The sequence below is a fragment of the Streptomyces sp. BK208 genome (assembly GCF_004364245.1).
Classification (GTDB): Bacteria; Actinomycetota; Actinomycetes; order Streptomycetales; family Streptomycetaceae; genus Streptomyces.
On sequence record NZ_SOAV01000001.1, the window covers coordinates 225440 to 452332 of the forward strand.

General features: G+C 73.4%; 199 protein-coding genes and 1 riboswitch (2 of these 200 only partly in view). Of the genes, 95 read left to right on the forward strand and 104 right to left on the reverse strand.

The window, feature by feature from the left end; translation table 11 throughout:
- Positions 1-73, forward strand: the final stretch of a protein-coding gene (locus EV562_RS01120) for an alpha/beta hydrolase-fold protein (protein WP_133884714.1). 1040 nt of this gene lie to the left of the window's left edge; the window shows 73 of its 1113 coding nt (coding positions 1041-1113); the start codon falls outside the window, past its left edge; the stop codon is at positions 71-73.
- 283 nt (positions 74-356) lie between these two features.
- On the opposite strand, the gene EV562_RS01125 is transcribed toward EV562_RS01120, so the two are convergent.
- The 8 genes from EV562_RS01125 to EV562_RS01160 form a co-directional block, all read right to left on the reverse strand.
- Complete coding sequence (locus EV562_RS01125; protein WP_166661515.1) at positions 357-2057, reverse strand: ABC transporter ATP-binding protein; 1701 nt, start codon at positions 2055-2057, stop codon at positions 357-359.
- A complete protein-coding gene (locus EV562_RS01130) occupies positions 2044-12969 on the reverse strand; it encodes a non-ribosomal peptide synthetase (RefSeq protein WP_133884715.1) in 10926 nt (3641 codons plus the stop codon). The genes EV562_RS01125 and EV562_RS01130 overlap by 14 nt, the downstream gene beginning before the upstream one ends.
- Positions 12970-13026: 57 nt before the next feature.
- Positions 13027-14832, reverse strand: a complete 1806-nt coding sequence (locus tag EV562_RS01135) for an ABC transporter ATP-binding protein (protein ID WP_133884716.1) — start codon at positions 14830-14832, stop codon at positions 13027-13029.
- Entirely contained in the window at positions 14829-15887 is a 1059-nt protein-coding gene (locus tag EV562_RS01140) for an iron-siderophore ABC transporter substrate-binding protein (protein ID WP_133884717.1), read from the reverse strand. The genes EV562_RS01135 and EV562_RS01140 overlap by 4 nt, the downstream gene beginning before the upstream one ends.
- Before the next feature lie 86 nt (positions 15888-15973).
- The gene (locus EV562_RS01145) at positions 15974-16837 is read right to left on the reverse strand and encodes an ABC transporter ATP-binding protein (RefSeq protein WP_133884718.1); all 864 of its coding nucleotides are present in this window, start codon (positions 16835-16837) and stop codon (positions 15974-15976) included.
- A gap of 38 nt (positions 16838-16875) precedes the next feature.
- A complete protein-coding gene (locus tag EV562_RS01150; RefSeq protein ID WP_133885342.1) occupies positions 16876-17967 on the reverse strand; it encodes an iron chelate uptake ABC transporter family permease subunit in 1092 nt (363 codons plus the stop codon).
- A gap of 41 nt (positions 17968-18008) precedes the next feature.
- Entirely contained in the window at positions 18009-19073 is a 1065-nt protein-coding gene (locus tag EV562_RS01155) for an iron ABC transporter permease (protein WP_166661516.1), read from the reverse strand.
- An 11-nt stretch (positions 19074-19084) separates the two neighbouring features.
- Complete coding sequence (locus EV562_RS01160; RefSeq protein ID WP_133884720.1) at positions 19085-20440, reverse strand: lysine N(6)-hydroxylase/L-ornithine N(5)-oxygenase family protein; 1356 nt, start codon at positions 20438-20440, stop codon at positions 19085-19087.
- Positions 20441-20615: 175 nt separating this feature from the next.
- Between EV562_RS01160 and EV562_RS01165 the strand changes: the two genes are divergently transcribed.
- Entirely contained in the window at positions 20616-21563 is a 948-nt protein-coding gene (locus EV562_RS01165; RefSeq protein WP_133884721.1) for a methionyl-tRNA formyltransferase, read from the forward strand.
- 87 nt (positions 21564-21650) lie between these two features.
- On the opposite strand, the gene EV562_RS01170 is transcribed toward EV562_RS01165, so the two are convergent.
- Positions 21651-21890 carry a DUF5302 domain-containing protein gene (locus tag EV562_RS01170; protein ID WP_133884722.1) on the reverse strand — a complete coding sequence of 80 codons (240 nt, stop codon included), beginning with the start codon at positions 21888-21890 and terminating at the stop codon, positions 21651-21653.
- Between the two features lie 38 nt (positions 21891-21928).
- Positions 21929-23794 (reverse strand): CocE/NonD family hydrolase, encoded by a 1866-nt coding sequence (locus EV562_RS01175; RefSeq protein WP_166661517.1) that lies wholly within the window; start codon positions 23792-23794, stop codon positions 21929-21931.
- 264 nt (positions 23795-24058) lie between these two features.
- Between EV562_RS01175 and EV562_RS01180 the strand changes: the two genes are divergently transcribed.
- From EV562_RS01180 to EV562_RS01225, 10 genes are all read left to right on the forward strand, one after another.
- Positions 24059-24490 carry a PGPGW domain-containing protein gene (locus EV562_RS01180; protein ID WP_133884724.1) on the forward strand — a complete coding sequence of 144 codons (432 nt, stop codon included), beginning with the start codon at positions 24059-24061 and terminating at the stop codon, positions 24488-24490.
- Positions 24491-24625: 135 nt separating this feature from the next.
- The gene (locus EV562_RS01185) at positions 24626-25945 is read left to right on the forward strand and encodes a DEAD/DEAH box helicase (protein WP_133884725.1); all 1320 of its coding nucleotides are present in this window, start codon (positions 24626-24628) and stop codon (positions 25943-25945) included.
- A gap of 213 nt (positions 25946-26158) precedes the next feature.
- A complete protein-coding gene (locus tag EV562_RS01190; RefSeq protein ID WP_133884726.1) occupies positions 26159-29176 on the forward strand; it encodes a family 16 glycoside hydrolase in 3018 nt (1005 codons plus the stop codon).
- A 135-nt stretch (positions 29177-29311) separates the two neighbouring features.
- Positions 29312-30142, forward strand: a complete 831-nt coding sequence (gene nadE / locus EV562_RS01195) for an ammonia-dependent NAD(+) synthetase (RefSeq protein ID WP_133884727.1) — start codon at positions 29312-29314, stop codon at positions 30140-30142.
- A 142-nt stretch (positions 30143-30284) separates the two neighbouring features.
- Entirely contained in the window at positions 30285-31808 is a 1524-nt protein-coding gene (gene glpK, locus EV562_RS01200; RefSeq protein ID WP_133884728.1) for a glycerol kinase GlpK, read from the forward strand.
- A 101-nt stretch (positions 31809-31909) separates the two neighbouring features.
- Positions 31910-33001 carry an AI-2E family transporter gene (locus EV562_RS01205; RefSeq protein ID WP_133884729.1) on the forward strand — a complete coding sequence of 364 codons (1092 nt, stop codon included), beginning with the start codon at positions 31910-31912 and terminating at the stop codon, positions 32999-33001.
- Positions 33002-33070: 69 nt separating this feature from the next.
- A complete protein-coding gene (locus tag EV562_RS01210) occupies positions 33071-33724 on the forward strand; it encodes a maleylpyruvate isomerase N-terminal domain-containing protein (RefSeq protein ID WP_133884730.1) in 654 nt (217 codons plus the stop codon).
- A gap of 89 nt (positions 33725-33813) precedes the next feature.
- On the forward strand, positions 33814-34386 hold the full coding sequence (locus EV562_RS01215) for a TetR/AcrR family transcriptional regulator (RefSeq protein WP_133884731.1): 573 nt from the start codon (positions 33814-33816) through the stop codon (positions 34384-34386).
- Positions 34387-34529: 143 nt separating this feature from the next.
- Positions 34530-35345: an SAM-dependent methyltransferase gene (locus tag EV562_RS01220; protein WP_133884732.1), complete on the forward strand. Its 816-nt coding sequence runs from the start codon at positions 34530-34532 to the stop codon at positions 35343-35345.
- Positions 35346-35391: 46 nt separating this feature from the next.
- Entirely contained in the window at positions 35392-36225 is an 834-nt protein-coding gene (locus EV562_RS01225) for an alpha/beta fold hydrolase (RefSeq protein ID WP_133884733.1), read from the forward strand.
- A gap of 124 nt (positions 36226-36349) precedes the next feature.
- Here EV562_RS01225 and EV562_RS01230 read toward each other — a convergent pair whose 3' ends face one another.
- Positions 36350-36553 (reverse strand): cold-shock protein, encoded by a 204-nt coding sequence (locus tag EV562_RS01230; RefSeq protein WP_003978336.1) that lies wholly within the window; start codon positions 36551-36553, stop codon positions 36350-36352.
- A gap of 330 nt (positions 36554-36883) precedes the next feature.
- On the opposite strand from EV562_RS01230, the gene EV562_RS01235 reads away from it, so the two are divergent.
- The gene (locus EV562_RS01235) at positions 36884-37636 is read left to right on the forward strand and encodes a hypothetical protein (RefSeq protein WP_133884734.1); all 753 of its coding nucleotides are present in this window, start codon (positions 36884-36886) and stop codon (positions 37634-37636) included.
- 127 nt (positions 37637-37763) lie between these two features.
- Here the strand turns inward: EV562_RS01235 and EV562_RS01240 are convergent, their stop codons facing one another.
- Both EV562_RS01240 and EV562_RS01245 read right to left on the reverse strand, forming a co-directional pair.
- Positions 37764-39188 (reverse strand): Gfo/Idh/MocA family oxidoreductase, encoded by a 1425-nt coding sequence (locus tag EV562_RS01240; RefSeq protein WP_133884735.1) that lies wholly within the window; start codon positions 39186-39188, stop codon positions 37764-37766.
- A 215-nt stretch (positions 39189-39403) separates the two neighbouring features.
- Positions 39404-40249, reverse strand: a complete 846-nt coding sequence (locus EV562_RS01245) for a GntR family transcriptional regulator (RefSeq protein ID WP_133884736.1) — start codon at positions 40247-40249, stop codon at positions 39404-39406.
- A gap of 227 nt (positions 40250-40476) precedes the next feature.
- Between EV562_RS01245 and EV562_RS01250 the strand changes: the two genes are divergently transcribed.
- From EV562_RS01250 to EV562_RS01270, 5 genes are all read left to right on the forward strand, one after another.
- Positions 40477-41748 carry an extracellular solute-binding protein gene (locus EV562_RS01250; protein WP_133884737.1) on the forward strand — a complete coding sequence of 424 codons (1272 nt, stop codon included), beginning with the start codon at positions 40477-40479 and terminating at the stop codon, positions 41746-41748.
- A 156-nt stretch (positions 41749-41904) separates the two neighbouring features.
- Positions 41905-42771: a sugar ABC transporter permease gene (locus EV562_RS01255; protein WP_133885343.1), complete on the forward strand. Its 867-nt coding sequence runs from the start codon at positions 41905-41907 to the stop codon at positions 42769-42771.
- Entirely contained in the window at positions 42768-43619 is an 852-nt protein-coding gene (locus EV562_RS01260; RefSeq protein ID WP_133884738.1) for a carbohydrate ABC transporter permease, read from the forward strand. Before EV562_RS01255 ends, EV562_RS01260 begins: the two co-directional genes overlap by 4 nt.
- Positions 43620-43731: 112 nt before the next feature.
- Positions 43732-45303 carry a beta-N-acetylhexosaminidase gene (locus EV562_RS01265; RefSeq protein ID WP_133884739.1) on the forward strand — a complete coding sequence of 524 codons (1572 nt, stop codon included), beginning with the start codon at positions 43732-43734 and terminating at the stop codon, positions 45301-45303.
- 107 nt (positions 45304-45410) lie between these two features.
- Positions 45411-46841 carry a cellulose binding domain-containing protein gene (locus EV562_RS01270; RefSeq protein ID WP_133884740.1) on the forward strand — a complete coding sequence of 477 codons (1431 nt, stop codon included), beginning with the start codon at positions 45411-45413 and terminating at the stop codon, positions 46839-46841.
- Between the two features lie 16 nt (positions 46842-46857).
- Here the strand turns inward: EV562_RS01270 and EV562_RS01275 are convergent, their stop codons facing one another.
- Positions 46858-47079 carry a hypothetical protein gene (locus EV562_RS01275; protein WP_133884741.1) on the reverse strand — a complete coding sequence of 74 codons (222 nt, stop codon included), beginning with the start codon at positions 47077-47079 and terminating at the stop codon, positions 46858-46860.
- A 655-nt stretch (positions 47080-47734) separates the two neighbouring features.
- Between EV562_RS01275 and EV562_RS01280 the strand changes: the two genes are divergently transcribed.
- Both EV562_RS01280 and EV562_RS01285 read left to right on the forward strand, forming a co-directional pair.
- On the forward strand, positions 47735-48955 hold the full coding sequence (locus EV562_RS01280) for a M23 family metallopeptidase (RefSeq protein WP_133884742.1): 1221 nt from the start codon (positions 47735-47737) through the stop codon (positions 48953-48955).
- Between the two features lie 28 nt (positions 48956-48983).
- Positions 48984-50510, forward strand: a complete 1527-nt coding sequence (locus tag EV562_RS01285; RefSeq protein ID WP_133884743.1) for a CYTH and CHAD domain-containing protein — start codon at positions 48984-48986, stop codon at positions 50508-50510.
- A 109-nt stretch (positions 50511-50619) separates the two neighbouring features.
- On the opposite strand, the gene EV562_RS01290 is transcribed toward EV562_RS01285, so the two are convergent.
- The gene (locus EV562_RS01290; protein ID WP_133884744.1) at positions 50620-50988 is read right to left on the reverse strand and encodes a hypothetical protein; all 369 of its coding nucleotides are present in this window, start codon (positions 50986-50988) and stop codon (positions 50620-50622) included.
- Positions 50989-51210: 222 nt separating this feature from the next.
- Between EV562_RS01290 and EV562_RS01295 the strand changes: the two genes are divergently transcribed.
- On the forward strand, positions 51211-53757 hold the full coding sequence (locus EV562_RS01295) for a discoidin domain-containing protein (protein WP_133884745.1): 2547 nt from the start codon (positions 51211-51213) through the stop codon (positions 53755-53757).
- A gap of 101 nt (positions 53758-53858) precedes the next feature.
- On the opposite strand, the gene EV562_RS01300 is transcribed toward EV562_RS01295, so the two are convergent.
- The 4 genes from EV562_RS01300 to EV562_RS01315 form a co-directional block, all read right to left on the reverse strand.
- Positions 53859-57233 carry a pyruvate carboxylase gene (locus tag EV562_RS01300; RefSeq protein ID WP_133884746.1) on the reverse strand — a complete coding sequence of 1125 codons (3375 nt, stop codon included), beginning with the start codon at positions 57231-57233 and terminating at the stop codon, positions 53859-53861.
- A 129-nt stretch (positions 57234-57362) separates the two neighbouring features.
- Positions 57363-58367 carry an acyltransferase domain-containing protein gene (locus tag EV562_RS01305; protein ID WP_133884747.1) on the reverse strand — a complete coding sequence of 335 codons (1005 nt, stop codon included), beginning with the start codon at positions 58365-58367 and terminating at the stop codon, positions 57363-57365.
- Entirely contained in the window at positions 58364-59650 is a 1287-nt protein-coding gene (locus EV562_RS01310) for a beta-ketoacyl-[acyl-carrier-protein] synthase family protein (RefSeq protein ID WP_133884748.1), read from the reverse strand. Before EV562_RS01310 ends, EV562_RS01305 begins: the two co-directional genes overlap by 4 nt.
- A complete protein-coding gene (locus tag EV562_RS01315; RefSeq protein ID WP_133884749.1) occupies positions 59647-59925 on the reverse strand; it encodes a phosphopantetheine-binding protein in 279 nt (92 codons plus the stop codon). The genes EV562_RS01310 and EV562_RS01315 overlap by 4 nt, the downstream gene beginning before the upstream one ends.
- A 498-nt stretch (positions 59926-60423) precedes the next feature.
- Here EV562_RS01315 and EV562_RS01320 point away from each other — a divergent pair, with 498 nt between their 5' ends.
- Positions 60424-61290, forward strand: coding sequence for a CAP domain-containing protein (locus EV562_RS01320; protein ID WP_133884750.1), 867 nt, complete (start codon positions 60424-60426; stop codon positions 61288-61290).
- Positions 61291-61308: 18 nt separating this feature from the next.
- Here EV562_RS01320 and EV562_RS01325 read toward each other — a convergent pair whose 3' ends face one another.
- The 6 genes from EV562_RS01325 to EV562_RS01355 all read right to left on the reverse strand — a co-directional run bounded on the left by EV562_RS01325 (position 61309) and on the right by EV562_RS01355 (position 67892).
- Positions 61309-62634 (reverse strand): HAMP domain-containing sensor histidine kinase, encoded by a 1326-nt coding sequence (locus tag EV562_RS01325; protein ID WP_133884751.1) that lies wholly within the window; start codon positions 62632-62634, stop codon positions 61309-61311.
- On the reverse strand, positions 62631-63320 hold the full coding sequence (locus EV562_RS01330) for a response regulator transcription factor (RefSeq protein WP_166661519.1): 690 nt from the start codon (positions 63318-63320) through the stop codon (positions 62631-62633). The genes EV562_RS01325 and EV562_RS01330 overlap by 4 nt, the downstream gene beginning before the upstream one ends.
- A 53-nt stretch (positions 63321-63373) precedes the next feature.
- The gene (locus tag EV562_RS01335; RefSeq protein ID WP_243859941.1) at positions 63374-63940 is read right to left on the reverse strand and encodes a hypothetical protein; all 567 of its coding nucleotides are present in this window, start codon (positions 63938-63940) and stop codon (positions 63374-63376) included.
- Between the two features lie 93 nt (positions 63941-64033).
- On the reverse strand, positions 64034-65728 hold the full coding sequence (locus tag EV562_RS01345) for a cellulase family glycosylhydrolase (protein ID WP_133884755.1): 1695 nt from the start codon (positions 65726-65728) through the stop codon (positions 64034-64036).
- A gap of 266 nt (positions 65729-65994) precedes the next feature.
- A complete protein-coding gene (locus EV562_RS01350; RefSeq protein WP_133884756.1) occupies positions 65995-67266 on the reverse strand; it encodes an MFS transporter in 1272 nt (423 codons plus the stop codon).
- Positions 67267-67298: 32 nt separating this feature from the next.
- On the reverse strand, positions 67299-67892 hold the full coding sequence (locus tag EV562_RS01355; RefSeq protein ID WP_133884757.1) for a helix-turn-helix domain-containing protein: 594 nt from the start codon (positions 67890-67892) through the stop codon (positions 67299-67301).
- 175 nt (positions 67893-68067) lie between these two features.
- Here EV562_RS01355 and EV562_RS01360 point away from each other — a divergent pair, with 175 nt between their 5' ends.
- Positions 68068-68460: a DUF4440 domain-containing protein gene (locus EV562_RS01360; RefSeq protein WP_133884758.1), complete on the forward strand. Its 393-nt coding sequence runs from the start codon at positions 68068-68070 to the stop codon at positions 68458-68460.
- An 80-nt stretch (positions 68461-68540) separates the two neighbouring features.
- Here EV562_RS01360 and EV562_RS01365 read toward each other — a convergent pair whose 3' ends face one another.
- Complete coding sequence (locus EV562_RS01365; protein WP_133884759.1) at positions 68541-69764, reverse strand: saccharopine dehydrogenase C-terminal domain-containing protein; 1224 nt, start codon at positions 69762-69764, stop codon at positions 68541-68543.
- A 128-nt stretch (positions 69765-69892) separates the two neighbouring features.
- Here EV562_RS01365 and EV562_RS01370 point away from each other — a divergent pair, with 128 nt between their 5' ends.
- Positions 69893-70594: a TetR/AcrR family transcriptional regulator gene (locus tag EV562_RS01370; RefSeq protein ID WP_133884760.1), complete on the forward strand. Its 702-nt coding sequence runs from the start codon at positions 69893-69895 to the stop codon at positions 70592-70594.
- Positions 70595-70713: 119 nt separating this feature from the next.
- Here the strand turns inward: EV562_RS01370 and EV562_RS01375 are convergent, their stop codons facing one another.
- Positions 70714-72273, reverse strand: a complete 1560-nt coding sequence (locus EV562_RS01375; protein WP_133884761.1) for an alpha/beta hydrolase — start codon at positions 72271-72273, stop codon at positions 70714-70716.
- A gap of 92 nt (positions 72274-72365) precedes the next feature.
- On the opposite strand from EV562_RS01375, the gene EV562_RS01380 reads away from it, so the two are divergent.
- Complete coding sequence (locus EV562_RS01380; protein WP_133884762.1) at positions 72366-73394, forward strand: MerR family transcriptional regulator; 1029 nt, start codon at positions 72366-72368, stop codon at positions 73392-73394.
- Here EV562_RS01380 and EV562_RS01385 read toward each other — a convergent pair.
- From EV562_RS01385 to EV562_RS01395, 3 genes are all read right to left on the reverse strand, one after another.
- A complete protein-coding gene (locus tag EV562_RS01385) occupies positions 73337-73603 on the reverse strand; it encodes a hypothetical protein (protein WP_133884763.1) in 267 nt (88 codons plus the stop codon). The two genes, EV562_RS01380 and EV562_RS01385, sit on opposite strands and share 58 nt — an antisense overlap.
- A 162-nt stretch (positions 73604-73765) precedes the next feature.
- Positions 73766-75988, reverse strand: a complete 2223-nt coding sequence (gene katG, locus EV562_RS01390) for a catalase/peroxidase HPI (RefSeq protein WP_133884764.1) — start codon at positions 75986-75988, stop codon at positions 73766-73768.
- Between the two features lie 24 nt (positions 75989-76012).
- The gene (locus EV562_RS01395; protein ID WP_133884765.1) at positions 76013-76468 is read right to left on the reverse strand and encodes a Fur family transcriptional regulator; all 456 of its coding nucleotides are present in this window, start codon (positions 76466-76468) and stop codon (positions 76013-76015) included.
- Between the two features lie 190 nt (positions 76469-76658).
- On the opposite strand from EV562_RS01395, the gene EV562_RS01400 reads away from it, so the two are divergent.
- Positions 76659-77759, forward strand: a complete 1101-nt coding sequence (locus EV562_RS01400; RefSeq protein ID WP_133884766.1) for a DUF475 domain-containing protein — start codon at positions 76659-76661, stop codon at positions 77757-77759.
- Between the two features lie 81 nt (positions 77760-77840).
- Positions 77841-78263: a DUF350 domain-containing protein gene (locus EV562_RS01405; RefSeq protein WP_133884767.1), complete on the forward strand. Its 423-nt coding sequence runs from the start codon at positions 77841-77843 to the stop codon at positions 78261-78263.
- A 12-nt stretch (positions 78264-78275) separates the two neighbouring features.
- On the opposite strand, the gene EV562_RS01410 is transcribed toward EV562_RS01405, so the two are convergent.
- The 10 genes from EV562_RS01410 to EV562_RS01455 all read right to left on the reverse strand — a co-directional run bounded on the left by EV562_RS01410 (position 78276) and on the right by EV562_RS01455 (position 87845).
- Complete coding sequence (locus tag EV562_RS01410; protein WP_133884768.1) at positions 78276-79709, reverse strand: WGR domain-containing protein; 1434 nt, start codon at positions 79707-79709, stop codon at positions 78276-78278.
- Positions 79710-79821: 112 nt separating this feature from the next.
- The gene (locus tag EV562_RS01415; protein WP_133884769.1) at positions 79822-80982 is read right to left on the reverse strand and encodes an oxygenase MpaB family protein; all 1161 of its coding nucleotides are present in this window, start codon (positions 80980-80982) and stop codon (positions 79822-79824) included.
- 13 nt (positions 80983-80995) lie between these two features.
- Positions 80996-82054, reverse strand: a complete 1059-nt coding sequence (locus EV562_RS01420) for a polyprenyl synthetase family protein (protein ID WP_133884770.1) — start codon at positions 82052-82054, stop codon at positions 80996-80998.
- Positions 82047-82328, reverse strand: coding sequence for a polyprenyl synthetase (locus tag EV562_RS01425; protein WP_133884771.1), 282 nt, complete (start codon positions 82326-82328; stop codon positions 82047-82049). Before EV562_RS01425 ends, EV562_RS01420 begins: the two co-directional genes overlap by 8 nt.
- Before the next feature lie 128 nt (positions 82329-82456).
- Positions 82457-83530: a polyprenyl synthetase family protein gene (locus EV562_RS01430; protein WP_133884772.1), complete on the reverse strand. Its 1074-nt coding sequence runs from the start codon at positions 83528-83530 to the stop codon at positions 82457-82459.
- Between the two features lie 206 nt (positions 83531-83736).
- Positions 83737-83859, reverse strand: a complete 123-nt coding sequence (gene ykgO, locus EV562_RS01435; protein ID WP_003978293.1) for a type B 50S ribosomal protein L36 — start codon at positions 83857-83859, stop codon at positions 83737-83739.
- Positions 83860-83888: 29 nt separating this feature from the next.
- A complete protein-coding gene (gene rpmG, locus EV562_RS01440; RefSeq protein WP_003978292.1) occupies positions 83889-84053 on the reverse strand; it encodes a 50S ribosomal protein L33 in 165 nt (54 codons plus the stop codon).
- A 104-nt stretch (positions 84054-84157) separates the two neighbouring features.
- The gene (locus tag EV562_RS01445) at positions 84158-85495 is read right to left on the reverse strand and encodes a M20/M25/M40 family metallo-hydrolase (RefSeq protein ID WP_133884773.1); all 1338 of its coding nucleotides are present in this window, start codon (positions 85493-85495) and stop codon (positions 84158-84160) included.
- Positions 85492-86889 carry a cytosine permease gene (locus EV562_RS01450; protein WP_133884774.1) on the reverse strand — a complete coding sequence of 466 codons (1398 nt, stop codon included), beginning with the start codon at positions 86887-86889 and terminating at the stop codon, positions 85492-85494. Before EV562_RS01450 ends, EV562_RS01445 begins: the two co-directional genes overlap by 4 nt.
- 2 nt (positions 86890-86891) lie before the next feature.
- Positions 86892-87845, reverse strand: a complete 954-nt coding sequence (locus tag EV562_RS01455) for a DUF1177 domain-containing protein (protein ID WP_133884775.1) — start codon at positions 87843-87845, stop codon at positions 86892-86894.
- Positions 87846-87976: 131 nt separating this feature from the next.
- Between EV562_RS01455 and EV562_RS01460 the strand changes: the two genes are divergently transcribed.
- The 3 genes from EV562_RS01460 to EV562_RS01470 all read left to right on the forward strand — a co-directional run bounded on the left by EV562_RS01460 (position 87977) and on the right by EV562_RS01470 (position 90947).
- The gene (locus tag EV562_RS01460) at positions 87977-88819 is read left to right on the forward strand and encodes an IclR family transcriptional regulator (protein WP_133884776.1); all 843 of its coding nucleotides are present in this window, start codon (positions 87977-87979) and stop codon (positions 88817-88819) included.
- A gap of 34 nt (positions 88820-88853) precedes the next feature.
- Complete coding sequence (gene pepE, locus EV562_RS01465) at positions 88854-89579, forward strand: dipeptidase PepE (RefSeq protein ID WP_133884777.1); 726 nt, start codon at positions 88854-88856, stop codon at positions 89577-89579.
- 144 nt (positions 89580-89723) lie between these two features.
- Positions 89724-90947: a cytochrome P450 gene (locus EV562_RS01470; protein WP_133884778.1), complete on the forward strand. Its 1224-nt coding sequence runs from the start codon at positions 89724-89726 to the stop codon at positions 90945-90947.
- Positions 90948-90962: 15 nt separating this feature from the next.
- On the opposite strand, the gene EV562_RS01475 is transcribed toward EV562_RS01470, so the two are convergent.
- The 6 genes from EV562_RS01475 to EV562_RS01500 all read right to left on the reverse strand — a co-directional run bounded on the left by EV562_RS01475 (position 90963) and on the right by EV562_RS01500 (position 96719).
- On the reverse strand, positions 90963-92225 hold the full coding sequence (locus EV562_RS01475) for a cytochrome P450 (RefSeq protein ID WP_133884779.1): 1263 nt from the start codon (positions 92223-92225) through the stop codon (positions 90963-90965).
- Positions 92222-92905: an ATP/GTP-binding protein gene (locus EV562_RS01480; RefSeq protein WP_243859942.1), complete on the reverse strand. Its 684-nt coding sequence runs from the start codon at positions 92903-92905 to the stop codon at positions 92222-92224. Before EV562_RS01480 ends, EV562_RS01475 begins: the two co-directional genes overlap by 4 nt.
- Positions 92886-93242, reverse strand: coding sequence for a DUF742 domain-containing protein (locus EV562_RS01485; RefSeq protein WP_166661521.1), 357 nt, complete (start codon positions 93240-93242; stop codon positions 92886-92888). Before EV562_RS01485 ends, EV562_RS01480 begins: the two co-directional genes overlap by 20 nt.
- Positions 93239-93658 carry a roadblock/LC7 domain-containing protein gene (locus tag EV562_RS01490; protein ID WP_166661561.1) on the reverse strand — a complete coding sequence of 140 codons (420 nt, stop codon included), beginning with the start codon at positions 93656-93658 and terminating at the stop codon, positions 93239-93241. Before EV562_RS01490 ends, EV562_RS01485 begins: the two co-directional genes overlap by 4 nt.
- Positions 93659-93806: 148 nt before the next feature.
- Complete coding sequence (locus EV562_RS01495; RefSeq protein WP_133884781.1) at positions 93807-95534, reverse strand: ATP-binding protein; 1728 nt, start codon at positions 95532-95534, stop codon at positions 93807-93809.
- 297 nt (positions 95535-95831) lie between these two features.
- The gene (locus tag EV562_RS01500; protein WP_133884782.1) at positions 95832-96719 is read right to left on the reverse strand and encodes a LysR family transcriptional regulator; all 888 of its coding nucleotides are present in this window, start codon (positions 96717-96719) and stop codon (positions 95832-95834) included.
- Between the two features lie 86 nt (positions 96720-96805).
- Here EV562_RS01500 and EV562_RS01505 point away from each other — a divergent pair, with 86 nt between their 5' ends.
- Both EV562_RS01505 and EV562_RS01510 read left to right on the forward strand, forming a co-directional pair.
- A complete protein-coding gene (locus tag EV562_RS01505) occupies positions 96806-97666 on the forward strand; it encodes a PhzF family phenazine biosynthesis isomerase (protein ID WP_166661522.1) in 861 nt (286 codons plus the stop codon).
- A gap of 68 nt (positions 97667-97734) precedes the next feature.
- Positions 97735-98574 carry a lysozyme gene (locus tag EV562_RS01510; RefSeq protein WP_133884784.1) on the forward strand — a complete coding sequence of 280 codons (840 nt, stop codon included), beginning with the start codon at positions 97735-97737 and terminating at the stop codon, positions 98572-98574.
- A 30-nt stretch (positions 98575-98604) separates the two neighbouring features.
- On the opposite strand, the gene EV562_RS01515 is transcribed toward EV562_RS01510, so the two are convergent.
- Entirely contained in the window at positions 98605-99327 is a 723-nt protein-coding gene (locus EV562_RS01515; RefSeq protein ID WP_133884785.1) for an FAD binding domain-containing protein, read from the reverse strand.
- Between the two features lie 313 nt (positions 99328-99640).
- On the opposite strand from EV562_RS01515, the gene EV562_RS01520 reads away from it, so the two are divergent.
- On the forward strand, positions 99641-100246 hold the full coding sequence (locus tag EV562_RS01520) for a flavodoxin family protein (protein ID WP_133884786.1): 606 nt from the start codon (positions 99641-99643) through the stop codon (positions 100244-100246).
- A gap of 94 nt (positions 100247-100340) precedes the next feature.
- Positions 100341-100904, forward strand: a complete 564-nt coding sequence (locus tag EV562_RS01525; RefSeq protein WP_133884787.1) for a DNA starvation/stationary phase protection protein — start codon at positions 100341-100343, stop codon at positions 100902-100904.
- An 89-nt stretch (positions 100905-100993) separates the two neighbouring features.
- Here the strand turns inward: EV562_RS01525 and EV562_RS01530 are convergent, their stop codons facing one another.
- Positions 100994-101350: a PRC-barrel domain-containing protein gene (locus EV562_RS01530; protein ID WP_003978264.1), complete on the reverse strand. Its 357-nt coding sequence runs from the start codon at positions 101348-101350 to the stop codon at positions 100994-100996.
- A gap of 174 nt (positions 101351-101524) precedes the next feature.
- On the opposite strand from EV562_RS01530, the gene EV562_RS01535 reads away from it, so the two are divergent.
- From EV562_RS01535 to EV562_RS01545, 3 genes are all read left to right on the forward strand, one after another.
- Complete coding sequence (locus EV562_RS01535; RefSeq protein ID WP_133884788.1) at positions 101525-101878, forward strand: STAS domain-containing protein; 354 nt, start codon at positions 101525-101527, stop codon at positions 101876-101878.
- Positions 101875-102804, forward strand: coding sequence for an anti-sigma factor RsbA family regulatory protein (locus EV562_RS01540; protein ID WP_133884789.1), 930 nt, complete (start codon positions 101875-101877; stop codon positions 102802-102804). The genes EV562_RS01535 and EV562_RS01540 overlap by 4 nt, the downstream gene beginning before the upstream one ends.
- 128 nt (positions 102805-102932) lie before the next feature.
- Entirely contained in the window at positions 102933-103778 is an 846-nt protein-coding gene (locus tag EV562_RS01545; RefSeq protein WP_133884790.1) for an RNA polymerase sigma factor SigF, read from the forward strand.
- Between the two features lie 14 nt (positions 103779-103792).
- Here the strand turns inward: EV562_RS01545 and EV562_RS01550 are convergent, their stop codons facing one another.
- Complete coding sequence (locus EV562_RS01550; protein WP_133884791.1) at positions 103793-104947, reverse strand: Ku protein; 1155 nt, start codon at positions 104945-104947, stop codon at positions 103793-103795.
- Positions 104948-105201: 254 nt separating this feature from the next.
- On the opposite strand from EV562_RS01550, the gene EV562_RS01555 reads away from it, so the two are divergent.
- Positions 105202-106323 (forward strand): peptidoglycan bridge formation glycyltransferase FemA/FemB family protein, encoded by a 1122-nt coding sequence (locus tag EV562_RS01555; RefSeq protein WP_133884792.1) that lies wholly within the window; start codon positions 105202-105204, stop codon positions 106321-106323.
- A 255-nt stretch (positions 106324-106578) separates the two neighbouring features.
- Here EV562_RS01555 and EV562_RS01560 read toward each other — a convergent pair whose 3' ends face one another.
- Positions 106579-107742, reverse strand: coding sequence for a GDSL-type esterase/lipase family protein (locus tag EV562_RS01560; protein WP_133884793.1), 1164 nt, complete (start codon positions 107740-107742; stop codon positions 106579-106581).
- Between the two features lie 176 nt (positions 107743-107918).
- Between EV562_RS01560 and EV562_RS01565 the strand changes: the two genes are divergently transcribed.
- The 5 genes from EV562_RS01565 to EV562_RS01585 all read left to right on the forward strand — a co-directional run bounded on the left by EV562_RS01565 (position 107919) and on the right by EV562_RS01585 (position 111919).
- Positions 107919-108524 carry a DUF488 domain-containing protein gene (locus EV562_RS01565; RefSeq protein ID WP_243859943.1) on the forward strand — a complete coding sequence of 202 codons (606 nt, stop codon included), beginning with the start codon at positions 107919-107921 and terminating at the stop codon, positions 108522-108524.
- A 93-nt stretch (positions 108525-108617) separates the two neighbouring features.
- The gene (locus EV562_RS01570; protein WP_133884794.1) at positions 108618-109568 is read left to right on the forward strand and encodes a hypothetical protein; all 951 of its coding nucleotides are present in this window, start codon (positions 108618-108620) and stop codon (positions 109566-109568) included.
- Between the two features lie 91 nt (positions 109569-109659).
- The gene (locus EV562_RS01575) at positions 109660-109998 is read left to right on the forward strand and encodes a hypothetical protein (protein ID WP_133884795.1); all 339 of its coding nucleotides are present in this window, start codon (positions 109660-109662) and stop codon (positions 109996-109998) included.
- 154 nt (positions 109999-110152) lie between these two features.
- The gene (locus tag EV562_RS01580; RefSeq protein ID WP_133884796.1) at positions 110153-110986 is read left to right on the forward strand and encodes a hypothetical protein; all 834 of its coding nucleotides are present in this window, start codon (positions 110153-110155) and stop codon (positions 110984-110986) included.
- A gap of 69 nt (positions 110987-111055) precedes the next feature.
- Positions 111056-111919 (forward strand): DMT family transporter, encoded by an 864-nt coding sequence (locus EV562_RS01585; RefSeq protein WP_133884797.1) that lies wholly within the window; start codon positions 111056-111058, stop codon positions 111917-111919.
- 162 nt (positions 111920-112081) lie between these two features.
- Here the strand turns inward: EV562_RS01585 and EV562_RS01590 are convergent, their stop codons facing one another.
- A complete protein-coding gene (locus EV562_RS01590) occupies positions 112082-112384 on the reverse strand; it encodes a hypothetical protein (protein WP_133884798.1) in 303 nt (100 codons plus the stop codon).
- A 287-nt stretch (positions 112385-112671) separates the two neighbouring features.
- On the opposite strand from EV562_RS01590, the gene EV562_RS01595 reads away from it, so the two are divergent.
- Positions 112672-113130: a hypothetical protein gene (locus tag EV562_RS01595; protein ID WP_133884799.1), complete on the forward strand. Its 459-nt coding sequence runs from the start codon at positions 112672-112674 to the stop codon at positions 113128-113130.
- Positions 113131-113143: 13 nt separating this feature from the next.
- Here EV562_RS01595 and EV562_RS01600 read toward each other — a convergent pair whose 3' ends face one another.
- The gene (locus EV562_RS01600) at positions 113144-115519 is read right to left on the reverse strand and encodes a glycosyl hydrolase family 65 protein (protein WP_133884800.1); all 2376 of its coding nucleotides are present in this window, start codon (positions 115517-115519) and stop codon (positions 113144-113146) included.
- Positions 115516-117906 carry a phosphoketolase family protein gene (locus tag EV562_RS01605; protein WP_133884801.1) on the reverse strand — a complete coding sequence of 797 codons (2391 nt, stop codon included), beginning with the start codon at positions 117904-117906 and terminating at the stop codon, positions 115516-115518. The genes EV562_RS01600 and EV562_RS01605 overlap by 4 nt, the downstream gene beginning before the upstream one ends.
- Before the next feature lie 423 nt (positions 117907-118329).
- On the opposite strand from EV562_RS01605, the gene EV562_RS01610 reads away from it, so the two are divergent.
- The gene (locus EV562_RS01610) at positions 118330-119712 is read left to right on the forward strand and encodes an MBL fold metallo-hydrolase (protein WP_133884802.1); all 1383 of its coding nucleotides are present in this window, start codon (positions 118330-118332) and stop codon (positions 119710-119712) included.
- Complete coding sequence (locus EV562_RS01615; RefSeq protein ID WP_133884803.1) at positions 119709-120452, forward strand: sulfite exporter TauE/SafE family protein; 744 nt, start codon at positions 119709-119711, stop codon at positions 120450-120452. The genes EV562_RS01610 and EV562_RS01615 overlap by 4 nt, the downstream gene beginning before the upstream one ends.
- A 23-nt stretch (positions 120453-120475) precedes the next feature.
- Here the strand turns inward: EV562_RS01615 and EV562_RS01620 are convergent, their stop codons facing one another.
- On the reverse strand, positions 120476-120754 hold the full coding sequence (locus tag EV562_RS01620; protein WP_003978241.1) for a metal-sensitive transcriptional regulator: 279 nt from the start codon (positions 120752-120754) through the stop codon (positions 120476-120478).
- 191 nt (positions 120755-120945) lie between these two features.
- On the opposite strand from EV562_RS01620, the gene EV562_RS01630 reads away from it, so the two are divergent.
- The 3 genes from EV562_RS01630 to EV562_RS01640 all read left to right on the forward strand — a co-directional run bounded on the left by EV562_RS01630 (position 120946) and on the right by EV562_RS01640 (position 123927).
- Complete coding sequence (locus tag EV562_RS01630) at positions 120946-121515, forward strand: rhodanese-like domain-containing protein (RefSeq protein WP_133884805.1); 570 nt, start codon at positions 120946-120948, stop codon at positions 121513-121515.
- Positions 121516-121603: 88 nt separating this feature from the next.
- The gene (locus tag EV562_RS01635) at positions 121604-122263 is read left to right on the forward strand and encodes a TetR/AcrR family transcriptional regulator (protein ID WP_133884806.1); all 660 of its coding nucleotides are present in this window, start codon (positions 121604-121606) and stop codon (positions 122261-122263) included.
- A gap of 50 nt (positions 122264-122313) precedes the next feature.
- Positions 122314-123927: an MDR family MFS transporter gene (locus tag EV562_RS01640; protein WP_133884807.1), complete on the forward strand. Its 1614-nt coding sequence runs from the start codon at positions 122314-122316 to the stop codon at positions 123925-123927.
- Positions 123928-124010: 83 nt separating this feature from the next.
- Here the strand turns inward: EV562_RS01640 and EV562_RS01645 are convergent, their stop codons facing one another.
- The 7 genes from EV562_RS01645 to EV562_RS01675 form a co-directional block, all read right to left on the reverse strand.
- Entirely contained in the window at positions 124011-125015 is a 1005-nt protein-coding gene (locus EV562_RS01645) for a twin-arginine translocation signal domain-containing protein (protein WP_133884808.1), read from the reverse strand.
- A gap of 25 nt (positions 125016-125040) precedes the next feature.
- Positions 125041-126321 (reverse strand): TRAP transporter large permease subunit, encoded by a 1281-nt coding sequence (locus tag EV562_RS01650; RefSeq protein WP_133884809.1) that lies wholly within the window; start codon positions 126319-126321, stop codon positions 125041-125043.
- Positions 126322-126324: 3 nt separating this feature from the next.
- The gene (locus EV562_RS01655) at positions 126325-126939 is read right to left on the reverse strand and encodes a hypothetical protein (RefSeq protein WP_133884810.1); all 615 of its coding nucleotides are present in this window, start codon (positions 126937-126939) and stop codon (positions 126325-126327) included.
- The gene (locus tag EV562_RS01660; protein WP_133884811.1) at positions 126936-129065 is read right to left on the reverse strand and encodes a hydantoinase/oxoprolinase family protein; all 2130 of its coding nucleotides are present in this window, start codon (positions 129063-129065) and stop codon (positions 126936-126938) included. The genes EV562_RS01655 and EV562_RS01660 overlap by 4 nt, the downstream gene beginning before the upstream one ends.
- Before the next feature lie 100 nt (positions 129066-129165).
- Positions 129166-130764 carry an FAD-dependent oxidoreductase gene (locus EV562_RS01665; RefSeq protein ID WP_133884812.1) on the reverse strand — a complete coding sequence of 533 codons (1599 nt, stop codon included), beginning with the start codon at positions 130762-130764 and terminating at the stop codon, positions 129166-129168.
- A 66-nt stretch (positions 130765-130830) separates the two neighbouring features.
- Positions 130831-131940, reverse strand: coding sequence for a LacI family DNA-binding transcriptional regulator (locus EV562_RS01670; protein ID WP_133884813.1), 1110 nt, complete (start codon positions 131938-131940; stop codon positions 130831-130833).
- Between the two features lie 152 nt (positions 131941-132092).
- Positions 132093-132611: an N-acetyltransferase gene (locus EV562_RS01675; protein ID WP_133884814.1), complete on the reverse strand. Its 519-nt coding sequence runs from the start codon at positions 132609-132611 to the stop codon at positions 132093-132095.
- A gap of 514 nt (positions 132612-133125) precedes the next feature.
- Here EV562_RS01675 and abc-f point away from each other — a divergent pair.
- A complete protein-coding gene (abc-f, locus tag EV562_RS01685) occupies positions 133126-134760 on the forward strand; it encodes a ribosomal protection-like ABC-F family protein (protein WP_133884816.1) in 1635 nt (544 codons plus the stop codon).
- 77 nt (positions 134761-134837) lie between these two features.
- On the forward strand, positions 134838-135293 hold the full coding sequence (locus EV562_RS01690) for an NAD(P)H-dependent oxidoreductase (RefSeq protein ID WP_133884817.1): 456 nt from the start codon (positions 134838-134840) through the stop codon (positions 135291-135293).
- 42 nt (positions 135294-135335) lie between these two features.
- Here the strand turns inward: EV562_RS01690 and EV562_RS01695 are convergent, their stop codons facing one another.
- The 5 genes from EV562_RS01695 to EV562_RS01715 form a co-directional block, all read right to left on the reverse strand.
- Entirely contained in the window at positions 135336-136109 is a 774-nt protein-coding gene (locus EV562_RS01695; protein ID WP_133884818.1) for an ABC transporter ATP-binding protein, read from the reverse strand.
- Positions 136106-137128: an iron chelate uptake ABC transporter family permease subunit gene (locus EV562_RS01700; RefSeq protein ID WP_243859964.1), complete on the reverse strand. Its 1023-nt coding sequence runs from the start codon at positions 137126-137128 to the stop codon at positions 136106-136108. Before EV562_RS01700 ends, EV562_RS01695 begins: the two co-directional genes overlap by 4 nt.
- Before the next feature lie 38 nt (positions 137129-137166).
- A complete protein-coding gene (locus EV562_RS01705; RefSeq protein WP_243859965.1) occupies positions 137167-138147 on the reverse strand; it encodes an ABC transporter substrate-binding protein in 981 nt (326 codons plus the stop codon).
- Positions 138148-138297: 150 nt separating this feature from the next.
- Positions 138298-138483: riboswitch (cobalamin riboswitch) on the reverse strand.
- Positions 138484-138769: 286 nt separating this feature from the next.
- A complete protein-coding gene (locus tag EV562_RS01710; RefSeq protein ID WP_133884820.1) occupies positions 138770-139702 on the reverse strand; it encodes a M56 family metallopeptidase in 933 nt (310 codons plus the stop codon).
- Positions 139703-139708: 6 nt separating this feature from the next.
- Positions 139709-140095: a BlaI/MecI/CopY family transcriptional regulator gene (locus EV562_RS01715; protein WP_133884821.1), complete on the reverse strand. Its 387-nt coding sequence runs from the start codon at positions 140093-140095 to the stop codon at positions 139709-139711.
- Between the two features lie 122 nt (positions 140096-140217).
- Between EV562_RS01715 and EV562_RS01720 the strand changes: the two genes are divergently transcribed.
- Positions 140218-140793 (forward strand): TerD family protein, encoded by a 576-nt coding sequence (locus EV562_RS01720; protein WP_133884822.1) that lies wholly within the window; start codon positions 140218-140220, stop codon positions 140791-140793.
- 63 nt (positions 140794-140856) lie between these two features.
- Here EV562_RS01720 and EV562_RS01725 read toward each other — a convergent pair whose 3' ends face one another.
- The 3 genes from EV562_RS01725 to EV562_RS01735 form a co-directional block, all read right to left on the reverse strand.
- Entirely contained in the window at positions 140857-142554 is a 1698-nt protein-coding gene (locus tag EV562_RS01725) for a hypothetical protein (RefSeq protein ID WP_133884823.1), read from the reverse strand.
- 154 nt (positions 142555-142708) lie between these two features.
- Positions 142709-144784 (reverse strand): DUF1996 domain-containing protein, encoded by a 2076-nt coding sequence (locus tag EV562_RS01730; protein ID WP_243859944.1) that lies wholly within the window; start codon positions 144782-144784, stop codon positions 142709-142711.
- Between the two features lie 178 nt (positions 144785-144962).
- Positions 144963-145976, reverse strand: a complete 1014-nt coding sequence (locus EV562_RS01735; RefSeq protein ID WP_133884825.1) for a zinc-binding dehydrogenase — start codon at positions 145974-145976, stop codon at positions 144963-144965.
- A gap of 113 nt (positions 145977-146089) precedes the next feature.
- Between EV562_RS01735 and EV562_RS01740 the strand changes: the two genes are divergently transcribed.
- The 19 genes from EV562_RS01740 (at position 146090) to EV562_RS01830 (ending at position 161351) form a co-directional block, all read left to right on the forward strand.
- The gene (locus EV562_RS01740; RefSeq protein ID WP_133884826.1) at positions 146090-146704 is read left to right on the forward strand and encodes a TetR/AcrR family transcriptional regulator; all 615 of its coding nucleotides are present in this window, start codon (positions 146090-146092) and stop codon (positions 146702-146704) included.
- 66 nt (positions 146705-146770) lie between these two features.
- A complete protein-coding gene (locus tag EV562_RS01745) occupies positions 146771-147571 on the forward strand; it encodes an SDR family NAD(P)-dependent oxidoreductase (RefSeq protein WP_133884827.1) in 801 nt (266 codons plus the stop codon).
- A gap of 133 nt (positions 147572-147704) precedes the next feature.
- Positions 147705-148358 (forward strand): class I SAM-dependent methyltransferase, encoded by a 654-nt coding sequence (locus EV562_RS01750; RefSeq protein WP_133884828.1) that lies wholly within the window; start codon positions 147705-147707, stop codon positions 148356-148358.
- Between the two features lie 42 nt (positions 148359-148400).
- A complete protein-coding gene (locus EV562_RS01755) occupies positions 148401-148718 on the forward strand; it encodes a gas vesicle protein (RefSeq protein WP_133884829.1) in 318 nt (105 codons plus the stop codon).
- A 36-nt stretch (positions 148719-148754) separates the two neighbouring features.
- Positions 148755-149282, forward strand: a complete 528-nt coding sequence (gene gvpJ / locus EV562_RS01760) for a gas vesicle protein GvpJ (protein ID WP_133884830.1) — start codon at positions 148755-148757, stop codon at positions 149280-149282.
- Positions 149279-150109: a GvpL/GvpF family gas vesicle protein gene (locus EV562_RS01765; protein ID WP_133884831.1), complete on the forward strand. Its 831-nt coding sequence runs from the start codon at positions 149279-149281 to the stop codon at positions 150107-150109. Before gvpJ ends, EV562_RS01765 begins: the two co-directional genes overlap by 4 nt.
- Positions 150110-150113: 4 nt before the next feature.
- Positions 150114-150392: a gas vesicle protein GvpG gene (locus EV562_RS01770; RefSeq protein WP_133884832.1), complete on the forward strand. Its 279-nt coding sequence runs from the start codon at positions 150114-150116 to the stop codon at positions 150390-150392.
- Entirely contained in the window at positions 150389-151009 is a 621-nt protein-coding gene (locus EV562_RS01775; protein WP_133884833.1) for a hypothetical protein, read from the forward strand. The genes EV562_RS01770 and EV562_RS01775 overlap by 4 nt, the downstream gene beginning before the upstream one ends.
- Positions 151006-152025, forward strand: a complete 1020-nt coding sequence (locus EV562_RS01780; protein ID WP_133884834.1) for an SRPBCC family protein — start codon at positions 151006-151008, stop codon at positions 152023-152025. Before EV562_RS01775 ends, EV562_RS01780 begins: the two co-directional genes overlap by 4 nt.
- Before the next feature lie 24 nt (positions 152026-152049).
- Positions 152050-152391: a gas vesicle protein gene (locus EV562_RS01785; RefSeq protein WP_133884835.1), complete on the forward strand. Its 342-nt coding sequence runs from the start codon at positions 152050-152052 to the stop codon at positions 152389-152391.
- Positions 152388-153227 carry a GvpL/GvpF family gas vesicle protein gene (locus EV562_RS01790; protein ID WP_133884836.1) on the forward strand — a complete coding sequence of 280 codons (840 nt, stop codon included), beginning with the start codon at positions 152388-152390 and terminating at the stop codon, positions 153225-153227. The genes EV562_RS01785 and EV562_RS01790 overlap by 4 nt, the downstream gene beginning before the upstream one ends.
- Positions 153224-153472 carry a gas vesicle protein gene (locus tag EV562_RS01795; RefSeq protein ID WP_207627778.1) on the forward strand — a complete coding sequence of 83 codons (249 nt, stop codon included), beginning with the start codon at positions 153224-153226 and terminating at the stop codon, positions 153470-153472. The genes EV562_RS01790 and EV562_RS01795 overlap by 4 nt, the downstream gene beginning before the upstream one ends.
- On the forward strand, positions 153469-153771 hold the full coding sequence (locus EV562_RS01800; RefSeq protein ID WP_133884837.1) for a gas vesicle protein K: 303 nt from the start codon (positions 153469-153471) through the stop codon (positions 153769-153771). Before EV562_RS01795 ends, EV562_RS01800 begins: the two co-directional genes overlap by 4 nt.
- Before the next feature lie 189 nt (positions 153772-153960).
- Positions 153961-155085, forward strand: a complete 1125-nt coding sequence (locus EV562_RS01805; protein ID WP_133884838.1) for a substrate-binding domain-containing protein — start codon at positions 153961-153963, stop codon at positions 155083-155085.
- Positions 155086-155211: 126 nt separating this feature from the next.
- A complete protein-coding gene (locus tag EV562_RS01810) occupies positions 155212-156543 on the forward strand; it encodes a sugar ABC transporter substrate-binding protein (protein WP_133884839.1) in 1332 nt (443 codons plus the stop codon).
- Between the two features lie 26 nt (positions 156544-156569).
- On the forward strand, positions 156570-157556 hold the full coding sequence (locus EV562_RS01815) for a sugar ABC transporter permease (RefSeq protein ID WP_133884840.1): 987 nt from the start codon (positions 156570-156572) through the stop codon (positions 157554-157556).
- Entirely contained in the window at positions 157553-158416 is an 864-nt protein-coding gene (locus EV562_RS01820) for a carbohydrate ABC transporter permease (RefSeq protein ID WP_133884841.1), read from the forward strand. The genes EV562_RS01815 and EV562_RS01820 overlap by 4 nt, the downstream gene beginning before the upstream one ends.
- The gene (locus tag EV562_RS01825) at positions 158413-159444 is read left to right on the forward strand and encodes a hydroxyacid dehydrogenase (protein WP_133884842.1); all 1032 of its coding nucleotides are present in this window, start codon (positions 158413-158415) and stop codon (positions 159442-159444) included. Before EV562_RS01820 ends, EV562_RS01825 begins: the two co-directional genes overlap by 4 nt.
- Positions 159441-161351 (forward strand): DUF2264 domain-containing protein, encoded by a 1911-nt coding sequence (locus EV562_RS01830; protein ID WP_133884843.1) that lies wholly within the window; start codon positions 159441-159443, stop codon positions 161349-161351. The genes EV562_RS01825 and EV562_RS01830 overlap by 4 nt, the downstream gene beginning before the upstream one ends.
- Before the next feature lie 59 nt (positions 161352-161410).
- On the opposite strand, the gene EV562_RS01835 is transcribed toward EV562_RS01830, so the two are convergent.
- Positions 161411-161863, reverse strand: coding sequence for an STAS domain-containing protein (locus EV562_RS01835; RefSeq protein WP_133884844.1), 453 nt, complete (start codon positions 161861-161863; stop codon positions 161411-161413).
- Positions 161863-163323, reverse strand: a complete 1461-nt coding sequence (locus EV562_RS01840; protein ID WP_243859945.1) for a GAF domain-containing SpoIIE family protein phosphatase — start codon at positions 163321-163323, stop codon at positions 161863-161865. Before EV562_RS01840 ends, EV562_RS01835 begins: the two co-directional genes overlap by 1 nt.
- 275 nt (positions 163324-163598) lie before the next feature.
- On the opposite strand from EV562_RS01840, the gene EV562_RS01845 reads away from it, so the two are divergent.
- Together EV562_RS01845 and catB are read left to right on the forward strand one after the other, a co-directional pair.
- Positions 163599-163826, forward strand: a complete 228-nt coding sequence (locus EV562_RS01845; protein ID WP_133884845.1) for a hypothetical protein — start codon at positions 163599-163601, stop codon at positions 163824-163826.
- Between the two features lie 136 nt (positions 163827-163962).
- Entirely contained in the window at positions 163963-166242 is a 2280-nt protein-coding gene (gene catB, locus EV562_RS01850) for a catalase CatB (protein WP_133884846.1), read from the forward strand.
- 54 nt (positions 166243-166296) lie between these two features.
- On the opposite strand, the gene EV562_RS01855 is transcribed toward catB, so the two are convergent.
- Positions 166297-167178 (reverse strand): YegS/Rv2252/BmrU family lipid kinase, encoded by an 882-nt coding sequence (locus EV562_RS01855; protein WP_133884847.1) that lies wholly within the window; start codon positions 167176-167178, stop codon positions 166297-166299.
- A gap of 72 nt (positions 167179-167250) precedes the next feature.
- Positions 167251-168849 carry an FAD-binding oxidoreductase gene (locus EV562_RS01860; RefSeq protein WP_166661523.1) on the reverse strand — a complete coding sequence of 533 codons (1599 nt, stop codon included), beginning with the start codon at positions 168847-168849 and terminating at the stop codon, positions 167251-167253.
- Between the two features lie 71 nt (positions 168850-168920).
- Between EV562_RS01860 and EV562_RS01865 the strand changes: the two genes are divergently transcribed.
- Positions 168921-169535, forward strand: a complete 615-nt coding sequence (locus EV562_RS01865) for a TetR/AcrR family transcriptional regulator (RefSeq protein WP_133884848.1) — start codon at positions 168921-168923, stop codon at positions 169533-169535.
- Positions 169532-171163, forward strand: coding sequence for a glycerol-3-phosphate dehydrogenase/oxidase (locus EV562_RS01870; protein ID WP_243859946.1), 1632 nt, complete (start codon positions 169532-169534; stop codon positions 171161-171163). Before EV562_RS01865 ends, EV562_RS01870 begins: the two co-directional genes overlap by 4 nt.
- Positions 171164-171286: 123 nt before the next feature.
- Here EV562_RS01870 and EV562_RS01875 read toward each other — a convergent pair whose 3' ends face one another.
- Positions 171287-171565, reverse strand: a complete 279-nt coding sequence (locus tag EV562_RS01875) for a hypothetical protein (RefSeq protein WP_243859966.1) — start codon at positions 171563-171565, stop codon at positions 171287-171289.
- Between the two features lie 175 nt (positions 171566-171740).
- Between EV562_RS01875 and EV562_RS01880 the strand changes: the two genes are divergently transcribed.
- A complete protein-coding gene (locus tag EV562_RS01880) occupies positions 171741-172106 on the forward strand; it encodes an STAS domain-containing protein (protein WP_133884849.1) in 366 nt (121 codons plus the stop codon).
- Between the two features lie 3 nt (positions 172107-172109).
- Here the strand turns inward: EV562_RS01880 and EV562_RS01885 are convergent, their stop codons facing one another.
- On the reverse strand, positions 172110-172538 hold the full coding sequence (locus EV562_RS01885; protein WP_133884850.1) for an ATP-binding protein: 429 nt from the start codon (positions 172536-172538) through the stop codon (positions 172110-172112).
- A 220-nt stretch (positions 172539-172758) separates the two neighbouring features.
- The gene (locus EV562_RS01890) at positions 172759-174111 is read right to left on the reverse strand and encodes an endo-1,4-beta-xylanase (protein ID WP_133884851.1); all 1353 of its coding nucleotides are present in this window, start codon (positions 174109-174111) and stop codon (positions 172759-172761) included.
- Between the two features lie 259 nt (positions 174112-174370).
- Here EV562_RS01890 and EV562_RS01895 point away from each other — a divergent pair, with 259 nt between their 5' ends.
- The 3 genes from EV562_RS01895 (at position 174371) to EV562_RS01905 (ending at position 180798) form a co-directional block, all read left to right on the forward strand.
- Positions 174371-176950: a SpoIIE family protein phosphatase gene (locus EV562_RS01895; protein ID WP_133884852.1), complete on the forward strand. Its 2580-nt coding sequence runs from the start codon at positions 174371-174373 to the stop codon at positions 176948-176950.
- 121 nt (positions 176951-177071) lie between these two features.
- Complete coding sequence (locus tag EV562_RS01900) at positions 177072-179819, forward strand: SpoIIE family protein phosphatase (RefSeq protein ID WP_208298264.1); 2748 nt, start codon at positions 177072-177074, stop codon at positions 179817-179819.
- Positions 179820-179952: 133 nt separating this feature from the next.
- Entirely contained in the window at positions 179953-180798 is an 846-nt protein-coding gene (locus EV562_RS01905; protein ID WP_133884854.1) for a chitosanase, read from the forward strand.
- 123 nt (positions 180799-180921) lie between these two features.
- Here the strand turns inward: EV562_RS01905 and EV562_RS01910 are convergent, their stop codons facing one another.
- Positions 180922-181095, reverse strand: a complete 174-nt coding sequence (locus tag EV562_RS01910) for a CsbD family protein (RefSeq protein WP_133884855.1) — start codon at positions 181093-181095, stop codon at positions 180922-180924.
- A gap of 161 nt (positions 181096-181256) precedes the next feature.
- Between EV562_RS01910 and EV562_RS01915 the strand changes: the two genes are divergently transcribed.
- Positions 181257-181403: a hypothetical protein gene (locus EV562_RS01915; RefSeq protein ID WP_166661525.1), complete on the forward strand. Its 147-nt coding sequence runs from the start codon at positions 181257-181259 to the stop codon at positions 181401-181403.
- Positions 181404-181425: 22 nt separating this feature from the next.
- Here EV562_RS01915 and EV562_RS01920 read toward each other — a convergent pair whose 3' ends face one another.
- Entirely contained in the window at positions 181426-182895 is a 1470-nt protein-coding gene (locus tag EV562_RS01920; protein WP_133884856.1) for an MFS transporter, read from the reverse strand.
- A 264-nt stretch (positions 182896-183159) separates the two neighbouring features.
- On the opposite strand from EV562_RS01920, the gene EV562_RS01925 reads away from it, so the two are divergent.
- Positions 183160-184524 carry an FAD-dependent oxidoreductase gene (locus EV562_RS01925; RefSeq protein ID WP_133884857.1) on the forward strand — a complete coding sequence of 455 codons (1365 nt, stop codon included), beginning with the start codon at positions 183160-183162 and terminating at the stop codon, positions 184522-184524.
- Positions 184525-184634: 110 nt separating this feature from the next.
- On the opposite strand, the gene EV562_RS01930 is transcribed toward EV562_RS01925, so the two are convergent.
- The 4 genes from EV562_RS01930 to EV562_RS01945 all read right to left on the reverse strand — a co-directional run bounded on the left by EV562_RS01930 (position 184635) and on the right by EV562_RS01945 (position 186844).
- Positions 184635-185009, reverse strand: coding sequence for a hypothetical protein (locus EV562_RS01930; RefSeq protein WP_133884858.1), 375 nt, complete (start codon positions 185007-185009; stop codon positions 184635-184637).
- An 85-nt stretch (positions 185010-185094) separates the two neighbouring features.
- On the reverse strand, positions 185095-185616 hold the full coding sequence (locus EV562_RS01935; RefSeq protein WP_133884859.1) for a roadblock/LC7 domain-containing protein: 522 nt from the start codon (positions 185614-185616) through the stop codon (positions 185095-185097).
- A gap of 38 nt (positions 185617-185654) precedes the next feature.
- The gene (locus EV562_RS01940; RefSeq protein ID WP_166661526.1) at positions 185655-186440 is read right to left on the reverse strand and encodes a hypothetical protein; all 786 of its coding nucleotides are present in this window, start codon (positions 186438-186440) and stop codon (positions 185655-185657) included.
- The gene (locus tag EV562_RS01945; protein WP_133884860.1) at positions 186437-186844 is read right to left on the reverse strand and encodes a hypothetical protein; all 408 of its coding nucleotides are present in this window, start codon (positions 186842-186844) and stop codon (positions 186437-186439) included. The genes EV562_RS01940 and EV562_RS01945 overlap by 4 nt, the downstream gene beginning before the upstream one ends.
- A 189-nt stretch (positions 186845-187033) precedes the next feature.
- Here EV562_RS01945 and EV562_RS01950 point away from each other — a divergent pair, with 189 nt between their 5' ends.
- Complete coding sequence (locus EV562_RS01950) at positions 187034-188140, forward strand: YihY/virulence factor BrkB family protein (protein ID WP_166661527.1); 1107 nt, start codon at positions 187034-187036, stop codon at positions 188138-188140.
- A gap of 89 nt (positions 188141-188229) precedes the next feature.
- Here the strand turns inward: EV562_RS01950 and EV562_RS01955 are convergent, their stop codons facing one another.
- The gene (locus EV562_RS01955; RefSeq protein ID WP_133884862.1) at positions 188230-189024 is read right to left on the reverse strand and encodes an SDR family oxidoreductase; all 795 of its coding nucleotides are present in this window, start codon (positions 189022-189024) and stop codon (positions 188230-188232) included.
- 194 nt (positions 189025-189218) lie between these two features.
- Here EV562_RS01955 and EV562_RS01960 point away from each other — a divergent pair, with 194 nt between their 5' ends.
- From EV562_RS01960 to EV562_RS01975, 4 genes are all read left to right on the forward strand, one after another.
- Positions 189219-190406: a hypothetical protein gene (locus EV562_RS01960; protein ID WP_243859947.1), complete on the forward strand. Its 1188-nt coding sequence runs from the start codon at positions 189219-189221 to the stop codon at positions 190404-190406.
- Positions 190407-190781: 375 nt separating this feature from the next.
- On the forward strand, positions 190782-191345 hold the full coding sequence (locus tag EV562_RS01965) for a 2Fe-2S iron-sulfur cluster-binding protein (protein ID WP_133884863.1): 564 nt from the start codon (positions 190782-190784) through the stop codon (positions 191343-191345).
- A complete protein-coding gene (locus EV562_RS01970; RefSeq protein ID WP_133884864.1) occupies positions 191342-192334 on the forward strand; it encodes a xanthine dehydrogenase family protein subunit M in 993 nt (330 codons plus the stop codon). The genes EV562_RS01965 and EV562_RS01970 overlap by 4 nt, the downstream gene beginning before the upstream one ends.
- Before the next feature lie 29 nt (positions 192335-192363).
- Positions 192364-194493 carry a xanthine dehydrogenase family protein molybdopterin-binding subunit gene (locus EV562_RS01975; protein ID WP_133884865.1) on the forward strand — a complete coding sequence of 710 codons (2130 nt, stop codon included), beginning with the start codon at positions 192364-192366 and terminating at the stop codon, positions 194491-194493.
- Between the two features lie 61 nt (positions 194494-194554).
- Here EV562_RS01975 and EV562_RS35305 read toward each other — a convergent pair whose 3' ends face one another.
- A complete protein-coding gene (locus EV562_RS35305; protein WP_133884866.1) occupies positions 194555-196039 on the reverse strand; it encodes a hypothetical protein in 1485 nt (494 codons plus the stop codon).
- 203 nt (positions 196040-196242) lie between these two features.
- On the opposite strand from EV562_RS35305, the gene EV562_RS01985 reads away from it, so the two are divergent.
- The 3 genes from EV562_RS01985 (at position 196243) to tgmB (ending at position 197878) form a co-directional block, all read left to right on the forward strand.
- Positions 196243-196563, forward strand: coding sequence for a YkvA family protein (locus EV562_RS01985; RefSeq protein ID WP_133884867.1), 321 nt, complete (start codon positions 196243-196245; stop codon positions 196561-196563).
- Positions 196564-196683: 120 nt separating this feature from the next.
- Positions 196684-196875, forward strand: coding sequence for a putative ATP-grasp-modified RiPP (gene tgmA / locus EV562_RS01990; RefSeq protein WP_133884868.1), 192 nt, complete (start codon positions 196684-196686; stop codon positions 196873-196875).
- A gap of 16 nt (positions 196876-196891) precedes the next feature.
- A complete protein-coding gene (gene tgmB, locus EV562_RS01995) occupies positions 196892-197878 on the forward strand; it encodes an ATP-grasp ribosomal peptide maturase (protein WP_133884869.1) in 987 nt (328 codons plus the stop codon).
- 34 nt (positions 197879-197912) lie between these two features.
- Here the strand turns inward: tgmB and EV562_RS02000 are convergent, their stop codons facing one another.
- Complete coding sequence (locus EV562_RS02000; RefSeq protein ID WP_133884870.1) at positions 197913-198128, reverse strand: hypothetical protein; 216 nt, start codon at positions 198126-198128, stop codon at positions 197913-197915.
- 108 nt (positions 198129-198236) lie between these two features.
- A complete protein-coding gene (locus EV562_RS02005) occupies positions 198237-198722 on the reverse strand; it encodes a hypothetical protein (protein WP_133884871.1) in 486 nt (161 codons plus the stop codon).
- A gap of 196 nt (positions 198723-198918) precedes the next feature.
- Here EV562_RS02005 and EV562_RS02010 point away from each other — a divergent pair, with 196 nt between their 5' ends.
- Positions 198919-199887 carry a helix-turn-helix domain-containing protein gene (locus tag EV562_RS02010; RefSeq protein WP_133884872.1) on the forward strand — a complete coding sequence of 323 codons (969 nt, stop codon included), beginning with the start codon at positions 198919-198921 and terminating at the stop codon, positions 199885-199887.
- Between the two features lie 69 nt (positions 199888-199956).
- Here the strand turns inward: EV562_RS02010 and EV562_RS02015 are convergent, their stop codons facing one another.
- The 4 genes from EV562_RS02015 to EV562_RS02030 all read right to left on the reverse strand — a co-directional run bounded on the left by EV562_RS02015 (position 199957) and on the right by EV562_RS02030 (position 203495).
- Complete coding sequence (locus tag EV562_RS02015; protein ID WP_166661528.1) at positions 199957-200220, reverse strand: DUF5133 domain-containing protein; 264 nt, start codon at positions 200218-200220, stop codon at positions 199957-199959.
- Between the two features lie 164 nt (positions 200221-200384).
- On the reverse strand, positions 200385-202154 hold the full coding sequence (locus EV562_RS02020) for an ABC transporter ATP-binding protein (protein WP_133884874.1): 1770 nt from the start codon (positions 202152-202154) through the stop codon (positions 200385-200387).
- Positions 202155-202339: 185 nt separating this feature from the next.
- On the reverse strand, positions 202340-202888 hold the full coding sequence (locus tag EV562_RS02025) for a hypothetical protein (RefSeq protein WP_166661529.1): 549 nt from the start codon (positions 202886-202888) through the stop codon (positions 202340-202342).
- A gap of 28 nt (positions 202889-202916) precedes the next feature.
- Positions 202917-203495: an ATP-binding protein gene (locus EV562_RS02030; protein ID WP_133884875.1), complete on the reverse strand. Its 579-nt coding sequence runs from the start codon at positions 203493-203495 to the stop codon at positions 202917-202919.
- Positions 203496-203676: 181 nt separating this feature from the next.
- On the opposite strand from EV562_RS02030, the gene EV562_RS02035 reads away from it, so the two are divergent.
- On the forward strand, positions 203677-203904 hold the full coding sequence (locus EV562_RS02035; protein WP_133884876.1) for a DUF397 domain-containing protein: 228 nt from the start codon (positions 203677-203679) through the stop codon (positions 203902-203904).
- A gap of 180 nt (positions 203905-204084) precedes the next feature.
- The gene (locus tag EV562_RS02040; RefSeq protein WP_133884877.1) at positions 204085-205008 is read left to right on the forward strand and encodes a helix-turn-helix transcriptional regulator; all 924 of its coding nucleotides are present in this window, start codon (positions 204085-204087) and stop codon (positions 205006-205008) included.
- A gap of 95 nt (positions 205009-205103) precedes the next feature.
- On the opposite strand, the gene EV562_RS02045 is transcribed toward EV562_RS02040, so the two are convergent.
- The 9 genes from EV562_RS02045 to EV562_RS02085 all read right to left on the reverse strand — a co-directional run bounded on the left by EV562_RS02045 (position 205104) and on the right by EV562_RS02085 (position 216862).
- A complete protein-coding gene (locus EV562_RS02045) occupies positions 205104-205922 on the reverse strand; it encodes an SAM-dependent methyltransferase (protein WP_133884878.1) in 819 nt (272 codons plus the stop codon).
- Positions 205923-206069: 147 nt separating this feature from the next.
- Entirely contained in the window at positions 206070-207359 is a 1290-nt protein-coding gene (locus EV562_RS02050; protein ID WP_133884879.1) for an ABC transporter substrate-binding protein, read from the reverse strand.
- Positions 207356-208510 carry a branched-chain amino acid ABC transporter permease gene (locus EV562_RS02055; RefSeq protein WP_133884880.1) on the reverse strand — a complete coding sequence of 385 codons (1155 nt, stop codon included), beginning with the start codon at positions 208508-208510 and terminating at the stop codon, positions 207356-207358. The genes EV562_RS02050 and EV562_RS02055 overlap by 4 nt, the downstream gene beginning before the upstream one ends.
- On the reverse strand, positions 208503-209402 hold the full coding sequence (locus EV562_RS02060) for a branched-chain amino acid ABC transporter permease (RefSeq protein ID WP_133884881.1): 900 nt from the start codon (positions 209400-209402) through the stop codon (positions 208503-208505). Before EV562_RS02060 ends, EV562_RS02055 begins: the two co-directional genes overlap by 8 nt.
- Positions 209399-210193, reverse strand: a complete 795-nt coding sequence (locus tag EV562_RS02065; RefSeq protein ID WP_133884882.1) for an ABC transporter ATP-binding protein — start codon at positions 210191-210193, stop codon at positions 209399-209401. The genes EV562_RS02060 and EV562_RS02065 overlap by 4 nt, the downstream gene beginning before the upstream one ends.
- Entirely contained in the window at positions 210190-210981 is a 792-nt protein-coding gene (locus tag EV562_RS02070) for an ABC transporter ATP-binding protein (RefSeq protein ID WP_133884883.1), read from the reverse strand. The genes EV562_RS02065 and EV562_RS02070 overlap by 4 nt, the downstream gene beginning before the upstream one ends.
- Positions 210982-211412: 431 nt before the next feature.
- The gene (locus EV562_RS02075; protein ID WP_133884884.1) at positions 211413-212702 is read right to left on the reverse strand and encodes a helix-turn-helix domain-containing protein; all 1290 of its coding nucleotides are present in this window, start codon (positions 212700-212702) and stop codon (positions 211413-211415) included.
- 119 nt (positions 212703-212821) lie between these two features.
- A complete protein-coding gene (locus EV562_RS02080) occupies positions 212822-215701 on the reverse strand; it encodes a LuxR family transcriptional regulator (protein WP_133884885.1) in 2880 nt (959 codons plus the stop codon).
- A gap of 234 nt (positions 215702-215935) precedes the next feature.
- Positions 215936-216862 (reverse strand): dienelactone hydrolase family protein, encoded by a 927-nt coding sequence (locus tag EV562_RS02085; protein WP_133884886.1) that lies wholly within the window; start codon positions 216860-216862, stop codon positions 215936-215938.
- Between the two features lie 573 nt (positions 216863-217435).
- Here EV562_RS02085 and EV562_RS02090 point away from each other — a divergent pair.
- Complete coding sequence (locus EV562_RS02090; protein ID WP_133884887.1) at positions 217436-218323, forward strand: Gfo/Idh/MocA family oxidoreductase; 888 nt, start codon at positions 217436-217438, stop codon at positions 218321-218323.
- 154 nt (positions 218324-218477) lie between these two features.
- Here EV562_RS02090 and EV562_RS02095 read toward each other — a convergent pair whose 3' ends face one another.
- Entirely contained in the window at positions 218478-219377 is a 900-nt protein-coding gene (locus EV562_RS02095) for a GNAT family N-acetyltransferase (RefSeq protein WP_133884888.1), read from the reverse strand.
- A 366-nt stretch (positions 219378-219743) separates the two neighbouring features.
- Between EV562_RS02095 and EV562_RS02100 the strand changes: the two genes are divergently transcribed.
- The gene (locus tag EV562_RS02100; RefSeq protein WP_133884889.1) at positions 219744-220850 is read left to right on the forward strand and encodes a PP2C family protein-serine/threonine phosphatase; all 1107 of its coding nucleotides are present in this window, start codon (positions 219744-219746) and stop codon (positions 220848-220850) included.
- On the opposite strand, the gene EV562_RS02105 is transcribed toward EV562_RS02100, so the two are convergent.
- Entirely contained in the window at positions 220825-223089 is a 2265-nt protein-coding gene (locus tag EV562_RS02105) for an MMPL family transporter (protein WP_133884890.1), read from the reverse strand. The two genes, EV562_RS02100 and EV562_RS02105, sit on opposite strands and share 26 nt — an antisense overlap.
- Before the next feature lie 233 nt (positions 223090-223322).
- Between EV562_RS02105 and EV562_RS02110 the strand changes: the two genes are divergently transcribed.
- On the forward strand, positions 223323-223544 hold the full coding sequence (locus tag EV562_RS02110; protein WP_133884891.1) for a hypothetical protein: 222 nt from the start codon (positions 223323-223325) through the stop codon (positions 223542-223544).
- A 152-nt stretch (positions 223545-223696) separates the two neighbouring features.
- Here EV562_RS02110 and EV562_RS02115 read toward each other — a convergent pair whose 3' ends face one another.
- From EV562_RS02115 to EV562_RS02125, 3 genes are all read right to left on the reverse strand, one after another.
- The gene (locus EV562_RS02115; RefSeq protein WP_133885354.1) at positions 223697-224173 is read right to left on the reverse strand and encodes a DUF5709 domain-containing protein; all 477 of its coding nucleotides are present in this window, start codon (positions 224171-224173) and stop codon (positions 223697-223699) included.
- A gap of 80 nt (positions 224174-224253) precedes the next feature.
- Positions 224254-225753 (reverse strand): hypothetical protein, encoded by a 1500-nt coding sequence (locus EV562_RS02120; RefSeq protein ID WP_133884892.1) that lies wholly within the window; start codon positions 225751-225753, stop codon positions 224254-224256.
- A 183-nt stretch (positions 225754-225936) separates the two neighbouring features.
- On the reverse strand, positions 225937-226893 hold the final stretch of the coding sequence (locus tag EV562_RS02125; protein ID WP_133884893.1) for a glycosyl hydrolase family 65 protein. It continues 1422 nt past the right edge of the window; 957 of the gene's 2379 nt are visible here — the last part of the coding sequence; the start codon falls outside the window, past its right edge — the gene reads right to left on this strand; its stop codon occupies positions 225937-225939.

The window sequence follows — 226893 nt, forward strand, 5'->3', positions numbered from 1 at the left end:
GGCGGGCTGGCGGCACGCCCTCCTGCGGGACGTGGCCTGGACGCTGGGCCGGGACGTCCCGGGACACGCGTGAGGGTGGGCGGCACGCTGCCGCCCACCCTCAGCACCGGGACGTCCTCAGCTCTGCGGACGCTTACCGTGGTTGGCGCCGTTCTTGCGGCGGGCCTTCTTCTTGCGACGTCGTTTCGAGGACATCGATACCTCCCTGGTGCTCGTATTTCCACGCTTTGCACCGGATTGTCGCCACCGGTGATCACAGTGCCCCTTTCCTGGCGAGGCCCGGGGCAAACCTCCGGCACGGCGGCACCTCATCTGGTCACCGGGTCACCTGGTCACCTGGTCACCTGGTCACCTGGTCACCTGGTCACCGCCAAGCGGTACTCCTCGTCGGTGGCCAGAAGGCGGCGGTGGGTGTCATCGGCGGTGACGACGCCCTCGTCCAGGACGAGTACACGGTCGGCGGCGGCCAGCAGGGCGGGGCTGCTCGTGATCACCAGGGTGGTGCGGCCCCGGCGCAGTCCGGCGACGCCCCGCGCGATGAGCTGCTCGGTGACCGCGTCCACAGCCGTGGTCGGGTCGCGCAGCACCAGGACGTCGCTGTCGGCGGCCAGGGCGCGGGCCAGGGAGAGCCGCTGGCGCTGCCCCCCGGAGAGGTTGGCGCCCCGGTCGCGCACGGCGTGGTCGAGCCCCTCCCGGTGCAGGGCGACGACGTCGGTCAGCATCGAGGCCTCGACGGCCTCGGGGACCCTGCGGCTGGTGCCCGACGGGTCGATGTTGGACCGCAGGGTGCCCGCGAAGATCTCGCCGTCGTACGGATTGACCAGCATGTGCTCGCGGACCGCCGCCACCGCCAGGTCCGCGAGGTCCCGTCCGCCGAGGCGCACCGTCCCCTCGTACGCGTCGGGCGGGACCTGGAGGGCGAGGACCTCGGCGAGTTCGGCCGCCGCTCGGGGCTGGTAGGCCGCGACGGCCACGAACTCCCCTGCCCGGACCCGGAAGCGGACCTTGCGCAGCATTCCGTGACTGACGCAGTCGACCTCCAGGTCGGTGCCCCGGACCGGCCGCCCCGTCCCCGGTGTCGTCACCGCGGGTGCCGCGAGGACCAGCGCCATCCGCTCGGCGGAGGCGCGCGCGATCATCACGTACTTCGGCATCTCCGAGAACAGCTTCAGCGGTTCCATGATGAACTGCGCCAGGCCCACGGCCATGACCAGCTCACCGATGGTGATCCGCCCCTCGAAGGCGAGCCACCCGGCCGTGAGGGTCACGGCGGCGGCGAGTACCGCGTTGAGGGCGAGCGCGGTGCCCGCGTAGACGCCACCCACCCGTGCCACGGTGACGGACTGGCGCCTCGCCTCGGTGCTGACCCTGCGGTAGGACCGGAAGGCCGCGTGGTTGCCGCCGAAGCCGTGCAGCGGGCGCAGGCCGATGATGAGGTCGGCGACCTTGGCGCCCGCGCGCGCCACCCGCGCCTGCTGTTCACGGGTGCTGGAGCCGATGCGCCGGGACATCACGCTGAGGACGGACAGGATCGCGACGGTGCCCACGATGACCAGCAGCCCGAGCCGCAGGTCGGCCAGCCCCAGCGCGACCGCGGCGATCAGCACCGCCACGAGCGAGCTGATCAGCAGCGGCACGACCTCGATGATGTCCGCGGTCTGGTCGGCGTCCTCGGTGGCGATGGTCAGCACCTCGCCCGACTTGAGGTCGACGTCCCTGGCCACCGGCTGGAGCCCGGTCCCCGCGACCCGGACCCGCCAGTGGTGTGCCTCGGTGGTGTTGGCCTTCTGCAGGATCCGCATCCCGAACCGCCAGGACAGCGACACGGTCGTGATGATCACGGCAAGCGCGGCGACGGAGAGGCCGAGCGCGTCGGGGCTCCGGTGGCGCATGGTGTGCTCGACGATCAGGCCGAGCGCGATGGGGAAGGCCGTCTCACCGGCCTGGTAGAGGCCCATGAGGACGGTGCCCCAGGCCATCGCGCCGACGTTGCGCCGCAGGGCGGTACGGAGGATGTCGGACCCCGTGCGGGGCCGCTGGGTGTCAGGAGTGGTCATCGAGGTGGTGGGCAATCGCTTCCGGGGTTCGCAGGGTGATCAGATCGCGGACCGTGATCACTGGACCGTACTCCCGGCGGAGCAGCCCGGTCAGCCGCACCGCCAGCATGGAGTGCCCGCCGAGGGCCGTGAAGTCGCTCACGGCGCTCACCTCGTCGTCGTCCAGGTCCAGTGCCTCGGCGAAGAGTTCGCACACCGTCGTCTCCGTCTCCGTCTCCGGTGCGCGTTCCGCCGCCGTGGTGAGTGCCCCGAGCGGTTTCGCCTCGGGGAGCGCCTTGGTGTCGGCCTTCCCGTTCACGGTCAGCGGGATGCGGTCGACCCGGGCGTAGTGGGTGGGGCGGAGGAAGTCGGGCAGTGCGGTGCCGACCTCACCGGCGACCTCGGCGAGGCCGGCGCCGTCCAGCACGAGGTAGGCGGCCAGCCGGTGGGCGCCGTCGACCTGCGGATCCGGCTGGGCGACGGCGGCGACGAACCGCACCGCCGGGTGCGCCGCGAACACGGCCTCCACCTCGCCGAGCTCCACCCGGTGGCCCCGGATCTTGACCTGCTGGTCGGTGCGGCCCAGGTACATCAGGTTCCCGTCGGGCCGCCGCACCACGAGGTCTCCGGTGCGGTACATGCGCTCCCCCGGGGCGCCGAACGGGCAGGCGACGAAGCGGTGCGCGGTCTGGGCGGGTTGCCCGAGGTAGCCGCGTGCGATGCCGATGCCCGCGACGTACAGCTCGCCGGGGACGCCGTCGGGCAGCGGCCGGAGCCAGGGGTCCAGCACGTACACGTCGGTGTTGTCGATCGCGACGCCCACCACCGGGTCGGGGCACTCGAACGTGCCGACGCCGAGGGTGTTGATGGTGTACTCGGTGGGTCCGTACAGGTTGTACCCGACGGTGCCCTCGGTGTCGGCGAGCCGGCTCCACAGCGCCGGGGTGACGGCCTCGCCGCCCAGCAGCACCAGCGCGGGCCGGCGGGCCGGGTCGTCGAGCAGGCCCTCGGCCACCAGTTGCTGCGCGTAGGTCGGGGTGACGTTGACGACGTCGATCCCGTGCTCCGCGCAGTACGCGACCAGCCGGGGCGCGTCGCGGCGCAACTCCTCGTCGCAGATGTGCACTTCGTGACCGTCGGCGAGCCAGAGCAGTTCCTCCCACGACATGTCGAAGGCGAAGGAGACGGTGTGGGCGATGCGGAAGGTCCGGTGCCCGTGGTCCGCCAGCACCGGTCCGAAGATCCGGCGCCGGTGGTTGACCAGCATGTTGGTGAGTCCGGCGTACTCGGTCACCACGCCCTTGGGCCGGCCGGTCGAGCCGGAGGTGTAGATCGTGTACGCGGGGTGCCTGAGCCGGTGCGGGTCGTCCGGCGCGAAGGTCGTGAACGGTTCGGCGTCCGGCAGCGGGCGGTCGAGTTCGATCAGGTCCCCGGTGAGCCGGTGTGCGACCGCGCTGACGGTGAGGACGACACGGGGGCGGGCGTCGGCCACGATCGCCGCGATCCGCTCGTCGGGGTGGTCCAGTTCCAGGGGCACGTAGGCGGCACCGGTGCGCAGCACGGCGAAGAGGGCCACGATCGAGTCGAGCGAGCGCGGCAGGGCGATGCCCACCGCCGTCTCCGGGCCGATGCCGCGCCGCACCAGTACGCCCGCCACCGCGCGGCTGCGGTCCCTCAGTTCGGCGAAGGTCAGGGCCGCGCCGTGGGCGACGAGAGCCACGCGCCACGGTTCGGCGTCCGCCGCCCGGTCGAACCGGTCGACGACCGTGTCCGTGCCGACGTCGGTGCGTTCACCTGCCTCCGGGGCGGGCACCGGACCCGGCAGGGCGCCGACGGGACCGTCCGAGGCGGTGAGGTCTTCCAGGACGCGCAGGTAGTCGTCGAGGAGGCTCCGGGCGCCCGCGGTGTCGTGGTCGCGGTACTCCAGTTTGACGGTGAGCCGGTCGCCGGGGGTGACCACCCACGTGAACGGGTAGTGGGTGGAGTCGTCGGCCCGCACCGAGGTGATGCCGTGCCGGGCGTTCATCTCGGCGAAGGCGTCCAGGTCCAGGAAGTTCTGGAGGACGAACAGGTTGTCGAACAGGGTGTCGTGGCCGGCGGCCCGCTGGATCTCGCCGAGCCCGAGGTGCTCGTGCTCCATGGCCTCGACCCGGGCCGTCTGCACGGACGTCAGGTAGGCGCGGACCGTGTCGTGCGGCCGGGCGCGCGTCCACATGGGCACGGTGTTGAGCAGGACGCCGACGACGTCGGACAGTCCTTCGCCCTCCCGCCCCGAGACGGTCACGCCGAAGACGGCGTCGCCGCGGCCGGTGCGGGCACCGAGGAAGAGGCCGAACGCGCCGGTCAGCACGGAGTTCAGGGTGACGCCGTGGGCCTTGGCCGCCGCCTTCAGCGCGTCCGACTGCCCGGTGGTCAGGGTGCGCACCAGGGCGCGAGGCAGGTCGTCGGGGAGCGTGGGCGCCGGCCCGGCGAGCAGGGTGGGGCCGGTCAGGCCGGCGAGGTGCCGGGCCCAGAAGCGTTCGGAGACGGCCGGGTCCCTGGCGGCGAGGGCCCGGGCGTGGTCCTCGAAGCCGGGACCGGCGGGTGCGGCGTCGAGGGGAGCGCCGTCGAGGACGGCACGGTAGGCGTCGAACAGGTCGCGCAGCACGATCTCCCGGGACCAGCCGTCCCACAGCAGCAGGTGGTAGCTGAGGAGCAGTCCGTCGCGGTCGTCGGGCAGGCGGACCACGGTCAGCCGGATCAGCGGCGGCTCGCCGGGGTCGAAGCCCGTCTCCCGGTCCCGCAGCCGCAGGGCGTCGGCCTCCGCGTCCGTCGCCGCGCCGACCGTGCGGACGGTGACCCGCCGGCCGGCGGAGAGGACCTGGACGGGACTGCCGTTCTCGTCCGTGGTGAAGCCGGCGCCCACGGCCGGGTGCCGGGCGATGACGTACGCCATCGCCTCGGCCAGCGCGTCGGTGTCGAGCCGCCGTTCGAAGGTGAAGTAGCTCTGGGCGACGTAGTGCCCGGCCGGGCCCGTGAGCTGGGTCTGGAAGTACAGGCCTCGCTGGAGGGGGGTGACCGGTGCCGTGCGCTCCGCCGTGGCGGAGGCGTCCGCGAGGTGTTCCAGTGCGCGCAGCCAGTGCTCGGTGATCTCGTCCGGGACGCCCTCGGCGAGGGTGAAGGTGGCGTGCAGGCTGCCGGTGGCGGCGTCGGTCCAGGCGTCGGCCTCGACGGCGTACGGGCTGCCGGGCCGGTCGCCGCCGGTGAGCCGCGGCGCGTCGGTCTCGTGGCCCCGCCCCAGGTAGTTGAAGAGCACCTGCGGGTGGGCGGTGCCGAGCAGCGGCGCGGTCTGCGGGTTGAGGTACCTGAGGCCGCCGTAGGCGACGTGTGCGCGTTCGTCCGGCCTGCGTTGGGCGACCTCGCGCGCCGCGGCGACGGGGTCGGTGTGCGGAGTGAGCCGTACGGGCGCGATGGCGGTGAACCAGCCGACGGTGCGGGTGTAGTCGTGGTGGTCGAGGGCGGGGACCCTGCCGTGCCGTTCCAGATCGACCGCCAGGTCGGTGGGCGAGGGCTGGATGCGGGTCAGCGCGGTGCGCAGCGCGCCGCACAGCAGCTCGGTGAGTCCGAGGCCCAGCGCGGAGGGTGCGGTGCGGGTGACGCGGTCGCTCACCCCGGGTGCGAGGACGACCGTCCGCTCGCGCGTGCTGCCGCCGGTGGGCAGCGGCGTGGGAGCCCCGAGCGTGCTGATCCAGTGGGCCAGGCCGTCGGTCTCGTGGGCGGACCGGTACGTGAGGGCCCGGGCGTACTCCGCGTAGGGCGTGGTCTGCGGTGCCGGGGCCGCACCGCGCAGGGCGTCGGCCAGGTCGTCCAGCAGGATCAGCCAGGACACGGCGTCGACGGCGAGGTGGTGCACGGCGACCACGAGGGTGCGGCTCGCCTCCAGCCAGGTGAAGGCGACGACCTCGCCGGCGCCCGGGTCGAGGCGGCCGGCCGCGTCGTCGGCCGCGCGCGCCGCGTCGGTCCCCCTTCCGCGGACGACCGTGACCTCGCGGTCCGGTTCCGTGCGCGGGGACCAGACGCCGTGCTCGACGCGCAGCCGCAGTCGCAGCGCCGGGTGTGCGGCGACGACGGCCCGCGCGGCGCGCTGCACGTCGGACAGTCCGGTCCCTTCGGGTGCGGTCAGCGTCCTGGCCTGGGCGAACCGGTGGAGCGATCCGCCCAGCTCCCGCTGGCGCAGCATGATCGGTGTGGGCGGCAGCGGGCCGTCCTCGTGACGGGCGGGCGCGGGAGACGGCTCGGCACCGGGGGTGCGTGCCGCCAGGTGTGCGGCGAGCGCGCGGGGCGTCCTGAGCAGGAACACGTCGCGGGGCGCGATCGGCAGGCCGATCGCCCTGGCCCGGTTGATCACGGTGATGGCGACGATGCTGTCGCCGCCGGCGGCGAAGAAGTCGGTGTCGGCGTCCGGGGCGGAGCCGGGCAGCGCCCGGGCGAAGAGGTCGACGAGTGACGCGAGCACGGCGTCGTGCCCGCCGTTCGGCGCGTCGCCCTTCGCGTCCGGTGTCCGGGCGGCGCGTTCGGTCAGCGCCCCGCGGTCCAGTTTGCCGTTGACCGTGAGCGGCAGGGCGTCCACCGGCAGCACCAGGCCCGGCACCATGTGCGGGGGCAGTTTCGCCGACAGGAGCGCGGTGAGGTCGTCGGGCACCCGGCCCACGACGTGCGCGACCAGGTGGTCCTCGCTGTCCGCCACGGTGACGGCGACGTCGGCCACGCCGTCGAGGGCCCGGATCGCGGTTTCCACCTCGCCCGGCTCGATCCGGAACCCCTTCAGCTGCACCTGGTCGTCGGCGCGGCCCACGAACTCCAGCTCGCCGTCGAGCGTGCGGCGGGCGAGGTCGCCCGTGTGGTACATGCGGGAGCCGTCCGCCCTGAACGGGTCGGCCACGAACCGGGCCGCGGTCAGTCCCGGCCGGCCCAGGTAGCCGAGCGAGACCTGGTCGCCCGCGACGTAGATGGCACCCACGCGGCCGGGAGGCACCGGGCGCAGCCGGTCGTCGAGCAGGTGCGTGACGAGGCCGGGGACCGGACCGCCGATGGGGCTGGTGGTGGCGGCGCCGGGCGCGAAGTCGGCGTCGGTCAGCAGCCGGTGGGTGACGTGGACGGTGGTCTCGGTGATGCCGTACATGTTGACCAGCTCGGGGGTGGCGGTGCCGTGCCGGTCGACCCAGTCGCGCAGCCGTCCGAGGTCCAGCGCCTCGCCCCCGAAGATGATCCGGCGCAGTGCGGGCAGCGGCGTACCCGCCCGCAGGTCGGCCTCGGCGAAGCGGTAGAACGCCGACGGGGTCTGGTTGAGCACCGTCACGCCGCGTTCGCGCACCAGCCGGTGGAAGTCGACCGGGGAACGGGTCAGTCCGTACTCCGGCACCAGCAGCTCACCGCCGTGCACGAGCGCGCCCCACAGCTCCCAGACGGCGAAGTCGAAGGAGTAGGAGTGGAACTGGACCCACACGTCGTGCGGGCCGAAGCCCATCACGGGACGGGTGCGGGCGAGCAGCGTCACGACGGCGGCGTGCGGGACGACGACGCCCTTGGGCCGGCCGGTCGATCCGGACGTGTAGATCACGTAGGCGGGGTCGTGCCACCCGACCGCGGGCCCGGGTTCCCGGACGGCAGGCGCCGGCTCCTCGTCCGGTACCAGCACCCGGGCCGGCACGCCCGCGCGGTTCAGCAGCCGGGTGAACCGGTCGCGCTGCTCCCGGTCGACGAGGACGACCTGCGGGGCGGAGTCGGCGAGGGCGTACTCCAGGCGTTCGTCCGGGTAGGCCAGGTCCAGCGGGACATACGCCCCGCCGGCGCCGACGACGGCGACGAGGGCGACGACCTGCTCGACGGAGCGCGGCAGGGCGACGGCGACGCGCCGGCCCGGACCGGCCCCGGCCGCGCGCAGGACGGCGGCCAGCTGGTTCTTGGCGTCGGCCAGTTGGCCGTAGGTCAGGGAGCGGGTGGCGCCGTCCAGGGCGCACTGGGTGACGGCGGTGGCCGACGGGGTACGCCGTGCCGCGGCGTCGAAGAGGTCGCCGAGCGTCGCCCGGGTGACCGGCCCGGTGTGCCCGGCTTCTCGGTGTGCCAGGTCGCCAGCCGGGGTGTCCGGCCGGGTGAGCAGACCGGTGAGGTTCCGGATGAAGGTGTGCAGGATCTCGCGGACACGGGTCTCGCGCAGCAGCCCGGTGTCGTGGATCAGGTTGAAGCGCGGGCGGCCGTCGCGCGTGCGCTCCACGACCAGGGTCATCGGGTAGTGCGGGGCGCCCTCGTTGACGATGTCGGTGACGGCGAGCGTGTCGCCCGGGCGCCGCAGCGCGTCCACGTCGGTCGCCACGTCGAACACCACCAGGGTGTCGAAGAGCGTGCCGGTGCCGGACCGGCGGGCGATCCGCGCCAGCGAGACGTGCTGGTGCGGCAGGACCGCGCTCTGGTGTGCCCGGACGGCTGCGAGCAGGTCACGCGCGGTGGTGGCGGCGGTCCACCGGGCGCGCAGGGGGACGGTGTTGATGAACAGGCCCACCATGTCCCCGATGCCGGGCACGTCCGCGTCGCGGCCGGACACCGTGGAGCCGAACACCACGTCGTCGCTGTGCAGCATGCCGCCGAGCGTGAGGGCCCAGGCGCTGTGCACGGCCACGCTCAGCGGTACACCGGCGGCGCGGGCCGCCGCGTCGACGTCGGTGTCCGCCGTCACGGCGGCGTCGGCGAACCGGTCGGAGGGCGGGTGTCCCTCGGCGATCAGCGAGGGGCCGGCGAGCCCGGCCAGCTGCTGGTCCCACACCCGGTCGCTCGTGTCCTGGTCGCGTCCGGCGAGGCGGCGCACGTGGTCGGCGAAGCCGCCGAGGGCGTGTCCGGAACCGGGTGCGTGGTACTCGGCCAGCAGGGTGCGCAGCATGGGCGGCACCGACCAGCCGTCGGCGATGATGTGGTGCACCGTCTGCACCAGGACATGCCGGTGCGCTCCCGCCCGGACGAGCGTGTACCGCATCAACGGTCCGGTGGCCAGGTCGAACCCGGCCCTGCGGTCCCGCTCGGCGAGGGCGCGGATCTCGTCGTCGCCGATGCCGGGGCGGTCCAGGACGGTGAAGGGCGGCACGGCGCCGCTCTCCAGCACGCAGACCACCCGGCCGTCGGACAGGGCCACGAAGCGGGCGGCGAGGTTCGGGTGGAGGGTCAGCAGGCGGACGGTGGCGGCCGCGAGCCGCTCGGGGTCCACCTCGCCCTCCAGGGTCAGGAGTTGCTGCTCGACGTAGCTGCCGTGGGTGTCGTCGTCGTAGACGGAGTGGAAGTACAGGCCCTCCTGCAGCGGGGTGAGCGGGAGGATGTCCAGCAGCGCCGGGCCGTCCAGGGCGTCGACGTCGGCCTGGGTGAGCGACAGCGGGCGGAAGTCGCTGGGCGAGTGGCCGCCCTCGTCGAGCGCGGCCAGCCCCCGCAGGGCCTCCTGGTAGTACGTGGCGAGTGCGGTGATGTCCGCGCCGGTGAACATGCCGTCGGGCCAGGAGAGGGTGGTGACCAGCTCGTGGGCGCCGGTGGGGGCGGGTTCGGCGATCGCGTTGAACTCCAGGGCTCGGGGCAGGCGCATGCGCGGGTCCCGCCGCTCCCCCAACTGGTCGCTGCTGTGCGCGAGTTGCCAGTCGGCGAACGAACCCGCCTCGAAGCGTCCCAGGTAGTTGAAGAGCACCTGGGGCGCGGGTGCGTCGAAGGCGGCCCCGGCCAGGTGGCGCAGGGCGCCGTAGGAGACGCCGTGGTCCGGGACGCGCGCGAGGTCTTCCTTGACCGCCTTGAGGGCGGCGGCCAGGTATCCGGGTGCGGTGAGGTCGGGTGCCGGGCCGGGTTCGACGGTGACCGGGAAGAGGGTGGTGAACCAGCCGACGGTCCGGGAGAGTTCGGGTTCGAAGCCGGCGGTCGGCGCGACGAACCGCGGTTCGCGGCCGTGGCCCTCGAGTTCGATGTGCGCGAAGGTCTGGTCCTGGCCGAGGTCGCGGCGCCACCGGGCGAGGGCGACGGCGAGCGCCGTCACCAGGACGTCGTTGACACCCGCGTGGAACATGGCGGGTGTCCTGCCGAGCAGCGCGGCCGTGGTCCCTGCGCCGACCGACACGGTGCGGACGCGCTCGCGCGCCACGGTGTCGCCCTCGGCCAGGGCCCGTCTGCCCAGTGGCAGGTCCGGCCCCGGCAGGGGGCGCCGGAAGCAGGAGCCGTCCGCGTCGAACGCGGCGCGCTCCAGCAGCTGGGTCCAGCGCCGGAACGACGTACCCACCGGGGGGAGTTCGACGGGAGCGCCCGAGGTGTACTGCCGCCAGGCGGTGGCGAGGTCCTCCATCAGGATCCGCCAGGACACGCCGTCGACCACCACATGGTGGACGACGAGGACCAGTTGGCGCGCTGCACGTCGCCAGACGGCCCGCACCATCGCGCCGGCCGTGGGGTCCAGCGCCTCGGTGGCGAGGGTGACGCACGCGTCGAGCGGCTGGTCGCTCTCCTGCCAGCGCGCGGCGGCCGCGACGGTGCGGGGGTCCGCCTCCGGGATGTCGAATCCCCAGCGGTCGCCGCGGACGAGTCTGGCGCGCAGCATGGCATGCCGCCGGACGAGGGCGGCGAGGACCGTGTCGAGGGCGTCGGCGGTCAGGGTGGCGGGGGTGTTGAGCACGACGGACTGGACGAAGCCGTCGATCGCGTCGGTGGTCTCGCCGAGCCACTGCACGACGGGTGAGCCCACGACGGTTCCGGTCGCCACGTCGCGGTGGTCCACGGCCGTGGTGTCCTCGCGGCTCGCCACCGCCGCCAGCGCGCCCACCGTGCTGTGGGTGAAGATCTGCCCCGCCGTGACGTAGAGGCCCGCGTCGCGCAGGGCGCTCAGCAGCGAGATCGCCAGGATGCTGTCGCCGCCCAGCTGGAAGAAGTCCTGGTCGACTCCGACCCGGTCCAGTCGGAGCAGCGTCGCGACCGCCGCGCACACCGCGCGCTCCTCGTCGGTGCCGGGCGGGGCGGCCGGGTCGGCGTCGACGACGGGCTCGGGCAGTGCGCCGCGGTCGAGCTTGCCGTTCGCGGTGAGCGGGAACTCCGTCATCACGACGACGTGGGTGGGCACCATGTACTCCACCATGTGCGCCCCGGCCCAGGCCTTGACGTCCCGCGCGCGCAGGTCCGCGTGTCCGGCGGCCGGGATCACGTATCCGACCAGGTAGGTGCCGCCTGCCGGGTTCTTCTTCGCGAGGACGCAGGTGTGCCGCACGTGGGGGTGTTCCGCGAGGCCGGCCTCGACGTCCTCGATCTCCAGCCGCATGCCGCGGATCTTGATCTGGTTGTCGGCGCGGCCGAGGAAGTCGAGCGAGCCGTCGGGGGCGAAGCGCGCGAGGTCGCCGGTGCGGTACAGCCGGGACCCGTCGTCTGCGAAGGGGTTCGCCACGAACCGGGACGCGGTCAGCCCCGGCGTGTTCACGTATCCGCGGCCCAGCAGCAGTCCACCCACGTACAGTTCGCCGCCGACGCCGACCGGCACCGGGCGCAGCTCGTCGTCCAGGACGTACAGCTGGGTGTTGGGGTTGGCCCGGCCGATCGACGTCGACAGGCGTTCGGCCGCTCCCCGGTAGACGACGTGCGAGACACCGATGGTCGTCTCGGCGGGTCCGTAGCCGTGGTACAGGGGGATGTCGAGCCGGGTGCGGAAGCGCTCGTAGAGTTCGGGCGTGAGCACCTCGCCGCCGCACCAGACGTGCCGGAGGCTGTCGAGGCGTCCCGTGTCGCCCGCCATCTCCAGCAGGACGTCCAGCATGGACGAGACGAGGTAGGTGAAGGTGACGCGCTGTTCGGCGATCACGCTCAGCAGGTGGTGCGGGTCGCGTTCGCCGCCGGGCCGCAGGACCACGAGTCTGCCGCCGCTGACGAGGGGCAGGAAGATCTCGTTGATGGAGATGTCGAAGGACAGCGGCGCCTTGAACAGGGACGCGTCGTCGGGTCCGAAGTGAAGGATCTCGTGGATCTGCCACAGGAGGCGCTCGCTGATCGCCTCCTGCCGGATCATGGCGCCCTTGGGCCGTCCGGTGGAGCCGGAGGTGAAGATGACGTAGGCCAGGGCGTCCCCGGGGGCGGTGACTTCGGTGCCCTCGGTCGACTGGCCCTCGAACCGCCAGTCGCCGAGGTCGACGGCGACGGCCTCCGGTTCGTCCGGGGCGTGCTCACCCGTGGAGTTGAGCTGTACGACGACCCGGGCGTCCTCGACGACGACGGTCCGGCGCTCGGCGGGCCAGTGCGGGTCGAGCGGGACGAACGCGCCGCCCGCCTGGAGCACGGCGAGCAGACCGATCACCATCTCGGCGGAGCGTTCCAGGGAGATGCCCACCATGTCTTCGGCGGTCAGGCCGCGGGCGATCAGGTGGTGGGCCAACTGGGCGGAGAACTCGGCCGTCTGACGGTACGTCAGGGTGTGACGCTCGTCGATCACGGCCACGGCGTCCGGCCTGGCGCGGACCTGTTCGCGGAACATCTCCACCAGGGTGGGGCGGACACGGTCGGCGCCGGTGTCGTTCCACCGGGCGAGGTCCGCCAGCCGCTCCGCGGGGCCGGACGGGCCGATGGTGCCGAGCGGCCGGTGCGGGAAGCCGGCCAGGTCGTCGAGGGCGAGCTGCGCCTCGTCCGGTGCGACACCGTCCGGGAGGGCGATGCTGAGGCCGTCGTCGGCGACGCGCCAACCACTCGGTGCGCTCCCGCCGTTGTCGGCCCAGGCGAGCACGTCGGTGAACAGGGTGCCCGGGGTGAGGTCGAGGCCGGCGGGGCTGTGGCCCGCGGCCCAGTACGCCAGGGCGATGGCGCACGCCTCGGCGACGGCCCGGTCGCGGTGGTCGCCGAGGCGCCGGCGCATGTCGGTCAGGTGCCCACGGGAAAACCGGACGAGAGAAGCGGTCGGTTCCATCATCGAAGACTCAACGCCCCTTCCAAGGAATGAAGGCAGGCTAACCTAACTTAGGCACACCTAACCATCCCCTCGGCTGCCCTCCCGCCAAGCCCGCCACAGTCGTGCGTAGCGTCCCCCCAGGGCCACCAACTCCTCGTGAGTGCCCTCCTCGACGACCCGTCCGGCGTCCAGCACGGCGATCCGGTCGGCGGCCACGGCCTGCGTCAGGCGGTGCGCCACGAACAGCGTGGTACGGCCCGCGCACGCGGCCAGCACGGCCCGCTCCAGTTCGGCGGCACCCTCGCTGCCCGCCTCCGCGGTCGACTCGTCGAGGACGACCACCGGCGTCCGGCCCAGCACCAGCCGGGCCAGCGCGATCTGGGCGACCTTGGTCACGTCGAGGCGCTCGCCGCCCTCGCCGACCGGGGTGTCCAGGCCGTCGGGCAGGACGTCGACCCACGGTCCGGCGCCCACGGTGCGCAGGGCCGCCAGTAGTTCGGCGTCGGTCGCCTCGGGCGCGGCCAGCCTCAGGTCGTCGGCGAGCGGCCCGGAGAACACATGGGTCTCCTGGGTCAGGATGCTCACCAGGGCCCGCGCCCCGGCCTCGTCCAGTCCGGCCAGGTCGGTCGGCCCGACGCACACCGATCCGGCCTGCGGGGTCCCGATGCCGGCGACCAGCGCGGCCAGCGTGGTCTTGCCCGCGCCCGTGGCGCCCACCAGGGCGAGCGAACCACCCGCCGGGATCGTCAGGTCGACGTCCCTGAGGACGGGCTCCTCGGCGCCCGGGTAGGTGAACGTGAGGCCCCGCACCGTCACCGGGTGGGGGCCGGCCGCCGCGCCGCCGACGGACGCGTCGCCCACCAGCCGGTCCTCCGCGTCCTCCCCCAGCACGCCGACCAGGCGGGTGAGGCTCGCACCCGACTTCTGCGCCTCGTCGAAGGTGAACATGATGGCGCCCAGCGGGGTGAACAGCCGGTGGAACAGCAACGGCGCCGCGGAGACCTCTCCGAGCGTCGCCGCGTCCGCCTCCAGGAGCGCGTATCCGACCACGATGATGAGGGTCAGTCCGATGAACTCGGCGCGGTTCTCCCGCCCGACGAAGCGGCCGAAGAACCGGAACACCTCGATGCCGAGGTCGCGCACCCGCCACGACTCACGGGTGACCCGCTCGCGGAAGGCGTCCTCCAGGCGGTAGGCCCGGACCGTGTCGATGCCGTTGAGGCCGCTGATCAGAGCCTGCGCCCGGTCGGCCTGAGCCCTGCGCTGCTGCCGGTACAGCGGGGCCGACCTCGGCAGGTACCAGCGCAGGGCCAGCGCGTACGCGGGCAGTGCGCCGGCGCCCGCCAGACCGAGCCGCCAGTCGAGGCCGAACATGCCGGCCGTGGCGATGACGACGAGGACACCCGCGGAGAAGACCGTGGGAACGGCCGTCCGGATGCCGTTGGAGATCACGGCGACGTCGTCGCCGACCCGGGACAGGACGTCCCCGCGGCCGACCTGCTCGACGCGGGCGCTGGGCATGCCCAGGACCGCACGGACGGCGCCCTCCCGCAGCCGGGCGAGCAGGTCGGCGCCCAGCCGCCCGATCAGGTAGGTCGACACCGCGGTCGCCGCCGCGCCGAGCAGCGCCGCGGCGGCCATCAGGATCCCGATCGTGACCAGGACGGACGGCGACTCACCCCCGGCCACCGCGTCGACCACGCGGCCGAGCAGCAGCACCGGCAGCACCTGGAGGGCCGCTCCGGCCACCGTGGTGAGCACCGTGGTGGCGCTCAGCCACGGCGCCTCGCGGCAGTGGGCCGCGACCCATCGGCCGGCCTCGCGTCCGGTCGCCGTACGCAGCACGGCCGGGGCCGCGGCGCCACGGATGTCGGTGACGCTCACCCCTGCCCGGCCGACTTGACGAGTTCGTCGACGGCGTACGGCATGGACAGCAGGGTGCCCTGGGAGATGGCCGCGCCGACCGCCGGGCCCTCGCTGTCGAGCAGGTACGACACCTTGCCCTTCTTGACGGCGTCGAGGTTGGTGAACAGCTCGAACTTCCTCAGCGCGTCCTGGTCGGCCTTGTCGTTGATGACGAAGACGCGGTCCACGTCGACCAGGTCGAGGCGCTCGGGCGAGAGGGTGGTGTAGAAGTCTCCGCCGGCGACCTTGTCGATCTCGGTCTGGTAGCCGAAGCCGATGCCGGTCACGAGCCGGCCGCGCACATCGGTGGAGGTGAACGGGGCCACCGAGTCCTTGTACCAGGACAGCACGACGGCGGTTCGGTCCGCGAACTCCGGGTGGGCCTGCTTGGCCGCGTCCAGCTTGCCCTGGATGTCGGCCACCATCTTCTCGCCCTCCTCGGCCTTGCCGAGCGCCTTGGCGATGTGCAGCGCGTTGTCCTGCCAGGGAGCGCTGAACGGCTCCTTCTCGCCCTTGGTACGGCCCACGGTGGGCGCGATCATGGAGAGCTTGTCGTAGGCGGCCCGGTCGATCTCGGAGTAGACGGCGACGATCAGGTCGGGGCGGAGCGCGGCGATCTTCTCGAAGTTGGGCCCCGTGTCGCCGTTCTTCATGACGACCTCGGGCTCGGTGTCGCCCCACTCGTCCTTCACCCAGGGCCACTGGGTGTTGATGTCGGGGCTCCGGCCAGCCGGGTTCGGGTACTGGTCGACCATGCCGACGGGCTTGATGCCGAAGGCCAGGACGGTCTGGTCGTCGGTGTAGCCCACGGAGACGACCCGCTCGGGAGCCTTGTCGATCTTCGTCGTTCCGAACGCGTGCTCCACGGTGACCGGGAAGGCGCCGGCGGCGGCCGGGGTGCCGCCGCCGCTCCCGTCCGCCGAGCCGTCCGACTCGGAACCGCATCCCGCGAGGAGGCCGACGCCGAGCACGGCGGCCGACAGGACCGCCGCGAGTCGTCGCCGGGGCTGCATACGCGTCGTTCTGAGGAGCATCCGGAGATCCCTTTGCTGTCGCGCCGTCCACTGCACCCGTCCGGGGGCAGCAAACCCTGACGCACCTGAGTGAGGTTAGCCTACCCTCACCGCGACAACTCCGGTGTCGGCCGGGCCCGTTCGGCGTGAGTACGTCCGATCGGTACGACGAGAGGACGGTCACCGACCGGATCGTCGATCACCTTGGCGCGCAGTCCGAACGCCTCGTGCAGCAGGTCGGCGGTGATCACGTCGCGCGGGTGCCCCTGGGCCAGGATCGCGCCCTCCCTCATGACGACGAGGTGGTCGCTGTAGCGCGTGGCGAGGTTGAGGTCGTGCAGGACCATGACCACGGTGCGCCCGGACTCGTGCAGGTCGTCGACCAGGTCGAGCACGTCGATCGCGTGGGCCAGGTCGAGATAGGTGGTCGGTTCGTCCAGCAGGAGCAGGTCGGTGCCCTGGGCCAGGGTCATCGAGATCCAGACGCGCTGGCGCTGTCCGCCGGACAACGAGTCGACCGGACGGTCCGCGAGGTCGGACACCCCGGTCATGGCCAGGGCCCGCCGCACGACGTCGGCATCGTCCGACGACCACTGCCGCAGCCAGCTCTGGTGCGGGTGCCGGCCCCGGGCGACCAGGTCGGACACGGTCAGCCCTTCGGGCGCCACCGGTGCCTGGGGCAGCAGGCCGAGCTTCTTCGCCACGTCCCGGGTCCTGAGCGCGGCGATGTCCTCGCCGTCCAGGACGACCGTGCCGCCGGTCGGCTTGAGCAGCCGCGACAGGGTGCGCAGCAGGGTCGACTTGCCGCAGCCGTTGGGGCCGACGATCGTGGTGATCACGCCGGGCGGGACGGTCACGTCGAGATCCTCGATGACGGACCGCGCGCCGTACCCGACGCTGACGCCCCGGGCCGCCAGGCGTGAGGCGCCGTCAACTCCCGTCCCGGTCCCGGTGATGGACTGAACGACCACAAGGCCCCCTCGATTAGGCTCGCCTTACTTTGTACCAGCTATCGGCGGTTCGCCCGCACCAGCAGGTAGACGAGGAAGGGTCCGCCGATGGCGGCGGTGACCACGCCGACCGGAAGCGAGACCGGCAGGGCGGTGCGGGCGACCAGGTCCGAGCCGTTCAGCAGCACCGCCCCCGCCAGGGCGGACGCCACCAGCGGCGGGGTCGGGCACCTGGCCAGCCGCATCGCCACCTGCGGCGCCACCAGCGCGACGAACGGCACCGGGCCCGCGGCGCTCACCGCCACGCCGGCCAGCAGCACGGCGCACAGCAGCAGCGCCGCGCGCACCGCGCCGTACCGGACGCCGAGACCGGCGGCGACGTCGTCGCCGAAGTGCAGCGGCTTGAACTGGAAGGCGGCACAGGCCACGACGACCAGCAGGGTCAGCGTGCACCACAGGGCGACGTGCACCTCGTCCCACGACCGGTTGTCCAGCGAACCGACCAGCCACGCCTGGGCCCGGGCCACGTCCCGGATGTCGGCGGTGACCAGCAGCCAGGTGGTGACCGCCTGCATCACGGCGTTGACCGAGATGCCGATGAGGATGAGCCGGAAGCCGTCGATCCCCCGGCGCCACGCCATGAAGTAGACCAGCAGGCCGGTACCGAGGCCGCCCGCGAGGGCCGCCGCCGACAGGCCCACCGAGTCGGTCACGGCCGTCGCGGCGCCGCCCGACACCGTCACCAGGAACACCGCGACGGCCCCGGCGCCGCTGGTGATGCCGAGGACGTCCGGACTGGCCAGCGGATTGCGGGCGATCGACTGGGTGAGGGCGCCGGACACCCCGAGCGCGACGCCCACGACGAGCCCGGCGACGGCCCGGGGCATCCTCAGGTCCATGATCACGAACTCGTCGACCCGCTCACCCCGGCCGACGAGGGTGGCGAGGACCCGGGGCAGGCCGACGGGGAAGTCCCCGACGCCGATCGACAGGCAGAACACCAGGAAGCACGCCACCGCGAGGAGCAGCGTGACGCCCGCCGTCCAGGGCCGCCACACGAACGACATCCCGCCGAACCGCACACCCGGCGCAACCGAGGCCCGCACGTCCGCCTTCACGTCCACCGCCGCATCCGCCCCGTCCGTCGTCATGGCCGCCACGTCAGCTCCGTCCGCCGTCCCGTCCGTCCCGCTCACGCGTTCCTGAACTTCCCGCGCCACACCAGGACGGCGAAGAACGGCGCACCGAGCAGCGAGACGACGACCCCCGCGTCCAGCTCCCCCGGCCTCACGACCAGCCGCCCCACGATGTCGGAGCCCAGCAGCACGACGGCGCCGAGCAGACCGGCGTACGGCACCAGCCAGCGGTAGTCCGGGCCGGTCAGGTAGCGGGCGACGTGGGCGACCATGAGCCCGAGGAACGCGATGGGTCCGCAGGCCGCCGTCGCCGCTCCGGCCAGCAGGGTGATGGCGGCGATGCCGACGGTGCGGGTCAGCGCGACGTTCACCCCGAGCCCCCGGGCGACGTCGTCGCCCAGGTTGAGCAGGTTGACGGAGGGCAGCGTGGTCAGCGCCGCCAGCAGCCCGGCCGCGACGAACGCGGACACGGGCCAGATGACGTCGAAACCGACGCCGGTCAGGGAGCCCGCGTTCCAGAACCGCAGCGCGTTCAGCGAGGCCTTGTCCGTCAGCGCGACCGCCGTGGTCATCGCCGCGAGGAACACCGTGACGCCCTGCCCGGCCAGGGCGAGCGTCAGCGGGTTGCCCGCCCCGCGGCCGATGCTCGACAGCCCGAACACCACGACCCCGGCGACCGCCGCGCCCAGGAAGCCGAACCAGACGTACTGGAACGGGCTGGTGAAGCCGAAGGCGGCGATCCCCGACACCACGGCGAACGAGGCGCCGGAGTTCACCCCGAGCAGGCCCGTGTCGGCGATCGGGTTGCGCGTGTAGCCCTGGATCAGCGCACCGCCGACGCCCAGGGCGGTGCCGGCCACGACCGCGAGCACGGTGCGGGGCACGCGCACGGTCTGCACGATGAGCCTGATCTCCGTGAGCCGCCGGTCGGACTCGGGCGCCGCGAACAGCCCGTGCCAGACCTCGGCGGGGGTGAGCGCACGCGCACCGACGGCCAGGGAGGCCGCCGCCGCGACCAGCAGGAGCGCCGCGAGCACGCCCAGGCCGGCGAGACGGCGTCGCCGGGCCCGTGCCGGGCCGCCGGGCTTGGGCGCCGGCCGCTCAACCGCAGTCGTGGTCATGGCGACGTACACTAACGCGCGCCGGTTCCGGTCCCGTCGGCGACCGTACGGGCCTCGTCGGACGCGGACTCGAGCCCCCGGTCGAGGAGCGAGTCGAGGATCTCACCGACCCTGACGGCGGTGTTGGAGAGCAGCGACGACGTGATGCCGTGCGTGTGCTCCGTGCCGCCCTGCAGGTAGATGCCGCAGCGCAGGTCGGGGTCCGTCACGACGCGGTAGTCGCGCTCGACACGCACCCGGCCCTCGGCGTCGCGCAGGCAGCGGTCCGCGACCTCGCCGAGCAGGCCGAGGGGGTCGGCCGGGCCGTAGCCGGTGGCGAGGACCAGCACGTCCGCGTCCAGAAGGGTCTCCTCGCCGTCGACCAGCGAGGTCACGGTGGCGCGTACGCGGTCCGGTGTCTCCTTGACGCCGGTGAGCCGGGACACGTTGAGGAAGCGCAGCCGCTCGGTGCCGAGGACCTTCTCCCGGTACATCTGCCGGTACAGGTCGTCGATCAGGTCGATGTCCACCACGGAGTAGTTGGTGTTGCCGTGGTAGTCCATCAGCCGGCGTTTCACGGTGCCCGGCGCGGTGAAGTAGTCGTCGACCGCCGCCGGGTCGAAGATGCGGTTGGCGAACGCGCTGTCGTCGGCCGGGCTGTAACCGTAGCGGGAGAAGACCGCGCACACTTCCGCTCCCGGGAAGCGGCGGTGCAGGTAGGCGACGTTCTCGGCGGCGCTCTGCCCGGCGCCTACGACGACGAACCGGGAGGGCGAGGTGCCCTCCAACGCGTCGACCCTGGCCAGCAGTTCGGAGTTGTGCCAGACCCGGTCGCCGCGTTCCACACCCTCCGGCACGAGGGGGCGCAGTCCGGTGCCGATGACGAGGTTGCGCGCCCGGTGGACCCCGAGCCCCTCCCCCGAGCGGACCGTCACCTCCAGGTGGTCCACGACTCCGTCCCGTACGACCGGCGCGACACCGACGACCTCGTGCCCGTAGGAGACCGTGTCGTCGACCTTGGCCGCGGCCCACTCGAAGTAGTCGTGGAACTCGACCCGCAGCGGGAAGAGGTTCTTGTGGTTGATGAAGTCGATCAGCCGCCCCTTGCTCTGCAGGTAGCACAGGAAGCTGTACTCGCTGGCCGGATTGCGCAGCGTCACCAGGTCCTTGAGGAAGGACACCTGCATGGTGGCGTCGTCGATCAGCATGCCGCGGTGCCAGCCGAAGCGCGGTTGCTGCTCGAAGAAGCGCGCGTCGAGCGCCTGTCGCCCGCCGGCCCGTGCGTTGTGCTCGCGGATCGCGATCGCCATGGCGACGTTGGACGGCCCGAAGCCGATCCCAATGAGGTCGTGGACCAGCCCTGCGTCACCAGGAAGAACCCGTGACATGTCACTCCCATCGAGCGCCGGAAACTTAGGTGAGCCTAAGCTAACGAGCGACGACTGTCGATAGGCCGTGACAGCGACGGGATCGAGCCAACTGGGCTGTACCGCGGGGATGTTGCGAACTAAGGTAAGCCTTGCTTAACTGCCCGGGCCATCCCCTGTTTCGAGGAGGAACCCCATGCGGGTCGTCATGTTCGGTTACCAGACCTGGGGGCACCGCACCCTGCGAGCCCTGCTGGACTCCGAGCACGACGTGGTCCTGGTGGTGACGCATCCCAGGAGCGAGCACGCCTACGAGAAGATCTGGAGCGACTCCGTCGCGGACCTCGCCGAGGAGCACGGCGTCCCGGTGCTGATCCGCAACCGCCCGGACGACGACGAGCTGTTCGAGCGTCTCGAGGACGCCGATCCGGACATCATCGTGGCCAACAACTGGCGGACCTGGATTCCCCCGCGCATCTTCGGCCTGCCCCGCCACGGCACGCTCAACGTGCACGACTCGCTGCTGCCGAAGTACGCCGGATTCTCCCCCCTGATCTGGGCACTGATCAACGGGGAGACCGAAGTGGGCGTCACCGCGCACATGATGAACGAGGAGCTGGACGCCGGCGACATCGTCCGTCAGGAGGCCGTGCCGGTGGGCCCGACGGACACCGCCACCGACCTGTTCCACAAGACCGTCGACCTCATCGCCCCGGTCACCATCGGGGCCCTCGCACTCATCGCGTCCGGGCAGACCGAGTTCACCGAGCAGGACCGGTCCCGGGCGAGCTTCTTCCACAAGCGGTCCGCCGAGGACATCCGGGTCGACTGGAACTGGCCGGCCGAGGACCTGGAGCGCCTGGTCCGGGCCCAGTCCGAGCCGTACCCCAGCGCCTTCACCTTCCACCGGGGACGTCGGCTGGAGATCCTCGCCGCCGTGGTCTCCGAAGGCCGCTACGGCGGTACGCCCGGCCGGATCTTCTACCGCGAGGGCGAGGGCGTGGTGATCGTCGCCGGCGCCGACGCGCGCCGGGGCCGCAACCACGGCCTCGCCGTCACGCGGGTGCGCACGGAGGACGGGCGGGAGCTGGCCGCGACGGAGTACTTCACCTCCATGGGCGGCTATCTGACCACCCGCCCCTGAACCGCCCCGGCCCGCGACCGCCCGCAACGCGCGGGGCCCGGCCGTGCTGCCACGGCCGGGCCCCGCGCGGGACGGTGGTGCGCCGGCTCAGCCGCTCTTGCGCCGGAACGAGCGCTGACTGGCGGCCGGGCCGTGGGCGCCCCGGATCTTCGCCACGTCACCGTTCTCGGCGAGCGCAGCGGCCTCCGCCTGTTTGCCGCGCTTGCGCTCCAACGCCTGTCGGAACTTGTCCTTGAGGTCGTACCGACCGTCGGCGTCGGGTGTCAGGGCGGTGCTCTCGGCCTCCGCCGGCTCCGAACCTGCCTGCGATGAAGACTCTTCAGTCATGACGACCTCCTGGGCTCGGACAACAGGATCACAGCTTGTCACGACCGGCCGCCGGGAACCACCGAGAATGCGCCCGGTCCGGCCGGCAGGCTCACCGTGTACTGGCGCAGGTAGGTGTCCAGGTACGGCGAGCGGTCGCCGGCGGTGGCGACGTCGTCGGCCGGGTCGTCCAGGGCGAGCCTGAGTGCGGCCCCCTTCACCTCGATGGTCTCGCCCGAGGGCGTGTCACGCCAGGAGCCGGTCCGGATGGAGCCGATCTCCACGGCCAGCGTGTGTCCGGCGGCGAGGGTCCAGTCGGTCGCCTTCAGGTCGACGCTCATCCGGCCGGACTTCACCAGGGAGACCTGTTCGTCGAACATGACGGCCGTGCCGTCCGGGGCTACGTCGTACAGCTTGAGCATGACGTTGCCCTTGCCGCGGGCGGTCAGGGACACCTGCGGGGTGCCGGTGACGCGCGTCGCCTTCCGCAGGGGCTCGGACCACACGAAGAAGCTGGAGGCGACCTCACCCGCGCGCTGACGCTTCGCCAGTTCCGCGGCCAGCCCGGCCGGGGCGGGCTGCTCGGTCGCGGGCGCGTTCTCCATGTCCCACCGTCCGGACGGCTGCGGCGGCGTCTTCGGCGCCGCGCCGCCGGAGGCGGCCAGCCCGGCACGGGCGGAGGCCCCGCCGTCGTCCACGTAGGAGCCTGTGCCGAGCGGGAGGGTGACCGACCCCTCCGCGGCCGGCCAGGTGCGCTGGGCGCGCCAGGCGCCGGTGGAGTCCTCGACGGCGTAGGCCGGGTAGCGCACGGCCGGCCTGACGCCCTTCAGGTACTGGTCGTAGAAGGAAAGGGTCTCGTCGTACCAGCCCTCGCGGCCCATGGCCAGGCGCCCGTCCTCGACTCGGTCGCCGCCGCGCACGTGGTCCCACTGGCCGAGCCAGCCGCGCTCGGGGCCCCGGTGGTTGTCGAGGTACTCCTCCATCTCCTCCGGCTTGGTGTTGTTCTCCACGAAGCCCTGCGTGACGAAGAGCGGGGTGTCGCTTCCCCTGGCCATCCTCGCCAGGTCACGAGAGGTCCAGTGCTCGTCGCGCTGGTCGGATATGCGGTAACCGGCCGAGTTCTCGGTCAGGCACTGCGGGTGGCTCTCCTCGTACCGGGCGGCGGCCTGATAGCGGGGATCGTCGTCCGCCATCGGGGGCATGGAGGCGATGGAGTTGTACGCGTCGGCGGTGCCGGTCACGTTCGGGCGGGGCACCCCGTTGGAGTAGATGTACTGGTACATGTCCCACACGGGTTCCTGGGCGACGACGGCCTTCAGGGCGCGCTGGTCCAGGTTGTTGCCGATGAGGCCGGTGACGGCGTCGTAGGACTTGCCGTACATGCCGACCGCTCCGGTGGACCACGGCTGCTTCGCCGCCCAGTCGATCGCGGCCCTGACGTCGGCCTGTTCACCGGGACCGCCCCAGTCCAGGCAGCCGGTGGAGCCGCCGAAGCCGCGCAGGTCCACCATGACGAAGGCGTAGCCCCGGTCGAACAGGTCGGTGCCCTCGATGAAGTCCTGGAAGCGGGCGGACGGCCCGGTGTGGGTCCAGCCCTCGGGGCCGGTCTGGCCCGCGTGGGCGAAGTAGGGGCCGACCGACACGATGACCGGCACCTTCTCCTTGCGCTTCAGCCCCTCGGGGAGCAGGACGTCGGCATGCAGCCGGGTGCCGGAGCGGTCGGAGGACGGGAAGTAGTGCTGGGTCCAGACCGAGCCCTCGGGGACGCGGTCGTTCTCCTCGTGCGTGACGGGTCCCGTTCCGGTGGCGGCCGGCTCCGGTTGCGCCTCGTGCGCCGCGACGGCGGGGCCGCCGAGGCCGGCGGTCAGGGCGAGGGCGGCGACGAGTGCCGATGCGGTCCTGACGACCGCGCGACGTGGTCTCACATGCTCCTCCTTGAGCGGCGGGTGCAGGTGGTGCGGGTGGTGCAGGTCTAGCAGCGATGCCCCCGCACGTCGATGGGGCGTCCCCGCAACTACCGGCGGCACAAGGGGCATTGACGGACAGTGCGGGGCGGACCGGCCCACACCCGTCCCGCCGGTCGCCGACCGCCGGCTCCGCGCCTGAATCGCCCGCGCGTGGATTGCTGCCTAAGGTGGGCCACGCCGACGGAACCGGAGTCCTTCCCGACCGCAGGAGAGTGGGGCGCCATGGCGCGGGGTGTCGAGTCGATCCGGCGGACCGCCCTGGGCGTCCTCGGCGCCGTCCTGCTGCTGATCGGCGTCGCGCTGCTGGTGCTGCCCGGGCCCGGTCTGCTGCTCGTCCTCGCCGGAGTGGTGCTGCTGTCGCGCGCCGTTCCGGCACTGGACCGGTTCGTCGCCCCGGTCCGCGTCCGGGCGATGCGGGCGGCCGAGGAGAGCGTCTCCTCGCGGTGGCGGATCGCCGGCTCGGTGCTGGTGGGGCTGTTCCTCGTCGGCGCCGGGGTCGCGTGGGGTCTCGTGCCCGAGGTGCCGTACTCCGGCTGGGCCACCGGGGCCGGTCTGATCATCTCCGGGTTCGCACTCTTCGCCCTGCTCGTGTGGAGCCGCCGTCGCGTTCTGGCGGCGCGGCGCGACGAGGTGCCTCAGGAGCGGGTGCGCTGAGTCTCCGGGCGGCGCACGCGGCCGGGCGCGGGGACGCCCGCTGGTAAAATGGGCGGACGCTTTGAGGCGCCCGGGTCCGTACCGAGGGGTACGGACCCGGTCGCGTTCCGGGCGCCTGATCAGAAAGGTCCCCCCATGAACGCGAAGCCGACCGCATCCTTCGACGGCCTCGGGCTGCCGCCCGTGCTGGTGGAGACCATGACCGGCCTGGGGGTACGGGAGCCCTTCCCCATCCAGGCGGCGACGCTGCCCGAGGCGCTGGCCGGGCGCGACATCCTCGGCCGGGCGCGGACCGGTTCCGGCAAGACGCTGGCCTTCGGGCTCCCGCTGCTGGTCAGGACCGCGGGCCGGCGCGCGGAGCCGAAGCGGCCGCTGGCCCTCGTCCTGGTCTCCACGCGGGAGCTGGCCCAGCAGGTGAGCGAGGCGCTGACGCCGTACGCGCGGGCGCTGGACGTGCGCCTGACGACGGTGGTCGGCGGGCTGTCCATCAACCGGCAGACCCAGGCGCTGCGCGCGGGCGCCGACGTGGTCGTCGCGACGCCCGGACGTCTGGCCGACCTGGTGTCCCGCCGGGACTGCCGCCTCGACCACGTGCGGATCACCGTGCTGGACGAGGCGGACCAGATGTGCGACATGGGGTTCCTGCCCCAGGTCACCGGCATCCTGGACCAGGTCCCCTCCGACGGGCAGCGGCTGCTGTTCTCGGCCACCCTCGACCGCGACGTCGACGAGCTGGTGCGGGACCACCTGCACGACCCGGTCCTCGCCTCGGTCGACCCGGCGTCGGCCTCGGTGACCACGATGGAGCACCACGTGCTGACCGTCCACCCGGCCGACAAGTACGCGACCGCGACGGAGATCGCCGCGCGGGACGGACGGGTGCTGATGTTCCTGGACACCAAGGCGGGGGTCGACCGGTTCACCCGGCACCTGAGGGCCGCCGGGGTGCCCGCCGCCGCCCTGCACAGCGGAAAGTCGCAGCCGCAGCGCACCCACACCCTCGCCCGCTTCGTGGAGGGCGAGGTCACCGTGCTGGTGGCCACCAACGTCGCGGCGCGCGGCATCCACGTCGACGCGCTCGACCTCGTCGTCAACGTCGACCCGCCGGCCGACGCCAAGGACTACCTGCACCGCGGCGGGCGTACGGCGCGCGCCGGGCAGGCCGGGAGCGTGGTCACACTCGTCACCCCCGACCAGCGGCGCGAGGTCAACCGGATGATGTCCGAGGCCGGAATCCGGCCGACGGTGACCCCGGTGCGCTCGGGCGAGCAGAAGCTGACGGCCCTCACCGGGGCGAAGCGCCCTCCGTCCGGCCCGGACAAAGAGAGCGGCAACGCGCCCTTCCGCGGCATGGGCACCCGCCCGGGCCGTGCCGCGAAGGGGTCGCGCAAGGCCACCGAGGCACGCAAGGCGGCGGAGGCACGCGCGGCGGCCCGGGTGCGCAGGGGCCGCTGACCCCGAGGGGGCTCGCGGTACGCGCACCGGCGCCGGTGCCGTCGCGGTGCCGGCGCTGTCATCGGTGACGGCGCCGGGAACTTTGAACACACCGATGACAAAGTATGGACATGTCAAGCGGAAGTCTCCTACCTTGGCGGCGGAACACCCGTCCCACCGCACAAGACCGGAGCGATATCCGGCACGGTCCGGTCCCCACCTTCCGGAGGACCAATGCGCCCACGGTTGTTGTCGCGTGCCCGAAGACACCTCATCCTCCTGCTGACGTCGGCCGTGTCGATCGGAGGTGCCTGGGCCGCTCCGGCGTCCTCGGCCGCCTCGGCCGCCCCCGCCGACATCCCGCCGCAGGAACCCGGCGTCACGCTGCGCGTGTTCGACGTGCAGACGCCGCTCGACGAACTGTGCACCCTCAAGCCGGGACAGACCCCCAACCACGACAAGCTGATGCCGACGGTCGACTGGTCGGCCACCGCCGACTTCGGCGGCATCGCCGACAACTTCGTCTCCGAGGCGTCCGGCTACCTGGTCGCGCCACGTGACGGCACCTACGTCTTCAGGCTGGTCAGCGACGACGGCTCCCGGATGTCCCTGGACGACGCCAAGGTGATCGACCACGACGGACTGCACGGCGCCGAGCCCAAGGACGGCACGGTCGAGCTCACCGCGGGAGCGCACCCGCTGCGTATCGAGCACTTCGACCGCGGCGGCGGACAGCAGCTGCAGCTGTCCTGGATGCCGCCCGGTGCGAGCGAGTTCACCGTCGTGCCCACCGAGGCGCTGAGCACCGACGCCGGAGTCGTCCGCGTCACGGCGCCGGGCCGCAAGGAGTGCGAGGCCGGGCGCGACACCCCCGGCGACGGTCTGCCGCTCACCTCCGTGCGCCCCGACCTCACCCTCACCGACCTGCGCCCCGAGGGCTTCGAGCCGCAGGTCACCGGCATGGACTGGCTGCCCGACGGACGTCTGGCGATCAGCACCTGGGGCGGCACCGACAACGTTGCCGGAGAGGTGTACCTGCTGGACCACGTCACCGGTGAGACCAGTCGCGACAAGGTGACCGTCGAGAAGGTGGCGAGCGGACTGCGCGAGCCCATGGGCATCAAGTACGTGGACGGGTCGCTCTACGTCTCGCAGAAGCACGAGCTGACCCGGCTCGTCGACAGCGACGGCGACCACGTGGCCGACGAGTACCGCACCGTCGCCACCTGGCCCTACGGCGGCAACTTCCACGAGTTCGCGTTCGGCCTGCTCTACCGCGACGGCTACTTCTACGTGAACCTCTCCGTCGCCATCGACCTCGGCGGCGCGACCACCACCCCGCAGCCCGCGCCCGGCCGCGGGACGACGTACCGGATCAGCAAGAAGACCGGGAAGATCACACCGGTCGCGGGCGGGCTGCGCACGCCCAACGGCATCGGCTGGGGTCCCGGCGGCGACCTGTTCGCCACCGACAACCAGGGCGGCTGGCTGCCCGCCTCGAAGCTCGTCCAGATCAAGCAGGACCGCTTCTTCAACCACTACACCGAGCCCGCGGGCCCCTTCGAGGACTCCCCCGTCACCCAGCCGGTGCTGTGGCTGCCGCAGAACGAGATCGGCAACTCGCCCTCCACCCCGCTGTACCTGACCAAGGGCACGTTCGCGGGCCAGATGCTGATCGGGGACGTCACCTACGGCGGCCTGCAGCGGGCCTACCTGGAGAAGGTGAAGGGCCAGTACCAGGGCGCCGTGTTCCGCTACACGCAGGGCCTGGAGGCGGGCGTCAACCGTGTCTCCATGGGCCCCGACGGCGCGATCTACACCGGCGGCCTGGGCGCCGACGGGAACTGGGGGCAGGAGGGCAAGCTCAAGTTCGGTCTGCAGAAGCTGACGCCGGGCGGCGGCAACACCTTCGACGTCCAGAAGATGCGGGCCGTGCCGGGCGGCTTCGACCTGACGTACACCCAGCCGCTCTCCCCGGAGACGGCCGCCGACCTCGCGGCCCGCTACGAGGCCGAGCAGTGGCGCTACACGCCGACCTCCGACTACGGCGGTCCGAAGATCGCCGAGGAGGAGCTGACCGTGCGGTCCGCGACCCTTTCCGACGACGGCCGCACCGTCCGGCTGCGGCTGGACGGCCTGGAACCGGACCGCGTCGTGCACGTGCGCTCCCCGCGCCCGTTCAGCTCGGCCTCCGGCGAGACGCTCTGGAGCACGGAGGCCTGGTACACGCTCAACGAGATGCCCGGAAAGCAGCCGCCCGCCGCCACGCTGTACGAGGCCGAGGAGGCGCGCCTGACCGGCAGGGCCGGCATCAACACCGACCACGCCGGCTACTCCGGCAGCGGGTTCGTCGACCGCTACGCCACCGAGGGCAAGGTCACCACGACGTTCGACGTGACCGTCCCGAAGACCGGGACCTACGACGTGGGCCTGCGCTACTCCAACGGCCCCGACCCCTTCGCCGGTCCCAAGTCGCTCTCCCTGTACGCCGACGGGAAGAAGGTCCGCCGGACCGGGCTCCCCTCCACCGGGGACTGGGACACCTGGTCCACCCGGACCGAGTCGCTGCGGCTGCGCGCCGGGCACCACACGCTCTCCTACCGCTACGACCCCGGCGACACCGGCCACGTCAACCTCGACCTGATCACCGTGCGCCCGCACGGCGCCCGGGTCGCCCTGTTCGACGGCACCGCCGCCTCGCAGGAGCAGTGGCAGCACACGGACGGGAGGAAGGTGGCCTGGCCGCTGGCCGAGGAGGGCTCGATGGAGGTGTGCTGCGGCGACATCCGCACCAAGGACGCCTACCAGGACTTCCGCCTGCACGTGGAGTTCCGGGTACCGCTGCTGCCGGACGACGTGACCGGACAGGACCGCGGCAACAGCGGCGTCTACCTCCAGGACCGCTACGAGCTGCAGATCCTGGACTCCTTCGGGGACACCTCCCCCGGCACCGACGAGGCCGGGGCGATCTACCTGAAGAAGGCGCCCGACGCCAACGCGGCGACGGCCCCGGAGACCTGGCAGACGTACGACGTCGTTTTCCGGGCCGCCCGCTTCGACGACAGCGGCGCCAAGACCGCCGACGCGCGGGTGACGGTGGTGTGGAACGGCAGGACGGTCCACGACGACGTCGCGCTCGACGGGCCCACCGCGGCGGGCCGGGCCGAGACGCCGGCGGCGGGGGCGATCCGGCTGCAGGACCACGGCAACAAGGTCCGGTTCCGCAACCTCCGGGTCGAACCGCTGGACTGACCCCGAACGGTGCGGGGCGGTGCCCGGCGGCCGCCCCGCGCTCTCCGGTCACCGCACCGGTCGGGAGACCGGTGCGACGGGCACCTCTGGGTAGGCTGAACGGGAAACCCCCTGCCCGTCGAACAAGGAGCGGAATTGAGCGAGCCGGCGTCCATCACCCTGCAGAAGGAGATCGCCCGGGAACTGGAGGTCGCCGAGACCTTCGACGCCGAACAGGAGATCGAGCGCCGGGTGGCCTTCCTCACCGAGCGGCTGACCTCGGCCGGTCTGCGCGCCCTCGTGCTCGGGATCAGCGGCGGTGTCGACTCGACCGTCGCGGGCCGGCTGTGCCAGCTCGCCGTGGAGCGGGCCCGCGCCGGGGGGCACGAGGCCCGCTTCTTCGCGATGCGGCTGCCGCACGGGGTCCAGGCCGACGAGCACGACGCCCAGCGCGCGCTCGCCTTCATCCAGCCCGACCAGGTGCTGACCGTGGACATCAAGCCCGCGAGCGACGCGGCGCTCGACGCCCTGCTCGCCGCCGACGTGGCCTTCCGCGACGCCCACCACCAGGACTTCGTGCACGGCAACATCAAGGCCCGCCAGCGCATGATCGCGCAGTACGCGGTGGCCGGAGCGCACCGCGGCCTGGTGGTGGGCACCGACCACGCGGCCGAAGCGGTCTCGGGTTTCTTCACCAAGTTCGGCGACGGCGCCGCCGACGTCGTACCGCTGACCGGCCTCACCAAGCGCCGCGTGCGTGCCGTCGGGGAAGCGCTGGGCGCCCCCGCCGAGCTCGTCCGCAAGGTCCCGACGGCCGACCTGGAGACCCTCGACCCGGGCAAGGCCGACGAGGACGCCCTCGGAGTCAGCTACGACGAGATCGACGACTTCCTGGAGGGCAAGCCGGTGAAGGAGCATGCCTTCGAGAAGATCGTCACCCGCTACCGGCAGACGGACCACAAGCGCCGGCTGCCGATCGCTCCCTGACCGGGGCCGGTGGCGGCCGTCGGCCGCCACCGGTGACCACCGCACCGCGCGTCCTTTATGTGCGGTTTGCCGTGAGCCGCCTTAGTCTGGCCGAGGAGATGCCCGGACCAGGACGGACACCGGCCGGAGAGGCGGAGCGGACATGGCGGACTTCATCGGCGCGGTGGACCAGGGAACCACCAGCACCCGGTTCATGATCTTCGATCACGGGGGCAACGAGGTCGCGAAGCACCAGCTGGAGCACGAGCAGATCCTGCCCCGCTCCGGCTGGGTGGAGCACGACCCGGTCGAGATCTGGGAACGCACCAACTCGGTGATGCAGAACGCCCTGCGCAACGGCGGGCTGTCGGGGACCGACCTGGCGGCCATCGGCATCACCAACCAGCGCGAGACCACGGTGGTCTGGGACCCGCGCACCGGCCGTCCGTACTACAACGCCATCGTCTGGCAGGACACCCGCACCGACGTCATCGCGGCGAACCTGGAACGCTCCGGCCGGGGCGACGTCATCCGCCGCAAGGCCGGGCTGCCGCCCGCGACGTACTTCTCCGCCGGGAAGATCCAGTGGATCCTGGAGAACGTCGACGGCGTCCGCGAGGCGGCGGAGCAGGGACACGCGGTGTTCGGCAACACGGACTGCTGGGTCCTGTGGAACCTGACCGGCGGCCCCGAGGGCGGCATCCACGCCACCGACGTGACCAACGCCAGCCGCACCATGCTGATGGACCTGGAGACGCTCGACTGGGACGACGAGCTGCTGGGTTTCTTCGGCATCCCCCGCAGCATGCTGCCCACCATCAACCCCTCCTCGCACCCGGAGGCGTACGGCACGACCCGCACCTCCCGGCCGCTGCGCGCCGCCGTCCCCATCACCGGGGTCCTGGGCGACCAGCACGCGGCGACCGTCGGCCAGGTCTGCTTCGCGCCCGGCGAGGCGAAGAACACCTACGGCACCGGCAACTTCCTGGTCCTCAACACGGGCACCGAACTGGTCCGCTCCCAGCACGGGCTGCTGACCACCGTGGCCTACCAGTTCGGCGACAACCCGCCGGCCTACGCACTTGAGGGCTCCATCGCGGTGACGGGGTCCGCCGTGCAGTGGCTGCGCGACCAGATGAAGGTCATCAAGACCGCGGCCGAGAGCGAGGAGCTGGCCCGCACCGTCGACGACAACGGGGGCATGTACTTCGTCCCCGCGTTCTCCGGCCTGTTCGCCCCGTACTGGCGCTCCGACGCCCGGGGCGCGATCGTCGGCATGGCCCGGTACAACAACAACGCGCACTTGGCACGGGCGACGCTGGAGGCCATCTGCTACCAGAGCCGGGACGTGGTCGAGGCCATGGAGCAGGACTCCTCGGTCCACCTGGACGTGCTGAGGGTCGACGGGGGTGTGACCGCCAACGACCTGTGCATGCAGATCCAGGCGGACGTCCTCGGCGTCCCCGTCAGCCGTCCCGTCGTCGCGGAGACCACCGCTCTCGGCGCGGCCTACGCGGCGGGACTGGCCACGGGCTTCTGGCGGGACACCGACGAACTGCGCACGCACTGGAGCGAGTCCAGGCGCTGGGAGCCCCACTGGTCCGAGGACCGGCGTGCGCAGGGGTACGCGGGCTGGAAGATGGCGGTGGAGCGCACGCTGGACTGGGCCAAGGTCCCGGAGAGCTGACCTCGGGGCCGCTCACCGTCCGACGGTCCCGGCGGCCCGACCCGGCAGGCCGTAGTCCGGACTGGTCGGTGCATGACATCGACGCCCCGTAGGGTGATCGCATGTCTGCCGGATTGAACACCACCAGGACCAGGGCCGCGCTGCGCACCAGTGCGCGCGTCTCGGGCGAGTTGCTGCTGATATTTGTCACGCTCGCGGTGACCCTGTGGATCCTGGGTCGTATGTGGTCGGTGGTGTGGCCGCTGATCGTCGGTCTGCTGCTGACCACGTTGACGTGGCCGTCGGCCCGCTTCCTGCGCCGGCACGGTTGGCGTCCGGCACTGGCCGCCACCGTGGTGACCGTGGCGTTCCTGCTGGTCGTCCTCGGCATCGTGGCCCTGATCGCCGTGCCGATGTCCTCCCAGACGGACGAGCTGACCGACGGGGTGGCCGCGGGCATCGAGCATCTGCGCGAATGGGCCGCCGGGCCGCCGCTGAACATCGGGGACGACCAGATCACCGGCGCGGTCGACTCGACGGTCGCCCGCGTCCAGGACAGCATGGGCAGCATCACCACCGCGGTGGCGACGGGGGTGAGCACGGTGGTCAACGGCCTGGTCACCGCGGTCCTCGGTGTCTTCCTGATGTTCTTCTTCCTCAAGGACGGACCGCGGTTCCTGCCCTGGCTCGCCCGCCAGCTGCCGGGCCGCCTGGCCACGGACGTGCCCGTCGTCGCCCTGCGGGGCTGGGAGACCCTGGGCGCCTTCGTCCGGTCGCAGGCGCTGGTGGGACTGCTCGACGCCGTGTTCATCGGACTCGGCCTGTGGATCCTCGGTGTGCCGCTGGTGCTTCCCCTGGCGGTCCTGACCTTCGTCTCCGCGTTCGTGCCCATCGTCGGCGCCCTGTTCGCGGGTTTCGTGGCCGTGCTGATCGCCCTGGTGTCCAACGGTCTGACGGACGCGCTCATCGTGCTCGCGATCATCGTCGTGGTGCAGCAGCTGGAGGGCAACGTCTTCCAGCCCATCATCCAGAGCCGCGGCCTCGGGCTGCACGCGGCGGTGGTCCTGCTGGCGGTGACGCTGGGCGGCAGCCTGGCCGGGATCGTGGGCAGTCTGCTCGCCGTGCCCCTCGCCGCGCTGATCGGGGTGGTGTGGAACTACGTGCGCGAGCAGCTGGCCGCCCCTCCCGAGGAGGCCGTACCCGCCGAGCGCTGAGCCGGCGGGCGGGTCCGGCTCGGGGAATCCGGTCGCGGGCGTGGCGCGCGGTGGTGTTGGCTGTCGGGCGTGGACCCCTTCTCCAGCTCCTGGTCGGCGTTGCTCACCGCCGTCGCCGGCCTCTCCGACGAGGACTTCGCCCGGCCGTCCGGCTGCGCCGGCTGGCTCGTCCGGGACCTGGTGTGCCACCTGGTCATCGACGCCCAGGACGTCCTGATCACCCTGGCCACCCCGTCCGACGGGGAACCGACCCGGAACGCGGTGACCTACTGGCGGGTCGTCGAGACCCCGACGGGCGACGACCCGCTCGACGCGCTGATCGTGCGTCTGGCCGCCGCCTACGAACAGCCGTGGCTGCTCAAGTTCCACCTCGACGACGTCGGCTCCGCCGCCGGCCGCGCCGCCGCCCTCGCGGACCCCGCGGGCCGGGTCGGCACCCAGGACCAGGTCCTCACAGCGGGCGACTACCTCTCGGCGTACGTCCTGGAGTGGACCCTGCACCATCTCGACCTGGTCGCCCACCTCCCGGACGCGCCGCCACCGCCCGCCGGGGGACTCGGGTACGCGCGGCAGCTCCTGGAGAAGGTCGTCGCGGCGACGTTTCCCACGTCGTTCACCGACCGGGACGCGCTGCTGGTCGGCACCGGGCGGCGGGCGCCGACCGCGGCGGAGACGGCCGCGCTGGGCGGACTGGCGGCGCGGCTCCCCTTCCCGGTCGGCTGAGCCGCGGGCCCGCCCTTCGCGGCGGCGGGCGCGGTCGCCGGCGACGCGCCCGCCCATGACAGTGACTGTCCTCGCGTAGACTCCGCGGCATGGGTCGATGGGAGCCGAACGCGCGCGGCCGCCTGGAGCAGGCGGCACTGGAGCTGTACGTGGAGCGCGGTTACGAACAGACCCCGGTGGCCGAGATCACCAAGCGAGCGGGCCTCACGGAGCGCACCTTCTTCCGGCACTTCGCCGACAAGCGGGAGGTCCTCTTCGCCGGCTCCGCCCGGCTGGAGGAGCTCTGCGCGGGCGCCGTCGCGGCGGCGCCCGGGACCGCGACGCCCATGGACGCGGCGGTGGCCGCCCTGAACGCCGCCGCCGGCCTCTTCGAGGAGCGCGGCGACCTGGTCCGCCTGCGGCAGGGCGTCATCGACGCCAACGCCGAACTGCGGGAGCGGGAGCTGACCAAGCTCGCCTCCCTCGCCGGCGCGCTCGCCGACGCGCTGCGCGGCCGCGACGTGGACGACCTGACGGCGCGGCTGACGGCCGAGACGGCGATCGGCGTGCTCAAGGTGGCCTTCGGCCGCTGGATCGACGGCCCCGGGGAGCGGACGCTGCGCCAGCTCCTCGGCGAGTGCGTCGACGCGCTCGGCGCCGCGGTCGCACACCACACGCGCTAGGCCGCCGTGCCGGTACTCCTCGCATGCGCCGCAGACCGAGGACCCGAGGCCGGCCCGTCGGTGAACCGGTGTACGGGGAGGGGATGTTGCGACGTAGGTTGTGCTGAAGCACCCACGCCACGGCTGAAAGACGGACCGCACCCATGAGCGACTCCTCGACGACCCCCGGCACCACCGCGCACCAGAAGATCGACACGTCCGTTCCGCACTCGGCGCGGATCTGGAACTACTGGCTGGGCGGGAAGGACAACTACCCGGTCGACGAGCAGGCCGGCGACGCGTACACCGCCGTCTTCCCCGGCATCGTCACCATCGCCCGCAGCAGCCGCGCCTTCCTGCGCCGCAACATCACCCATCTGGTCGCCGAGGCGGGCATCCGGCAGTTCCTCGACGTCGGGACCGGTCTGCCGACCGCCGACAACACCCACGAGGTCGCCCAGCGCCTCGCACCCGAGACGCGGATCGTCTACGTCGACAACGACCCGATGGTCCTCGCCCACGCCCGCGCGCTGCTGTACTCGACCCCCGAGGGGGCGACCGCGTACATCGACTCCGACGTGCTCGACCCGGACACCGTCCTCGCGGCGGCCGCCGAGACGCTGGACTTCGACCGGCCCGTCGCCCTGATCCTCAGCAACATCCTGGGTCACATCCCCGACTACGACCAGGCGCGTTCCGTCGCCGCCCGGCTCGTCGACGCCCTGCCGTCGGGCAGCTACCTCTCGGTCAACGACGGCTCGCGCGGCATCGATCCGGAGTTCGACCGGGCCCAGGACGCCTACAACGAGAGCGGTGCCGCGCCGTACGTCCTGCGCACCGTCGACCAGATCGCGGCGTTCTTCGACGGGCTGGAGCTGGTGGAGCCCGGCGTGGTCCCGGTGACCCAGTGGCGTCCGGACGCGGACGTCGACGAGACGAAGCCCATCGGCGAACACGGCGGACTCGCCCGCAAGCCGTGACCCGCTGACCGAGCCCCCGAGCCCACCGAACTGAGAGGACCGCACGATGTCCGCATGGCCGTTGCCCGAGTCGTTCCCCAGCCGTTCGGGCACCGTCCGCTGGAATCGGCTGGGGGCCCCTGACGGACGTCCAGTGGTCCTGCTGCACGGCACGCCCTTCTCCTCGTACGTGTGGCGCGCGGTGGCCCGCTCGCTGGCCCGCGACCACCAGGTGTTCGTCTGGGACATGCCGGGTTACGGACGGTCGGAGAAGGCCGCCGGGCAGGACGTGTCGCTGGCCGCTCAGGGCCGGGTCTTCGCGGAGCTCCTGGAGCACTGGGGCCTGGAGCGGCCGCTGGTGGCCGCCCACGACTTCGGCGGTGCCGTCGCGCTGCGGACGCACCTGCTGCACGGCGTCCCGTACGGGGCGCTCGCCCTGGTGGACCCGGTGGCGCTGGCGCCCTGGGGGTCACCGTTCTTCCGGCTGGTCCGTGACCACGCCGAGGTCTTCGCTCAGCTGCCGGGGGCGCTGCACGGGGCGCTGGTGCGCGAGTACGTCGGCTCCACCGGCGGTCCGGGGCTGCATCCGGCGGTCGTGGACCGGCTGGTCGAGCCCTGGCTCGGTGAATCGGGGCAGCCGGCCTTCTACCGGCAGATCGCCCAGGCGGACCAGCGGTACACGGACGAGGTACAGGACCGGTACACCGGTATCGACGTCCCCACGCTCGTCTGCTGGGGTGAGGACGATGCCTGGATTCCCGTGGCCAAGGGGCGTGAACTCGCCGATCTGGTCCCCGGTGCCCGGTGGGAGCCGATCGCCCGTGCGGGCCATCTGGTGCAGGAGGACGCGCCGGCCGAGCTGACGGCCGCCCTGCTCGACTTCTTCCGCCGGGTGCCCTGAGGCCGGGCTGAGCCGGGGCCCGCGGGCGCCGGCTCGCGTGAGTCGGGTGCCGCGCATGCCGCAGGGCGGGGTCCGCGGGGAACGAGCGTTCCCCGCGGACCCCGCCCTGTCGGCGATCTCCCGATCAGGCGGGGGTGATGTTCTCCGCCTGCGGGCCCTTCTGGCCCTGGGTGATGTCGAAGGTCACGGCCTGGCCTTCCTGCAGCTCGCGGTAGCCCTGAGCGTTGATGTTGGAGTAGTGCGCGAAGACGTCGGGACCGCCGCCGTCCTGCGCGATGAAGCCGAAGCCCTTTTCAGAGTTGAACCACTTGACAGTTCCGCTGGCCATGCCTTTTTGCCTTTCAGCCGTTATCGGATCCGCACCGCGCGAACCCGGAGGTGGTCGTCCTGGTCCTCCGGCATTGCACAGCAAACCGCCCGCACTCCGGGCGGGCGGTCTGGGCGAACCACGACATCTGCTGCTGACGCTACACGGCATGTCCGAGCCTCACCAGTGAGTAAGGGGTGTGAGCGGCAACCTTGTTGCCGACCGGAGGTGTCGGCGGCCCTCGAACGGGCCCCCGCTGCGCCATACGGGGGAGACCGCGAGGCGGCCGCAGGACCCGGTTCCACAAGTGGTCTAGCTATGAGTAGTCCACCCATGGAGTCGGAGATCGATATGACCGTCAGGAAAGCGCTGGCCCTGGTGATCGGCACCGTCGTGTGCACCGGCGTGCTGGCCACCGGCTGCGCCCGGGAGCACGCGGGTGCCCCTTCCCCGGACGCGCACGCAACCGCGAGCACCGCGGCCCCGCGCCCCGCTCCCCCGCGTTCCTTCCCCCGCCCGCTGCCCGGGGTCGGGCCGGTCATGCGGGCCCGTCTCCCGGAGGGGACCCGGCAGGCCCTCGTGGTCACCGGCGAGGACGAGAGCTCCTCGCGGGCCGAGGTGGTGCTCTACGAGCAGTACCCGGCCGAGGGCTGGCGTGCGGTGGCCGGTCCCTGGCCCGCCCACAACGGCCTGCGCGGCTGGACCGACGACCACGAGGCGGGCGACCTGCACTCGCCCATCGGCGTCTTCGGGCTCAGTGACGCGGGAGGCCGGCTGCCCGACCCGGGCACCCTGCTCCCGTACGACGAGGACCCGGAGTTCTCGGTGTCGGGCACCGGGTACCTGGGTGAGCCTCTGGAAGGGTCCTTCGACTACGTGGTGGCCATCGACTACAACCGGGTGCCCGGCACCACCCCGCTGGACCAGACCCGCCCCATGGGTGAGGACAAGGGCGGCGGGGTCTGGGTCCACGTGGACCACGACGGGCCGACCAACGCGTGCGTGTCGCTCAGCGAGGAGCACATGCGGGCGCTGCTCACCGCCCTGGACCCGGCCAAGGAGCCGGTCGTCGTCATGGGTCCCGAGGAGGCGCTGGCCCGGTAGCGCCGCGGGACAGCTCCTCGCGGCGTGGCGCCACGGAGCAGCCGGGGGGTGGTGGTTCCGCCCGGACCGCCGCTGACGCCACGCCCGGTGACGCCGCCAGGACGGCGCAGCGGGCGGCGGGTCGTGCTCAGCCGACGGGCGGCATGTCGGTGGGCGCCGAATCGAGGCCCGGCCTGCGCTCGCGCCAGGCGCCCCGGGTGAAGTCGGGTATCTCGACGGGGCCGCCGCCCCTGGCCAGCGAGGTGACGCTGAGCGGCACGGGCGAGCACCAGGCGGCCGAGTCGTAGACGTCGATGTCCGGCACCAGGCCGGCGCGCATGAGCTGGACGGTGCGCCACTGCAGGACGTAGTCCATGCCGCCGTGGCCGCCGTTGTTCGCCGCGTCGTCGCCGACCTTCTGCCACAGCCAGTGGTCGTACTCCTTGCGGTAGCCCTCGAAGTCGCGCCACGTGTGCCCGCTGTGGTCCGGCTCGACGTAGACGCGGGCACCGGTCGGAGCGGGTCCCGCGTAGTCCTCCACGATGCCGCGGCTGCCGGCGAGCGTGTTGATGCGGCTGTAGGGCCGGGGCGAACTCACGTCGTGCTCCGCGCGGATCGTCCTGCCCCGCGCCGTTTCGATCATGCAGGTGACCAGGTCGCCGTTGATGTAGGTCTCCTTCCAGGAGGGGTGGTCGCGCGGGACGAAACGGGCCCGGTAGTCGGCCAGCCCCTTCGGGGCCGTCGCGGTGGCGCGCAGGGTGGTCATGCGGTCGCCGCGGTTGACGTCCATGGCCGCCGCGATCGGGGCCAGGCCGTGCATGGGGTAGAAGGAGGCGGTGCTGCGGGTGTGCCACAGGCGTCGCCAGGAGTCGGTGTAGTAGGTGTCGGAGAAGAGCAGTTCGCGCAGGTCGTGGAGGTAGCCTCCGTGGCCGTTGGTGAGGTCTCCGAACAGGCCGTCGTGCGCCGCCTTCAGCATGGCCAGTTCGTTGCGGCCGTAGTTGCAGTTCTCGGACAGGAGCAGGTGCCTGCGGGTGCGCTCGGAGGTGTCCACGAGGTCCCACAGCTGGCGCAGTTCCGTCGCGACGGGCAGTTCGACCACGGCGTGCCTGCCGCTGAGCAGGGCGGCGCGGCCGTGTTCGTAGTGGAACTCCCACGGCGTGGCGACGTACACGAGGTCGATGTCGTCGCGGCGCAGCATCCGGGCGTAGGAGTCGGCGGAGCCGCCGTACTCGGCGGGGCGCGGCCTGCCCTTGCCCTCCAGTCGGTCGGCGGCGCTCCTGGCCCGGTCGGCGCGGATGTCGCAGACGGCGGTCACGGTGCAGCCGGGCACCGCCGCCCAGCCGGTGATCATGCTCCCGCCCCGGTTGCCGAGGCCGATGATCCCGACCCGGACGGTTCTGTGGGCGGCGAACGGCACGCCGATCATCGACTTCTGGCCGGGCCTGCGGCGGGGCGCCTGCTCGGGCGCGGCCGACGCGGCGGGGGCGGCGGCCCCGATCCCGGCCGCGAGGGCGCCGGTGGCGGCGGCGGATCCCAGGAGCAGTCGGCGTGAGACAGCGGGCGTTTCGGACATGACGGCAACACTCCTCGTGGCGGTTCGCATCACGGTCGGGGCGCGGTCGTGCGGGGACGGGCGACGTCGAGCCGTCGGGCTCCGGACGTCGACCGGTCGGGCTGTCGAACACTGTCGGGGCATGACTCTGCGGGGTCTGCCGTGACATGTCAATACGTGCTCGATGTGCAGCCGTTCCGAGCACTTCCGCGCACCGTGAGGCCGGGGAGGCGCCGCTACATCCCGTCCTGCACCACCCCGCGCGTGGACAGCGTGACGGGGTCCTGGGTGGCGAAGTCCCCCGGCGGGATGCCCGGGTGGTGGCCCTGGCCCGGGAGTGGCGCCTGGTCACGCGGGCCCAGGGTGAGCCGGGAGACGATGCGGTACCGGTCGCCCCGGTAGAGGGAGTGCACGTACTCGACGGGCCGGCCCCCGGCGTCGGTGGTGAGGCGCTCGAAGAGCAGGGCAGGGGAGAGTTCGGGCACGTCGAGGAGGTCGGCCTCGGCGCGGGTGACCACGGTGGGCTCGATGGACTGCACGGCTTCGCTGACCCGGACGCCGTGCCGCTCGCCGAGGTGCTCGTACAGGTCGCCCTGCTCCAGTTCCTCACTGGTCAGGCCGGAGACGAGGTCGGCCGGTACGTGCAGGTACTCGATGGCCATGGGCGAGCCGTCGACCAGCCGCAGGCGCGCCACGTAGTGGATCCGCGCCGCCGGCGACGTGCGCAGCTTGCGGCCCACCCGGGCGCCCGCGGGCAGGGTGCGGACCTCCAGGAGCCTGCTGGTCCAGGCCCCGGCGGCCTGCGGAAGACTGAACGCCTGGCGGTCGGACACCAGTTCCTGGGTGATCTTCTCGGCGGCCACGAACATGCCCCGGCCGTGCTCGCGCACCAGCAGCCCGGCGACCACCAGCTCGTCGACCGCGGCTCGCAACGTGGGCCGTGACACACCGAGTTCGGCGCACAGGGTGCGCTCCGAGGGAATGGCGTCGCCCGGCCGGCGTTCCTCGATGAGCTCCAGGACGGCGTCGCGGACGCGCTCCCGTTTGAGCACCGCACCGGAGGCGGCGGCGTCGATCTCCATGCAGTAACTCCCGTGACTGGTCTGCTGGTCAGCAGAGCTTACCTGTCCACCTCAGTCGCGAACCAGCCACTCCCGGAGTCCGGTCGACCGAAATCCCGCGCATACGTGGGGGGTTGACGCCCTCATTGGTCCATGCCACCTTCGTCCAACGCCGACTGGTAAACCCAGCGCCCCTTACTGGTCAAGTGTGGATGCGTCGTCCCTTCCAGCTCTCCCAGAGGTGAACCGTGAAGTACCGTTCGCTCGCTCTGCTGTCCACGCTGGTGCTCAGCGCCGGGCTCGCCGCCTGCTCCTCGTCCGGTGACACCGACGCGGACGGCGCCGGGGGCGGCAGGACCGCACTCGACGTGTGGCTGATGCGCGACAGTGTCTCGGCCGAGTTCCAGAAGGAGTTCGAGACGGGCTTCGAGAAGGCCCACCCCGAGATCGACGTGAAGATCCAGATCCAGGAGTGGGAGGGCATCGGCGAGAAGGTGACCGCCGCCCTGGCCAGCAACGACGCCCCGGACGTCATCGAGGTCGGCAACACCCAGGTCGCCCAGTACGCGCAGAGCGGCGGCCTCACCGACTTCTCGGACCGCGTCGAGGACCTGGGCGGCGGTTCCTGGCTGGAGGGGCTCGCGGAACCCGGCTCGTACGACGGCAAGCAGTACGGCATTCCGTACTACGCGGCGAACCGGGTCGTCATCCACCGCACCGACCTGTTCGAGAAGGCCGGAGTCGATCCCGCGCGGATCAAGACCCGGGAGCAGTGGATCGACGCCACGCGCAAGCTCGACGAGGGCGGGACGCAGGGCATCTACCTGCCGGGGCAGAACTGGTACGTCCTGTCCGGCTTCGTCTGGGACGAGGGCGGCGACCTGGCCGTGAAGAACGGCGACGAGTGGAAGGGGGGCCTGGACAGCCCGGAAGCGCTGCGCGCCATGGACTTCTACCGGCGTCTCCAGGCCCTGGGCAAGGGCCCCAAGGACTCCGACGAGGCCCAGCCGCCGCAGGCCGAGGTGATGGCGAAGGGGCAGGTGGCCCAGATCATCGCCGTACCGGGCGGGGCCAAGGTCATCGAGGAGAGGAACCCCGAACTCAAGGGCAAGCTGGGCTTCTTCCCGATCCCCGGCAAGACCGCCGACCGTCCGGGTGCCGTGTTCACCGGCGGTTCCGACCTGGTCGTCCCGGCCGTCGCCGCCCACCAGAAGGAGGCGTTCACCTTCCTCCGCGAACTGACCGGTGACGCCTGGCAGAAGAAGCTCGCCGTCGCCATGAGCTACGTACCGAACAAGAAAACCCTGGCGGGCGCCGTCGCCGGCGACCCGGGCACCGCGGCCATGGCGGCCGGCGCGGCGAACGGACACGCCACGCCCAACACACCCCAGTGGGCGGCGGTGGAGGCCAAGAACCCGGTCAAGGAGTACATGACGGCCGTGCTCACCGGCAAGGACGCCGCGTCCGAGGCGGCGAAGGCCTCGGGGACCATCACCGACACGCTGGGCAACGGCTCCTGACCGCTCTCACCCCCGACACCACGAGGAACAGGAGACGACGTGTCGACCGTCCGTGAGCGGAGCACGCCGCGCGGCGCCACCCGGCGCCCCGCCGCGCCTGCGGGGCCCACCGGCGGGCGCGGCGGTCGGGACGGCCGGGGATCGCCGTGGCCGTACCTGCTGATCGCGCCCGCCGTGCTGGGCATGCTGTACCTGCTGCTCTATCCGCTGGCCCGCGCCGTGCTCATCTCCCTGCAGGACTTCCGGCTGCGGCAACTCATCCTGGGGGACGCCGACTTCGTCGGTCTGCGCAACTACCGGACACTGCTCGGCGACCCGGAGTTCTTGGAGGTGGTGCGCCGCACCTTCGTGTTCATGGTGGTCGACGTCGCCGCGATCATGGTGCTGTCCACCCTGGTGGCGCTGATGACCGAGCGGCTGGGGCGGGTGGCCAGGACCGTGGTCCTCAGCTCCCTGGTCCTGGTCTGGGCGGTGCCGGTGGTCGCGGCCACCACCGTGTTCCAGTGGCTGTTCCACTCCGAGTTCGGCATCGTCAACGAGACCCTCACCGGCCTCGGGTTCGAGTCGTACGAGGGCTACCCGTGGTTCGCGCACGGCGGGGCGGCGTTCGGCATCGTGGTGGTCCTGATCGTCTGGCAGTCCGTGCCGTTCGCCGCGATCACGCTCTACTCGGCGCTGGTCACGGTGCCTGCCGAACTGTACGAGTCGGCCCGCATGGACGGCGCTGGGGCCGTGCGCGTCTTCCGCTCCGTCACCTTCCCGCTGATCCGGCCGATCTTCATGCTGGTGCTGTCCCTCGAAGTGATCTGGACGTTCAAGGCGTTCGTGCAGATCTGGGTGATGACCCGCGGCGGACCCGGCGAGGCCACCACCGTCCTGCCGGTGTACGCCGTGCAGACGGCGCTCGCGGGACAGCGTTACGACCTCGGTTCCGCCGCCTCGATGCTCACCGTCCTGCTGATGAGCGGCGTGCTGGTCCTCTATTTCCGCCAACTGTTCCGTCAGGAGGGCGAGCAGCTGTGAGCACCCCGCGTCCCCCGCTGCGCCGCGCGCTGCGCCGCCTGCCGCTCCACGCCGCCGCCGCGCTCACCGTGGTGATCTGCCTGTTCCCCGTGTACTGGATGGTCACGACGGCCTTCAAACCGTCCACGGACATCCAGTCCTACGATCCCCGGCTGGTGCCGCGCACCTGGACGTTCGACCACTTCCGCACGGCGGTGAGTGCCGACGGCTTCGGGCTCTTCTGGCGCAACAGTCTGCTGGTCACCCTGAGTGCCGTCCTGCTCGCCCTTCTCGTCGCCCTCGGCGCGGCCTACGCCGTGGCCCGGATGCGCTGGCGCGGGCGCCGGCAGTTCATGCTGGCGGTGTTCGTCGCGCAGATGGCGCCCTGGGAGTCTTTGATCATCCCGATCTACATCATCTCCCGCGACACCGGGATGCTGGACCGGCTGCCGACGCTGACCCTCATCTACTTCATGATCACGCTGCCGTTCACGGTGGTGGTGCTGCGCGGCTTCATCGCCGGCATCCCGCCGGAGCTGGAGGAGGCGGCGCAGGTGGACGGCTGCACCCGGGCCGGCGCCTTCCGCCGGGTGGCGTTCCCGCTGCTCGCCCCCGGTCTCATGGCCACCTCGCTGTTCGGCTTCATCACCGCCTGGAACGAGTTCACCTACGCCAACTTCCTCATCATCAAACAGCAGGACAGCCGGACGCTCCCGGTGTGGCTCTCCTCGTTCCAGTCGACGTTCGGCACCGACTGGGGGGCCACCATGGCGGCCTCCACGCTCTTCGCCCTGCCCGCGCTGGTCGTCTTCCTCGCTCTGCAGCGCCATGTGACGGCCGGGCTGGCGTCGGGAGGCGTCAAGGGCTGACCGCGCCACCCGCGCCACCCGCGCCACTCCTTCCCTCTCTTCGCCCTCGCCCTCGCCCCGCCCCCGCCGCCGCCCGACCGCCGTCGCGTCCGCCGACCACCGGAGCCGCCCCGTGGACCTGCCACGCCCCGAACTGGCCCTCGTCCCCCGCCCGAGCCGTATCTCCACCCGCTCCGGCCGTTTCCGCCTCGACGCGACGACCCGGCTGCGGGTCACCCCCGGGGCCGGCCCGGCCGCACACCTGCTGCGCACCCTCCTCGCCCCGGCCACCGGTCTGCGCCTGGACTCCACCGCCGACGGTGCCTTCGTCCTCGCCCTCGACCCGGCCCTGTCGGGGCTCGGCGACGAGGGGTACGGGCTGACCGTGAGTCCCCAGGGTGTCCTGCTGCGGGCCGCCCGCCCGGCCGGGCTGCTGCGCGGAGTGCAGACGGTGCGGCAACTGCTGCCCTACGCCGCGCTGTCCGGGCGGCCGGTGCGCGGGGTGTCGTGGGAACTGCCGGCCGTGGAGATCACCGACGTACCCCGCCACTCCTGGCGCGGCTCCATGCTCGACGTGGCCCGGCACTTCCAGCCGGTGTCCTACCTGCGCCGTTACGTCGACCTGCTGGCGCTGCACAAGCTGAACGTCTTCCACCTGCACCTCACCGACGACCAGGGCTGGCGGATGCCGGTGGCCGCGCACCCCCGGCTCACCGAGGTCGGCGGACACCGGGCGGAGTCGATGGTGGGTCCCGCGGGCAGCGACCGCTTCGACGGTGTCCCGCACGGCGGCTCCTACACCCGGGCGGAGCTGCGGGGCCTGGTCGCGTACGCGGCCGAGCGAGGGGTGAGCGTGGTGCCGGAGACGGGTGCGCCGGGGCATGTCCGCGCCGCGCTGGCCGCCCACCCCGAGCTGGGCACCGACCCCGCCCGCCGGCTGGACGTGTGGACGCACTGGGGCGTGTGCGAGAACGTGCTGGGCACCGGCGACCACGTCCTGGACTTCTTCCGCACCGTCTTGGACGAGGTGATGGACGTCTTCCCCTCGCCGTACCTGCACATCGGCGGGGACGAGGTCCCCACCACGGAGTGGGAGCTGAGTGCGCAGGCTCGTGCCCGCGCCGCCCGGGAGGGGCTGGCGGGACCACGCGCGCTGCACCCCTGGTTCATCGCGCGCATGAGCGAGCACCTGGTGCGCGCGGGGCGCCGGCCGGTCGTGTGGGCCGAGAGCGGCGTCACCCTGCCGCTGGACTGCACGGTGATGAGCTGGCGTGACCCCGCGCACGCCCGGGCGGCGGCGCTGCGCGGGCACCGGGTCGTCCACGCCGACCACCGCGCGACCTACTTCGACTACGCGCGCGGTCCCGGCCCCGGGGAACCGCTCGCGCAGCCCGGCGAGATCGTCGGCCTGCGCGCCGTCCACGCCGTGGACCTCGCGCCGCCGACGCCGGAGGCGGCGTCCCGGGTGCTGGGCGCCCAGGGCCAGTTGTGGACGGAGTTCGTCCGGACGCCGGAGCACATCGAGTACCTCACCTTCCCGCGGCTGTGCGCGCTCGCCGACCGGGTCTGGGACGGCGCTTCGGGCTGGCGGGACTTCACGACGCGGCTGGCCGGACACCGGGCACGTCTCGACGCCCTGGCCGTCCCGCACGCCGAGCCGCCCGCCCCCGCCCCGCTGCCGCCCCGCGTCAGCGGCGTGCGCTGAACCGGCGCCCCGACGTCCGGCGGCCGAAAGCATCACCCCCGCACCCCGCACCACGCACTACCCACCGACGCTCCCGCACCGGCGGGAGCCTGCCGAAAGGAACCCGGATGAGAATCCGACCCACCGCGGGCCGCGCCCGTCTGGCGCTCGCCCTGGCCGTACTGATGGGCGGCGGTGCGCTGACCGCCCTTCCCGCCCAGGCGGCCTCGGCGGCCGACGGTCTCAGCGTCCAGTACCGCACCAGCGCGAGCGGAGCCACCGCCGACCAGACGGAACCCTGGTTCAAGGTCCGCAACACCGGCTCGTCCACCGTGCAGCTGAGCCAGGTGAAGATCCGCTACTACTTCAAGGCGGACTCGCCGACCGCGTCCTACCGCTTCGCCTGCTCCTGGGCGGTACGCGGCTGCTCCGCCGTCACCGGCACGTTCGGCACCCTGAGCAGTCCGACCGCGACGGCCGACCGCTACCTGGAGATCGGCTTCACCGCGGCGGCCGGCACCCTGGCGCCCGGCGCGGACACCGGCGACCTGCAACTGCGCTTCTACCAGAGCAACTGGCAGACGCTGCGGCAGAGCGACGACTACTCGTTCAACGGGGCGCAGACCGCGTACGCGAACTGGGACAAGGTCACCGCCCAGCTCGCCGGCGCCACCGTCTGGGGCGCGGCCCCCGAGGGCAACGACCCCACGGACCCCACCGATCCGACGGACCCGACGGACCCGCCCGGCGGCGGTCAGACCCTGTTCGACGACTTCGACTACGCCTCGCACACCGACCCCGCGCTCTCCGCGCACGGCTGGAACGTGCGGTCCAACAGCGGCGGTCCCGGCGTCCCCGGCGCGACGTGGGACCCGTCGAAGGTCACCTTCGTCTCCAGTGGCGGCAACTCGGTGATGAACCTGGAGACCTCCACGGCCGGCACCGGCGCGTCGACCACGCAGACCGAGGTCCTGACGAAGTCCACGAAGTTCAGGAACGGAACGTACGCCGCCCGCGTGAAGTTCTCCGACGCGCCGAGGTCGGGGCCCGACGGGGACCACCTGGTGCAGACCTTCTTCACCATCAACGACCTCAAGGCGCCGATGGCCGACGACTACGCCGAGTACGACTTCGAGTACCTGCCGAACGGAGGGTGGGGCGAGCCGTCGAACATCCTCTACACGACCTCCTGGGAAACGTACAACCCCGATCCCTGGCAGGCCGTCAACCAGCACTCCGAACAGCGCAGCAGCTACGCCGGCTGGCACGACCTGGTGGTGACCATCGACAACAGCGCCATCACCTACTACGTGGACGGGCAGCCGTTCGGCACGCACGACGCGCAGTACCTGCCCGAGCGGCCCATGTCGATCAACTTCAACCAGTGGCTGATCGACCTGAACGGCCAGACGTCGACGGCCCCGCGCGCCTACGACCAGCAGGTCGACTACGTCCTGCACGTCAAGGACCAGGTGCTGGGCCCGGCCCAGGTCGCCGCGAAGGTCGCCGGGTACCGTGCCGCCGGTACCCGGTTCGTGGACGAGGTGCCCGCCTCCTGATCCCCGGCGGGGACGGTCAGAACAGCCGCTCCTGACCGGGCGCGGGCCGTCCCCGCCGACTGCGCGGCCGGTTGCCGGAGGGCGCGGTCGTCTCGCCGAACAGCGGGGCGGTGCCGTACTCGTCGGGCTCGGCCGGGACGGTGGCCGGCCCCGTGCCCACGTTGAGGACCAGGGGAGCGTCCCGGTCGAAGTCGCCGGGCGTCATCGCCACCCACTCACGGTCCTGCCGCTCTCCCACGCACCGACACCTCTCTCGCGCCCGCCGCGACCACGCGACGCTACCAGTCCCGCGGGAGCACCGTGATCACGGCTCCCGACGGCCCGCTTCCCTCGTTCCCGGGCAGCCGCGGACCGACGCATCGAGATGGGGAGAGAGATCCGGCGGCTTGTGACGACAGGTCCGCGCCCCACGGGGGCCCGTCGTCGCCGGGACGGTGGGGCGTGCTCGCCCGCCGGCACGGTCGGCATGCCGAGCGGGCCGGCACGCGGCACGCTGGTGCGGCCCCGCGTACGGGGGAGAACGCGGGGCCGCACCAGCAAGCTATCGGAGTAACAGGGCGCCTGCCAGACCCGGCGTCGTCGCGGCCGCCACGCCCCCCTCCCCCGGCCCCGACTCGGGCTCGGCCCCGGCCCCGCGCCGGATGCCTTCACCCGGCCGGCGCACAGGAGTGCCGCCCGGGGCGGGGTGCGCCGCGAAGGAGTGCGCTGCGGGACGGACAGCACGGACGACATCGCGGTCCTGGCGGTCCGCCCCACGCGGGGTGAGGTCGCGGCCTGCGGTCGCGGCCGGCCTGCCCGTTCGGGCACCTCCCTCTGCCTCGGCGGCTCCTGACGCCCGCGGACGGGCGGCGATAGCGTCCCCTCGTGAGCACCACGTCCCGGCGAGCGGCCAGATGAACGACGAGCGGCTGACCGAGGCCCGGACCATCGGCGGCGCGGCCGACCCGGGACCGGGACCGGGACCTGACCGGCCGGACCTCGACCGGCCGGAACGACCGGACCCCGATGGGCCGGAGCGGCCGGAGCGGCCGGAGCGGCCGGAGCGGCCGGAGCGGCCGGAGCGGACCCCCGGGCGAAAGCGGCGCGGGCCGGGACCGGTGACCCTGTTGCTGCTGCCGGCCCTGGTGACCGTCACCGGCGTGGCCGCCTTCCTGGCACTGGGCGGGCTGCCGAACCCGTGGCCCGACGACGACTCCGCCGCCGACCCCTCCGCGGCGGTCGACGTCGACCCCTCGTATCTCCCGTGGCTGCGCAAGGCGGCCTCGGGCTGCACCGTCCTGCGCCCGTCCGTGCTCGCCGCGCAGATCGACCAGCTCTCGGGCTGGAGCGACGACTCGGACGAACTCTCCGGCCAGAAGGGCATCGCCGCCTTCACCGACGACGAGTGGCGGACCTGGGGCAAGGACGACGACGGCAACGGCCGGTCCTCGCCGCGCGATCCGGCGGACGCCATCATGGCGCTGGGCCGGCGGGACTGCTCGCTGGCCGAGCAGGTGACCGAGCTGCGCACCGAGGGCAGGATCAACGGCGACCTGGTGGAACTGACCCTCGCCGCCTACGCCGTGGGTCCGGAGGCCGTGACGGAGGCGGGGAAGGCACCGGCGGCGGCGAAGACCTACCTCGGCGAGGTCCAGGGCCTGCTGCCGCGCTACGAGGCGCTCGACCGCGAGGACACGGGCGGCGGCGCGGCCGGTGCCGCCGGCGCCCTGCTGACCGCGCCGGTCAGTCCGCTCACCATCACCTCGCCCTACGGGTCGCGCGAGCACCCGCTGACCGGGGTGACCAAGCTGCACACCGGCGTGGACTTCGCCGCGCCGCAGGGCGCACAGGTCGTGGCGGCGCGCCGCGGGCGCGTCGTGTTCGCCGCGCTCACCAGCGCGTACGGCAACCGCGTCGTGATCGACCACGGGACCATCCAGGGCAAGCGGGTGGAGACGACCTACAGTCACCTCTCCTCGCTGGGCGTGGCCGTGGGACAGAACGTGGAGGCGGGGGCCCCGATCGGGCGGGTGGGCTCCACCGGTCTGTCCACCGGCCCCCACCTGCACTTCGAGGTCGTCGTCGACGGGTACTACACCGATCCGCGCCCCTGGGTCGTCGCGAGCGGGGTTTGATCCGGCGGATCGTGTCAAAAGACTCAGCATGACCCAGTCGAAGCGCGAGACAGAGCGGAAGTACGAGCCGCCCTCCGACGGTGTCGCCGGGTTGCCCGACCTCACCGGCGCCGGTCCGGTCGCCTCGGTCACCGGGGGCGGGCCCGAGGAACTCGACGCGGTGTACCACGACACCGAGGACCTGCGGCTCGCCGCGTCCTCGGTGACGTTGCGCCGCCGTACGGGCGGTCGGGACGCGGGGTGGCACCTGAAGCTGCCGTCGGCCGGGGACACACGGGAGGAGGTGTCGGCTCCCCTGTCGGACGAGGTGCCGGAGTCGCTGCGCGAGCTGGCCCTGTCCCGTACCCGGGGTGCCCCGCTGCGTCCGGTCGTGCGGATCCGCTCCACCCGGACCGTGCGGCAGCTGCGCGACGCGGAGGGCGGGGTGCTCGCCGAGCTGAGCCTCGACGAGGTGCGGGCGGAGGCGACGGCGGGCGGCGGTGGCCGTGCCGCATGGGCCGAGCTGGAGGTCGAGCTCACCGACGGCGTCCACGCCGGACTGCTGGACGTCGTCGAGAAGAAGCTGCGCAAGAAGGGGATCGTCCGCGCCGACAGCCCGTCCAAACTCGCCCGGGCGCTGCGGGAGACGGGGCGCTCGGTGGAACGATCGCGCCCGGATCGGGTGGTCGCCGGGTCGCCCGGTGCGTACGTGCTCGGGTACCTGGACGAGCAGGTCGGCAAGCTGGTGTCGCTGGACCCGGCGGTCCGCCGTGACGCTCCCGACGCCGTCCACCAGATGCGTGTCACGTGCCGGCGGCTGCGCAGTTGCCTGCGGTCCTACCGGTCGGTGCTCGACCGGCGGGCCACCGATCCCCTGCGGGATGAACTGCGGTGGTTGGCTGGAGAGTTGGGCGTGGCGCGCGACCAGGAGGTGTTGAGCGAACGGATCGGCGCCGCGCTGGGGGAGCTGCCCGGCGAACTGGTGCTCGGCCCCGTCGCCGCCCGGTTGCGCGTCTGGGACGTGGCCCGGGGCGGAGAGGTGCGCTCCCGCACCCGGGAGGCCCTGGCCACCGCACGCTATCTGCGCCTGCTGGACGCACTCGACGCCCTGGTCCGGCAGCCGCCGCTGCGCGCCAAGGCGGCGGGGAAGCCCGCCCGCGTCATGGCCAAGGCGGTGCTCAAGGAGTACGGCCGTCTCGCCGGACGCATGGAGGAAGCGCTCGCGCAGCCGGCCGGCCGGTCGCGGGAGACGGGGCTGCACGAGGCGCGCAAGGCGGCCAAGAAGCTCCGCTACGCCGCCGAGGTGGCCCGTCCCGCCCTCGGCAAGCCGGTGGCCCGGCTCGGCAAGCGGGCCAAGGCGGTGCAGAAGCTGCTCGGGGAGCACCAGGACGCCGTGGTCGCCCAGGACACCCTGCGGGAGCTTGCGGTGGCCGCGCACGGGGCGGGCGAGTCCGCGTTCACGTGGGGAGTGCTGCACGGCCGGGAGCGGGCGGGGGCCGACGCCCGGCAGCGGGAGGTGCCCGAGGTGTGGCGGGCGGCGTCGGATCCCGCACTGCGGGCACCGCTCGACCACTGACCGGCGGCGCGTCCCGGGCGGGCCGCGCCGCGCGGAGGGCGGGTCCTGCGGCCCGTGCCGCGCGGAGGGCGGGCCGCGCGCGTCGCGTTGCGCGGAGGGCGGTCCGCGCTCAGGCCGCGCGCGCCCGGTCCGGCACCGCGCGCAGCGGCGCCGCCGGGGTGCGGGTGGCGCTGACACGGTAGGTGATCCGGTCCGGGTCGGCGAGCGGCTCGCCCAGCGTGATCCGGCCCGCGGCGTGCAGGGCGTCGCACTCCGCGGTCGGCAGCGCCGCGTAGCAACCGCCCCGGCCGGTCGTGGAGTCCAGCGGGCGCCAGTAGCTGTACCTGCGCCGCCCGTCCGCCCGCACGGTGACGAAGACGGGGGTCCGCGCGTCGGTGACGATGCGCAGGACCTCGGCCTCGGCGGCACCGAGCTGGGCGCGGCGCCGGGCTCCACGGGCGGCGGCGGTGTGCGTACGGACGACTGCGGTGAGCGGCATCGGCTGTGGCCCTTCCAGGTCAGTGACTCGAGAACGCCTACCCGGTCCGGCCGGAGTTGATCTCGATGGAGCGCATTCTTCAGTACGGCACTGACAAGTCCTGCCCGAAGTCTTGCCGGAAGTCTTGCCGGATCAATGGCTCACCACTTAAATCACACCTTGAACTAAGCCGCTGTGTCCGGCGGTTGCCCGGTCCTGTCCGTTTCCGCAGAAAGCTCGCGCATGAGACTGAGATCCCTGGGTGTCGCGCTCGTCGCCACGGCCGCGCTCGTCACCCTTCCCGCCCCGATGACGGCCACCGCGGCCGACACCCCCCTCTCCCAGGGCCGGACGGCCACGTCGTCGTCGGCCGAGAACGCCGCAACGCCGTCCGGCAACGCCGTCGACGGCGACGCGAACACCCGGTGGTCGTCCGCCCCCGGTGACGACCAGTGGCTCCAGGTCGACCTCGGCGCCACCGCCTCGGTCAACCGGGTCGTCCTCAACTGGGAGGCGGCCTACGGCAAGGACTACAAGATCCAGCTGTCCCAGAACGGAAGCACCTGGACCGACGCGAAGACGGTCACCGGCGGCGACGGCGGCACCGACACGCTCGACGTCTCCGGCCAGGCCCGCTACGTCCGCATGCAGGGCGTGCACCGGGCCACCGCGTGGGGCTACTCCCTGTGGGAGTTCCAGGTCTTCGGCACTACCGGCGGCACCACGCCGGGCGGCTCGTGCGACAGCGCCAACGCCGCGCAGGGCAAGCCGGCTTCGGCCTCCTCCGTGGAGAACGCCGGAACCCCCGCCGCCGCGGCCTTCGACGGCGACGCCGGCACCCGCTGGTCCAGCCAGGCCTCCGACCCGCAGTGGGTGCGGGTCGACCTGGGCGCCGTGAAGGACCTGTGCAAGGTGGACCTGAACTGGGAGGCCGCCTACGCCAAGGACTTCCGGATCGAGGCGTCCTCGGACGGACAGAACTGGCAGACGCTGAAGAGCGTCACCGGCGCCACCGGGGGCAAGTCCTCCTACGACGTCAGCGGATCCGGCCGCTACGTCCGCATCCACGGCACCGCCCGCGCCACCGGCTACGGCTACTCGCTGTGGGAGGTCGCCGTGCACACCGGCACCACCGGCACTCCCCCCGTCGAGGGCGGCGGCGACCTGGGGCCGAACGTCATCGTCGTGGACCCGTCCACGCCGAACCTCCAGCAGAAGTTCGACCAGGTCTTCGCCCAGCAGGAGTCCAACCAGTTCGGCAGCGGGCGCTACCAGTTCCTGATGAAGCCGGGCACGTACAACGGGATCAACGCACAGGTCGGCTTCTACACCTCCATCTCCGGTCTCGGCCTCAACCCGGACGACACGCAGATCAACGGTGACATCACCGTGGACGCGGGCTGGTTCAACGGCAACGCCACGCAGAACTTCTGGCGTTCGGCCGAGAACCTCGCCATCACGCCGTCCAACGGCACCGACCGCTGGGCGGTCGCCCAGGCGGCTCCCTTCCGCCGGATCCACGTCAAGGGCGGCCTCAACCTCGCACCCAACGGCTACGGCTGGGCCTCCGGCGGCTACATCGCCGACTCCAAGGTCGACGGCACCGTCGGCCCCTACTCCCAGCAGCAGTGGTACACCCGGGACAGCTCGGTCGGCGGCTGGACCAACGGCGTGTGGAACATGACGTTCACGGGCGTCGAGGGCGCGCCGGCGAGCAACTTCGAGACCGGTCCGTACACCACGCTCGACACCACGCCGGTCTCCCGCGAGAAGCCCTTCCTCTACCTGGACGGCAACGAGTACAAGGTGCGCGTGCCCGCCAAGCGCACCAACGCGCGCGGCGTCTCCTGGCCCGCCAACGCCGGCGGCACCTCCCTGCCGCTCAGCCAGTTCTACGTCGTCAAGCCCGGCGCGACGGCGGCGACCATCAACGCCGCACTCGACCAGGGCCTCAACCTGCTGTTCACGCCCGGTGTCTACCACATCGACCAGACCATCGAGGTCGACCGTGCGAACACCGTCGTGCTGGGCCTCGGGCTCGCCACTATCATCCCGGACGGCGGCGTCGACGCCATGCACGTGGCCGACGTCGACGGCGTGCGGCTCGCGGGCTTCCTCATCGACGCGGGTCCGGTGAACTCGGCCGCGCTGCTGCGCATCGGCACGCCGGGCGGCAACGCCGACCACTCCGCCAACCCCACGACCATGCAGGACGTGTTCATCCGCGTGGGCGGCGCGGGCCCCGGCAAGGCAACCGACTCCGTCGTGGTCGACAGCGACGACGTGATCATCGACCACACCTGGATCTGGCGCGCCGACCACGGCGAGGGCGTCGGCTGGGAGACCAACCGCGCCGACTACGGCCTGCGGGTCAACGGCGACGACGTCCTCGCGACCGGCCTGTTCGTCGAGCACTTCAACAAGTACGACGTCTACTGGAGCGGTGAACGCGGCCGCACCATCTTCTTCCAGAACGAGAAGGCCTACGACGCCCCGAACGCGGCCGCCATCACCCATGACGGCATCGTCGGCTACGCGGCCTACAAGGTCGCCGACTCGGTGAACGTGCACGACGCGGTGGCGCTGGGCAGTTACTGCAACTTCACCGCCGACCCGGGCATCGTCCAGCACCACGGCTTCCAGGTGCCGGTCAAGACGGGCGTCAGGATGCGCAACCTCCAGGTGATCTCCCTGGGCGGCATGGGCCAGTACCGCCACGTCATCAACGACACCGGCGCGGGCACGTCGGGGACGAGCACCGTGCCCTCCAAGGTCGTCCAGTTCCCGTGACCGGCGACGAGCGGGCCGGATGAGGAGCCCGCGTACGCGTGACGCGCCCCGCTGGACCGCGGGGCGCGTCACACACGTCCGGGGGCAAAAGCCCGTGCCGCTCAGGCGAGTTGCACGAGGAGGTCGCCCCCCTCGACCTGCTGGATGCGGTTGATGGCGAGCCTGGTCACCGTGCCGGACTTCGGGGCGGTGATGGAGGCCTCCATCTTCATCGCCTCGATGGTGGCCAGGGTGGCCCCGGCCTCCACCTCGTCGCCCTCCGCGACGGCGAGGGTCACCACACCGGCGAACGGCGCGGCGACGTGACCGGGGTCCGCCCGGTCGGCCTTCTCCGTCACCGGCACGTCGGAGGCCGCCGACCGGTCGCGGACCTGGATCGGGCGGATCTGGCCGTTCAGGGAGGACATCACGGTGCGCATGCCGCGCTCGTCGGCGTCGCCGACCGCCTGCAGCTCGATGAGCAGCCGGACGCCGGGGTCGAGGTCGACCGTGTACTCCTTGCCCGGGCGCAGCCCGTAGAAGAAGTCCTTGCTGTCGAGGACGCTGGTGTCACCGAACGAGGCGCGGTGGGTGTCGAACTCGCGGGCCGGCCCGGGGAACAGCAGCCGGTTGAGCGTGGCCCGGCGGTCCTCGTCGAGACCGGTGCGGTCGTCCGCGGACAGCTCGGCCGGCGGCTTCGCCTCGGCGCGGCCCCGCAGCGCCCTGGTGCGGAACGGCTCGGGCCAGCCGCCGGGCGGGGTGCCCAGCTCGCCGCGCAGGAAGCCGACGACGGAGTCGGGGATGTCGAACCGGCCGGGCTCCGCCTCGAAGTCCGCCGGGGACACGCCGGCGCCCACCAGGTGCAGCGCCAGGTCACCGACCACCTTGGAGGACGGGGTGACCTTCACCAGGCGGCCCAGCATCCGGTCGGCGGCGGCGTACATGGCCTCGATGTCCTCGAAGCGGTCGCCGAGACCGAGCGCGACGGCCTGGGTGCGCAGGTTGGAGAGCTGCCCGCCGGGGATCTCGTGGTGGTAGACGCGGCCGGTCGGGGAGGCGAGGCCCGCCTCGAAGGGGGCGTAGACCTTGCGGACGCTCTCCCAGTACGGTTCCAGCTCGCCGACGGCCTGGAGGTCGAGCCCGGTGGGCCGGTCGGTGTGGTCGGTGGCGGCCACGATCGCCGACAGCGAGGGCTGGGAGGTGGTCCCGGCCATGGACGCCACCGCCCCGTCGACGGCGTCCGCGCCGGCCTGGATCGCCGCCAGGTAGGTGGCCAGCTGACCACCGGTGGTGTCGTGGGTGTGCAGGTGCACCGGCAGGTCGAACTCCCGGCGCAGCGCGGAGACCAGAGTCGCGGCGGCCGGGGCGCGCAGCAGGCCGGCCATGTCCTTGATCGCCAGCACGTGGGCGCCGGCGTTCACGATCTGCTCGGCGAGCCGCAGGTAGTAGTCGAGGGTGTAGAGCCGCTCGGAGGGGTCGGACAGGTCGGCGGTGTAGCACAGCGCGACCTCGGCGACGGCGGTGCCGGTCTGCCGCACCGCCTCGATGGCGGGCCGCATCTGCTCGACGTCGTTGAGGGCGTCGAAGATGCGGAAGATGTCGATGCCGGTGGCGGCGGCCTCCTGCACGAAGGCGTCGGTCACCTCGGTCGGGTACGGGGTGTAGCCCACGGTGTTGCGCCCGCGCAGCAGCATCTGGAGGCAGATGTTGGGCACCGCCTCGCGCAGCGCGGCCAGCCGCTCCCAGGGGTCCTCGGCGAGGAAGCGCAGGGCGACGTCGTAGGTGGCGCCGCCCCAGCACTCCAGGGACAGCAGCTGCGGCAGGGTGCGGGCGACGACGGGCGCCACGGCGAGCATGTCCTTGGTGCGCACCCGGGTGGCGAGCAGGGACTGGTGGGCGTCGCGGAAGGTGGTGTCGGTGACGCCGATGGTGGAGGACTCGCGCAGCCGCCGGGCGAAGCCCTCGGGGCCCAGCTCGGCCAGCGACTGGCGTGATCCGGACGGGGGTTCACCGGCCGGCGCCGTCGGCAGCTTGGTCAGCGGGTCGATCAGCGCGGGGCGCTCGCCGTGCGGCTTGTTCACGGTGACGTCGGCGAGGTAGGTCAGCAGCTTGGTGCCGCGGTCCGCGGAGTGCCGGGCGGTGAGCAGGTGCGGGCGCTGCTCGATGAAGGAGGTGGTGACGCGTCCGGCCTGGAAGTCGGCGTCGTCCAGGACCGCCTGGAGGAACGGGATGTTGGTGGCGACGCCGCGGATGCGGAACTCGGCGACCGCGCGCCGGGCGCGGTTCACGGCGGTGGTGAAGTCGCGCCCCCGGCAGGAGAGCTTGACCAGCATCGAGTCGAAGTGCGCGCTGATCTCCGTACCGGCGTGGGTGGTGCCGCCGTCGAGGCGGATGCCGGAACCGCCGGGCGAGCGGTACGCGCTGATGCGGCCGGTGTCCGGGCGGAAGCCGTTGGCCGGGTCCTCGGTGGTGATGCGGCACTGCAGGGCGGCCCCGCGCAGGGTGATGTTCTCCTGGGACAGCCCGAGGTCCGCGAGTGTTTCCCCGGCGGCGATGCGCAGCTGGGACTGGACGAGGTCGACGTCGGTGACCTCCTCGGTGACCGTGTGCTCCACCTGGATGCGCGGGTTCATCTCGATGAAGACGTGGTTGCCCTCCCGGTCGACGAGGAACTCCACGGTGCCGGCGTTGCGATAGCCGATCTGCCGGGCGAAGTTCACGGCGTCGGCGCAGATGCGTGCCCGCAGGTCCGGGTCGAGGTTGGGCGCGGGGGCGAGCTCGATGACCTTCTGGTGGCGGCGCTGCACCGAGCAGTCCCGCTCGAAGAGGTGGATGACGTCGCCCTCGCCGTCGGCGAGGATCTGCACCTCGATGTGCCTCGGTTCGACGACCGCCTTCTCCAGGAAGACCGTGGAGTCGCCGAAGGCGGAGGCGGCCTCGCGGGACGCCGCCTCGATGGACTCGCGCAGCTGGGCGGGGTCGTCGACCCGGCGCATGCCGCGCCCGCCGCCGCCCGCGACCGCCTTGACGAAGACGGGGAAACCGACGTCGTCGGCGGCCCTCACCAGTTCGTCCACGTCGGTGGAGGGCGCGGAGGAGCCGAGCACCGGCACGCCGGCCTCGCGGGCGGCGGCCACGGCACGGGCCTTGTTGCCGGTCAGTTCGAGGATCTGCGCGCTGGGCCCGACGAAGGTGATCCCGGCCTCTTCGCAGGCCCGGGCGAGCTCGGGGTTCTCCGACAGGAATCCGTAGCCCGGGTAGACGGCGTCGGCCCCCGCCCGGCGGGCGGCACGGACGATCTCCTCCACGGAGAGGTACGCGCGCACCGGATGCCCCTGCTCGCCGATCTCGTAGGCCTCGTCGGCCTTGAGCCGGTGCAGCGAGTTGCGGTCCTCGTGCGGGAAGACGGCGACGGTGCGCGCGCCGAGCTCGAAGCCCGCCCGAAACGCGCGGATCGCGATCTCACCGCGGTTGGCGACCAGCACCTTGCGGAACATTCTTGATCCCTTCAGCCTGCCGGGTGACGAGACCATGGTGTCGGCGCCGCCCTCGGTACGCCATGTGAGCCGGGCCACTCACGGTGCTGCCGCCTGCCGGTGGCGCTGCGGGTCGGACCGGGGCCGTCCTCACCCGAGGGCGGCGGCGAGGCGGTGGCGGATGCGGTCGACACCGACCGGGGTGCGGGCGGGGGCGGCGGTGGTGCAGCCGGGCAGGCCGGCCCTGGCGAGGGTGCTCAGCAGGGCCCGGGGACCGCTGTCGAGGTAGGTGACGAATCCGGCCCGGCGCATCGCGCGCAGGGTGCGGTGGAAGGCCAGCGGCTCGGTCAGGTGGGCGGCGGCGACGGTGCGCAGCTGGGCCGGGGTGCGGGCGGGCCCCGCCGTGGTGGCCGTGTGGACGGGGAGCGCGGGCGGGGTGACGCGCTGTGCGCGCAGCAGGCGGCGGAAGGCGTGGTGGACCTCGGTGAGCAGGGGGTGGTGGTAGGCGGTGCGGCTGGTCAGCGGGGTGGCCCGGCGGCCGAGCGCGCGGGCGGTGCGGGTGACGGCGGCCAGCTGCTCCTGGGGCCCGGCCAGGACGGTCTGGTGCGGGGCGTTGCGGGCGGCGATCCGCACCTGCGGCAGGTCCTCGGCGCGCAGCAGGTCCGCCGCCTGTCCGGCGGACAGGTCGGTGGCCAGCAGTCCCGCCGCGGGCAGCGCCGCCTCGCGCAACAGCCGGTCGCGGACGTGCAGCAGCCGGACTCCCTGTTCGAGGGTGATGGCCCCGGCCACGGTGAGCGCCGCGAGGTCGCCCACGCTGTGGCCGAGCACCGCGTGCACGGGCGGTGCGGCGAGGTCGAGCAGGACGGTGGCGCAGGCGACCACCGCGGCGTAGGTCGCCAGGTCGAAGCCCAGGGGGTCGGTGCGTACCAGGTGATCGGGGTCGGGTGCCGCGGCGTCGGTGAGCAGGCGGCTGACGGGCGGGCCGGTGCGGCCGAGCGCGGCGCCGCGGGCGTCGACGGTGCGCAGCACCCGGGCGACGGACGGGACCTCGCTCAGGTGGCGCAGGGCGCCGGGCAGGTAGGCCCCCTGGCCGGGGCACATCAGCACGGTGCGCGATGTGCCGCCGGGGAGGGATGCCGGGGGGTCGTCCCTCATGACGCGTCGGCGAAGGCGAGTGCCACGTTGTGCCCGCCGAAGCCCATGCTCGTGGAGACGGCGGCGAGGGGCCCGGCGGGCAGGGCCACGGGAGTGCGTCCGACGACGTTCAGACGGATCTCGGGATCCACGCGTTCGAGCGTGCACGCGGGCGGTGCCGTCCGGTGCCGCAGGGCGAGGACGGTGAGGACGGCCTCGATGGCGCCGGCGGCACCGAGCGTGTGCCCGAAGGCGGCCTTGGTGGCGCTGACCGCCACGTCGTCCACTCCGGCGGCGAAGACGCTGTGCAGCGCCTGCGCCTCGCCGAGGTCGCCCAGCGGTGTCGAGGTGGCGTGCGCGTTGACGTGCCGGATCTGCCGCGGGAGGAGTCCCGCGTCGTGCAGCGCCGAGCCGACGACGTCCGCGCAGCCGATGCCGCCGGGTGCGGGCCGGGCCACGTGGTGGCTGTCGTTGGTGATGCCCGCGCCGGTCAGCCGGCCGTGGACGCGGGCGCCGCGGGCGGCTGCGTGCCGGGCGCTCTCCACGACGAGCATGCCGGCGCCCTCCCCCATCACGAAGCCGTCCCGGTCGGCGTCGAAGGGCCTGGAGGCGCCCTTCGGGTCGTCGTGGCGCCGGGAGAGGGCCCGCAGCCGCGCGAAGCCGGCCATGACCAGCGGATGCAGTGCGGCCTCGGCACCGCCCGCGACCACGATGTCGGCGCGGCCGTCCCGGATCATGCCGAGGGCCTGGGCGAGCGCCTCGGCTCCGGCGGCACAGGCACTGACCGGGGCGTGCACCCCGGCCTTGGCACCCACCATGAGTCCCACTTCGGCGGCCGGGTGGTTGGGCAGCATGATCGGGATGGTGCGCGGGCTGACCCGCCCCGGGCCCCGGCTCTCCAGCAGGCGGTTCTGCTCCAGGACGCTCGTCAGCCCGCCCAGCCCCACCCCGACGACGACGGCGACCCGGGAGCCGTCCGCGGAGAGCGACGCGGGGTCGGGGTACCCCGCGTCGCGGACCGCCTCCCGGGCGGCGACGAGGGCGAACTGCGCGGCCCGGTCGCAGTGCGCCGCCTTGGCGGACGGCAGGACCGTCCCGGGGTCGACCGCGGCCGGGGCCGCGAGATACACCTGCGCGGGCCCCTCCGGCTCCGCGACGTCGAGTCGCTCGACACCGCACACGCCGCCCAGCAGGGCCTGCCAGGTGGTGGGCACGTCGCCGCCCAGCGCGGTGGTCAGTCCCAGCCCCGTGACGACGGCGGACCGGTCCTCGGGCGCGGGGTCGGCCGCGTGCCGTGGGCTCACGCGGTGCCGCCCGCGGGGGCGGCGACGGCTTCGGCGAGGTGGGCGGCGATCTGCCGCACCGTCGTGAGCTGTTCCGCCTGCTCCTCGGGGACCTCGATCTGCCAGCGGTCCTCGATCGCGGCGACCAGTTCCAGCCTGGCCAGCGAGTCGACGCCCAGGTCGTCCTGCAGGGAGGCGTCGGGATCGACCTCCTCCACGGTCAGGTCCTCGACCGTGGCGGCCAGCAGGTCCCGCAGTTCGTCGAGCAGCTGTCGTTCGTCGGCGTTGGACGGCATGTCCGCTTCCTCCTCGGTCCGTGCACGGCGCGCCCGGGGCGGTGGGCGGGAGGACCCGGCCCCGGGGCGCGCCGTCGGTGTCCGGCGACCTGCCGGTTGCACGCCGACAGGCTGTCCGGCCGTCCGGCACGGCAATCGCCGTGCTCGGGGGGGACGGCGGAGCATCGGGTGCACGGGACGGGCTCTCGCGAGCACCCGTGTCCTTCCTTCACGTTGAAGCGCCCCGGGGCGGACCGAGGGTGGCGGGCGCCGAGTGCGTAAGGGGGGCGGGTGGGGTGTGTGCCCGGGGAAGGGCGGGGGCCGGTGCGGTGGTGCCGCGCTTCCTCAACGGACTTTGGCGGCTCTTTTAAGGCTTTCTGAAGATGACCTTCGAACGGCCGTTTCCCTCCCGGTCGGGTCCTAGGCTCTCGAACACCCCCCACGGTCCCGGTGGACGCGGTCGCGTCCACCGGGTGCGGGGGCTCCGTCAGCCGACCGACAAGCCGAGGTGTCCTGCGCATGGGTTCCCGCCGAGCCGCCCGCCCGTCCCGCTCCCACGCCCGCCCCCGCGGCGGACTCAGGCACCGCGGTACCGCGCTGGCACTCGGCGCCGTCACCTTGACCGCGGGGGTCGGGATCACGCTGGCCGTCACCGACGGCGACGACGGCGGCGCCTCGGACCGGGTCACCGCGAACGCCGCGGACCGGGCGCCGAACGCCGAGGACGCGGCGGGCGGCGCGGCACCGCTCGCGTCGGCGTCGGCGAGCCCGAGCGTCACGGCGAGCGGTTCTCCGAGCAGGAGCGCCGCGCCGGAGAAGAAGCCGAAGCGGACGGCGAGCCCGTCGACCAGTGCCCCCAAGGCGTCCGCGCCGACTTCCGAGGCCCCCGTCAGGGCCACCACGAAGAGCGGCGGCGACGGATCGGGCGGCGCGGGTTCCGGCGGGGGCAGCGGGTCGGGGCAGGGCAGCGGGCCGGGTGCCGGCTCGGGTTCCGGTACGACGGGCGGGGCCGAGGCCCAGGTTCTCGCGCTGGTGAACGAGGAGCGGGCCGCGGCGGGCTGTTCGCCGGTCACCGCGAACGACCGGCTGACCCGCGCGGCCGACGACTACAGCGACGTCATGGCGAGCAGCGGGGTGATGTCCCACACGGGTCCGGACGGCTCCACCATGACGAGCCGGGTGGAGGCGGCCGGCTACCGGTGGTCGACGCTGGGGGAGAACATAGCCCGGGGCCAGGCGGACGCCGCCTCGGTGATGGACTCCTGGATGAACAGCCCCGGCCACCGGGCCAACATACTCAACTGCTCCTTCAAGGAGCTGGGCGTCGGCGTGCACTTCGGCGACGGCGGCCCCTGGTGGACCCAGGACTTCGGCACCGGCCGCTGAGACCGGCCGCCGCCCTCGTCACCGTTCGCCGCCGGCCCCACGCCCCTGCGCCAACGCGAACGAGACCCTCACCCGCGCGCCCCCGAGCGGCGCACGGGTGATCGTCAGTTCCCCGTCCGCCGTACGGGCCGCCCGCGCCACGATGTCCAGGCCGAGACCGGTGGAACCACCGACGCTGACGCCCCGGGTCAGGGCCGCCTCGGGATCCGCCACGCCCGGCCCGGCGTCGTCGACCGTGAGGTACACGTGCCGCTCCCGCCGTTCCACGCGCACGAGGAAGCGGGTGCCCTGCGGGGTGTGCCGGAAGACGTTGCCGATCAGCGCGTCGACGACGGCGGCGAGGTCGTCCTCGGGGAAGGCGACGGGGGCCGGGCGCGGGGTGAGGGAGCGCTCGAAGGGGCGCTCCTGCTGGGCGGCGAGGACCGACCAGAAGTCCAGCCGCATGGCGACCACCTCGGCGACGTCGCACGGCTTCCCCGTGTCCGCCGCGCCGCCGGCGAGCTGCGCCGACGCGAGGGGTGTGCGCGCCGCCGCGATGATCGAGTCCAGCTCGCGCTCCAGCTGCCCGGCGGCCCGGGTGACCCGCTGCGCGCCGGGTGTGGCGCCCATGCGGTCGGCTTCCAGGTAGAGCGCGGTCAGCGGGGTGCGCAGCCGGTGCGAGAGGTCCGCGACCAGCTCGCGTTCGACGGCGAGCAGGTCGACGACCCGGTCGGCCATGGTGTTGAACGCCACTCCGGCCTCCTGGAGCTCGGGCGGACCGTCCGGTCGCACCCGTACGCCGAGGTCCCCGGAGCCGAGCGCGAGCGAGGCGCGCTTGAGGCCCCGGGAGGAGCGGACCACCCGGGCACCGAGCCGGTCGGCGACCAGCACCGAGCCGCCCACCAGGCCGAGGGCCAGCAGAGCCATCACGCCCCACGAGGCCGTCACGCCCCGGGTGAGGTCCGCGGCGGGCACGTAGGCCTCGACGACGGCGACCCGGTCGCCCCGCAGGACGACGGGCTGGAGGTACGCCCACCCGTCCGAGGTGTCGACGGCGAGCGTCTCGCGCCCCCGTACGGCCCGGTCGAGCGCCTCCCGGGAGGCGTGCGGAGTCCCGATGAAGCCGCCGTCGGGCAGTCGTACGACGAGCTGGTCGGCGGAGCCGAGTTCGGCGACGGCCTGCTGGACGTCGGCTCGACGGGTGGTGAGGGCGAGCACCGGTGAGAGGGCGGCGGCACGCTGCTCGGCGGCGGTGGTGACCCGGTCGCGGGCCTGTTCGCGCACGAGGAGGGCGAGCGGGATGAGGAAGGAGAGCGCCACCATGGAGGTGACGGCCAGGGCGATCCCGGCGAGGGCACGTCTCATGGCGCGCTGACCAGCTTGATGCCGATGCCCCGCACGGTGTGGAGGAAGCGGGGTTTGCGCGCCTTCTCGCCCATTTTGCGGCGGAGGGCGGAGAGGTGGACGTCCACGGTCTGGTCCTCCACGTACGGCTGCTGCCACACCTCGGCGAGGATGCGCTGTCGCGAGATGACCTGGTCGGCGTTGGCGGCCAGATAGGCGAGCAGGTCGAACTCGCGCCGGGTGAGGGGGAGTTCGCGGTCGCCGAGGTGGGCGGTGCGCGCGGTGGGGTCGATGCGCAGGTCGGCGACCCGGAGGACGGGCTGCCGCGCGGCCCGCGGGCCGGCGGGCGCGGAGCGGCGCAGTACGGCGGCGAGCCGGGCGGCGAGCTGGCCGCCGGAGAAGGGCTTGACCATGTAGTCGTCGGCCCCGGCGTTGAGCAGCCTGATGATCTCGCTCTCCTCGTCCCGGGCGGTGGCGACCAGCACCGGGACGCGCGATATGCCCCGGATCATCCGGAGCACGTCGAGTCCGTCGAGGTCGGGCAGCCCGAGGTCGAGCACGACGATGTCCGGGGGGCTCTGGGTGATCTCGCGCAGCGCCTCGAAACCCTGGTGTGCGGTCTTCACCGCGTAGCCGTGCCCGGTGAGGACCTCGATCAGCGCGGCCCGGATCACAGGGTCGTCCTCGACGACAAGTACGGAGGCCATGGGCAGGCACGTTAGCCGGTCCGTCACTATGGTGTCGTGTCCCGCCTCCTGCGCTACCTGATCATCTGGCTGTCCTGCACGGCGGCCAGTGTCACGGCTGTCATCATCACGATCCACTTCGTGGTGGGGTCGACCCGGCCGACCGCGCCGGTCGCGCAGACGGCGCCCAAGGAGCTTCCGACATCTGCGCGCCCCACCGTTTCGAAGAGTGCGAAGCCCTCCCCGAGCCCGTCGCCGACCAGCCGGAGGCCCAGTCCGACACCGTCCCGCACTTCCGAGAAGCCGCCCGAGCCGTCTGCGACCCCCACGCCGACGCCCGGCCCCCGCACCACTCCCCCACGGCCGACGGCCGGTGGCGGCGACCCGGGGTGCGAGGGCGGGGCCGGGGTGTACACGGTGCCGTCCGAGGGCGGCAAGGCGACCGTGCGGTTCGGCGGCAGCGGGGTGTGCCTGGTCTCCGCGGTGCCGAACCAGGGCTTCACGGTGAGCACGCGGCAGAGCGCGCCGCAGACGCTGGCGGTGACGTTCACGGCGAGCCGCCACCGCTCGGAGATCACCGCGACGACGCAGCCGCAGAGCCGGGCCGATGTCCGCGAGGTGTCGTGGTGACGTCCCACCACGCTCGCCTCTTCGGCCGCCGCCTCCTTCGGCCGCCGTCACCCTCGGCCCGCCGGGGCGGTGCCTGACCGCCGCCGGCCGGCCGGGGGGCGCGGTCAGGTGGTGGCGCAGGCCGCTCCGTCGAGGCTGAAGGCGGCAGGCACGGTGTTGACGGCACCCTTCTGGCCCGTGAAGCCGAGGGTGACCGTGCCGCCGGCCGGGATGGTGGCGGTGTAGGAGGCCGGGGCGACGCTCACCGCACCGGCGTTCTGGGTGGCGGTGCCTCCCCACATGTTGGTGACCCTCTGGCCGTCGGCGAAGGCGAAGGCCAGCCTCCACGGGCCGACGGCGGCGGTGCCGGTGTTGCGGACGGTGATCTCGCCCTGGAAGCCGCCGGGCCACTCGCCCACGATGCGGTACTTGACGGAGCAGGCGCCGGCCGGGGTGCCACCGCCCTGGTCGGTGGTGATCTCGACGGTGGCGGAGCGGGCGGACCGGTTGCCCGCCGCGTCACGGGCGTAGACGGCGAAGGTGTACCGGGTCGCGGCGGTGAGGCCGGTCACGGTGGCACTGGTGGTCGTCGAGGAGGCGGCCTTGGTCTCCGTGGTGCCGGCCACCCGGACCACGTCGTACCCGGTGACCGCGGTGTCGTCGGTGGCGGCGGCCCAGCCGAGCGTGACGGAGGTGTCCGTGACCGACGTGGCCCTGGGCGTGCCGGGGGCCGTCGGGGCCTGGGTGTCGTCGCCCGGGGTGCCGCCGCCGTAGACCGTGGCCTCTTCGGCGGTCCGGGCGATGCCGTCGGCGCCGTGGAAGATGCGCTCGCCCCAGTCGCTGAGCCTGCTCGGGTCGAAGTCGATCGCCAGGTCGAGGACCGGGTCGGTGTTGCCGCTCCACGACCAGGCCAGGTAGCCGAGGCGGAGCCGCTCGGCGGTGGCCATCATGGTGTCCTCGTCCGGATCGCCGTACTGGTCGGCGGGGCCGCCGAACTCGCCGATCAGGATGGGCAGTTCCGCGTCGACGAACGCCTCCAGGTAGTCGGTGATCTCCTGGGCGGTGTCGAAGACGCTGTACATGTGGATGGAGAAGATCAGGTTGCCGGTGGGGTCGGCGTCGTACACGGACTGCGCGTTGGCGCGCATCACGCCCTGCCAGTCCTGGCCCCAGTTGGGCGCGTCCACCATGATCGTGTGCTGGAGTCCGGCGGCGCGCAGCTTCTTGACGGCCGCGACGGTGGGCTCGGTCCAGCCGGCGGGGTCGGTGTTGCCCCAGGGCTCGTTGCCGATGTTGACGATGACGTAGTCCTCCTGGCCGGCCAGCACGTCCTTGAGGCCGATCCAGTAGTCGGCGGCGTGGTCGAGGGTGCCGGCCGCGGCGTCCTCGCCGTATCCCGTGGTGTCGTGGACCTCCAGCACGCAGATCAGCCGGTTGGCCTTGCACTGCCCGATCACGGCGGCGACGTCCGCGGGGCCGTTCTCGCTCCAGCGGTAGCCGTCCGACAGGACGACCCGGACGCTGTTGGCGCCCAGCGCCTTGATGTCCGCCAGCGACTGCGTCTCGCCGGGGTACCAGGAGTGGGCGTGGTTGACCCCGCGCATCACGAAGTCGTTGCCGTTGCCCTCCAGCAGCCTGCCCTCGCTGATGTGCAGGCCGGCCGCCTGCGCGCCGGCCGCCCGGGCCGGGGCCGCCTGGGCCGCGGCCGCCCCCGGGAGGAGCGCACCGGCGACGACCAGCCCGATCAGCGCGGCCAGGCCGGTCAGCAGGCGGGCGGAGAGTGTCTTCGGTGCTGGTGTATCGCGTCTTGCTGTGCGCACGGCGACTCCAGGACGGGTAGTGCGGACACGGGCGACGACGGGGAGCGACTCGTGGGAGCGCTCCCACATGAGACCCCATGAAACTCATTGCGCCGCGTACACGTCAAGACGGTGGACAGAAAACGCTTGCCGACGTGTGCCGCGGGGGCCACCCCCTTCGCTGTCGCTGCCCTTTCGCTGTCGCTGCCCCTTCCTGTTCCCCGGCCCGCCCAGGGCACCGGCCGGCCCCTGCCGCGGGCCGGCCGGCGGGGCCGCGGTCGGGATGCTCAGACGGTCACGCCCGGCTGCCGCCGGGGCAGTTCGGCGTGCCGCACCGCTTCGGAGGCCAGGGCGACGCCCACGCCCAGGCCGGCGAAGACGCCGCAGCCGACGAAGACCGGGGCGGCCCCCCAGGCACCGATGGCGGCACCGACCAGCGGGTAGCTGAGGGGGGCGAGACCGACCATGGTGAGCATGACGACGGAGGTGACCCTGCCGAGGTAGGCCGGGTCGGTCGCGGTCTGTACGAGGGCGCTGTTGAGACTGCCGAAGACACCTGCGTTCAGCCCGACGACCCCGGCCAGCACCACGGCGAGCCACAGGGACGGCACCAGCCCGATCGTGGCCGCCCCCGCGCAGTCCACGAGCAGCGTCCCCGCCATCAACAGGCCGGCCCGCGGCAGCCGGCCGGCGATCGCGAGCAGCGCGGCGCTGGCCGCGGCGCCCGCGCCGAAGCTGCTGATGATCCAGCCGTAGCCCGAGGGGCCCCAGCCGCGTTCGGCGTTGAGGAGCACCATGCCGACGTTGAGGCTGCCGGTGAGGCCGAGTTCGCAGAGGGCGCCGGCGGCGACGAGCGGGCCGAGCAGGCGGTGGTGGCGGATGTAGCGCAGGCCGTCGAGCAGCTCCTGCCGCGCGGTGCCGCGCTCCGCCGGCTCGGCGCCGCCGGCCCCGAGGGGCCGTATGCGTGTCGTCAGCAGGAGCGGCAGGGACAGCGCGATGAGCAGTCCGGCGACGGTGAAGGCGGCCGCGGGTCCGCCGAATCCCATGGCCAGGCCGCCGGTCGGCGGGCCCGCGATCTGGCTGAGGCGGGTCGCCAGCATACGCATGCCGGTGACCCGGGCCAGCTGGTCGGGGGCGGTGATCCGGGGCGGGAGGGCACCGACAGCGGGCACGAACAGCGCGTCGACGGCGCCGAAGACGAGCGCAACCCCGACCAGGATCCACAAGGCCGGTGCCGTCAGCGCGACACCGGCGGCCACCGCCAGGATGACGAGGCAGCGCAGTGTGTCACTGCCGAGGATCACCCGTCGGGGGTCGAACCGGTCGGCCACCACGCCCCCACCGAGCATGAGGAGCGCCCGTGGTAACGCTGCGGAGGCCATGACAAGCCCTACCTCGGTGGGGCCGGCGGCCTTCTGGGCGGACCAGCCCAGGGCGGCGAAGTACACGCTGTCGCCGACGAGGGACACGGTGTACGCGGTCAGCCAGCGCAGCACGTTGCCGTCGCGGTGGGCCGGTACGGGGGCGTGCTCGGGCAGGACGGTCTGCGAGGTGGCCATCGTGGGCTCCAGTACGTCGGAAGGCGTCCGGGTCAGGGCCGGAAGGGGAAGCCGTAGAGATGCACGGACACGTGCTCGCGGTCCTCGGCGTCGTCGGCCGCCTTGGCGGCCTTGCCGCGCTCGCGCCAGCGCCGGGCCAGCGCCTCCAGTTCGCCGCTCATCTCGGCGAGTTCGGCCGGGGTGAGGTCGAGCAGCCACTCGGAGCTGAAGGACGCGTCGGACCACGCCTTCCCCCAGGCGGACTTCTGGTCGAGGTACGTGCGGTACTGGGCGACACGGGTGTCGAAGATGCCGCGGGTCACCGCGCCGACCGCGGCGGCCCCCTCGGGTGTGTCCGCGAAGTCCGAGTCCCGGAAGCCCCAGCCCTCCTCGGACGCCACCTGCCACCACCGCTCACGGCCGTCGGCGCCCTCGGCGCTCGCCTGCGTCACGAAGCCGTGCTCGGCCAGCTTGCGCAGGTGGTAGCTGACCAGCGACGGCGTTTCGTCGACATGCTCGGCGAGCTGAGAGGCGGTCGCGGTGCCCGCCGCGTACAGCAGCCGGTACAGCCGCATCCGCAGCGGATTCATGAAGGCCCTCAACCGCGACAGGTCGGTGATCTGCTCAGGCTTGTGCTTCGGTCCCATGCGCCCACCGTAATTACGAAGCGAAAACTTCGCAATATCCGCTTCAGGATTTGCGGGACCGGACCATCCGGCTCCGTGTGCCGCGAGCGCCAGGACCTCCGTGCTTTCCCGTTGGCCGACGGGCCAGGCCGGAAGAACCTTCGCCGTGGGCTTCGGAGCGAGAGAGGATGCGTCCATGATCGACACGGATGAGAACTCCGAGGAACAGGTCGCGATCGCCGCGGCGACGGACGGTGAACTGCGCTTGCACGATCCGGCGGTGCGCGCCTCCGCAGCCGGTGTCCGGCTGCTCGACCCGGAGTTCGTCGAAGTCGGCGCCTCCGGCCGGCTCTGGACGTACGCGGAGATGGCCGCGGCCCTGCCCACCCTGCACGGCGGAGCGGAAAGCCCGCGCATCGAGGTCTCCGCCCTGCGCGGTGTGCTCCTCGCCCCGGACCTCGTGCACCTGACGTACGTGAGCGTCGTCGGCAGCCGCCGGGTCCGCCGCAGCTCCCTGTGGCGCAAGGGCGAGGGCGACACCGGGTGGCGGCTCTACTACCACCAGGGCACCCCCGCCCCCGAGGGCTGAACCGCCCCCGGCTCCCCTCCCGGACGACGTCGCGGACAGTCCGCCCGGGTCGGTGGACCGGCGGGGGCCGGTGCGGCCCCTCATCCCTGTTCGCGCAGCCCCCAGGGCGAGCCGTACTCGGTGAGGAGGTCCAGGAAGGGGCGGGGCGGGAAGGCTTCCGGGCCGAGGACGCCGCTGCCCTGCCAGGCCCCGGTGGCGAGGAGTTCGAGGGCGACGACCGGGTTGAGCGCGGTCTGCCAGACGACTGCCTGCGAACCGTACTCGCGCATCGACCACTCGTTGTCGACCACGTGGTACAGGTACACCTCGCGCGCCTCGCCGTCACGGGTGCCCCGGACCCAGGTGCCGGCGCAGGTCCTGCCGGTCATCCGGTCGCCCAGGGTGGCGGGGTCGGGCAGGCAGGCGGCGACCACGTCCCGGGGCGAGACGGAGACCGGCCCGTCCGCGCCGGGGACCACGACCGGGGTGGTGGAGTCCAGGCCCAGTTCGTGCAGCGTCCTGAGCTTGGCGATGAAGTCCGCGCCGAGGCCGTACTTGAAGGTCACGCGGCGCGCCTCCACCCAGCGGGGGATCAGCAGCACCTCCTCGTGCTCGACGTTGACGCACTCCACCGGACCGATGCCCTCGGGGAAGTCGAAGGTCTCCGGCTCGCTGAACGGCGCGGTGGTGAACCAGCCGCGGTCCTTCTCGTAGACCACGGGCGGGTTGAGGCACTCCTCGATCGTGGTCCAGATGCTGAAGGAGGGTGCGAAGTCGTATCCCTCGACGGTCAGGTCGGCGCCGTCGCGCACGCCGATCTCCTCGATGTGGTCGAAGAGTTCGTCCGCGGCGTACCGGGCGAAGACGTCCGAGAGCCCCGGTTCGACTCCCATGCCGACCAGCGCCAGCCGCCCGGCGGCGGCCCACTGCCCGGCCAGGGCGAACTGCTCCTCGCCGAGTCGCACCCCGCACTCCTCGTGCGGGCGTGAGGCGTGCGGCACGGACAGCGACATCGCCATGTCGAGGTAGTGCACACCGCCCGCGAGAGCCGCCTCGAACAGGGGCATCACGAAGCGCGGGTCGGTCGCGTTGAGGAGGACGTCGCAGCGGTGCTCGGCGAGCGTCCGGCGCACGGCGTCACCGTCCGAGGCGTCGAGCCGCAGAGCGGTGAAGCGGTCACCGTCGTCGCCGAGGGCCGCGACGGCGGCCTCCGCACGGGCGGGGTCGTAGTCGGCGACGACCATGTGGCTCAGGAACCGCCTGCGGGCCGCGATCCGGGTGACGGCGGTCCCGACCCCGCCCGCACCGACGAGAAGTACACGCATGCCGGACACCTTTCCAAGTCGTGCCGGGAGGCGGACGCCTTCCGGATACGCCCGATGCAACGGGACGGCGCACGACAAGGTCAACCGTGTTGGCATAAGGTCCGGAGAGACGACGAGGAGGGCACGCGATGGCGAAGCCGGTGGTACGGGACGGGGCGCGGCGCAGGCGGCGGCCGACCCGGCAGGGCACGGTGCTGTCCGAGACGCTCATCGTGGACACCGCGCTGCGGCTGCTGCGCGAGCACGGCGGCGCGGGACTGACCGCGAGGCGCCTGGGGCTGGCGCTGGGCGCGGACCCGAGCACGCTGTACCGGTACTTCGCGGGCATGGACGACCTCACCCGTGCGATCGGCGACGAGTTGATGGGCCGCGCCCTGGAGAGCTGGACGGCGACCGGTCGCTGGCGCGACGACCTGCGTGCCCTGGGACTCGCCGTCCACTCGGCCTACCTCGCCCATCCGCAGGCCGCCGTACTCACCGCGAGCCGCGTCACCGGGCGCCCGCGCGAGATCGCGGTGGACGAGACCATCCTCGGCATTCTGCGCGGCGCGGGGCTGCCGGACGGCGACGCGGTCCGGATCTACCACACCTTCATCGACCAGAGCCTGGCCTTCGCGGCGCTCGACGCCGGCGCGCTTGCGCTGACCGAGGAGACGCGCGCGGCGGACGAGGACCTGTGGGGCACCACCTACGCGCGGCTGCCCGCGACGTCCCACCCGCACATCGCCGCCACCGCCCGGCTCCTGACCGAGCGGATGCCGCACAGCGCCTACCCCGGCGCCCTGGAGATGCTGCTGGAGCACACGGAGGCCCGTCTGTCCCGGAGCTGACCGGCCGACGGGCTCCCGGCCCGGACACCTCGTCCGCGGGAGCGGCCGTCGGCCGCCGCCCCCGCCGACCGCCGTCCGCCCACGCCGTCGGGCACGGACGGGGCGCGCACCGCCCGCCGTTACCGTGCTCCGGCTCCGTCTCCGGCTCCGGCTCCGAAGGCGTGGGCCAGTACCGTGCGCAGCGCGTGGCGCACCGCCGTGCGCGACTCGTCGGTGAGATCGATGGTCTCGAACCCGTGGTGGCCGTCGGGCACGTCGATCACCTCGACGTCCGTTCCGCAGTCCTTGGCCGCGGCGAGGAACTCCTCGACGGTGGCGGCGATCTCCGGCATCTCCCGTCCCACCCGGGTGAGCACGACGGGCAGGCCGCCCGCGTTCGCCACGGCGCGCGCCGGACGCAGACGGGCCTCGGACAGGCCCCAGTTCGGCAGGGGCGCCAGCACGGGGTAGGTGGCCGCCAGGCAGCGCAGCCACGCCGGGGGCGCGTCCAGCCAGTCGGCGGCGATCAGGCCGCCGCCGGAGAAGAACCACAGCGCGATCCGGTCCCCGTCCACCCGCGGATCGGCCCGCGCCAGCTCCACGGCCGCGGCCACGTCCGCGGCGGCCCGCTCGTAGTCGCCCAGGTCGTGCAGGCGGTGGTCGAGGAGGACGCCCACGGCTCCCTCCCCGGCCACGCTCCGGGCGTACCCCGTCAGCGCGGGCCACTCCCGCGGGGTCGGCCGTGCGTCGGCGGCGACCGGACCGCCGTGCACCAGGACCACCGCGGGACGCGGCTCCCCGGCGTCAGGGAGATACAGGTCGACGTTCCCGTGCCGCTCCCTCGGGACGTCCGGCGTGTCCATCAGGAACGGCTTCAGGTGGGCCGGCCCCGCGGCGTCGTCGACCGGTTCCAGCCGGTGCCCCTCCCCCGCCGCGGCGCGCAGCAGCACGTCCGTCAGTTCGGCGGGGCAGGACAGCATGGGCCAGTGGCCGGTGGGGAGTTCGAAGAAACTCACCCTGGGGTCGGTGAGCGGGCGCAGCGCGGGGTCGCCGAGGCCCACCAGCATCTGGACCAGTTCGATGCTCGTGCCGTTGCCGGTGCACAGCACGCCGGTGGTGGGCACCGGGTCGACCGCGCCGGTCAGTCGCAGCGGCTGGGTGAGGGTCCCGAGGGGTTGCGGCGCGGCGAGGGCGGTGAGCCGGTCCAGTGCCGCCTCGGGGACGCCCGCGGTGCTGCCCCACCGCGGCCACTCGTCGAGCGCCGGGGGTGGCAGCAACCCCCGCTCTCCGTCCGCGACTTGCGTCCCGCCGGTCCCGGCGAGCCGCTCGCGCAGGGACTGGTCGGGGACGGCGGCCAGGGCCGGGACGCCGTTCCTCGGCAGGCCCGAGTCCAGGTGGACGATCCGCTCGATGCGCTCCGCACGCCGGTCGGCGGCGCCCACCGCCGGGTGGATGCCGTAGTCGTGGCCGACCAGCACGATCCGCCGGTCCTCGGCCGCGCCCACCGAGTCGATCACCGCGAGCACGTCCGCGATGTGGGTCTCCAGGTCCACGTCGGCCGCGGTGGCCGCGCGCGGTCCGTCGAGGCCGGTGAGGGCGACCGTGTGCGCCTCGGCGCCCGCAGCGGTCAGGCGCGCTGCGGTGTCCTGCCAGATGTGCGTGCCGGTGAACATGCCCGACACCAGGATGAAGGCGGTCATGGTCCTGTCTCCTCCGTTCGCCGCGGCGGCCCGGCCCGATCACCCGGCCGCCGTCGCCGGTACGGTAGGAACTCCCCCTGAGGGAGGTTCAAGTGTTCACCTCGAAGGACGGCCTGTGCGGCATCGGCGAGCTGGCCGAGGGCGCGGGCGTCACCGTCAAGACGGTCCGCTTCTACTCGGACCGGGGGCTGCTGCCCGAGGCGTCCCGCAGTACCGGAGGGCACCGGCGGTACGGTCCGGAGGCACTCGACCGGCTGCGGCTGATCCGTTCCTTGCGTGCCCTGGGCCTGGGCGTTCCCGAGGTGCGCCGGATTCTCGACGAGCGGCACGCGGACGGCACGCCGGGGGCCGGGAGCGGAGCGGGCGGGGCGCTGGAGGCCGCGGTGGCGGGCCGGTTGCGTGAGGTCGGCTCGGAGCTCAAGGCGTTGCGCTGGCGGGAGGCCGCGCTGCGGCTGGTGCAGGAGTCCCCGCCGGGTGAGCAGGCCGATCGGCTGCGGTTGATCGGTACCGTGTCCGTGCCGCCCAGCACGGCGCCGCTGGTGCGGTTCTGGCGCGGCTGGCTTCCGGCGCGGATGCCGGCCGGGGCGGCCCGCGCGTTCCTCGACGCGGCGGTCCCGCAGCCGCCCGCCGACCCCGCTCCGGCCCAGGTCCTGGCCTTCGCCCGGCTCAACGCGCTCGCCCTCGGCCCGTGTCCGGGCACCGGCCGGCCCCAGCCCGAGGCGCACCGGACCGCCGGGGCGAAGGGGGCCGCCGTGCTGTACACGGGGCTCGCGGAGGCGTACGAGCTGGCCGGGGCGCATCTGCGCCGGGGCCGGGCGCCGCATGCGGGTGAGGCGCTGGACGGGTTCGTCGCCGCGTACACGAGCGCGTACGGGGTGCGGGACACCCCCGGCTTCCGCCGCCGGCTGGCCGGGCAGCTCGCGGCCGACCCGCGGCTGGACCGCTACTGGGAGCTGGTGGCCGAGGTGCACACCGCGCCGGGCGGACGGCCGGAGCCGACCCCCGGGGTCGCGCACGACTGGCTGCTGGCGGCGCTGGCCGCTCAGACCGGGGCGGCGCCGGATCAGGGCACGTCGCCCCGCCAGTCGAAACGGCGGGCGTCGCCCGGCCTCGGGGTGTAGGAGGCACGGCCGCCCGGGCCGTAGCGGCCTATCTCCGTCGCGAGGGTCACCCCGCGTTCGTGCTCCTGTGCCGTGAGGTCCGTGACGTCCAGCAGCAGTCCGTCCAGGGGTCCGCCCACCAGGTGCACGTAGACCCGTCCGGCACGCGGCCCCGGATTGTCGTGGTCGGCGCCGTAGACCCTGCCGCGCATGAACTCCACCTCATCCATGCGGGCAGCCTCCCATCCGCCACTGACAACGGCCCGCTCGGCGAGGGAGCGCTGCCTGCCCGGGCGGGACGTCATGTTTCCCGCCCGGGCCCCGGGCGGCCGGCACCGGCTGGTGCCGGGCCGGCCCCCGGGGTCCCGGGTGGTCCCAGGGACGGGGGCGGTTCAGGCCAGGTCGAAGCGGTCGAGGTTCATGACCTTGACCCAGGCGGCGACGAAGTCGTGCACGAACTTCTCCCGGGCGTCGTCGCTCGCGTAGACCTCGGCGAGCGCCCGCAGTTCGGAGTTCGAGCCGAAGACCAGGTCGGCGCGGCTGCCCGCCCACTTGACCTCACCGGTGGCGGCGTCGCGGCCCTCGAACGTGGTCTGGTCCTCGGACGTCGACTTCCACGTGGTGCCCAGGTCGAGCAGGTTCACGAAGAAGTCGTTGGTCAGCGAGCCGGGCGTCCGGGTGAACACACCGAGCTGGGACTGCTGGTGCCCGGCGCCCAGTACGCGCAGGCCGCCGACCAGGACGGTCATCTCGGGCGCGCTCAGCGTGAGCAGGTTGGCCCGGTCGAGGAGGAGGTACTCGGCCGGCAGCCGGTTGCCCTTGCCGAGGTAGTTGCGGAAGCCGTCGGCGGTCGGCTCCAGCGCCTCGAAGGACTCGGCGTCGGTGTGCTCCTCCGTCGCGTCGACGCGGCCCGCGGTGAAGGGCACCTCCACCTGGAAGCCGGCCTCCTTGGCGGCCTTCTCGACGGCCGCGGAGCCGCCGAGGACGATCAGGTCGGCCAGGGAGACCTTCTTCGCGCCCGAGCCGGAGTTGAACTCCTGCTGGACGCCTTCGAGGACCCGCAGGACCTGGGCCAGCTCGTCGGGCTCGTTGACCTCCCAGCCGCGCTGCGGCTCGAGGCGGATACGGGCGCCGTTGGCACCACCACGCTTGTCGCTGCCGCGGAAGGTGGACGCCGAGGCCCACGCGGTGGTCACCAGCTGCGCCACGGACAGGCCGGACTCGAGGAGCTTGGTCTTGAGGACGGCGACGTCCTCGGCGTCGATGGTCTCGCCCTCGGGCTCGGGCAGCGGGTCCTGCCAGAGCAGGGTCTCCTCGGGCACCTCCGGGCCGAGGTAGAGGGACTTCGGGCCCATGTCGCGGTGGGTCAGCTTGAACCAGGCGCGGGCGAAGGCGTCCGCGAATTCCTGCGGGTTCTCGTAGAAGCGGCGGGAGATCGGCCCGTAGACGGGGTCGAGCCGCAGCGACAGGTCGGTGGTGAGCATCCGCGGGCGGTGCTTCTTCGACGGGTCGTGCGCGTCGGGGATGATCTCCGGTGCGTCCTTGGCCACCCACTGGTTGGCGCCGGCCGGGCTCTGCTCCAGCTCGTACTCGAACTCGAAGAGGTTCTTGAAGAACCCGTTGCCCCACTGGGTCGGGGTGCTGGTCCAGGTCACCTCCAGACCGGAGGTGATGGCGTCGCCGCCCTTCCCCGTGCCGTGGGTGCTCCTCCAGCCCAGGCCCTGCTGCTCCATGGCGGCGGCCTCGGGGTCGTCGCCCACGGCGTCGGCCGGGCCGGCGCCGTGGGTCTTGCCGAAGGTGTGTCCGCCGGCGATCAGCGCGACGGTCTCCTCGTCGTTCATCGCCATGCGGCGGAACGTCTCCCGGATGTCGCGGGCGGCGGCGATCGGGTCCGGGTTGCCGTTCGGGCCCTCCGGGTTGACGTAGATCAGCCCCATCTGGACGGCGCCGAGCGGGTTCTCCAGCTCGCGGTCACCGGTGTAGCGCCGGTCGTCGAGCCAGGTGGTCTCGGGGCCCCAGTAGACGTCCTCCTCGGCCTCCCAGACGTCGGCGCGGCCGCCGGCGAAGCCGAAGGTCTCGAAGCCCATCGTCTCGAGCGCGACGTTGCCGGTGAGGACCAGGAGGTCGGCCCAGGACAGGTTCTGGCCGTACTTCTTCTTGACCGGCCACAGCAGGCGGCGGGCCTTGTCCAGGTTGCCGTTGTCCGGCCAGCTGTTGAGCGGGGCGAAGCGCTGCTGGCCGGCGCCCGCACCGCCGCGGCCGTCGCTGATGCGGTAGGTGCCGGCGCTGTGCCAGGCCATCCGGATCATCAGCGGGCCGTAGTTGCCGAAGTCGGCGGGCCACCAGTCCTGCGAGGTGGTCAGCACCTCGGCGATGTCCTGCTTCACGGCCGCCAGGTCGAGGGCGTTGAAGGCCTCGGCGTAGTCGAACTCCTCACCCAGCGGGTTGGCGACCGCCGGGTTCTTCGCAAGGACCTTCAGGTTGAGCCGCTCCGGCCACCACTGGCGGTTCCCGCCACCCTGCGTGGGGTGCGGGGCGCGTCCGTGGGCGACCGGGCAACCACCCGTCTCCTCGGCCTTCGCGTCGGTCACGATGGCGTCGTGGTTCTCGGACATGGGAATCCTTCCGAACGGGGCGGATCAAAGTGCTGGGGAACTGCCGGGGGTGGAGCAGTCGGGGCACAGGCCCCGGTAGATGACCTCGGCCTCGTCTATCACGAAGCCGTGGTCGTCGGAGGCGGTCAGACAGGGCGCGTCGCCGACGGCGCAGTCGACGTCGGCGAGGGCACCGCACGACCGGCACAGGACGTGGTGGTGGTTGTCCCCCACCCGTCCCTCGAACCGCGCCGGGCTGCCGGGCGGTTCGATACGGCGCACGAGACGGGCCGCGGTGAGGGCGTGCAGGGCGTCGTACACGGCCTGGAGGGAGACGTGCCCGACGCGTCGGCGCACCCCGAGGGTGAGTGCCTCGGCGTCGAGGTGGTCACCCTCCCGGACGGTGTCGAGCAGCGCGACGCGGGCGGCGGTCACCCGCAGTCCCGCCCGGCGCAGCTCCTCGGCGGTGGCCGGGTTCCGGGGATTCCGGGTTGCCGTCATGGCGGCGAACCTACTCCCTCACACACGAACCACTCAAGGAAACGTTTGATTCCAGTCTTGTGTTGCCGCTCCGGGCGTCGTGCGGAACGCCTGCCCGGGCGGCTCCGGGTCCACGTGGTAGACAACGTGCGTGGTGGGCACTGGCAGAGGATGCCGCCCCGTAAAGTGCGACGACAGGAATGAGTAGCCGGTGCTTTTGAAGACGTTCCGCTGGGCCTTCGTCGTCACCGCCCTGGGCCTGGCCGCGGGCGTGCTCTACGACGGCTGGACCGCGCTCGGCGTCGTGGCGATCCTCTCCGTCCTGGAGATCTCGCTGTCCTTCGACAACGCGGTGATCAACGCCGGGATCCTGAAGAAGATGAACGCCTTCTGGCAGCGGATCTTCCTCACCGTCGGCATCGTGATCGCGGTCTTCGGGATGCGGCTGGTCTTCCCGGTGGTGATCGTGGCGATCAGCGCCCGGCTGAGTCCCTGGAACGCGGTGCACCTGGCACTCACCGACAAGGACCGCTATCAGGAGCTGGTGACGGACGCCCATCCGTCGATCGCCGCCTTCGGCGGCATGTTCCTGATGATGATCTTCCTCGACTTCGTGTTCGAGGACCGGGAGATCAAGTGGCTCCAGTGGCTGGAGCGCCCGCTGGCCAAGCTGGGCCGGGTGGACATGCTGTCGGTCTGCATCGCCCTGATCGCGCTGCTGGTCTCCGCGACGGTGTTCGGCGCCCATGCCCACCAGCACGGCGGCACGCATGCCGACAAGGCGGAGACCGTCCTGCTCGCGGGGGTCGCCGGTCTGATCACCTACATGGTCGTGGGCGGTCTCTCCGGCTTCTTCGAGCAGCGGCTCGAGGACGAGGAGGAACGCGAACAGGAGGCGGAGGAGGAGGCGGAACGGTCGGGGAGGTCCGGGTCCCCCGTCAAGCTGGCGGGCAAGGCCGCGTTCTTCATGTTCCTCTACCTGGAGGTCCTGGACGCGTCGTTCTCCTTCGACGGTGTCATCGGCGCCTTCGCCATCACCAACGACATCGTCCTGATGGCCCTCGGCCTCGGCATCGGCGCCATGTACGTCCGGTCCCTGACGGTCTACCTGGTCCGCCAGGGCACCCTCGACGACTACGTCTACCTGGAGCACGGCGCCCACTACGCGATCGGCGCCCTGTCGGTGATCCTGCTGGTCACCATCCAGTACGAGATCAACGAGATCATCACCGGTCTCGTCGGCGTCGTCCTGATCGGCGCGTCCTTCTGGTCCTCCGTGCGCCGCAACCGCGCGCTGCGGACCGGCTCTTGAGCGGGACGGGGGGTGCGCTACATTTTGCATCGCCTTGACCGCGATCACTCGTGATCCCCACGCTACGGAGCCGGCAACGCCATGAGCGACATCGTCAACGGACTCGGCCGGGCCACCGCCTACGGCGGCCTGGGGCTGGTCCTCCTGGTCCTCGGCATCGTCCTGGTGGACGTGCTGACGCCGGGGAAGCTCGGCCGGCAGATCTGGGAGGAGCGCAACCGCAACGCCGCCCTGGTGCTCAGCTCCGCGCTGCTCGGCATCGGCGGCATCGTCTTCACCTCCATATGGACGACGTACGAGGACTTCGGCAAGGGCCTGGTGTCCACGGCCGTGTTCGGGGTGCTCGGGCTCGTGATGATGGCCGTGGCCTTCCTGGTGGTCGACCTGATCACGCCGGGGCGGCTCGGTGCGACCCTGGTGGAGCGGGAGCCGCACCCGGCGGTCTGGGTGACGGCGTCCTGCAACATCGCGGTCGCGGCCGTCGTCGCGGCCTCCATCGCCTGACGCGGCGCCTTCTCACTGGAGGCGCCTGATGTCCCCGCGCACCCGGTAGAAGCCGCCCGACGCGGCGTGCAGCGCGTCGACCACGTACCGCGCGCCCGGTTCCCTGATCGCCCTCGGGAACTGGACGTTCCACGAATGGTCGTACCCCTCGGAGATCACGTGGATCCGGGTACGGCCGTGCTCCTGGACGCACTCGACCACCACCGAGCCCGCGGGCACCGCGGTCACGGTCGCCACGGCGGCCGCTGCGGTGGCGGGCGCGTACGTCGGCAGCGCGGCGGCGAGCTTGACGTCGCGGGCGACGGGCACCGAACCCTGCTGTGCGGCCGTGACCGCCGTCTCGCTCGCGTCCACGCACACCAGCGAGCCGTCGGTGGTGACGAGGAAGAGCCGCTCGTCGCGGTACTGCATGGACAGGGCGGAGCCGCCGCCCGTGCCGAGCTTCCACAGCCGGGTGCCGTCCCGGTCGAAGCAGTAGACGGAGGACGCGGAGTCGCCGGCGAAGACGAAGCGGCCACCGGGCGAGGTGGCGCACGAGTAGACCGGGCTGTCGCAGTGGTACGTCGCCTCGACGGCACCGGTGGCCTTGGACAGCCGCTGGACCGTGTGCCGCGCGGTGCCCGCGTAGACCGCGTCGTCCTCCTGCCAGCCGAAGAGCACGGCCCCGCGGGTGGGCGTGTGCCACAACTCGGTGCTGCCGTCCGGGGTGTGGGCGGTCACGCCGCGGGTGTGCCCGTGGTAGACCGCGCGGTCGTCGGCGCGCACCATCCAGGCGTGCTCGCCGCGCCCGCCGCGCGCCCACTGGTGCTCGTCCTCGTGGTCGATGACGGTGAGCCGTCCGGCGCGGTCGGCGACGTTCAGCACTCCCTCGTGGATGTCGAGCCAGAAGATGTCCACGTCGGAGGCTATGTCGTAGGCGGCGAAGGGCAGTTTGGAGGACAGGTCGTACACCCGGCCGTCGTCGCAGCCCGCGTAGATCCAGAAGTCGTCGGCGACCAGGCACTTGACGCCGTCCGGCAGCCGGTAGCGGGCGAGGACCTCGCCGCCGTGCGCGAGGGTGAAGACGTCGCCCGCCTGGTTGCCCACCCAGCACTTGTCCTCGTCGATGTGGATGCCGAACGCGGCGGATCCGGTGCGGAAGCGCCACAGGACCGGTGCGACCGCGCGGGCCGTGGAGGGTGCCGAGGTCACCTGCCGGCGGGTGACCGCGCGGGGTGCGCGCTGCCCCTGCACGGCCGGCGCGTACCCCTTGCGCAGCTTCTCGGCTATCTTCTTGGCCGCCGCGGCCTCGGCCTTCCGGTCGGTGGCGAAGGTCGACGTCTGGGTCTGTCCGGCGGCGCCGATCCGGCCGTAGCGCACCGACACGACCTGTCCCTGGACGGTGACTTCGTAGAACTTGTGCGCGCTCCCGTCGTCCTGCGACAGCTCCAGGTACGTCCTCGACATGGCAGACCTCTCCCCGGCCGGGCCCGCGGCGTGTTCCGCGGGTTCCACTGATCACACCGTAGGAGGTGCCACTGACAGCCGGCCGTGGACGGGGAGCGGTGCGTGCGCCGGCTCAGGAGACGGTCGCGGGCGGCGGGGTCCAGCGACGGGTGCGGGCCGCGGCACCGGACACGCCGTACTCCTTCCTCAACTGCTCGGGGATGGCGTAGTGCATGACGCGTCCGCGGGTGAGGGAGGAGAGTTCGAGGGCCGTGGTGAGGTGGCCGATCCGGTCCAGGGCCCACGCGCCCAGCGGGGAGCGGTCCTCGATCGTCTCCAGGACGCCCAGGAGGTGCGGGGCGGCCTTGACCAGCGTGTCCCAGGCGGTGCGGGGCACCTTCAGCCAGTCGGCGCAGGTGTCGCCGACGAGGTAGCGGATCAGCGCGGAGACGACCGGGTCGAAGAGGGTGCCGGGGACGACTTCCTCGTACAGGTCGATCAGTTGCCGTGTCAGATGGGCGCCCTCCTCGGAGGGGCCCATGTGGCGCAGCATGTACAGGTCGAGGAAGCGGCGTGCCTCGTCGAGCGTCCTGGGGACGGCCGCCTGGTCGACGCCCAGGATGGCGCCGACGACGCGCCAGGCGTAGTAGTAGGCCTCCGCGCCCTCGGCGGTCAGGTGGACGCCGAGCCGGTGCAGGCTGTCCAGGACGAGCAGGGAGAAGAACATCTGCCCGCCGATCATGTCCTCCTGGCAGATGGGCACGCCGAGCGCTTCGGTGTCCCAGCGGTCCTCCCGCTTCAGGTGATGGCGGATGGCGGCGTGCAGGAGGCGTACCTTCTGAGCGGCCGGAAGGAAGCGTCCGCCGGCCTCGAAGGCGTCGGGCTGCATGAGGTAGACGGTGAACTGGCCGGTCTCCGCCATCCGCTTGGAGGGGTAGTCCAGGCCGTGGGTGGCCGACAGCAGCCGCGCGACGTTCGGGACGACGTAGCAGGCGGGCATGGACGCGAACGACAACGCGGTGGAGATGTGCACGTTGTTGTCGATGAAGAACAGCCGGGCCCTCTCCATCTCGTCCCAGTCCACCCAGTCCGGCGGGGTGCCGGTCACCCGCAGGTACTCGCGGGCGACGCCGGGCAGGCCGGCCGGGAGTTCCTGGCCCGTGGTGGAGACGTAGCGCATCAGGGAGTTGAAGGTGCCGACCTCGCCGCGCTCGAACAGGGTGGCGACGACCGCGTCGGCCAGTTCGTCACCGTCGCGGCGCAGGGCGTCCATCGACTTCTCGGTGGGGTTCATCCCGTTCTCCTCGTCAGTGCAGGCGGTCGGTGGCCAGGAGGGCGAGTGCGTGCAGCGCCCGGCGTGCGTGCGACGGTGCCCCGGCGTCGTCCAGGGCGCGGGTGGCCCGCTCCACGCGGGTGGCGATCATCTCCTCGACCCGTTGCGGTGCCTTCAGCTCGACCATGAGCCGGCGCACGTCGCTCAGGTGGGTGGCGTCCAGGTCGTCCCGGCCCAGGATGCCGCGGAGCCAGGCCCGTTGGCCGGTGTCGGCCGCCTGCCAGGTCTCGGCCAGCAGTGCGGTGGGCCGGTGGGCGCGCAGGTCGTCCAGGCCCGCCTTCCCGGTGCGTTCCTCGTCCCCGAACAGTCCGAGCAGGTCGTCACGCAGCTGGAAGGCCTCGCCGAGCGGCAGTCCGTAGGCCCGGTAGGTGTCCCGCAGCGCGGGTGCGGCGCCGGCGAGCAGGCCGCCGATGAGCAGGGGGTGTTCGACGGTGTACTTGGCGGTCTTGTAGCGGACGACCTTCAGGGAGGTGTCGGTGTCCGGCGAACGGCCGGTGTGCAGGATCTCCAGGCACGCGCCGGCGACGAGTTCACGGGCGAGCGCGGCCCACAGGTCGCGGGCACGGGCGAGGTAGGCGGCCGGCAGGCCGCTGGTGGTGAACAGGCGGCCGGCGAGGGCCATCAGCTGATCGCCCACCAGCATGGCCAGGGACCACGCCGCCGTCCGGGCGCCGGGGCGGCCGTCCCGGGCGAGTACGGCTTCCAGTGCCACGTGGGCGGTGGGCAGGCCGTGGCGCAGGGGGCTGTCGTCGATGAGGTCGTCGTGGACGATCGCCGCGGCGTGCACCAGCTCCATGGAGGCGGCCGCTCGCACCAGCGCGTCACTGTCGGGTTGTCCGGCCGCCCGCCAGCCCCAGTAGCAGAAGGCGGCACGCAGCCGTTTGCCGTGTCCGGCCGCGGCGCGCACCTGCTCGGCCACGGGGGCCAGGGCTTCGTCGACCGCCACGAGCCGGCCGGCCTCCTCGGCCAGGAAGTCCCGCAGGACGCCGTCGATGCGGGCCCTGAAGCCGGCGGGATCCCAGCGGTCAGGCATCGTCGTCGGCCGCCCGGCGCGCCGTCACCTGTCGGGCGAGGACCTCCAGGTGGGCGGGTGGTACGTGCGCGCAGCGGTCCAGGGCCAGTCTGCCCCGGGCCCGGAGGTCCTCCTCCGCCTCCCGCACGAGGTCGGCGGTGTCCGAGCGGCCGAGGAGGCCGCGCAGTCCGCCCACCGCCGAGCCGATCGCGCCCACCGCCAGGTCGGCCAGTCCGGCGACCAGCAGCACGGCCCGCTCTTCCCCGCCCGGTTCCTGTCGTCTCGCCTGCGTCATGCTTCTCCCCCAAGGGATCACGTGGTCGGGGACGCGCCCGGTCGACGGCGCCCCCGGTGACCGATCATGACCGGCCACCGGGGGCGAAAGATCCCGAATACTCCTTCGGGGGACGTGGGGAACAGGTGTCAGGCGGTCCGCTCGACGCTCCACCGCGGCAGCCGCTCGAAGAAGGCGACGGCGTCCTCGCGCCACCGCGGGCGCCAGCCCGCCGCCACCAGGCGGGCCTGTTCCGCGTACTGCCGCATGTCGGCGCGCATCCGCTCGGCGACTCCGGCGCGCTCGCCGATCGCCCGGACGGTGGCGATGGTCTCCGGCGTGCAGGCGGGGTCGCCCAGGGCACGGTGGACGAGGGCCAGCTCGGATCCGCTCGCGGCGGACAGGAGACGGGCGACGGTGTACGTGTGCCGGCCTTCGCGGATGTCGGTCCCGGTCGGCTTCCCCATCGTCTCGGCGTCGCCGAAGAGGTCAAGGTAGTCGTCGCGCATCTGTCCGCAGATACCGAGCAGGCGGGCGTACTCGCTCAAGCCCGGTTCGTGGTCGGCCGGTTGTCCGCCCGCGGCCAGGAGGCCGAGACGCAGCGGGGCGAGGACCGAGTACCGGGCGGACTTGTGGTCGGCGACGGCGTGCAGGACGTCCTCGTCCGGGACCGTGGCGCCGAAGTCCCGTTCCAGGTCGGCGATCTGACCCACGAACGTGTCGGTCGCGGCCCGGGTCTGCACCTCGACCATGGCCTGCCGCACCTCGACGGGGAGCCCGGCCTCCAGGAGCACGCGCAGACTCAGGGCGAGCGCGAGGTCGCCCGCGAGCACGGTGAGGGCGAGCGCGGCCCGGGGGTGGCGTGGGAACTTCTCCCGGTAGGCGTAGTACGTGGTGGGCCCGCCCCTGCGGGTGGCGCTGTCGTCGATGAGGTCGTCGTGCACCAGGCCGTGGGTCTGCAGCAGTTCGATGCTCAGCGCGGCGGCGTCCAGCCCCGCGACCGGCTCGTCGGTCACCAGCCGGGCGGCCTCGTGCAGCAGCACGACCCGCATCCGCTTGCCGCCGCGCAGCGACAGGTCGCGCAGCAGCTCGACGCAGTCCGGGGTGAAGCGGCTGAAGGACGGCTGGTCCAGCGTCGCGGCCAGGGTGTCGAAGTACTCCGCGAAGAGCGCGTTGAACCGGCGCTCGTACCCGGCGACGCGGGCCGGTGGCCGCTCGGTCATGACGAAGTCCTCCTGAGGGTGGGCGGGGGCGCGCTCAGAAGTGTGTCAGGAGGGTCCGTGGTGCCGTGCGGCGCGGGTCGGGTACAACGGGCCGCGGGTCGCACGACCGCCGCACGGCCGGTCGCTGCCGGCGGTCCCGGAGGTGCCCGCGGACACGCCGCGGCCCGGCTCCGCGGATCGCGGGGCCGGGCCGTGCGGACGCGTGCTCAGCCCTGGCGGGCCTTGAAGCGCGGGTCCTTCTTGTTGATCACGTAGGTCACGCCGCGGCGGCGCACCACCTGGGCGCCGGGCCTGGCCTTGAGGGCGCGCAGGGAGTTGCGGACCTTCATGACTGCCTCCTCTGGCTCCTGGGCGCCGTTCAGCGTTCCTCGCGGAACGGCACGTGCTCCCCCGCCACCGGGTCGTACTTGCGCAGGACGAGCCGGTCGGGGTCGTTGAGGCGGTTCTTGCGGGTGACGTAGGTGACGCCGGTCCCCGCCGTCGACTTCAGCTTGACGACCGGGCGTGCGGTGCTGCGTGCCATGGTGCTCCTTCCGACCGCGGCGCGGGCTGCCGATCTGTCCCGCGCATGTCAGTCGCGCCGTACAACACCGACGGCGTCGGCCGCATTCCCGACGGGTGTGCCGGTCAGCACTCCTGCCACAGCCGGGTCATCACCCGCACCCCGAAGCGCAGCCCCTCCAGCGGCACCCGTTCGTCGACACCGTGGAAGAGCCGGCCGTAGTCGAGGTCGTGGGGCAGCTTGAGCCCCTTGAAACCGAAGCAGCGGATGTCCAGCTTCGTGAACGCCTTGGCGTCGGTGCCGCCCGGGTTGCAGTACGGCACCGGGTGGCCGTCCGGGTCCTCGGCGCGTACGGCGGCGCACATGGCGTCGACGAGCGGGCCGTCGAAGGCGGTCTCCATGGCGATGTCGTGGTTGACCCACTCGCGGGAGACCGAGGGCAGGAGCAGGGCGTCGATCGTGTCGATCAGTTCCTGCTCGTGGCCCGGCAGGAAGCGGCCGTCGACGCGGGCGGTGGCCCGGCCCGGGATGACGTTGGTCTGGTAGCCGGCCGTGAACATGGTGGGGTTGGCCGAGTTGCGCAGCACGACCTGCATGAAGTCGGCCACGTGCCCGAGCTTGGCCAGTTCGGCGTCCAGGTCCTCGGCGTCCAGGTCCAGGTCGGTCCCCTGGAGGCGGGCGGCCTCGGAGAGCAGGGCGCGAACCGGCTCGATCAGCCGCACGGGGAAGGTGTGCCGGCCGATGCGGGTGAGGGACTCGGCGAGGTCGGTGACGGCGTTCTCGTCGTTCGGGGAGGAGCCGTGCCCGGCGCGCCCTTCGGCCGTGAGCTCCATCCAGGCCATGCCGCGCTGGGCGTTCTCGATCGGGTAGAGGCGCCGGGTGTCGTCGAGCGCGTAGCTGAAACCGCCGCCCTCGCCGATCGCCTCGGTGACGCCGGCGAACAGGTCGGGCCGGTGCTCGACCAGCCAGTGGGCGCCGTACCTGCCGCCTGCCTCCTCGTCGGCGAGGAAGGCGAGGACGATCTCGCGGGCGGGCCGGGTGCCGGTACGGGCGAAGTGGCGGGCGGTGGCCAGCATCACGGCCACCGTGTCCTTCATGTCGATCGCGCCGCGTCCCCACAGGTAGCCGTCCCGGATCTCCCCGGAGAACGGCGGCACCCGCCACTCCGCCGGGTCCGCCGGCACGACGTCGAGGTGGCCGTGGACCAGCAGCGCGCCGCGCGCCGGGTCGGCACCGGGGATGCGGGCGACGACGTTGGCACGGCCGGGGGCGCTCTCCACCAGTTCGGAGGCGATCCCCGCCTCGGCGAGCCGTGCCACGACCCAGTCGGCGCAGGCCCGCTCGTCGCTGGTGGGATTGGAGGTGTCGAAGCGGATCAGCTCCGCGCACAGGCCGACGACTTCCCGCTGCGCCTCCTCGGAGGCCGGAACGGCCGGAACGGGGCTGGGGTCGGTGGTGCTCACGGTGCTCCTACGGTGGCCGTGCCGGAGGCGGCCGGGGTGGGTTCGGTGGTGTCGTCCAGGGCCGTGGTGCCGTACGTCCTGATCCCTCCGGCGAGGCCGAGGACGCAGTAGAGGACGAAGGCGGTCAGCAGGGAGTTCAGGGCGGGGATGCCGCCGTCGTAGAACTTGCCGACGCAGAAGGCGGCCGCCCAGATCACCAGGGACATCGGCACCCAGGTCGGCGAGGTGGCGGGCAGGGTCCCGGCCTCGCGGGTGGCGTCCAGGGGTGCCCGCATCCGGCGCACCACCCAGTACTCGGCGACGATGATGCCGCCGACCGGCGGGATGGCGACGCCCAGCACGGACAGGAAGTCGGTGAAGTGGGTCATGATGCCGACGGCGGACAGGAGGGTGCCCGCGACGCCGAGGACGATGGTGACCGCCCCGCGGTGCACGCGCTTGCCGAAGACGACCTGGAAGAAGTTGACGACGCCTAGCGAGGAGCCGTACAGGTTCCAGTCGTTGATCTTCGCGGTGGACATCAGGACGACGAGCACGCCGAAGACGCCGGAGGTGGAGAGCACGATCTGGGAGACCTGGCCGCTGCCGACCATGTGGCCGAGCAGGACGCCGGTCAGGCCGACGATGTACTCGGAGAGGATCATCGACGAGGCGCTCTGCAGGAAGACGTGGCTGCCCTTGCGGTTGTAGCGGGTCATCTCCGGGGAGACGATCGCGCCGGTCATGAAGCCGCCCGCGATGGCGGTCGCGGCGACGGCGAGCGGGATGGACTCGCCGGGCGCCGGGGAGTGGATCAGCTCGGAGAAGGAGTGGTCGCTCAGCGCGTCGGTGACCGACCAGGCGACCATGGCGAAGAACAGCGGCGTGACGATCTTCGCGAAGACGGCCATGTACCGGAAGCCGAAGATCACGAGCACGGTGATGGCGACGCCGGCGACCGTGCACCAGAGCCAGGAGGGGCCGCCGACGAGCGCGGACACGCTGTCGCCGAAGATCGTGTTCTGCACGCCGAACCAGCCGACGAGGCTGACCGAGATCACCAGGCTGACCAGCGCGGATCCGTTGCGGCCGAAGCCGGCCCATCGGGTGAGCAGCGGCGTGGCCAGCCCTTCGCGCATGCCCGCGAGGCCGATCGCGAAGATCACCACTTCGAGGATGACCGCGCCGAGGGTGAACGCCAGGAAGGCGTCGCCGAAGGTCATGCCGACGCCGATGGTGGCGCCGAGGGTGAACTGCGAGATGGAGCCAGACTGCGCGAGCCACTGGAGCAGCATGGTCCAGAAGCCGAGCCGCTTGTCGCGCGGGACACGGGAGAGGGCGTAGTCGTCGCTGCCCACGGCACCGGTGGCTTCCCGGGCGGCCGTTTCCCCGGCGGGGTTCTTGTGAGTGGTCATGATCACGACCCCTCGGGTTCGCGGCCGAGGGTCTGCAGCCGGGTCAGCGGGCCGTAGCGGGACACGAGGGCGTGGAACTCCTGGTCGTCGTGGAAGTCGAGCTGCCCGCCGCCGTAGGCCTTCGCGGTCTCGACGGCGAACCGGGCGGCGGCCGCGATGTCGGTCTCGTGGCTCGCGCCCGTCTGGCAGCCGGGCACCGCCGCCGCGGAGGTGATCGCGAGACCGACCACCGGTGCGGCCGTCGCCGTGGCCGGCTGCAGGATCGAATTGATGTGGTGTACACCGTTACCGTACGGGGTGATGTCCTGGGTGGTCACCGGGTACGTGACCAAGGGCTCACCGGTCACCACGGCCAGCAGCTCGCCGAGGCGCTCGCTCACCTTGAGCACCCAGCCCTCCTTGACGGTGGGCGACAGGGCGAGACCCTTGTGGTTGATGATCCGGTTGCCCTTGGTGGTGTCGACGGAGAGCACCGCCTCCATCTCGCCGGTGACCTCGTGCCGGTTCATGGTCGCGATGTCGACGGGCGAGTCCATGAAGGGCACCGGGTCGTGCGGCGCGGTCGGGGCGTTCGGGCAGATGTGGGTGGCCACGATCACGTCGCCGTCGAGCACGTCGCCCCGGCGGCGCATGTCGAGCAGCTTGGCCGCGGCGGCGAGGGCCGCGACGGCGCCGTCGGCGTCGGAGACCAGACCGACCGCCTCCGGGCGCGCCCCGACGCCGCCGAGGCGGCCCACCACGCCGAGCGTCCGGGCGCAGCCGCCGCCGGTGCGGCCGGCCCGGCCCGGTATCCGCACGAGCACGAAGTCCGTCGAGCCGCGCTCGCCGGTGACGGTGGTGACCTCGGCGCCCGAGCCCTCGGGACCCGCCACGGAGTCGAGGTGGGCGGCGACGCGCTTGCCGTCGACGTCGGGATCGTCGAGCAGATCCACGAGGTCCAGGACGTACTTCAACATGGGGCAGTTCTCCTGATCCGCACCGGGGCGGTGCTGACAGCAGGTTCGGGATCGATTAGCGTTGTCCGCAACTGTTTCCCGTTATCTGCAATACGGGTCTGCACGATGAGATCCGACGGAGAGGAGCCGCCATGGCCGGGCGCGCCGTCCAGCCCGCGGACCGCAGGACCCCCGCCGGGGCACTGCAGACCGTCGACCGCGCGCTGCTGGTGCTGCTGGCGTTCGAGCGCACCCGTCCGGACTGGGGCGTCACCGAGATCGCCGCCGAGTTCGGCTGGGACACCTCGGTCGCCCAGCGCCTGCTGTCCACCCTCGCGGGCCGCGGTTTCCTGGTCTCCGACCCGGCGACCCGCCGCTACCGGATCGGCCCGGCCGCCCTGCGCCTGGGCCGGCTGTGGGAGCGGTCGGGCTCCCTGGAGCTGCTCGCGGAACCGGTGCTGCAGGAGCTGCGGGCGGCGACCGGCGACACGGTGCTCTTCTGCCTGCCCGACAGCTTCCACATGCGCTGCGTCGCCGCCGTCGAGGGCGAGGAGGGTCCGCTGCGCTACTACCCGCTGGTCGGGGAGCTGTACCCGGCGCACGCGGGCGCCACCAGCAAGTCGTTCTACGCTTTCCTGCCCGACGACCAGCGCCACCGGCTCTTCCGCGGGCGCCCCATGGCGCGCTTCACCGAGCGCACGGTCACCGACCCGGACCAGCTGGAGCGCGAGTTCCGCACCGTCCGCGCGCAGGGCTACGCGTGGACGGTCGGCGAGTACGACGCCGGCATCGGCACGGTCGCGATGCCGGTGTTCCTCGGCTCTGAGCCCTACGGCAGCCTCAGTCTCGGCGCCGCCAAGGAGCGCTTCCCCGAGGGGCCCGAGGACCGGCTGGAGGCGCTGACCCGCGCCGTCCGGCTGCTGGAACGGCGCCTGACGCACCCGCCCCAGCACCACCGGCGTCCGCGCTCATCCCGGGCCGCGCCGACCGCCTGACCCACCGAACCACCCGTCTGTGAGGACCGACCCCGTGAACCTCCTGCTCCTGTCCAACTCCACCCAGCACGGCCGCGGCTACCTGGAACACGCCCTCGACACCGTGACCGGCTTCCTGCCCGCCGGGGCACGGCTCGCCTTCGTCCCCTACGCGCTGGCCGACCACGACGCCTACACCGCCCGGGTCCGCGGCGCGCTAGGCGACGCCGGGATCGACGTGCGGGGCGTGCACGAGGGCGGCGACCCGCTCGCCCGGCTCGGCGAGGCGGACGCCGTGTTCGTCGGCGGCGGCAACTCCTTCCGGTTGCTCTCCGCGCTGTACCGCACGGGGCTGCGGGAGGCGCTGGTCGACGCGGTGAACGGCGGGCTGCCGTACATGGGGGCCAGCGCCGGGACCAACATGGCGGCGCCCTCGCTGCGCACCACCAACGACATGCCGATCGTCGAGCCGCCGTCCTTCGAGACGCTGGGCCTGGTCCCGTTCCAGATCAATCCGCACTACCTCGACCCGGACCCCGACTCGACGCACAAGGGCGAGACGCGCGAGGAACGGCTGCGGGAGTTCCTGGAGGAGAACGACGTGCCCGTGCTGGGGCTGCGCGAGGGTTCCTGGCTGCGGGTCGAGGGCGAGCGGGCCGTACTCGGCGGTGAGCGCGACGCCCGGCTGTTCCGGCGCGGCACGGCTCCGCGCGAGCTGGCGGTCGGCTCCGACCTCTCCGGACTCCTGCACGTCGAGGGCGAGTTCGACGCCCGCTCCTGAGCACACGGACGCCGGCGGCCCGTACGGGCCTTCGGCGTCCGCCCCAGGGCGGGCCCGCCCGGTCCCTCTCGTCGCGCGGTCTGTCGGAGCCGACGCGTCGTCAATAGCCTGGTGCTGCCGAGCTGTTGTCGAACGAGGAGTCCCATGTCCACCGCGCAGCAGATCCCCGACATCCTCTCCGCAGAGTTCGCGGCGGACCCGTATCCGGTCTACCGGATGATGCGGGACGGCGCACCCCTCGTCCGCCACGAGGCCACGCAGAGCTGGATCGTCTCCCGCTACGAGGACGTGGAGCGCGTCTTCAAGGACCGTGCCGGTCAGTTCACGACCGAGAACTACGACTGGCAGCTCGAACCGGTGCACGGGAGGACGATCCTCCAGCTGAGCGGCCGGGAGCACGCGGTCCGGCGTGCCCTGGTCGCCCCCGCCTTCCGCGGGGCCGACCTCCAGGAGCGGTTCCTGCCGGTGATCGAGCGCAACTCCCGTGAACTGATCGACGCGTTCCGGCACACCGGGCGGGCCGACCTGGTCGCCGACTACGCGACCCGGTTCCCCGTCGACGTCATCGCGGACATGCTGGGCCTGGACAAGGCCGACCACGACCGCTTCCACGGCTGGTACACGTCGATCATCGCCTTCCTGAGCAACCTGTCGGGGGACCCGGTGGTCGCCGCCGCCGGTGCGCGCACCCGGACCGAGTTCGCCGAGTACATGATCCCGGTCATCCGGGAGCGCCGCGAGAAGCCGGGCGACGACCTGCTGTCCACGCTGTGCGCCGCGGAGGTGGACGGGGTCCGGATGAGCGACGACGACATCAAGGCGTTCTGCAGCCTGCTGCTCACGGCGGGCGGCGAGACCACCGACAAGGCGATCGCCGGCATCTTCGCCAACCTGCTGGCCCACCCGGAGCAGTTGGCGGCCGTGCGCGAGGACCGGAGCCTGATCCCGCGGGCCTTCGCCGAGACGCTCCGCTACACCCCGCCGGTGCACATGATCATGCGTCAGGCGGCGACGGACGTGACGCTCAGCGGCGGCACGATACCGGCCGGCGCCACCGTCACCTGCCTGATAGGCGCGGCCAACCGGGACGAGAGCCGCTACCGCGACCCGGACCGCTTCGACATCATGCGCGACGACCTGACGACGACGACCGCCTTCTCGGCCGCCGCCGACCATCTCGCCTTCGCGCTCGGCCGTCACTTCTGCGTCGGGGCGCTGCTGGCGAAGGCCGAGGTCGAGACCGGCGTCGGACAGCTCCTGGACGCGCTGCCCGACCTGCGGATCGCCGACGGCGCGGACGTGGTGGAGCGGGGCGTGTTCACCCGGGGCCCGCAGTCCCTGCCGGTGCGCTTCACTCCGGCGGCCTGAGCAGGCGCACGGCGGTCAGGCCACCACGGGCGTGAAGAGCGCGGGCAGGGTCGTCAGACCGCGCATCCAGATGGACGGCCGCCAGGTCAACTCCCCCGGTTCGACGGCGAGTACGAGGTCGGGCAGGCGCTCCAGCAGGGTCTCGACCGCGGTGCGGGCGACGACGTCGGCGAGCAGCGGCGCCGGGTAGGGGCACCGGTGCTCGCCGTTGCTGAAGGACAGGTGCGCGGAGTTCTCGGCGCCGACGTGTGCCTCGGGCCAGAGCTGCGGATCGGTGTTGGCCGCGGCGAGGCCGAGGACCAGGCAGTCGCCGGCCCGGATGTGCCGGCCGCCCAGCTGGGTGTCGTTGACGGCCCAGCGGCCGATGAAGTTCTGCGTGGGGGTGTCCAGCCACAGCACCTCGTTGAGGGCCTCCCCCACGCTGAGGCGGCCGCCGGAGACGTTGAGCGCGAAGCGTTCGTCCGTGAGCAGCAGGCGCAGCGTGTTGCCGATCCAGTTGGCGGTGGGCTGCTGGGCGGCGGCGATGACGGAGATCAGGTCCTGGACGATCTCCTCGTCGGTCAGTCCCGCCGGGTGGGTCAGCATGCGGGAGGTGACGTCGGGGCCGGGGCTCTCGCGCTTGTGGCGGACCAGTCGGTGGATGCGCTCGCCCACCCGCGTGTACGCGGCGACGGGGTCGTCGCCCTCGGCCGCGTCCAGGGAGATGCGCAGGTCCTCGACGAGTTCCCGGGTCTCGGGGCCGTGGTGCGGCATCCCGCACATGCGCACGGCGGCGATCATCGGCAGCGGGTGCGCGTACGCGCTCATCAGCTCGGCCCGGCCGCTGCCGGCGAAGGCGGCGATCAACCGGTCGGCGAGCTGCCCGCAGTCCCGGGCCAGCTCGAACTGGTCGATGCCGGACAATGCCTGGCTGATGACGCCGGCCCGCCGCCGGTGTTCCTCGCCCTCGGTGAACAGGACGGACGGCTGGTGGCCGACGTAGGGCAGCAGGGGCCAGTCGGGCGGAATGCCGCCCCACTGGTTCCAGCGCCGCGAGTCCCGTGCGAACAACTCGTCGTGGCTGGTCACATAGCTGACCTCGGGGTAGCCGAGGACCAGCCAGGCGGGGATGCCGCCGTCCAGCAGCACGGGCGCGACGGCGCCGTGTTCGCCGCGCAGTCCGCGGTACAGCTCCGAAGGCGTCTGCTGGTACTCCAGCCCGGCCAGCGGTACGGCGTCCGGGTGCGCGGGGCAGCCCGGTGCGGCGACGGGGCGGGGTGAGGGGTCGAGGTCGGTCACGATGCGCTCTCCTGGGCCAGGGCCAGTTGGTAGAGGTGGTCCACGAGGGTGACCAGCACGTTCTTGCCCGACGTCCGCACCCGCGCGTCGCAGTCGATCAGGGGCACGCGGTCGGGCAGTGCGAGGGCCAGCCGGATCTCGTCCAGGGAGTGCCGGGCGGCGTCGCCGTCGAAGCGGTTCACGGCCACCACGAACGGGGTGCGGTGGTGCTCCAGCCGGTCTATCGCGTACCAGGAGTCGTCCATCCGGCGGGTGTCGACGAGCACGACCGCGCCCAGGGTGCCGGCGAACAGCCGGTCCCACAGGAACCAGAAGCGCTCCTGCCCCGGGGCGCCGAACAGGTAGAGCACCACCCGGTCGTTGAGGCTGATCCGGCCGAAGTCGAAGGCCACGGTCGTGGTCGTCTTCGCGGTGACCGAGCCGGTGTCGTCGACGCCGAGACCGGCCTGGGTCATCACCTCTTCGGTGTTCAGCGGCCGGATCTCGCTCACGGAGCGGACGAGGGTGGTCTTGCCGACTCCGAAGCCGCCCACGACGACGATCTTCAGCCCGGTCTCCGCTGCGTCGGTCAGGGGCTTGCGGCCGAGGGACGCGGTGGGCCCCGGGACAGTGGTGGGCCCGAAGGCCGTCGGACCGCGGGTGCCGGGCGGGCCGGAGGCGTCAGAGGTTGCGGAGTCCATGGAGCACCTCCTGGAGCAGGGCGGTGTCGGGCCGGGACGCGGGGGTCCGCCCCAGGCGCGGATGGCGAGCGGTGATGGTGCCGGTGGTGAGCAGGTCGCCGAGCAGGATGCGGACCACCGTGATCGGCAGGGCCAGCTCGGCGGCGATCTCGACCACGGCCGTGGGGTGCCGGCACAGGTCGAGGATGCGGACGTGTTCCGACTGCATGCCGGCCGACGGCCCGCACTCGGCGACGACCAGGGTGACGAGGTCGAACGAGTCGTCGGCGCGGCTGCGCCCGCCCGTGACCGTGTAGAGCCGGTCCGGCGGGCCGGTGTCCACGGGCCTGCGGCTCACGACGCGCCGCTCCCGGGGACGGCGTGGCGCGGCTCGGCCCTGAGGTGCTCACCGATCTGCTCCACCATCTCGGTCATCTGGTGGCCGACGACGCCGGGGTCGGCGTCCTCCACCGCGACGACGGCCAGGTGGGCGCCCTCCCCCGCCTCCACGATGAACAGCAGCCCGCCGTGGAACTCGGTCATGGAGTGCCGTACGCCGCCGGTGCCGTTGCCGAACTCGACGGAGGCGCCCTGGGCGAGTGCCTGGATGCCGGAGCAGATCGCGGCGAGCTGGTCGGCCCGGTCGAGCATGAGGTGCTCGGTCCAGCAGAGCTTGAGACCGTCCCGGGAGAGGACGAGGGCGTGGCGGGTACCGGGGGTGCGGTCCAGGAGGTTCTGCAGGAGCCAGGTGAGGCTGTTGTCGGTGGTCTGCATGATGGGTGCGGGAGCGGTGGTCGACGGTGCTGCGGTCACCGGCCCGGTCCTCCAATCTCACGTGCGACACGAGCTGTGGGGCGGGTGGGCACCGGTGCGCGTCGTGCGAAGCGGCGCCGGTGCGGTGCGGGCGGCGCGGTCCGGCCGCTCACCCCGGGGCGGGCCGTTCGGTCTCCGGCGCCCCGGTCGCCCCGGACCGGCGCCCGCGGTGGAAGGCGCCGAAGCTGGCCCCGGCGTCGCGGGGGGCCGACGCCGGGGGGTCGGCGGGCGGCCGGTGGTGGGCGCGGTGTTCCCGCTCGGCCTCCGCCTCGGCCATCGTGCGGCCCGGGGAGCGCATGGGCAGGCCGCCCGGCGTGGCGGCTGCGGGGCCGGGCCGCACCGCCTGTTGGGGCGGGCCGGTCCGCTCCGCCGGCCGGACGTCCGGCACGCGACGCGTGCGCGGCGGGGCTTCCGCGGCGGGGGCGGGCCCGGGGACGGTGGCGGCGCCGCGGCCACCGAGGGTACGGCCGGTCAGGGCGGGCGCCGGGTCCCGCTGCTGGGCGAGCAGCTGGGGCGGCACCAGGACGACGACGCCCGTGCCGCCGCGCGACGAGGGCCGGTAGCTCACGCAGACGCCGTACTTGGCGGCCAGCCGTCCCACCACGGCGAGGCCGAGACGCGTGCCCTGCAGCGAGGCCAGGTCGTTCGTCCGCCCCGACACCGCCTGCTCGGCGTGGCGCATGGCCGCGTCGGCCATCTTCAGTCCGCTGTCCTCGATGGTGACGACGATTCCGGCGGTACGTTCCTCCACGTAGACGTGGACCTCGTCGATGGGCGGCGAGAAGTTGGCGGCGTTGTCCATGAGTTCGGCCAGCAGGTGCATGACGCCCTCGGCGGCGTAGCCGGAGATCGCCGCGTCGGTCGAGCAGTGCATCCGGACCCGCTGGTAGGCGGCGATCCGGCCGACGGCGCCGCGCAGGATGCTCTCCATCACGATGGGCCTGTTCCAGGCGCGGCTGGAGCGCCCGCCCATGAGGAGGGCCAGCCGGTCGGTGATGAGACCGAGCTGCGAGGTGCTGTGGTCCAGGCGCAGGAGGTCGCCGAGGACCTCCTCGCCGTGACGATCCTGCATGTCCCTCAGGTCGGCGAGCATGCTGACGGCCTTGGCCTGGACACGGCTGAGCGACTTGGCGGAGGCGGCCTGCGCGGCGTGGGTGCGCCGTTCGCTGCGGGCCAGTTCCCGGACGAACAGCTCGGCACAGGCACGCGCCTGCGCTCCCCGCGGCCACTCCAGCTCGGCGAGGACGATCTCCGCCGAGGTGCCGTCCCGCAGCTTCTCCACGGCGGCGGGCAGGGTGCTGTTCGTCAGGTGCTCCAGCTCGGCGGTGCCCCGGCGTTCCTCCCGCTCCGCCCGCTGCCGCCGCGACTCGGCGTCCGCGGCCTGCCGTACGGCGTCCTCCACCAGGGTGGCGAAGCTCTGGACGACCTGACGCAGGTGCGGACCCGACGCCGGGGCGGTGCGGGCGACCGCCTCGTCCGCACCGGTGCCGTCGCGCACCTGTTGCGCGACGCCCGGCAACGCGACGTTGACCAGATGCACGAGTGCGGCGTTCTCCTGGGCCAGCTGGGCCCTGAGGGCGCCGATCTCCGTGCGGCGGGCCGCCGCCGTGCGGCGGGCCCGTCCGACCAGGTGGGAGGCGAGGCAGACGGACACGGCGACGCACAGCCAGGACGTGACGGCGAGGGTCGCGGTCCAGCTCCGGGCTGCCTCGGGAGCGGCCGCCCAGGCGGCACCCGCGGCCGCGGCGGCGGCCGGCAGCACGAGCAGGGGGACGGCTGGGGTGGAGCGGCGGGGTTTCTGCGTCCGGGGCGGGGTGGGGGGTGCAGACACTGACATTCCGCGGTCCCTCGGGTCCTTGAGAGCGGGGAAAAGGGCCGGTCGACGTGCGTCGGCCGCGGGCCGAAGCCGAGCCACCGGGTGCGTGGTGATCACTCCGGCGGGCTTGCGGCTCATGCTAGTCACCGCGTCGACCGCGCAGGCCGGACCGGCCGCAGACCCCACCGAGGAGCGAACTTTCCCGACATCTTGCCGATCGAACGCGTCACTGTGGTACACGCGTTCTGCCTGGGCCGGATGTTCCGGGAGGGGGATCCGGACGTCGTGGGGCGGACAGCCGCCGGACGCGACGGCCGCTCAGTCGCCCAGGTGCCGTGCCAGTGCCCGCGCGACCTCCCGCGCGGCCGGCGCCGTCCACCGCCTGCGGTGCCGGGCGAGCCGTACCGGTGTGTCGGGGAAGTCGGGGCCGTGGACCCGTACCAGGCGTCCCCGCCGCAGCTCCTCCGCCACCGTGGTCAGGGGCAGCAGGGCCAGTCCCAGCCCGGCCGCGACGCAGTTGCGGGCCGCGTCGACGCTGCCGAACCTGGTCAGCCGCGGACTGCCGTCCGGCACTTCGAGCAGCCGGCGGGCCAGCGCGTCGCTGTAGGAGCAGCCCTCTTCCAGCAGGAAGAAGCTCTCCCCCGCCAGTTCCGGCCAGCTGGCCGGCCGCGACCGGCCGGCCAGCGGATGTCCGGGAGCGGCCACGAGGGCCATCGGCTCGCGACCCACCGGTTCGGACGTCACGTCGGGGAACTCGGCCTCCTCCTCCAGCAGCAGGGCGAGATCCAGGCGTCCGGAGCGCAGGCCCGCCACGCTCTCCGGGGTTCCGGCGGCGTACAGGTGGACGTCCACCTCCGGGTGGCTCGCGCGCAGGGCGGCGACCAGGCCGGGCAGCCGGCTCGCGCACAGGGACTCCGGACTGCCGATCACGACCCGCCCGGATACGGCACCGGCCGCCTCGCTCCCGGCCCGCAGCCGCGCCACCGCGTCCAGCACCTCCTCGGCCCGCTCCAGGAGCCGGCGGCCCGCGTCGGTGAGCAGTGCGCCGGCCGGCAGCCGGTCGAAGAGCCGTACGCCGAGGTCCCGTTCGAGGGTGCGGATGTGCACGGTGACCGTGGACTGGGCAAGGTGCAGTTCGGCCGCGGCGGCGGTGAAGCCACCGGTGCGGGCGAGCACGGTGAAGGTCGTCAGCAGTCGGGTGTCCACGGCGGCCAGGGTATGCGGTTTCCCGATGGAGGGGATCACGAACGATCGTTGGACGCGATCGGTGCCGGGCTGGCAGCGTGTCCGTCATGACGACAGAGATCCTTCGCTACTCGGCCTTCACCCACCACCCCGACGGCGGCAACCGGGCCGGAGTCGTCCTCGACGCCTCCGCATTGGACGAGGCGGCGATGCTGAAGACCGCCGCCGAGGTGGGCTACTCGGAGACCGCGTTCGTCACCGCCCGCGACGTGGAGCGACGGCGTTTCGAGGTCCGTTACTTCAGTCCGCTGGCCGAGGTGGCGTTCTGCGGGCACGCGACGGTCGCGCTGGCCGTCGCCCTGGCCGAGCGACTGGGTCCCGGCGAGATCGTCCTCGACACGCCCGCCGGTGAGATCCCGGTGTCCACCGCGTCCGACGCGAGCGGAGCCGTGCGGGCCACCCTCACCAGCGTCCCCACCCGGTCGCGCCCGGCCCTGCCCGCCGAACTCGACGGCACGCTGCGGGCGCTCGGCTGGACCTCCGCCGACCTGGACCCCGCCCTGCCCGCCCATGTGGCCTTCGGGGGCAACGACCACCTCGTCCTCGCGGCCGCCTCCCGGGCCCGGCTGGCCGACCTCGACTACGACTTCGACGCGCTCGCCGAGATCATGCGGCGGTACGGCTGGACGACGGTGGACCTGGTGTGGCGCGAGTCGGCCGAGCGCTTCCACGCCCGCAACCCGTTCCCGGTCGGCGGCGTCGTGGAGGACCCGGCGACGGGGGCGGCGGCCGCGGCGTTCGGCGGTTACCTCCGCGAGCTGGGGCTGGTCACCCGGCCGGGCACGATCGCGATCCGCCAGGGTGAGGACATGGGCCGGACCAGCGAGCTGCTGATCGAGGTGAGTCCGGGCGATCCGCGCACCCGGGTCACGGGACAGGCCGTGCCCGTCTCCGGGGCGGCGGTCTGAGACCACCTCAACACCGTCTGGGCGACTGTGGGATGCGGTACGGCCCGACTGCGGTTCGGATGGGTGCCATGCGCAGACCCATAACCGTGGCGAAACGCCACTCACGCCTGCTCACCTCAGGCGTCGTCCTCGCCGCCCAGTCACTCCTCCTGACCGTGGCCGCCGTACCGGCCACGGCCTCCGCCGACGACACCCGGACGCCCGCTCGCGGTACCGCCCACATGGGCACCGGCGTCCTCGCCCACGAAGGTGTCCGGGGCCGGCCCGTCGGCACCCGCGTCGCCCAGACCGAGGGGGTGGACGTCTCCAGTCACCAGGGCAACGTCGCCTGGTCGACCCTCTGGAAGAGCGGCGTGAAGTGGGCCTATGTGAAGGCCACCGAGGGGACCTCCTACCGGAACCCGAACTTCCCCCAGCAGTACGGCGGTTCGTACGACGTCGGCATGCTCCGCGGCGCGTACCACTTCGCCACCCCCGACACCGCGGGCGGCGCCGCCCAGGCCGACTACTTCGTCGACCACGGCGGCGCCTGGTCCAAGGACGGCAAGACGCTGCCGGGCGTCCTCGACATCGAGTACAACCCGTACGGCGCCACCTGCTACGGGCGGACGCACAGTCAGATGGTGAGCTGGATCCGGTCCTTCCTGGACCGGTACAAGCAGCGCACCGGCCGTCACGCCGTGGTCTACACCTCCACCAACTGGTGGACGCAGTGCACCGGCAACTACAGCGGTTTCGGCGCGAACAACCCGCTGTGGATCGCCCGGTACGCCTCGACCGCGGGGACGCTCCCTGCGGGCTGGGACTTCCACACCATGTGGCAGTACACCTCCTCCGGGCCGACCGTCGGGGACCACGACAAGTTCAACGGAACACTGGACCGCGTCAAGGCCCTGGCCAACGGCTGACGCGCGGACCGGCGGGGCGCCGGCCGCCCCTCAGCGGCCGGCGAGGGTGTCCAGGACGTCGGCGACCTGCTCGCGCACCACGTCCCGGGCCCCGGCCGGCAGCGCGCCGACGTCCGTCCGCTCCAGGGCTCCGAGCGCGTCCTCGGTACCCGCGTCGCATCCGGTGCTCTCGCTGACCACGTCGTAGCCGTACCGGACGGCGACGCGCAGCCGGTGGCGTCCCTCGCGGTCGGCGTGCACGGCGGTGGCGACCACCAGGGGCGGCGGCCCGCCGGCTTCGGCGGGCTGCTTGCGGTAGCCGCTGACCAGGGGGGTGCGCCAGCGCAGGGAGAGCAGCAGGTGACGCTTCGCCGTCACCTCGGCCAGGTCGGTCTCGTAGGGGCGGTCGGGGCCCAGCACCGTGGCGCGGGCGTCCAGCACGAGGGCCGCGGGCAGCAGGCAGCGCAGGCTGCTGCCGACGAGGTTGCCGCCGACGGTGGCCGTCCGCCGTACGGCTCCGGTGCCCACGGAGCCGGCCGCGCGGCGCAGCACCTCCGGCACCCGGCCGTCTATCCGGTGCAGCACCACGGCGGCACCCAGCGACCCGGGTTCGACGGCGGTCGCCTCCGGCAGCCCGCGCAGCGACATGGCCAGGTCCGGGAAGCCGTCGCGCTGCCAGGTGGCCCACACCAGAGTGGCCCCGCCGATGGGCACCGCCCCCTGCGCCAGACACTCCTGCGCTTCGGACACGGACGTGGGCTGACGCAACAGCATGGCGATCGACCTGCTTCCCGGGAGTCGGCGGTCGGACGGCACCGCGTCTCCCGCCGGGCGATCACGGTCAAGGGGATTGTCCGTACCGCGAAGGGGGCGCGTACAGGGCTCACTCGTTTCCCGTATGCGCTCTCCACGCGCCCGTCCGTCGTCGCGGGTGACGCCTCGGGCGCGGTCTCCGGCGGCGGGCTCCCGCCGCGCGGGCGGGCCGGCGTCCGCCCGGTGGTACGGGTGGCCGCGGGTCGCTCCTCCCGGGCAGTCGTCAGCCGTACGGCCGCGATAGCGGCAGGTCTGCCGGGGAACAGGGGTAGGCATGCGCGCACTCGTCATCAACTGCACTCTCAAGCCGTCACCCCAGCCGTCGAACACCGAGGCCCTCGCGGCCACCGTCATCGCGGCGCTCAAGGGGCACGGGGTGGAGGTGGACGTCGTACGGGCCGTCGACCTCGACCTCAAACCGGGCGTCGAGACCGACATGGGCGAAGGGGACGACTGGCCGGCCGTGCACGAGAAGGTGCTGGCCTCGCAGATCCTGGTGCTCGCCTCGCCGACCTGGCTCGGCCGCCCCTCCTCCGTCGCCCAGCGGGTCCTGGAACGCATGGACGCCATGCTCGGCGAGACCGACGACGAGGGGCGGCCGATCGCCTACAACCGCGTCGCCGGTGTGCTCGTGACCGGCAACGAGGACGGCGCCCACCACGTCATCAGCGAGATCAGCGGCGGTCTCGCGGACATCGGCTACACCATTCCGGGCCAGGCCTGGACCTACTGGCACCTCGGCCCGGGGCCCGGCCCCGACTTCCTGGACGACCAGCGGGGACACGACTGGTCGGTGTCCACCGGCCGGGCCATGGCGTCCAACCTGGTGCACGCGGCGCGCGCGCTCGGCGCGATGCCGCTGCCCGCCCCGCCGTCCTGATCCCGGCACCGCCCGGGCATGTCTGCCGCAGCCGATTCGGGGCATTCGTCCACGAGCAACGACGTACGAAACGCATGAGGAGCTGAGGTCCGCCATGACGCACGACCTGACCCCGAAGTACACGGTCCCCGGCATCGAGCGCGAGGCCGCCGGACGGCTGATCGGTGTGCTGCGGTTGCGCCTGCACGCCCTCAACGACCTGCACCTGACCCTCAAGCACGTGCACTGGAACGTGGTGGGTCCGCACTTCATCGCCGTGCACGAGATGATCGACCCCCAGGTCGACCAGGTGCGCGAGATGGCCGACGACGTCGCGGAGCGCATCGCCGCGCTCGGCGGGGTGGCCCAGGGCACGCCCGGGTCGCTGGTGGCCGAGCGCAAGTGGGACGACTACTCCATCGGACGGGCGGACGCCATCGCCCACCTCGGCGCGCTGGACGTGGTGTACACGGGCGTGATCGAGGACATGCGCGCGGCGGTGGAGGAGGCCGGCAAGATCGATCCGGCCACCGAGGACCTCCTGATCGGCCAGCTCAGGGACCTGGAGCAGTTCCAGTGGTTCGTCCGGGCACACCTGGAGAGTTCCGGCGGCACCCTGGCGACGGGCAGCGCGACGTCCGAGTCGGAGGCGGCGGCACGCGGCGCGGACGTCTCGTAGCCGCGCGCCCGGGCCGCGGGGCCGTGCCCGGTCCCGCGACCCGGGCACGACCCCGCCGGGCTCGCGACCGGGCACGGCCCCGCGGGGCTTCAGCGGCGGCCGAGACGGCGCTCGCCGCGACTGCCCGGCTCGTGGGGCAGGTGGTAGTGGGCGAAGACCGCGCCCTCGTCCTCGGCGGCCAGCTCACCGTCCGGATCGATTCCGGGCGCGTCCTTGACCAGCGACTTGTCGTAGGTCACCTTCAGGTACGACGGTCCCACAGTGGCCTTGTCCACGGGGACGAAGACCAGCCGCCGACGCGTCGGCAGGCCGATCGTGACCGTGGCGAACGCCGGCCGGTCGGTGAGGGTGTCGAAGTAGATGGACTCCAGAGTCCCGATCTTGCGGCCGTCGTAGTCCACGACGTCGAGGCCGCGCCAGTCACGAATGTTCTCGGCTTCGAACATGATCAGTCATCCCTTTCCGAGGACGCGCTCACTGTCGTGTTCCCCGCTTCGCCCCGCTGTCGCCTCCTTGTCCCCTCACCGGCGTACCGCGCCCCGGGTCGGGATAAGCTGCCTGGCCGGAAGAGGTGCCCGGACGGCGGACGGGTGCCGGTGGAGCGCCGAAGGGGATCGAGTGTGGATCGCACAGGTGCCACGGGGGGCACGGCCTCCGTGGGGAGCGGTGCCGTACTGGACGTGGGTCCGTTGCCCGGCCGGCCCGGCATCCGGGCCAGCGGTGAGATCGGCGTGAGCACCCGGCGGTCCTGGGAGAACGCCCTGACCGAACTGTCCCGGCGGCACACGGACGTCTCGTACGTGGAGCTGTCCGGCGTACGGTTCGTCGACGTGGCCGGGGTGACCGCCCTGGCGGTCACCGCCATGAACCTGCCCGCCGGCCGGTTCGTGGTGGAGCGGCCGCCCCCGCAACTGCCGCGGGTCCTGAATCTTTTCTGGCCGTCCCTGCAACGGATCGAGGTGGAGCCACGATGAGCACGGCGACCACCGACGGGGTCTTCACCCATCCGGCGCTGTTCTACCGCTCGGGGGCCGAGTACGCCGACCGGACGGCGGCCTTCGTCCGGGAGGGACTGGCCGCGGGCGAACCCGTGGCGGTGGCCGTGCCCGGCCCCAACCTGGACCTGGTCCGGGCCGAGCTGGGCGCGGACGCGCGGGACGTCACCTTCCTGGACATGACCGAGGCCGGGCGCAATCCGGGGCGGATCATCCCGGGTGTGCTGAGGGCGTTCGCCGACCCGCACCCGCGGGGACGGGTGCGGATCATCGGCGAGCCGGTCTGGGCCGGGCGCAGCACCGCGGAGTACCCGGCGTGCGCCCAGCACGAGGCGTTGATCAACGCGGCCTTCGCGGACCGTGCCGTGACGATCCTGTGCCCCTACGACGAGACGGCGCTGTCCGCGGAGGTCCTGGCCGACGCTTTGGTCACCCACCCGACGGTGATCGCCCAGGGGCGTGAGCGGGTCAGCGAGGCGTACGACTGGAATGCGGTCGTCGCCCGCTACAACGAGCCGCTCACGGGCGCGCCCGACACCGACGTCCTCGGCTTCGCGGCCGCGGAGCTGCCCGATGTGCGGCACTTCGCGGTCGCCCGGGCCGCCTCGTTCGGGCTGGCCGGTCAGCGGCTGCAGGACCTCGAGCTGGCGGTGGCGGAGCTGACCACCAACAGCGTCGTCCACGGCGGCGGCGACGGGACACTGGCGGTGTGGACCGAGGCGGGGCAGGTGGTGTGCGAGGTCCGCGACGCGGGGCGGCTGACGGATCCCCTCGCAGGCCGCAGGCCGCCGGAGCGGGGGCAGATCGGAGGGCGCGGGCTGCTGCTCGTGCACCACGTCGCCGACCTGGTGCGGATGCACACGAGTAACGCGGGCACCACGATCCGCTTCTACCTGGGCGTCTGAGGGCCGCCCCGGGATCTCGCCAAAAATTTTCGGCATGTGGGGACGTGTGTACGGCCTGAGTCGGGGTAGGCGACCGGGCGTCGGCCGACAAGGTGACAACGACGACCGATCTATTGGGAGGGCACATCATGACGACGACGACCGCACGGGCCACTGAGCACGCCACTACGGCCATGCCGGAGATCTCGGATCCGTCCAAGGTGGCGCCCAAGGACGCGCGGGAGTTGTCGAAGCTGTTCTTCGGGCAGCTGACGGTGCTGGAGGAGGGCACGCCCGAGTACCAGTACGCGCGCAACACGCTGATCGAGATGAACATGTCCCTGGTCCGCTTCGCGGCCGGCCGGTTCCGCAGCCGGGGCCCGGAGGAGATGGAGGACATCGTCCAGGTCGGCATGATCGGTCTGATCAAGGCCATCGACCGGTTCGAGCTGACCCGCGAGGTCGAGTTCACCTCCTTCGCGGTGCCCTACATCGTCGGCGAGATCAAGCGGTTCTTCCGGGACACCTCCTGGGCGGTGCACGTGCCCCGCCGTCTGCAGGAGGCCCGCGTCCAGCTGGCCCGGGCCACCGAGGAGCTGCGCACCCGCCTGGGCCGCACCCCCACCACCCGCGAGCTGTCCGAGCTGATGAGCCTGCCGGAGGACGAGGTGGTCGAGGCCCGGCTGGCGGCCAACGGCTACAACTCCGCCTCCCTGGACGCGGCCATCAACGGCAGCGAGGACGGCGAGTCGGCCCTCGCCGACTTCATCGGCACCGAGGACGCCGCGCTGGCCCTGGTGGACGACTTCCACGCCCTGGCCCCGATGATCGCGGAGCTGGACGAGCGCGACCGGCAGATCATCCACTGGCGGTTCGTCGAAGAACTCACCCAGAAGGACATCGGCGAGCGCCTCGGCGTCTCCCAGATGCACGTCTCCCGCCTGATCTCGCGGCTGCTCACCCGCCTGCGGGAAGGCATGCTCAGCACGAGCTGAGAGCGCGGTACGGCTCAGGCGGCGGTCGTCCTCTTCGGGCGGCCGCCGCTTTCGAGTGCGTCGACGAGTTGCCGCCGGCTCATCTTCGACCGGCCTGCGATGTCCCGTTCGGTGGCCAGCCGGTAGAGCTCGGCCCTGCTCAGCTCCCGCAGCTCGCCGTGGCCGGACGACGTGCGGCGGGAGGCGGTGGCCTTCTTCCGCGCCGCGGGAGACCGCCCGGCGCCCGTTTCCCCGGTCCTGGACGCCGCCCGTTCGCCGGCGCGGCCGCGGGGCCTGCCCGACTTCTCGGTCTTGCCTGCCTTCTCCGCCTTCGCGTCCTTGCCCGCCTTCTCCGCCTTCCCCGCCTTCTCCGCCTTCTCCGCCTTGTTCGGCGTCCGCTTGCCCCCGGTGCTCTGTGCCTGTTCCAGGCTGCCGCGCAGGACCTCCATCAGGTCGACGACGTCGGTGGCCCTGGGGGCCTCCTCGGCGACGGCGACCTCCTGGCCCTCGGCCTTGGCCCGGACCAGTTCGCGGACCTTCTCCTGGTACGTGTCGTGATAGCGGTCGGGCTCCCAGTCGCCGCTGAGGGCGTCGACGAGACGCAGCGCCATGTCCAGTTCCTTGCCGCGGCCCACCCGGTCCGACGGCAGTTCCGGCAGCTCCTCGACGGGGTCGCGCACCTCGTCGGCCCAGTGCAGGGTCTGGAGCAGCAGGACCCTGTCCTCGCCGCGCAGCGCGGTCAGGTACTGCCGGTTGCGCATGACGAAGGTGGCGACCCCTGCCTTGCCCGTCTCGGCAAGGGCGGTGCGCAGCAGTTCGTAGACCTTGAGGTACTCCTTGCCGCGCGGGGCGAGGTAGTAGGTGCGGCCGAAGTAGACCGGGTCGATCCGGTCCAGGTCCACGAAGTCGGTGATCTCCAGGGTGCGGGAGCGTCCCGGTGCGATCTCGTCGAGTTCCTCGGGTTCCACGACGACGTACTCGCCCTCGCTCGCCTCGTAGCCCTTGACGATGTCGTCGGGACCGACCTCCTTGCCGGTGCGCTCGTTGACCCGCCGGTTGCGGATGCGGTCCGAGGTGCCGCGCTGCAACTGGTGGAAGCGGACCGTGTGCTCCTCGGTCGCCGTGAACAGTGCGACGGGCACCGAGACCAGCCCGAAGGTGATCACGCCCGTCCAGATCGCCCGTGCCATGCCCGTCCGCTCCCTGTGTGCGCCGCGTCCGCCCGGTCCCGTCCGCACCGCCGGGCCATGCCACGCTGCCACCCGGCACGCGGCACCGCGCGCCGGACGGTGCACACGGGTGGGCGGCGGGGCGACAGCGCGCGGAACGGCCGCGGCCGTTGTTCCCTGTGAGGTGCGGGACGGCGATCGCGCCCGCGCCTCGTGCCGTCCTCCCCGTCAGCAGGGAGGCCGGGCCGGGACCGAGTCGAACAGAGGGACGCGCCATGAGCTTTCGCCTGGAGCCGATCACCCGCGAGGAGCATCTGCGCTTCGTCACGGCCCGGCCTTCCGTGAGCCACCTGCAGGTCCCCTCCTGGGGTGATGTGAAGCCGGACTGGCGGGCGGAGAGCCTGGGCTGGTTCGACCAGGGCGGGAAGCTGGCGGGGGCCGGGCTGGTGCTGTTGCGGCCGCTGCCGAGGACGAAGCGGTACCTGGCCTATCTGCCCGAGGGCCCGGTCATCGACTGGTCGGCGGAGGGCCTGGAGCGGTGGCTGGAGCCGCTGACGACGTATCTCAGGGGCCTCGGCGCCTTCACGGTCCGGATGGGGCCTCCGGTGGTGGCGCGGCGCTGGAGTGCCGACGCGGTCAAGGCGGCGATCGCCGACCCGGGGGCACGGCGGCTGGGCGACGTGGAGGCCACGGTGCGCGAGCCCGGGGCCGACGACATCGCCGAGCGGCTGCACCGGATGGGCTGGCGCCGCACCGGGACGGGAGGCGAGGACGGCTTCGCCGCGGGCCAGCCGCGTTACGTGTGCCAGGTACCGCTCGCGGGCCGGTCGCTGGAGCAACTGCAGGGCGGCTTCAACCAGCAGTGGCGGCGGAACGTCAAGAAGGCCGAGAAGGCCGGCGTCAAGGTGGTCCGCGGCGACCAGGAGGACCTGCCCACGTTCTACGAGCTGTACGTCGAGACCGCGCGGCGGGACCGGTTCGTGCCGCGTCCCCCCGGCTACTTCCAGCGCATGTGGCAGGCGTTGACGGCCGAGGACCCGGACCGTATGCGCCTGTACCTCGCCCATCACGACGGGGAGGTGCTCGCCGCCGCCACGATGCTGACGGTCGGCGAACACGTCTGGTACTCGTACGGCGCCTCCACCAGCCGTCGGCGCGAGGTGCAGCCCAACAACGCCCTCCAGTGGCGGATGATGTGCGACGCCCATGAACGCGGCGCCGCCGTCTACGACTTCCGCGGCATCACCGACACCCTGGACGAGGACAACCACCTGCTGGGACTGCTCCGGTTCAAGGTGGGCGCGGGCGGGCAGGCCGTCGAGTACCTGGGCGAGTGGGAGTATCCGCTGAACCGGGTGCTGCACAAGGCTGTGGCCCTGTACATGGCGCGCCGCTGAGGAGCGCGCCGCGAGGGGGTGGGGATGGCGCGCCTGCTGGTGGTGAGAACCACGGCGGCGGCGGGCAGGCCGCTTCGGTGACCGGCTGGTCGCTCACGGGATGACCTTGGATGTGGTGCACGCCTGTCCGGTGCGCCGCTCCCCCCGGCGTGCCGAGCACGACGGCCTCCTGGTGCTCGGCAGTGGTCACCTGCCCGACGACGACGTGCGCGCGCCGGCCCTCGCCCACTGTTCGGCGCAAGGCGCCGCGAGGCTTCAGCCGAAGGCGCCGCCGTCCGCGAAGGCCAGCTTGGCGAAACGTTCGCCGATGAGGCGGTGGGTGGCGGCGTCCGGGTGGACGTTGTCCGGCAGCGGCAGCTCCGCCTCGTCGGCCTCGCCGTACAGTTCGCGCCCGTCGAGGTAGTACAGGTGCTCGTCCTCGGCGGCCCGCTGCGCCACGATCCGGGACAGCTCCTCCCGGATGACGTTCAGGGTCAGCTTCCCGCTCGCGCGCTCCGCCGGGTCGCCCATGGCGACGAACCGCAGCCGGTCCCCGGAGAAGTCGGGGGCGAGGGGGCCCGGGGTGTCCTCGTGCACGGGGCACAGGAGCGGTGACACCACCAGCAGCGGAGCGGTGGGGTGGCCTTCGCGGACGGTGTCGAGGAAGCCGTGCACCGCGGGACCGAAGGCGCGCAGCCGCATGACGTCGGCGTTGACCACGTTGATGCCGATCTTGATGCTGATCAGGTCCGCGGGGGTGTCGCGCATCGCCCGGGCGGTGAACGGGTCGAGCAGGGCGGCGCCGCCCAGGCCCAGGTTGACCAGTTCCACGCCGCCGAGACGGGCGGCGAGGGCCGGCCAGGTGCTGGTGGGGCCGGCGGCGTCGGAGCCGTGGCTGATGGAGCTGCCGTGGTGCAGCCAGACCCTGCGCCCGGGGTCGGGCGCGGGCTCGACGGGGGCGTTGGTGCGCAGCGCGACCAGTTCGGTGGTCTCGTTGTGCGGCAGCCAGATCTCGATGTTCTTGTCGCCCTCGGGCAGGTCCGCGAAGCGCAGGGTGCCGGGCGGACCGGGCTGGACGTCCGCCGTGCCGGCGGCCATGTCGATGGTCAGGGTGTTGCCGCCCGCGACACTGGCCCGGCCCGCGGGGCGGCCGTCGACGAGCAGCTCGTAGACGGCGTCCGGGCGTGGCGGGGCGCCGACGTAGACGCGCTTGGTGGGCAGCGTGTCCAGTTCGAGGGCGGTGGCGCGGGTGCGCAGGGCCAGGCGCACGCCCGAGGGCTGCGACTCGGCCATGGCGAGCTGGCCGTCGGTGTTCTGCGCCCGGGCCCGGGCGGGCAGCCGGTGGGGCAGCAGGCCGCGCTCGGTGCGCTCCAGGTCGAGGGCGCCCCGGAGCAGGTCCCTGGTGAGGGGCGTGCTGATCCAGCCGTCCGTGGTGTGCATGTCGCCCTCCGGAGTGGTGCGTCCCGCCGTTCACTTCTTCTTCCTTCACCGATAGTGCACCAACCTAATGCGATTAGGCAAATTGCTTATCGCCATAACATCCCCTCCGCCCCCTCCCGCCTTTCGCAGGCCCGGTCCCGGTCGCGGCCCGGCCGGAGTGACCGTAGACAGGAGGCATGAGCGCAGGCAGCGAGGGGATCGGCAGCGACATGTCGCCACCTCACCTGGTCACGTTCGGGCACGGCACCGCGGGACGCGCGGAACTGGCCGAGCTGCTGCACGGAGCCGGTGTCACCTCCGTGGTGGACATCAGGACCGCCCCCGGCAGCCGCCGCGACCCCGATCTGCTGCGGGAGCGGCTGGCCCGGTGGATGCCCCAGGAGGGGCTCGCCTACCGGTGGGAGCGGCGTCTGGGCGGTTTCCGCAAGCCGGCGCCCGACTCCCCCGACGTCGTCTGGCACAACGCCTCCTTCCGGGCGTACGCCGGACACACCCGGTCGCCGGAGTTCGTCGCCGCCATGGACGAACTGCTGGCGCGGACGGCACAAGAGCGCACCGCGGTCATGTGCGGCGAGGCCGTGTGGTGGCGGTGCCACCGGCGCCTCGTCGCCGACTTCGCCGTGCTCGCCCGCGGCACCCCCGCGGACCACCTGATGCACGACGGCCGGCTGACGGCCCACTCCCCCACTCCGGGCGCCCGCCTGCGGACGGACGGCCTGCTCGTGTACGACGACGAGGAGGCGGCGGCGAAGTCGTCCGCACCGGGATCGAGGCGGTCGTAGCGGTCACAGGGCGGTCGCGAGGCGGTCGTAGCGGTCACGGCCGGGACGGAAAGGGCGCCCCGGAAACGGACACGGACGCGGAGACGGAGGGTCATGCGGCGCAAGGGAGGGCGGCCCGGCGAGACGGGCGGCCACGACGCGGAGGCGGTCGAGCAGGTCCTGGACGAGCTCTACGCCACGCCGCCGCCGGCCTTCGTCTCCCGCCGTGAGGAAAGCGCCGCGGCCGCGAGGACGGACGGGCGCAAGGAGGACGCCCGCCGCATCCACGCCGCCCGCCGGCCCACCCTCGCCGCCTGGGCGGCGAACCTGCTGACCCGCGCCCGGCCGGAGGAGACCCGGCGTTTCCTGGAACTGGGGCAGGCACTGCGCGAAGCGCACCGCAGCCTGGACGCCGCCGGGCTCAGGGAACTGTCGGCACAGCGCCGACGTGTCGTCACCGCCCTCTCCGCACAGGCCGCACAGCTCGCCGACGAGGCCGGGCACCGCCTCTCCCAGGCGGCGCAGCGGGAGGTCGAGTCCACCCTGCGCGCGGTCCTCGCCGACCCGGACGCGGCCGGACAATGGGCCGGGGGGCGTCTCGAGGTGTCCCTCACCCCGCCGTCGGTCTTTCCCTCGGACGCCGCCCCGGCACCGGCCCGGACGGAACGCGAACCGGCATCCCGCCCGGCGCCCCACCGCGCCGCGTCCGGCACCCGTGCGAAGGACGAACTGGCCGAGCGGCGCCGCAAGCGGCGGGAGGAACTCGCGCGGGCCGAACGGGAGGCCGCGGATGCCGGGCGTCACCTGCGGGACGCACGCGCGGAGCAGGCGGACGCGGAGGAGTCACTGCGCGGGGCCGACGTCGAACTGGCCCGCCTCCGGGAGTCGGTGGCCGCCGCCGAGGAGCGGCTGCGCGCGGCGCGGGAGGAACTCGGCCGGGCCGAAGGGGACCGGCGGGAGGCCGAGGAGCGGGACCGTGCGGCCGCGCACGCGGTGGCCGAGGCCGAGCGGGAGGCGCGGGCGAGTGCCCGCCGGGTGGAGCGGCTGGCCGGCCGGGGCAGGTAATACGGCTCGTCCGATTGAGTACCCGTACTCATGAGGCGCTTCCCCCCGCCGGGGGACGCTTGCCGCACCAGTCACCCCCAGGGAGTCAACCGTGCGCACCACTCTTCGAGTTCACCGGCCGTCGGCCACCCGAGCCGTTGCCGCCACGCGGTCCGTCCGCGGTCTCGTCCTGGCCTGCGTCGCCGCGGCGGCCGTCCTGACCGGCTGCTCCATGGAGGAGGCCGTCTGCGGCGGCGGCGAGTACCCGGTCCTGTCCGTCGGTGGCACCGGCTCGGCCTGTGCGCCCAACGGCGAGGAACCGCCCGAGGGTTACACCCGCTACCCGGAGGGGAAGGTCCCGGAGCACGTCGGCGACAAGTGGGACACCTACTGGCAGACACACACCGTCGACGAGAAGGGGAGGATCACGGAGGTGCCCGAGGGCAGCTGACCGACACTCTCCATGGTCCGAACACACGCACGAGGTTGCGGTGGCACATACCACGCGGACGGCCATACGTGGTATACCGACTCGGCAGCGAACAGGCCGACAACCAGGGTTGTACGCCAGCCTTCACGGCCGCGAACCAAGGAGAGTCCACACCATGTCCGAGAGCACGATGCAGTCCGCCACGGAACTGGCGTCGCAGTACAGCGTCCGGGTGACCGACGACCTGGAGCGCAACGTCAAGGAGCAGGAACGTGTCAGCACGGAGATCACGGCTCTCCAGCAGCAACTGGCCGCGCTGCAGCACGACCACGCCCTGCTGGTGAACATGCAGCAGGCACTCGGCATCACCTCGCCGCCCCGCCCCGCGCCCGCGTCGGAGACCGCACCGGAGACCGAGGCGGCCACCGTGCCGGCGCCGCGCGGCGGTGCCGCCACGAAACCGGGCGCGGGCAGCCGGACGCGGAGCAAGAAGGCCGGTTCCGCGCCCAAGCGTGGTGCCGCGGCGAAGCCGGGTGCCAAGCGGGCCTCGAAGCCGGCGGCGAAGAAGGCCACCAAGTCGACCGCCGCCGGCGCGACCGCCGGGACGACCGTCGAGGCGTCCACCGAGGCACCCGCGAAGAAGACCGCCGAGGCGGCCGGCAGGAAGACCGGCAGGTCGAGCGCCGAGCCCGCCGCGAAGTCGGCGGCGAAGAAGGCGCCGGCGCGGGAGGCCGCCCGGCCCACGCTGGTGGAGCTGGTGCGCGAGCACCTCGCCGGGCAGCGGGAACCGCGCTCCGCCGCCGAGGTCGCCACCGCCCTGGGCCAGGCCCACTCCGGACGCACCGTCAAGAACACGGTCGTGCGCACCACGCTCGAGGGGCTCGTCGCCAAGAACCAGGCGCAGCGCAGCAAGCAGGGCACCTCGGTCTACTACACCGCCACCGACGCCGCCGCATCCGCGCCGAAGCAGGACGCGGCGACCGAGGGCTCCGCGCAGAGCGGCAGCTGAGCGGCCACCGGACCGACCCCGGTACCGTCGTGCCGCGCGGCGGGCGGAGAACGGGGTGAGTATCGGTGGATGGGTTTCGTCCTGCCGGTGCTCTTCGCACTCCTCGCGGCGTTCAGCAACGCGCTGGCCACCGTGCTCCAGCGACGCGCCGCGCTGAGCGTGCCGCAGTCCCAGGGGTTCCGCCCCGGGCTCGTCCTCGACCTGTTGCGGCGGCCGGTGTGGCTCGGGGGCATGCTGGCCGTCGTGGTAGCGGGCGTGGGGCAGGCGGTGGCGTTGGCGACCGGGCCGCTGTCACTCGTACAGCCGCTGTTCGTGCTGGAGCTTCCGCTGGCCCTGCTGCTCGCCTCGCTGCTCACCGGGACCCGGTTGCCGGAGGCCATGTGGCTCGCCGTGGGCGGGGTCGTCGTGGGGCTCGGTGTCGCGCTGGCCTCGGCCGCTCCGGACGGCGGAGAGGCCGACGTGCCCCTGGACCGCTGGGTGCCGGCGCTGGCGGCCTGCGCCGGGGCCGCCGCGCTGCTGGCGGCGGCGGGCCTGAGGAGGCCGGTCGGCAAGGCCCGCGCCGGTTGCCTGGGCGCGGCCACGGCGGTGTGCTACGCGCTGACGGCGGCTCTGATGAAGGACTCCATGCGGGTCCTGGACGCCGACGGCGTGGTGGGCTTCTTCACCGCCTGGCAGACCTACGGCTTCGCCCTGGCCGGGGTGTGCGCCGTACTCCTGCTGGAGCACGCCATGCAGGGCGGGCCGCTCGTCGCCTCCCAGCCGGCCCTCACCCTCGGCGACGCGACGGTGAGTCTGCTGCTCGGCGTGGTCCTGTACCGGGAGGACGTGCGCGGCCACTGGTGGGTGGTGCCGCAACTGCTCGGGGTGGCACTGATCGTCGTCGGCGTCCTCCACCTGGCCCGGCGGGGTGTGGATCTGCGCACCGCGCAGTGAGCCTTTGGCGGAGGCCGGCACCCCCGTGCGCGCGGAGCCGGGCCGGCGGACACCACACGCGGCGGCGCGCACCGCGTGACGTGCCCGCCGGTGCGCGATCCCGGCTTCCGACCGCGTCGGCCTCCGGTCCCGTCCGCTTCTCGCCGCGTCGGCTTCCCGCCCTCAGCGGCAGAACCCGTACGCCTGCTCCAGCCACCGGTGCAGCGCGGTGTGCACACTGCCGGGAAGCACGCTGAGCTGCGCGATGGCGGCGCGGTCCCCGGCGGAGGGTGCGATACCGGCCGCGGTGAGCAGGGCCAGCAGGTCGAGTCGGCGCAGGTCGACGGGGTCGACGCGGCAGGGGACGCGCTCGGCGGGGTGGGGAACGCGCTGGGCGGGGTCGGGTGGCTGGAGCAGGAAGTCACCCCCGGTGTCGCAGGCGCGTGAGCGCGTCGGGGCGGCGGTCGGAGCAGTCGTCGGGTGCATACCGCGGTCCTCCACTGGTGGGTTCGCCCGGCTGGGTCGCCGTTCTCGACGGCATGAGACACCGCGGCGACGACGGCGGTTGCGGACCGTCCCGAGGACCACACGGGGGATGCAATCGGCGGCTTGTCGCACGAACCGGGCGGCCTCGCGGAGGCCCGGGCCGGCGCCCCCCGGGACGCCGGTCGCTGCTCCGTACGAGTGGTGCGTTCACCGAGGCGGTCGTACGGTCGTCGAACGGGACATGCGGGAAGCGGAGACAGGCGACCCCGAGACGGCCGGGAGCAGACATGGGCAGGAACCCGATGAAGGCAGCGGTCACGCTCTGTGCCGCAGCCGCGCTGGCAGTACCCCTGAGCACGGCCTCGGCCGCTCCGTCGGCCCCGCCGGCGGCACGCACCCAGCAGATGCAGGATCCGGCGCTGGTCGACTGCTCCGGGCAGCCGCAGATCGGCCCCGAGTCGTACGTGCTCGCCTGCGGTGACGGGAACAGCCGCCTGGTCTCCCTGCGCTGGTACCGCTGGGACCTGGAGGCCGCCGTGGGCCGGGGCACGAACGCCGTCAACGACTGCGACCCGTACTGCGCAGCGGGTGCCTTCCACTCGTATCCCGTGACCGTGCGGCTCGACCAGCCGACGGGCGGGGGCGAGGGCGGCGGCGAGCGGCACTTCACCCGGATCACCCTCACCTACACCGACGGCAGGCCCGACGGGTCTCCCCGCACGGTGACCCTGCCGCTGCCCGGCTGACGGGCCGGCCGGGTCAGTCCGGCAGCACGAGCCGGCAGGCGTCGCCCGGCTGGAGACGCACCTCGCGGTCCGGGAGCCGCACGTCGATCGGCAGCGGTCCGGCCGCGGGCACGGCGATCTCCAGCCGCCCGTGCTCCAGCCGGAACCGCACGCCCCAGTGCCCCTGGTACCGGACGGAGAACCCGTACGAGGACAGCTCGGGCAGCGGCACCGGGTCGAGCCACAGGGCGCCCGCGCGGGTCTCCAGGCCGGTCAGGCCGCGCTGGACGAGGTCCAGGGTGCCCGCCATGGCGCCGAGGTGGATGCCCTCGCCGGTGGTGCCGCCCTGAAGGTCGGCGACGTCGCTCTTGAGTGCCTCGTGGAAGTAGGTCCAGGCCTCGGCGCGGCGGGCGCGGGCCAGGATCCAGCCGTGGACGAGACCGCTGAGGGTGGAGCCGTGGCTGGTGCGGGCCAGGTAGTGGTCGACGGTGCGCTGCCAGGTCGGCTCGTCGAGGCGGTATCCCAGGCGGCTGAAGAGTGAGCGCAGTTCGGCCGGGGAGAACAGGTAGCCGAGCATGAGGACGTCGGCCTGCTTGGAGGCCTGGTAGTTGTTGACGCTGTCGTTCTCGGCCTCCAGGACGCGGTCGAGGCGGCGGATGTCGCCGTACCGCTCGCGGTAGCCCGCCCAGTCGAGTTCGGCCAGTTCGCCGTACCCCTCGAACTGGCTGACGACGCCGTCGTGGAAGGGGACGTGGAGGGTGCGGGAGACGCTGTCCCACTGTTCCAGTTCCGCGGCGTCCAGGGCGGTCCGTTCGACGAGTTCGCGACGGCGGGGTTCGGGCAGGTCGGCGAGGACGTCGAGGGTGCGGGAGAGGACCCAGGCGGCCGTGACGTTGGTGTACGCGTTGTCGTCCAGGCCCGGCCGGGCGGCGCCCGGGTAGGCCTCGTGGTACTCGTCGGGGCCGACGACGCCCCGGATGCGGTGCCGGCCGAGCCGCTCGTCCCAGGTGGCGGAGTCCGCCCAGAAGCGGGCGATCTGCAGCAGCATCTCGGCGCCCTTGGTGTGCAGGAACTCGGCGTCGCCGCTGGCCTCGCAGTACTGCCACACGTTGTACGCGATGGCGGAGCCCACATGGTGCTGGAGGTGCGAGTGGTCGGGGAGCCAGCGGCCCGAGCGGGGGTTGAGGTGCAGTCGCTGGGTCTCCTCGCGGCCGTCGCTGCCGCTCTGCCAGGGGTAGAGCGCGCCGCGTCTGCCGATCGCGCGGGCCGCGGAGCGAGCCCTCTCCAGGCGGCGGTGCCGGTAGTGCAGCAGGGCGCGGGAGACCTCGGGGAAGTGCAGGTTCAGGTAGGGCAGGACGAACAGCTCGTCCCAGAAGACGTGGCCGCGGTAGGCCTCCCCGTGCAGTCCGCGCGCGGGTACGCCCACGTCGAGGTCGGCGGTGTGCGGGGAGAGGGTCTGCAGCACGTGGAAGAGGTGCAGGCGCAGGATGCTGCCCGCTTCGCCGGGGACCTCCAGTTCGGCGCGGCGCCACAACTGGCCCCAGGCGGTGCGGTGGGAGACCAGCAGGTCGTCGAAGCCCGGGGCCTCGGCCACCCGGTCGACGGCGGCCTGGAGCGGGTCGCTGATCGCGGGGTCGCGCGAGGTGTGCAGGGCGACGACCTTGTCGACGGCGGCGGTGCGGCCCGGCTCGGCGCGCAGCGTCGTGCGCTGGGTGACGCACAGGTGCTCGCGCGCCGCGGTGACCGGTGCGCGGGCGGTGGTGCGGGCGGCCAGGCCGATCCGGATGTCCGAGGTGCGGGTCCGGCAGCGCAGCCACACGGTGTCGTCGGCGGCGCTGCCGGTGTGCACGTGGACGAGGTGGCGGCCCTCCAGGTCACGGTAGCGGTGCACCCCTGAGTTGGTGACGCCGCCGTCGAGGGCCGCCTCCACCTCCAGGTCGACGGGGCCGCCCTCGGTGGTGAACTCGGTGCGCAGGGCGGCGAGGTGGGGGTCGGCCATGTGCACCAGGCGCAACTGGCGCACGGAGAGCACGCGGTCCCCGCCGAGCCCGAAGCTGGTGCGGCGCTCCAGCACACCCGAGTCCAGGTGCACGGTCTGCCGGTGGTCGAGCACCTCGGCGGTGTCCGGGGTGAGCCAGTCCCCTCCGGCGGGTCTGAAGCGCAGCGGCAGCCAGTTCGGGAGGTTGACGACGTCCTCGTTCTCCACCTTCCGCCCCGAGACGGTGGAGGTGAGGCGGTTGTAGCAGCCGGCGGCATAGGTGCCCGGGTAGTGGGTGTCGTCGGCGGCGCACTCCGGCAGGGCGCCGCGGGTGGCGAAGTAGCCGTTGCCGAGGGTGCACAGGGATTCGCGCAGCCGCTCCTCCGCGGCGTCGTAGTGGTCGTAGTCCCAGGTCGACGGGGTCGCGGTCACCGCGAGCCGTTCCAGGTCCAGTCGGCGACCTCGGGCAGGTCCACGCCGTGTTCGCGGATGTAGGCGTGGTGCCGCTGCCGGACGTCCTCCATCCGCTGCCGTACGGCGGCCGCGCGTACGGCGAGTCCCGGCACGCGGTCGATGACGTCCATGACGAGGCGGTAGCGGTCCAGGTCGTTGCCGACCACCATGTCGAACGGCGTGGTGGTGGTCCCGATCTCCTTGTAGCCGCGCACGTGCAGGTGGGCGTGGCCGGTGCGCCGGTAGGCGAGCCGGTGGATCAGCCAGGGGTAGCCGTGGTAGGCGAAGATCACCGGCTTGTCGGCGGTGAACAGGCCGTCGTACTCGAAGTCGCTCATGCCGTGCGGGTGTTCCCCGCTCGGCAGCAGGCGGGCGATGTCGACAACGTTGACCACGCGCACGGCGAGGTCGGGCAGGTGGTCCCGGATCAGCCGGGCGGCGGCCAGGATCTCCTGGGTCGGGACGTCGCCCGCGCAGGCGAGCACCACGTCGGGCTCCCCGGTGCCGTCCTCGGTCCCGGCCCAGTCCCAGATGCCGGCGCCTCGCGCGCAGTGCGTCCGGGCCTCCTCCATGGTCAGCCAGTCGAAGCAGGGCTGCTTGCCGGCGACGATGACGTTGACGTAGTCGCGGCTGCGCAGGGCGTGGTCGGCCACCGAGAGCAGGGTGTTGGCGTCCGGCGGCAGGTAGACCCGTACGGCCTCGGGGCTCTTGTTGAGGATGTGGTCGACGAAGCCCGGGTCCTGGTGGGAGAAGCCGTTGTGGTCCTGGCGCCACACGTGCGAGGTGAGCAGGTAGTTGAGGGAGGCGATGGGGGCGCGCCAGGGCAGGCGCCGGGTGACGCGCAGCCATTTGACGTGCTGGTTGACCATCGAGTCGACGATGTGGACGAAGGCCTCGTAGCAGGAGAACAGTCCGTGCCGGCCGGTGAGGAGGTAGCCCTCCAGCCAGCCCTGGCAGGTGTGTTCGGAGAGGATCTCCATCACCCGGCCGTGCCGGTCGAGGTCCTCGTCGACGGGCAGCGTCCCTCCCTGCCAGGCCTTGCCGCTGGCGGCGTAGACGGCCTGGAGGCGGTTGGAGGCGGTCTCGTCGGGGCCGACGAGCCGGAAGTCGCGCCGGTCGCCGGTGGCCGCCATGACGTCCCGGAGCAGGTCGCCGAGGACCCGGGTGGGCTCGTGGGTGCTCGTGCCGGGGCCGTCGACGGGGACGGCGTACTTCTCCAGCGGCGGCATGGGCAGCTCGCGCAGGAGGAGGCCGCCGTTGGCGTAGGGCGTGGCGCCCAGGCGGCGCGGTCCTTCGGGTACGGCGGCGAGGACGGCGGGCCGCGGGACCCCGGCGTCGTCGAACAGCTCCTCGGGCCGGTAGGAGCGCAGCCACCGCTCCAGTTGGGCGAGGTGCTCCGGGTCGGTCCGTACGGCGGGCAGGGGCACCTGGTGGGCGCGCCAGGTGTTCTCCACGGGCACTCCGTCGACCTCGGAGGGACCGGTCCAGCCCTTGGGGGTGCGCAGGACGATCACCGGCCAGCGGGGACGGCCGGTGGCCCCCTCCTCGCGGGCGGCGCGCTGGATCGCGGCGATGCGGTCGAGGGCGGTGTCCATGGCGCGGGCCATGGCGCGGTGGACGGCGGCGGGGTCGTCGCCGGTGACGTGGATCGGGTCGTGGCCGTAGCCGCACAGCAGTTCGTCCAGCTCGGTCTCGGGGAGACGGGCGAGGACCGTCGGGTTGGCGATCTTGTAGCCGTTGAGGTGCAGGATCGGCAGGACGGCGCCGTCGTGCACCGGGTCGAGGAACTTGTTGGAGTGCCAGGACGTCGCCAGTGGGCCGGTCTCCGCCTCGCCGTCGCCGATCACGCAGGCGACCGTGAGGTCCGGGTGGTCGAAGGCGGCGCCGTAGGCGTGCGAGAGCGCGTAGCCCAGCTCGCCGCCCTCGTGGATCGAGCCCGGTGTCTCGGGCGCGACGTGGCTCGGCACGCCGCCGGGGAACGAGAACTGCCTGAACAGCCGGGCCATGCCGGCCGCGTCCCGGGTGATGTCCGGGTAGGTCTCGGTGTACGAGCCCTCCAGCCATGCGTTGGCCAGCACGGCGGGCCCGCCGTGGCCGGGGCCCCAGACGCACAGGGCGTCGAGGTCACGGGCCTTGATGACCCGGTTGAGGTGGGTGTGGACCAGGTTGAGGCCGGGTGAGGTGCCCCAGTGGCCGAGCAGGCGCGGCTTGACGTGCTCGGGGCGCAGGGGTTCGGCCAGCAGGGGGTTGGCCATCAGGTAGATCTGGCCGACGGCGAGGTAGTTCGCGGCGCGCCAGTGGGCGTCCAGGCCCGCGAGCTCCTCGTCGGTGAGCTCGGTGGGCGCCTGCTGCGTGTCGGCGGACATCGCTGGTCCTTCCGTGTCGGGACAGCCGGTCGGGGCGCGCGGGCACGGGGTGCCCGTGCACATCCCAACCCTGCGCCGACCGGGCGGGTACCCGAGAGGGCCGTTCGGGTCACGTGGTGTTCCGGACGAGTCGCAGGGCGCGGCCTGCGCCCGTGGGCGGGCAGCGGTGCGCGACGGGGGCAGCGCGGCCGTCACCCACGCCGACCCCGCTGCCGGCCGCGCCGACGCAGCGGGTGTCCCGGCCTCCGCGTGCCGCGCAGGACTCGCGTGTGCTCCGCGGCGAGCCTCCGCAGCGGCGGGACGGCGGCCCCCGCGATGCCGTCAGACGTCCGCCCGCCGCACCCTGCGATACCCCCCTGGGTATCTGTTACGGTGACGGGACGGAGTAATACCCCCGGGGGTAATCGGAAAGGTGAGCGTGCCGTGTTCTTTGTCGACGTCCTGGAGACCGAGTCGCTGGGCAACCGCGGCTACCTGGCGGGCGGCTCCCGCTCGGCCGTGGTGGTGGACCCGCCGCGGGACGTCGACCGGGTCATCGCCGCGGCCGCCCGGCGCGGGGTGCGGATCACCGCCGTCGCCGAGACCCACGTCCACAACGACTACGTCACCGGCGGCCTGGAGCTGGCCCGCCTCACCGGCGCGCGCTATCTGGTGCCGGCCGGGGCCGAGGTGGCGTACGCGCGCGTGGCGGTGGCCGACGGCGACGTGGAACCGGTCGACGAGGAGCTGGAGCTGCGCGCGGTGGCCACTCCGGGACACACCCCGCACCACACCTCGTACGTCCTCCGGCGGGCGGGGCGGGCCGTGGCCGCCTTCACCGGCGGTTCGCTGCTGATCGGCACCGTGGGGCGGCCCGACCTCGTGGAGCCGCGGCTGACCGAGGAACTGGCCCGCGCGCAGCACGCCTCCGCGCACCGCCTCGCCGACCAGCTCGACGACGACGTGAGCGTGCTGCCCACGCACGGCTTCGGCAGCTTCTGCTCCTCCTCGGTCTCCGGCGGCGAACGGAGCACCGTCGGCGCCGAGAAGGCGGCCAACCCGGCGCTCCTCCAGGACGTGGAGACCTTCGTCCGGGAACTGCTGGCGGGGCTGGACGACGTGCCCGCCTACTACGCCCACATGGCGCCGGTGAACAGCGACGGCCCCGCTCCTGTGGACCTGAGCGAACCCCGCCGCGCGGACGCGGAGGAAATAGCCCGGCGTCTCGCCGCCGGCGAGTGGGTCGTGGACCTGCGCTCCCGGGTGGCCTTCGCCGCCGGACACGTCGCCGGGTCGCTCAACTTCGAGGTCGACGGGCAGCTCGCCACCTACCTGGCCTGGATGATCCCGTGGGGCAGGCCGGTGACGCTGCTCGCACACAGCGCGGACGACCTGGCCCGCGCCCAGCGCGAGCTGGCCCGGGTGGGCATCGACCGGCCGGCCGCGGCGGCGGTGGGCTCCCCGGCCGACTGGGTGGTGGACGGGGAGCGGCCGGTCTCGTTCCGGCGTGCCTCGTTCGCGGAGCTGGCCGCGGCGCGGCGGGGCGGCGGGGACGTGGTCGTCGTCGACGTGCGCCGGGCGGCCGAACGCGCCGCCGGATGGGTCCGGGACAGCGTGCACCTGCCCGTCCACGAGATCCGGGACCGCCTCGACGAGGTGCCGCCCGGCACCGTGTGGGTGCACTGCGCGGGCGGGATGCGCGCGGCGGTGGCCGCGTCCGTGCTGGACGCCGCCGGCCGGGACGTGGTCGCGGTCGACGACGGTTTCGCCGCGGCGGCCGAGGCCGGTCTCCCGCTCGTGACGCCCTCGGGCGGCTCCGCCGCATGACGCCGCTGATCCTCGCCCTGTTCGCCGGGGCCGTGGCCGGTGTGTCCCTGGGCGCGCTGGGAGCGGGCGGCAGCATCCTCACCGTGCCGGCGCTGGTCTACCTGCTCGGCTTCACCCCGGCGGCGGCGACCACCGCGAGCCTGGCCGTCGTGATCGTCACGTCGGTCACCGCGCTGGTGGCCCACGCCAGGGCGGGAGCCGTCCGGTGGCGGGCCGGGCTGCTGTTCGCGGCGGCGGGTGTCCTGCCGGCCGCCGGGGCCGGAGCCCTGTCGGCGCGCATACCGGGGGCGGTACTGACGCTGCTGTTCGCGGCCCTGGCCGCGCTGGCCGGCCTGCACATGCTGGGCCGGCGCACGTCGCCGGCCATGGGCACCGTTTCGGGGGCGCGCGCGGCCGGGGCCGGGGCCGGTCTCGGTGCCGTGACCGGGTTTCTCGGAGTCGGCGGCGGCTTCCTCGCGGTGCCCGCGCTGGTGACGGTGCTGGCCGTGCCGATGAGCGCGGCGGTGGGTACGAGCCTGCTGGTGGTCGCCGCCAACGCGCTGGTGGCCCTCGCCGGCCGGGCGTACACCGCCGTGCACCTGGACCTCGCGCTGCTCCTGCCGTTCCTCGCGGCCGCGGTCCTCGGCGCGTGGGACGGCAGGCGGCTGGCCGCGCGGGTCTCTCCGGAGACGCTGCGGCGCGTCTTCGGCGCCGTACTGCTGGGCGTGGCCCTGGCGATGGGCGCGGCGTCGGTCCTGTGATCCCTTACCGCGCCCGGTGGACGTCAGGCCAGGGAGAGGAAGAGCTTCTCCAGCCGGGCCCGCATCTGCGCCGAGTCCCGGACCTCCGGGTCGTCACTGGTCATGCACTGCTGCAGTCCCGTGGCGATGATCGAGAAGCCGGCCCGGTCCAGGGCGCGGGAGACGGCGGCGAGCTGGGTGACCACGTCCTCGCAGTCGCGGCCCTCCTCGATCATCCGGATGACGCCCGCGAGCTGCCCCTGGGCGCGCCGCAGCCGGTTCAGCGCCGACTTGAGCTCGTCGGCCGACATGTCGAGTTCCATGCCTCTTCCTCTCCTCCGCCCGGTCGCACCCGGTGCCTCACCGGGCCCACATACCCCCACGGGTATCCTACCGTGCGGGGGGAGAACAACGAGAAAGGTTCCACTCCGTGATCAACCCCGTCGAACCCGACACCACCCGGACCACCACGACCCCGGCCACCACGACCCCGGCCTCCGCGACCCCGGCCACCGTGACCCCGGCCTCCGTGACCGTCGGAGAAGCGGCGACCCGCCTGCCCGAGTTCACCGTCGTCGACGTCCGCTCCCCCGGCGAGTACGCCGGCGGCCACCTGCCCGGCGCGCACAGCGTGCCGCTGGAACGCCTCGACCAGGCGGCCGACGCGCTCTCGGCGGCCGCCGCGCGTGGACCGCTGCTGCTCGTGTGCGCCTCCGGCAACCGGTCAGCCAGAGCCTGCGCACGACTGGCGGCTCGGGGCGTCGAGGCGGCCACCCTCGACGACGGCACGACCGGCTGGACCGCGGCCGGTCACCCCGTCGAGCGTTCGGCCGGGGCACGGACGCCCTGGCCCATGGACCGGCAGGTGCGCCTGGCGGCCGGGTCGCTCGTCGCCGCCGGTTTCGTGGCGGGCCGGTTCTGGCGCCCCGCCCACTGGCTGTCCGGAGCGATCGGCGCGGGACTGGTCTTCTCCGGGATCACCGGCACCTGCGGGATGGCCGCCGCGCTGGCCCGGCTGCCTCACAACCGGCCCGCCCCCGACGCCGTGCCCTTCGAGGAGACGCTGACGCGCCTGGCGGCCTGAGGCCGAGCCGCGCCGGCGACGACGGGCGCCGACCCTCTTTCCAGGGTCGGCGCCCGTCAATTTTGCATGACATGCATCTTTGCATACCATGCAACTTATGTCGGGGAAGAGTGCCGCGGGGGGCGGTCTGCGGGAGCGGAAGAAGCGGGCCACACGGGCCGCTCTGGCCGAGGCCGCGGTACGGCTCGCCGCCGAACACGGGGCGGAGAAGGTCACCGTCGAGGCGATCAGCGCCGCGGCCGGGGTGTCCGTGCGTACCTTCTTCAACTACTTCGACAGCCGCGACGACGCCTTCGTGGTCATCGACGCGGACGCGGGCGCACGCATGCGGCGTGCCGTCCTCGAAGCACCGGCCGAACTCTCCCCGCTGGCGGCCCTGCGCGAGGCCATGGCGGCGGAGCTGGCCGAGGCGGAGCAGCAGCACGAGCTGTGGCGGCTGCACGCCGAGGTCCTGCACGCCTCACCGCACCTCCTGGCGCGCGGCGTCGGGGCCCACATGGCGGCCGAGGCGGACCTCGCGGACGCCATCGCCGAACGCCTGCGCGGGGCCGGCGGCACGAGCGGTGCCGGGTCCGTGGCGGAGGCCGGATCCGGGCTCTACCCGCGGCTGCTGGCCGCGGTGGCGGGCGCCGCGGTGCGCACCAGCGTGGACCACTGGTCCGCCCACCAGGAGGAAGCCGCCTTCCTCGACGTCTTCCACAAGGTGTTCAGCCTCCTCGCCGCCGGTCTCCCGGCGCCCCCCGCGTAGCCTCCGCGCCGGACTGCGCGTCCCATCAGACCACCACCGAAAGAGATGTCGTGACCGCTACCCAGGCGCCCGCCGACGCGCCGCCCACCTCCATGAGCCACCGGCAGATACTCCAGGCCATGTCGGGCCTGATGGCCGGCATGTTCGTCGCGATCCTGGCCGGCACCGTCGTGGCCAACGCACTGCCCACGATCATCGCCGACCTGGGCGCCAGCCAGTCGTCGTACACCTGGGTCGTCACCTCCGAACTCCTGGCGATGACCGCGACGGTGCCCCTGTGGGGCAAGCTGTCCGACCTCTTCAACAAGAAGCTGCTGCTCCAGCTGTCGCTGGGCATGTTCGTGGTCGGCTCGCTGCTGGCCGGCTTCTCGCACGGCGTCGGGCTGCTGATCTTCAGCCGGGTCGTGCAGGGCATCGGCGCGGGCGGTCTGACCGCGCTCGCGCAGGTCGTGATGGCCTCCGTCATCCCGCCCCGCCAGCTGGGCAAGTACGCCGGCATCTTCGGCGCCGTCTTCGCCGTGGGCACGGTGGCCGGACCACTGGTCGGCGGTGTCCTGGTGGACACCTCGTGGCTGGGCTGGCGCTGGTGCTTCTTCATCGGCGTGCCCTTCGCGCTGCTCGCCATCGCCCTGCTCCAGCGCACCCTGCGTCTGCCCACCGTCAAGCGCGAGGTGCGCATCGACTGGCTCGGCGCGTTCCTGCTCGTCGCCGGTGTCTGCGCCCTGCTGATCTGGGTGTCGCTGGCCGGCAACGAGTTCGACTGGGCGTCCTGGCAGACCGGTGTGCTCACCGGCGGCGGTGTGCTGCTGCTCGTCGCCGCGGTGTTCGTCGAGGCCCGCACCGCCGAGCCGGTCATCCCGCTCGGCATCTTCAAGAACCGCACGGTCACCCTGACCACCGTGGCCAGCCTCCTGGTCGGTGTCGCCATGTTCGGCGGGACCGTCTTCCTCTCGCAGTACTTCCAGATCTCCCTGGGCAAGTCACCGACCGTGGCGGGTCTGATGAGCCTGCCGATGATCCTCGGCCTCCTGGTGTCGTCCACCGTCGCCGGACAGGTCATCAGCCGCACCGGCAAGTGGAAGCGGTACCTGGTGGCGGGCGCGGTGATCATGGCCGTGGGCCTCGCCCTGCTGGCCACCATCGACGCGAAGACCGACTTCGGTCTGCTCAGCCTCTACATGGCGGTCCTGGGTGTCGGCGTCGGCATGCTGATGCAGAACCTGGTGCTCGCCGCGCAGAACGACGTGGCCGCCACCGACCTGGGCGCCGCGACCTCCGTGCTGTCGTTCTTCCGCAGCATGGGCGGCACCATCGGCGTCAGCGTCCTCGGCGCGATCCTCGCCAACCGGGTCGCCAGTGAGACGGCCAAGGGGCTCAGCAGCGCGGGCGTCACCGTGCCCGACGGCGGCGGCTCCGGCGAGGGCAGCGTCCCGGACATGTCCACGCTGCCCGGCCCGATGCGGACGATCGTCGAGCACGCCTACGCCGTCGCCACGGCCGACCTGTTCCTGATCGCCACGCCGTTCGCCGTACTGGCCCTGGTCGCGGTCGTCTTCATCAAGGAGAAGCCGCTGAAGACCACCAGCGGCATGGAGCGGCTGGCCGAGGAGTCCGGCGAGGGCGGTGCGGCGCCGACCGAGAAGGACCCGGCGCCGGTCGCCTGAGGCGACCCGGCGCGATGACAGCGGGGCCGCCCGTCCGATCCGGACGGGCGGCCCCGCTGCCGTGTGCGGCGGCGGACCGGAGGTCAGCCGCGGGCCACCGCGATCGAACCGGCCAGCCGCTCCCCCGCCTCGTAGACCATGTACGGGACGCCGTGGTCGGTGCCGAAGGACGGGGACGCCGCACGGCCGTTCTCCGGCGCGGTGCCGTGGGAGTCGTAGAAGACGCCGAGATGCCTGCGGAGCGAGAAGTCGTTGCCGACCTCGGTGATCATCAGGTCGCCGCCGCTCTCCTTGTCCTTGTTGTAGACGACGTAGGTGCTGTCGTTCCGGTGCAGCAGGTGCGGGCCGCCCACGTTGACCGCGCCGACGTCCGTGTGGCGCACCAGGGGCTCCTGGGAGAACGTCCAGGTGCGGCCGTCCGCGGACCAGCCCCAGCCGATGTCACGGTGGTTGGTGGTGTTGTTCACCATGAAGACCATGACGTAGTGGGCGCCGCGCGCGGGCAGTTCGTGCGGGAAGACCCGGGCGTACGAGGTCTCGGTGGTGCCGGAGGGCAGCACCGAGGTGTTCAGCACGACCTTGTCGTAGGTGAAGTGGATGCCGTCGCTGGAGCGGGCGAGCCTGGTCGTGGTGTTCTCGCCGTGGAAGTACAGCCACATCTCCTTGTTGCCCTCGTGCCACATCACGTGCGGCGAGGAGACGTGGCTGACGGAGTAGTGCGGCGCCCACTTGTTGGAGACGATCGGGTTGTCCGGGTACTCCGTGAAGGGGCCCTCCAGCGAGTCGCCGTAGGCCAGGCAGATGCCGCCGGGGGCGTCGTGCGGGGCGTAGTACAGGTAGTAGCGGCCGAGCCGGCCGCTCGCGGGCAGCCGGTCGTAGACGCCCCGGACGGTCGGGAAGATGATCTCGCCGGTGGGATTGTAGGCAAGCCTGGACGGCGTCAGCAGGGTGCGGACGTAGGTGTAGTCGGGGAAGCCGCCGGGCGCGGCGGAGGCGGTGGGCGCCACGGTGGCACCCAGCGCGAGGGCGGCGCCGGTGGCGGCCGTGCCCTTCAGGAACAGACGGCGGTCGAGGTGCGGCTCGGGCATGTCGACTCCTGGGGAGAGGGGGAGGTCACAGGTACTGGGCGGCGGTGACGCACAGGCCGCCGAGGGCGACCAGCCACACGTAGGGCAGGGTGCGGACCATGACCTGCTGCGGGCCGACGCCCGCGTACTGGGCGGCCCACACGGTCTGGGTGCTGGTCGGGTCGGCGACGCCGAAGACCTGGTTGTACGAGGTGGCCATGCCGAGGACGGCGACGGCCGGGTAGATGCCGGTGGCGATGAGGACGCCCGCGATGCCCGCGCCGAGCCCGAACACGTTGAGCGGGCCCCGGTACAGGCACAGCGGGACCAGCGCGGTGAAGACGACGACGAACAGCACCGGGTTCTGCGGGCTGACCGCCTTCATCAGCGGCTCCAGCGCGTCCACCGCGCCGGGGAGCTTGACGGCCGCGAGCAGGATGCCGATCGCCACGAACAGGGCGAGCGGCGGCGCGGCCACCTCGAAGCCGCCGTACAGGGTGCGCAGCAGCCGCTTGTTCATCTCGCCCGGCCTGGTGGTGGTGACCAGCGCGTAGAGCACCCCGGCCAGCATCGAGGGGATGATGGCCACGTCCAGGCCGAGAGCCAGGACCAGCGGGACCACCGGGGCGAGCAGCGCGTACCAGGGTGCGTCACCGAGGCGTTCGCGGCGCGGGGCGGGGCGCGCGGAGACGGACTTGAGCGACCACGCGTGCTCGGTGCCGCGCCGCCGGTTCTCGATGACGACGTAGGCGACGGCCGCGACCAGGGCGAACGGGAACAGCTTCACCATGAAGCCGCGGACGGTGTCGACGGGCAGGTCGAGCGCGGTGGAGAAGAACTGCCAGACCGGCAGTTCGAAGGGGACACCGACGGCGATGCCCATGAGCACCGTGCCCGCGGCCGTCACCTTCGGCACGCCGACGGCGACCATGGCGGGGATGCCGATGATGCCTGCCAGCATCGCGGCGGGCGCCGAGCCGGTGACGGTGCCGACGAGCGCGGAGACGGCGAGGACGCCGAGGGCGACGACGGTGGGCCGGTCGCCGCCGAACTCGACGATCTTGCGGACGAGGGTGCCGGCGATGCCGGTCTCGTCGAGCAGCTTGCCGAGCCAGGAGCCGAGGATGATGGCGACCATCGTCGCCGCGAGCGCCGGGGCGCCCTCCTGGAGAACCGTGTCCAGGACGCTGTTCTCACCGGTCAGGGGCGCGCCGGAGAGGAAGGCGATGACCACGGCCAGCAGCACCAGAGCGAAGGCGGTGGGGAGCTTGCGGGTGAGCATCGCGGCGACGCCGGCCGCCATGACGAGGAGGATGACGACACCCATGGGTCAGTTCTCTCTTCTTGCGTCACGTGTAGGTGGTGGGGTGGGCGCGCCGTCGGCTTCGGCGGCCACGGCGGCGGTCAGCAGCAGCGGGCTGCGGCCGAGCCCGCAGACGGTACGGGCGTAGGCGTGCGCGGCCACCTCCTCCGCACCCGCGACGTGTCCGGGTACGCGCAGCCGGCCCAGCCGCAGGGCGCTGTGGCCGAGGGCTCGTTTCAGGGCGGCCCGGGCGGGCCCGTGGTGGAGGTGGACGTGCACCGCCTCGTGGGCGAGGGCGGCCGCCCGTACGGAGCCGGGCGGGTACCAGTCGCGCCAGCCGCGGGCGTCGACGACCCGTTCGGCGAGGGCGATGGTGTCGGTGTACAGCTCGACGGTGGCCGGTCTGGAGGTGTACCGGGCGAGCAGGCCCCGGGCGAGTCCGCCCTCGCTCTCCACGATCCGCGCGGTGCACTCGACGGGCGCGAGTGCGGCGCCGTACGCGTCGGCCGCCCGCGCCCACCGGCGCAGCAGCTCCGGGTCGCGGTGCTCGTGGGTCGGGGTGGCGGCCAGCAGCCGCACCGCCCACCCGATGTCGTCGGTGGCGGCGAGGTCCGCCCGCGCGGTGGCGTTCTCGACGGTCACTCGCGCACCTCCAGTACGGCGACCACCGGTTCGTCGGCGGCGCGGGAACGCAGCTCGCTGCGGGCCAGGGCGAGCAGGGGCTGCGGGTCCAGGACGCCGGAGAGGTCGGCGATGCGGGAGCCGAGCAGCAGCCGCACGGCGGGAGCGCGGACACCTCCGTCGCCGTAGGAGGTGTGCTCGGCGACCAGCTTGGCCAGCACCTCGGGGGCTGCGGCGACAGTGGTGGCCTCGACCCGGGCGTCGGGCGCGTGGTGGCGGACGACACCGTCGGCGTCGACGACCCGTACCGGGTGGCGGACGGGACGGAACCGGCGGTGGGTCTCGGCGCCGTAGACGGTGTGTGCCGGGGTGCCCGCGAGCACGCGCACCTCGGACACGTCGGTCCTGAGACTGGTGGCGGCCAGCCGCAGGCGCTCGGCGTCGTCGGCCCGGTGGGCGCGGTCCTGGGTGCGCAGTTCGGTGGCGCCGGTGGCGACGGCGCGTACGACGTTGGTCTGCGGGTCGACGGTGACCTCGACCTCGACGCCCTCGGCGGCGGCGCCCTGGTCGACCACGGCGCGCTCGGCTTCGGCCCGCACGGCGAGGATCTGTTCCTGGGTGGCGCCGGGCACGATCCGCTCGACCTGTTCACGGACCAGGGCGAGGGCGACGCCGATGGGGCTGATGACCTCGCTGTGCCGGGCGATGCGGCCGGTCATGCCGGTGCGGGCGGCCAGGTGCGGGGTGACGGAGGCCGCGCCGCCGCCCCCGCCGACCAGGAGAGCGGCGTCGGTGTCCAGGCGGTACTCGCGTACGAGGTCGTCCACGACGGACTTCACCTGGTCGGTGCCGGCGTCCAGGAGCCGGGCGGCCGCGGTGGGCACGTCGGTGCCGAGGGCGGCGGCGAGCGGCGCCAGCGCGGTCCGGGCGGTGCCGGGGTCGGCGTGGGCGAAGTCGCCCTCGGGCACCCGGCCCAGCGCGTTGGCGGCGCAGGTCATGGTCAGGGCGAACCGGCCGCCCGCCGTGTCGAGGACGGCGTAGTCGGCGGGGTCGCCGGGCAGCGGGCTGACGGTGGTCAGCTTCGCGTCCCGCAGGTCGGCCGGGTCGGCGTAACAGGCGTACGGCAGCCCGGCGATGTGGGCGCTGCGCGGTCCGACGCCGACGACCCGGCCGCCGGACACGCGCACCATGGAGCCGCCGCCGACGCCGACGGTGCGGACGTCGAGGGCGTTGAGGTAGGAGGTCTGCCCGAGCAGGACGGCGTGCCGCACCGCGACCTTGCCGCGCCGGACGACGCTGATGTCGGTGGAGGTGCCTCCCGTCTCCAGGAACACGCCCTCGCTGACGCGTTCCTGCATCAGCGCGCCCGCGACGCCGGCGGCCGGCCCGGACAGGACGGTCAGCAGGGGCCTGCGGCGCATCTCGTCCAGGGACATCACTCCCCCGTCGCAGCGCATCACCATCAGCGGCGCGGTGACGCCCGCCTTGGTGATGGAGGCGTCGACGAGGTCGGCGGTGGCCAGCATGCGCGGCAGGATCGCCGCGTTGACGACGGCGGTGCGGGTGCGTTTGCGCAGCCCGTACAGGGACGTGATCTCGTGCGCGGCGGTGGTCGGCAGGCCGGTGGCGCGGGCGGCTGCGGCGACCGCCTCCTCACCCTCGGGGCGGTCGACGCCGAACGGTTCGCTGGCCACCAGGGCCTGGGCTCCGGCGGCGGTGAGCCGTTCGACGGCGGCCAGGACGGCGGGGGCGTCCTCGGGGTCGGACACGTGCGCGTAGTGCAGCGGCAGGCGCTTGCCGGGGGTGAGTTCGAGCTTGGCGAGCGTGGCGAGCCTGCGGGTGAAGTACGTGCCCGCGCCGGTGCCTATGCCCAGCAGGCCGACGGTGGCGACGTCGCCCTCCAGCAGGGCGTTGGTAGCCTGGGTCGTGCCGTGCGCCAGGAAGGCCACGTCGGCGGGTGCGTGCCCGGTCTGCGTCAGCAGCCGGTCGAGCGCCTCGACGATGCCGTGCGCGACACCGTCCTCGTGATGGTGGCTCGTGGGGACCTTCACCTGGCCCACGAGCCTGAGCGTCGTGGCGTCGACCGCCACGGCGTCGGTGAAGGTTCCGCCCACGTCGATGCCGACGCGGATGCGGTGGGTGGTCATGTCCGGGCACCTCCTTGTGCTGGGTCGGTCCACGCGTGGGCGGTCACCGGGCGGGGCAGGTGGTGCTGCCCCGCCCGGACTCCCGTCCCGCGCGGGGAGTTCAGTAGCCCCTGACGTCGGGCCAGTGGCGCTGCACGCCGTCGCGGTCGAGCACCCTGGCGAACTCCTCGAACCGCTTGTCCTCGGCCTGCACCGCGTGCGGCTCGACGTCCTCGGCGAGGCAGTGCGCGGCGAGGGCTCCGGCCACCTCGCCGACGTTCCACTCCACCGGGTGCAGGCGGTAGCAGCCGTTGGTGATGTGGGTGGTGCCGAGGTTCTTGCCGGCCGGCAGCAGGTTGCGCATCCGGCGCGGGACGAGCGCGCCGAGCGGGATCTCGAAGGGGACGGAGCCGATGTCGACGTAGCCGTCGCCGCCCGTGGAGGGGTGCAGGTCGATGCGGTAGTTGCCGACGCCCACCGAGTCGCGGTGGCGGGTGCGGCCGTAGGGGCCGAGCAGGTCGATGGAGACGTCGTGCTCGGTGACGGTGGTGACGGCCTTGATACGGCGGGACTCGCGGACGTAGGGCGCCTTGGCGAGGCCGTCGGCGGTGCCGGTCACGTCGGGGCGCGGGCGCAGTCCGGGGAAGCCGGTGCCGCCGTCGGTGCGGGGCGCCTCGGTCTGCAGCCAGTACAGCACCGACAGGGACAACTGCCGTGCCTCGCGCAGGGCTTCGGTCTCCTGTCCGATGTAGGGCTTCAGCCAGTAGTCGTTGAGCGGCCAGTTGACGAGGGTGATGTCGGAGTCGAAGGCGCCGTCGGTGTGCAGCTTGCGGGCGAGGATGCGGCGGAAGCCCCACAGTTCCTTGTCGCCCGCGTCGGCGCTCTGGTCGGCGCTGACGGCCAGCGGGTCCAGTTCGGGGTTGGGTTCGAAGGTGCGCGGCACCGGTTCCAGGGTGCGCGGGTCGGGGGCCTCGAAGCCGAGCAGCGGTCCCGGCCAGAAGTCGGGCTTGTAGTCGCGCCAGAAGTCGTAGTCGGCGGGGCGGTCGATCGTGTGGTCCTCGCCCTCGTGGTGGGAGAGGGCGAAGCAGACGGTGATGCCCTGCTGGTTGCCCGGCTGGGCCTCGTCGGGTGCGTGCGGTTCGTCGAACTCGGCCCGGGACTCGGCGCCGTTGACGTGTTCGACGCCCGCGAGGCGGAGCAGTTCGCCGGTCTCGGTGGCGTCCAGGACGTAGCGGGCGGGGACCGTGCGGCGGGTGCCGTCGCGCAGGTCCTCCAGGGTGACGGCCCGGACGACATCGTTGTCGGTCTCGGCGGCCACCGGACGGTGCTCGGTGAGGACGGTGAGCCGTCCGGCCGCGCGGTGCGGGGCGAGCATGCCCTCCAGGACGGCGAGGGCGACGCGCGGCTCGTGGCAGAGCTTGCTGACCCGGCCTGCGCCCGGGTTCAGGTCGGTGAGCGCCAGAGCCTCGGCGCGCAGCGGGTACCACTGGCGGTAGTAGCCGCGGATGCCCTCGCGCAGGCGCCGGTACGAGGCGGTGGTGCCGAACTGTTCGACCCAGGGGTGTTCGTCGGGCGGCACGGCCTGGCTGGTGAGCTGGCCGCCGACCCAGTCCGTCTCCTCGGTCAGGACGACGCTGCGGCCGGCCCGGCAGGCGGCGAGCGCCGCGGCGACGCCGCCGAGGCCGCCGCCGACGACGAGGATGTCGGGTTCCGGTATCACGCTGCTGCTCCTTCGGTGGTGCGGTCGGTTCTGGGGTGGGTCGGGTAGGCCGGGTGGCCGGTGGGGTCAGGAGGCGGCCGGCGGGCCGGCGGTCGTGCCCGGTCTGAAGGCGCAGGCGACGAGGGTGCCCTCGGCGGGGCCACCCGCGATACGGGCGGCGAGCAGCCGGACGGCCTCGCCGCCCAGGGCGGGCCGCGGGATGTCGAAGCCCGTCGGCGCCGGTTCGTCCGCGAGGTCGGCGGGCGGGCTGCCGAGCAGGGCGAGCGACACCTCGCCGGGGCAGTCCAGCCCTGCCTCGTCCACGGCGGTGCGCAGCGCACGCCAGGCGGCGCCGGTGTCGGTCTCCTCGGCGACGAAAGCGGTGACACCCTCGGCCAGCCAGGCCCTGACCCGGTCGGCGGTGAGGTCGCGGCTCGGGTCGCCGGAACGGAACACGGCGCCGGCGCCGGCGGGCAGGCCGCTGTCCGCGAGCCCGTCGAGGAAGCCGCGTTCACGGTCGGTGGAGGCGGGCGCGTCGTCGTCCTCGCGGACCAGCAGGACCCGGCGGTGGCCGAGTCCGGCGAGCGCGGTGACGACCTCGCGGCTGGCACTGACGTAGTCGGCGCCGACCCAGGCGAGACCCTCCGGTTCGTCGCGGCGGCCGACATGGACGACGGGGAATCCGTCGGCCACCAGGCGGCCCAACTCGTCGGCGGGGGCGTGGCGGCCCAGGAAGAGACAGCCGTCCGCCAGCCGTACGCGATTGAGCGCGCCCGCTCCCCGGGCGCCCGCTCCCCCGGTGCTCGACCCGGTGAACAGCACCAGGTCGTAGCCCTGCGCGGCGGCTTCCTGCTCCACGCCGACGAGGAACGGGTAGTACGAGTGCCGCACGTCGGTCGGGAAGGTGGCGGTGAAGCTGAAGACGCCGAGCAGGTTGTTGCGGGCGGCGGCGAGGCGGCTGGCGGCCGGGTCGGGGACGTAGCCGAGACTGCGGGCGGCGTCCAGGACCTTGGCGCGGGTCTCCGCCGAGATCGGCCGGCCCGTCGCGAGGTCGCGCCCGGACAGCACCAGGGACACCGTCGCCTGCGAGACACCGGCGAGCCCGGCCACCTCCGCCTGCCTGGGCCGGGCCCGCCGGCCGGGCGGCGCGGCAGCCCTCCCGGGCTTGGCCCGCCCCGCGGCTTCCTTCGCCACCACTGCTCCTCCCTGTCGCGACCGACGCGTTAATGCGCATTACCTCATGCGCATTAACGAGTAATCTGGAGGACCGGGGGCGCCGGGTCAAGGGGTTGCGCGGAGGAAAAATCTGCGGGGCGGCGGGGCTTCCCGCCGCCCCACGAGGTGTCGGATCAGATGCCGAACGGTGCCGCGTACCGGACCGTTCCGGCGGGCAGCGGGTGGGCGGCGTCCAGGGTGAGGGCCATCAGGGCCTCGTCCGGCACGTCGACGGTCAGGCCGATGCCGTGGGCGGAGGCCCGGGTGAAGCCGAACCGGGGATAGTACTCCGGGTGTCCGAGCACGACGACGTGGTGTTCGCCGAGGCGCTCGGCCGCGCGGAGCCCGGCCCGCACGGCGGCCGTGCCGGCACCGGAGTTCTGGTGCTCGGGCCGGACGGCGACGGGTGCCAGGCACAGCGCGGGGCTGTCGCCGATGTGGCAGCGGGTCAGCAGGGCGTGCCCCACGGGCCGGTCCGACGCGTCGACGGCGACGAGGGACAGGCCGTCGATCCACGCCGTGGGGTCGGCGCGCAGGGCGTCGACGAGGGCGGCCTCCTCCGGCGTGGGGAAGGCGGCGCGGACGAGGGCGCGGACGGCGGGGACGTCGGCGCCGGTCTCGGTGCGGGTGGTCCAGGAACGAGAAGTGGGCATGACGGGACTTGAGTCCTTCTCCGTGTGCGTTCGGTTCGAGGGCTGCGGGGCTTCAGGCCGCCGCTCGGGACGCGAGGGAGCCCGCCGGGGCCGCGGGGTTCAGGCCGCAGGGGAGGTCCGGGCGTCGCGGCGGACGGCGTCGAGCTCGGCCATCGACCCCACCTCCCTGTCGTTCCGCTCCCGCGGAGCCCGATCGAACGCGAACGACGAACACTGTAGCCGGGCGGCTGTGCGCGCCGGGCGTGGCCGCCGTGGTCGGCGCGGGCCGGGCCGGCGCACGGACCGGCAGGGGACCCGGCTGTTAGGCTGGTGGAGACGTTGATCGTGCAGCGAGGAGTCGCGGACATGGTGGGTGACGACGACATCTCCGGGTGAGACCCGGTTCCGGTAGGCCGCAGCGGGCGTTTTCGAGCGCCGTCGCAGTGGCCCCTTCGTCGTTCCCTTTTTCCTGTCCTCCCTCCCGGGCAGAGGTCTGATTCCTGCCGCTGCCCCTCACCGCCACGAGGTCGTCTCCATGTCCGACGCTGTCCTTCGCTGTTCCCACCTGTCCTTCTCCTGGCCCGACGACACCCCCGTCTTCGAGGACCTGTCGTTCACCGTGGGCGCGGGGCGCACGGGTCTGGTGGCCCCCAACGGGGCCGGCAAGTCCACCCTCCTCAAGCTGATCGCCGGAGAGCTGCGGCCCACCGCGGGCTCCGTGACGGTCTCCGGTGTCCTCGGCCACCTGCCGCAGACCCTCCCGCTGACCTCCGGCCTCACCGTGGCCGAGATCCTCGGCGTCGACGCCGTGGTCCGGGCCATCGACGCCGTGGAGTCCGGGGACGTGGCCGAGGAGCACTTCACCGCCATCGGCGACGACTGGGACATCGAGGAGCGCACTCGCGCCCAGCTCGACCGCCTGGGCCTGGGCGACCTCGCCCTTGACCGGCGCCTCGGCACGCTCAGCGGCGGCCAGGTGGTCTCCCTCGGACTCGCCGCCGAGCTGCTGAAGCGGCCCGACGTGCTCCTGCTCGACGAGCCCACCAACAACCTCGACGCGGCCGCCCGCAGCAGGCTCCACGACGTGCTCTCGGACTACAACGGCTGTCTGCTCCTCGTCAGCCACGACCGGGAGCTGCTCGACCGCATGGAGCGCATCGCCGAGCTCGACCGCGGCGAACTGCGCCAGTACGGCGGCAACTTCACCGCGTACGAGGAGGCCGTCCGCGCCGAGCAGGAGGTCGCCGAGAAGAACGTCCGCAACGCCGAGCAGGAGCTGAAGCGGGAGAAGCGGGAGCTTCAGCAGGCCCGCGAGCGCGCCGACCGCCGGGCGAGCAACGCCGCCCGCAACCTGAAGAACGCCGGGCTGCCCCGCATCTTCGCCGGCAACATGAAGCGCGGGGCGCAGGAGTCCGCGGGCCGGGCGGGCCAGACCCACGCCGACCGGGTCGGGGAGGCGAAGGCGCGGCTGGACGAGGCGGAGCGGTCGCTGCGCGAGGAGGAGCGCATCACGCTGGACCTGCCGGACACCCGTGTCCCCGCCGGACGCACCCTCTTCCTCGGTGAGCGGCTGCGGATCCGGCTGGGCGAGCGGGACGTGTTCGGCTCGGCGGGCGCCGACCTGACCGTCCGGGGCCCGGAGCGGATCGCGCTGACCGGCGCCAACGGCGCGGGCAAGAGCACCCTGTTGCGTCTGGTCAACGGTGACCTGGAGCCGGCGGGCGGCGAGATCAGGCGGGCCGACGGGCGTGTCGCGTACCTCTCCCAGCGGCTCGACCTGCTGGACGAGGAGCGCACCGTCGCCGAGAACTTCGCCGACTACGCCCCGCACCGGCCGGAGGCCGAGCGGATGAACCTCCTCGCCCGCTTCCTCTTCCGTGGCGCACGCGCCCACCTGCCCGTCGGGCTGCTCTCCGGCGGCGAGCGGCTGCGGGCCACCCTGGCCTGCGTCCTGTGCGCGGAGCCGGCCCCGCACCTGCTGCTCCTCGACGAGCCGACGAACAACCTCGACCTGGTCGGGGTGGGCCAGCTGGAGAGCGCGCTGAACTCCTACCGCGGAGCCTTCGTGGTCGTCAGCCACGACCGGCGGTTCCTGCGCGAGATCGGCGTCGACCGCTGGCTGCGGCTGGCGGACGGCGAGCTGACGGAGACGGGGGCGCCCGAGATGTGAGCCGGCGGCGGGGCGGGCCGCGCGGGCACCATGGTCTCCGTTTGCGGTCGGAGGGTGCCGGGCGGCAGGCTGCCGGGGTGGCCACTTTGCTGATCGTGCATCACACGCCGTCGCCGAACTGCCAGGCGATGCTGGAGTCCGTCGTGTCCGGGGCGAGCGCGCCCGAGATCGAAGGGGTGCGGGTTCTGCGGCGGGCGGCCCTGGCGGCCACGGCCGTCGACGTGCTGGAGGCGGACGGCTTCGTGCTGGGCACCCCGGCCAACCTGGGCTACATGTCGGGTGCGCTCAAGCACTTCTTCGACCAGGTCTACTACCCGTGCCTGGACGCGACGCGCGGCCGCCCCTTCGGCTACTACGTGCACGGGGGCAGCGACACCACCGGCGCGGTGCGCGCCGTCGAGTCGGTCACCACCGGCCTCGGCTGGCAGCGCGCGGCGCCCGCGGTGACGGTGGCCGGTGAGCCGGGCAAGGCCGACCTGGCGGCCTGCTGGGAGCTGGGGGCCACGCTCGCCGCCGGCCTGATGGACGGCTGACCTCCCCGGTCCGGCGGCCCGGGTGGCCGCGCGCGCCGTCTCTCAGCCGGGCAGCGTGCCCAGGTAGCGCACGTGCGGGCGGGCGCCCGGGCCGGTACGGGTGATCTCGGCGTCGACCCGGTAGACCTCCGCGACCAGATCGGCCGTCAGGACCTCCGCGGGCGCGCCGCGGGCCACGACCCGTCCCTCGGCGAGGACGACGAGGTGGTCGCAGTACATCGCGGCGAGGTTGAGGTCGTGCAGGGCGATCACGCTGGTGACGGGAAGGGCGGCGACGAGGGCCAGCACGTCCAGCTGGTGCTGGATGTCGAGGTGGTTGGTCGGTTCGTCGAGGAGGAGTTCGCGCGGCTGCTGGGCCAGGGCGCGGGCGATCTGGACCCGCTGGCGTTCGCCGCCGGACAGCGTGTGCCAGAGCCGCTCTGTCTGCCCCGTCAGGCCGGTGCGGTCGAGGGCGTCCGCGACCGCCTCCTCGTCGGCCGCCGACGCCGGTGTCCAGGCGCGGCGGTGCGGGATGCGGCCGAGCCGGACGACGTCCCGGACGGTCAGTTCCACCTGGGTGTCGGTCTGCTGCTCGACCACGGCGACCCGGCGGGCGACGTCCCGGCGGGCCACCCGGTCCAGGGGGCGTCCGTCGAGGGTGACGACGCCGGAGGCCGGGGCGAGTACACCGGCGAGCATCCGCAGCAGGGTGGACTTGCCGGAGCCGTTGGGCCCGAGCAGTCCCGTCGTGCCGCCGGTGCGCGGGCTCAGGTCGACGCCGTCCAGGACGAGCCGTCCGCCGGCGGTGCGGGAGACCCGCTCGGCGCTCAGGGTCACCGTGTCCTCCGGGTGCGGTGGAGCACGAGCACGAAGGCGGGCACACCGATCAGCGAGGTCACCACGCCCACCGGGACCTCCCGCGGTTCGAGGACGGTGCGGGCCAGGGTGTCGACCCACACCAGGAATACGGCCCCGGCGAGTGCGCAGACCGGCAGCAGCCGGGCGTGTCCAGGGCCGGTGAGCGCCCGTACCGCGTGCGGCAGCACCAGGCCGACGAAGCCGATCGCACCGGCCGAGGCGACCAGGGCGGCGGTGAGCAGGGCCGTGGCGCACAGCAGCACCAGGCGGGTACGGGCCACTTGGACGCCGAGCGCGGCCGCGGCGTCCTGGCCGAAGGCGAAGGCGTCCAGTGTCCTGGCGTGTCCGAGGCAGACGGCCAGGACCAGCGACAGCGCCGCGGCACCGGTCCACACGTCGCTCCAGCCCGCGCCGCCGAGCGAGCCGAGCAGCCAGAACAGCACGCCGCGGGTGGTCTCGGCGTCGGCCGCGGTCATGATCACGAAGGAGGTGAGCGCGGAGAAGAGCTGCATCGCCGCCACTCCCGCGAGCACCACCCGGTCCGTGGTGCCGCCCAGGCTGTGGCTGAGCAGCATCACCAGCGCGAAGGAGCAGACCGCGCCGATGAACGCCCCGCCCGGGACCGACAGCGCCCCGCCGCCCACGCCGAGCACCACGACCAGGACGGCGCCGGTCGAGGCACCGGAGGAGACGCCCAGCACGAAGGGGTCGGCGAGCGGGTTGCGCAGCAGGGACTGGAGGACGGCCCCGCACACGGCGAGTCCGGCGCCGCACACCGCCGCGAGGAGGGTGCGCGGCAGCCGCAGGTCCCAGACGATGCCGTCGCGGATCGGCGTCACGTCCCCGGCGGTGGTGCCGGCCCCGAGGTGGGCGGCGATCACGGACCACACGTCGGCGACGCCGATGTCCGCGGGGCCGACGGTGACGGCGACGGCCACCGACGCGCACAGGGCGACGGTCCCGGCCGCCGCCCACACGGGGAGGGTGCGGCGGAGCACGCGCGTGCCGGGGACGGAGCCCGCCCGGCTCGTGGAAGTCACTTGACGAGCCCGAACTCGCGCAGTGCCGCGGCCACCTGCTCCACGCCCTCGACGGTACGGACGGTGGGGTTCATGGCCTGCCCGCTGAGCAGCACGTAGTGCTTCTCGCGGACGGCGGTCATGTTCCGGGTGACCGGGTTCGACTCCAGGAACTCGATCTTCTTCGCCGCCGTCTCGGCCGTCTCCGACCTGCGGGTCAGGTCGCCCAGGACCAGGACGTCGGGGTCCCGGTCGGCGACCGTCTCCCAGCCGGCCTGCGGCCACTCCTCGTGGGTGTCGGCCATGGCGTTCTCCGCGCCGACCGCCCGGGTGATGACGCCGGGGGCGCCGCAGCAGCCCGCCAGGTAGGGCGAGGTGGAGTTGGCGAACCAGTACATGAGGGTGACACCGGAGGCGTCGATGCCGGCGGTGGCCCGGTCGACCCTGGACCTGAGGCCGGCGACGAGTTTCTCGCCACGCCGTTCGACGTCGAAGAGGCGGGCGAGGTCGCGGACCTCGCGGTAGACGGTGTCCATGGTGAGGGTCTCGTCCCGGACGCCGTCGCCGCCGCCGCTGTTGTCCTTGCCCACACAGTCGGACGGTGACAGGTAGGCCGGTACGCCGAGTCGCGTGAACCGCTCACGGGTGGCGACGCCGCCGGTCCCGAGCGTCGAGGCGAAGGAGGCGGCGACGAAGTCGGGTTCCGCGTCCAGGACCGTCTCGAAGGAGGGCATGTCGTCGGCGAGCCGGGGGACACCGGCGTTCGCCTTCTCCAGTCCCTTCATGACCGGGTCGGTCCAGGTGGCGGTGCCCGCCATGCGGTCGGCGAGGCCGAGTGAGAGCAGGATCTCCGTGGTGCCCTGGTTGAGGGAGACCGCCCGTCGGGGCGGTGCGGCGACCCGGACGTCCTGTCCGCAGTCGTGGACGGTGCGCGGGTAGCCCGCCGCGGCGGCCGGGTCGTCCGTGGCCGTGCCGGAACCGCAGCCTGCGGCCGACAGGACCGCGGACAGGAGCAGGGCGGTTCCGCTCAGGACGCGGCGGGAGGGCAGGTGACGTCGGGGGCCGACGGGGCGTGCTGCGGGCAAGGAGGGGTCCTCCGGCGTCGAGGGCTCATGCGCGAAGCCCGTCCGTACGGTGCGGCCCGCGCCGCACGCGGCGCGGGTGCCAGCAGGTCTTCGGACTCGGGATCGACCGGACGGAACGCCTTCCCGGGTGGCGTACGCCGCCCAGTGGCCGTGTCCCGCCCGTCCCCCTCACCGCTGCGCGTCAGTTCCGGATTCGCACCGGATTCCCTGACCCACCAGGTGGGTTCGACTGGCTTGCGCAAGCTACCACAGGGGCGGCGCCGCGCCGGAGGGCGGCCGCTGCCCGCCCCGCTCCCCGGGCCCACCCGCCCGCGCGCGGCCCGTGGGCCCGTCGGTCCGCGGACCCGAGCACTGTTGCCGATGAGGCAGCTCTCGGCGTCGGCGGTCGCGGCGTCGGCGGTCGCGGCGTCGGCGGTCGCGGCGTTGTGGCGCACGGCGTCACCGCGGGTCACGCCGGCGGAGCCGTCGGCCGTGCGGGACCCGTCCGCGTCCGAGGTGGTCGGTGGCGGTCGGCCGGTCGAGGAGCGAGGGGGACTCAGAGTGGCGTCGCGGCCCGCAGGATGAGGAACATCGTGACGGCGGCGTTCGCGGACGACATCGCCGAGACGGCGGCTCCGGCGGCCGCGGCCCACGCCGCCAGACCCACCGACGTGAAGACCGGGGGCCAGGCGCGGACGGCGGGAGCGGGACCCAGCAGGGCCGCCACCCGGCGCGGGACCGGGCCGGGGGACGCGAGGCCGGCGAGGGTGGGGGCGGGGGTGCCACGGGAGACGAGGGCCGCCTTGCCGATCGCCGTGGCCACCGCGCGGCGGTCGCCGACGGTCCGTGCGGCGGCCTCGTCCGCCCACCGCTCCGTCGTGTAGGACACGGCCGTGCGCAGGGGACGCAGGAACGGGTTGGCCAGCGCGGCGAGCCGGACGGCGAGCAGGAAGCGGTGGTGCCGGGCGGCGAGGTGAGCGCGCTCGTGGGCGAACAGCGCGCGCCTCTCACCCGCGTCGAGGCAGTCGAGCAGGGCCGTACTCACCACCACGCGGTCCCGGCGGCCGCCGGGCAGCGCGTAGGCGTAGGGCACGCCGTCCGGCAGTACGGCGACACCGGTGCCCGGGAGACCGGCCAGCGCGCGGTGGGCGCGGCGGCGCACCCTGCCGTGCCGCCACAAGGCCCGCGCCGAGGCCGCGACCACCGTGCAGAGGGCGGGGATGGCCGCCTTGCCGACCACCTCGTCGTAGGGCACCGCCGCCCGCACCTCGGGGTCGGACCAGCCGTCGGGCAGTGGGTTGCCGGGCAGTTGGGCGGTGCCGACCACCATCACCAGTGCCAGGCACACCGTGCTGCACAGGGCCATCACGGCGGCGACGGCGGTGAGCAGCCTGGTCGCGGTCCGCGGGTGCAGGTGCTGCTCGGCCAGTCTGGCGATCGGCCAGGCCGTCAGCGGCAGGACCAGCGGCAGGAAGACGAAGACCCCCATGCGGCGTCAGTCGTCCTCCGCGGCGCGCGCGTGCCCCAGCAGTGCGCGCAGCAGTCGCTCGTCGTCGGGATCGAGGCCGGTGACGAAGCTGGCCAGCACCGCTTCCCGGTCGCTCTCGCCGTCCAGCACCTTGCGCATCTTCCGCGCGGCCAGGCCCGCCTGGTCGGAGGCGGGCGTCCAGGCGAAGGACCGGCCCGTACGCTCACGGCTGACGGCGCCCTTCTCCAGCAGTCTGGTCAGGATCGTGATCACGGTGGTGTAGGCGAGGTCGCCGCCGAGGCGCTCCTGCACCCAGCCGGCCGTCGCGGGGCCGTCCGCCCCGCGCAGCGCGGAGAGCACCAGCGCCTCGAGTTCGCCCTGCCCCCGCCGCCGCGGACGCCGGTCATCCGTCACGGCCCGCCTCCTTCCGCCACCATCGTCTTCCGGAGCGCCATCGTATAGAAAACTGATTTCTACACTGCTGTAGATTGGCGGCAGGTATCCGTGACACGGCGAACGCGACGAAGGAGAACGCAGTGGGAGTTTCCCTGGCCAAGGGCGGCAACGTCTCGCTCAGCAAGGAGGCACCCGGCCTGACCGCCGTGCTGGTCGGTCTGGGCTGGGACGTGCGCACCACGACCGGCACCGACTACGACCTCGACGCCTCCGCGTTGCTCCTGGACGCGTCGGGCAAGGTGCTCTCGGACGGGCACTTCGTCTTCTACAACAACCTCACCAGCCCCGACGGATCGGTGGAGCACACCGGTGACAACCTCACCGGTGAGGGTGAGGGCGACGACGAGGCGGTCAAGGTGAACCTCGCCGCGGTGCCGGCCGAGGTGGACCGGATCGTCTTCCCGGTCTCCATCCATGACGCGGAGAACCGGGGCCAGAGCTTCGGCCAGGTCCGCAACGCCTTCATCCGGGTCGTCAACCAGGCGAACGACCAGGAGATCGCTCGCTACGACCTGTCCGAGGACGCCTCGACGGAGACCGCGATGGTCTTCGGCGAGCTGTACCGGCACGGCGCGGAGTGGAAGTTCCGGGCGGTCGGCCAGGGGTACGCCTCGGGTCTCGCGGGCATCGCGTCGGACTTCGGCGTCAACGTCTGATCCAGTCCCGGCCCTCCGGGGCCGTGCCCCGGGCCGCGAGTCCCGGGGCACGACCCCGCCTGGTCAGTGGTCCGTGGTGCAGCAGCCGGCCTCGCCGCCGGCCGGGGCGGCGGGGCCGGCGGTGTCGAGGCGGCAGAAGCAGGACGCCTCGACCGGTACGTCCGCCAGCGCGGCGGCGAGCTTCAGCTGCTGGGCCACGATCCGCGCCTCCCCCGCCCGGTCCAGCCGCACCAGGCACTCGTGGAGCCCGTGCAGCGCCCAGACGTTGTTCGGGTGCTGGAGCGGACGGGGCAGGGTGTCGTCCAGTCCCAGGTCGGCGCGGTAGACCGCCTCGGCCTCGGCGATCCGGCCCTGTTCCAGGAGCAGGGCGCCGTAGGCGTGCCGGGTGGGCTGCATCCAGCCCCAGGGTTCGTCGTAGGGCAGGCTGTCGTCCAGCTCGATCGAGCGTTCCAGGGCGGCGAAGGCGGCGGCGTGGTCGCCCCTGCGGTACTCCAGCTCGCCGTCGAGCATGGCCGAGGCGATGGCCAGGAGATCGGCGCAGGTGTTGTTGAACAGCGTGCGGGACCCGGGCACCCGGGCGACCGCCGCGCGGAACGAGACCCGCTCGGCCTCCGCCTCGGTCACCCGTCCGGTGGCCGAGAGGGCGACGCCGCGGGCGTAGTGGAGCATCGCGGTCGTCACGCAGTACAGGCGCGGGTCGGCGGGCAGCGGCAGGGCGAGGATGTCCGCCCAGCGGCCGAACCGGATCAGGACGTGCACCCGCATCGCCAGGAAGCCCTCGAGCCAGTCGGCCATCGGCGGGCTCTCCACCCGCAGCAGTTCCTCGGGGATCGACGCCTCCAGCCGGGCCGCGGTGTCGAGGGCGACGTCGGAGCGGCCGAGGAACATCGCGCCGTAGATCCTGAAGTGGTAGTTGTGCGAGCGGTAGAGGGTGTAGAAGTTCATCGCACCCGACCGGGCGCGGTACTTCTCGTCGGCGACGATCGCGGCGTCGTTGTCCGACACCACCCGGCGGTAGTCGCCGCACAGCACTTCGAGGTGGGACGGCATGTGCTGGAGGTGCCCCGCGTCGGGCACCAGGCCGCGCAGCCGGTCGGCGACGGTGAGGGCCGCCTCGGGAGTGGGGGACATCTCCATCAGGTGGATGTAGAGGTGCAGGACTCCGGGGTGGTCGCGCCCCCCGTCGGCGGCCAGGGCCCGCTCCAGCACCCGCTTCGCCACCGGCGTGCGCGCGCCCTCGGCGGGCAGCCCCGTGGACAGGTCCCACAGCTGCCAGGGGGTCAGGTTCATCAGGGCGTCGGCGTAGAGAGCGGCCACGTCCAGGTCGTCGGGGGCCAGTTCGTGGACGGCGCGCATGCCGTCCGCGTACGGCGCGTTCCACACCGAGCAGTCCTCCACGGCGCTCGACCGGGGGTACCGGGCGCGCAGGGCGCCGATCAGGGCGCGCTCGACCGGGGTGGCCCGGTCCGCCAGACCGTGGGCGCGTTCGACGGCGGCGTGCGTGCGGCCGACGGCCCGGGTCAGCTCCTCGGCGCCGAAGGCCTCCCACGGTTTGTTGTAGTTGGGGCCGAGTGCGTAGGCGATGCCCCAGTGGGCCATGGCGCACTCCGGGTCCGCCGCGGCGGCGGCCTCGAAGCACTCGACGGCCTCCTCGTGGTGGAAGGCGTACGTCCACACCAGGCCGCGGTCGAACCACCGCTGGGCCTCGGGCGACGAGGTCGTCACCGGACGGCCGTGGCCGCCCAGGTCGTAGTAGTCCATGAGGGACATATACCGGGCTGCGCCCGGGCGCGGGGACTGGCGACACCCCGAATGAGCCGGTTCCCGCGGCGCGGTGGCGTGTTCGATCGCTCGTCACGACGGGTGGGCGGGGAGCCCCGCCCACCCGTCCGTCATGCCGGTGCCGGCCCGGTCGTCACGCACGCCGCCTGGACCGGACGAGCAGCACGCATCCGCCGGCGAAGAGCACGCCGCCCACCGCCGCGGGCCACAGACCGAGGCCGGAACCCGTCTCGGCGAGGCCGCCCTGTGCCTGGAGTTCCGGCGCCGGCCCGGCGTCGCCGCCGCTGCCGGTGCCTCCGGTGCTCCCGGTGTTCCCGGGTGCCGCCACGGCGCTGCTCACGGCGTCCGGGGCGGCGGACGGTGTGGTCGCGGCCCTGGGCTCGGCGCTCGCGGAGGCTCCGGCGCCCCGGCCCGCGGCCGGGGGCTTGGGCTCGTCGCCACCGGCGTGGGCGTCCTCACTACCGTCGTCCTGCCCGTCCTGCCCGTCCTGGCCGGTCTCCCGGCCGTCATTCCGACCGTCCTCGCCACCCGCGTTCTGCGTCTCGTCCTGGTGGTGGTCCCGGCCGGGAGCGTTCCCGTCGTCCTTGCCGCCCGCTTCGTCCTGGCCGTCCTGTCCGCCCTGCCCGGCGTCCGCGGGCGCGGTGGCGGTGGCGGTGGCGGTCTGCTCGGCCGGCGGCTCGGCACTCTGGCCGCCGTCGTCACCGGGCTCTTCCCCGCCCTCGCCCGGGTCGGTCGCCGGTGGCGTGTCCGGGCCGCACTCCCGGCCGGAGTTGATGCACTCGACCATCTCGCGCATCAGGTCCTCGTCGAAGACGTTGATGAAGTCGCTGTGGTCGGTGACCGGCTTGTGCAGCTGCTCGGGGAAGGAGTCCACGGCGAACAGCGGAGCGGTCCTGCCCCCGTCGCCGAGGCTGGGCGCGGCCACGTCGTACACGACGCGCTGCACCAGGCGCGGGACGGGCACGAAGCCCTCGGGGCAGCTGCCGTCGGCGGCGGCGAAGGCCATGTGGGTGCGGTGGTTGGCACTGTCGATGTTGCGGCCGTCCCAGCAGCTCTGGAAGGTGAAGGTGCGCACCACGTCACTCCCCGAGGGGCAGAGCGGGTACTTGTCCTTGAGCTGCCGGTCCTCGAAACCGGTGCAGCTCCAGGAGGCGTTCGCGTTGGTGTTGCCGTTGACGAACGCCTTCGCGTCGCCGGTGATGATGCGCAGCAGCCGCGGCATCTCCGTGACCTTGCCGCGCTCGTTGCCCTGGAACGTCAGCGTCACCTCGGCCGGCGTGACGATCTCACCCGCGTTGCCCTCGATGCCTCCGCCCGGCGACTGGGCGTCCTGTTCGGCGGTGCCGTTCTGGAGCCGCAACACGGGCCAGTAGTACGAGGACTTGTCGCCCTGGTCCGCACAGCTGGTCCCGGCGGCGGCCAGGTCCTCGTCGCTGGAGAAGGCGTTGCTGTCCTGGTTGCCGACGTAGTCGTGGAAGTGGTGGGCGCCGTTGCTCACGCCCGGGGCCGCGATCAGGTTGTCCGAGTTGAACAGACCATCGGCGTTGACCCCGCAGCTGGTGGCGAAGGAGCCGGTCGAGGCCTGCTTCTGGCGGGCTGCCCGCGCGGTGTTCGGCTGGACCGACTCGATGTCGGCGTAGTCCGCCGCCACGGGGCCGTTGCCCGCCTGTCCGCCGTTGCCGGGCTGCTGCTCGCCGCCGGACTCGCCGTCCTCGCCCTCCTGCTGCCCCTGTTCCGGTGCCGCTGTCCCTCCCTGCCCCCCGCCCCGCTGGTCCGGGCTGCCGCTGCCCGTGTCCGCCGACGCGATCTCGGTGCGGCGCAGGGTGCACTCGGCCAGGGTGTCCAGGCCCTCGGGGCGGTCACCGGCCTTGTCGATGGCGGCGGCGATGCGCTCGATCGTCGCCGCGCGCTCCTTCTTCAGCGGGTCGAGGACCGCGCCCTCGTCGAGGGTGCCGTCGTCCGCGGTGCGGGCGGCTTCCTGGAGCGTGCGGTAGGCGGTGGCGACCTGTTCGTCGAGGTGGGCGAGTTCGGTGTCGACCTCGGGCCTGGCCTGCTCCGGGACGGCCGTGAGCCGTTCGGCCGGGTCGGGGCAGTCGACGGTGGCCGCGACTCCGGAACTGCCCAGGGGTACGGCGGCGTTGCCGGACTCGGTCGCGGAGGCGAAGACGTTCACGGCCACCAGACCGCCGCCCCCCAGTATCAGCGCCACCGCTCCGAAGGTCGCGCGTCGCGCCCCGGTCGGGCGTCTGCGCCTGTTGTGTCCCAAGGCGTGCTCCTGTGTCGTGACGGACGTCGTGACGGACTACGACGTGAAAGGCCCCCGGCTCCATACGGAACCGGGGGCCGGAGCGTTCAACCACCGCTGGAATTCTCAGCCTTCCCTCACCTCACGGGCGCAGGACCAGCCGGATCGGGTCGCCCTCCTTCTTCTCCAGACGGGTGACCGCCTCGGCGGCCTCGCTCAGGGGCAGGACCCCGCTGACGGACCCGGAGAAGTCCAGCCGTCCGCCCTGGATCAGCCGCAGGAGCTGCGGCAGGGCCACCGGCATGTCGGATCCGTAGTGGCCGAGGATGCGCTGCTGGAGGTAGCTGAAGCGGGTCCCGTCCGCGACGGTGAGCGGCTTGTCGGTCAGGCCCACCAGGACCAGCCGCCCCTTGGGGGCGAGGACGGAGACCGCCTGCTCCCGCACGGGCGGCACGCCCGCGAAGTCGAAGGCGGCGGCGAGACCGAGGCCGCCGGTCGCTTCCCGGACGGTCCGGCGCAGCTCCGGGTCGGCGGAGTCGAGGGCGAGGTCGGCGCCCGCGGCCAGGGCGCGTTCGCGTGCGACGGGGCTCGGGTCGACGGCGACGACGGGACAGGCGCCGATCGCCCGGAGGAGTTGCACGGCGTGGACGCCGAGGCCGCCGACGCCCCACACGCCGACCGCCTCGGCGGGCCGGACCGCGCCGCTCTCGGTGATCGCGCCCCAGGGGGTGGACACGGCGTCCGGGATGATCGCGCCCTGCTCGAACGGGATGGCGTCGGGCAGCGGGGTCATGGCGTCGGCGTCGGAGAGGGCGTACTCGGCCCAGCCGCCGTCGTAGTCGACGCCGCGGGTGTGGACGACGCCGTCGCGCGTCTCGCCGGCATGGAGCACGACCCGCTGCCCGGGGGACCAGGCGGTGACCCCTTCGCCAATCTCGGCGACGGTGCCGGAGACCTCGTGGCCCAGGGTGACGGTGTCCCCCTGGAGGAGCAGCGGGGTGAGGGTGCCGTCGATGAGGTGCACGTCGGACAGGCACACGCCGGCCGCTTCGACCTTGACCAGCACCTCCCCCGGGCCCGGCTGCGGGCGGGGCACTTCTTCGAGTCGCAGGGTGCGGCTCGGGACGTGCAGGCGGGCGGCGAGCATCTGCGCCATGACAGGACCTCCTCGGTGCGGTGGCGACCCCGGGCGGTCCCCAGCGGTCCATCGCAGGTCGACTTGCTTTGACCGTACACCCAACACAGGACGACTTGCTTTACGCTGGCCGGATGAGCACTCCGGAATCCGCCGCCCCACCCCTGCGCCGCCGTGGGGAGCGGATGCGGCGGGCGGTGCTGGCCGCCGCCGTGGACCTGCTGTCCAGCCGAGGCCTGGCGGGGACGACGGTCGGCGCCGTGGCCAGGGCGGCCGGGGTGCACGAGACGTCCGTGTACCGGCGGTGGGGCACGCGCGAGAACCTGATCATGGACGCGCTGACCACCGAGCTGGACGCGGCGCTGCCGGTGCCGGACACCGGACGGGTCCGGGACGACCTGCTGGCGTTCTTCTCCGCGCTGGCCCGGCTGCTCGCCTCCCCGCAGGGGCGGGCGCTGCTGCGGCTGAGCGTCGAGCACGACGACACCCTGGAGGACCGGCGGGGTCCCTACTGGGGTGAGCGTCTCGGCCGTGCCGTGGTGATGGTCCGGCGGGGTGTCGAGCGGGGTGAGCTGGCCGCGGACACCGATCCCGGGCTGCTGATCGAGGCGGTGAGCGGTCCGCTGTTCGTCCGGGTGCTGCTCAGCGGGGCGCCGCTGGACGACGCACTCGTCCGGGGGCTGGTGGACCTGGCCCTCGGCGGGGCCCGTCCCGGTCCGGCGGTCCCGCCCGGCGCTCGGCCGCGGTGAGGTGGAGGCCCGGATCGTGGGAACCCGGCGCTCCGCGGGCGCGGGTGCGCCGAGGACGGAGGAGCCATGGACCGCAGCAGGCCGCTCGCCCTGGTCACCGGGGCGTCCAGCGGAATCGGGTACGAACTCGCCGCGCTGTTCGCGGAGCACGGCTACGACCTCGTGGTGAACGCCGAGGACGAGCGGCTGGAGCACGCCGCCCAGCGGCTTCGGGAGACCGGCGCGGACGTACGGGCGGTGCGCGCCGACCTCAGGAGCTCCGAGGGCGTGGACCACCTGGTCGCCGCCCTGACCGGGCTCGCCGTGGACGTGGCGGCCCTCAACGCGGGCGTGGGGCGGGGTGGCGCCTTCGTCGACACCGATCCCGCGGACGACCAGTCCGTCATCGACCTCGACGTGACGTCGACCGTGCGGCTCACCAAGCCCCTGCTGCGGGGCATGGTGGCGCGCGGGGTCGGGCGGCTGATGTTCACGTCCTCGGTCGCGGCGACGATGCCGGGCTCCTTCCAGGCGGTGTACAACGCGTCGAAGTCGTTCGTCCAGTCCTTCGCGCAGGCGCTGCAGGAGGAGGTCCGGGACACCGGTGTCACCGTCACCTCCTTCATGCCGGGGCCGACGGAGACCGACTTCTTCCGGCGGGCCGGCATGGAGGACACCAAGGTCGGCACGATGCCGAAGGACGATCCCGCGCAGGTCGCCCGGCAGGCGTTCGACGCCGTCATGAAGGGCCGCGGGAAGCTGGTCACCGGCTCGGCGAAGACCAAGGCCCAGGGGGTGGCGGACAAGGTGCTGCCGGACCGCGTCAAGGCCGCCGTGCACCGCCGGATGGCCGAACCGGGGACAGCGCGGCACGACGACGATCACTAGCACTGCCGGCGGTGACCGTTCACCCGTCCCGCCCGCGTCCGGTCCGGAGCGGTACCCGAAGGGCCTCTTGTCGGCGGCTCACCGGCGGTGGAACGATACCCGGGCACCGGTTCACCGCACCGAAGGGACCGCCGTGACCCACGACCGGGAACGCCCGCGGCCCGCCGCCGCGTTCGACGCGCTGGGCGCCGAGTACGAGAAGGCGTTCGCCGGGTCGAGGACGCACCGCCGCTCACTGGAGTGGCTGCTGGCGCGGCTCGCGCCGGGCAGCCGGGTGCTGGACGTGGGCAGCGGCACGGGCCGTCCCACCGCCGAGACCCTGGTGAACGCCGGGCACGCGGTGCTGGGCGTCGACGTCTCCCCCGTCATGGTGGAGCTGGCCGCGCGGCAGGTGCCGGCCGCCACCTTCCGGTGCGCCGACGTCCGTGACGTGCCCCTGGAGGACGCCTCCTTCGACGCCGTCTGCGTGTACTTCTCACTGCTCCAGCTGGACCGGCGGGAGCAGCGGGACCTCGTGCGGCGTCTGGCGCGGTTGCCGAAGCCGGAGGGCTACCTGGTCCTGGCCACCGTGCCGCTCGACGTGGAGGACGTCGACGCCGTCTTCATGGGCCAGCCGGTGCGCGTCACCAGCTTCCCCGCGCAGGAGCTGGTCACCCTGGTCGAGGAGGCGGGCCTGGAGGTGCTGGCGCAGGAGGCGTCGATGTTCACCCCGGCCCATCCGGACGCCCGGCCCGAGCCGCACCTCTTCCTGCACTGCCGGCGTCCGGCGCAGCCCCGGATGGGGTAACTGCGCACGCGCGGATCCGGGCCCGCGGTCAGAGTGGGCAGCATGACAGAACCTGGCGAGCGACGGCGCCGCACCACTTCCACGGCCACGCGCGAGCGGGACGTGCGGGACGCCCGTGACGCCGCCCGGCACGCCGCCGACGCGCTGTCCGAGCTGATCCGGCACCGCCTGGAAGGGGTCTCCGCGGTGCGCCGGAGCGAGGACGGCGGCTGGATCGTCAACGTGGACGTGCTGGAGGTGGCACGCATCCCGGACACCACCAGTCTGCTCGCCACCTACGAGGTCGAGCTGGACGCGCCGGGCGACCTGATCCAGTACCGCAGGATCGCGCGCTACCGGCGCGGTGCCCAGGACCAGTGAGCGGGTCGTGACGCCCGCATCCGGAAGGACCACCGCATGATCACCTACGACGACGAGGTCGTCTGCGCGCCTCGCGCCGGAACCCTCTACGACGTCCTCGAACTCATCCTCGACCGCGGCATGGTGATCGACGTCTTCGTGCGCGTCTCCCTGGTCGGCATCGAGATCCTCAAGGTGGACGCACGCATCGTGGTCGCGAGCGTCGACACCTATCTACGGTTCGCCGAGGCCTGCAACCGTCTGGACCTGGAGCACGACGTGCGCTCCAAGACCGTCCCCGAGATGTTCGGCAGCCCGGTGGCCAAGACCGTGGGCAAGGCCGGCGCCAGGCGGACGGCGCGCTCCCTGACCGACAAGGTGCGCGACGTCCTCGCCCCCGAACCCGAACCCGACCCCGAGTCCGAGCAGGAGGAGGCGGAGGACGGGCGGGCCCGCCCCCGCGAACGCGCGGAGCGTGCGAGGAGCACGCAGCGGCCCCGCAGCCGGCCGGCCGCCCGCTCCCGCGACGAGGACGACCGCCCCCGTTCCCGCCCCCGCCGACGCTCCGAGACGGAGGACGAATGACCGCGCCCGCCACCACCGCGTCCCCGTACACCATCGACACCACCGACACCGCCGTCGCCACCGCCCCCGCCGTCACCGCCGGGGAACCGGCGACCGCGCCGAAGGCCCTGTACGTCTACGGCATCGCCCCCGCCGGGATCCGCACCCCCCGCTCCCGGGGCGTCGACGGCGCCCCGGTGCGGCTGGTGAGCGAGTCGGGACTGTGTGCGGCGGTGTCCGACGCGCCCCCGCGACTGCGGCCCCGGCGCCGTGACCTGCAGGCCCACCAGGCCGTCCTGGACGACATGGCGGCGCAAGGACCGGTGCTACCCATGCGGTTCGCGGTCCTCAGCCCGCGGACCGACACCCTGCTCTCCCAACTGCGCACCGACGCATCCCACTTGACCGAGCAGCTCGAAGGCGTCCGGGGGTGCGTGGAACTCAACGTCAAGGGAACGGTGGTGCCCGGCCACTTCGCCGACCTGGTGCGCCGGGACGACCAGCTGCGGGCCCTGGCCCTGCGGACCCGACGCCGGCCTGACTACGAGGCCAACGTCCGGTTGGGCGAAGCCATCGCCCTGAGTGTGCGCCGCGAGGCACGGCGCGCGGCCCGGGAGGTCGTCGACCGGCTGGCCCCGCTCGCCGAACGGACCGTCCAGGGCACGACCGACGACGAGCAGGTGCTCAGCGCGTCGTTCCTGGTGCGGTCGGGGGACGAAGCGAGGTTCAGGGAGGCGGTGGCGGAGCGGGCCCGGGTCTGCGGGGACCGGCTGGCCCTCAGCGTGACGGGGCCCCTGCCCTGTTACAGCTTCGTCGACCCACGCCCCGCGGCACCCGCCGGCCGGTGACCGCATGGGCATCGTGAGCGGTCTCCTCCTGCTGCCCCTCGCACCGGTGCGCGGGACGGCGTGGATCGCCGACCACCTGCTGCAGGAGGCCCGGCGCCAGGCACACGACCCACGCGCCGTCCAAGCACGACTGGCCGCTCTCAACCGGGCCCTGGACGAGGGCGCCGTCGACGAGGCGGTCTTCGAACGGGAGGAGGAGCGTCTGCTCACCCTCCTGGAACGCCCGGCCCGGTCCGGCGGCCGTACGACCACCACGAAACCAGCGCGGAGACGACACCTATGAACGACAGCAAGGCGGCCATGGCGGCGGCTGTGGCGGGCGGATACCTACTGGGGCGCACGAAGAAGGCCAAGCTCGCCTTCGCCGTCGGCTCCTACCTCGTGGGCAAACGCGTCGGCCTCTCCCCCGGCCAAGTACTCGGCCAGGGGCTGGGCAGTCTGCAAAAAGCACCGCAGTTCCAGGAGTTGGGCGACCAGATCCGGGACGAGCTGCTGACCGCCGGACGTGCGGCCGTCACCGCCGCGGCGAACCGCCGGCTCACCGGACTCGCGGACGCGCTCCGCGACCGTACCGACGCACTCGCCGGCGAGGGCCGGCGGGGTGACGGCGAGGACGGCGAGGACGACGAGGGCGGCCGGGGCGACGACTGGGACGAGGACGCCCCGGACGAGGACTCCTACTTCGACGAGGAGGACCGGGAGGAAGACCGACGGCCCGCGCCGTCGCCGCCCCGGAAGGCTGCCAGGAAGGCTCCGCCGCGCAAGGCCGCGGCTCCGGCGAAGAAGACGGCCAAGAAGGCCGCGAAGAAGACGGCCGCCAAGAAGACGGCCGCCAAGAAATCGGCACCGGCGAAGCGCACGGCGGACCGGGGCAGCAGGCGCGGAGGTGGGCGAGCATGACCCCCGACCGGCAGGACGACGGCGGACCCTCCCCTCTGGGTGACCTCAAGGATGCCCTGGGCGGTTACCTCTCCGCAGCGGGGCACGGCCTCGTCGGCAGGGCGGGGGACCGGATCGGGTCCCTGACCGACCGCCTGACCGACTCGGCCGACGGCGGCGGCTCCGGAGGCGGCGGTTCCACGAACGGTGGCGGATCCAAGGGCGGTGGATCCAAGGGCGGTGGATCCAACGGTGGTGGGGGGTCAAAGGGCGGCGGCGGGAAGAGCGGCGGCGGCAGCGTCAAGGCGACGCACATCATGGAGACCGTCGACATCGGCGTCCCCCTGCGCACCGTCTACGACCAGTGGACGCAGCTCCAGGAGTTCAGCGGCTTCACCAAGGGCGTCCAGAGCGTCAGCCCCAACGACGAGGTGACCTCGGACTGGACCGCGAAGATCGCCTTCTCGACGCGCAGTTGGAAGGCGACCGTCCAGGAGCAGATCCCCGACCAGCGGATCGTCTGGACCTCGGAGGGCGCCAAGGGCAGCACCAACGGGGTGGCCAGTTTCCACGAACTGGCGCCCCGGCTGACCCGCGTCGTCGTGGTCGTCGAGTACTACCCGTCGGGATTCTTCGAGAAGACCGCCAACATCTGGCGCGCCCAGGGACGCCGGCTGCGGCTGGACCTGAAGCACTTCGTGCGGCACGTGACCCTGGCGGACGACGAGGAGATCGAGGGCTGGCGCGGTGAGATCCGCGACGGCGAGGTCGTCAGGAGCCACGAGGAAGCGCTGGAGGAGGAGAACGCCGAGGAGCCCGGGTCCGAGGACGAGTCCGCCGACGAAGACGACGGCGACGGCGACGGCGACGGCGACGGCGACGACGAGGGCGCGGAGGACGAGTACGACGAGGACGAGGACGAGGAAGACGACGACGAGGAAGGCGAGTACGACGAGGAGGAGGAGCCGTATGAGGACGAGCAAGACGACGAGGACGAGGAAGAGGAAGACGAGCGCCGTCCCCGTCGGCGCCGTTGACGCCGACGCCGCGGGGAGCACGCGGTGACCGACCTCGACCACCGGTACCCGGACCTGGAGGCACAGCCCTACGGGCCTCCCTCCGGCAGCCTCGCCGACCTCCTCGAACGCGTCCTGGACAAGGGCATCGTCATCGCCGGGGACATCAAGATCGATCTGCTCGACATCGAGCTGCTGACCATCCGGTTGCGGCTGTTCATCGCCTCCGTGGACACCGCGAAGAAGGCCGGCATCGACTGGTGGGAGACCGACCCCGCGCTGTCGTCCCGTGCCGCCCGGGACGCGCTCGCCGAGGAGAACGCACGGCTGCGGGAACGTCTCGACGCCCTGGAGGGCGCCGAGGAAGCGGCGGGAGCCGTGCGATGAGCCCGGCCGCCGCCAGAGCGGCGGCCCCCGGCCTCCTCTGCGCCTTCGCCGTCACCCGCAACCCGCCGGACCCCGCGGGGCTCGCGGAGGTACGGGGACACGAGGAGGGCGGTCCGCTGCGCGTCCTGACCGTCGGCGACCTGTGCCTCGTCGTCCAGGACGTCCCCGCGGCCCTGTTCGACGAGGAGGCGCTGACCGAACGCCTCAACCGGCCGGACGACCTGGAACGCTGCGCACGCGCCCACCATCGGGGCGTCGTGGCCGCGGCCGGGCGCGGCGCCGTCGTGCCGCTGCCGATGGCGACGCTGTACCGCGGGGAACCTACCGCGGCGCGGGCCGTCGCCGCCCGGCGCCCCGTGCTGGCCACGCTGCTCGACCGCCTCCGCGACCGGACGGAGTGGGCGGTGAAGGTGCACGCCGCCGAGACCGCGCCGGAGCCCGCCACGGACACCGGGACCCGGGGGGACGCCGGAGGCGGACGGGCCTACCTGAGCCGGGTCAGCGCACGACGGCGTGATCGGCAGAGCGCGCACGGGAAGGCACTGGCCGCGGCGGAGGCGGTCGACGCCGAGCTGCGGCGGTACGCGGTCGACACGACACGGCACCGTCCGCAGAGCGAGCGGCTCACGGGCCGCAGGAGCCCGCAACTGCTCAATCTGGCCTACCTGGTGGACGACGCACGGCGCACCGCCTTCACGGAAGCGCTGGCCCGTCTCACCGCCGGGGGCCGCGGTCCGTCCGTACGGGTCGACGCCTCGGGTCCGTGGATCCCGTACTCCTTCGCCCGCTGGGACGAGGACCCGCAAGCGGGCCCGGACCGGGAGGCCCGCCCATGACCGTCCCTGACGCGCGTACACCGGGCCCGGCCCCCGTGCCCTGGGGCGGCCCGGAGCCGTACGCACCGGTCGGTGTGCCACTGGTGGACCTGCTGGACCGGGTGCTGGCGACCGGTGTCGTGGTCAGCGGCGATCTGGTGCTGGCCATCGCGGACGTGCCGCTGGTGCGGATCTCGCTGCACGCGCTGCTGTCGTCGGTGAACGAGCGGGTGCCCGCTCCCTGGCCGGACAGCGGGCCGCTGTGACCGGGCCCCGGGCGGAGGACGCCAAGACCCTGGACCTGGATCCGGAGCGGGTCACGAACGACCTGGCCGCCCTGGTCCTGACCGTCGTGGAGCTGCTGCGCCAGCTCATGGAGCGCCAGGCCGTGCGCCGCTTCGACGAGGGCACCCTGAGCACGGAGCAGGAGGACCGGCTCGGCACGGCGCTCATGCTGCTCGACGAGCGCATGGACGACCTGTGCGCCCAGCACGGACTGAGCCGCTCCGACCTGAACCTCGACCTGGGCCCGCTGGGGTCCCTCCTCGCAGACCCGGAACCGTAGGCGCTGGGAGCCGCAGGCGCTCGGGACGGCAGCCGCTCACGACCGCAGCGGTACAGAACCGCAAGGGCACAGAACCGCAGGGGCTCGGGCCGCATGAGCCGGAACCGCGGGGACACCGACACCCGGCACGAGCGATCGTTATGATGACGCGGAATCGCTCAAACGAACATTCTCGGGTGGGGAGACCTGATGCGGGAGCCGGTCGATCTCAGGCGCCAGCGGATACTGGCGGCGGTCCAGGCGCGCGGCACCGCGCGGGTGCGCGACCTCGCCGACGAGTTGCAGGTCTCGGTCGTCACCGTGCGCCGCGACGTGGAGGAGCTGACGCGCGAGGGCAGGCTGAGCCGCGGCCACGGGGTCGTGCGGTCGACGCTGCCGGCCCGGGAGACGGCCCACGAACCGGTCCCGGCGGGCGGGGACCGGGTGGCCGTGGTCGTCCCCGTCCGGCACTCGTACCTGACCGAGACGCTGCACGGGGCGCGCACGGTCCTGGAGCGCGCCGGGGTGCGGATGGCCCTGCATCTCGCGCCGCGGGCGTCCGGGGCCGAGCGCCCGCTGGTGGAACGGGCGCTGTCGGACGGTGCGGACGGGCTGCTGATCGCCCCGCGCTGGCGCGGCCGGGCCGACGAGGAGGCCGACCACGAGTGGCTGGCCGGGGTCGGCGTGCCGACGGTGCTGATGGAGCGCCGCCCGTGGCGCGGCAGCGCGCTGCACGCCCTGGACTCGGTCTGCTCGGACCACTGGTACGGGGCGCACCTCGCGGTCGAGCACCTGGTGGGGCTCGGCCACCGGCGTCTGGTGTTCGCCACCCGCCACGACAGCCCCACCGCCCGTTCGCTGCGGGCCGCCCTCACCGAGATCGCCGGGGCGCACCCCCTGGTGGAGCGGTGGGCGTGGACGCTGATCGCACCGGAGGCCGGGGCCGACGGGCCGTACGCGGAGGACGAGAGCGCCGAGCTGCCCGCGCTGATGCGCAAGGTGGGCGCGACCGCGATGGTGCTGCACGGCGACGTGGACGCGCTGATGGTCGTCCAGCGGCTCGCGGAGGAGGGCGTGCGGGTGCCGGACGACTGCTCGGTGGTCGCGTACGACGACGTGGTGGCCGGGCTGACCTCACCCCCGCTGACGGCCGTGGCGCCGCCGAAGGCGGAGGTGGGGCAGGCGGCGGCGGAGCTGCTGCTCCAGCGGCTGGCCGGGGCGGGCGGCGGCCGGCAGCCGGGCCGGCGGATCGAGCTGCTGCCGCGGCTGGTGGTGCGCGGGTCGACGGACCGGCTGTCCGAACCGCTCGACTTGTCCGAACCGCTCGACGGATGAGCGTTTGAGCGTTTCATTTTCTTCTGATCGATCTATTGACCGTTTGGGGCGGGGCGTTCAGGATTCCCGTGTCTCGAAGAGTCGGGTCCGCACCTGGTACGGGCCCGCAGGAGCCGCGGAGGCGCCATGCCCGGACGACCCAGCCGTCGCTCCGTGCTCGCCGCGATGACCGCCCTACCCCTGACAGGAGCCGTGAGCGCCTGCAGCGGGGGGAACGGCGCATCGTCGGCCAGCACGGGCACCACCACCCGCATCACCTTCTGGTCCGCCCTGCGCGGCAGCCAGGAAGTGGTCGACGCGTTCAACCGCACCCACCGGAACGTCCAGGTGGAGTTCCAGCAGATCCCCTCCGGCGGGCAGGGCGGCTACGCCAAGCTCAGCAACGCCGCCCGGGCCGGCAACGCGCCCGACGTCGCCACCCTCGAGTACCCGCAGGTCCCGGGGTTCGCCATCGACGGCGTCGCCCGCGACATCACCGACCTGGTCAGTGACGGCCTGCGCCGCAAGCTGCTGCCGCAGGCGCTCGGCCTGACCACCTTCGAACGCCGGGTGTTCGCCGTGCCGCTGGACGTCGAACCCATGGTGATGCACTACCGCGCCGACCTTTTCGACCAGTACGGACTCGAAGTCGCTCGCACCTGGGAGGAGTTCGCCGAGCAGGCCGCCACCGTGCACCGCAAGGCGCCCGACCGCAGGCTGGTGCTCTTCCCCACCGACGGTATGACGCAGTTCGCCTGTTACGCCTGGCAGGCGGGCGCCCGGTGGTTCGACACCTCGAAGGGCGCCTGGAACGTCTCGCTCGCCGACGCGCCCTCCCGGCGGGTCGCCGCGTACTGGCAGGAACTGATCGACCGGGACGACGTCTTCCTGAACGCCGTCGAGAGCAGGCAGTCCGACGCGCAGATCGGCAACGGGCTGGTCCTCACCCGGCTCAGCGGCGCCTGGGACGCCGGCGCCCAGATGAACGCGCGGCCCGGGCAGAAGGGCCGGTGGCGGATCGCACCGCTGCCGCAGTGGGACACCGGCAGCCCCTCTGCCGGCACCCACGGCGGATCCACCTTCGCGATCACCCGGGACAGCAGGCACCCGGAGGCCGCGATGGAGTTCATCGAGTGGCAGGTCTCCCACCCCGACGCCCTGCGCGCCCGGCTCTCCAGCGGCACCAGCAGCCAGTACCCGGCCGCCCCCGGCCTGGTCGCGGTGGGCCGCGAGGCCTTCGACCGCTCGTACTACGGCGGCCAGGACATCTACGGCCTGTTCGAACAGGAGGCCGCGAAGATCGGCGACCAGTGGCTGTGGGGACCGCGGATGAGCGCCACCCAGAAGGTCATGCAGGACTCCTTCGCGCGCGTCGGCGGCGGCCAGGGCAGCCTCGTCGAGTCACTGCGCACCGCCCAGGAGGGCACCATGCCCGACCTCAAGGCCCTCGGCCTGTCCACCACCCAGCACAGCACCTGAGCCGACGAAAGGCAGGTGACACACCCATGACCACCACCACCCACTCACGGGTGCCGGCCGGCGCCGCCCGCGCCGCCTCCCCGGCGCCCGGGGCCGCGGGCCTGCGGGCCCGAAGAGCGGCCAAGCGCCGTCAACTGACCGCCGCCGGCGTCCTGATGACGCCGTTCTTCGCCCTGCTGGTCACCGTCTTCCTGATCCCCGTCGGCACCGCCGTCTACCTCAGCTTCTTCAGCGACGACCAGCCCGGCCTCGGCTTCGGCCCCGAACGCACGGTCTTCGTCGGGCTGCGCTCCTACGCCGCCGTCCTCACCGACCCCACCTTCCTCGGCGGGCTGGGCACGGTCGCCCTGTACTGCCTGATCTACATCCCGCTGATGGTCCTCGGCGCACTCGCCCTCGCCCTGCTCCTGGACTCCGGCGTGGTCCGGCTGCGCGGCCTCGCCCAGCTCGGGCTGTTCCTGCCGCACGCGGTGCCCGGCATCATCGCGGCGCTGATCTGGCTCTACCTGTACACGCCCGGCATCAGCCCGGTGATCGAGCTGTTCGCCAAGGGCGACATAACGGTCGACTTCCTGGGCGTGCACACGGTCGTCCCGTCCATCGTGAACATCGCCCTGTGGAGCAACCTCGGCTACAACATGGTGGTCTTCTACGCCGCCCTCCAGGCCGTGCCCCGCGAGGTGATCGAGGCGTCCGTCGTGGACGGCGCCGGGCCGGTGCGCACCGCGCTCCAGGTCAAGACGCCGCTGGTACGGGCGTCCATCGTGATGGTCTCGATCTTCACCCTGATCTGGGCGCTCCAGCTGTTCACCGAGCCGATGCTGCTCAGCCAGTCCTCGCCGATGATCAACTCGCGGTTCTCGCCCAGCATGTACATCTACGACGCGGCCTTCACCCGCAACAACTACAGCCTCGCCGCGGCCGCCTCGGTGGTCCTGCTGGTGTGCACCATCGCCCTGTCCTACGGCGTCACCCGTTTCACCGGCCGCGCCGACTCCGAGGAGGCCCGATGAGCGCCGCCGACAGCTCCCTGCTCCGCCCGAGGCTGCTGGGGAGGGCGACCGTCAACGTGGTCGTCGCTGTCTCTGTCCTCTACACCCTGCTGCCGGTGCTGTGGCTGGTGCTGGCCTCGGCCAAGAACCGCGACGCGCTGTTCAGCAGCGACCTGCTGTCCCTGAGCGACTTCTCCCTCCTGCAGAACCTCCGGGACGTCTTCGCCATGGACGGCGGGCTGTACGGCCGCTGGTACGTCAACAGCCTGCTGTACGCGGTGATCGGCGCCGCCGTCGGCGCACTGGTGAGCGTGGCCTGCGGCTACGCCTTCGACAAGTACCGCTTCCGGCACAAGGAGAAGCTGTTCGGCCTGGTGCTGGCGGCGGTGATGGTGCCGCAGACCGTGCTCGCGCTGCCGCTGTACCTGATGGCGTCCGAGGCCGGCCTGGTCAACACCTTCTGGGCGGTCTTCATCCCGGTGCTGTTCAATCCGTTCGGTGTCTACCTCGGCCGGATCTTCGCGCGCGGCTACGTGCCGGACGAGGTGCTGGAGGCGGCCCGGGTGGACGGTGCCGGCGAGCTGACCACGTACGCCCGGGTGGCGTTCAGGATGCTGGGCCCGGGTCTGATCACCGTCTTCCTGTTCCAGCTGACCGCGATCTGGAACAACTTCTTCCTGCCCATGGTGATGCTGTCCGACCAGGACCTGTATCCCGTCAGTCTCGGCCTGTACCAGTGGAACAGCTCGGCCTCCGTGTCGCCCGAGTACTACCCCGTGGTCATCATGGGCTCACTGCTCGCCGTACTGCCGCTCATTCTCGCCTTCGTGCTGCTCCAGCGCTTCTGGCGCAGCGGCCTGACCGCCGGAGCCGTCAAGTGACCGTGCACGACCCAGGACCCGGCCCCCGGCCCCGTGCCGCCGTGGCCATGTCCCCGGACGCCGCCTCGGCCGTCCTCGATCCCCAGTCCCTGGCCGCGTTCCGCCGGGTGTGCGACCTGGCGCCGTTCCCGGTGCTCGACGACCTGACCACGGCGCGGGCGAGATCCGTGCTGGCGGACGTGGAGCTGCTGATCACCGGGTGGGGCTGTCCGCCGCTGGACGCGGACGTGCTGCGGTCGGCGCCCCGGCTGCGGGCCGTGGTGCACACGGCGGGCAGCGTCCGCGGGCACGTCACGGACGCGTGCTGGGAGCGGGGGATCGAGGTCTCCTCGGCCGCCGCGGCCAACGCGCTGCCGGTGGCCGAGTACACCCTCGGCATGATCCTGCTGAGCGGCAAGCGGGTGCTGGAGCGGGCCCGCGACTACCGGGTGTCCCGGACGCGCGGCGACTGGCTGCGCACCTCGCGCGGCGTCGGCAACTACCGCCGCACGGTGGGCGTCCTGTCCGCCTCGCTGATCGGCCGCCGGGTCGTCGAGCTGCTGCGGCCGCACGACGTCGAGATCCTGCTGCACGACCCGTTCGTGAGCGACGCGGAGGCGGCCGGCCTCGGCGTCGAGGCCGTGGAGCTGCCGGAGCTGTTCGCGCGGTGCGACACCGTCAGCGTGCACACCCCGCTGCTGCCCACGACCCGTGGTCTGGTGAGCCGTCCGCTGATCGACGCGATGCCCGCCGACGCGGTGCTGATCAACACCTCCCGGGGAGCGGTGATCGACCAGGAGGCGCTCACCGACGCCGTCGTGGCCGGCCGCATCCGGGCCGTGCTGGACGTCACCGACCCCGAGGCGCTGCCGCCGGACCACCCGCTGTGGGACTGCGAGAACGCCCTGATCACTCCGCACCTCGCCGGCTCCGAGGGCAACGAGTGGCGCCGTCTGGCCGACCTCGCCCTCGCCGAGACGACCCGCTGGGCGTCCGGTTCCGGCTTTCTCCATCCCGTACGACGCGAAAGGCTGGCGTTCCTGGCATGAGCATCCCGTTCGAACTGCCCCCCGAGGACCGTGCGTCGAGCTCGTACACCGGTTACACCCGCGCCCACTGGGAGGCCGTCGCGGACGGGCTGCTGTGGGCCGCGTGGCGCTGGAGCACCCCCGGCCGCGCGCTGCTGGACCTGCCGGGCCGGCCCTCGCGTTCGGGGGTGCGCTCCGACGGTCTCGAGGGGTTCGCGCGGACGTTCCTCGCGGCGGGCTTCCGGGTCGCCGGGGCGGGCGGCGCGGACCCCCGCGGCTGGCTGGACCGTTACGCGGAGGGTCTCGCCGCGGGCACCCTCACCCCCGGCCGGGAGGACACCGAGTCCTGGCCGGTGATCCTCGACCACGACGTGCAGGGCCAGCCCATGGTCGAGTCGGCGTCGGTGGCGCTCGGGCTGCGGCTGACCGCGCCGTGGCTGTGGAAGCACCTCGACTCCGGCGTGCAGGACCGGGTTGAGGAGTGGCTGCGCGGTGCGCTGCGGCACGTGCCGGCGCCCAACAACTGGTACCTGTTCCCCTACACGGTCGCCGGGTTCCTGGAGTCCGTCGGCCGGGGCGACGCCGAGACGGCCGCGGCCCGGGAGCGGGCGCTGGAGCTGATGGAGGGCTGGTACCGGGGGGAGGGCTGGTACGCCGACGGCGACGGACGCGCCTTCGACCACTACAACGGGTGGACCCTGCACCTCTACCCGGTGCTGGACGCCCACCTGGGCGGCGACACCGACGCCCTCGCCCGGTACGGGGACCGGCTGCGGGCCCACCTCGACGGCTTCGCCCTGATGTTCGGGGCCGACGGGGCGCCGCTGCACTTCGGCCGCTCGCTCACCTACCGCTTCGCCGCGTCGGCGGCCGTGGGCCTGGGCGCCCTCACCGGGCACACGCCGCTGACGCCGGGTGCCTCGCGGCGGCTGGTGAGCGGCAGCCTGCGGTACTTCGTGGACCGCGGGGCGCTGACGGACGAGGGGCTGCTGAGCCTGGGCTGGTACGGCCCGCACGAGGCGACCCTGCAGGAGTACTCGGGTCCCGCCTCCCCGTACTGGGCGTCGAAGGCGTTCGTGTCCCTCCTCGCCCCGGCGGAGCACCCGCTGTGGACGGCGGCGGAGGAGCCCGCACCGGTGGAGCAGGCGGACCGGGTCCTGGCGCTGACCGCGCCGGGGCTGCTGGTGCAGGCGACCCGCGGCGACGGGATCGTACGGCTGCACAACCACGGCAGCGACCATGTCCGGCCGCACGAGGGCGAGTCGGCCGCCGAGGACGACCCGCACTACGGGCGGCAGGCCTACTCGACGCGGACGGGTCCCACGGCGCGGCAGAACGTGGCCGACAACCACCTGTCGGTCGAGGTGAACGGCCGGTCCAGTGTGCGGCGCCGCGTCCGGCCGCTGGGCGTGGGGCAGGGCGACGGCTGGGGCTGGGCGGCGTCCTGGCACCGGCCCGTGTTCAGGGGCGGGCCGCCCATGGTGCCGGGGCTGCGGGTGGAGAGCGTGACCGTGGCCCGGGGACCGTACGAGCTGCGGGTGCACCGGGTGGTCGGCGCGCCGCCCGGAGCGCGGGTCACGCACACCGGGTGGGCCACGGGCCCCGAGGAGTCGCTGACCTCGACGCTGCACGGCCTGTACGGCTGGGAGCCCGGAACGGAGACCGTGCGTGCCCCGCAGGGCACCGCGTACGTGCCGTGGGCGGAGCTGCCCCGGCTGTCCGGCGCGGCGGGCGGCACCTCCGTGCACGTCGGGCTGGCCGCGCTGACGGGGGAACCGGTGGTCGCCCCGGCCGCCGCCGCGGTGACGGAGGTGGTGCCCGGCGAGGACGGCGTGGAGGTGGTCTGGGCGGACGGCGCCCGCACCCGGGTCTCGTTCGGCCCGGTGGGGGTGACGCACACGGAGGGACAGGACCTGTCACTGAGGTGACCGTGGTCGGCGCGAGTCCTGCGCGGTTCGGTGGGAGCGTACGCCCATGGATCCGACGGTCAGGAGGGCGTCGCATCTCCCGGTTCGCAGGCGCCGATGCCCGTGGCGGATCGGGTGACTGCGCCGTGCTCGCCGGTGCCGGTGGACGGGCTGCCGGTCATGGTGGCGACCGCTTCGGCCGCCGTGGCGTGGACCGGCAGGACCGCGTCGACTCCGGTGAGGACGAGCATGCGCATCAGGCGGTCGGGGACGTTGGCGATCCGGAGTTCACCGCCCGCCTCCTGGGCGGCGTGCCAGAGGCCGATGAGCGCGCCCAGACCCGCGGAGTCGCAGAAGCCGACCTGCGACAGGTCCAGAACCAGGTGGGGGCACCCCTGTCGGATGATCTCCCGGGCGTCGTGGCGCAGGGTGTCCGCGGTGTGCATGTCCATGTCGCCGACGACGGCGGCGACGGCGAGGCCGGGGCAGGGATGCTGGACGGTCAGCTGCAGCGTGTCGGTCACGTCGGTCATCACTCCTGGCCGAAGTGTTCGGGCGCGGCGGCGGTGTGTGCGGTGGCGGAGACACTGCCGTCGGGTGTGGTGTCGGGGTGGGGGACGGACAGGGCCAGCAAGGCCACGTCGTCGCCGGCTCCGTCGGGCAGCGAGGCCAGCAGGGCGATGCTGTCTTCGACCAGGGAGGCGGCGGTGACGGGCCCGGTGCGCTGGTGGAGGAAGCCGGTCAGGCCGTCGTCACCGAGCATGGCGCCCTCGGTGGTGCGGGCTTCGATCAGCCCGTCGGTGTAGAGGAACAGGCTTTCCCCGGCCGTCAGCAGGAACGTGGTCCGGGCGAAGGGTGCCTGCGGAAAGGCGCCGACGAGCATGCCGCCCTTGGGGCGTACGGACCTCACCCAGACGGAGCCGCTGTCGTCGGGGCGGACATGGTAGGCGGGAGGGTGGCCGCCGGTGGCGACGGTGACGGTGAAGCCGCCGTCCTCCCGGGGCTCCAGGAGGCCGAAGACGACGGTGCAGAAGCGGCGGCCGGCGGTGCCGTCGGTGAGCAGCATGGTGTTGAGCGCGCTCAGCACGGTGACGGGGTCGGCGTTGATCTGGGCCGCGGTGCGCAGGGTGTGGCGGGCCAGGGCGGTGACGGTCGCGGCCTCGGGCCCCTTGCCGCACACGTCACCGAGGAAGAACGCCCAGCGGTCGCCGTCGAGGGGGAAGACGTCGTAGAAGTCGCCGCCCACGTCGTGGGCGGAGGCGGTGCGGTAGTGGCAGGCGAGCTCGAGACCCGGCACCACAGGAAGGGCCGGGGGCAGCAGGGTGCGCTGGAGGGTGGAGGCGAACGCGGCGATGGCGGCCTTGTCCTGCTCCGCCTTCTCCCGGGCCGCTCGTTCCGCCTCGGCCTGCCGTCTTTCCGCCTCCCGGCGGGCCTGCTCGTCGCGCAGTGCGCGCAGCGCCGACAGCCGCAGCTCCATCTCGTCCAGCACGATCGCGGCGAGATCGGCGAGAGTGGCCGTGTCCTCCTCGGTGATCGAGCGCGGCCGGGTGTCGAGAACGTTGACCGTGCCCAGCCGGTGCCCGTCGGGGGTGACGATCGGTGCGGCGGCGTAGAAGCGCACCCCCATCTCTCCGGCTACCAGCGGATTGCCCGCCGCGACGGGGTCCTTGAGAGTGTCGGGGATGACCATCGTGTCGTCGCGCAGGATCGCCGAGCCGCACAGGCCCGGATCACGGCCGATCTCCGCGACGCCCTCCAGGCCGTGGGCGGCCTTGAACCAGATGCGGTCGGTGTCCACGATCGTGACGGTCGCCACCGGCACGTCGAAGAGCCGGGCGGCCATCGCCGCCACCCGGTCGAACGCGCCGTCGGGCGGAGTGTCGAGGATGTCGTAGCGGCGCACCGCCGCTATACGGGCCGCCTCCGTATCCGGGTCGGGGACCAGCTCGGGGCGGCGCCCGGGAGCCGGGTCGGTGGCCGATGCCTGTTGCATGGTCGGCTTTCCTCTCCGTCGATGGGCTGCCGCCGTACACGGCACGAACCGACGCAGCCTAGAGCGCCCACGCACCCGAACGCCAATGCCGTTCGTCAGCCGGGCCCCCGACGCGGCTTCCCGCCCGGTGACGCGGCCACTTCCGCGGCCGCGGTCGGGGCCCTTCGCCCTGTCCGCTCCCGGGTGGCGCCGCTCCCCCGCACGCCCGCCCCCGGTGGCGCGCCGCCCCCGTGCCGGTGACGCTGGGACGGCACCCGTGAGAAGGAGCCGTTCCCATGCGCAAGACCTCCTGCACCGTGATCGCGGCCCTCGCCGTGTGGATGCTGTGCGCCGCCGGGGCGGATGCGGCGGTGCTCCGCGTCCCGGGCCTCCCGGGCGAGGTGACGGCGGCCGAGTGCATCCAGGGCGGCGGACTGATCATCGTCTCGGCGGACGGGGAGGGGACCGGCTCGTTCACGAAGCTCTGCCGGGGCGGCATCCACGACGGGCAGACCATCACCTGAGCCCGGCCTCCTCCTTTCCCGCACCCATGCCTTGACTCCCGAACGCTGGGTACGCGGTCACGGCCCCACCACGGCAGTCGGTACTCGAACACGACCGGGCGCGAGCAACGGCCCGCCCAGAAACGGAGAAAGGCCGATGAGCGAGGCCAATCCCCTCAAGCGAGCAGTCCACAAGGTGACCGAGGGTCTGCACGGCGAGGCCGGCGGACCGCCGGACGGGATCCCCGGCCGGCCCGGCCCCGAGTCGCCTTCGGTCGCCGAACCCACCGAGCCCCGCGAGCCGCTGCCCCCGAAGCCGGACCAGAGCGGCCCGGACACCGTGTCACCGACCGGTCAGCCCACGGGAGCCGACCAGGCGCGGGTGGCGCAGTCCGGCGCCTACCTGACGGACGCTCAGGGGACACGGCTGTACGACACCGACCACTCGCTGAAGGCGGGGCCGCGCGGTCCCGTGCTGCTACAGGACCATCACCTGCGCGAGAAGATCATGCACTTCGACCACGAGCGCATCCCGGAGCGCGTGGTGCACGCCCGGGGCGCCGGCGCGCACGGAGTGTTCCAGAGCTACGGCACGGCCGCGTCGGTCACCAAGGCCGGGTTCCTGGCCGCCGACGTGGAGACGCCGGTGTTCACGCGGTTCTCCACGGTGGTCGGCTCACGCGGGTCGTCGGACACCGTGCGCGACACGCGCGGGTTCGCGACGAAGTTCTACACCAGCGAGGGCGTCTTCGACCTGGTCGGCAACAACATCCCGGTCTTCTTCATCCAGGACGCCATCAAGTTCCCGGACGTGGTGCACGCCGCGAAGCCGCACCCGGACCGGGAGATCCCGCAGGCACAGAGCGCCCACGACACCTTCTGGGACTTCGTCTCGCTGCACACCGAGGCGACCCACCACACCCTCTTCTTCATGGGTGACCGCGGCATCCCGCGCTCCTACCGGATGATGGAGGGCTTCGGCGTCCACACCTTCCGGCTGGTGAACGCGGAGGGCGCCACGACGCTGGTGAAGTTCCACTGGAAGCCGAAGCTGGGCGTGCACTCGCTGGTCTGGGACGAGGCGCAGATCATCAACGGCGTCGACCCCGACTTCCACCGCCGGGACCTGGCGGACGCGATCGAGGCGGGCGCGTACCCGCAGTGGGAACTGGGCATCCAGACGTTCCCCGACAACCCCGAGCAGACCTTCGAGGGCATCGACCTGCTCGACCCGACCAACCTGGTGCCCGAGGAACTGGCACCGGTGCAGCCGGTCGGGCTGCTGACGCTGAACCGCAACCCGTCCAACTTCTTCGCCGAGACCGAGCAGGTCGCCTTCCACGTCGGGCACCTGGTGCCGGGTATCGACGTCACCGACGACCCGCTGCTGGCGGGGCGGCTGTTCTCGTACCTGGACACGCAGATCACGCGTCTGGGCGGCCCCAACTTCCCGCAGCTTCCGATCAACCGGCCGCAGGCGCCGGTCAACGACATGCTGCGCGACGGCATGCACCAGACGGCCGTGCACCGGGGGGTGGCGCCCTACCGGCCCAACTCCCTCGACGGCGGCTGCCCGTTCACCGCGGGTGCGGACATGAGCGCCTTCGTCGAGGCACCGGTGCGGGTGCCGGAGTCGAAGAAGGTGCGTGAGGCCCCGGAGTCGTTCGCGGACCACTTCAGCCAGCCGCGCCGGTTCTGGCTCAGCATGAGCCCGGTGGAGCGCGAGCACATCATCGGCGCCTACACCTTCGAGCTGGGCAAGTGCTACGAGCAGGCCATCCGGGAGCGGACGCTCCAGGTGCTGGCCAACATCGACCCCGAGCTGTGCGCGGGCGTCGCCGAGGGTCTGGGCCTGCCCGCCCCGGGTCCGACGGTGCCCCTGGCCGACGTCGAGCCCAGCCCGGCGCTGTCCCAGGTGGGCGGTACCTGGCCGCTGGACGGCAGGGTCGTCGGCATCGTGACCGGCGGGGCCGACCTGGAGGGCGTGGGCGCGGTACGGGAGGCGGTGCTGAACGCCGGGATGGTGCCGCTGATCGTGGCGCCGACCGGCGGGACCCTCGGCTCCGGCGACGCCGCGCTGACCGTGCAGCGCAGCTATGTCACCGCGCGGTCCGTCGAGTTCGACGCCGTACTGGTCGCGGGGACGCCCGACATGGGCGGGGACGCCTACACCCCGCGGGACTACAAGGCGGGCCCGGCGCCCGCGGGGCCGGGGGCGGTCGACCCGCGGGTGAGCCTGCTGCTGTCGGAGGCTTTCCGGCACGGCAAGGCGATCGGCGTCTGGGCGGGCGGCACGCCGGCACTGGAGGCCTCGGGTGTGCCCACCGACGCTCCCGGTGTGATCGTCGCCGACTCCGGCACCGCCGCCCTGGAGCAGGTGACGGAGCTGATGGGCTCGCACCGGGTGTGGGAACGCTTCACCACGCCGCGGGGCTGATCCACCGGGCCGCGGGGCCGGACGCCGATGCGGGCGTCCGGCCCCGCGGTGTGTTCAGCACAGGACGCGCAGCGCGCCGGGCAGCACCCTGGCCGTGACGGGCACGACGGCCTCGACCTCGCCGTCGGCGCCGTAGGGGATCGCCCGGTCCGCCTCGATGCGGACCTCCCGGCCGCGCAGGACGCGCACTTGGGGCCGGTTGACGTGGTCGCCCGTCGCCAGTTCGTTCATCAGGGCGAAGAACAGCCGCCGCGGCGCCCGGTGGATCATCACCACGTCCAGCAGGCCGTCGTCGACGCGCGCGGAGGGGGCTATGAGGCGGTTGAAGCCGTAGTAGCCGGAGTTGGCGGCCACCACCGTGTAGCCGGTGAAGGCGTGCTCCTCGCCGTCGACCGTGACCCGGTAGCGCGTGGCGCGCCAGCCCGCGACGGCCCGGACCGCCCCGGCGTAGTAGGAGGCGGCTCCCCGCAGCAGGCGCGTGTTGTTGGCGTGCCGGTTGGCGAGCGCGTCCACACCGGCGTAGACGCTGCCGAGGACGACGGTGCGGTCGTGGACGGCGGAGGTGACCTCGACGGTGTCGACGGGGCGGGGCTCGCCGTGCAGCAGCACCTCGGCCAGCCGGGCCGGTTCGGTGGGCAGCCCCAGCGCCCGGGCGAAGTCGTTGCCGCGCCCGGCCGGGACGAGGCCGAGCACGGTGTCGGTGCCGCTGAGGGCGCCGCCGATACCGCCCGCCATGCCGTCGCCGCCGACGGCGAGCACCACCCGGCCCCGCTCCCCCGCCTGCCGGGCGAGTGCGCGGGCGTGCGCGAGGCTGTGGCTGTACTCGGTCTCCAGCCCGGCCCCCGCCTCCCGCAGCAGCCGGGCCACCCCGAGCAGTGCGGCGGCCGAGGTGGCGCCGCCCGCGGTGGGGTTGACGACGGCGGTGAACTGTCGCATCGATGTGCCTCCGGGCTGACGGGTGGTGCCGGACTGTTGTCTCACGGGGGTGGGGGCGCGGGGCGGGCGGGGTCAGTCCGCGGGCAGCAGGACGCCCGGGCTGAGCAGCCCGGCCGGGTCCAGGCTCCGCTTGACGGCGCGCAGGGCCTTGACACCGAGGGGGCCGGCCTCCCGTACGTACCAGTCGCGGTGGTCGGTGCCCACCGCGTGGTGGTGGGTGATGGTGCCGCCGGCGGCGAGGATCGCGTCGTTGGCGGCGTGCTTGGCCCGGGTCCAGTGCGCCACGGCGTCCTCGCCCTGGGCTGAGACGACCGTGAAGTACAGGGAGGCGCCGTTCTCGTAGACGTGCGAGATGTGGCACATGACCAGGGGCGGGGTGCCGGCCCCGGTGAGCGTGCCGGTGAGTGCCTCGCGGACGGCGGCGTACAGGGCGGGAAGGTGCGACCAGCGGGCGGCCGTCTCCAGGGTCTCGGCGAGGGCTCCGGTGTCGAGCAGGGCGTCGCGCAGGTACGGCGCCGAGTAGCGGCCGTGTGCCCAGCGCTCACCCGGTTCCTCGCCCGCGAAGGTGCCGCCGCTCTCGCGCAGGACGGCGGCGGCCCCTTCACGGCGGTACGCGGTGTCCTCCTCGGTCCCCTCGAAGCCGACGACGGCGAGGCATCCGGCGTCCTGCTGCTGGAGGGAGGCGCCGATGGCGTCGGGCTGGGCGAGGCCGATCAGCGTCTCGGTCTCGTCGGACAGGCGCAGCACCGTGGGGCGGGGGCCGTCCTGGGCGAGCCGGCGCAGGGCGGCGGCGCCCTCGTCGAAGGAGGCGAAGCGCCAGCCCTCGTAGCGGCGGACCCGCGGTACGGGCCGGATGCGCACGGTGACGGAGGTGATGACGCCGAAGGCGCCCTCCGAGCCGAGGACGAGCTGGCGCAGGTCGGGTCCGGCGGCCGAGCGCGGGGCGCGGCCCGTGTCGAGGGTGCCCGCGGGGGTGGCGAGGGTGAGGCCGAGGACCATCTCGTCGAAGCGGCCGTACCCGGCGGAGGCCTGTCCGCTGGAGCGGGTCGCGGCGAAGCCGCCGATGGTGGCCCACTCGTAGGACTGGGGGAAATGGCCGAGGGTGTAACCGTGTTCGGCGAGCAGTGCCTCCGCCTGTGGGGCGCGCAGGCCGGGCTGGAGGGTGGCGGTGCGGGAGACCTCGTCGAGGTCGAGCAGGCGGTTCATGCGGCGCAGGTCGAGGGAGACGAACGTCCCGTCGCGCTCGGGGGCGAGGCCGCCGACGACGGAGGTGCCGCCGCCGAACGGCACGAGGGCCAGCCCGTGTTCTGCGCAGACCGCCATGACGGCCAGCACCTCGTCGTGGCCGTCCGGCAGGACGACGGCGGCGGGGGTGCCGGCGGTGTCGCCGGTGCGCATCCGCAGCAGGTCCGGGGTGGACTTGCCGCGGGTGTGCCGGATGCGGCTCTCCGCGTCCGTGCGCACGTCCCCGGCACGGTCCCCGACGGCGGCCTCCAGCGCGCGGCGGGCCTGCGTGCCCAGGGGCGAGTCGGGTACGTCGATCTCCGCCAGCGGGAGGGCGGCGGTCTCGCGGGGCTTGACGCCGAGCAGTTCGCGCAGCAGTCCGGTCACCGTGTCGGGCAGCGGCGTCGCCCTGGCCGGGTCGCCCCAGCCGTTCCACAGCATGTCCATGGCCTGTCGTCCTCACGGTCGCTGCGAGGGATGCCGTACGCATCGCCCCGCTGGGCGTTACACTGTTACACATGACGCCCAACCGTCACAACCATGCGAGGCAGACCCCCTCGGACAACGACACGGTGCTGGACGCCGTGCGCGACTGCGTGATGGCCGTCGGGGTGCGGCGCACCACGATGACCGACGTCGCCCGCCGCGCCGGCGTCTCCCGGATGACGCTGTACCGGCGGTGGCCGGACGTCCGGTCCCTGGTCGGCGACCTGATGACCCGGGAGTGGATCGCGGTGGCCACCGGCGCGATGCCCGCGCCCGCCCAGGGCACCGACACCCGCTCGCGCATCGTCGAGGGGCTGGTGGCCGGAGTGGAGGCGTTCCGCGCCCACCCCCTCTTCCGCAAGATCGTCGACGTCGACCCGGAGCTGCTCCTGCCCTACGTCCTGGACCGGCGCGGAGCCAGCCAGGAAGCCCTGCTGGGGCTGCTGGCCGACGCGCTGGCGGAGGGCCACGCCGACGGGTCGGTCCGCCGGGTGCACACCGGGCGCCAGGCCCGGTCGGTGCTGCTGGTCGTGCAGTCCTTCGCCCTGTCGCTGCGGACCATGACCGACGAGGACGACGCCGACCTGTCCCCCGCCGCCCTCCTCGCCGAGTTGCGCACCCTCCTGGAGAGGACCCTCACGCCATGAGCCCCACCAGCAGCCCCGCCGCCGGGGCCTCCCTGTCCGCCGCCCGGCGCTCGCGCGAGCTTGCCGGCACCGTCGGCGGCCCGGTCGTGGACGTCCTCGTCGTCGGTCTCGGCGCGACCGGCGCCGGCGCCGCTCTGGACGCCGCCGCCCGGGGTCTGAGCGTGGCCGCCGTGGACGCCCACGACCTGGCCTTCGGCACCTCCCGCTGGAGCTCGAAGCTCATCCACGGCGGCCTGCGCTATCTCGCCTCCGCCCAGCTCGACGTCGCCCACGAGAGCGCGGTGGAGCGCGGCGTGCTGATGGAGCGCACCGCGCCCCACCTGGTGCGGGCGCAGCCGTTCGTGCTGCCGCTCACCCCCTTGGTCTCCCGTGCCCAGGGCGCGCTGGCGTGGGCGGGGTTCCGGGCCGGGGACACCCTGCGGCTCGCGGCGCGCACCGCGCGGGCCACCCTGCCCGCGCCGCGGCGCCTGTCCGCCGTGGAGACCCGGCACCTCGCCCCGGCACTGCGCTCGGACCGGCTGCGCGGCGGCCTGCTCTCCTGGGACGGCCGGCTCACCGACGACGCCCGGCTGGTGACCGCGCTCGCCCGCACCGCGGCCCACCGCGGCGCGCGGATCCTGACCCGGGTCAGGGCACTGGAGCTGACCGGCTCGGGCGCCCGGGTGCGCGACGAGCTGACCGGCGAGGAGGGGCTGATACGGGCCCGCGCGGTGATCAACGCGTCCGGGGTGTGGGCGGGCGGCCTCGTGGACGGCATCCGGGTCCGCCCTTCCCGCGGCACCCACCTCGTCCTGCGCTCCGAGCACCTCGGTCCGCTCCCGGCCGGTCTGCACGTGCCGGTCCCCGGGGAGACCAACCGCTTCGTCCTCGTCCTGCCCCAGGGCGACGGCCGTGTCTACGTCGGCCTCACCGACGAGCCGGTGGACGGAGACGTCCCTGACGTGCCGGAGGTGCCCGAGACCGACATCGGCTTCCTGCTGGACGTGCTCGGCTCGGTGCTGGACGTGCCGGTCCGCCGCGAGGACGTGGTGGGCGCCTTCGCGGGACTGCGCCCCCTGCTCGACACGACCCCGTCGGACCGGCCCGGCACCGCCCCCCGCACGGCCGACGTCTCGCGCAGGCACGCCGTGCTCACCTCCTCCGAGGGCGTGATCACGGTGGTCGGCGGCAAGCTCACCACGTACCGGCGGATGGCCGAGGACGCCGTGGACGCCGCCGTCGCCGCCCGCGGCCTGGCCGCCGGACCGTCCCCCACCGCCGCGCTGCCCCTGGTCGGCGCCGCCGCCCCGCACACCCTGTCGGCGCTGCGGGCACCACGCCGCCTGATCCGCCTGTACGGCACCGAGGCCCCGGCCGTCCAGGCACTCGCCGCCCGGGAGCCCCGCCTCGCCGAGCGCGTCCTGCCGGGCCACCCGGTCACCGGCGCGGAACTGGTCTGGGCGCTGCGCCACGAGGGCGCCCTCGACGAGGCCGACCTGCTCGACCGCCGCACCCGCATCGGCCTGGTCCCCGAGGACCGGGCGGCAGCCCTGAACGCCGTACGCACCCTCGTCGGTGAGCACGGTGAGAACGCGGGGACCGGCGGGAGCGCGGCGGTCCCCGGCTCCGCCGCGGCGGAGAACGGCTGAAGCCGGCCGCCGGCTCCCGGCCCGGACCCGCCCGGCTCGCGGGCTGGGGCGCCGAGCCGGGCGGGTCGGGCCGGGCGGGGCCGGCCGGTGCGGCGGGCGCCCGGAGGGGCGGGCGCCGGCCGGTCAGCTGTCGGGGTCGTCCTGCTGGACGGCCCTGCGGAGTTTCGCCTCGATCTTGTGCCGGGACTGACCTCCCTCCTTGACGTACTCCGCCATCGCGGTCCGCGCGTCCCGGTCAAGGTCGCGCCAGGCCCGCACGGCCGTCTCGTAGGTCTCCGACTGCCGCGGGGTCCACTGATGCTGCGTGGGCGGCCCGTACGAGTCGCGCAGCTCCTCGACCCGGTGCTGTGCCAGGTCCGCCGCGCGGCGTTTGTGCACGAGCTCCTCGAATGTGTGTGCCACCACATCTCGACGGTAGTCAGAGGAGCGTCTTCGCGCGCGTCGAGCCCGCCGCGACCGGGTCCGGCCGATCCACCCCGGTCCGCCCAAGTGGTCCACTCGGACCCCGAAGAGCCTTAACATCGACCCACCGACGACGGCCGGGCTACATGCGGCACACACGAGAGGCGAGGTCAGCGTGGCGGAGACCGAGGGAGCGGCAGTACCGGAACGGCTGCTGATCACCCGTACCACCACGGGCGGCGGCGTGAGCCTCGTGACCCTCGCCGGAGAGGTCGACCTCGACGGCAGCGCCCCGCTGCGCGAGGTCCTGCTGGCCTCGGTGGAGTCGGCGCCGGGCACGGTGGTGGACTTCGGCGGGGTGGGGTTCCTGGACTCCAGCGGCATCAACGTGCTCATCTCCGCACACCGGGCCGCCGAGGACCGAGGCGTCTGGTTCCGGCTCGCCGCCCCGCGCGACGCCGTCGAACGCGTGCTGCGGCTGGTGGGGGTCGACACGCTCATCCCCTGCTACCCGAGTGTGGAGCAGGCCCTGACCGCCTGAGGGTCAGGTGAGCGGCAGACGCGCGGACACCGTCTTCCCCGTCGCGTTCGGCTTGGTGATGACCTCGCCGCACAGCCGCGTCACGATCTCCAGGCCGTGCCGGCCGATCCGCAGGGGATCACGGGGCAGGAACGTGGGGAAGGCGTCCCCGGTGTCCGACACCGCGATCTCCACGGCGTCGCCCACCAGGGTCAGCTCCAGCCGGCAGGGGCCGGGCGCGTGCCGCACCGCGTTCGTCACCAGCTCGCTCGCCACCAGGCGGGCGGCGTCCGGGAAGGTGTCCGCCAGGTCGACGTCCCGCTCGGCGAGTCGCGCGACGAAGCCGTGCACGACGTCCCTGGAGGCGGGGATCATCGCCGATCCGCCTCTGAACTCCACGACCGAGGACAGGAGGGAGGAGCCCGCGGTGTCGGGTCCGTGCGCCGGGGTCATACCGAGCCTCACCGTCCGGTCCAGGGCCGAGTGGAGGAAGCGAAGGCTCCCCGGCTCTCACGATACGCACCAGGGCGCACTCCACGACTCCTTTGCCCCAACTTCCGCCGGGCGCCCCGGCTTTTGAGCGGACCGGCGCACACTGTGCCACGACGTCCGGCGCCGCCCCGGCCCCCGAGGGGGCGGGACGGCGCCGGACGCGGCCGAAGGGCGCGGCGGGTCAGGAGGCGGTGCAGCCGCCGACCGTCGGCGCGGCGTCGCTGCCGTTCTTCGTCACGGTGAACCCGAAGCTGGTGGACGCTCCGGCCGCCAGGGTGCCGTTCCAACTCGGTCGCACCGTCAGGACGTTGCCGCTCCGGGTGGGCGTGCCGTTCCACAGGGAGGAGACGGTCTGCTGCGCGGGCAGGGTGACCGTGGCGGTCCAGGAGCTGATCGGCTCACCGCCCGCGGTGATGGTGACCTGACCGTTGTAGCCGCTGTTCCAGTCGGCGGTCCTGGTGTACGTGGCGGTGCAGCTCACGGTGCCGTCACCCGGGTCACCGGGGTCACCCGGGTCGCCCGGGTCTCCGGAGCCGCCGAGGGCCGCCAGGACGGCGTCGTAGGCCGGCTTCTCGGTGTAGTTGCCGTCGAACAGCAGCGGGGTGCCGCTGCTGCGCCACGAGTACTTGTCGGTGATGCCCCACACCGTGAGGCCGGTGCAGCGGTCCACCGCGAGGCAGGCCTCGACGACCTTGGTGTAGTTGGCGGCCTGCGCCGAGCCGGAGCCCTCGATGTCCAGCTCCGTGATCTGCACGTCGACGCCGAGGTCGGCGAAGCGCTGGAGGTTCTGCCGGTAGTCGGAGGGGACCGGCGAGTTGGGGTTGAAGTGGGACTGGAAGCCGACGCAGTCGATGGGCACGCCGCGGGACTTGAAGTCCTTGACCATGGTGTAGACGGCATTGCTCTTCGCGTTGACGCCGTCGGTGTTGTAGTCGTTGTAGCAGAGCTTGGCGGCCGGGTCGGCGGCACGGGCGGTGCGGAACGCCTCCTCGATGAAGCCGTCGCCCAGCTTGTCCTGGAAGGGCGAGCTGCGCCGGGCACCGCTGCCGCCGTCCTGGAACGCCTCGTTGACGACGTCCCAGCTGTGGATCTCTCCCTTGTAGTGGCCCATCAGGCCGTTGATGTGGTTGTTCATCGCGGTGCGCAGGTCGGAGGCGCCCAGCGAGCCCACCCAGGAGGGCAGTTGGGAGTGCCAGACGAGGGTGTGACCCCGCACGTCCATGCCCTGGCTCTGCGCGTGGTCCACGATCCGGTCGGCGGAGGTGAAGGTGAAGGTGCCGCGGCTGGGCTCGGTGGCGTCCCACTTCATCTCGTTCTCGGGCGTCACCGAGCTGAACTCGCGGTCGAGCGTGGCGGCGTAGTCGGCCTCGCCCAGGTGGCTCGCCGCGACGGCGGTTCCGAAGTAGCGGCCCTGGCCGGCCGCCGCGGAGCCGAGCGTGTCGGCGGCCTCGGCCGAATGGGCCGCGGCCGTCAGCGCGGCCGCGGCCACGAGACCGGCGGTGGCCGCCCTCGACAGACGTCTGATCATGCGCATGTCATCCCGTTCCTTGCATCGGTGTGCGGGGGCCGTTCGGAAGGGCGGAAGTCGCCGGACTCCGACCAGAAGGGCCGAAAGTTTCGCTACGATTTCCGAATGTCGCGGAGGAGATTACGGACTCCCGTCCGCGAGGTCAACGCCCCCGTCGCGGTCACCTCCCGGTCACCCGTGCGGACCGACCGCGTGCGCGACCCGCGGGCGGTGGCGCATTCTTGCTGTGTCACCCGCGCGGCGGCGCACGGACGAGGTGGGGCCGATGAGTACGGGCGCCGGGAACACCGGGAACACCGGGAACACCGGGAACACCGGGAACACCGACAGGATGCCGGGACGGCTGACGGCGCTGCTGATCGACGCCTCCACGCGGGCGATCGGCGCGGCCGGCGGCCATGTGGGCGGTGTGTACCTGCGCTCCCCCACCCCCGGCCTGCTGCGGCTGGCCGTCCTCGCCGGACTGCCGGGACCGCTGTTCCGCCCCTGGTGGCGGCTGCACGCCGACAGTCCCTTCCCGGTCGCCGACGCATACCGGCTGGGCGTACGCGTGGTGCTGCCCAACGCCCCCGAGACGATGCGCCGGTATCCCCAGTTCGCGGCCGGTCTGCCGTTTCCCTTCGGGTCCCTGTACGTGCCCGTCGCCACGGCGAGCCGGACCTACGGCGTGCTGACGGTCCTGCGTCCCCCCGCCCCCGACGCCGCCGACGTGCTGGAGGGCGCGGACGCGATGGCCGGCCTGGCGCACGGTCTGGCCGCGGCACTGGAGCGGCTGGACGCCGACCGGCACGCGCCACCGGTCTCCTGGGAGGGCGAGCCGCTGTGCGTACGGCCGCCCGCCTCGCGGCGGCTGCCGCAGCGTGCCGGAAGTTTCGACTGGGATCCGGACTCCGGCGCCCTCACCCCGGACGAGCCGATGTGCGCCCTGCTGGGCGTCGCGGCCGAAGCGGCCGGAACCCCGGTCACGCTCGACACGCTCACCGGCGGCCTGGTCCCCGGCGACGGCCACCGGCTCGCCGCGGCGCTGCGGGACACCGCCGCCGGGCGGCCGCCCGGGCTGCCCCTGCACGTTCGGACCAGGGACGGCGCACCGCGCCTGGTGGAGCTGTGGCGGCCGCGGTCGGCGCCGCCCGTCGGCGGGCCGGTGCGGGGGACCGTGCGCGACCTCTTCGCCGGCACCGTGGCCGACGCCGCGGCCGACCTGCTGCCGGAGGGTGTCCTGTGCGTGGACCGGCTCGGCACCGTCGTCTACGCGAACCCCCGCGCCGCCGGGTTCCTGGGCGGGACGCGGGCGGCGCTGGTCGGCCGTTCGCTGTGGGAGGCGGTGCCCTGGCTGGACCAGGCCGCCTACGAGGACCACCTGCGCGGTGCGCTGCTCTCCCCCGAACCGGTCCGCTTCCATGTCCGGCGGCCGCCGGACACCGGCCACCGCACGGCGCCGCGGCCCTACGAGGGTGACTGGCTCGCCGTCTGCGTGTATCCCGGACCCGACTTCATGACGGCCACGCTCCGCCCGGCCAACCGGGTGGCCGACGCCTCCGCCGGCCTCACGCCCGAGCACGGCGCGCCCGAGGCGGATCCCTCGGCCGACCCGCCGGTCGCCTCCACGGCACCGGAGTACCGCCCCATCGTCCTGGCCGTGGCCCTGACCGAGGCGGTCACCGCCCGCCAGGTGTCCGCCGTGGTCGTACGGGAGCTGCTCTCGGCGTTCGGCGGCCGCCGCCTCGCCATCTACCTGCTCCAGGACCGCCATCTGCACCTGGCCTGGGAGACGGGCTTCCCGCCCGGCTTCCTCGCCCCCTTCGAAGGGGTGCCGCTGGACGCCCGGCTGCCCGGCGTGGAGACGCTGACCAGCGGCAGGCCCCTCTTCTTCGACACGATGCAGGCGCTCGCCGCCGCGTACCCGGGCATCCCGCTGGACGCCACGGAGGGCGCCCGCGCCTTCCTGCCGCTGATCGCCTCCGGGCGCCCGGTCGGCTCCTGCATCCTCGGCTTCGAACGTGCCCGGGGCTTCAGCGCCGAGGAGCGCTCGGTGCTCACCGCCCTCGCCGGGCTCATCGCCCACGCCATGGAGAAGGCCCGGCGCTACGAGTCCGAGACCGCGCTCGCCCGCGGGCTGCAGGAGGTGCTGCTGCCCCGGCGGCTGCCCGCGCACCCGCTCCTGGAGACCGCGGGCCGCTATCTGCCCGGCACCCAGGGCATGGAGGTGGGCGGCGACTGGTACGACGTGGTGGCCTCCGGGGACGGCATGGCGCTGGTCATCGGGGACGTGCAGGGCCACGGTGTGCAGGCCGCGGCCACCATGGGGCAACTGCGCAGCGCCGTGCGTGCCTTCGCCCTCGGAGACCGTCCGCCCGACGAGGTGATGAGCGGGGTCGACCACCTGCTGGCCGATCTGGACCCCGGTCTGTTCGCGAGCTGCTGCTACATCCGGCTCGACCCGGCCACCGGACGTGCCCGCGCCGCCCGCGCGGGCCATCCGCCGCCGTTGCTGCGCCACCCGGACGGACGCACCGGGACCCTCGACCTGCCCGGCGGGATGGTGCTCGGGGTGGACCCGGGCGCGCCCTACCCGCTGACCGAGTTCGAGATGGAGCCCGGTGCCGTGCTCGCCCTCTACACGGACGGTCTCGTGGAGCGGCCCGGCACCGACATCGACGACGGGATCACCGCCCTCGGCCGTGCCCTCGCCCGGGCCGGGGCGCCCGCCGCACAGCCGGGGAACCGTTCACTCGCGGGCGTCGCGGACCGCATCGTGGTGACCGCCCGGCACACCACGGACCGCCCCGACGACATCGCGCTGCTGCTCGCCACCCGCCGGGCCCGGCCCGGGAGCACCGGGTGAGACCGGCCGCGGACGGTCCGCGTCCTGCCGGGGCGTACCCGAGCGGGCCCCGTCCGGCGGCCCGTCCTGCCCCAGGGGGTGCCCCTCGCCTCCCGGGGCCCGGCAGTGTAGACATGAGCACATGGTCCGACTGATGGGTCGATCGGGAGAACGGTCACCCCGTCGTCCCGGCGGCCCGCACGCCCGACACCGGCAGGACGCGGACCGGTCACGGCGGGGAGGGGCCGCGGGGCGGCCTGCCTCGGCACTGCGCTCCGCACTGTCCGGACGCAGTGTGGCCGGCCAGGTCTTCGTGATGAACGTGGTCATCGTGCTGCTGCTGGTGGTGGCCGCGGCGGTGGCGCTGGTGCTCCAGGTGCGGCACGACAGCACGGTGGAGGCCCGCAACCGCTCCGTCTCCGTGGCCGCGACCTTCGCCAACTCCCCCGGCGTCCGCGAGGCGCTGCGCGCCCCCGACCCCTCGGCGGTGCTCCAGCCCCGCGCCGAGGCGGTGCGCAAGGCCACGGGCGTCGACTTCGTGGTCGTCACCAACCCGGAGGGCATCCGCTACACCCATCCCAAGCCGGACCGCATCGGCAAGAAGTTCGTCGGGAACATCGAGCCCGCACTGGCCGGGGAGACGGTGACGGAGGAGATCGAGGGCACCATCGGCCCACTGGTCCAGGCCATCGTGCCCGTCGAGGACCCCGACGGCAGAGTGGTGGGCACGGTCTCGGCGGGCATCACGACGGAGAACGTGGGCGGCGTCGCCGACCGTCAGCTGCCCCTCGTGCTGATCGCGGCCGCCGTCGGACTGGCCCTGGCGACGGGGGGCACGGCGCTGGTCAGCCGGCGGCTGATGCGGCAGACGCACGGCCTGGGGCCGCACGAGATGACCCGGATGTACGAACACCACGACGCCGTCCTGCACAGCGTCCGCGAGGGTGTGCTCATCGTCGGCGCCGAGGGCAGGCTGCTGCTCTCCAACGACGAGGCCCGGCGGCTGCTCGACCTGCCCGCCGACGCCGAGGGGCGGCCGGTCGGCGCGCTCGGACTGCCGTCGGACCTGGCGGAGCTGCTGGCCTCCGGTCAGACCGCCACCGACGAGGTGCACCTGGTCAAGGACCGGCTGCTGGCCATCAACCAGCGTCCCACCGACGTGCGGGGCGGCCCGGCCGGCAGCGTCGCCACCCTGCGCGACTCCACCGAGCTGCGCGCCCTGTCCGGCCGGGCCGAGACCGCCCGGGAGCGCCTGGACATCCTCTACGCGGCCGGGGTGGGCATCGGGACCAGTCTGGACGTCACGCGCACCGCCCAGGAACTGGGCGAACTGGCCGTGCCCCGGTTCGCGGACTACGTCTCCGTCGACCTGTTCGACACCGTGCTGGCCGGCGGTCAGCCGGGCGGCGTGACACCGCTGCGCCGCACCGCGCTCAGCGGCATCACCGGGGAGGTCCCGCTGTATCCGGTGGGACACCAGATCCGCTACGTGGACTCCTCGCCCCAGGCCCGCACGCTGCGCACCGGCCGGGCCGTCCTGGAGCCCCGGCTCGGCGAGGCCCCGGGCTGGCAGGCGCAGGACCACGAGCGTTCCGCGCAGGTGGTGGAGTACGGCGTCCACTCGTTGATCACCGTCCCGCTGCGCGCGGGGACCCTGGTGCTGGGGGTGGTGTGCTTCTGGCGTTCGGTCAAGCCCGAGCCGTTCGACGAGGACGAGCTGGCGCTGGCCGAGGAGCTGGTCGCGCGGGCCGCCGTCTCCATCGACAACGCCCGCCGCTACACCCGCGAGCACAGCATGGCGGTCACCCTCCAGCGCAGCCTGCTGCCCCGCAGGCTGCCCGACCAGAACGCCCTGGACGTCGCCTACCGCTACCTGCCCGCGCAGGCGGGGGTCGGCGGGGACTGGTTCGACGTGCTGCCGCTGTCCGGGGCCCGGGTCGCGCTCGTCGTCGGAGACGTCGTCGGGCACGGGCTGCACGCCGCGGCCACCATGGGCCGGCTGCGGACGGCGGTGCACAACTTCACCGCTCTCGACCTGCCGCCCGACGAGCTGCTGGGACTGCTGGACGAGCTGGTCGGCCGCATCGACCAGGACGAGGCGGCCGACGACAGCACCGCCCCGGTGACCGGCGCGACCTGCCTCTACGCGATCTACGACCCGGTCGCCGGCTCCTGTGTGATCGCCCGGGCGGGTCATCCGCCGCCCGCCCTGATCCGGCCCGACGGCACCGTGGAGTTCCCCGAGGTGCCCGCGGGGCCCCCGCTGGGCCTGGGCGGACTGCCCTTCGAGACGACGGAACTGCGGCTGGCCGAGGGCAGCCGCCTCGTGCTGTACACCGACGGGCTGGTCGAGGACCGCGAGCACGACATCGACGTCGGCCTGGAAGAGCTGCGCCGAGCGCTGGAGGCGGCCGGTGAGACTCCCGAGGAGACCTGCCGGACGGTCCTGGACGCCCGGCTGCCGGACCGCCCGGGCGACGACATCGCCCTGCTGGTGGCCCGTACCCGGACGCTGGGCCCGGACCAGGTCGCCGAGTGGGACGTGCCGAACGATCCGGCGGCCGTCGCCCAGGTGCGTTCCCAGGTCACCCGGCGGCTGGACGAGTGGGGCCTCGACGAGCTGGCGTTCACCACGGAGCTGATCCTCAGCGAGCTGGTCACCAACGCGATCCGGTACGGAGGCGAGACCGTCCACGTGCGGGTGGTGCGTGACCGCAGCCTGATCTGCGAGGTGTTCGACAGCAGCAGCACCTCCCCCCATCTGCGCTACGCGGCCATGACGGACGAGGGCGGGCGCGGACTGTTCCTGGTCGCGCAGCTCGCGGAGCGGTGGGGAACCCGCTACACGCCGGCCGGCAAGGTCATCTGGGCGGAGCAGCCGGTGCCCTGACGGGAACGGGCCGGGGCGGGAGCCGGTCCGTACCGATCATGTGCGAGGCGGGTGCCCAGTACGCCGATTGTCTGATAGGAAACCTTCCTATCAGTGCCCGGCACTCCCGACCCCCACGACTCCTGGAGATTCCGTGCGGCACCCCATCCCTGATCCGGCGCGCCCCGAAGGGCCTTCGCGCCGTACCGTGCTCGCCATGGCTTGTGTGTCCCTGGCGACGGTCCCCCTCCTCACCCCCTCGCGCGCCTCGGCGGCATCCGCGCGCGTGACGGGACTCGACGACCCGGCGAAGAAGGAGATCGCCATGCAACTGGTGTCGAGCGCCGAGAACTCCTCGCTCGACTGGAAGGCGCAGTACCGCTACATCGAGGACATCGGCGACGGCCGCGGCTACACCGCCGGCGTCGTCGGCTTCTGCTCGGGCACCGGCGACATGCTCGACCTGGTCGAGCTGTACGCCCGGCGCAACCCCGGGAACGTCCTCGCGCCCTACCTGCCGGCGCTGCGCCGGGTGGACGGCTCGGACTCCCACGAGGGACTGGACCCCGCCTTCCCGGACGACTGGCGCCGGGCCGCGGACGAGGATCCGCAGTTCCGCCGCGCCCAGGACGACGAGCGCGACCGCGTGTACTTCGACCCGGCGGTCCGGCGCGGCAAGGAGGACGGGCTGCGCACGCTGGGCCAGTTCGCGTACTACGACGCGATCGTCATGCACGGCGACGGCGGCGACCCGCTGAGCTTCGGCAGCATCCGCGAGCGGGCCCTGGGCCGTGCCCGGCCGCCGGCTCAGGGCGGCGACGAGGTCGCCTACCTGCACGCCTTCCTCGACGAGCGGGTGTGGGCCATGAGGCAGGAGGAGGCGCACAGCGACACCAGCCGGGTCGACACGGCGCAGCGCGTCTTCCTGGACGAGGGGAATCTGGACCTGGATCCGCCGCTGGACTGGTACGTCTACGGGGACCGCTACCACATCGGCTGATCCCTCCGGGCCCCGGTGAGGCCGGCGGCCCCGGAACCTCCGGGGCCGCCGCGCACGACGCGGGCCGCGGAACCGGCCGTGTGCCGGTTCCGCGGCCCGCGCGGGGTGCGAAGCGTTCCGGGGTCAGTGCCGGAACACGTCCTTGCCCTTCTCCTTGGCCTGCCGTGCGTCGCCCTTTGACTGCTCGGCGCGTCCCTCGGCCGTCATCCTCTCGTTGCCGACGGCCCGGCCGACCGTTTCCTTGGCCTTCCCCTTGGCCTGCTCCGTCTTCGCCTTGGACTTCTCATTGGCGGCCACAGTGCTTCACCTCTCGGCGTTCGCTTGCGATGTCCTGTCCGGCGGGTCGCCCGGAACGGAGATCTCAAACGTGCGGATGTACGCCGGGGGTGTGCGGCGGGCCGCTGGGTAACAGCAACGGCAAGGCAGTACGTCGTCGACTCGGAGGAACGAGGAACGTCATGGCCGGAGTGATGAACCGGATCAAGGAGTTCGCCCGCAGCCCGCAGGGGCGCCGGGCGGCCGAGCAGGTGCGCCGGGCCGCCTCGGACCCGCGCCGGCGCGCGCAGGCCCAGGAGATGCTGCGCAGGTTCGGCAAGCGGCGCTGAGCCGGCGGGCGGTGAGGGGCGGTCAGCCCTGGCCCGCGTGGGTGTGGCTGTGGGACGTTTCCGGCGGGCAGTCCCGGTCGTCGTCGGGACGGTCCCGGCGCCAGTCGCGGACCGCGACGGTCAGCGCGCAGAGCATGGCGGCGACGCCGGTGCCCACCGACAGGGCCACGGCGTCGTGGTAGTCGTCGTGGGTGGCGTTCAGCGTCAGGTAGAAGAGGCCCGGCAGCGCGGCGGTGCCCACGGCGCCGCCCAGCCGCTGCCCGGTCTGCAGGGCGCCCCCGGCCGCGCCCGCCATCCGGACCGGCACGTCCCGCAGCGTCATGGTGATGTTCGGGGAGATGACGCAGCCGCTGCCGAGACCGCCGACCAGCAGGGCCGGGGCGGCGAGCCAGGCGGCCGGGCCGGAGGGGGCGAGCCAGAGCAGCAGCGCGGTCGTGCCGAGTCCCGCCATCACGGCGACCAGACCCCAGACCGTCAGCAGCCGGCCGAGCCGTTCGACCAGCCGCCCCGCCACGGCCGCGGCGACGGCCGAGCCCACGGCGAACGGGGTCACCGCCAGGCCGGACACGAGCGGTGAGTAGTTCAGCCCGTTCTGGAAGTAGAGCGCGAAGACGAGCCACACCCCGCTGAATCCGACGAAGTAGAGGGCGGCCAGTCCCGCGCCGGTCGCGTAACCGCGGGTCTCGGTGAGCAGCCCCGGTTCCAGCAAGGGCTGCCCGCCCCGCCGGGCGACGCGGCGCTCCCACCGGGCGAAGGCGGTCAGGACCAGCACCCCCGACGGGAACAGCCACCACACCTCGGTGAGCCCGCCGCCCTCGGCGAGGACCAGCGGCAGCATCAGCGCCAGGATGCCCGCACCGAGCAGCGTCACCCCCACCGGGTCGAGCCGCCCCTTGCCGCCGGGCGCCACCCGGGGCAGCAGGCGGAAGCCGAGGAACAGGGCGAGCAGGCCGACCGGCACGTTGACGTAGAAGATCCACCGCCAGCCCTCGGGTCCCGCCAGCGCCAGGATCAGGCCGCCGACGACCGGACCCACGGCGCTGGAGACCCCGACGGTGGCACCGAAGAGCCCGAACGCGCGCCCGCGTTCCGCGCCCCGGAAGAGCTGCTGGATGAGCGCCGAGTTCTGCGGTGCGAGGCTGCCCGCGGCGACTCCCTGGGCGAGCCGGGCGACGATGAGCAGTCCGATGCCGGGGGCTGCGCCCGCCGCGGCGCTGCAGAGCACGAAGGCGGCCAGGGCGACGAGGAAGACACGACGCCGGCCGAAGGCGTCGCCGATCCGGCCCGCGGTCACCAGGGTCAGGGCGAAGGCGAGCGCGTAGCCGGAAACGACCCACTGCACGGAGGCGGGCGAGGCGTGCAGGCCCTGCTGCATGGAGGGCAGCGCGACGGCGACGATCGTCACGTCCAGCAGGGTCATGAAACCGGCGACCAGGGTCACCCACAGGGCCCGCCACCGGTTGGGATCCAGTTCGTCGTCCGGACGCTGCACACGGACTCCCCTCGCGAGACGGCTCGGGACGTGCCACTGCGTCCCCCGCCCTGCGTCACCCGTGACCGGCGCTTCAAACCAGCGCCCGGCCCGCACCACGCCCCGCGGCGGCGTCGGGGCTCGAGCCGGAACCCAAACCCGGACCATGGGTTCCCATAAGAGCTGCTTATGACCTCATAGACCGGACCCGCGTACCGACTTAGGCTTGCCTCAGCTTAGGCTTCCCGGTGAGTCGATCTGTCACCGCTCGAAGGGAACCTGAACATGCCCCGCCCACTGCGGGTGGCCATCGTCGGATCCGGCCCGGCCGGGATCTACGCCGCTGACGCCCTGCTCAAGTCCGAGGTGGCCGCCGACCCCGGTGTTTCCATCGACATCTTCGAGCGCATGCCCGCCCCGTTCGGGCTCATCCGGTACGGCGTCGCGCCCGACCATCCGCGGATCAAGGGCATCATCACGGCCCTGCACCAGGTGCTCGACAAGCCGCAGATCCGCCTCTTCGGCAACGTGAACTACCCCACCGACATCAGCCTGGACGACCTGCGGGCCTTCTACGACGGTGTGATATTCGCCACCGGAGCCACGGCGGACCGGGACCTGTCCGTCCCCGGTATCGACCTCGACGGCTCGTACGGCGCGGCCGACTTCGTCGCCTGGTACGACGGCCACCCCGACTTCCCGCGCACCTGGCCGCTGGAGGCGGAGAAGGTCGCCGTCCTCGGCGTCGGCAACGTCGCCCTGGACATCGCCCGGGTCCTGGCGAAGACCGCGGACGAGCTGCTGCCGACCGAGATCCCGCCGAACGTCTACGAGGGCCTGAAGGCCAACAAGGCGCTGGAGGTCCACGTCTTCGGGCGTCGCGGCCCGGCGCAGGCGAAGTTCAGCCCGATGGAGCTGCGGGAGCTCGACCACTCCCCCAACATCGAGGTGATCGTCGACCCCGAGGACATCGACTACGACGAGGGCTCGATCGCCACCCGGCGCGGCAACAAGCAGGCCGACATGGTCGCCAAGACCTTGGAGAACTGGGCGATCCGCGACGTCGGCGACCGGCCGCACAAGCTGTTCCTGCACTTCTTCGAGTCGCCCTCGGAGATCCTCGGCGAGGACGGCAAGGTGGTCGGCCTGCGCACCGAGCGCACCGAGCTGGACGGCACGGGCAACGTCAAGGGCACCGGCGAGTTCAAGGACTGGGACGTGCAGGCCGTCTACCGGGCCGTCGGCTACCTGTCCGACCAGCTGCCCAAGCTGCCCTGGGACCTGGAGACCGGCACGGTCCCGGACGTGGGCGGCCGGGTCGTCCAGGAGTCCGGCGAGCACCTGCAGTCGACGTACGTCACGGGCTGGATCCGGCGCGGCCCGGTCGGTCTGATCGGACACACCAAGGGCGACGCCAACGAGACGGTCTCCAACCTGCTCGACGACTACGCGAACGGCCGTCTCCAGACGCCTTCCTCGCCCGCTCCCGAGAGCGTGGACGCCTTCCTCGCCGAGCGCAACGTCCGCTTCACCACCTGGGACGGCTGGTACAGGCTCGACGCGGCGGAGAAGGCGCAGGGCGAGCCGCACGGGCGCGCGCGCGTGAAGTACGTCGAGCGCGAGGACATGCTCCGGGAGAGCGGCGCCTGAGCCGCCCCGGCCGGCGCCGGCGCCTCCTCGGAGAGCGGCGGCACCGGCCGGGATCCGGCGAAGGTCCGCGAGGTGAAGGCCCCCGGCCCCGGACGGACGCGCGGCCGGGTTCAGACCTCCAGGTCGGTCTCGATCCGGCGCAGCTGGTGGCGGGCCATGGCCAGGTTGGCCCGGCTCGCGTCCAGCACCAGGTAGAGGAACAGCCCGTTGCCGCCGCGCCCCTTGAGCAGGCGGATCATGTGGTACTGGGTGTTCAGCGTGATCAGGATGTCCTCGATCTCGTCCTTCAGACCGAGGAGCTCCATCGTGCGCAGTTTGGACCGCACGACGTCGGTGTTGCCTGCCGCGGCGACCTCCAGGTTGAAGTCCTTGCCGCCGCCCAGCGTGCCGAGCGCCATCCCGCTGGTGTAGTCGACCAGCGCCACGGCGGTGGCCCCGTCGATGGCGCTGAGGCATTCCTTGAGCGAGGTCTCCAGGTTGGGCATGGTGGTTTTTCCTTCCGGACGTGATCGGTGCGGGATCGGTGCGTGATCGGTGTTTTCGGGTGGACCCGTGTCGGGCGGACCGGTGTCAGGTGGACCGGTGATGGCCGCCGGTCCGGGGAGTGGGCTGGTGTGCGGGCCGCTGCGGCGTGCGCACCGGCAGGGTGCCGATGGGCCGGCCGGCGTCCACGGGAAGCGTCGCCGCGTGCTCGGCTGCCGGGGCACGGCGTTCCGGCCCGATGCGGGCGGCGACCAGCTCCCCGATCCGGGCGCCGCTGCGCCGGCCCTCCAGGTGCAGCCGGCCCACGTTGACCCGCCCGTCGGCGAGCAGGGTGAGCACGGCGGCGGGACCGGCGGCGTACGTGGCGACGTAGCCCTCGGCCCCGCGCAGCAGCAGTTCGCGGAACCCGCCGCGCGCGGTGGCGTCCGCCATGCGGTGTGCGACCCCCAGGGCGGCCGCGGTGAGCGCGGCGAGGCCTTCGGGCTCGGTGCCCGGCGCGTCGTGGGCGAGGACGAGCCCGTCCACGGTGGCCGCGAGCGATCCGGTCAGCTGGGGCACGCGGTTGCGCAGCCGGTGCAGTTCGTCCAGGACGTCGCTCTCGACGGCCATGAGCAGTCTCCTTTCGTCGCGCCTGCGGCGCGCGCGGATCACAGGGCCTCCAAGGCGTCTCGGAGCCGTCGCAGCAGGGCCGTGTCCGGGTCGTCCCACACGACCGGCCGCGGCCCGGCGTCGGCCGGGACGGACGGGACCGCTGGCGGGGCGGCGCGGACGAGGCCGTCGGCGGCCAGGCGGCGCAGTTCGACGAGGGTGTGGTACGTGCGACAGGCGAGCGCCGACGCGATCTGCGCGGCGGTGCGGACGCCGTCGACCTGGGTCAGGGCGCGGCCCCGGCGCGCGGGCAGGTCGGCGGCGTCGGCGCCCGGCACCCGGGTCAGGGGGACGGTGTCGATGGCGGGGTCCGGCCATATCCGGTCCAGCAGCGCGCGCCGGCGTCCGGACTCGCGCACGACGACGTCCACCGGCACGGAGCGGACCGCGCCGAGCCAGTGCACCGCGCCGGGCCGGAAACGCTGCGCGCGCGTGTCGTGGGCCAGGACGAAGTAGGCGGCGTCGAACAGCGCGCCCAGGTGACAGACCTCGAGCGCGCCCGCGGCGAGCCTGCCGCTGTCCACGAGCCGGTGGCCGACCCGGTGCTGTGTCCCGCCCCGGTCGACCGCGTCCCACCAGCCGTCGGCCGGCACCGCGCCGCTGCGGGTGAGCAGCGCGCCGAGGTCGGGAGTGCAGGCCGACTCCACGTGCACGACCCGGCCCGCCGAGAGGTAGACGATGCCCCGCTCGCCCGACAGGGCGCCGGTCGCTCCTTCGGCGGCGAGGGCGCGCAGGGCGTCCGACGTCGTGTCGTGCGCGGTCCAGGTGGTCGTCACCCGGGTCATCCGAGCACCAGCCGGTCCGCCATGTCGGCCAGCCGGATGCGGGCCAGGGCGAGGTTTCCGTCGTTGCGGTCGAGCCACAGGTGGAGGAAGACGGTGCTGTCGAACGGGGTGCTGACGAACCTGAGCAGGTGGTAGGCGTCACCGGTGGTGGCGATCAGGTCCTCCACCGGGGGTTCCTTGTCCGCCCCGGCGTCGCCCCGTCGCGGACCGCCCGCCGCCAGGGAGCCGCTCTCCGCGACGTGCCGGCCCAGCTCGGCCGTCTCCGCGGCCGTCGCCTCCCAGTCGCCGCCCGGCGCCTCGCCGACGGCGCCGAGCGCGAGCCCGCTGATCCAGTCGACCAGCGACGCGCCGCGGGCGCCCGGCAGTCGCATGGCTTCCAGCAGACTCTCGTCGATTCCGGGCACGCCGGATCCCCTCCCCTGCACGGCTGTACCGCGAACGTGACGACGACACTACGGAAAGTGCGCGCATCCGGTGAGCGCTTTGGCATTTTCCAGAGGAACGTGCGCGCGCCGCGGGACACTTCGGGGTTCGGTCCGTGCCGGGAGCGGACGGGCGCGCGTGCCGGCGCCGGGACGGGCAACCCGTGGGGCATGCCCCGACTGCATCTCCCCTTTGGCGGGAAGCACGCGAAAGACGTCCCGGCGGACGGACCGGCCGGCCGGCGGTCCCAGGAGGACGACGGTCCCGAGGACTACGGTCCGGACGCCGCCACCGAGGACGCCGCCCCGGACTCCCCCACCGAACTGCCCGGACGCTCGTGGTCGGCGCTGGTGCGGCGCGTCGTCTCCGAGTTCCAGGACGACGAGCTGACCGACCGCGCCGCCGCCCTGACCTACTACGGGATCCTGGCGCTGTTCCCGGCCCTGCTGGTGCTGGTCTCGCTGCTCGGCATCGCCGGGGAGTCCGCCACCCAGGAGGTCCTGGACAACGTGAAGAAGCTCGCGCCCGGGTCCGCGCGGGACGTCCTCACGAACGCCGTGGAGCAGCTGCAGGCCAAGGCGGGTCTGGGCTCCGTGCTGGCGGTGGTCGGTCTGGTCGGTGCCGTCTGGTCGGCGTCCGGCTACGTCGGCGCGTTCATCCGCGCCGCCAACGCGGTCTACGACGTGCCCGAGGGGCGGCCGGTGTGGAAGGTGCTGCCGCTGCGGGTGATCCTGACGGTGGTCCTGCTGGTGCTCGCGGTGGTCAGCGCGCTCATCGTGGTCTTCACGGGAAGCCTGGCCCGGCAGGCGGGCACCGCCCTCGGGATCGGCGACACCGCGCTGACGGTGTGGTCGATCGCCAAGTGGCCGGTACTGGTCCTGCTCGTCACCTTCATGATCGCGATCCTGTACTGGGCCGCGCCCAACGCGCGGCTCAAGGGCTTCAAGTGGATCTCTCCGGGAAGTCTGGTCGCGCTGCTGATCTGGTTGCTCGCCTCCGGCGGGTTCGCCTTCTACGTCGCCAACTTCGGCTCGTACAACAAGACGTACGGCACCCTGGCCGGCGTCATCATCTTCCTGGTGTGGCTGTGGGTGACCAACCTGGCGATCCTGCTCGGCCTGCAGTTCGACGCGGAGCTGGCCCGCCAGCGGGTCATCGACGGCGGCCACCCGCCCGAGGAGGAGCCGTACGTGGAGCCGCGTGACACCAGGGCCTGGGACGACGCGGACCGGCGGCGCGCGGGCGGGGACGGAGCCGGGGACGACGGGGCCGTGTGACGGTGGACGGCCGGGGGGCGGCGTCCGGCTCACCGGATCTGGCCGGCGGTGCCCGGTCGCGACCGGCGGCGAGATCCGGCCGACACCTCCTACGGCAGGATCGAGTCGACGTAGCCGCCGTCCACGCGGACGGCCGCGCCGGTGGTGGCGGAGGCGAGGGGGGAGCTGAGGTACACCACCAGGTTGGCGATCTCCTCGGGTTCGATCAGCCGCTGGAGCAGGGACTGCGGGCGGTGTTCGCGCATGAAGACGCGCTGGGCCTCGTCCCAGGGCAGGTCGCGGTCGACCAGCTGGTACACGAAGTCCTCGACGCCCTCCGTGTGCGTGGGACCCGCGACCACGCAGTTCACCGTGACGCCGCTGCCCGCCGCCTCCTTGGCGAAGCCCCGGCCGACCGCGAGCAGTGCCGTCTTCGAGACGCCGTAGTGGATCATCTCGGCCGGGATGACGACGGCCGAGTCGCTCGCGATGTACAGCACCCGTCCCCAGCCGCGGTCCCTCATCCGGGGGAGATGGGCGCGCGTCAGCCTGACGCCCGCGAGGACGTTGATCTCGAAGTAGCGGCGCCACTCGTCGTCGCTGATCTCCAGCGCGGGAGCGGCGCCGAAGACGCCGAGGTTGTTCACGAGGATGTCCACGTCGGGCAGCGCCGCCAGGGCCTGCTCGGCGCCCTCCTCGGTGCCGAGGTCGGCCGCGACCGGCACGAACGTGCCGCCCGGTACGTCGGCCCGCAGCTTGCGGACACTCTCCTCCAGGCGGCCGGCGTCGCGTCCGTTGACGCCCACGGTGGCCCCGGCCCGGGCCAGCCCGGCGGCGATCGCCGCCCCGATGCCCTGCGAGGAGCCCGTCACCAGTGCGGTGCGTCCGCCGAGGTCCAGATTCATCGTCTCGCTCCTTGTCGTGCCGTACGGTCGGTCGGGTTGCTCCTGCCCACCCTCGCCCACGACGCACCCGTCACCCGGCCGCCCGCGCCGTACGCCGCACCACGCCACGCCCGGTCGGCGGACCCCCGGTGCTCTCGGCTGACCTGCGGCGACAATACTTGCCTACGTCCGTGCCCCTGCTGCCCGATGGACTCATGCCGACCTCTACCACCGCCCGCCCCACGCATCCGCCCACGCTGTGGGCCGCTCGCGGCCGCCACGTCGGCTCCGCGGCCGAGGACACCGTCCGCAAGAGGCTGCAGCGGCTCAAGGACGACCACGTCCTGGACGACTTCCTGGACCCGCCCGACGACCCGGCGCCCGCCGCGGCCACCGGCGCCGCCGCCGACCGGATCTTCGAGGCGCGCTGGAAGGTTCCCGGGGAAGCGGGGGACGTGACCGTGCGGGCGAGGCTGGTCCTGGAGCCCGCCTCGGCGGGCGGGCAGGAGTGGACGCTGCTCGCGGAGGCCGAGGAGGCCTGGGACCTGGGCTGGCCCTCCCCCGCCACGATGTTCTGGCCGGACGATCCGGACGTCACCTGGGACCGGGACGTCGCCACCGGGCTGCGGCTGCGGGGCCTCAACACCCTGCCGGACGACGACAAGGCCGTACGGCGGCTGCTCAAGGACGCCGGGCGCAGTCCGTGGAACATCCACGTCGTGGTGCACGAGGCGATGACCCCGGACCACCGCGGCCGGGTGCCGCTGCCGCGGCGGCTGCCGCCCGGTCTGCGGCACCGGGTGGTCGAGCACCGCGCCGCGCCGCAGCAGTTGCGCACGGTGAACTGGGCCCTGGAGGACTTCGGCGTCCAGGTGCCGCGCGGCGGCGCCGTGGTGCTGCCCGGCACACCGGCCCCGGCCGACTACGCGGCCGGTGACTTCTCGGTGCGCACCGTGTTCCTGGACGGCTCCGAGCCCACCGCGCTGATCGCGGCGGTGACGTCCTTCGCCGTGCTGCCCAGGCCGCTGCCCGACGACGCGGTGGCGGCCCTCGGGTCGCTGCGGGAGGACTGGCGGCTGCTGACGCTGGAGGAGGAGCTGGAGCGCGAGCGCAGGCTGGTGGCCATGTACGCCGAGGCCCTCGAGGCCATGACCCAGTCCCGCGACCTGTACCGGGAGGCGGCGGAACGGGCGGCCGAGGCCCTCGCCGTGTACCGGGAGTCCGCCGGAGCGGCACCGGCCGGTCCCCCGCCGCCCCGCACCCCGGCGCCGTCCCCCCTGCGGAGTCTGACCCGCACCCTGGACAGGTTCCGCAACCCCGCCAGGCCGCCCCGCCCGGACACACCCGCGAACGACACCACCGTCGAGGACACCACGGACCCCTCCCCCCGCCCCGGCGACTGAAGTCTGCGGGGTGGGTGCCGGCGCACGCCCGGCCGCGAGCCCGGCGGCGCGGTGCGGGCCCCCAGGCACGCCGGAGCGCCCGGCACTCCGGCCGGCCGACGTCTCCGCGGGTCCGGTGTCGCGGATCCCGGGTCCCGGGTCCCGGGTCCCGGATCCCGGATCCCGACTCTCCCGACTCCCCCTGCCGCCGGTCCGCCGCCGGGCCGGGCGGTCCACCCGCTCGCCCGGCACCGCGCCGTCGGCCCGCGTGGACCGCGGCCCTGGACGCGGGTGACGAGGCCGCCCGTGGTGAGGGCAGCCTCACGTGTCATCCGGCGTGAGGTGGATACGCGGACGGCACAGGAGCACGGCCCGCCCCGGAAGGTCAGTGACGCCATGGACAGCCAGCACGAGAGCGCCCCCGCTTCCCGCCCACAGGAGTCCGCCCGTTCGGAGACCACGCTCCGCGTCAACGGCAAACCGCACACGCTCGCCGTCGACCACCGCCGTGTCCTGCTGGACCTGCTGCGCGAGGACCTCGGTCTCGCGGGCGCCAAGAAGGGCTGCGACCACGGTCAGTGCGGCGCCTGCACGGTGCTGGTCGACGGGCGGCGGGTCAACAGCTGTCTGCTGTTCGCGGTCGCCCTGGACGGCTGCGACGTCACCACCGTGGAGGGACTCGCCGGGGACGGTGAGGAACTGCACCCGTTGCAGCGCGCCTTCCTGGACCGTGACGCCTTCCAGTGCGGGTACTGCACACCGGGCCAGATCTGCTCCGCGGTCGGCGCGCTCGCCGAGGCCGCGGCCGGACACCCCTCCCACGTCACCGACCCTGCGGCGCCCTCGGGGGAGCCGGTCGCGCTGGACCGGGACGAGATCCGGGAGCGGCTGAGCGGGAATCTGTGCCGGTGCGGCGCCTATCCCCGGATCGTCGACGCGGTCGAGGACGTGATCCCGTGAAGCCCTTCGCCTACGTACGCGCCGGCAGCGTCGAGGAGGCCACCGACGCCTTCGCGGCCCACCCCGGCGCCCGCTACCTCGGCGGCGGCACCAACCTCGTCGACCTGATGAAGCTGGGCGTGGAGACGCCGGCCGCACTCGTCGACGTGACCCGGCTGCCGCTGGACACCGTGGAGGAACTCCCCGACGGCGGGCTGCGGGCCGGCGCGATGGTCCGCAACAGCGACCTCGCGGCCCACCCCGCCGTGCGCGACCGCTACCCCGCGCTGTCCCAGGCGTTGCTGGCCGGGGCCTCCGGGCAGTTGCGCAACGCCGCCACCACCGGCGGCAATCTGTTGCAGCGCACCCGCTGCCCCTACTTCCAGGACGTGTCCAAGCCCTGCAACAAGCGGGAGCCCGGCACCGGTTGCGGCGCGCTGGAGGGCGTGCACCGCGACCACGCCGTGCTGGGCCACTCCGACCAGTGCATCGCCACCCACCCGTCCGACATGGCGGTCGCGCTGGCCGCCCTCGACGCGCGGGTGGAGCTGCACGGCCCCGAGGGCACCCGGAGCGTGCCGGCCGCCGACTTCCACCGGCTCCCCGGTATGCACCCGGAACGGGACACGGAGATCCACCCGGGCGAGCTGATCACCGGCGTGGTCCTGCCCGGGGCCACCGCCGGGCTCCCCTCCGCCTACCGAAAGGCCCGCGACCGGGCGTCGTACGCCTTCGCGCTGGCCTCCGTCGCCGTCGTGCTGCACGTGGCGGACGGAGTGGTGGAGCGGTCCGGGATCGCCTTCGGCGCGCTGGCGCACCGGCCCTGGCGCGCCCGGCGGGCGGAGGACGCGCTGGTGGGGGCGGCGCCCACCACGGCGGCGTTCGAGCACGCCGTCGACCTGGAGCTGGCCGCGGCCGAGCCGCTGCGCGACAACGCCTACAAGGTGCCGCTGGCCCGCCGGCTGGCCCTGGACGTCCTGGGCCGGCTCGCACCGCCCGCCACGACCTGACGACTCCCGCGTCCACGAGGAGGACCCCCATGAGCGCAACCGATGCCGTCCTGGGCGCTCCCGTCGAGCGCCGGGAGGGGCGGGAGAAGGTCACCGGCACCGCCCGGTACGCCGCCGAGGTCGACGCGCCGGGACGCGCCCATGCCTGGCCCGTCCCGGCGACGGTCGCACGCGGCCGGGTGACCGGCGTCGACGCCGCTCCCGCGCTCGCGCTGCCCGGGGTGCTCGCGGTGCTCACGCACGAGAACGCGCCCCGCCTCGGCGATCCCGACGACCCGACCCTGGCCCTGCTGCAGGGCCCGCAGGTCCCGCACCGGGGCTGGTTCGTGGGCGTGGTGGTGGCCGAGACGCTGGAGGCGGCCCGCGCCGGTGTCGCCGCCGTCCGGATCACGTACGAGACCGAGGCGCACGACGCGACGCTCACCGCCTCGCACCCCGAGGCGTACGTCCCCGAGACGGCCAACGGAGGTTTTCCGGCGGTCACCGAGCACGGGGACCCGGACGGCGGCCTCGCCTCGGCCGCGGCCCGGGTCGACGTCGCGTACACGGTGCCGCCGCTGCACAACCACCCCATGGAGCCGCACGCCAGTACGGCGCACTGGGACGGCGACCGGCTGACCGTGCTCTCCTCCAGCCAGGGCACCACGGCGGTGCAGAAGGAACTGGCGCGCCTGTTCGCACTGCCCGAGGACCGGATCACGGTGCGGGCCGAGCACGTGGGCGGCGGCTTCGGTTCGAAGGGCACCCCGCGTCCCGAGGTGGTGCTGGCCGCGATGGCGGCGCGCGAGACCGGGCGGCAGGTGACCGTCGCGCTGCCGCGCCGCTACCTGCCAACCGTCGTCGGGCACCGGGCACCCACCCTGCACCGGCTGCGGATGGGGGCGGACAGCGGCGGCCGGCTCACCTCCCTCGTGCACGAGGTGACGACGTACACCTCCCGGGTCAAGGAGTTCGTGGAGCAGGCGGCGGTCCCCGCCCGGGTCATGTACGGCACCCCCGCGCTGCGTACGGCGCACCGCGTGGCGGCGCTGGACGTGCCCACTCCGTCCTGGATGCGGGCCCCCGGCGAATGCCCCGGCATGTACGCCCTGGAGTCCGCGATGGACGAACTGGCCGCCGAACTCGGCCTGGACCCGGTGGAGCTGAGGATCCGCAACGAACCGGAGACCGAGCCCGACAGCGGGAAGCCCTTCAGCAGCAGGCACCTCGTGGAGTGCCTGCGCGAGGGCGCCCGGCGCTTCGGCTGGCAGGGGCGCGACCCCCGCCCGCGGTCCCGCGCGGCCGGCCCCCTGCTGATCGGCAGCGGGGTGGCATCGGCCACCTACCCGGTGCTGGTCTCGCCCTGCGCCGCCTCGGCCCGGGCACTGCCCGACGGCGACTTCCTGGTGCGGGTCAACGCCACCGACATCGGAACCGGAGCCCGTACGGTCCTCGCGCAGGTCGCGGCCGACGCCCTCGGCGCCCCGCTCGACCGGGTGCGGATCGACGTCGCCGACAGCGGCATCGGCTTCGCCCCCGTGGCCGGTGGCTCCTCGGGCACCGCCTCCTGGGGGTCGGCCGTGCACGAGGCGTGCGTCCGGCTGGCCGGCCGGCTGGCGGAGCACCCGGGTCCCCTGCCCGACGAGGGGATCGCCGCGGAGGCCGACACCTCCGGCACGGTGGACGGCGAGAGCCCTTACGCCCGGCACGCCTTCGGCGCCCATTTCGCCGAAGTGAGCGTCGACACCGTCTCCGGTGAGGTACGGGTGACCCGGCTCCTCGGGGTCTTCGCCGCCGGGCGCATCCTCAACGCCCGTACGGCCCGGTCCCAGTTCATCGGGGGCATGACGATGGGTCTGGGCATGGCACTGACCGAGGACAGCACGATGGACCCGGTGTTCGGCGACTTCGTCGAGCGCGACCTGGCCTCCTACCACGTGCCGGCGCACGCCGACGTCACCGGCCTGGAGGCGTACTGGGTCGACGAGGAGGACGCGCACCTCAACCCCATGGGCAGCAAGGGGATCGGCGAGATCGGCATCGTGGGCTCGGCGGCGGCCGTCGGCAACGCCGTCCACCACGCCACCGGCATCCGGTTCCGGGAACTGCCGCTCACCCCGGACCGGGTGCTCACCGCCCTGCTCGCGCACGAACACCCCCCGGGCACGCTGGGGATCTGAGAACGCGACGTGGGCCGCGCCGGACGGTCGTCCGGCGCGGCCCACGCTCGGTGGGCGGGGGTCAGGGCGCCGTACGGCTCGCCACGGCCACGCGGCGGGCCGGTCCGCGCCGCGCGGCGGCCGGCGAGCCCACCCGCACGCACAGCGCCAACAGCGCGACGAGCGAGGCCGCCACGGCCACCGCGACCGCGACCCAGGTGGGTGCCAGCGTGAGGTCGGTGACCGGGGAGACCTGCGCCGAAGGAGTGGCGCTGCCGTAGAGCTTGGCCGCGGCGAGCGCCGCCGGTCCCACCACCGCCACGGCGAGCAGCGGTACGACGGGCCGGACGGTCAGCAGCAGGGCGAGCAGCAGGCAGGCCGCCGACAGGCCGACGGCCACCCCGTAGGTCTGCGCGGAGGCGCCGGCGCGGTGCAGCGGGAAGAAGGCCACGCCGCACCCGGCCAGGACCGCGACGGCCAGCCGGGCGAGCCAGGCCGGGCCCCGGGCGGTACGGCGCGCCGCGCGGTCGCGGTCACGCCCCCCACGGTCGTGCCCCGCACGGTCCCGGTCGCGCTCGCGCGCGGCGCGGCCTGTGTCACGGTCCCGCCCGTCACGGCCTCCGTCGCGCTCGCGACCCCGGCCGAACGGCCGACGGCCTGCGCGGCCGCGGCGGTCGGCCCCGCCGAAGGCGCCGGTGCGCCGGGTCGGGCGGGCGGTGGTCCGCGGTTCTTCATCCTCGTCGGCCGCGTCCTGGGCCGCCCGCAGTTGCCGGGCGTCGGGGCTCTGCGCCCGGACGTGTCCGTCCTCGGCGAGCCGCCCTATCAGTTCGACCAGTTCCTCGACGGGCCGGCCGGTGGCGGCGGCGCGGACGGCCTCCTGACCGCAGTGCGGCTCCAGGGGCGTGCGGTGCAGCAGTGCCATCAGCCGGGTCACGTCCTCCACGGAGCGGCACTCCGCCGCGGCCCGGATCGCCTCGTCCGCGCTGGCCGAGTGTCGCGGCGGCCGGGTCAGCAGGCCCACCAGCCGGGTGACGTCCTCGACGGACCGGTTCACGCCGACCGCACGGAGCGCGTCGACCGTGGCCTGTGCGTACTGCGGCGACTGCTCCAGCATCGTGATGAGGTCGACGACCTCCTCGAGCGGCCGGTCGGCGACGGCGGCGCGCACCAGGTCGCCGACGGGATCGCCGTACGTCTGTCCGTCTCCGTCGTGGGCCTGGGCCCGGGCCTGGGCCTGGGCGTCGACGTCGGAGTCGGCGTGGCGCGCACGGGGGCCGGGCTGCCGGAAGCCGGGGCCTTCGCGGCCGGGACCGCCGGGATCGTGGACGGGAAAGTCGGGGTCGGGCTCCGGTTCGGGGAGGTCGGCGTCGTCCAGGTCGTCCCACAGATCGATGTCCCGCTCGGGCGAGGGACGGTCGACGACGGTCCGGGCCCCTGGCTCCGCGCCCGGCGGTCGCAGCGTGCCGGTGGTCGCCGTCGTCTCCCCGGTGGGAAGGTCCAGAGCGGATATGGCGTACTCGGGTATGGCGTACTCGGGCGAGCGAGGTGATGAAGAGCCGGTGTTCATGATCTCTCCGTGTGGTGGGGGTGCGGCCGCCCTGCGTCCCCGACATGCGACTCGCGCTGTGTGCTGCCATTACTAGGCACGTCCGTCGCGCCGTGCCACTCCGGTGGGCCACAGGGATGAGAGAGCCCGCCCGGCGGCCTTGCCGCCGCCGCGAGCGGGCATCCGGGTAGGGAGGCGCGTGTCGCGCGCCGGAGGAGGCCCTGGTGGATACGACCACAGTGATCGTCGTGGCGGTGCTGCTCGCGGCGGTCGTCCTCGCGGCGGCGGTCGCCGTGCTGGTGCGCCTGGTCCGCACCCGACGGGACCTCAGGCGGGCCGGCCTCCCCACCGGCCCGCGCTGGGTGTTCTGGGGTGCGGTCCTCTATCTGGTCCTCCCGGCGGACCTGTTGCCCGATCCGGTCTACCTGGACGACGTCGGCGTGCTGCTGCTCGCCCTGCGCTCCGCGCGCGGCTCGATCGGCGCCCGGCACGCCGCCTCGGACCGGCGGCGTTCCCCGGATTCGCCCGGCGACTACGCAGCGTAAGGAAACCATTCACCCGTTCGAGTCGTATAAGTCTCTGGAAGCCGAAGGAAGTCGGCGGACCAGGTGACGGCGCAGAAGATTTCGTCGCCTGATCGGCGCAGCACCGACTAGGGAGAGACGATGCAACCGTTCGCGCTCAACTACGCACGGCCGGCTGTGGAGTTGGAAGCCACCACCGAGTACGTCTACGACTCGGGGCTGCAGTTGAACGTGCTCCTCGACGGCCGGGTGGCCGCCTGCGACCACGCGCTGCTCAGAGAGCTGGGGACCACGACCTCCACCGCGGGGTCGAAGACTCACTTCGACGACTGAACACGGGCCGTCGACGATGACCGTGCTGATCCTGACCTGTGAAGAGGACGTCACCGCGGACATGGTGGTGGTGCACCTGAACGCGTCGGGAGTTCCGGTGGTCCGCCTGGACCCCGCCGACCTCACCGGCTCCGTCGCGCTCTCCGGCGAGTTCGTGCACGGCTCCTTCCGGGGCCATCTGTCCGCGGGAGGCCGGCTGGTGAGCATCGGGGGGCTGCGGTCCGTCTGGGTGCGCAGGCCGGGCGGGGCGGCCACCCGGGCCGCCGAACCTTCCGCGTGGCTGACCGAGGAGGCCGGTCAGGCGCTCTACGGCATGCTCCGCGGCTCACCGGCGCGCTGGATGAACCAGCCCGACGCCGCACACCGGGCCAGGTACAAGCCCTGGCAGCTGCGCCTCGCCCAGCGGTGCGGGCTGCCGGTGCCGGCGACGCTGATCACGACGTTCCCACGGGCGGCCCGCGAGTTCGCCGAGCGCTACCCGGATCTCGTGGTCAAGCCCGTCTCGGGCGCCCATCCGCAGGATCCGCCGCTGGCGGTGCCGACCAGCAGGGTTTCGCCCGAGGCCGACTTCTCGGCCGTCGCCCACGGTCCGACGCTGCTGCAGCGCAGGGTCGCCAAGCGGGCCGACATCCGGCTGACGGCCGTCGGCGACGTGTTGCTGGCGGCGCGCAAGACGACGCCGGCGAGCCTGGACCCGGCGGAGGTGGACGTGCGTTTCACGGCGTCGGACGAGCCGTGGCGACCGGCCCCGGTGCCGCCGCGCGTCGCCGAGGGCGTCCGGGACTACCTCCGGGAGGCCGGGCTGGCCTACGGCGCGTTCGACTTCGCCGAGGACGGCGACGGCACCTGGTGGTTCCTCGAGTGCAACCAGTCGGGGCAGTTCGGCTTCGTCGAGGTGGAGACGGGCCAGCCGATCGCCCGCACCATCGCCGAGTGGCTGGCCCGGCCCGAGGACGGGGCCACGGTGGAGGCGGGCGGCCCGGGCACTGCGGCGGTCGGATGAGGTTCCCCCGGCACGCCTGCCCGAGGGCCGCCCGTCAGTGCGGGCGGGGGCCGGGCAGCAGGGCGGTGCGCTGCCAGCCGGCGCCGGGGGACGGCTGGCGTTCGGGACCCGGCAGGTACCCGGGGGTGCGCAACGGCCGCATGACCACCTCCAGTTCCCTGCTCACACGCTCGGCGTCCCGCCGCACCTGCTCGGGGACGTCACCGCGTTCGGCGACGAGTCGGTCGTAGATGGGGGAATCCTGGAACACCCGTCAACGTGCCTTTCGTGTCGTCCGCCCCCGTACGGAGGCGCGACTGAGCAGTCTAGGCGCCCGTTCACCCACCGGTGCGCATTCCGCCAGGATGTGAACAGCCGCTCAGGCTCCGGTCGTGGAGCCGGGCCGCACGATCATGAGGACGGTCACCGTGGCCCACAGCAGGTTGAACACGCCGGTGAACATGGCGAGCCGGGCCGTACCGGCCCGCTCGACGGGCTGCCGGTCGGCCAGTTGCTCAAGGAGCTCCTCCTGACGCGGCAGGACGAAGGCGGCGAGGAGACCAGCGGCCGCCGCGGTGAGGGTGACGGACGCGATGAGCCAGGCGTCGCCCAGGACGCCCATCGAGGCGGCGGTGGCGAACCCGAGGACCGGCACGGCGATGCCCAGACCGGCGTAGACCCGGCAGATGCGGTGCAGGAGCCGGACGATGCCCGTGTCACCGGCGTCCGCGGCCTCCCCTCCCCCGACGGCCGCCGCCACCGGCACCCGGCGGGCGGCCGCCGGGAACATGCTGGCCGCGACGGTGACGGGTCCCACGGCGATGACGGCCGCGAGGACGTGGAGGGACAGCAGCAACTTGGTCATCGGGAGGGCTCCGGGAGCTGAGGCGGGCGGCGCGGTGATCGATGACCAAGGTAGAAAGACGAAACCGGCCCGCACAGTGGCGGGAACGACAGTTTCCCACGGGATCCCGCCAGCCCCTCCCACCCGTGCCTGCCCGACCGGACCGGCCCTGACCCGGTCTTCTGTGCGTGGCGCGAACTCGCCTAGGGTGGCGCCCATGCACTCGGTGGCGATCCTGGTCCTCGACGACGTGGTGCCCTTCGACATGGCGGCGCCCATGCAGGCGTTCGACTGGGCACGGTTGCCCGACGGCCGCCGCCCCTACCGGGTGGGGCTGTGCGCGGAGTCGCCCGAGGTGCGCACCGAAGGCCTCACCCTGCGGATCGAGCGGGGTCTGGAAGCGCTGGAGACGGCCGACACCGTCATCGTGCCGGGCCGCTCGGAGGGGGCCGGCCCGCCGTCCGGGCGCGTCCTCGACGCACTGCGCCGGGCGGCCCGCGCCGGGACCCGGATCGCGTCGGTGTGCGTCGGTGCCTTCGTCCTGGGGGAAGCCGGCTTGCTGGACGGGCTGCGGGCCACCACCCACTGGATCGCCGCCGCGGAACTGGCCCGCCGGTACCCGCTGGTGGAGGTGCTGCCGGACGTGCTCTACGTGGACAACGGGCAGATCCTCACCTCGGCCGGCGCGGCCGCCGGCCTGGACATGTGCCTGCACATGATCCGCCGGGACCTGGGCTCGGCCGTGGCCGCGCACTCCGCCCGGATGTGCGTCATGCCGCTGGAACGGGAAGGCGGGCAGGCCCAGTTCGTGGTGCACGAGCACCCGCCCGTGCCGCGGGGCTCGGACCTGGAGCCACTGCTCGGGTGGATCGAGGACAACCTGGCCGGGGAGCTGACCCTCGGGGCGATGGCGGCCCGCTCGGGGATGAGCGAGCGCACCTTCAGCCGCCGCTTCCGCGAACAGACGGGCACCACGCCGCTGCAGTGGCTGCTGCGGGCCCGGGTGCGGCGTGCCCAGTACCTGCTGGAGAACGGGGACGACTCGGTCGAGAGGATCGCCCGGCAGGCGGGGTTCGGTTCGCCCACGGCCTTCCGTGAGCGGTTCCGCCGGGTGGTCGGCACCACCCCGTACGGCTACCGCGCGGCCTTCCGGGCGAAGTCCCCCGCGCCACCGCGCCTCCCGTGAGCCCGGGCCGTGGAGCGGACCCGGCTCGGCGGATCCGCTCCACGGCCCGGCCGCGAGGTGCTGCGGTGTTCAGACGGCCAGTGACAGGCCGCTCTCCCCTTCGGGATCCACCGTGCGCGCCTCCGGCACCGCCCGCCCCTTGGCGAGCAGCAGGGCGTCCGCCTTCGCCACCGCGTCGTGGATGCTGGTCGTCGCCATCATCACGCACAGGGTGTAACTGACGTCCGCCAGCTCCCGCGCCGTCGTCGTCGACTCCCTCTCCGCCTGCGCGATGCGCAGCGACGCGTACCGCGTGAGCAACTTCCTGACGACCTTCGGGTCCGGTTCGAGCACGAAGCGCCCCTCTCTCGATTTTCGCTGCGTATGCCCGAACCCGGTCAAACCAATCGCAGCACGCGCCCCCATGCCCGTAATTGACCAGATCCTGCCCATACCTGTCCGGCCGTCGCGATGAGTGGTCGACAACTCGGGGAAACGGACAGGCCGCAGCGGAGCGGTCAGGCCACCTGACCGCTGTGCAGGGCCGTGTAGGCCCCTCCCCGGGCGAGGAGTTCCTCGTGGGTGCCCGTCTCCTGGATCCGGCCCTCCCCCATCACCACGATCCGGTCGGCGCCGCGCACGGTGGACAGCCGGTGCGCCACGACGAACGTGGTGCGTCCGCGCAGCAGGCGGGACAGCGCCTGCTGGACGAGCGCCTCCGAGCGGGTGTCCAGCGCCGAGGTGGCCTCGTCCAGGATCAGCACCCGGGGGTCCCGGATCAGGGCGCGGGCGATGGCGAGGCGTTGGCGCTGGCCGCCGGACAGCCGCGCCCCGTGTTCCCCGACCAGGGTGTCCAGGCCGCGCGGCAGCCGGTCGACGAACTCCAGGGCGTTGGCGTCGCGCAGGGCGGCGCGCACCGTCTCCTCGTCGGCGTCGTCCATGCCGTAGGCGACGTTCTCCCGGATCGTGCCGTCGAACAGGATCGACTCCTGCGGCACCACCGAGACGAAGCGCCGGTACGTGCGCAGGTCGAGGGTGCTCATGTCGGTGCCGTCCAGCAGCAGCCGGCCCGAGGTCGGCCGCAGGAAGCCGATCACCAGGTTGAGCACGGTGGACTTGCCGGCGCCGGAGGCGCCCACCAGCGCGACGGTCTCGCCGGGTTCGACGGAGAGGGTGAAGTCGCTGACCGCGGGGCGCCCGTCGCTCTCGTAGAGGTGCCCGACGCCGTCGAAGGTGACGGCTCCGCGCAGCGAGGTCAGCTCCGTCTTGCCCTCGTTGTCCTCCAGTTCCGGGGCCTGGAGCACCTCGCCGACCGAACGGACCGACTCCAGGCCCTTGGTGATGACCGGAGCCAGGCCCGCCAGTGTCGTCGTGGAGTTGGTGAGGGTGGTCAGGAAGGCGCTGAGCATGACGACGTCGCCGGCGCTGACCCCCCAGACGTCGTAGTACGAGATCAGCGCGGCGCCTGCGAGCACCAGGACGCCGACCACGTTGAGCACCACCCAGGACAGCGAGCCGAAGCGGCCGTTGACCAGGTCCAGGCGCATCCCGGAGGTGAGCAGCCGGTCCAGGGTGCCGTCCATGCGGCGCAGCGCCTTGCCCTCCAGACCGTGGGCGCGGGTGACCGGGATGAGCCGGGTCATCTCCGTCACCCGAGAGGACAGGGTCTCGACCTCGTGGCGGAAGTGCTCGTTGTGGGTGCGCAGCCGGGCCCGGAGCCGGGCCACCAGCAGGGAGGCGGCGGGGACGACGACGAGGAAGACGGGCAGGAACTCCGGGGTGCGCACGGCGATGATCACGAGGCCGCCGGTGAGCACGGTGAACGCGCCGAGACCGGTCTCGGCGGTCTGCTGCACCATCTGTTCCACCGTCTCCACGTCCCGGACCACCTTGGCCTGCAGGACGCCGGCGCTGACCCGCGAGTGGTAGCCGATGGAGAGCTGCTGCATCCGCGTGCACAGGGCGGAGCGCAGGGCGGTGCCCATGCGGCGCACGCTGCCGTGGAGGAGACGGACGTAGAGCAGGTGCAGCGGGTAGTTGACCACCAGGATGAACATGATGATCCCGGTGCTGGTCCACAGGTCCGCGATCGGCCCGTGCTGGACGACGGTGTCGATGATGGCGGCGGTGATGAGCGGCAGCAGCCAGACGGGGCTGTGCTTGACGGTGAAGACGGCGACCGCACCGGCCAGTCGGCGGCGGTCCGCGCGGAGCAGGTAGACGAGGGTGCGTATCGGGTGTTCGCCCCGGTAGCGGTGATCGAGCGGCTTTTCCAACGACGACGCCATCGGCGTGGTCCTCCTGGTGACCGAATGGGGCAAGCGCTTGCTTCCCGCGCTTTCCTACCCCGTCGGCCAGAAGTGCGCCACATCGTTCCGCGTGCTGGAAGGGACCCGCGCCTTCTCCCCCGTGGAGGGCGCGGGTCCCGGCGCTCGATCCTCCGCGGGCCCGGGACTCGGTCCCGGGGGCGGGCTCAGTCCCCGAGGGTGCGGGCGAGTTCGGTGGTGGCGCGCGTGATCTCGGTGTCGCCCTCGGCCAGCAGTCGCTCCAGTCCGTCCCGCCGGGCGCGGACGGCCTGCCGCGCCGCGCGCTCCCACACCACCGGGTTCTCACGGTGGTTGAGCAGCTTGGGGTAGGCGGTGGCGGTGGTCTCCCACTGCCGGGCGTCGGCGATGTTCTTGAGCAGCTGGATGATCTGCGCCCGGCAGTTCACCTGCGGCCGCTGCGCCAGCTCCCACAGGAAGGGGACGGTCGCGGCGGTCGCCTGCTCGACGACGAAGCCGTACTGGCAGATGCGCTTGCGCAGATCCCCGAGGGCGGCGCGGGCGGTTTCGGCGTCGCCCCGGGCGACCTTGCGCAGCAGCCGGGGGATGGCCGCCGCCGAGCCGGTGGAGTCCTGGATGTCGCTCCAGGGCACGCCGTCGAGGCCCGCCAGCGGGGCCGCGGCGCGGGGTGAGCCGGGCGGCTGCGTCTGGTGGTCGGTGCGCTGGATGCTCGGCTTGGGTGTCGGAGCGCTGCGCATGGTGTGGGGCCCTTCCGCGGCAGTCGGGTCAGGAGAGGGGACGGGTCGACAACGTGGCCCAGACCGTCTTGCCCGCCGGGGGACGCGGGGCCCAGCCCCACTCCTCCGCGAGCGCGTCGACGATGCACAGGCCGCGTCCGTGCTCCTGAAGTGCGGAGCCGTCGGACGGGTGGAACACGGGCGCGTTGTCCCCGGAGTCGGAGACGGTCAGCGTCAGACGGGCGGCGTCCAGAACCAGCCCGAGCCCGACTTCCGGCGCACCGGCCGCCGCGGACGGCACCGCGTGCGTCACGGCGTTGGAGACGAGCTCGGTGATCACGAGGACCGCGTCGTCACCGCAGTGCTCGAGCGACCACCCGCGCAGCGTGTCCCGCGTGAAGACCCGGGCCCGGGCGAACCCCTCACCGCTGCACGCCACGCGCAACGCGGCGGTGGCCGTGCGGCCGGCCGAGAAGAGGCCCTTCGCGTACGGAGCGGGCATCACCCCGTCGGTCCGGCAGGCGGACTCCCGCACCGGGTACGGGAGCCCTGCGGACCGGGTCGGCGCACCCGCCTCCGACACGACTTCGCCGGGCGACCGGAGCGTTGGATGCGCAGGTGACGGCACAGCATCTCCCTGATGCGACGTCAGGACGGGACATCAACCGGGGGGTTGACGCCACAGCTATTATCCACGCTTAGAGCGCTCCCGTGCAATTGCACGGGAAATTGCGCGAAAAAAATCGGATGGGGGCGCTCGGGGACCGGCACGACTCGGTCCGCTCCCCCCGAACGGCAAGGAGACCGCGGTGCCACCAGTGCGCAACGGAGTGCAGGCCAGCCAGTTGGACGCCTGCTGGAAGAAGAGTCGGCACAGCAACGCCGAGGGCAACTGCGTCGAGGTCGCCCTCGTGGACGGAGGCATAGCGATGCGCAACTCCCGCTACCCCGACGGCCCCGCACTCGTCTACACCCCGGCGGAGGTGGCCGCCTTCCTGGCCGGCGCGAAGGAAGGCGAGTTCGACCACCTGCTGTAGCGCGGGGCGGCGCGGCGGCCGCGGACGACGGGCGACGCGGCCACGTGGCCATGCGGCCACGGGACGTCGGGGACAGCCGGAAGCGGAGTCCAACTACCCGATTTCTACAGGCGGATGCGGTGGGCCGGTTCGGGATGAGATAGTCTTTTCTACAAGTCTGCCGGTCTGCTGGGAGCCAGGATGTCCGCCGCGTCGCATCGCATCTCCCGACTCGAACCCTATCTGGACCGGGTCGAGCCGGCTCCGACCCTGCTGAAGATGCTCGTCGGCGTACAGCTGGCGGGTTTCCGCGAGGACGCAGGCCTCTCCCAGGAGCAGGCCGCCCGCGCCGTGGGGTTCAGCGCCGCGAAGCTCTCCCGCATCGAGTCGGGCAAGGGCCGGAAGCCTCCCACGGAGAGCGACGTCCGTGCTCTCCTCGACCAGTACGGCACCGACGCCTACGAGGCCTCGGTCCTGGTCAAGCTGTTGCAGCGGGCCGGTGAACCGGGCTGGTGGCAGCGGTACGACAAGCGCCTGATGCCCGAGTGGTTCGACCGCCTGGTCGGCCTCCAGGAGGCCGCGGCGACCATCCGCACCTTCGAGATCCAGTACGTCCCCGGCCTGCTCCAGACCGAGGCCTACACGGCGGCCGTGGTCGAGCGCGGCCTGCCGAACGCCCCCGCGGCCGAGGTCCGGCGACGCGTCGAGTTGCGCAAGCGCCGGGCGGAGCTGCTGCACCGCAGGGACGCCCCGCAGCTGTGGGCGATCATCGACGAGTCCGTCCTGCTGCGCGTGCTGGGCAGCCGCGAGGTCATGCGCGAGCAGCTCGGGCACCTGGTCGAGATGGCGGAGAAGCCCCATGTGACGCTGCAGATCGTGCCGCTGGACGTGACACACGCGTCGGCGCCCGCGATCCCCGTCACCTATCTCCGCTTCGGCGGCGCCGATCTGCCCGACGTGGTCTACCTGGAGCACATCAAGAGCGCCAACTTCCTCGAGGACCGGGACGAGACCGAGGAGTACCGGGTGGCGCTGGACCGGCTCGCCGACGAGGCGCTGACCCCGCGCGAGTCACTGAACCGCCTGCGGGAGACGATGGCGACCCGCTACGCCGCCACCACATAGCAAGCAGGGCAACACGAGGGGGGCCATGCGCGATGCGCATGGCCCCCCTCGTGTTGCCCTGCGGGTGATCGGTGCGTCAGGACGGGCGACGACGCTCAGCGCAGGCGGCCCAGACCGCCGAACTCGATCCACTCGTCGGAGAGCTGACGCGGCGCCACCTCGGTGTCGGGACGCCAGGTGGAGACCTCCACGAGCCCGGGCTCCAGGATGTCCATGCCCTCGAAGAAGCCTTCGACGTCCTTCGGCTCACGCACCCGGCCCCAGTGGCCCTGGGTCGCCTGGTCCATGAAGTCCGTGACGAACTTCCGCACTTCGGCGTCCTCGCTGACCAGCTGGCACATCACGGCGAAGCTGCCGGGCACGAGCCGCTCGGTCACCCGGCGGATGACCGCCTTGGGCCCGTCGGTCTCGCTGTCCGGGATGCAGTGGAAGACCGAGTTGAACAGCACGGCGACCGGCTGCGAGAAGTCGATCAGACGCTGGGTGTCCGGGTGGGAGAAGATCTCCTCCGTCGAACGCATGTCGGCGTGGATGACGGCCGTCTGGTCGTTCTGGTCGAGCAGCGCCCGGCCGTGGACCAGCACCATCGGGTCGTTGTCGACGTAGACCACGCGGGAGTCCGGGGCGATGCGCTGGGCGACCTGGTGCACGTTGTCCTGGGTGGGCAGACCGGAGCCGTGGTCCAGGAACTGGCGTATGCCGTAGTCCTCGGCGAGGACACGGACCACACGCGCGAGGAAACGCCGGTTGTTCAGGGCCAGCCGGCGGGTGCTGGGGACGACCTTGTCGAGTTCACTGACGGCCGCCCGGTCGGCCGCGTAGTTGTCCTTGCCGCCCAGGTAGAAGTCGTACATACGTGCCGCCGTCGGCACGTTGGCATCGATCTCCGTGGACAGCTGCTTGTCGGCTTGCATCGTTCCCCCAGCTCCGTACCGGTGCCAACTGGACTGGCATGACAGACAGTACATCCTACTGACCCCGTGGTCAGCCGAACCAGAGGGTGGACCGAGCGGCCATCAATCCGACCATGTGGCCGAGGAGTTGACGGCCGCTCGGCCGACTCAGCCGCGCCCGGCCAGGTAGGCGTCCACACCGGGGGCCTTGTGGGCGCCCTCCGCGCCGACCAGACCGCCGACCGCCTTGGCGTCGGGCTTCAGCACGTACGTGGACCGGCTGGCCGGCGCGGTCACGTAGGTGAAGTTCTGCGGAGTGCCGAGCCCGGTGTCCGCGTTCTTCTGCGAGCGGTGCGCCTTGACCACGTCCTGCCGGGTGAGGCTGCCGCCCTCGCAGGCCTTCTTCAGGTCGATGCCCGTCAGCTGGGCGGCGTTGTACCCGGAGAGCACACCGGAGTCGACGGGCTCGCCCGGGTACGCCTTCTGGTAGGAGGCGACCATCTTCTTGACGCCCGGCAGGTCGGAGCTGACCGCCGGAGCGGCGCTGACCACGTGGACCATGGCCTCCAGCGCGGGGGCCGCCGGTGTCTTCAGCAGCTGGGGCGCGTAGCCGGGCGCGCTGGTGACGATCGGCACCTTCAGACCGCGCGCCGCCGCCACCCCGGCGAGCGAGGCGGTCTGGGCGGGCCCCGCGCTGATCAGGATCGCCTTCACCCCGGCCTTGCTCAGGGCCGACACCTGTGCGGTCAGATCGGTGTCCGTGGCCTTGATCTTCTGTCCGGCGATCTTCATCCCCGCCTGCTCGGCGGCCCACTCGGAGCCCTCCAGCGCGTTGGCGCCGTAGTCGCCCTCGAAGTAGACGTGACCGATCGTGTCGCCCTTGACGAGCTTCTGGGTGCGGGTGAGGAAGTCGACGGCGGCGATCATGTCGAGGTCGTAGGTGGTGCCGAGGACCTGGACGGAGTCGCGGCCGAGCAGGGAGGCGGCCCAGGCCTGCGGGAAGGTCAGCAGGTGGTCGCGCTCGATGTCGTCGAGCAGGGCGGCGACCACCGGGGAGCCGATGACCTGGGGCAGGGCGACGACGTCCGGTGCGATGTCGGCGTAGGCGGTGACCGCCTTCTGTACGTCGTAGCCGTGGTCCTTGACGACGATCTCGACCTTGCGTCCGCAGATGCCGCCCGCGGCGTTGGTCTCGTCGGCCCACATCTGCTGGGCCTGCACGATGCTCTTGCCGAGGGTGGCGTAGGGGCCGGTGAGGTCGGTCAGGGCGCCGAGTCTGATGGTCTTGTCGCTGATTCCGGGTCCGGCCTTGACGCCGTCGGCGGCGTCGTCGCTGCTCCCGCCGTCCGCCTTGGAGCTGCAGGCGGTGCCCGCGAGCAGCACGGCGGCCAGTGCCGCGGCCAGGGTGGCGGTCCGGGCGGTGCGGGCGGTGCGGGGCCTGGGGTGCGTGGCGTTCACGGGGTGTGCTCCTTGGCTCGTGCGGTGGTGTCGGTGGTGGTGGCGGGGACGGTGGCCCCGGGCGAGGGACGGTTGCCGGGCGGGCCGGTGACGGACGGGCGGCGGCGCAGGCGGGCCCGGGTGCGGCGGGCCAGTCCGTGCAGGCCGTCGGGGGCGTAAAGGAGGATGACGACGATCGCCGCGCCGTAGAGGTAGCGGGAGGCCTCGGTGGGGCCGATCGAGCCGCCGCCGGACCCGGGCGCCGCCACCAGCGGCAACTGGTCGGCGTAGCGGGTCATCAGCAGGGGCAGCGCGGTGACGAAGACGGCGCCTGCGGTGGCTCCGGCCACCGAGCCGAGACCGCCGATGACGATCATGGCGAGGTAGTCGACGGAGAGGGCGAGGGAGAAGTAGTCGGGCACGACGCGGCGGAAGGAGAGCGCGAGCAGGACGCCGGCGAGGCCCGCGTACATCGACGAGACGACGAACGCGGCGGAGCGGTACCGGGCCACGTGGACGCCCATGACCGACGCCGCCGTCTCGCTGTCGCGCAGCGCCACCAGAGCCCGCCCGGGGCGTCCGCGCAGCAGACCGCGTGCGCTGAACCAGGTGACGGCGAACAGGACGAGCCCCAGGTACCAGAGCCGTTCCTCGGCGCCGAACGGGACGCCGAGGACGGTGAGTTCCGGGTCGGCCTCGGCGAAGGCGAAGCCGCCGAGCTGCAGGGGCGGCACCGAGCGGCCGTTGAACCCGCCGGTGACGGAGTCCGCGGTGAGCAGGACGTGGTGGCCCAGGAAGACCAGCGCGAGGGTGGCCACGCCGAGGTAGACGCCCTTCACCCGCCCGGCGACGGGGCTGAACAGGCCGCCCGCCGCGCCGGCGAGGAGCACCGCGAGGACGAGGGCCACGGCGGGCGGCAGTCCGGGTCCGGGTTCGCCCGCCAGCCAGACGTAGCCGTACGCGCCGACGGCGAGGAAGAAGGCGTGTCCGAGGGAGAGTTGTCCGGCGGTGCCGCTGAGCAGGCCGAGGCCGACGGCGCCGATGGCCGCGGCCATGGAGAACAGGCCGATGCGCAGCCAGAAGGCGTCCAGGTAGAAGGGCAGGGCGCACAGGAGGAGGGCGGTCACCAGGAGCGGACCGCGCTTGCGGAGGACGGAGCCGAGGTCAGACACGGGCCGCTCCCTTCGCGGCGAAGAGTCCTGCGGGGCGCACCAGCAGGACGAGCACCATCACGGCGTACGGCGCCACGTCGCCGAAGCCCTCGCCGAGCACGTGCAGGTCGGACTGGTAGCCGGCGGCGAAGGCCTCGGTGAGACCGATCAGCATGCTGCCGACCAGGGCACCGACCGGGGAGGTCATGCCGCCGAGGATGGCGGCCGGGAAGGCCTTCAGCGCGATCTGCCCGGTGGTGCGCTCCAGTCCGGGCGCCGGGAAGGCGACGAGGAAGACGGCGGCGAGCGCGGCCAGTGCGCCGGCCAGGCACCAGGCGAGGGCGCGGACGCGGGTGAGCCGTACGCCCATGAGGGCGGCGGCTTCGCGGTCCTCGGCGGCCGCGCGCAGCGACAGCCCCCAGGGCGTGAACCGGAAGAGGGCGAAGGCCGCGCCGATGGCGACGGCGGACACCACGATCGCGGCGATGCGGCTGTCGGCCACGGTCACCGGGCCGAGGTCGGTGACGGCGGAGCCCCAGGGGTCACCGAGCGGCAGCAGGTCGCCGCCGATACGCCGGGCGAGGTCGGTGACCAGCACGATGTCGATGCCGATCGTGACGATGGTCTGGACGTGGGCGGCGTGCGGGTCGCCCCCGCCGACGCGTTGCAGCAGCACCCGGTCCAGCAGCCCGGCCACGGCCGCCGTCACGAGGACCGCGAGGGCGAGCGCCCCGGCGAAGCCGAGGTCGTCGTGGAGGACGGCGACGAGGTAGCCGCCGAGCAGGAGCAGGGAACCGTGGGCGAAGCTCAGGACGCCGGAGGCCTTGAAGATGGTGACGAACCCGAGGGCGATCAGGGCGTAGACGGAGCCCAGGGCGAGGCCGTTCAGGAGGCTGTCGAGGAAGCCGGTCATGCCGCGTCCTCCCCTGTGGTGGTGCCGAGGTAGGCGCGCAGCACCTCGGGGTCGCGCCGGACCTCGTCGGGTGTGCCGTGGGCGATGGCCCGGCCGAAGTCGAGCACGGTGACCTCGTCGGCGAGCCGCATGACCAGACCCATGTCGTGCTCGACCAGCACTACGGAGAGGCCGAGTTCGGCACGGACCTCCCGGACGACCTCGGTCATGCGGACGCGTTCGGCGGCGTTCATGCCGGCCACGGGTTCGTCGAGCAGCAGGACACGGGGCTCCAGACACAGGGCGCGGGCGAGTTCCACGCGTTTGCGGTCGCCGTACGACAGCAGCGCGACGGGTGAGTCGAAGTGGGCGCCGAGGCCGGTGAGTTCGGCGATCTCACGGGCCCGGGCGAGGTGGGTGCGCTGTTCGCGCACGGCGCGGGGCAGCCGCAGGGCGCTGGCGGCGAAACCGGCGCGGGACAGGGCGTGCCGGCCGAGCATCAGGTTGTCGGCGACGGTGCCCTGGGTGGTGACGATGTTCTGGAAGGTGCGGGCGACGCCGAGGGCGGCGATCCGGTGCGGGGCGAGCCGGGTCAGCTCCGCGGCGCCGAGCCGTACGGTGCCCGCGGCGGGTCGGTACAGGCCGGACAGGACGTTGAAGCAGGTGGACTTGCCGGCGCCGTTGGGCCCGATGACGGCGTGGACGCTGCCGGGGGCGACGGTGAAGGAGACGTCGTCGAGGGCGAGCAGGCCCGCGAAGCGCACGGTCACGCCCCGTACGTCGAGCGCGCGGGGCGCGGCGGGGGTGGTCACGCGGCCCCCTTGTCTTCGGTGTCGTCGGTGGTGTCGCCCAGGTAGAGGCGGCGCACGGCGTCCGTCCGCGCGAGTTCGGCCGCCTCGCCGGAGAGCCGGATCTCGCCGACCTCCAGGACGTAGGCGTGTTCGGCGAGCGACAGCGCCATGCCGGCGTTCTGTTCGACGAGGAGTACGGCGGTGCCCTGGGCGTTGATCTCCCGGACGACCTCCGCGATGCGGTCGACCATCATCGGGGCGAGGCCGAGCGAGGGCTCGTCGAGGAGGAGCAGGCGGGGCGCGGCCATCAGGGCGCGGCCGATGGCGAGCATCTGCTGTTCGCCGCCGGAGAGCAGACCGGCGGCCTGGCGGGTGCGTTCGGCGAGCCTCGGGAACAGGGTGAAGACGCGGTCGCGGGCCTCGTGGACCTGGGCGGGTGCCCGCCGGTTCAGGCCGAGTCCGCCGGCCCGCAGGTTCTCGTCGACGGTGAGTCCGGCGAACACCCGCCTGCCCTCGGGCACCTGGACGACCCCGGCGCGTACGGCGGCGACCGGGTCCCGGCCGTCGAGGACCGTGTCGCCGTAGCGGACGCGGCCGGCCGTGACGGCTCCGCGGTGCAGGCGCAGGGTGCCCGAGACGGCCCGCAGCAGCGTCGTCTTGCCGGCGCCGTTGGCACCGAGCAGGGCGACGACGGCGCCGTGCGGGACGGTCAGGGACACGGAGCGGAGGGCGGACAGGGCGCGTCCGTACGTCACGTCGAGGCTCTCGACGTGCAGCGCGGGCGCGCCGTCCGGTGGTGCTGCGGGCATCGCGGCTCCTTGGGACCGCGCCGGGGAGGCACGGTGACGGGTGAATGGGGGGAGCTCACGACAGCACGGGCGCCACGGGCCGTACAGGGGGCTAGGGCAGGGTCGCTGCGGGGTCCCAGTCCGGGGTGGCCGAGTCTGTGCGGATGCCCATGCGGGCGGGGCGGGAACGCCGCCCGAGGCGTCCCGGGCAGACCAGCGGGTGAACCGGCCGAGCGACGGAAGCCCCGGCCCGCGGGGCGGCGGACCGGGGCTTGCGGAGGGGCGGGTCGGCCCCACGGAGGGGTGAGGGCTGCCGAAGGGACAGGGGCAGCGAAAGGGCAGGGGTCACCCGGAGGGAGGCAGACGCCACCCGGGGGGGCAGAGGCCACGGAAGGGTCAGGGCTGCGGATACTCCTGGGACGGCTTTCGCGGGCTCGGCCCCGCCCCGTGCCTCAGTCGTGCAGGACGCGGTGGGCGGTCAGGGCCAGGCTGAACTCGACGACGTCGGCCGGGCGGGCCAGCGAGCGGCCGGTGAGTTGTTCGCAGCGGCGGAGGCGGTTGAGGACCGTGTTGCGGTGGCAGTAGAGACGCTCGCCGGCGCGCTGGGCGGAACCGTCGCAGTCCAGCCATGTGGTGAGGGTGTCCAGGAGCACCTCCCGGTCTGCGGGTTCCAGGCGGAGCAGGGGCCCGAGCACCTTCTCGGCCAGCGCCCGGCCCAGATCGGGGCTGGAGACGACCAGGGCGGCGGGGAGCTGGTCGGCCAGGCGCACCGTGCCGCCGGCCGCGGGGCAGATGCCCAGGGCCGTGTCCGCGAGCCTGCGGGCGTCTCCGACGGCGGCGAGGCCGACGACGGGGCTGCCGACGCCGATCCGGAGACCGGGGTGGAGGGCGGGGCCGTGTCGTCCGCCCCCCGGCCCGTGCGGGTCCTCCGGCAGTCCCTCGCGGTCACCCACGAGGACGATCCCGTAGTCGGTCTCGGGCCCGGCGTGCCAGTGGACGCGGCTGCCCGGCGGTACGGCCGCGGCGCGGGCTACGTCGGACCGGGCCGGGGGCCCGCCGGCCACGGCGACGACGACGTACCGGCCCTGTTCCGGCAGGTCCAGGGTCCGGGCGGCCTCCGGCAGGTCGGCGATGCGGCCGGTGCCGTCCAGCAGGCCGGCCGCCAGCAGCCGGGCCCGGTTCTCGCGGCGCCGGTCGATCTGCCACTCGGTCTGCCGGTAGGCGTCCGCGACGAGGGTGCAGTGCTCGTCGACGAAGTTCCACACGTCGGCGGCCACGTGCACGAGGAGCCGTACGTCTTCGGGGGCGGCCCTGGACGTCTCCTCGACCAGCCGCTGCCACACCAGCGAGCCGCCCAGCCGGAAGGCGTGCAGCAAGGCGTCGAGCGGAAGCCCCTGTTCGGCGCGGGCGGCGCCGATCCGCCAGGAGCAGCGGCGGGCCGCGTCCCGGGCGCCGCGCGGGTCGAGCAGCGAGGCCACGCTGTGCCGCAGCGAGCGGTGGGCCTCCTGCCAGGTGGCGGCGGGGTCCTTCGTGACGCTCGCCCGGTAGGCGGGCTCCTGCTCCTCCAGCAGGGCCACCAGCCGGTCGGTCAGGTCGGGCAGGTCGTCGAGCAGGGCGCGCGCGGCCCGGTGCAGGACACGCAGGGCGTCGGCGTCGATCAACGACGTGACACCGGGTGTCCGCGGGCGTGGAACGGGCGTCAGCCCGGTGCGGATCGCTCGTGACCGTACGGCGTGCTGCATCGCGGTCCTCCCCAGGGCAGGGCTTGCGGAGGCGCCGCCCGGCGACGGCCGTCGCGCCGCGCCGGGCCTGCCCCCTGACTCGTCCTGCCCCGAAGGATGACATACCGTCCGGTCGGTCCCTAGGGTTGTGCACCGGTCTTTTCCTGGTGCGCCGCCGCCCGCCGGGCCTCTTGGTCCTGTTCCGCCAGCCCGATCACGCGGGCCAGCTCCAGGCGGGACCTGACGCCGAGGGCGGCGAACACCTTGCGCAGGTGGTAGTCGACGGTGCGGGTGCTCACCGCGAGGGTCAGCGCGACCTCGCGGTTGGTGGCGCCCTCGGCGACGTGCCGCGCGATGCGCAGTTGCTGCGGGGTCAGGCGGCTCAGCCGGGTCGGTGCCCCGTCGCCGCCGGGCTGCGGGGCGGCCCCGAGGGCTCGCAGTTCGTCGCGTGCCTGTGCGGCCCAGACTCCGGCGCCGCACCCCTCGAAGCCGGCCAGTGCGGCGCCGAGACGGCCGCGGGCCTCGCGCGGTCTGCGGCGCCTGCGCAGCCACTTGCCGTACAGCAGCGCGGTGCGGGCCCGTTCGAAGTCGCCGCCCGCTTCGTCGTGCCGGGCGAGGGCGCGCCGGTAGAGGTCGTCGGTCCGCTCCGGCGGGGCGAGCAGGGCGTGGCAGCGGGCCAGTTGGGCAGCGGCCTGCGGGTCGGCGCCGAACGCCGCCCACCCGGCGAAGTCCGCGAGGACCTCGCGGGCGTCCTCGTGGCGGCCGGCGAGCACCGCCGCCTCCACGAAGCAGGGCACGGCCAGCCGCCACACGGCGAAGTGCCCCCGCCCCGGCCCCGGGAGGACGAGCAGTCCGAGCCGGTCCGCGGCGTCGAAGGGACGTCCCCGGCCGAGGTCCGCACGGGCCGCCGCCCACTGGGCGAGGGTGAGCGCCTGGGCCAGTCCGTGCCGCCGGGCCGTGGCCAGCGCCGCCGTGACGTGCCGGGCGACGACGTCCGGCTCCTCCTCGATCGACGCCGCGAGCGCCAGCACCGCCCGGTGGTGCGCCGCCGTGTTGCGCTGCCCGGCGCGCAGTGCGGTGCGCAGCCCCTCCTCCGCGTGGGCACGGGCCTGCGGATGCCGGCCGGCGCGCAGTTCGGCGTAGGCGAGGTACTCCAGCGCCTGCGGCTCCAGCGCGTCCGACCCGAGCTGCCGGGCGGCGGCCAGCGCCCGGGCGCCGGCACCGCGGGCCGCGTCCACGTCACCGAGCAGCAGCGCGGCCGCCGCCGCCCGCAGCAGCACCTCGGGCCGGTCCTCGGTCAAGCCGCGCCGCACCACCTGCCCGAGCGGTGCGCCCGCCCGGTCGAACCGTCCTTCGAGCAGTGCCCGCATGCCGATGCGGTGGTCCCGCACGGCGGACGCCACTGACGCCGACGTGTGGGAGAGGTGGGACGCGGTGGGGCGGACGGCCGTGCGCGTGTGCGGGCGCCCGTGCGGGCCCGGGGTCGCGCGCGGCTCCCCCTGTGCACCCGCCCCCGGCGGGTGCGCCCCGTGTGCCGGGACCGCGGCCGTGGCGCGTGGGGGTGCGGTGGGGCCGAGCGTGGCCAGGCACGCGGGCAGGTCGCCGGCCGCCCAGGCCGCGTCGGCGGCGGCCAGCGCGGCGCTCGCGGCGTCGGCGGGCGCGTCCGCGGCGAGCAGGGACGCGGCGAGCAGCAGTGACTGGTGGGCGTCGCCGACCGGGCCGTCCCGGAGCTCCACGAGACCGCGCACCAGCTCGGCCCGGCCCCGCACGGCGGCGGGAACGGCGCCGTCCCGGGCCGCGGCGAGCAGCGGGCGGGCCTGCTGCGGGCAGCCCCCGAGCAGGGCCTGCTCCGCCGCGGCGGTGTACCGCTCCGCCCGCCTCGCCGCGTCGGCCGTCAGCTCGGCGGCACGGGTGTACGCCGTCGCGCGCAGCCGGTACGTGGCCGTCACCGTGCTGTCGGCCGCCGCCCGCGCGAGGTGGTCCGCCTGCTCCGGGGCGGGCGCCGGGCCGCTCAACGACCAGGACCGGTGCAGCAGTTCGGGGAGCCGGTGGCCGCCGTTCGCCAGCGCGTCGGCCAGCGCGCGGTGCACGGCGCGGCGGCCGTCCGGGGTGGCGGTGGCGTAGACCGTACGGCGGACCAGCGGGCTGTGGAAGCGGAGCCGGTCGCCGGCCGGCGCGAGCTGCTGGGGCAGCGGCCGCGAACGGGCGCCGGGCCCCGGATCCGGCCGCAGACGCAGCAGCGCGTCACGGACCAGGGCGGCGTCGACGTCCGGCCCGTCCGAGGCCCGTACGGCGGCCGCTACCGTCAGCAGCAGGTCCCGCGCGTGGGCGGACGGAACGGCCGGCGCGCCGCCCGCGGCTTCGGCGAGGGCCGCGGCGTCCGCCAGGGGACCGGGCAGCGGCCGGTGTCCCCGCAGCTCGGCCGGTGACAGCCGCCGCACCAGGGCGGCGAGGAGGGCCGGGTTGCCCTCCGCCTCGGCGAGGAGCTGCTCGCGGACGGCGGGGGCGGCGGCGCCGTCGGTCATGTCGTCGAGCAGGGCGGCGGCCCGGGACGGTGCCAGTGGGTCCAGGCGGACGACGGGCAGGTGGGCGAACTCCGGGGCCACGGCGCGGTCCGAGGCGGCGGAGAGGAGCAGGCCGACCCGGCCGGCGGTGCTCAGGTGCTCCGCCGCGCGGGCGAGCGCGGTCCGGGCCGGGGCGTCCCACAGGTGGGCGTCGTCCACGCACACCAGTGCGGGTGCCGCGTCCGCCGCCGTCCGCAGGGCGGCGAGCAGTTGCTCGGCGGTGGGGCCCGCACCCGGGTCCGGGCCCGTACCGGGACCGAGGTGGAGCACGGGGCCGGCGTGGAAGGAGCGGGCGGCCCACTGGAGCAGGGTGGTCCGCCCCAGGCCGGGTTCGCCGGTCAGCAGGAGTCGGCCGCCGCGGCTGGGCAGCCCGTCCAACAGTGCGCGCAACGCCTTCCGTTGCGCGCCGCGGCCGTGGATCCGCACGGCCGTGCACACGGTCGTCTCTCCGGTCATCCCCGGGAGGTTACGCGCGCGTAACCCGAGGCGGAAGGCATCCGTCCGCCCGGGCCCGCGGTGGCTTCCGCGCTGCCACCTGCGAGAGCGTGCCGGACGCCCGGTCCACGTGCTGTGCCGCCGCCCAACCGGGACCGGCCGGGGTGGTGCGGCCGCACAGCGGACCGGCGACGGCCGCGAGGTGTCCGCGACCGCCGCCGGCGGGTGCCCGTCTGGCGTAGGGCCGGGGAGGTGTCAGGAGCCGTGCGGGCAGTTGCCCCGGTACTCCTCGATGGTCAGGCTCGGCCGGGGCAGCGGGCACAGGAACTGCTCGTAGCGGGTGTCGTTGTCGATGAACCGCTTGAGCCAGGAAACGCTGTACTTCGCGATCGTCGTGTTGGACGTGTTGGGCGAGAAGTGGGTCGCGTTGTTCAGCTCCAGGTAGGCCCGGTCGGTGGCGGACGGAAGACCGGAGTAGAACGGCTCGGCGTGGGAGGCCACCGGGGCGACCGTGTCGCCGTCGGCCCCCACGATCAGCGTCGGAGTGCTGACCTCGGGCCAGCTCTTGTCCAGGTTCCAGGGGGTGAGCGGGATCGCGGCCTGGAGCGACGGCCGGGACTTGGCGGCCTCCAGGGTGCCGCCGCCGCCCATGGAGTGACCCATGACGCCGAGCCGGCTGCTGTCGATCCGGCTGCGGACGGAGCTGCGCCCGGTGAGGTAGTCCAGGGCGGCCAGCAGTTGCCGTCCGCGGGAGTCGGGCTGGTCCAGCGTGGTGTTGGTGTCGATGGTGAAGACGACGAAGCCCTGGGAGGCCAGGCGCGGGCCCAGCCAGGCGATGGAGGACTGGTACGCGGTGTACCCGGGCGCGATCACGACGGCGCCGAACGTGCCGTCGCTCGTGCTGGTCGGGTAGTAGATGGTGCCCCCGCCGAAACCGGTGACGGAGAGCGAGGAGACGCTGGTGTCGGAGACGGAGTAGGGACCGCGCAGCGCCTCGATGCTCGCCACGGTGGGCGCCGGGCCCCGCTCGTACGGGTTGTCGGCGGCCTGGGCTCCCGGGCCGGTGAGGGTGGTCAGCGCGACGACCGCGGCCACGGCGGCCGTCGTGCCGGCGAGCCGCCGCCGGGCGCCTCGCGGGGAGCGTGGGGCAGCGGTGGCGGCGTGGGTGTGGGGCTTGCGCACAGGGGGTCCTCTCGGTCGTGGCGAGCGGCCCGGCCGGTGATCGCACACGCCCCGGAACACGTGGGGTCGCGTCCCGGGACATCCGCCGGAGGGGCTTCGCCGATGAGCTGGCGGTGCCACTGTCGACGGGCGAGGGGCCGAGCGGGATCGGCAGAATCACCGGTCTCGTGTGCCGAGGGCCGCGGCCCCCGGCGGCGGTGCCGCTCCGGCGCCCCGGAGGCCCGGACCCGGGCACGGCCGGCCGCCGGCGAACGCCCGTCCGCAGCACCGCGGAACGCCGGACATCACGAACCCGGGCGCCGGACGTCTCGGGCCATCCGCACATCACGAACCCCGGCGCCGGACGTCTCGGGCCTCCCGGACACCGCGGGCCCCCGGCGGCGGGAGAGGCCACGGAGTTTCCCCGCCCCGCTCGGCGCCCCACGGCCCCGCCGCTCCCCCGGCGCCGTCCTCCCTGTCCACGCCCCCGGGCGGTGTGGCACGCTCGGCATCGGCCGGGCCGTGGGGCGCCGGCCGTCCTGGAGGAACGTCGCCGGGCCCGCACCGGGTCCGGCACCGTGGAAAGGCGGCGGCATGCGCATCGGACTGCTCGGCACCGGCCCCTGGGCGGACATGACGCACGCCCCCGCCCTGGCCGGGCACGACGGGCTGGACTTCGCGGGAGTGTGGGGGCGTCGCCCGGATGCCGCCGGGGAGCTGGCGCGGCGGCACGGCACGCGCGCCTACGACGACGTCGACGCCCTGCTGGCCGACGTGGAGGCCGTCGCCGTCGCGCTGCCTCCGGCCGTACAGGCCTCTCTGGCGGTGCGCGCGGCGCGGGCCGGGTGCCATCTGCTGCTCGACAAGCCGCTCGCGCCGACGGTGGAGCAGGGGCGGGCGGTGGCGGAGGCGGTGCGGACGGCGGGGGTCGCCTCGGTGGTCTTCTTCACCACCCGGTTCCAGCCCGAGACCGGGGCGTGGATCACGGAACAGGCGGCCGAGGACGGCTGGTTCACCGCGCGGGCGCAGTGGCTCGGCGCCGTGTTCGGCGACGGTGACAGCCCGTTCGCCGACTCGCCGTGGCGGCGGGAGAAGGGTGCCCTGTGGGACGTGGGCCCGCACGCGCTGTCCGTGCTGCTGCCGGTCCTCGGTGACGCCCGGCGCGTGGCGGCGGCCGCGCCGGGCCCCGGCGACACCGTCCACCTGGTCCTCGACCACACCGGCGGCGCGTCCAGCACGCTCACGCTGAGCCTGACGGCGCCGTCCGCCGCGGCGGGAGCCTCGGTGGAGCTGCGCGGCCGGGCCGGCGTGACGCTGCTCCCGGAGACCGCGGAGGGCGCGGTGCCCGCCCTGCGACGGGCCGCGGACGCGCTGCTCACCGCGGCCGGCGGCGGGCGCCCGCATCCGTGCGACGCGGCGTTCGGACTGCGGGTCACCGAGATCCTCGCCGAGGCCGAGGCCCTGCTGACCCACCGGGGTTGACCTCGGTCAGCCTCGGGGCCGCACCGGCCGCCCCCACGATGCGATCACGGCGAGGACCGTCTCCCCTCGCGCTCCCGTCGGGACCGGTGCGCGGCACCGGGGCACGTCCACGGTCGGCCCAGGGCCGGACGTCCCCCGGTGCGGTCGGTCGGGGTCAGCGCACGGCGTGCGCGGGACGGAAGTTGATCCGCTCCCGCACGACCGGGTAGCCGGCCTTGGCGAAGTTGGCGGCCATGGGGTGGTTGCCCCGGTCCGTCGCGGCGGTGACGGACTCCGCGCCCCGCTCGACCAGGAAGTGGGTGCACTCGGCCAGCAGGTCGAAGGCGTACCCGTGCCCGCGGTGCTCCGGCAGGACGCCGACGAAGCCGACGCACGGGCCGGACGGGTTGTGCGCGGGGATGTGCATGCCCACGAGTTCCCCCTGCGGGGTGTGGGCCAGCTGCCACCACTCCCGCGGTGACGGGCACCAGTGGAAGAAGTCGAGCTCCGCCTGCGCGGCCCGGTCGAGACCGCCCGCCGCGATCTCCATCAGCGCGTGTGCGTCCAGGGTGACGGAGTGGATGCGGCGCAGCGCGTCGAAGAACACCGCGTCGTCGGGCTCGGCGCGGAAGTCCAGACGGCCGGGTCGCTCGGGGAGCCCGCACTCCGGTGTCCACCGGTACAGGAAGCGCTCGACCAGGAGGTCGTAACCGGCCGCCCGTGCGGCGGCGAAGCGTGCCTCGGTGGCGGTGCGCGCGGCGGGGTCCTCGCGCCAGGTGCCGGGCGGGTTCAGTTCCAGCTCGACCTGCCAGGGCGCGGTGCGCAGGAGTTCGGCTCCGGCCTCCTCCTCGCCCTCGGCCACGTCGAACCAGTTGACGTTGACGGGCTCGGTGTCGTCGGGACCGCCCCACCAGGCGGCCCGGGCGACGACGGTGCCGTCGCGCAGGGCGACGCGCTTCCAGTCGGGGCGGTGGACGGTGCGCCGGTGAGCCTCGCGGGCGCCCAGCGGGTCGGGCAGGGTGTCGAAGAGATGGGCGTCGCTCGCGTCGAGCGCGCGGATGACCAGATCGGTCACGGTTCCTCCGGGAGGTGTACGCGTGGTGCGCTCCCGGTCAGTCGAGGTACGCCGGGACTCCGGGGCGGGAGCGCGAGGGTGTGATGCACTGCATGGCTCGGCCCTCCTTCCGTCGGTCTCGGGGCGCCTGGCACACGGTACGGGGCACCGCACGAGTCCCGCGACCGCTTTTTCCTCCGAGCGCCGCCTCCGCACCGCCGCACTGCCGTACCGACGTACCGACGTACCGACGTACCGACGTACCGCCCGCTGCCGTACCGACGTACCGCCCGCTGCCGTACCGAAGTACCGCCCGCTGCCGTACGACGTACCGCCCGCACCTGCTCTCCGCGTGCGTGCGGTGCGGTGGCGTAGGAGCGTGGTGGTGTGCGAAAGGTGTCCGCCCCGCCACCGCGCCGGGGCGAGGAACGGCGGAGCTGGCTGAGCGGGGCGCCACCGCCCCGTTGGGTGCGGGTGCTGCCGCCGGCCCTCGTCGCGGCGATCTGCGCGGCGACCCTGCTCAGTCGCGAACCGCTGGAGATCGGCTTCCTGCTGGGCGCCATCCCGCCGCTGGCCGTCCTGTCGTACGGCCCGCTGGCGACCGCCTTGCTGGGCGGTGTGGTGGTCGCGCTGCTGCACATCCCGGCGCTCCAGCTCGACCGGCCGGGCGACGCCGACCTGCTGACCATCGTCTTCGTCGCCGTGCTGAGCGTCTTCGTGTCCTTCGTGCGCAGTCGCCGTGACGCCCAGCTGGGTCTGGAACGCACGGTCGCCGAGGCCGCCCAGCGTGCCGTCGCTCCCCCTCTGCCCGAGCGGGTCGGAGCGGTGCGCTGCACGGGGCTGTACCGGGCGGCGCAGCGCGGGACGCTGGTCGGCGGCGACTTCTTCGACGTGCGGGACGGGCCCTTCGGCATCCGGGTGGTGATGGGGGACGTGCAGGGGCACGGTCTGTCGGCGGTGTCCACGGTCGCCTCGCTGCTGGGGGCGTTCCGGGAGGCGGTGCTCGACCAGCCGGACCTCGCGTCGGTGGCGGGGCGCCTGGACCGCAGGCTGCTGGTGGACTCGGCGGACGCGCGGCACGCGGAGCTGTTCGCGACCGCCGCGCTGCTGGAGTTCTCCGCAGACGCCGCCGAGGTGCGCGTCGTCGTCTGCGGCAACCCGCCGCCGCTGCTGCTGCGGGGTGCCGACGCCGGGGAGCTGGAGGTGGCGCCGTGGACGCCGCTCGGGCTGGGCCTCGCGGACGCCGGGACCATCGAGGCGTGCACCGTGTCGCTGCGTCCCGGCGACCGGTTGTTCCTCGCCTCCGACGGCGTGGTCGAGGCGAGGGACGGCAGCGGCGCGTTCTATCCGCTGGCGGAACGGCTGAGCGCGCTGGCCGGCGAGGATGCGGCCGCGCTCCCGGACCTCGTCTGGGCGGACCTCGTGCACTTCTGCCCGGACGTGCAGGACGACGTGACGATGCTCGTGCTCACTCCTTCGCCGGCCGGCCGGTGACCGCCCGCTCCCCCGCCCCCTCCGCGTCGATGTGCGGCAGGATCCGGTCGAGCCACCGCGGTGTCCACCAGGCGTGCCGTCCCAGCAGCGTCATCACGGCCGGCACCAGGAGCAGGCGTACGACGGTGGCGTCGATGAGCACGCTCACCGCCAGGCCGAGTCCGAGCATCTTGACCACGATGCTGTCGCTGATGAGGAAGGCCGCGAAGACGCTGACCATGATCAGCGCCGCGCAGGTGATGACCCGTGCGGTGATCTCCAGGGCGTGCGCCACCGCCCCCTCGGCGTCCCCGGTGCGCAGCCACGCCTCGCGCACCCGGGAGAGCAGGAAGATCTCGTAGTCCATGCTCAGACCGAAGATGATCGCGAACATCATCATCGGGACGTAGCTCTCGACGGGCACGGTGCCGGACACCCCGAGCGCCGGGCCGCCCCAGCCCCACTGAAAGACGGCCACGACGACGCCGTAGGAGGCGGCGATCGACAGCACGTTGAGGACGGCGGCCTTGACGGCGACCAGGAGGCCGCGGAAGACGGCGAGGATGATCAGGAAGGCCAGCGCGACGACGACCGCGATGATGAGCGGCAGCCGCTCGGCGACGATGTCGCGGAAGTCCACCTGTGACGCGGTGGTGCCGGTGACGTAGCCCTTGGCGTCGGTGCCGGCGACCGCGTGCGGCAGGGTGCTGTCGGCCAGCCGGTCGGTGAGGCCGGTGGTGGCGGCGCTCTGCGGGGCGTGCTCGGGGTAGACGGTGGCGAGCAGCACGTCGCCGTCCTGGGTCGCGGTCACCGGTGTCACCGCCGCCGTGCCGGACACGTCGCCGAGGCTCTCGGTGACGCGCGAGGCGAGGTCCGAACGCTGCGACTCGGGCACCCCGCTCTGGTCGACGACCACGGTCAGCGGACCGTTGGAGCCGGGCCCGAAGGCCTCGGACATCAGGTCGTACGCCCGCCGGTCGGTGAAGGACGTGGGGTCGGCGCCGTCGCCGATGTGGCCGAGCTGGATCGAGAAGACGGGGACGGCCAGAACGACGAGGGCCGCCACGCCGCCGGCCAGGAAGTACCAGGGCCGCCGCTCCACACGCCGTGCGTAGCGGTGCCAGGTGCCGTGCGGCTCGGCGCCCGGCTCCGCGTCGGTCTCCGCGACGGGCCGGCGTACCCGCAGGCGGTCGACGTGCCGCCCGAGGAGGCCCAGCAGGGCGGGGACCAGGGTCAGGGCGCCCAGGACGGCCGAGACGACGGTGACGGCCGCGGCGATGCCGAGCTTGCCGATGAAGGACACGCCGGACGCGTACAGGCCGAGCAGCGCGACGACCACCGTGCAGCCGGAGACCAGGACCGCCCGGCCGCTGGTCCCGGTGGCGTGACCGGCCGCCCGCACCGGGTCGGCGCCGTCCATGAGGTTCTGCCGGTGCCGGGTCATCAGGAACAGGGCGTAGTCGATGCCGACGCCCAGGCCGATCATGGTGGCCAGCGTCGGGGACACGGTGGCGAAGGTGAACGCCGCGGCGAGCAGGCCGAGACAGGCCAGGCCGCCGACCACCCCGATCAGCGCCGTCACCAGCGGGGCGACGGCGGCCAGTACGCTGCCGAAGCCGATCAGCAGGACGACGATCGCGACGCCGAAGCCGATGAGTTCGCTCACCCGGTCGTCGGCATCGGGGCGGGCCAGCTCGCCGAGCGCCCCGCCGTACTCGACCTCGGCGCCCGCCGAGCGCAACGGCCGGACCGCGTCGTCGACCCCGTGCAGATAGCCGTCGCCCAGCTGGGAGGGCTGGATGTCGAAGCGGACGGTGAGGTAGCCGGTACGGCCGTCCGCGGCCAGCGGGCCCTCGTCGTGTCCGCCCGTGGAACCGGTGGCCGGCGGGGCGGTGAGCGGGTTCTGTGCGGACAGGACGTGCGGCAGCTTCTGCAGATCGCCCACCGTGCCGGCCATCTGGGAGTCCAGCGAGGTCAGCGCCTTCTCGTCGTGCACGACGATCTGGCTGCTGTAGCCGCCGGCCGCCGGATCGTGCCGTTGCAGGACGTCAAGACCCTGCTGGGACTGGGACGAGGGGAGGGTGAAGTCGTCGGAGTAGTCCCCGCCGAAGGAGCGGTCGGCCAGGGTCAGCGCCACCAGGGCGACCAGCCAGCCGGCCACCACGATCAGCCCGTGCCGGGCACACCACTCGCCCCAGCGCCGCAGTCCCCGCGCCCCCGCCGTCCCCTGTCCCCCGGCGCCGGTGCGCCTGCGTGCCATCGCCGTGGTCCTTCTGCCGGGGCTCATACGCTCGGTCGCTCCATTACACGCCGAGGCGTCCCGGGCGGCATGTCGGAGCCGGTCCCGCCGTCGGCTCCGGACACGTCGGAGCCGGTCCGGCGGACCGCTCCGGATGCGGCGGCCGCATTGGCATTGAATGGTGTTATCGGGATATTCGGGACCGACAACAGCACGGCACCGAAGCAGCGATCCGGACCCGAGGAGCACTGATCATGTCGATGTCACAGCCCGACGCCTCCCGACCCTCCGAACCCCGTGCGGACGACGACCGCGCCACTCCGGACCACCTGCTCCACGCCCGCACCGGCACGGAGGTGTCCCCGGAGGACCTCGTCCTGGCGGCCGGCCGGGACGTCACCCCGGAGAATCTGGAGTGGGCCAGGCGCAAGCTGGCCGAGGAGGGCCCCTCGGCCCTCGACAAGCTGCTGCCCTGACAGCGGCGCGGAGCCCCCTGCCGGACCTGGTCGTCCGGCAGGGGGCTCTGCGTGTCGTGTGCCTGTGTCTGCTCGTGTGCCTGTGTCTGGTCGTGTGCCTGTGCCTGTGCCTGTGTCTGTGCCGTCTGTCGCGCGGTCCCGGGAGCGCCGCCTCAGCGCTCCGGCAGCTCCGTCTCGTCCTCCACCACGTGCACCGCGGCCTCCTCGGCTCCGGCCGCTCCGCCGTCGATGCCGACGTCCTCCGCGATCGTCTCCTTGGTCGTGTCGGTGCGTACGCCCTCGTCGGGCGCGACCAGGCGGCCCGAACGGTCGGTGCCCGCCTCCGGGTCGACCGGCTCGCCCTCGCCGCCGGGCTCGTCGCCCACCCCGTCCCCCTCGGGCACCGGCACGTCCGGCACCTCCTCGGCCAGCCGTTCGTCGAGGGTCTCGCCCTCCTGCTGCTCGGCGGCCGTGGTGCCGTGCTTGGTCACGCCCAGGGGCTTCTCCGGCGGGGAGTAGCCCTCGTCGAGCGTGTCGTCGTAGGTCCGCTCGTCGAGGGCGTCCTGGAGGTCGAGGGGCGCGGCGTCCTCCTGCTCCTCGTTGCTACCGGTGGGCTGGTAGACGTCGTCTGCCATCGGGTCCGTGCCCATCGCTGCCGTCCTCTCGCGCTCGCGTCGGCTCATGGTCCAGCTGTCTCGCTGTCCGGTTCGCGTTTCCCGATCCGCGATCTTTAACCCGGGGGTGCGACGCGGATCTCCAGGTCGGTGACGTGGTGCGGGGTCCAGTCACGGGCGTAGCCGGGCGCGGTGCCGCCCGGGCCGGTGAGGGCGGCGACCGGCATCCGCCGGGCGGTGTCCAGGATCTCGGCGGCGGTGGTGTTCTCGTTGTTGCCGCTGATGTCGCCGGAGGAGCAGCCGGTGTAGTAGCCGATCGGGATGGATTCGTGCCCGGTGACCAGACAGGGCGGGCGGACCCCGAGCGCGTGCAGTTCGTCGGCGACCCGGGCCCAGTCCTCGCGGCTTGCCACGTTGCCGTTCACGGTTCCGGCGAGGACCGAGACCTGGACCGCCAGATGCCCGGCCACCGCGAGCGCGACCAGCGTCGCGACCACCGGCCGCCACCGGTCGCGCCCGGTCCTGACCAGGTGCCACAGCGCGTCGGCGACCGGAAGGGCGAGCAGGGCGTAGGCGGGCTGGAGGAAGCGGGGTGCCGCGTATCCGATCATGAACAGGTACGGCACCGCGGCCGTGACGGCGCAGGCGAGCGGGAGCAGCGTGGCGGTGGCGCGACGGGCCCGGACCGCGACGACCGCGCCGAGGACGGCGACGGCCGGGAGGAGCACCCACCACAGGATGACGACCGGGTGCGGCATCGCTCCGGTGCACGGGCGGCACAGGCCCCGCCCGCCCAGGCTGCGCATCTGGTCGTCGACCGCGATGTTCCAGCCGAGGCCGCCCTGGATCTCGGAGGCCCGCTCCAGTCGCTCCCCGACGCCGCCGTACCAGGCGTACGCCTCGATCACCCACTCCCCTCCCGCAGCGGCCAGCCCGCCCACGAGGGCGAGCAGCAGTGGCCAGTGGCGGCGCAGGAGGAGGTGGACGAGCAGGGGCAGGGACACCCAGACCGCGTCGGTGGGCCGCATGAGCGCCATCAGGGCCGCCCCGGCGGCCACACCCCACAGCGCGCCCCGGCCGTACCGTCCCCGTCCGGCTCCTCGGTCCCGTACGGCGCGCAGGGTGCAGCCCAGGGTGATCAGCGCGCCGATCGCGACCCAGTAGTTGGGCATGGCCTGCGGGCCGTAGAAGAGGGTCACCCACAGGCCGGCGAAGAAGGCGCCGGCCGTGGCGAGGACCCGCACCGGGAACAGGCCCCTCCAGGCGCGCAGCGCGAAGTACAGCCCCAGGCCCGACAGCACCGCGAGGTAGACGCGCAGAAGCTCGGTGGAGGCCGACCAGGAGGCGACGGGTGCCACCAGCAGGGAGACGCCTCGGGCGCGCGGGGCGCTGAAGAAGGCGGCCGGATGGTGGGTGGTGACCTGGCTGGTGTACACGATCTCGTCCCAGCCGAGTCCCATCGACGGGTGGACGAGGACGAGCTGCGCCAGGACGAAGACGGCGGCCACCGCCGCGACCGGCGCGTCGCCCCGGAGCCGGCGCGGGGGGCCGGGTGCCTTCCCCGCGTCGTGGCGCCGTCGTCCGTCGACGAGCACGGCGTTCGCGCCGTCGGCCATCGTGCACCCCTCACCCCCGCTCCTCGCGAGGCCGCTCGTCCCTCACCTCCTCCCGCCTGTGGCGGGAGCCCCGGAACCCGGAAGACCAAGAAAGCCCGGTAAACCCGGTAAACCCGGAAACCATGGTCAAACTAACCCGCGGGCCTCCGGGACGCAGGACGGAACTCGGCCAGTCGCGCGGTCTCACTCGTCGCCGGGCCCCGACCGGTCGGTGACGCCCGGGCGGCGGTGCGGGGGCTGTTCGGGCGTGGGCCGCCACTTCGGCGCGGTGATACCGAGGGTGACGGGCCCGTCCCCGTTCACGTGCACCTCGGTGCCGTGGTGATGGATCGTCAGGGGCGGCCCGCCCAGCAGCGAGTACGACGCCCGGTCGGGACCGATCTCCACCTGCAGGCACCGGCCGCGGAACTGGAGCCGGAAGGCGAGGCGGCTGAACTTCTCGGGCAGGCGGGGTGCGAAGCGCAGGCTGTCGCCGTCCCGCCGGGTGCCGCCGAAGCCGGCGACCAGCGCCATCCACGTGCCGGCCAGCGAGGCGATGTGCAGTCCGTCGCGGGTGTTGTGCTCCAGGTCCGCCAGGTCCATCAGGGCGGCCTCGGTCGCGTAGTCGTAGGCCAGGCGCAGGTGCCCCGTCTGGGCGGCGACGACGGCCTGGCAGCACGCGGACAGCGAGGAGTCCCGGACGGTCAGCGGCTCGTAGTAGGCGAAGTTCGCGGCCATCTGGTCGTCGTCGCAGTGTTCGTCGAACCAGCTGCCGCAGGTGTACATGGCGAGCACGAGGTCGGACTGCTTGATCACCTGCTTGCGGTAGATGTCGAAGTAGGGGAAGTGCAGCATCAGCGGGTACTGGTCGGCGCCCGTGTTCGCGAAGTCCCAGCGCTGGTGGCGGGTGAAGCCCGCGTGCTGTTCGTGCACGCCGATCTCGTCGTTGTACGGGATGTGCACGGCCTCGGCGGCGTCCCGCCAGGCGGCGCTCTCCTCCTCGTCCACGCCGAGCCGGGCCGCCTCCTCGGGGTGGCGTTCGCACACGTCGGCCGCGGCGAGGAGGTTGGAGCGCGCCATGAGGTTGGTGTACGTGTTGTCGTCGACGACGGCGCTGTACTCGTCCGGTCCGGTGATGCCGTCGATGTGGAAGACGCCGTG

What these genes read in the sequence shown, in the direction of transcription:
- EV562_RS01125 (WP_166661515.1), bottom strand. Translation starts at nt 2,057, where the DNA reads ATGACCACTCCTGACACCCAGCGGCCCCGCACGGGGTCCGACATCCTC.
- EV562_RS01130 (WP_133884715.1), bottom strand. Translation starts at nt 12,969, where the DNA reads ATGATGGAACCGACCGCTTCTCTCGTCCGGTTTTCCCGTGGGCACCTG.
- EV562_RS01140 (WP_133884717.1), bottom strand. Translation starts at nt 15,887, where the DNA reads ATGCTCCTCAGAACGACGCGTATGCAGCCCCGGCGACGACTCGCGGCG.
- EV562_RS01150 (WP_133885342.1), bottom strand. Translation starts at nt 17,967, where the DNA reads ATGACGACGGACGGGGCGGATGCGGCGGTGGACGTGAAGGCGGACGTG.
- EV562_RS01155 (WP_166661516.1), bottom strand. Translation starts at nt 19,073, where the DNA reads ATGACCACGACTGCGGTTGAGCGGCCGGCGCCCAAGCCCGGCGGCCCG.
- EV562_RS01160 (WP_133884720.1), bottom strand. Translation starts at nt 20,440, where the DNA reads ATGTCACGGGTTCTTCCTGGTGACGCAGGGCTGGTCCACGACCTCATT.
- EV562_RS01165 (WP_133884721.1), top strand. Translation starts at nt 20,616, where the DNA reads ATGCGGGTCGTCATGTTCGGTTACCAGACCTGGGGGCACCGCACCCTG.
- EV562_RS01170 (WP_133884722.1), bottom strand. Translation starts at nt 21,890, where the DNA reads ATGACTGAAGAGTCTTCATCGCAGGCAGGTTCGGAGCCGGCGGAGGCC.
- EV562_RS01180 (WP_133884724.1), top strand. Translation starts at nt 24,059, where the DNA reads ATGGCGCGGGGTGTCGAGTCGATCCGGCGGACCGCCCTGGGCGTCCTC.
- EV562_RS01185 (WP_133884725.1), top strand. Translation starts at nt 24,626, where the DNA reads ATGAACGCGAAGCCGACCGCATCCTTCGACGGCCTCGGGCTGCCGCCC.
- EV562_RS01190 (WP_133884726.1), top strand. Translation starts at nt 26,159, where the DNA reads ATGCGCCCACGGTTGTTGTCGCGTGCCCGAAGACACCTCATCCTCCTG.
- glpK (WP_133884728.1), top strand. Translation starts at nt 30,285, where the DNA reads ATGGCGGACTTCATCGGCGCGGTGGACCAGGGAACCACCAGCACCCGG.
- EV562_RS01205 (WP_133884729.1), top strand. Translation starts at nt 31,910, where the DNA reads ATGTCTGCCGGATTGAACACCACCAGGACCAGGGCCGCGCTGCGCACC.
- EV562_RS01215 (WP_133884731.1), top strand. Translation starts at nt 33,814, where the DNA reads ATGGGTCGATGGGAGCCGAACGCGCGCGGCCGCCTGGAGCAGGCGGCA.
- EV562_RS01220 (WP_133884732.1), top strand. Translation starts at nt 34,530, where the DNA reads ATGAGCGACTCCTCGACGACCCCCGGCACCACCGCGCACCAGAAGATC.
- EV562_RS01225 (WP_133884733.1), top strand. Translation starts at nt 35,392, where the DNA reads ATGTCCGCATGGCCGTTGCCCGAGTCGTTCCCCAGCCGTTCGGGCACC.
- EV562_RS01230 (WP_003978336.1), bottom strand. Translation starts at nt 36,553, where the DNA reads ATGGCCAGCGGAACTGTCAAGTGGTTCAACTCTGAAAAGGGCTTCGGC.
- EV562_RS01235 (WP_133884734.1), top strand. Translation starts at nt 36,884, where the DNA reads ATGACCGTCAGGAAAGCGCTGGCCCTGGTGATCGGCACCGTCGTGTGC.
- EV562_RS01240 (WP_133884735.1), bottom strand. Translation starts at nt 39,188, where the DNA reads ATGTCCGAAACGCCCGCTGTCTCACGCCGACTGCTCCTGGGATCCGCC.
- EV562_RS01245 (WP_133884736.1), bottom strand. Translation starts at nt 40,249, where the DNA reads ATGGAGATCGACGCCGCCGCCTCCGGTGCGGTGCTCAAACGGGAGCGC.
- EV562_RS01270 (WP_133884740.1), top strand. Translation starts at nt 45,411, where the DNA reads ATGAGAATCCGACCCACCGCGGGCCGCGCCCGTCTGGCGCTCGCCCTG.
- EV562_RS01280 (WP_133884742.1), top strand. Translation starts at nt 47,735, where the DNA reads ATGAACGACGAGCGGCTGACCGAGGCCCGGACCATCGGCGGCGCGGCC.
- EV562_RS01285 (WP_133884743.1), top strand. Translation starts at nt 48,984, where the DNA reads ATGACCCAGTCGAAGCGCGAGACAGAGCGGAAGTACGAGCCGCCCTCC.
- EV562_RS01290 (WP_133884744.1), bottom strand. Translation starts at nt 50,988, where the DNA reads ATGCCGCTCACCGCAGTCGTCCGTACGCACACCGCCGCCGCCCGTGGA.
- EV562_RS01295 (WP_133884745.1), top strand. Translation starts at nt 51,211, where the DNA reads ATGAGACTGAGATCCCTGGGTGTCGCGCTCGTCGCCACGGCCGCGCTC.
- EV562_RS01300 (WP_133884746.1), bottom strand. Translation starts at nt 57,233, where the DNA reads ATGTTCCGCAAGGTGCTGGTCGCCAACCGCGGTGAGATCGCGATCCGC.
- EV562_RS01305 (WP_133884747.1), bottom strand. Translation starts at nt 58,367, where the DNA reads ATGAGGGACGACCCCCCGGCATCCCTCCCCGGCGGCACATCGCGCACC.
- EV562_RS01315 (WP_133884749.1), bottom strand. Translation starts at nt 59,925, where the DNA reads ATGCCGTCCAACGCCGACGAACGACAGCTGCTCGACGAACTGCGGGAC.
- EV562_RS01320 (WP_133884750.1), top strand. Translation starts at nt 60,424, where the DNA reads ATGGGTTCCCGCCGAGCCGCCCGCCCGTCCCGCTCCCACGCCCGCCCC.
- EV562_RS01325 (WP_133884751.1), bottom strand. Translation starts at nt 62,634, where the DNA reads ATGAGACGTGCCCTCGCCGGGATCGCCCTGGCCGTCACCTCCATGGTG.
- EV562_RS01330 (WP_166661519.1), bottom strand. Translation starts at nt 63,320, where the DNA reads ATGGCCTCCGTACTTGTCGTCGAGGACGACCCTGTGATCCGGGCCGCG.
- EV562_RS01350 (WP_133884756.1), bottom strand. Translation starts at nt 67,266, where the DNA reads ATGGCCACCTCGCAGACCGTCCTGCCCGAGCACGCCCCCGTACCGGCC.
- EV562_RS01355 (WP_133884757.1), bottom strand. Translation starts at nt 67,892, where the DNA reads ATGGGACCGAAGCACAAGCCTGAGCAGATCACCGACCTGTCGCGGTTG.
- EV562_RS01360 (WP_133884758.1), top strand. Translation starts at nt 68,068, where the DNA reads ATGATCGACACGGATGAGAACTCCGAGGAACAGGTCGCGATCGCCGCG.
- EV562_RS01365 (WP_133884759.1), bottom strand. Translation starts at nt 69,764, where the DNA reads ATGCGTGTACTTCTCGTCGGTGCGGGCGGGGTCGGGACCGCCGTCACC.
- EV562_RS01370 (WP_133884760.1), top strand. Translation starts at nt 69,893, where the DNA reads ATGGCGAAGCCGGTGGTACGGGACGGGGCGCGGCGCAGGCGGCGGCCG.
- EV562_RS01375 (WP_133884761.1), bottom strand. Translation starts at nt 72,273, where the DNA reads ATGACCGCCTTCATCCTGGTGTCGGGCATGTTCACCGGCACGCACATC.
- EV562_RS01385 (WP_133884763.1), bottom strand. Translation starts at nt 73,603, where the DNA reads ATGGATGAGGTGGAGTTCATGCGCGGCAGGGTCTACGGCGCCGACCAC.
- katG (WP_133884764.1), bottom strand. Translation starts at nt 75,988, where the DNA reads ATGTCCGAGAACCACGACGCCATCGTGACCGACGCGAAGGCCGAGGAG.
- EV562_RS01395 (WP_133884765.1), bottom strand. Translation starts at nt 76,468, where the DNA reads ATGACGGCAACCCGGAATCCCCGGAACCCGGCCACCGCCGAGGAGCTG.
- EV562_RS01405 (WP_133884767.1), top strand. Translation starts at nt 77,841, where the DNA reads ATGAGCGACATCGTCAACGGACTCGGCCGGGCCACCGCCTACGGCGGC.
- EV562_RS01410 (WP_133884768.1), bottom strand. Translation starts at nt 79,709, where the DNA reads ATGTCGAGGACGTACCTGGAGCTGTCGCAGGACGACGGGAGCGCGCAC.
- EV562_RS01415 (WP_133884769.1), bottom strand. Translation starts at nt 80,982, where the DNA reads ATGAACCCCACCGAGAAGTCGATGGACGCCCTGCGCCGCGACGGTGAC.
- EV562_RS01420 (WP_133884770.1), bottom strand. Translation starts at nt 82,054, where the DNA reads ATGCCTGACCGCTGGGATCCCGCCGGCTTCAGGGCCCGCATCGACGGC.
- EV562_RS01425 (WP_133884771.1), bottom strand. Translation starts at nt 82,328, where the DNA reads ATGACGCAGGCGAGACGACAGGAACCGGGCGGGGAAGAGCGGGCCGTG.
- EV562_RS01430 (WP_133884772.1), bottom strand. Translation starts at nt 83,530, where the DNA reads ATGACCGAGCGGCCACCGGCCCGCGTCGCCGGGTACGAGCGCCGGTTC.
- ykgO (WP_003978293.1), bottom strand. Translation starts at nt 83,859, where the DNA reads ATGAAGGTCCGCAACTCCCTGCGCGCCCTCAAGGCCAGGCCCGGCGCC.
- rpmG (WP_003978292.1), bottom strand. Translation starts at nt 84,053, where the DNA reads ATGGCACGCAGCACCGCACGCCCGGTCGTCAAGCTGAAGTCGACGGCG.
- EV562_RS01450 (WP_133884774.1), bottom strand. Translation starts at nt 86,889, where the DNA reads ATGACCACTCACAAGAACCCCGCCGGGGAAACGGCCGCCCGGGAAGCC.
- EV562_RS01455 (WP_133884775.1), bottom strand. Translation starts at nt 87,845, where the DNA reads ATGTTGAAGTACGTCCTGGACCTCGTGGATCTGCTCGACGATCCCGAC.
- EV562_RS01460 (WP_133884776.1), top strand. Translation starts at nt 87,977, where the DNA reads ATGGCCGGGCGCGCCGTCCAGCCCGCGGACCGCAGGACCCCCGCCGGG.
- EV562_RS01470 (WP_133884778.1), top strand. Translation starts at nt 89,724, where the DNA reads ATGTCCACCGCGCAGCAGATCCCCGACATCCTCTCCGCAGAGTTCGCG.
- EV562_RS01480 (WP_243859942.1), bottom strand. Translation starts at nt 92,905, where the DNA reads ATGGACTCCGCAACCTCTGACGCCTCCGGCCCGCCCGGCACCCGCGGT.
- EV562_RS01490 (WP_166661561.1), bottom strand. Translation starts at nt 93,658, where the DNA reads ATGCAGACCACCGACAACAGCCTCACCTGGCTCCTGCAGAACCTCCTG.
- EV562_RS01495 (WP_133884781.1), bottom strand. Translation starts at nt 95,534, where the DNA reads ATGTCAGTGTCTGCACCCCCCACCCCGCCCCGGACGCAGAAACCCCGC.
- EV562_RS01505 (WP_166661522.1), top strand. Translation starts at nt 96,806, where the DNA reads ATGACGACAGAGATCCTTCGCTACTCGGCCTTCACCCACCACCCCGAC.
- EV562_RS01510 (WP_133884784.1), top strand. Translation starts at nt 97,735, where the DNA reads ATGCGCAGACCCATAACCGTGGCGAAACGCCACTCACGCCTGCTCACC.
- EV562_RS01515 (WP_133884785.1), bottom strand. Translation starts at nt 99,327, where the DNA reads ATGCTGTTGCGTCAGCCCACGTCCGTGTCCGAAGCGCAGGAGTGTCTG.
- EV562_RS01520 (WP_133884786.1), top strand. Translation starts at nt 99,641, where the DNA reads ATGCGCGCACTCGTCATCAACTGCACTCTCAAGCCGTCACCCCAGCCG.
- EV562_RS01525 (WP_133884787.1), top strand. Translation starts at nt 100,341, where the DNA reads ATGACGCACGACCTGACCCCGAAGTACACGGTCCCCGGCATCGAGCGC.
- EV562_RS01530 (WP_003978264.1), bottom strand. Translation starts at nt 101,350, where the DNA reads ATGTTCGAAGCCGAGAACATTCGTGACTGGCGCGGCCTCGACGTCGTG.
- EV562_RS01540 (WP_133884789.1), top strand. Translation starts at nt 101,875, where the DNA reads ATGAGCACGGCGACCACCGACGGGGTCTTCACCCATCCGGCGCTGTTC.
- EV562_RS01545 (WP_133884790.1), top strand. Translation starts at nt 102,933, where the DNA reads ATGACGACGACGACCGCACGGGCCACTGAGCACGCCACTACGGCCATG.
- EV562_RS01550 (WP_133884791.1), bottom strand. Translation starts at nt 104,947, where the DNA reads ATGGCACGGGCGATCTGGACGGGCGTGATCACCTTCGGGCTGGTCTCG.
- EV562_RS01555 (WP_133884792.1), top strand. Translation starts at nt 105,202, where the DNA reads ATGAGCTTTCGCCTGGAGCCGATCACCCGCGAGGAGCATCTGCGCTTC.
- EV562_RS01560 (WP_133884793.1), bottom strand. Translation starts at nt 107,742, where the DNA reads ATGCACACCACGGACGGCTGGATCAGCACGCCCCTCACCAGGGACCTG.
- EV562_RS01565 (WP_243859943.1), top strand. Translation starts at nt 107,919, where the DNA reads ATGAGCGCAGGCAGCGAGGGGATCGGCAGCGACATGTCGCCACCTCAC.
- EV562_RS01570 (WP_133884794.1), top strand. Translation starts at nt 108,618, where the DNA reads ATGCGGCGCAAGGGAGGGCGGCCCGGCGAGACGGGCGGCCACGACGCG.
- EV562_RS01580 (WP_133884796.1), top strand. Translation starts at nt 110,153, where the DNA reads ATGTCCGAGAGCACGATGCAGTCCGCCACGGAACTGGCGTCGCAGTAC.
- EV562_RS01585 (WP_133884797.1), top strand. Translation starts at nt 111,056, where the DNA reads ATGGGTTTCGTCCTGCCGGTGCTCTTCGCACTCCTCGCGGCGTTCAGC.
- EV562_RS01590 (WP_133884798.1), bottom strand. Translation starts at nt 112,384, where the DNA reads ATGCACCCGACGACTGCTCCGACCGCCGCCCCGACGCGCTCACGCGCC.
- EV562_RS01595 (WP_133884799.1), top strand. Translation starts at nt 112,672, where the DNA reads ATGGGCAGGAACCCGATGAAGGCAGCGGTCACGCTCTGTGCCGCAGCC.
- EV562_RS01605 (WP_133884801.1), bottom strand. Translation starts at nt 117,906, where the DNA reads ATGTCCGCCGACACGCAGCAGGCGCCCACCGAGCTCACCGACGAGGAG.
- EV562_RS01615 (WP_133884803.1), top strand. Translation starts at nt 119,709, where the DNA reads ATGACGCCGCTGATCCTCGCCCTGTTCGCCGGGGCCGTGGCCGGTGTG.
- EV562_RS01620 (WP_003978241.1), bottom strand. Translation starts at nt 120,754, where the DNA reads ATGGAACTCGACATGTCGGCCGACGAGCTCAAGTCGGCGCTGAACCGG.
- EV562_RS01635 (WP_133884806.1), top strand. Translation starts at nt 121,604, where the DNA reads ATGCAACTTATGTCGGGGAAGAGTGCCGCGGGGGGCGGTCTGCGGGAG.
- EV562_RS01645 (WP_133884808.1), bottom strand. Translation starts at nt 125,015, where the DNA reads ATGCCCGAGCCGCACCTCGACCGCCGTCTGTTCCTGAAGGGCACGGCC.
- EV562_RS01650 (WP_133884809.1), bottom strand. Translation starts at nt 126,321, where the DNA reads ATGGGTGTCGTCATCCTCCTCGTCATGGCGGCCGGCGTCGCCGCGATG.
- EV562_RS01660 (WP_133884811.1), bottom strand. Translation starts at nt 129,065, where the DNA reads ATGACCACCCACCGCATCCGCGTCGGCATCGACGTGGGCGGAACCTTC.
- EV562_RS01675 (WP_133884814.1), bottom strand. Translation starts at nt 132,611, where the DNA reads ATGCCCACTTCTCGTTCCTGGACCACCCGCACCGAGACCGGCGCCGAC.
- abc-f (WP_133884816.1), top strand. Translation starts at nt 133,126, where the DNA reads ATGTCCGACGCTGTCCTTCGCTGTTCCCACCTGTCCTTCTCCTGGCCC.
- EV562_RS01710 (WP_133884820.1), bottom strand. Translation starts at nt 139,702, where the DNA reads ATGGGGGTCTTCGTCTTCCTGCCGCTGGTCCTGCCGCTGACGGCCTGG.
- EV562_RS01725 (WP_133884823.1), bottom strand. Translation starts at nt 142,554, where the DNA reads ATGGACTACTACGACCTGGGCGGCCACGGCCGTCCGGTGACGACCTCG.
- EV562_RS01735 (WP_133884825.1), bottom strand. Translation starts at nt 145,976, where the DNA reads ATGGCGCAGATGCTCGCCGCCCGCCTGCACGTCCCGAGCCGCACCCTG.
- EV562_RS01740 (WP_133884826.1), top strand. Translation starts at nt 146,090, where the DNA reads ATGAGCACTCCGGAATCCGCCGCCCCACCCCTGCGCCGCCGTGGGGAG.
- EV562_RS01745 (WP_133884827.1), top strand. Translation starts at nt 146,771, where the DNA reads ATGGACCGCAGCAGGCCGCTCGCCCTGGTCACCGGGGCGTCCAGCGGA.
- EV562_RS01755 (WP_133884829.1), top strand. Translation starts at nt 148,401, where the DNA reads ATGACAGAACCTGGCGAGCGACGGCGCCGCACCACTTCCACGGCCACG.
- gvpJ (WP_133884830.1), top strand. Translation starts at nt 148,755, where the DNA reads ATGATCACCTACGACGACGAGGTCGTCTGCGCGCCTCGCGCCGGAACC.
- EV562_RS01765 (WP_133884831.1), top strand. Translation starts at nt 149,279, where the DNA reads ATGACCGCGCCCGCCACCACCGCGTCCCCGTACACCATCGACACCACC.
- EV562_RS01770 (WP_133884832.1), top strand. Translation starts at nt 150,114, where the DNA reads ATGGGCATCGTGAGCGGTCTCCTCCTGCTGCCCCTCGCACCGGTGCGC.
- EV562_RS01775 (WP_133884833.1), top strand. Translation starts at nt 150,389, where the DNA reads ATGAACGACAGCAAGGCGGCCATGGCGGCGGCTGTGGCGGGCGGATAC.
- EV562_RS01780 (WP_133884834.1), top strand. Translation starts at nt 151,006, where the DNA reads ATGACCCCCGACCGGCAGGACGACGGCGGACCCTCCCCTCTGGGTGAC.
- EV562_RS01790 (WP_133884836.1), top strand. Translation starts at nt 152,388, where the DNA reads ATGAGCCCGGCCGCCGCCAGAGCGGCGGCCCCCGGCCTCCTCTGCGCC.
- EV562_RS01795 (WP_207627778.1), top strand. Translation starts at nt 153,224, where the DNA reads ATGACCGTCCCTGACGCGCGTACACCGGGCCCGGCCCCCGTGCCCTGG.
- EV562_RS01805 (WP_133884838.1), top strand. Translation starts at nt 153,961, where the DNA reads ATGCGGGAGCCGGTCGATCTCAGGCGCCAGCGGATACTGGCGGCGGTC.
- EV562_RS01810 (WP_133884839.1), top strand. Translation starts at nt 155,212, where the DNA reads ATGCCCGGACGACCCAGCCGTCGCTCCGTGCTCGCCGCGATGACCGCC.
- EV562_RS01815 (WP_133884840.1), top strand. Translation starts at nt 156,570, where the DNA reads ATGACCACCACCACCCACTCACGGGTGCCGGCCGGCGCCGCCCGCGCC.
- EV562_RS01820 (WP_133884841.1), top strand. Translation starts at nt 157,553, where the DNA reads ATGAGCGCCGCCGACAGCTCCCTGCTCCGCCCGAGGCTGCTGGGGAGG.
- EV562_RS01830 (WP_133884843.1), top strand. Translation starts at nt 159,441, where the DNA reads ATGAGCATCCCGTTCGAACTGCCCCCCGAGGACCGTGCGTCGAGCTCG.
- EV562_RS01835 (WP_133884844.1), bottom strand. Translation starts at nt 161,863, where the DNA reads ATGACCGACGTGACCGACACGCTGCAGCTGACCGTCCAGCATCCCTGC.
- EV562_RS01840 (WP_243859945.1), bottom strand. Translation starts at nt 163,323, where the DNA reads ATGCAACAGGCATCGGCCACCGACCCGGCTCCCGGGCGCCGCCCCGAG.
- EV562_RS01845 (WP_133884845.1), top strand. Translation starts at nt 163,599, where the DNA reads ATGCGCAAGACCTCCTGCACCGTGATCGCGGCCCTCGCCGTGTGGATG.
- catB (WP_133884846.1), top strand. Translation starts at nt 163,963, where the DNA reads ATGAGCGAGGCCAATCCCCTCAAGCGAGCAGTCCACAAGGTGACCGAG.
- EV562_RS01855 (WP_133884847.1), bottom strand. Translation starts at nt 167,178, where the DNA reads ATGCGACAGTTCACCGCCGTCGTCAACCCCACCGCGGGCGGCGCCACC.
- EV562_RS01860 (WP_166661523.1), bottom strand. Translation starts at nt 168,849, where the DNA reads ATGGACATGCTGTGGAACGGCTGGGGCGACCCGGCCAGGGCGACGCCG.
- EV562_RS01865 (WP_133884848.1), top strand. Translation starts at nt 168,921, where the DNA reads ATGACGCCCAACCGTCACAACCATGCGAGGCAGACCCCCTCGGACAAC.
- EV562_RS01870 (WP_243859946.1), top strand. Translation starts at nt 169,532, where the DNA reads ATGAGCCCCACCAGCAGCCCCGCCGCCGGGGCCTCCCTGTCCGCCGCC.
- EV562_RS01885 (WP_133884850.1), bottom strand. Translation starts at nt 172,538, where the DNA reads ATGACCCCGGCGCACGGACCCGACACCGCGGGCTCCTCCCTCCTGTCC.
- EV562_RS01890 (WP_133884851.1), bottom strand. Translation starts at nt 174,111, where the DNA reads ATGCGCATGATCAGACGTCTGTCGAGGGCGGCCACCGCCGGTCTCGTG.
- EV562_RS01895 (WP_133884852.1), top strand. Translation starts at nt 174,371, where the DNA reads ATGAGTACGGGCGCCGGGAACACCGGGAACACCGGGAACACCGGGAAC.
- EV562_RS01900 (WP_208298264.1), top strand. Translation starts at nt 177,072, where the DNA reads ATGGTCCGACTGATGGGTCGATCGGGAGAACGGTCACCCCGTCGTCCC.
- EV562_RS01915 (WP_166661525.1), top strand. Translation starts at nt 181,257, where the DNA reads ATGGCCGGAGTGATGAACCGGATCAAGGAGTTCGCCCGCAGCCCGCAG.
- EV562_RS01925 (WP_133884857.1), top strand. Translation starts at nt 183,160, where the DNA reads ATGCCCCGCCCACTGCGGGTGGCCATCGTCGGATCCGGCCCGGCCGGG.
- EV562_RS01930 (WP_133884858.1), bottom strand. Translation starts at nt 185,009, where the DNA reads ATGCCCAACCTGGAGACCTCGCTCAAGGAATGCCTCAGCGCCATCGAC.
- EV562_RS01935 (WP_133884859.1), bottom strand. Translation starts at nt 185,616, where the DNA reads ATGGCCGTCGAGAGCGACGTCCTGGACGAACTGCACCGGCTGCGCAAC.
- EV562_RS01940 (WP_166661526.1), bottom strand. Translation starts at nt 186,440, where the DNA reads ATGACCCGGGTGACGACCACCTGGACCGCGCACGACACGACGTCGGAC.
- EV562_RS01950 (WP_166661527.1), top strand. Translation starts at nt 187,034, where the DNA reads ATGCCCCGACTGCATCTCCCCTTTGGCGGGAAGCACGCGAAAGACGTC.
- EV562_RS01955 (WP_133884862.1), bottom strand. Translation starts at nt 189,024, where the DNA reads ATGAATCTGGACCTCGGCGGACGCACCGCACTGGTGACGGGCTCCTCG.
- EV562_RS01960 (WP_243859947.1), top strand. Translation starts at nt 189,219, where the DNA reads ATGCCGACCTCTACCACCGCCCGCCCCACGCATCCGCCCACGCTGTGG.
- EV562_RS01965 (WP_133884863.1), top strand. Translation starts at nt 190,782, where the DNA reads ATGGACAGCCAGCACGAGAGCGCCCCCGCTTCCCGCCCACAGGAGTCC.
- EV562_RS01975 (WP_133884865.1), top strand. Translation starts at nt 192,364, where the DNA reads ATGAGCGCAACCGATGCCGTCCTGGGCGCTCCCGTCGAGCGCCGGGAG.
- EV562_RS35305 (WP_133884866.1), bottom strand. Translation starts at nt 196,039, where the DNA reads ATGAACACCGGCTCTTCATCACCTCGCTCGCCCGAGTACGCCATACCC.
- tgmA (WP_133884868.1), top strand. Translation starts at nt 196,684, where the DNA reads ATGCAACCGTTCGCGCTCAACTACGCACGGCCGGCTGTGGAGTTGGAA.
- tgmB (WP_133884869.1), top strand. Translation starts at nt 196,892, where the DNA reads ATGACCGTGCTGATCCTGACCTGTGAAGAGGACGTCACCGCGGACATG.
- EV562_RS02005 (WP_133884871.1), bottom strand. Translation starts at nt 198,722, where the DNA reads ATGACCAAGTTGCTGCTGTCCCTCCACGTCCTCGCGGCCGTCATCGCC.
- EV562_RS02010 (WP_133884872.1), top strand. Translation starts at nt 198,919, where the DNA reads ATGCACTCGGTGGCGATCCTGGTCCTCGACGACGTGGTGCCCTTCGAC.
- EV562_RS02020 (WP_133884874.1), bottom strand. Translation starts at nt 202,154, where the DNA reads ATGGCGTCGTCGTTGGAAAAGCCGCTCGATCACCGCTACCGGGGCGAA.
- EV562_RS02025 (WP_166661529.1), bottom strand. Translation starts at nt 202,888, where the DNA reads ATGCGCAGCGCTCCGACACCCAAGCCGAGCATCCAGCGCACCGACCAC.
- EV562_RS02040 (WP_133884877.1), top strand. Translation starts at nt 204,085, where the DNA reads ATGTCCGCCGCGTCGCATCGCATCTCCCGACTCGAACCCTATCTGGAC.
- EV562_RS02045 (WP_133884878.1), bottom strand. Translation starts at nt 205,922, where the DNA reads ATGCAAGCCGACAAGCAGCTGTCCACGGAGATCGATGCCAACGTGCCG.
- EV562_RS02060 (WP_133884881.1), bottom strand. Translation starts at nt 209,402, where the DNA reads ATGACCGGCTTCCTCGACAGCCTCCTGAACGGCCTCGCCCTGGGCTCC.
- EV562_RS02070 (WP_133884883.1), bottom strand. Translation starts at nt 210,981, where the DNA reads ATGCCCGCAGCACCACCGGACGGCGCGCCCGCGCTGCACGTCGAGAGC.
- EV562_RS02075 (WP_133884884.1), bottom strand. Translation starts at nt 212,702, where the DNA reads ATGCAGCACGCCGTACGGTCACGAGCGATCCGCACCGGGCTGACGCCC.
- EV562_RS02080 (WP_133884885.1), bottom strand. Translation starts at nt 215,701, where the DNA reads ATGACCGGAGAGACGACCGTGTGCACGGCCGTGCGGATCCACGGCCGC.
- EV562_RS02090 (WP_133884887.1), top strand. Translation starts at nt 217,436, where the DNA reads ATGCGCATCGGACTGCTCGGCACCGGCCCCTGGGCGGACATGACGCAC.
- EV562_RS02105 (WP_133884890.1), bottom strand. Translation starts at nt 223,089, where the DNA reads ATGGCACGCAGGCGCACCGGCGCCGGGGGACAGGGGACGGCGGGGGCG.
- EV562_RS02110 (WP_133884891.1), top strand. Translation starts at nt 223,323, where the DNA reads ATGTCGATGTCACAGCCCGACGCCTCCCGACCCTCCGAACCCCGTGCG.
- EV562_RS02115 (WP_133885354.1), bottom strand. Translation starts at nt 224,173, where the DNA reads ATGGGCACGGACCCGATGGCAGACGACGTCTACCAGCCCACCGGTAGC.
- EV562_RS02120 (WP_133884892.1), bottom strand. Translation starts at nt 225,753, where the DNA reads ATGGCCGACGGCGCGAACGCCGTGCTCGTCGACGGACGACGGCGCCAC.